Origin of the sequence: Pseudomonas campi (genome assembly GCF_013200955.2) — a bacterium.
Classification (GTDB): domain Bacteria; phylum Pseudomonadota; class Gammaproteobacteria; order Pseudomonadales; family Pseudomonadaceae; genus Aquipseudomonas; species Aquipseudomonas campi.
In genome coordinates this window covers 738,564-965,188 of the sequence record NZ_CP053697.2, presented here as the reverse complement: position 1 = coordinate 965,188, position 226,625 = coordinate 738,564, and the positions used below count along the sequence as shown (strand labels likewise).

General features: G+C 64.0%; 216 protein-coding genes, 4 tRNA genes and 2 pseudogenes (1 of these 222 only partly in view). 106 read left to right on the top strand and 116 right to left on the bottom strand.

Going from position 1 to position 226,625, the window contains the following annotated elements; all coding sequences use genetic code 11:
* The first annotated feature begins 31 nt into the window (after positions 1-31).
* Positions 32-880 carry a carboxylating nicotinate-nucleotide diphosphorylase gene (gene nadC, locus HNE05_RS04400; RefSeq protein WP_173203722.1) on the top strand — a complete coding sequence of 283 codons (849 nt, stop codon included), beginning with the start codon at positions 32-34 and terminating at the stop codon, positions 878-880.
* A 48-nt stretch (positions 881-928) separates the two neighbouring features.
* On the opposite strand, the gene HNE05_RS04395 is transcribed toward nadC, so the two are convergent.
* From HNE05_RS04395 to HNE05_RS20545, 6 genes are all read right to left on the bottom strand, one after another.
* Positions 929-1,004: transfer RNA gene (locus HNE05_RS04395), tRNA-Thr, on the bottom strand.
* 43 nt (positions 1,005-1,047) lie between these two features.
* The gene (locus HNE05_RS04390) at positions 1,048-1,968 is read right to left on the bottom strand and encodes an ABC transporter ATP-binding protein (protein WP_173203720.1); all 921 of its coding nucleotides are present in this window, start codon (positions 1,966-1,968) and stop codon (positions 1,048-1,050) included.
* Positions 1,968-2,807, bottom strand: coding sequence for a hypothetical protein (locus tag HNE05_RS04385; protein ID WP_173203718.1), 840 nt, complete (start codon positions 2,805-2,807; stop codon positions 1,968-1,970). Before HNE05_RS04385 ends, HNE05_RS04390 begins: the two co-directional genes overlap by 1 nt.
* Positions 2,808-2,809: 2 nt before the next feature.
* Entirely contained in the window at positions 2,810-3,598 is a 789-nt protein-coding gene (locus tag HNE05_RS04380; protein WP_240008815.1) for a hypothetical protein, read from the bottom strand.
* 145 nt (positions 3,599-3,743) lie between these two features.
* The gene (locus tag HNE05_RS04375; protein WP_173203716.1) at positions 3,744-4,199 is read right to left on the bottom strand and encodes a hypothetical protein; all 456 of its coding nucleotides are present in this window, start codon (positions 4,197-4,199) and stop codon (positions 3,744-3,746) included.
* A 16-nt stretch (positions 4,200-4,215) separates the two neighbouring features.
* Positions 4,216-4,401 carry a prepilin-type N-terminal cleavage/methylation domain-containing protein gene (locus tag HNE05_RS20545; protein WP_173203713.1) on the bottom strand — a complete coding sequence of 62 codons (186 nt, stop codon included), beginning with the start codon at positions 4,399-4,401 and terminating at the stop codon, positions 4,216-4,218.
* Positions 4,402-4,637: 236 nt separating this feature from the next.
* Between HNE05_RS20545 and pilB the strand changes: the two genes are divergently transcribed.
* Genes pilB through yacG form a run of 5 tightly spaced genes read left to right on the top strand, consistent with a single transcriptional unit; the run spans position 4,638 to position 9,244 of the window.
* A complete protein-coding gene (pilB, locus tag HNE05_RS04365; RefSeq protein ID WP_173203711.1) occupies positions 4,638-6,347 on the top strand; it encodes a type IV-A pilus assembly ATPase PilB in 1,710 nt (569 codons plus the stop codon).
* Between the two features lie 3 nt (positions 6,348-6,350).
* Complete coding sequence (locus HNE05_RS04360; protein ID WP_173203709.1) at positions 6,351-7,571, top strand: type II secretion system F family protein; 1,221 nt, start codon at positions 6,351-6,353, stop codon at positions 7,569-7,571.
* Between the two features lie 3 nt (positions 7,572-7,574).
* On the top strand, positions 7,575-8,441 hold the full coding sequence (locus HNE05_RS04355; RefSeq protein WP_173203707.1) for a prepilin peptidase: 867 nt from the start codon (positions 7,575-7,577) through the stop codon (positions 8,439-8,441).
* A complete protein-coding gene (gene coaE / locus HNE05_RS04350) occupies positions 8,442-9,053 on the top strand; it encodes a dephospho-CoA kinase (RefSeq protein ID WP_173203705.1) in 612 nt (203 codons plus the stop codon). It begins immediately after the preceding gene.
* Positions 9,050-9,244 carry a DNA gyrase inhibitor YacG gene (yacG, locus tag HNE05_RS04345; RefSeq protein ID WP_173203703.1) on the top strand — a complete coding sequence of 65 codons (195 nt, stop codon included), beginning with the start codon at positions 9,050-9,052 and terminating at the stop codon, positions 9,242-9,244. Before coaE ends, yacG begins: the two co-directional genes overlap by 4 nt.
* A gap of 173 nt (positions 9,245-9,417) precedes the next feature.
* Here the strand turns inward: yacG and HNE05_RS04340 are convergent.
* The 5 genes and pseudogenes from HNE05_RS04340 to HNE05_RS04320 form a co-directional block, all read right to left on the bottom strand.
* Positions 9,418-10,558 (bottom strand): annotated as a pseudogene (locus HNE05_RS04340) (IS481 family transposase).
* Positions 10,559-10,700: 142 nt separating this feature from the next.
* Complete coding sequence (locus HNE05_RS04335) at positions 10,701-10,916, bottom strand: hypothetical protein (RefSeq protein WP_173211596.1); 216 nt, start codon at positions 10,914-10,916, stop codon at positions 10,701-10,703.
* 103 nt (positions 10,917-11,019) lie between these two features.
* Positions 11,020-11,709: an energy-coupling factor ABC transporter permease gene (locus HNE05_RS04330; RefSeq protein WP_173203701.1), complete on the bottom strand. Its 690-nt coding sequence runs from the start codon at positions 11,707-11,709 to the stop codon at positions 11,020-11,022.
* Complete coding sequence (locus HNE05_RS04325; RefSeq protein WP_173203699.1) at positions 11,706-12,173, bottom strand: FAD/FMN-containing dehydrogenase; 468 nt, start codon at positions 12,171-12,173, stop codon at positions 11,706-11,708. Before HNE05_RS04325 ends, HNE05_RS04330 begins: the two co-directional genes overlap by 4 nt.
* Positions 12,170-12,592: a GNAT family N-acetyltransferase gene (locus tag HNE05_RS04320; protein ID WP_173203697.1), complete on the bottom strand. Its 423-nt coding sequence runs from the start codon at positions 12,590-12,592 to the stop codon at positions 12,170-12,172. Before HNE05_RS04320 ends, HNE05_RS04325 begins: the two co-directional genes overlap by 4 nt.
* Positions 12,593-12,690: 98 nt before the next feature.
* Here HNE05_RS04320 and HNE05_RS04315 point away from each other — a divergent pair, with 98 nt between their 5' ends.
* The 4 genes from HNE05_RS04315 (at position 12,691) to HNE05_RS04300 (ending at position 15,389) form a co-directional block, all read left to right on the top strand.
* Positions 12,691-13,320, top strand: coding sequence for a DUF1780 domain-containing protein (locus tag HNE05_RS04315; protein WP_173203694.1), 630 nt, complete (start codon positions 12,691-12,693; stop codon positions 13,318-13,320).
* Positions 13,317-13,829 carry an MOSC domain-containing protein gene (locus tag HNE05_RS04310; protein ID WP_173203692.1) on the top strand — a complete coding sequence of 171 codons (513 nt, stop codon included), beginning with the start codon at positions 13,317-13,319 and terminating at the stop codon, positions 13,827-13,829. The genes HNE05_RS04315 and HNE05_RS04310 overlap by 4 nt, the downstream gene beginning before the upstream one ends.
* 24 nt (positions 13,830-13,853) lie before the next feature.
* Positions 13,854-14,027, top strand: coding sequence for a DUF3094 family protein (locus HNE05_RS04305; RefSeq protein WP_173203690.1), 174 nt, complete (start codon positions 13,854-13,856; stop codon positions 14,025-14,027).
* Between the two features lie 63 nt (positions 14,028-14,090).
* Positions 14,091-15,389: an NAD(P)/FAD-dependent oxidoreductase gene (locus HNE05_RS04300; protein WP_173203688.1), complete on the top strand. Its 1,299-nt coding sequence runs from the start codon at positions 14,091-14,093 to the stop codon at positions 15,387-15,389.
* Positions 15,390-15,525: 136 nt separating this feature from the next.
* On the opposite strand, the gene HNE05_RS04295 is transcribed toward HNE05_RS04300, so the two are convergent.
* From HNE05_RS04295 to HNE05_RS04285, 3 genes are all read right to left on the bottom strand, one after another.
* Positions 15,526-15,601 (bottom strand) — tRNA-Lys (locus tag HNE05_RS04295).
* Between the two features lie 5 nt (positions 15,602-15,606).
* A tRNA-Pro gene (locus tag HNE05_RS04290) sits at positions 15,607-15,683 on the bottom strand.
* 10 nt (positions 15,684-15,693) lie between these two features.
* Positions 15,694-15,769 (bottom strand) — tRNA-Asn (locus HNE05_RS04285).
* A 212-nt stretch (positions 15,770-15,981) separates the two neighbouring features.
* Between HNE05_RS04285 and HNE05_RS04280 the strand changes: the two genes are divergently transcribed.
* Positions 15,982-18,387 (top strand): DUF1631 domain-containing protein, encoded by a 2,406-nt coding sequence (locus tag HNE05_RS04280; RefSeq protein ID WP_173203686.1) that lies wholly within the window; start codon positions 15,982-15,984, stop codon positions 18,385-18,387.
* Positions 18,388-18,720, top strand: coding sequence for a PilZ domain-containing protein (locus tag HNE05_RS04275; protein WP_173203684.1), 333 nt, complete (start codon positions 18,388-18,390; stop codon positions 18,718-18,720).
* 58 nt (positions 18,721-18,778) lie between these two features.
* Here HNE05_RS04275 and clpB read toward each other — a convergent pair whose 3' ends face one another.
* The 3 genes from clpB to rluD all read right to left on the bottom strand — a co-directional run bounded on the left by clpB (position 18,779) and on the right by rluD (position 23,170).
* Positions 18,779-21,343, bottom strand: coding sequence for an ATP-dependent chaperone ClpB (clpB, locus tag HNE05_RS04270; protein ID WP_173203682.1), 2,565 nt, complete (start codon positions 21,341-21,343; stop codon positions 18,779-18,781).
* A gap of 127 nt (positions 21,344-21,470) precedes the next feature.
* The gene (pgeF, locus tag HNE05_RS04265; RefSeq protein WP_173203680.1) at positions 21,471-22,199 is read right to left on the bottom strand and encodes a peptidoglycan editing factor PgeF; all 729 of its coding nucleotides are present in this window, start codon (positions 22,197-22,199) and stop codon (positions 21,471-21,473) included.
* A complete protein-coding gene (gene rluD, locus HNE05_RS04260; RefSeq protein WP_173203677.1) occupies positions 22,199-23,170 on the bottom strand; it encodes a 23S rRNA pseudouridine(1911/1915/1917) synthase RluD in 972 nt (323 codons plus the stop codon). The genes pgeF and rluD overlap by 1 nt, the downstream gene beginning before the upstream one ends.
* A gap of 147 nt (positions 23,171-23,317) precedes the next feature.
* On the opposite strand from rluD, the gene HNE05_RS04255 reads away from it, so the two are divergent.
* Positions 23,318-24,337 (top strand): outer membrane protein assembly factor BamD, encoded by a 1,020-nt coding sequence (locus HNE05_RS04255; protein ID WP_173203675.1) that lies wholly within the window; start codon positions 23,318-23,320, stop codon positions 24,335-24,337.
* Positions 24,338-24,405: 68 nt separating this feature from the next.
* Here HNE05_RS04255 and HNE05_RS04250 read toward each other — a convergent pair whose 3' ends face one another.
* From HNE05_RS04250 to HNE05_RS04230, 5 genes are all read right to left on the bottom strand, one after another.
* A complete protein-coding gene (locus HNE05_RS04250; protein ID WP_173203673.1) occupies positions 24,406-24,672 on the bottom strand; it encodes a DksA/TraR family C4-type zinc finger protein in 267 nt (88 codons plus the stop codon).
* Positions 24,673-24,746: 74 nt separating this feature from the next.
* Positions 24,747-25,610, bottom strand: coding sequence for an isocitrate lyase/PEP mutase family protein (locus HNE05_RS04245; protein WP_173203671.1), 864 nt, complete (start codon positions 25,608-25,610; stop codon positions 24,747-24,749).
* A 166-nt stretch (positions 25,611-25,776) separates the two neighbouring features.
* The gene (locus HNE05_RS04240; RefSeq protein WP_173203668.1) at positions 25,777-26,775 is read right to left on the bottom strand and encodes a type II secretion system F family protein; all 999 of its coding nucleotides are present in this window, start codon (positions 26,773-26,775) and stop codon (positions 25,777-25,779) included.
* 296 nt (positions 26,776-27,071) lie between these two features.
* A complete protein-coding gene (locus tag HNE05_RS04235; protein WP_173203666.1) occupies positions 27,072-27,812 on the bottom strand; it encodes a substrate-binding periplasmic protein in 741 nt (246 codons plus the stop codon).
* Positions 27,813-27,876: 64 nt separating this feature from the next.
* The gene (locus tag HNE05_RS04230) at positions 27,877-28,803 is read right to left on the bottom strand and encodes a substrate-binding domain-containing protein (protein ID WP_173203664.1); all 927 of its coding nucleotides are present in this window, start codon (positions 28,801-28,803) and stop codon (positions 27,877-27,879) included.
* 195 nt (positions 28,804-28,998) lie between these two features.
* Between HNE05_RS04230 and HNE05_RS04225 the strand changes: the two genes are divergently transcribed.
* Positions 28,999-30,264: an Hsp70 family protein gene (locus HNE05_RS04225; protein WP_173203662.1), complete on the top strand. Its 1,266-nt coding sequence runs from the start codon at positions 28,999-29,001 to the stop codon at positions 30,262-30,264.
* A 66-nt stretch (positions 30,265-30,330) separates the two neighbouring features.
* Here the strand turns inward: HNE05_RS04225 and hisC are convergent, their stop codons facing one another.
* The 10 genes from hisC to HNE05_RS04175 all read right to left on the bottom strand — a co-directional run bounded on the left by hisC (position 30,331) and on the right by HNE05_RS04175 (position 38,374).
* A complete protein-coding gene (hisC, locus tag HNE05_RS04220; protein WP_173203660.1) occupies positions 30,331-31,386 on the bottom strand; it encodes a histidinol-phosphate transaminase in 1,056 nt (351 codons plus the stop codon).
* A 119-nt stretch (positions 31,387-31,505) separates the two neighbouring features.
* Positions 31,506-32,816 carry a histidinol dehydrogenase gene (gene hisD / locus HNE05_RS04215; RefSeq protein ID WP_173203658.1) on the bottom strand — a complete coding sequence of 437 codons (1,311 nt, stop codon included), beginning with the start codon at positions 32,814-32,816 and terminating at the stop codon, positions 31,506-31,508.
* Positions 32,817-32,938: 122 nt separating this feature from the next.
* Entirely contained in the window at positions 32,939-33,571 is a 633-nt protein-coding gene (hisG, locus tag HNE05_RS04210; RefSeq protein ID WP_173203656.1) for an ATP phosphoribosyltransferase, read from the bottom strand.
* Positions 33,572-33,638: 67 nt separating this feature from the next.
* Complete coding sequence (murA, locus tag HNE05_RS04205; protein WP_173203654.1) at positions 33,639-34,904, bottom strand: UDP-N-acetylglucosamine 1-carboxyvinyltransferase; 1,266 nt, start codon at positions 34,902-34,904, stop codon at positions 33,639-33,641.
* 22 nt (positions 34,905-34,926) lie between these two features.
* Positions 34,927-35,166 carry a BolA family protein gene (locus HNE05_RS04200; protein ID WP_173203651.1) on the bottom strand — a complete coding sequence of 80 codons (240 nt, stop codon included), beginning with the start codon at positions 35,164-35,166 and terminating at the stop codon, positions 34,927-34,929.
* 173 nt (positions 35,167-35,339) lie between these two features.
* Entirely contained in the window at positions 35,340-35,648 is a 309-nt protein-coding gene (locus tag HNE05_RS04195; protein WP_173203649.1) for an STAS domain-containing protein, read from the bottom strand.
* The gene (locus HNE05_RS04190; RefSeq protein WP_173203647.1) at positions 35,645-36,289 is read right to left on the bottom strand and encodes an MlaC/ttg2D family ABC transporter substrate-binding protein; all 645 of its coding nucleotides are present in this window, start codon (positions 36,287-36,289) and stop codon (positions 35,645-35,647) included. The genes HNE05_RS04195 and HNE05_RS04190 overlap by 4 nt, the downstream gene beginning before the upstream one ends.
* Before the next feature lie 11 nt (positions 36,290-36,300).
* Positions 36,301-36,768 (bottom strand): outer membrane lipid asymmetry maintenance protein MlaD, encoded by a 468-nt coding sequence (mlaD, locus tag HNE05_RS04185; RefSeq protein WP_173203645.1) that lies wholly within the window; start codon positions 36,766-36,768, stop codon positions 36,301-36,303.
* Positions 36,768-37,565, bottom strand: a complete 798-nt coding sequence (gene mlaE / locus HNE05_RS04180; RefSeq protein WP_173203643.1) for a lipid asymmetry maintenance ABC transporter permease subunit MlaE — start codon at positions 37,563-37,565, stop codon at positions 36,768-36,770. Before mlaE ends, mlaD begins: the two co-directional genes overlap by 1 nt.
* Positions 37,565-38,374 carry an ATP-binding cassette domain-containing protein gene (locus tag HNE05_RS04175; RefSeq protein WP_173203641.1) on the bottom strand — a complete coding sequence of 270 codons (810 nt, stop codon included), beginning with the start codon at positions 38,372-38,374 and terminating at the stop codon, positions 37,565-37,567. The genes mlaE and HNE05_RS04175 overlap by 1 nt, the downstream gene beginning before the upstream one ends.
* A gap of 243 nt (positions 38,375-38,617) precedes the next feature.
* Between HNE05_RS04175 and HNE05_RS04170 the strand changes: the two genes are divergently transcribed.
* The 10 genes from HNE05_RS04170 to HNE05_RS04125 all read left to right on the top strand — a co-directional run bounded on the left by HNE05_RS04170 (position 38,618) and on the right by HNE05_RS04125 (position 45,891).
* The gene (locus tag HNE05_RS04170; protein ID WP_420826985.1) at positions 38,618-39,592 is read left to right on the top strand and encodes a KpsF/GutQ family sugar-phosphate isomerase; all 975 of its coding nucleotides are present in this window, start codon (positions 38,618-38,620) and stop codon (positions 39,590-39,592) included.
* Complete coding sequence (locus tag HNE05_RS04165) at positions 39,593-40,117, top strand: KdsC family phosphatase (RefSeq protein WP_173203639.1); 525 nt, start codon at positions 39,593-39,595, stop codon at positions 40,115-40,117.
* An 8-nt stretch (positions 40,118-40,125) separates the two neighbouring features.
* A complete protein-coding gene (gene lptC, locus HNE05_RS04160) occupies positions 40,126-40,695 on the top strand; it encodes an LPS export ABC transporter periplasmic protein LptC (RefSeq protein WP_173203637.1) in 570 nt (189 codons plus the stop codon).
* Positions 40,682-41,230 (top strand): lipopolysaccharide transport periplasmic protein LptA, encoded by a 549-nt coding sequence (gene lptA / locus HNE05_RS04155; RefSeq protein ID WP_173203635.1) that lies wholly within the window; start codon positions 40,682-40,684, stop codon positions 41,228-41,230. Before lptC ends, lptA begins: the two co-directional genes overlap by 14 nt.
* Entirely contained in the window at positions 41,230-41,955 is a 726-nt protein-coding gene (gene lptB, locus HNE05_RS04150) for an LPS export ABC transporter ATP-binding protein (RefSeq protein WP_173203633.1), read from the top strand. Before lptA ends, lptB begins: the two co-directional genes overlap by 1 nt.
* A 290-nt stretch (positions 41,956-42,245) precedes the next feature.
* The gene (locus HNE05_RS04145; protein WP_173203631.1) at positions 42,246-43,742 is read left to right on the top strand and encodes an RNA polymerase factor sigma-54; all 1,497 of its coding nucleotides are present in this window, start codon (positions 42,246-42,248) and stop codon (positions 43,740-43,742) included.
* A gap of 199 nt (positions 43,743-43,941) precedes the next feature.
* On the top strand, positions 43,942-44,250 hold the full coding sequence (gene hpf / locus HNE05_RS04140; RefSeq protein ID WP_173203629.1) for a ribosome hibernation-promoting factor, HPF/YfiA family: 309 nt from the start codon (positions 43,942-43,944) through the stop codon (positions 44,248-44,250).
* A 12-nt stretch (positions 44,251-44,262) separates the two neighbouring features.
* A complete protein-coding gene (gene ptsN / locus HNE05_RS04135) occupies positions 44,263-44,727 on the top strand; it encodes a PTS IIA-like nitrogen regulatory protein PtsN (protein WP_173203627.1) in 465 nt (154 codons plus the stop codon).
* Between the two features lie 19 nt (positions 44,728-44,746).
* A complete protein-coding gene (rapZ, locus tag HNE05_RS04130) occupies positions 44,747-45,604 on the top strand; it encodes an RNase adapter RapZ (protein WP_173203625.1) in 858 nt (285 codons plus the stop codon).
* A 14-nt stretch (positions 45,605-45,618) separates the two neighbouring features.
* Positions 45,619-45,891, top strand: coding sequence for an HPr family phosphocarrier protein (locus HNE05_RS04125; RefSeq protein WP_173203623.1), 273 nt, complete (start codon positions 45,619-45,621; stop codon positions 45,889-45,891).
* A gap of 148 nt (positions 45,892-46,039) precedes the next feature.
* Here the strand turns inward: HNE05_RS04125 and pmbA are convergent, their stop codons facing one another.
* The gene (gene pmbA, locus HNE05_RS04120; protein ID WP_173203621.1) at positions 46,040-47,386 is read right to left on the bottom strand and encodes a metalloprotease PmbA; all 1,347 of its coding nucleotides are present in this window, start codon (positions 47,384-47,386) and stop codon (positions 46,040-46,042) included.
* A 115-nt stretch (positions 47,387-47,501) separates the two neighbouring features.
* On the opposite strand from pmbA, the gene yjgA reads away from it, so the two are divergent.
* Positions 47,502-48,023: a ribosome biogenesis factor YjgA gene (gene yjgA / locus HNE05_RS04115; protein ID WP_173203619.1), complete on the top strand. Its 522-nt coding sequence runs from the start codon at positions 47,502-47,504 to the stop codon at positions 48,021-48,023.
* A gap of 194 nt (positions 48,024-48,217) precedes the next feature.
* On the opposite strand, the gene tldD is transcribed toward yjgA, so the two are convergent.
* From tldD to mreB, 8 genes are all read right to left on the bottom strand, one after another.
* Positions 48,218-49,675, bottom strand: a complete 1,458-nt coding sequence (tldD, locus tag HNE05_RS04110) for a metalloprotease TldD (RefSeq protein WP_173203617.1) — start codon at positions 49,673-49,675, stop codon at positions 48,218-48,220.
* Entirely contained in the window at positions 49,672-50,526 is an 855-nt protein-coding gene (locus tag HNE05_RS04105; RefSeq protein WP_173203615.1) for a carbon-nitrogen hydrolase family protein, read from the bottom strand. Before HNE05_RS04105 ends, tldD begins: the two co-directional genes overlap by 4 nt.
* A gap of 55 nt (positions 50,527-50,581) precedes the next feature.
* Entirely contained in the window at positions 50,582-54,415 is a 3,834-nt protein-coding gene (locus HNE05_RS04100) for a YhdP family protein (RefSeq protein WP_173203613.1), read from the bottom strand.
* A gap of 30 nt (positions 54,416-54,445) precedes the next feature.
* Positions 54,446-55,903 (bottom strand): ribonuclease G, encoded by a 1,458-nt coding sequence (gene rng, locus HNE05_RS04095; protein WP_173203611.1) that lies wholly within the window; start codon positions 55,901-55,903, stop codon positions 54,446-54,448.
* Between the two features lie 60 nt (positions 55,904-55,963).
* Positions 55,964-56,563: a Maf family protein gene (locus HNE05_RS04090; RefSeq protein WP_173203609.1), complete on the bottom strand. Its 600-nt coding sequence runs from the start codon at positions 56,561-56,563 to the stop codon at positions 55,964-55,966.
* A gap of 55 nt (positions 56,564-56,618) precedes the next feature.
* Positions 56,619-57,107, bottom strand: a complete 489-nt coding sequence (gene mreD, locus HNE05_RS04085; RefSeq protein ID WP_173203607.1) for a rod shape-determining protein MreD — start codon at positions 57,105-57,107, stop codon at positions 56,619-56,621.
* A complete protein-coding gene (mreC, locus tag HNE05_RS04080; RefSeq protein WP_240008814.1) occupies positions 57,107-58,087 on the bottom strand; it encodes a rod shape-determining protein MreC in 981 nt (326 codons plus the stop codon). The genes mreD and mreC overlap by 1 nt, the downstream gene beginning before the upstream one ends.
* 229 nt (positions 58,088-58,316) lie before the next feature.
* Positions 58,317-59,357: a rod shape-determining protein MreB gene (mreB, locus tag HNE05_RS04075; protein ID WP_173203605.1), complete on the bottom strand. Its 1,041-nt coding sequence runs from the start codon at positions 59,355-59,357 to the stop codon at positions 58,317-58,319.
* Between the two features lie 218 nt (positions 59,358-59,575).
* On the opposite strand from mreB, the gene gatC reads away from it, so the two are divergent.
* The 10 genes from gatC (at position 59,576) to pbpC (ending at position 74,532) form a co-directional block, all read left to right on the top strand.
* Positions 59,576-59,863: an Asp-tRNA(Asn)/Glu-tRNA(Gln) amidotransferase subunit GatC gene (gene gatC / locus HNE05_RS04070; RefSeq protein WP_173203603.1), complete on the top strand. Its 288-nt coding sequence runs from the start codon at positions 59,576-59,578 to the stop codon at positions 59,861-59,863.
* 16 nt (positions 59,864-59,879) lie between these two features.
* The gene (gene gatA, locus HNE05_RS04065) at positions 59,880-61,331 is read left to right on the top strand and encodes an Asp-tRNA(Asn)/Glu-tRNA(Gln) amidotransferase subunit GatA (protein WP_173203601.1); all 1,452 of its coding nucleotides are present in this window, start codon (positions 59,880-59,882) and stop codon (positions 61,329-61,331) included.
* Between the two features lie 11 nt (positions 61,332-61,342).
* Entirely contained in the window at positions 61,343-62,791 is a 1,449-nt protein-coding gene (gatB, locus tag HNE05_RS04060; RefSeq protein ID WP_173203599.1) for an Asp-tRNA(Asn)/Glu-tRNA(Gln) amidotransferase subunit GatB, read from the top strand.
* A gap of 152 nt (positions 62,792-62,943) precedes the next feature.
* Positions 62,944-63,315 carry a septal ring lytic transglycosylase RlpA family protein gene (locus HNE05_RS04055; protein ID WP_173203597.1) on the top strand — a complete coding sequence of 124 codons (372 nt, stop codon included), beginning with the start codon at positions 62,944-62,946 and terminating at the stop codon, positions 63,313-63,315.
* A gap of 73 nt (positions 63,316-63,388) precedes the next feature.
* The gene (locus tag HNE05_RS04050) at positions 63,389-64,474 is read left to right on the top strand and encodes a calcium/sodium antiporter (RefSeq protein ID WP_173203595.1); all 1,086 of its coding nucleotides are present in this window, start codon (positions 63,389-63,391) and stop codon (positions 64,472-64,474) included.
* Positions 64,475-64,490: 16 nt separating this feature from the next.
* Positions 64,491-64,868 carry a carboxymuconolactone decarboxylase family protein gene (locus tag HNE05_RS04045; protein WP_173203594.1) on the top strand — a complete coding sequence of 126 codons (378 nt, stop codon included), beginning with the start codon at positions 64,491-64,493 and terminating at the stop codon, positions 64,866-64,868.
* A 90-nt stretch (positions 64,869-64,958) separates the two neighbouring features.
* Positions 64,959-65,807, top strand: a complete 849-nt coding sequence (locus tag HNE05_RS04040; protein WP_173203592.1) for a TIGR02285 family protein — start codon at positions 64,959-64,961, stop codon at positions 65,805-65,807.
* A gap of 202 nt (positions 65,808-66,009) precedes the next feature.
* A complete protein-coding gene (locus tag HNE05_RS04035) occupies positions 66,010-71,859 on the top strand; it encodes an alpha-2-macroglobulin family protein (RefSeq protein ID WP_173203590.1) in 5,850 nt (1,949 codons plus the stop codon).
* Positions 71,860-71,932: 73 nt separating this feature from the next.
* A complete protein-coding gene (locus tag HNE05_RS04030) occupies positions 71,933-72,202 on the top strand; it encodes a hypothetical protein (RefSeq protein ID WP_180889173.1) in 270 nt (89 codons plus the stop codon).
* A 5-nt stretch (positions 72,203-72,207) separates the two neighbouring features.
* Positions 72,208-74,532, top strand: a complete 2,325-nt coding sequence (gene pbpC / locus HNE05_RS04025; protein ID WP_173203587.1) for a penicillin-binding protein 1C — start codon at positions 72,208-72,210, stop codon at positions 74,530-74,532.
* A 316-nt stretch (positions 74,533-74,848) separates the two neighbouring features.
* Here pbpC and HNE05_RS04020 read toward each other — a convergent pair whose 3' ends face one another.
* The 4 genes from HNE05_RS04020 to HNE05_RS04005 all read right to left on the bottom strand — a co-directional run bounded on the left by HNE05_RS04020 (position 74,849) and on the right by HNE05_RS04005 (position 78,327).
* Positions 74,849-75,790, bottom strand: coding sequence for an AEC family transporter (locus HNE05_RS04020; protein ID WP_173203585.1), 942 nt, complete (start codon positions 75,788-75,790; stop codon positions 74,849-74,851).
* A gap of 82 nt (positions 75,791-75,872) precedes the next feature.
* The gene (locus tag HNE05_RS04015; protein WP_173203584.1) at positions 75,873-76,400 is read right to left on the bottom strand and encodes a hypothetical protein; all 528 of its coding nucleotides are present in this window, start codon (positions 76,398-76,400) and stop codon (positions 75,873-75,875) included.
* Between the two features lie 96 nt (positions 76,401-76,496).
* Positions 76,497-77,057 (bottom strand): response regulator transcription factor, encoded by a 561-nt coding sequence (locus HNE05_RS04010; protein ID WP_173203582.1) that lies wholly within the window; start codon positions 77,055-77,057, stop codon positions 76,497-76,499.
* Complete coding sequence (locus HNE05_RS04005) at positions 77,050-78,327, bottom strand: ATP-binding protein (protein WP_173203580.1); 1,278 nt, start codon at positions 78,325-78,327, stop codon at positions 77,050-77,052. The genes HNE05_RS04010 and HNE05_RS04005 overlap by 8 nt, the downstream gene beginning before the upstream one ends.
* 310 nt (positions 78,328-78,637) lie before the next feature.
* Between HNE05_RS04005 and HNE05_RS04000 the strand changes: the two genes are divergently transcribed.
* The 7 genes from HNE05_RS04000 to HNE05_RS03970 all read left to right on the top strand — a co-directional run bounded on the left by HNE05_RS04000 (position 78,638) and on the right by HNE05_RS03970 (position 87,386).
* Positions 78,638-79,351: an SIMPL domain-containing protein gene (locus HNE05_RS04000; RefSeq protein ID WP_173203578.1), complete on the top strand. Its 714-nt coding sequence runs from the start codon at positions 78,638-78,640 to the stop codon at positions 79,349-79,351.
* Positions 79,352-79,752: 401 nt separating this feature from the next.
* Positions 79,753-81,354 (top strand): ABC transporter substrate-binding protein, encoded by a 1,602-nt coding sequence (locus tag HNE05_RS03995; protein WP_173203576.1) that lies wholly within the window; start codon positions 79,753-79,755, stop codon positions 81,352-81,354.
* Positions 81,355-81,498: 144 nt separating this feature from the next.
* Positions 81,499-83,085 carry an ABC transporter substrate-binding protein gene (locus tag HNE05_RS03990; RefSeq protein WP_173203574.1) on the top strand — a complete coding sequence of 529 codons (1,587 nt, stop codon included), beginning with the start codon at positions 81,499-81,501 and terminating at the stop codon, positions 83,083-83,085.
* Between the two features lie 96 nt (positions 83,086-83,181).
* The gene (locus HNE05_RS03985) at positions 83,182-84,192 is read left to right on the top strand and encodes an ABC transporter permease subunit (protein WP_173203572.1); all 1,011 of its coding nucleotides are present in this window, start codon (positions 83,182-83,184) and stop codon (positions 84,190-84,192) included.
* A 120-nt stretch (positions 84,193-84,312) separates the two neighbouring features.
* Positions 84,313-85,215, top strand: coding sequence for an ABC transporter permease subunit (locus HNE05_RS03980; protein WP_173203570.1), 903 nt, complete (start codon positions 84,313-84,315; stop codon positions 85,213-85,215).
* A gap of 225 nt (positions 85,216-85,440) precedes the next feature.
* Entirely contained in the window at positions 85,441-86,415 is a 975-nt protein-coding gene (locus HNE05_RS03975; RefSeq protein ID WP_173203568.1) for an ABC transporter ATP-binding protein, read from the top strand.
* Positions 86,415-87,386 (top strand): peptide ABC transporter ATP-binding protein, encoded by a 972-nt coding sequence (locus HNE05_RS03970; protein WP_173203566.1) that lies wholly within the window; start codon positions 86,415-86,417, stop codon positions 87,384-87,386. Before HNE05_RS03975 ends, HNE05_RS03970 begins: the two co-directional genes overlap by 1 nt.
* Before the next feature lie 46 nt (positions 87,387-87,432).
* On the opposite strand, the gene HNE05_RS03965 is transcribed toward HNE05_RS03970, so the two are convergent.
* The gene (locus HNE05_RS03965; protein ID WP_173203564.1) at positions 87,433-88,578 is read right to left on the bottom strand and encodes an ABC transporter substrate-binding protein; all 1,146 of its coding nucleotides are present in this window, start codon (positions 88,576-88,578) and stop codon (positions 87,433-87,435) included.
* A gap of 481 nt (positions 88,579-89,059) precedes the next feature.
* Between HNE05_RS03965 and HNE05_RS03960 the strand changes: the two genes are divergently transcribed.
* Positions 89,060-89,497 (top strand): phage infection protein, encoded by a 438-nt coding sequence (locus HNE05_RS03960; RefSeq protein ID WP_173203562.1) that lies wholly within the window; start codon positions 89,060-89,062, stop codon positions 89,495-89,497.
* Positions 89,498-89,637: 140 nt separating this feature from the next.
* On the opposite strand, the gene HNE05_RS03955 is transcribed toward HNE05_RS03960, so the two are convergent.
* The 7 genes from HNE05_RS03955 to HNE05_RS03925 form a co-directional block, all read right to left on the bottom strand.
* Positions 89,638-90,558, bottom strand: a complete 921-nt coding sequence (locus HNE05_RS03955) for a 5-oxoprolinase subunit C family protein (protein WP_173203560.1) — start codon at positions 90,556-90,558, stop codon at positions 89,638-89,640.
* The gene (gene pxpB / locus HNE05_RS03950) at positions 90,555-91,232 is read right to left on the bottom strand and encodes a 5-oxoprolinase subunit PxpB (protein ID WP_173203558.1); all 678 of its coding nucleotides are present in this window, start codon (positions 91,230-91,232) and stop codon (positions 90,555-90,557) included. Before pxpB ends, HNE05_RS03955 begins: the two co-directional genes overlap by 4 nt.
* The gene (locus tag HNE05_RS03945; protein ID WP_173203549.1) at positions 91,229-91,972 is read right to left on the bottom strand and encodes a 5-oxoprolinase subunit PxpA; all 744 of its coding nucleotides are present in this window, start codon (positions 91,970-91,972) and stop codon (positions 91,229-91,231) included. Before HNE05_RS03945 ends, pxpB begins: the two co-directional genes overlap by 4 nt.
* A 135-nt stretch (positions 91,973-92,107) precedes the next feature.
* Positions 92,108-94,480, bottom strand: a complete 2,373-nt coding sequence (locus HNE05_RS03940; protein WP_173203547.1) for a PepSY domain-containing protein — start codon at positions 94,478-94,480, stop codon at positions 92,108-92,110.
* Positions 94,481-94,588: 108 nt separating this feature from the next.
* Positions 94,589-95,272: a Fe2+-dependent dioxygenase gene (locus tag HNE05_RS03935; protein WP_173203545.1), complete on the bottom strand. Its 684-nt coding sequence runs from the start codon at positions 95,270-95,272 to the stop codon at positions 94,589-94,591.
* Between the two features lie 64 nt (positions 95,273-95,336).
* Entirely contained in the window at positions 95,337-97,550 is a 2,214-nt protein-coding gene (locus tag HNE05_RS03930; RefSeq protein WP_173203543.1) for a TonB-dependent receptor, read from the bottom strand.
* A gap of 181 nt (positions 97,551-97,731) precedes the next feature.
* The gene (locus HNE05_RS03925; protein WP_173203541.1) at positions 97,732-98,895 is read right to left on the bottom strand and encodes a type III PLP-dependent enzyme; all 1,164 of its coding nucleotides are present in this window, start codon (positions 98,893-98,895) and stop codon (positions 97,732-97,734) included.
* Positions 98,896-99,500: 605 nt separating this feature from the next.
* On the opposite strand from HNE05_RS03925, the gene HNE05_RS03920 reads away from it, so the two are divergent.
* Entirely contained in the window at positions 99,501-101,084 is a 1,584-nt protein-coding gene (locus tag HNE05_RS03920; RefSeq protein ID WP_173203540.1) for a peptide chain release factor 3, read from the top strand.
* 34 nt (positions 101,085-101,118) lie between these two features.
* Here the strand turns inward: HNE05_RS03920 and HNE05_RS03915 are convergent, their stop codons facing one another.
* From HNE05_RS03915 to urtA, 7 genes are all read right to left on the bottom strand, one after another.
* Positions 101,119-101,466 carry an FmdB family zinc ribbon protein gene (locus tag HNE05_RS03915; protein ID WP_173203539.1) on the bottom strand — a complete coding sequence of 116 codons (348 nt, stop codon included), beginning with the start codon at positions 101,464-101,466 and terminating at the stop codon, positions 101,119-101,121.
* Between the two features lie 133 nt (positions 101,467-101,599).
* Positions 101,600-102,829 carry a formamidase gene (gene fmdA, locus HNE05_RS03910; RefSeq protein WP_173203538.1) on the bottom strand — a complete coding sequence of 410 codons (1,230 nt, stop codon included), beginning with the start codon at positions 102,827-102,829 and terminating at the stop codon, positions 101,600-101,602.
* Between the two features lie 325 nt (positions 102,830-103,154).
* Positions 103,155-103,844 (bottom strand): urea ABC transporter ATP-binding subunit UrtE, encoded by a 690-nt coding sequence (urtE, locus tag HNE05_RS03905; RefSeq protein ID WP_173203537.1) that lies wholly within the window; start codon positions 103,842-103,844, stop codon positions 103,155-103,157.
* 152 nt (positions 103,845-103,996) lie between these two features.
* On the bottom strand, positions 103,997-104,758 hold the full coding sequence (gene urtD, locus HNE05_RS03900) for an urea ABC transporter ATP-binding protein UrtD (RefSeq protein ID WP_173203536.1): 762 nt from the start codon (positions 104,756-104,758) through the stop codon (positions 103,997-103,999).
* The gene (gene urtC, locus HNE05_RS03895; RefSeq protein ID WP_173203534.1) at positions 104,755-105,933 is read right to left on the bottom strand and encodes an urea ABC transporter permease subunit UrtC; all 1,179 of its coding nucleotides are present in this window, start codon (positions 105,931-105,933) and stop codon (positions 104,755-104,757) included. The genes urtD and urtC overlap by 4 nt, the downstream gene beginning before the upstream one ends.
* Before the next feature lie 11 nt (positions 105,934-105,944).
* Positions 105,945-106,862 carry an urea ABC transporter permease subunit UrtB gene (urtB, locus tag HNE05_RS03890; protein WP_173203532.1) on the bottom strand — a complete coding sequence of 306 codons (918 nt, stop codon included), beginning with the start codon at positions 106,860-106,862 and terminating at the stop codon, positions 105,945-105,947.
* Positions 106,863-106,963: 101 nt separating this feature from the next.
* A complete protein-coding gene (gene urtA / locus HNE05_RS03885; RefSeq protein WP_173203531.1) occupies positions 106,964-108,196 on the bottom strand; it encodes an urea ABC transporter substrate-binding protein in 1,233 nt (410 codons plus the stop codon).
* Between the two features lie 326 nt (positions 108,197-108,522).
* Here urtA and HNE05_RS03880 point away from each other — a divergent pair, with 326 nt between their 5' ends.
* The 3 genes from HNE05_RS03880 to HNE05_RS03870 all read left to right on the top strand — a co-directional run bounded on the left by HNE05_RS03880 (position 108,523) and on the right by HNE05_RS03870 (position 114,037).
* Positions 108,523-111,921, top strand: coding sequence for a response regulator (locus HNE05_RS03880; protein WP_173203530.1), 3,399 nt, complete (start codon positions 108,523-108,525; stop codon positions 111,919-111,921).
* Positions 111,896-112,594, top strand: a complete 699-nt coding sequence (locus HNE05_RS03875; protein ID WP_173203529.1) for a response regulator — start codon at positions 111,896-111,898, stop codon at positions 112,592-112,594. Before HNE05_RS03880 ends, HNE05_RS03875 begins: the two co-directional genes overlap by 26 nt.
* Before the next feature lie 213 nt (positions 112,595-112,807).
* Positions 112,808-114,037 carry a DUF3422 domain-containing protein gene (locus tag HNE05_RS03870; RefSeq protein WP_173203528.1) on the top strand — a complete coding sequence of 410 codons (1,230 nt, stop codon included), beginning with the start codon at positions 112,808-112,810 and terminating at the stop codon, positions 114,035-114,037.
* Positions 114,038-114,179: 142 nt separating this feature from the next.
* On the opposite strand, the gene HNE05_RS03865 is transcribed toward HNE05_RS03870, so the two are convergent.
* The 16 genes from HNE05_RS03865 to HNE05_RS03790 all read right to left on the bottom strand — a co-directional run bounded on the left by HNE05_RS03865 (position 114,180) and on the right by HNE05_RS03790 (position 131,378).
* Complete coding sequence (locus HNE05_RS03865) at positions 114,180-115,412, bottom strand: EAL domain-containing response regulator (protein WP_173203527.1); 1,233 nt, start codon at positions 115,410-115,412, stop codon at positions 114,180-114,182.
* Positions 115,413-115,425: 13 nt separating this feature from the next.
* On the bottom strand, positions 115,426-116,490 hold the full coding sequence (locus tag HNE05_RS03860; RefSeq protein ID WP_173203526.1) for a protein-glutamate methylesterase/protein-glutamine glutaminase: 1,065 nt from the start codon (positions 116,488-116,490) through the stop codon (positions 115,426-115,428).
* Entirely contained in the window at positions 116,490-116,993 is a 504-nt protein-coding gene (locus HNE05_RS03855) for a chemotaxis protein CheD (protein WP_173203525.1), read from the bottom strand. Before HNE05_RS03855 ends, HNE05_RS03860 begins: the two co-directional genes overlap by 1 nt.
* The gene (locus HNE05_RS03850) at positions 116,990-117,832 is read right to left on the bottom strand and encodes a CheR family methyltransferase (RefSeq protein WP_240008813.1); all 843 of its coding nucleotides are present in this window, start codon (positions 117,830-117,832) and stop codon (positions 116,990-116,992) included. Before HNE05_RS03850 ends, HNE05_RS03855 begins: the two co-directional genes overlap by 4 nt.
* Before the next feature lie 7 nt (positions 117,833-117,839).
* Complete coding sequence (locus HNE05_RS03845; RefSeq protein WP_219637224.1) at positions 117,840-118,352, bottom strand: chemotaxis protein CheW; 513 nt, start codon at positions 118,350-118,352, stop codon at positions 117,840-117,842.
* A 32-nt stretch (positions 118,353-118,384) separates the two neighbouring features.
* On the bottom strand, positions 118,385-120,040 hold the full coding sequence (locus HNE05_RS03840) for a methyl-accepting chemotaxis protein (RefSeq protein WP_173203521.1): 1,656 nt from the start codon (positions 120,038-120,040) through the stop codon (positions 118,385-118,387).
* A gap of 14 nt (positions 120,041-120,054) precedes the next feature.
* A complete protein-coding gene (locus HNE05_RS03835) occupies positions 120,055-122,292 on the bottom strand; it encodes a chemotaxis protein CheA (protein ID WP_173203519.1) in 2,238 nt (745 codons plus the stop codon).
* Positions 122,289-122,627 carry an STAS domain-containing protein gene (locus HNE05_RS03830; RefSeq protein ID WP_173203517.1) on the bottom strand — a complete coding sequence of 113 codons (339 nt, stop codon included), beginning with the start codon at positions 122,625-122,627 and terminating at the stop codon, positions 122,289-122,291. The genes HNE05_RS03835 and HNE05_RS03830 overlap by 4 nt, the downstream gene beginning before the upstream one ends.
* 11 nt (positions 122,628-122,638) lie before the next feature.
* A complete protein-coding gene (locus HNE05_RS03825) occupies positions 122,639-123,007 on the bottom strand; it encodes a response regulator (protein WP_173203515.1) in 369 nt (122 codons plus the stop codon).
* 28 nt (positions 123,008-123,035) lie between these two features.
* A complete protein-coding gene (locus HNE05_RS03820) occupies positions 123,036-124,166 on the bottom strand; it encodes a methyl-accepting chemotaxis protein (RefSeq protein WP_173203513.1) in 1,131 nt (376 codons plus the stop codon).
* A 256-nt stretch (positions 124,167-124,422) separates the two neighbouring features.
* The gene (locus tag HNE05_RS03815) at positions 124,423-125,064 is read right to left on the bottom strand and encodes a response regulator (RefSeq protein ID WP_173203511.1); all 642 of its coding nucleotides are present in this window, start codon (positions 125,062-125,064) and stop codon (positions 124,423-124,425) included.
* Positions 125,065-125,469: 405 nt separating this feature from the next.
* A complete protein-coding gene (locus tag HNE05_RS03810) occupies positions 125,470-126,738 on the bottom strand; it encodes a cyanophycinase (RefSeq protein ID WP_173203509.1) in 1,269 nt (422 codons plus the stop codon).
* A 153-nt stretch (positions 126,739-126,891) separates the two neighbouring features.
* On the bottom strand, positions 126,892-127,581 hold the full coding sequence (locus HNE05_RS03805; protein ID WP_240008812.1) for a transporter substrate-binding domain-containing protein: 690 nt from the start codon (positions 127,579-127,581) through the stop codon (positions 126,892-126,894).
* Positions 127,582-127,841: 260 nt separating this feature from the next.
* Entirely contained in the window at positions 127,842-129,137 is a 1,296-nt protein-coding gene (locus HNE05_RS03800) for an OprD family porin (RefSeq protein WP_173203506.1), read from the bottom strand.
* Positions 129,138-129,200: 63 nt separating this feature from the next.
* The gene (locus HNE05_RS03795; RefSeq protein WP_173203504.1) at positions 129,201-129,524 is read right to left on the bottom strand and encodes a hypothetical protein; all 324 of its coding nucleotides are present in this window, start codon (positions 129,522-129,524) and stop codon (positions 129,201-129,203) included.
* An 87-nt stretch (positions 129,525-129,611) separates the two neighbouring features.
* Complete coding sequence (locus tag HNE05_RS03790) at positions 129,612-131,378, bottom strand: cyanophycinase (RefSeq protein ID WP_240008811.1); 1,767 nt, start codon at positions 131,376-131,378, stop codon at positions 129,612-129,614.
* 552 nt (positions 131,379-131,930) lie between these two features.
* Here HNE05_RS03790 and HNE05_RS03785 point away from each other — a divergent pair.
* The 4 genes from HNE05_RS03785 to HNE05_RS03770 all read left to right on the top strand — a co-directional run bounded on the left by HNE05_RS03785 (position 131,931) and on the right by HNE05_RS03770 (position 136,538).
* On the top strand, positions 131,931-132,707 hold the full coding sequence (locus HNE05_RS03785) for an ABC transporter substrate-binding protein (protein ID WP_173203500.1): 777 nt from the start codon (positions 131,931-131,933) through the stop codon (positions 132,705-132,707).
* Positions 132,708-132,862: 155 nt separating this feature from the next.
* The gene (locus tag HNE05_RS03780; RefSeq protein WP_173203498.1) at positions 132,863-133,975 is read left to right on the top strand and encodes a succinylglutamate desuccinylase/aspartoacylase family protein; all 1,113 of its coding nucleotides are present in this window, start codon (positions 132,863-132,865) and stop codon (positions 133,973-133,975) included.
* A gap of 154 nt (positions 133,976-134,129) precedes the next feature.
* Entirely contained in the window at positions 134,130-135,062 is a 933-nt protein-coding gene (locus HNE05_RS03775; protein WP_173203496.1) for a MurR/RpiR family transcriptional regulator, read from the top strand.
* Positions 135,063-135,161: 99 nt separating this feature from the next.
* The gene (locus HNE05_RS03770; RefSeq protein ID WP_173203494.1) at positions 135,162-136,538 is read left to right on the top strand and encodes an L-serine ammonia-lyase; all 1,377 of its coding nucleotides are present in this window, start codon (positions 135,162-135,164) and stop codon (positions 136,536-136,538) included.
* Between the two features lie 75 nt (positions 136,539-136,613).
* On the opposite strand, the gene HNE05_RS03765 is transcribed toward HNE05_RS03770, so the two are convergent.
* The 11 genes from HNE05_RS03765 to HNE05_RS03715 all read right to left on the bottom strand — a co-directional run bounded on the left by HNE05_RS03765 (position 136,614) and on the right by HNE05_RS03715 (position 148,532).
* Positions 136,614-137,642, bottom strand: a complete 1,029-nt coding sequence (locus tag HNE05_RS03765) for a hypothetical protein (RefSeq protein ID WP_173203492.1) — start codon at positions 137,640-137,642, stop codon at positions 136,614-136,616.
* A gap of 270 nt (positions 137,643-137,912) precedes the next feature.
* The gene (locus tag HNE05_RS03760) at positions 137,913-138,674 is read right to left on the bottom strand and encodes an ABC transporter permease (protein WP_173203490.1); all 762 of its coding nucleotides are present in this window, start codon (positions 138,672-138,674) and stop codon (positions 137,913-137,915) included.
* Positions 138,675-138,816: 142 nt separating this feature from the next.
* Complete coding sequence (locus tag HNE05_RS03755) at positions 138,817-139,740, bottom strand: ABC transporter ATP-binding protein (RefSeq protein WP_173203488.1); 924 nt, start codon at positions 139,738-139,740, stop codon at positions 138,817-138,819.
* Positions 139,741-139,819: 79 nt separating this feature from the next.
* Positions 139,820-140,350: an SRPBCC family protein gene (locus HNE05_RS03750; RefSeq protein ID WP_173203486.1), complete on the bottom strand. Its 531-nt coding sequence runs from the start codon at positions 140,348-140,350 to the stop codon at positions 139,820-139,822.
* 320 nt (positions 140,351-140,670) lie between these two features.
* Positions 140,671-141,096: a YybH family protein gene (locus HNE05_RS03745; protein ID WP_173203484.1), complete on the bottom strand. Its 426-nt coding sequence runs from the start codon at positions 141,094-141,096 to the stop codon at positions 140,671-140,673.
* Between the two features lie 18 nt (positions 141,097-141,114).
* Entirely contained in the window at positions 141,115-141,888 is a 774-nt protein-coding gene (locus HNE05_RS03740; RefSeq protein ID WP_173203482.1) for a DUF899 domain-containing protein, read from the bottom strand.
* 116 nt (positions 141,889-142,004) lie between these two features.
* A complete protein-coding gene (locus HNE05_RS03735; RefSeq protein WP_173203480.1) occupies positions 142,005-142,355 on the bottom strand; it encodes a YciI family protein in 351 nt (116 codons plus the stop codon).
* A gap of 178 nt (positions 142,356-142,533) precedes the next feature.
* Positions 142,534-143,772, bottom strand: a complete 1,239-nt coding sequence (locus HNE05_RS03730; protein ID WP_173203478.1) for an RNA polymerase sigma factor — start codon at positions 143,770-143,772, stop codon at positions 142,534-142,536.
* Between the two features lie 252 nt (positions 143,773-144,024).
* Positions 144,025-145,407 (bottom strand): aspartate aminotransferase family protein, encoded by a 1,383-nt coding sequence (locus tag HNE05_RS03725; protein WP_173203476.1) that lies wholly within the window; start codon positions 145,405-145,407, stop codon positions 144,025-144,027.
* A gap of 63 nt (positions 145,408-145,470) precedes the next feature.
* On the bottom strand, positions 145,471-146,895 hold the full coding sequence (locus HNE05_RS03720) for an APC family permease (protein ID WP_173203473.1): 1,425 nt from the start codon (positions 146,893-146,895) through the stop codon (positions 145,471-145,473).
* Positions 146,896-147,038: 143 nt separating this feature from the next.
* Positions 147,039-148,532 (bottom strand): aldehyde dehydrogenase, encoded by a 1,494-nt coding sequence (locus HNE05_RS03715; RefSeq protein WP_173203471.1) that lies wholly within the window; start codon positions 148,530-148,532, stop codon positions 147,039-147,041.
* Between the two features lie 312 nt (positions 148,533-148,844).
* Between HNE05_RS03715 and HNE05_RS03710 the strand changes: the two genes are divergently transcribed.
* From HNE05_RS03710 to HNE05_RS03655, 12 genes are all read left to right on the top strand, one after another.
* The gene (locus HNE05_RS03710; RefSeq protein WP_173203469.1) at positions 148,845-149,759 is read left to right on the top strand and encodes a LysR family transcriptional regulator; all 915 of its coding nucleotides are present in this window, start codon (positions 148,845-148,847) and stop codon (positions 149,757-149,759) included.
* A gap of 467 nt (positions 149,760-150,226) precedes the next feature.
* Positions 150,227-150,553, top strand: a complete 327-nt coding sequence (locus HNE05_RS03705; RefSeq protein ID WP_173203467.1) for a hypothetical protein — start codon at positions 150,227-150,229, stop codon at positions 150,551-150,553.
* Positions 150,554-150,802: 249 nt separating this feature from the next.
* On the top strand, positions 150,803-151,453 hold the full coding sequence (locus HNE05_RS03700) for a DUF5343 domain-containing protein (RefSeq protein WP_173203465.1): 651 nt from the start codon (positions 150,803-150,805) through the stop codon (positions 151,451-151,453).
* A complete protein-coding gene (locus HNE05_RS03695) occupies positions 151,450-152,031 on the top strand; it encodes a Swt1 family HEPN domain-containing protein (RefSeq protein ID WP_240008810.1) in 582 nt (193 codons plus the stop codon). Before HNE05_RS03700 ends, HNE05_RS03695 begins: the two co-directional genes overlap by 4 nt.
* Before the next feature lie 126 nt (positions 152,032-152,157).
* Positions 152,158-152,595: a GFA family protein gene (locus HNE05_RS03690; protein WP_173203463.1), complete on the top strand. Its 438-nt coding sequence runs from the start codon at positions 152,158-152,160 to the stop codon at positions 152,593-152,595.
* 242 nt (positions 152,596-152,837) lie between these two features.
* A complete protein-coding gene (locus tag HNE05_RS03685) occupies positions 152,838-153,197 on the top strand; it encodes a DUF4087 domain-containing protein (protein WP_173203461.1) in 360 nt (119 codons plus the stop codon).
* Positions 153,198-153,295: 98 nt separating this feature from the next.
* Entirely contained in the window at positions 153,296-154,000 is a 705-nt protein-coding gene (locus HNE05_RS03680; RefSeq protein ID WP_173203458.1) for a hypothetical protein, read from the top strand.
* Between the two features lie 84 nt (positions 154,001-154,084).
* On the top strand, positions 154,085-154,543 hold the full coding sequence (locus HNE05_RS03675) for a GNAT family N-acetyltransferase (RefSeq protein WP_173203457.1): 459 nt from the start codon (positions 154,085-154,087) through the stop codon (positions 154,541-154,543).
* Between the two features lie 99 nt (positions 154,544-154,642).
* Positions 154,643-154,963, top strand: coding sequence for an isochorismate lyase (locus HNE05_RS03670; RefSeq protein WP_173203455.1), 321 nt, complete (start codon positions 154,643-154,645; stop codon positions 154,961-154,963).
* A 90-nt stretch (positions 154,964-155,053) separates the two neighbouring features.
* Positions 155,054-155,515 carry an FxLYD domain-containing protein gene (locus tag HNE05_RS03665; RefSeq protein ID WP_173203453.1) on the top strand — a complete coding sequence of 154 codons (462 nt, stop codon included), beginning with the start codon at positions 155,054-155,056 and terminating at the stop codon, positions 155,513-155,515.
* Positions 155,516-155,601: 86 nt separating this feature from the next.
* Positions 155,602-156,348 carry a hypothetical protein gene (locus HNE05_RS03660; protein ID WP_173203451.1) on the top strand — a complete coding sequence of 249 codons (747 nt, stop codon included), beginning with the start codon at positions 155,602-155,604 and terminating at the stop codon, positions 156,346-156,348.
* 63 nt (positions 156,349-156,411) lie between these two features.
* Positions 156,412-156,813 (top strand): GFA family protein, encoded by a 402-nt coding sequence (locus HNE05_RS03655; protein ID WP_173203449.1) that lies wholly within the window; start codon positions 156,412-156,414, stop codon positions 156,811-156,813.
* Positions 156,814-156,925: 112 nt separating this feature from the next.
* Here the strand turns inward: HNE05_RS03655 and HNE05_RS03650 are convergent, their stop codons facing one another.
* Both HNE05_RS03650 and HNE05_RS03645 read right to left on the bottom strand, forming a co-directional pair.
* A complete protein-coding gene (locus tag HNE05_RS03650) occupies positions 156,926-157,771 on the bottom strand; it encodes a substrate-binding periplasmic protein (RefSeq protein ID WP_180889172.1) in 846 nt (281 codons plus the stop codon).
* Positions 157,772-157,881: 110 nt separating this feature from the next.
* Entirely contained in the window at positions 157,882-158,655 is a 774-nt protein-coding gene (locus HNE05_RS03645) for a helix-turn-helix transcriptional regulator (RefSeq protein WP_173203446.1), read from the bottom strand.
* A gap of 110 nt (positions 158,656-158,765) precedes the next feature.
* Between HNE05_RS03645 and HNE05_RS03640 the strand changes: the two are divergent.
* The 3 genes and pseudogenes from HNE05_RS03640 (at position 158,766) to HNE05_RS03630 (ending at position 162,484) form a co-directional block, all read left to right on the top strand.
* A pseudogene (locus tag HNE05_RS03640) lies at positions 158,766-159,873 on the top strand (polyamine ABC transporter substrate-binding protein).
* Between the two features lie 108 nt (positions 159,874-159,981).
* On the top strand, positions 159,982-161,097 hold the full coding sequence (locus tag HNE05_RS03635) for a DmpA family aminopeptidase (RefSeq protein ID WP_173203442.1): 1,116 nt from the start codon (positions 159,982-159,984) through the stop codon (positions 161,095-161,097).
* 418 nt (positions 161,098-161,515) lie between these two features.
* A complete protein-coding gene (locus HNE05_RS03630) occupies positions 161,516-162,484 on the top strand; it encodes a helix-turn-helix domain-containing protein (RefSeq protein ID WP_173203440.1) in 969 nt (322 codons plus the stop codon).
* Here HNE05_RS03630 and HNE05_RS03625 read toward each other — a convergent pair.
* Positions 162,471-162,854, bottom strand: coding sequence for a helix-turn-helix domain-containing protein (locus HNE05_RS03625; RefSeq protein ID WP_173203438.1), 384 nt, complete (start codon positions 162,852-162,854; stop codon positions 162,471-162,473). The genes HNE05_RS03630 and HNE05_RS03625 overlap by 14 nt on opposite strands.
* A 227-nt stretch (positions 162,855-163,081) precedes the next feature.
* Between HNE05_RS03625 and HNE05_RS03620 the strand changes: the two genes are divergently transcribed.
* From HNE05_RS03620 to HNE05_RS03605, 4 genes are all read left to right on the top strand, one after another.
* On the top strand, positions 163,082-164,200 hold the full coding sequence (locus HNE05_RS03620) for an SMP-30/gluconolactonase/LRE family protein (RefSeq protein WP_173203436.1): 1,119 nt from the start codon (positions 163,082-163,084) through the stop codon (positions 164,198-164,200).
* Positions 164,201-164,345: 145 nt separating this feature from the next.
* Positions 164,346-165,170, top strand: a complete 825-nt coding sequence (locus HNE05_RS03615; RefSeq protein ID WP_173203434.1) for an alpha/beta fold hydrolase — start codon at positions 164,346-164,348, stop codon at positions 165,168-165,170.
* A 34-nt stretch (positions 165,171-165,204) separates the two neighbouring features.
* Positions 165,205-165,759, top strand: coding sequence for a cysteine hydrolase family protein (locus tag HNE05_RS03610; RefSeq protein WP_173203432.1), 555 nt, complete (start codon positions 165,205-165,207; stop codon positions 165,757-165,759).
* Between the two features lie 39 nt (positions 165,760-165,798).
* On the top strand, positions 165,799-166,665 hold the full coding sequence (locus HNE05_RS03605) for an alpha/beta fold hydrolase (RefSeq protein WP_173203430.1): 867 nt from the start codon (positions 165,799-165,801) through the stop codon (positions 166,663-166,665).
* Here HNE05_RS03605 and argE read toward each other — a convergent pair.
* The 11 genes from argE to hutI all read right to left on the bottom strand — a co-directional run bounded on the left by argE (position 166,662) and on the right by hutI (position 179,246).
* Positions 166,662-167,819, bottom strand: coding sequence for an acetylornithine deacetylase (gene argE, locus HNE05_RS03600; RefSeq protein WP_173203428.1), 1,158 nt, complete (start codon positions 167,817-167,819; stop codon positions 166,662-166,664). The two genes, HNE05_RS03605 and argE, sit on opposite strands and share 4 nt — an antisense overlap.
* Before the next feature lie 226 nt (positions 167,820-168,045).
* Positions 168,046-168,720, bottom strand: coding sequence for a DUF1028 domain-containing protein (locus tag HNE05_RS03595; RefSeq protein ID WP_173203426.1), 675 nt, complete (start codon positions 168,718-168,720; stop codon positions 168,046-168,048).
* A gap of 169 nt (positions 168,721-168,889) precedes the next feature.
* On the bottom strand, positions 168,890-169,318 hold the full coding sequence (locus HNE05_RS03590; protein ID WP_173203424.1) for a RidA family protein: 429 nt from the start codon (positions 169,316-169,318) through the stop codon (positions 168,890-168,892).
* Between the two features lie 71 nt (positions 169,319-169,389).
* Complete coding sequence (locus HNE05_RS03585; protein WP_173203422.1) at positions 169,390-170,709, bottom strand: flavin-containing monooxygenase; 1,320 nt, start codon at positions 170,707-170,709, stop codon at positions 169,390-169,392.
* 360 nt (positions 170,710-171,069) lie between these two features.
* Complete coding sequence (locus HNE05_RS03580; RefSeq protein ID WP_173203420.1) at positions 171,070-171,318, bottom strand: hypothetical protein; 249 nt, start codon at positions 171,316-171,318, stop codon at positions 171,070-171,072.
* A 145-nt stretch (positions 171,319-171,463) separates the two neighbouring features.
* A complete protein-coding gene (gene hutC / locus HNE05_RS03575; RefSeq protein WP_173203418.1) occupies positions 171,464-172,174 on the bottom strand; it encodes a histidine utilization repressor in 711 nt (236 codons plus the stop codon).
* A 172-nt stretch (positions 172,175-172,346) separates the two neighbouring features.
* Complete coding sequence (hutH, locus tag HNE05_RS03570) at positions 172,347-173,891, bottom strand: histidine ammonia-lyase (RefSeq protein ID WP_173203416.1); 1,545 nt, start codon at positions 173,889-173,891, stop codon at positions 172,347-172,349.
* A gap of 2 nt (positions 173,892-173,893) precedes the next feature.
* A complete protein-coding gene (gene hutU / locus HNE05_RS03565) occupies positions 173,894-175,564 on the bottom strand; it encodes a urocanate hydratase (protein WP_173203414.1) in 1,671 nt (556 codons plus the stop codon).
* A 39-nt stretch (positions 175,565-175,603) separates the two neighbouring features.
* On the bottom strand, positions 175,604-176,929 hold the full coding sequence (locus HNE05_RS03560; protein WP_173203412.1) for a YjiH family protein: 1,326 nt from the start codon (positions 176,927-176,929) through the stop codon (positions 175,604-175,606).
* A 120-nt stretch (positions 176,930-177,049) separates the two neighbouring features.
* Positions 177,050-178,018, bottom strand: a complete 969-nt coding sequence (hutG, locus tag HNE05_RS03555) for a formimidoylglutamase (RefSeq protein WP_173203410.1) — start codon at positions 178,016-178,018, stop codon at positions 177,050-177,052.
* The gene (hutI, locus tag HNE05_RS03550; protein ID WP_173203408.1) at positions 178,008-179,246 is read right to left on the bottom strand and encodes an imidazolonepropionase; all 1,239 of its coding nucleotides are present in this window, start codon (positions 179,244-179,246) and stop codon (positions 178,008-178,010) included. The genes hutG and hutI overlap by 11 nt, the downstream gene beginning before the upstream one ends.
* 189 nt (positions 179,247-179,435) lie before the next feature.
* Between hutI and HNE05_RS03545 the strand changes: the two genes are divergently transcribed.
* Positions 179,436-180,023, top strand: a complete 588-nt coding sequence (locus HNE05_RS03545) for a HutD/Ves family protein (protein ID WP_173203406.1) — start codon at positions 179,436-179,438, stop codon at positions 180,021-180,023.
* A 396-nt stretch (positions 180,024-180,419) separates the two neighbouring features.
* On the opposite strand, the gene HNE05_RS03540 is transcribed toward HNE05_RS03545, so the two are convergent.
* On the bottom strand, positions 180,420-181,859 hold the full coding sequence (locus HNE05_RS03540; protein ID WP_173203404.1) for a high affinity choline transporter 1: 1,440 nt from the start codon (positions 181,857-181,859) through the stop codon (positions 180,420-180,422).
* 358 nt (positions 181,860-182,217) lie between these two features.
* Here HNE05_RS03540 and HNE05_RS03535 point away from each other — a divergent pair, with 358 nt between their 5' ends.
* The 6 genes from HNE05_RS03535 to HNE05_RS03510 all read left to right on the top strand — a co-directional run bounded on the left by HNE05_RS03535 (position 182,218) and on the right by HNE05_RS03510 (position 189,093).
* Positions 182,218-183,114, top strand: coding sequence for a LysR family transcriptional regulator (locus tag HNE05_RS03535; RefSeq protein ID WP_173203402.1), 897 nt, complete (start codon positions 182,218-182,220; stop codon positions 183,112-183,114).
* Between the two features lie 171 nt (positions 183,115-183,285).
* On the top strand, positions 183,286-184,137 hold the full coding sequence (gene fdhD, locus HNE05_RS03530; RefSeq protein WP_173203400.1) for a formate dehydrogenase accessory sulfurtransferase FdhD: 852 nt from the start codon (positions 183,286-183,288) through the stop codon (positions 184,135-184,137).
* Positions 184,134-186,434, top strand: coding sequence for an FdhF/YdeP family oxidoreductase (locus HNE05_RS03525; RefSeq protein ID WP_173203398.1), 2,301 nt, complete (start codon positions 184,134-184,136; stop codon positions 186,432-186,434). Before fdhD ends, HNE05_RS03525 begins: the two co-directional genes overlap by 4 nt.
* 201 nt (positions 186,435-186,635) lie before the next feature.
* Complete coding sequence (locus HNE05_RS03520; RefSeq protein WP_173203396.1) at positions 186,636-187,583, top strand: lysylphosphatidylglycerol synthase transmembrane domain-containing protein; 948 nt, start codon at positions 186,636-186,638, stop codon at positions 187,581-187,583.
* A gap of 144 nt (positions 187,584-187,727) precedes the next feature.
* The gene (locus HNE05_RS03515) at positions 187,728-188,177 is read left to right on the top strand and encodes a hypothetical protein (RefSeq protein ID WP_173203394.1); all 450 of its coding nucleotides are present in this window, start codon (positions 187,728-187,730) and stop codon (positions 188,175-188,177) included.
* A 193-nt stretch (positions 188,178-188,370) separates the two neighbouring features.
* The gene (locus HNE05_RS03510; RefSeq protein WP_173203392.1) at positions 188,371-189,093 is read left to right on the top strand and encodes a class I SAM-dependent methyltransferase; all 723 of its coding nucleotides are present in this window, start codon (positions 188,371-188,373) and stop codon (positions 189,091-189,093) included.
* A gap of 92 nt (positions 189,094-189,185) precedes the next feature.
* Here HNE05_RS03510 and HNE05_RS03505 read toward each other — a convergent pair whose 3' ends face one another.
* The gene (locus HNE05_RS03505) at positions 189,186-190,268 is read right to left on the bottom strand and encodes a fatty acid desaturase family protein (RefSeq protein ID WP_173203390.1); all 1,083 of its coding nucleotides are present in this window, start codon (positions 190,266-190,268) and stop codon (positions 189,186-189,188) included.
* 41 nt (positions 190,269-190,309) lie between these two features.
* Positions 190,310-191,398, bottom strand: coding sequence for a ferredoxin reductase (locus tag HNE05_RS03500; protein ID WP_173203388.1), 1,089 nt, complete (start codon positions 191,396-191,398; stop codon positions 190,310-190,312).
* Between the two features lie 150 nt (positions 191,399-191,548).
* Between HNE05_RS03500 and HNE05_RS03495 the strand changes: the two genes are divergently transcribed.
* The 8 genes from HNE05_RS03495 to HNE05_RS03460 all read left to right on the top strand — a co-directional run bounded on the left by HNE05_RS03495 (position 191,549) and on the right by HNE05_RS03460 (position 197,726).
* Positions 191,549-192,184, top strand: coding sequence for a TetR family transcriptional regulator (locus tag HNE05_RS03495; RefSeq protein ID WP_173203386.1), 636 nt, complete (start codon positions 191,549-191,551; stop codon positions 192,182-192,184).
* Positions 192,185-192,456: 272 nt separating this feature from the next.
* A complete protein-coding gene (gene ureE, locus HNE05_RS03490) occupies positions 192,457-192,957 on the top strand; it encodes an urease accessory protein UreE (protein WP_173203384.1) in 501 nt (166 codons plus the stop codon).
* 34 nt (positions 192,958-192,991) lie between these two features.
* A complete protein-coding gene (locus HNE05_RS03485; protein WP_173203382.1) occupies positions 192,992-193,666 on the top strand; it encodes an urease accessory protein UreF in 675 nt (224 codons plus the stop codon).
* A 13-nt stretch (positions 193,667-193,679) separates the two neighbouring features.
* Positions 193,680-194,294 (top strand): urease accessory protein UreG, encoded by a 615-nt coding sequence (gene ureG / locus HNE05_RS03480; protein ID WP_173203380.1) that lies wholly within the window; start codon positions 193,680-193,682, stop codon positions 194,292-194,294.
* 84 nt (positions 194,295-194,378) lie between these two features.
* Positions 194,379-194,951, top strand: coding sequence for a HupE/UreJ family protein (locus HNE05_RS03475; RefSeq protein WP_173203378.1), 573 nt, complete (start codon positions 194,379-194,381; stop codon positions 194,949-194,951).
* Positions 194,952-195,032: 81 nt separating this feature from the next.
* Positions 195,033-195,917 (top strand): TIGR02285 family protein, encoded by an 885-nt coding sequence (locus tag HNE05_RS03470; protein ID WP_173203376.1) that lies wholly within the window; start codon positions 195,033-195,035, stop codon positions 195,915-195,917.
* Between the two features lie 375 nt (positions 195,918-196,292).
* Complete coding sequence (locus tag HNE05_RS03465) at positions 196,293-196,880, top strand: LOG family protein (protein WP_173203374.1); 588 nt, start codon at positions 196,293-196,295, stop codon at positions 196,878-196,880.
* A gap of 78 nt (positions 196,881-196,958) precedes the next feature.
* Positions 196,959-197,726, top strand: coding sequence for a tetratricopeptide repeat protein (locus tag HNE05_RS03460; protein ID WP_173203372.1), 768 nt, complete (start codon positions 196,959-196,961; stop codon positions 197,724-197,726).
* 21 nt (positions 197,727-197,747) lie between these two features.
* Here the strand turns inward: HNE05_RS03460 and HNE05_RS03455 are convergent, their stop codons facing one another.
* Entirely contained in the window at positions 197,748-198,602 is an 855-nt protein-coding gene (locus tag HNE05_RS03455) for a mechanosensitive ion channel family protein (RefSeq protein ID WP_173203370.1), read from the bottom strand.
* A 165-nt stretch (positions 198,603-198,767) separates the two neighbouring features.
* Here HNE05_RS03455 and HNE05_RS03450 point away from each other — a divergent pair, with 165 nt between their 5' ends.
* The 4 genes from HNE05_RS03450 (at position 198,768) to HNE05_RS03435 (ending at position 203,029) form a co-directional block, all read left to right on the top strand.
* The gene (locus tag HNE05_RS03450) at positions 198,768-199,808 is read left to right on the top strand and encodes an extracellular solute-binding protein (RefSeq protein ID WP_173203368.1); all 1,041 of its coding nucleotides are present in this window, start codon (positions 198,768-198,770) and stop codon (positions 199,806-199,808) included.
* Complete coding sequence (locus tag HNE05_RS03445; protein WP_173203366.1) at positions 199,805-201,532, top strand: diguanylate cyclase domain-containing protein; 1,728 nt, start codon at positions 199,805-199,807, stop codon at positions 201,530-201,532. The genes HNE05_RS03450 and HNE05_RS03445 overlap by 4 nt, the downstream gene beginning before the upstream one ends.
* Before the next feature lie 61 nt (positions 201,533-201,593).
* Positions 201,594-202,592 carry a response regulator gene (locus HNE05_RS03440; protein WP_173203359.1) on the top strand — a complete coding sequence of 333 codons (999 nt, stop codon included), beginning with the start codon at positions 201,594-201,596 and terminating at the stop codon, positions 202,590-202,592.
* 5 nt (positions 202,593-202,597) lie between these two features.
* Positions 202,598-203,029, top strand: coding sequence for a PAS domain-containing protein (locus tag HNE05_RS03435; protein WP_173203357.1), 432 nt, complete (start codon positions 202,598-202,600; stop codon positions 203,027-203,029).
* Positions 203,030-203,121: 92 nt separating this feature from the next.
* On the opposite strand, the gene HNE05_RS03430 is transcribed toward HNE05_RS03435, so the two are convergent.
* The 3 genes from HNE05_RS03430 to HNE05_RS03420 form a co-directional block, all read right to left on the bottom strand.
* Complete coding sequence (locus tag HNE05_RS03430) at positions 203,122-204,444, bottom strand: RNA helicase RhlE1 (RefSeq protein WP_173203355.1); 1,323 nt, start codon at positions 204,442-204,444, stop codon at positions 203,122-203,124.
* Between the two features lie 137 nt (positions 204,445-204,581).
* Positions 204,582-205,184 carry a 3'-5' exonuclease gene (locus HNE05_RS03425; RefSeq protein ID WP_173203353.1) on the bottom strand — a complete coding sequence of 201 codons (603 nt, stop codon included), beginning with the start codon at positions 205,182-205,184 and terminating at the stop codon, positions 204,582-204,584.
* A 9-nt stretch (positions 205,185-205,193) separates the two neighbouring features.
* Positions 205,194-205,673: an NYN domain-containing protein gene (locus HNE05_RS03420; protein ID WP_173203351.1), complete on the bottom strand. Its 480-nt coding sequence runs from the start codon at positions 205,671-205,673 to the stop codon at positions 205,194-205,196.
* A gap of 120 nt (positions 205,674-205,793) precedes the next feature.
* Here HNE05_RS03420 and HNE05_RS03415 point away from each other — a divergent pair, with 120 nt between their 5' ends.
* Positions 205,794-206,468, top strand: a complete 675-nt coding sequence (locus HNE05_RS03415; RefSeq protein ID WP_173203349.1) for a YciC family protein — start codon at positions 205,794-205,796, stop codon at positions 206,466-206,468.
* A 35-nt stretch (positions 206,469-206,503) separates the two neighbouring features.
* Positions 206,504-206,938: a VOC family protein gene (locus HNE05_RS03410; RefSeq protein WP_173203347.1), complete on the top strand. Its 435-nt coding sequence runs from the start codon at positions 206,504-206,506 to the stop codon at positions 206,936-206,938.
* A gap of 25 nt (positions 206,939-206,963) precedes the next feature.
* On the opposite strand, the gene HNE05_RS03405 is transcribed toward HNE05_RS03410, so the two are convergent.
* Both HNE05_RS03405 and HNE05_RS03400 read right to left on the bottom strand, forming a co-directional pair.
* Entirely contained in the window at positions 206,964-207,803 is an 840-nt protein-coding gene (locus tag HNE05_RS03405; protein WP_173203345.1) for an SDR family oxidoreductase, read from the bottom strand.
* A 68-nt stretch (positions 207,804-207,871) separates the two neighbouring features.
* On the bottom strand, positions 207,872-208,111 hold the full coding sequence (locus HNE05_RS03400; RefSeq protein WP_173203343.1) for a CDGSH iron-sulfur domain-containing protein: 240 nt from the start codon (positions 208,109-208,111) through the stop codon (positions 207,872-207,874).
* 100 nt (positions 208,112-208,211) lie between these two features.
* On the opposite strand from HNE05_RS03400, the gene HNE05_RS03395 reads away from it, so the two are divergent.
* Both HNE05_RS03395 and HNE05_RS03390 read left to right on the top strand, forming a co-directional pair.
* Positions 208,212-209,288 carry an endonuclease/exonuclease/phosphatase family protein gene (locus HNE05_RS03395; protein ID WP_173211591.1) on the top strand — a complete coding sequence of 359 codons (1,077 nt, stop codon included), beginning with the start codon at positions 208,212-208,214 and terminating at the stop codon, positions 209,286-209,288.
* 373 nt (positions 209,289-209,661) lie between these two features.
* Positions 209,662-210,402, top strand: coding sequence for a substrate-binding periplasmic protein (locus tag HNE05_RS03390; RefSeq protein ID WP_173203341.1), 741 nt, complete (start codon positions 209,662-209,664; stop codon positions 210,400-210,402).
* 154 nt (positions 210,403-210,556) lie between these two features.
* Here HNE05_RS03390 and hrpB read toward each other — a convergent pair whose 3' ends face one another.
* Positions 210,557-213,076, bottom strand: coding sequence for an ATP-dependent helicase HrpB (gene hrpB, locus HNE05_RS03385; protein ID WP_173203339.1), 2,520 nt, complete (start codon positions 213,074-213,076; stop codon positions 210,557-210,559).
* Positions 213,077-213,209: 133 nt separating this feature from the next.
* On the opposite strand from hrpB, the gene HNE05_RS03380 reads away from it, so the two are divergent.
* The 6 genes from HNE05_RS03380 (at position 213,210) to HNE05_RS03355 (ending at position 217,031) form a co-directional block, all read left to right on the top strand.
* Complete coding sequence (locus HNE05_RS03380) at positions 213,210-213,626, top strand: polyribonucleotide nucleotidyltransferase (protein ID WP_173203337.1); 417 nt, start codon at positions 213,210-213,212, stop codon at positions 213,624-213,626.
* Positions 213,626-214,132, top strand: a complete 507-nt coding sequence (locus HNE05_RS03375) for a DinB family protein (protein WP_173203335.1) — start codon at positions 213,626-213,628, stop codon at positions 214,130-214,132. The genes HNE05_RS03380 and HNE05_RS03375 overlap by 1 nt, the downstream gene beginning before the upstream one ends.
* Entirely contained in the window at positions 214,129-215,013 is an 885-nt protein-coding gene (locus HNE05_RS03370; RefSeq protein ID WP_173203333.1) for a cation diffusion facilitator family transporter, read from the top strand. The genes HNE05_RS03375 and HNE05_RS03370 overlap by 4 nt, the downstream gene beginning before the upstream one ends.
* A gap of 255 nt (positions 215,014-215,268) precedes the next feature.
* Positions 215,269-215,694 carry an MAPEG family protein gene (locus tag HNE05_RS03365; RefSeq protein WP_173203331.1) on the top strand — a complete coding sequence of 142 codons (426 nt, stop codon included), beginning with the start codon at positions 215,269-215,271 and terminating at the stop codon, positions 215,692-215,694.
* A gap of 336 nt (positions 215,695-216,030) precedes the next feature.
* A complete protein-coding gene (locus HNE05_RS03360) occupies positions 216,031-216,510 on the top strand; it encodes an Lrp/AsnC family transcriptional regulator (RefSeq protein WP_173203329.1) in 480 nt (159 codons plus the stop codon).
* 302 nt (positions 216,511-216,812) lie between these two features.
* Positions 216,813-217,031 (top strand): DUF2788 domain-containing protein, encoded by a 219-nt coding sequence (locus tag HNE05_RS03355; protein ID WP_173203327.1) that lies wholly within the window; start codon positions 216,813-216,815, stop codon positions 217,029-217,031.
* A 120-nt stretch (positions 217,032-217,151) separates the two neighbouring features.
* On the opposite strand, the gene HNE05_RS03350 is transcribed toward HNE05_RS03355, so the two are convergent.
* Positions 217,152-217,487: a DUF3703 domain-containing protein gene (locus tag HNE05_RS03350; protein ID WP_173203325.1), complete on the bottom strand. Its 336-nt coding sequence runs from the start codon at positions 217,485-217,487 to the stop codon at positions 217,152-217,154.
* The gene (locus tag HNE05_RS03345; protein WP_173203323.1) at positions 217,480-218,103 is read right to left on the bottom strand and encodes a cation efflux transmembrane domain-containing protein; all 624 of its coding nucleotides are present in this window, start codon (positions 218,101-218,103) and stop codon (positions 217,480-217,482) included. Before HNE05_RS03345 ends, HNE05_RS03350 begins: the two co-directional genes overlap by 8 nt.
* Before the next feature lie 75 nt (positions 218,104-218,178).
* Here HNE05_RS03345 and HNE05_RS03340 point away from each other — a divergent pair, with 75 nt between their 5' ends.
* Positions 218,179-218,589: a MerR family DNA-binding protein gene (locus HNE05_RS03340; RefSeq protein WP_173203321.1), complete on the top strand. Its 411-nt coding sequence runs from the start codon at positions 218,179-218,181 to the stop codon at positions 218,587-218,589.
* Positions 218,590-218,940: 351 nt separating this feature from the next.
* On the top strand, positions 218,941-220,161 hold the full coding sequence (locus HNE05_RS03335) for an MFS transporter (protein ID WP_173203319.1): 1,221 nt from the start codon (positions 218,941-218,943) through the stop codon (positions 220,159-220,161).
* Positions 220,162-220,284: 123 nt separating this feature from the next.
* On the opposite strand, the gene HNE05_RS03330 is transcribed toward HNE05_RS03335, so the two are convergent.
* Positions 220,285-220,839, bottom strand: a complete 555-nt coding sequence (locus HNE05_RS03330) for a DJ-1 family glyoxalase III (RefSeq protein WP_173203317.1) — start codon at positions 220,837-220,839, stop codon at positions 220,285-220,287.
* Positions 220,840-221,035: 196 nt separating this feature from the next.
* Between HNE05_RS03330 and HNE05_RS03325 the strand changes: the two genes are divergently transcribed.
* Together HNE05_RS03325 and trmA are read left to right on the top strand one after the other, a co-directional pair.
* Positions 221,036-222,334 carry an NCS2 family permease gene (locus HNE05_RS03325; RefSeq protein ID WP_173203315.1) on the top strand — a complete coding sequence of 433 codons (1,299 nt, stop codon included), beginning with the start codon at positions 221,036-221,038 and terminating at the stop codon, positions 222,332-222,334.
* Entirely contained in the window at positions 222,331-223,416 is a 1,086-nt protein-coding gene (gene trmA, locus HNE05_RS03320; RefSeq protein ID WP_173203313.1) for a tRNA (uridine(54)-C5)-methyltransferase TrmA, read from the top strand. Before HNE05_RS03325 ends, trmA begins: the two co-directional genes overlap by 4 nt.
* A gap of 42 nt (positions 223,417-223,458) precedes the next feature.
* Here trmA and HNE05_RS03315 read toward each other — a convergent pair whose 3' ends face one another.
* The gene (locus HNE05_RS03315) at positions 223,459-223,845 is read right to left on the bottom strand and encodes a DUF4345 family protein (RefSeq protein ID WP_173203311.1); all 387 of its coding nucleotides are present in this window, start codon (positions 223,843-223,845) and stop codon (positions 223,459-223,461) included.
* 267 nt (positions 223,846-224,112) lie between these two features.
* Between HNE05_RS03315 and HNE05_RS03310 the strand changes: the two genes are divergently transcribed.
* The 3 genes from HNE05_RS03310 (at position 224,113) to HNE05_RS03300 (ending at position 226,412) form a co-directional block, all read left to right on the top strand.
* Positions 224,113-224,547, top strand: coding sequence for a DUF411 domain-containing protein (locus tag HNE05_RS03310; RefSeq protein WP_173203309.1), 435 nt, complete (start codon positions 224,113-224,115; stop codon positions 224,545-224,547).
* A 111-nt stretch (positions 224,548-224,658) separates the two neighbouring features.
* Complete coding sequence (gene ypfJ, locus HNE05_RS03305; protein ID WP_173203307.1) at positions 224,659-225,537, top strand: KPN_02809 family neutral zinc metallopeptidase; 879 nt, start codon at positions 224,659-224,661, stop codon at positions 225,535-225,537.
* A gap of 197 nt (positions 225,538-225,734) precedes the next feature.
* Positions 225,735-226,412 (top strand): hypothetical protein, encoded by a 678-nt coding sequence (locus HNE05_RS03300; RefSeq protein ID WP_173203305.1) that lies wholly within the window; start codon positions 225,735-225,737, stop codon positions 226,410-226,412.
* Positions 226,413-226,590: 178 nt separating this feature from the next.
* Here the strand turns inward: HNE05_RS03300 and HNE05_RS03295 are convergent, their stop codons facing one another.
* Positions 226,591-226,625, bottom strand: partial view of an AraC family transcriptional regulator gene (locus tag HNE05_RS03295; protein ID WP_173203303.1) — the 3' end only. The gene runs 1,000 nt beyond the window's last position; 35 of the gene's 1,035 nt are visible here — the last part of the coding sequence; its start codon lies beyond the right edge, outside the window — the gene reads right to left on this strand; it ends in the stop codon at positions 226,591-226,593.

Below are 226,625 nucleotides of genomic sequence, written 5' to 3'. Positions count from 1 at the left end.
ATAATCGCGCCACCAGACTCCGGAGGCTGCCATGCCCAACCTCACCCTCACCGACCTCGGCGCCGAAATCCAGGCCAATGTCCGCTGCGCGCTGCGCGAAGACATCGGCAGCGGCGACATCACCGCCCAGCTGATTCCCGCCGAGCGCCTGGCCCACGCGACCATCATCACCCGTGAGAGCGCAGTCATTGCCGGAACCGCCTGGGTGGATGAAGTGTTCCGCCAACTCGACCCACGCGTCGCCGTACATTGGCAGGTCACAGACGGCCAGCAAGTGACCGCCAACCAGCCGCTTTTCCATCTGGAAGGCCCCGCCCGCGCCCTGCTGAGCGGCGAGCGCAGCGCGCTGAACTTTCTTCAGAGCCTGTCTGCCGTCGCCACCCGCTGCCAGCACTTCGCCAATCTGGTCAAAGACACCCCAGTCAAACTGCTCGACACCCGCAAGACCCTTCCCGGTCTGCGCCTGGCGCAAAAATATGCCGTCACCTGCGGCGGCTGCCACAACCACCGAATAGGGCTTTACGATGCCTTCCTGATCAAGGAAAACCACATCGCCGCCTGCGGCGGCATTGCCCAGGCCATCGCCACAGCCCACCAGATCGCCCCCGGCAAACCGGTGGAAGTCGAAGTGGAAAGCTTGGCTGAGCTGCAGCAAGCCCTGGACGCAGACGCTGACATCATCATGCTCGACGAACTCAGCCTCGACGACATGCGCACCGCTGTCAGCCTCAGCGCAGGCCGCGCCAAGCTGGAAGCCTCCGGCGGCATCAACGAAAACACCCTGCGCACCATTGCCGAAACCGGCGTGGACTACATCTCCATCGGCAGCCTGACCAAGGACATCAAGGCCATCGACCTGTCGATGCGCCTGAGCCTGTAAAAACTCCAGCCATGAAAAAGCCCGCCAATTGGCGGGCTTTTTTGCTTCTGGTGCCGGAGACAGGAATCGAACCTGCGACCTTCGCGTTACGAGTGCGCTGCTCTACCGACTGAGCTACACCGGCGTAGGCTACATTCTGCCGGAGCAGGTAGCACAAATCGACACGATTAAACCGCCACCTGCATCTTCTGCCGCTCGGCATCTTCAAGGATCTTGAAAAACACGGTTTCCAGAGAAACCGCAGGCTTGACCGTCAGCACATGCCCACCCGCCATGTTCAAGCGGGTGATAAATGCCGGCAAATCAGCCTGCATCACCTCAAACTCGAACTCGCCTTCACGCAGACACTTGGCTGCGGGCTCGAAACCGGCCCGAGCATTGAAACGCACCAGCAGACAGTCCGCCCGCTCTGCGGCCAGTTCACGCGGTGAGCGCACGGTTAGCAATTCGCCCTTGTTGATAAAACCAAAACGATCGGCAATACGCTCCACATCGTGCAGTACATGGGAGGTAAAGAAGATTGCGCCACCTTCCTTTTTGTACTCGTTGAGAATATCCACCACATCCTTGCGCCCGACCGGATCGAGACCAGAAAGCGGCTCATCCAGCACCAGCAACTTAGGCTGAACGACCATGGCATGTGCCAGGGCCACTCGCTGCACATTTCCTTTGGAAAGTTCACGGATACGCCTGTTGGCGTTCTCAGCTACGGAAAAACGCTCCAGTACAGACATGCACCAAGCTTTGGCATCCTTGCGCTTGATGCCATACATGGACAGCGCCATACGCAGGATTTCCAGCGGGGTGAACTGTTCGTAGAGCGCAGGGGACTCAGGCACAAACGCCAGCGGCTGACGTGCCTCAGCACGCCGTGCATCCACCCCGTAGATACTGACCTGCCCCTGATAATCATTGATGATGTCGAGCATCACCTTGATGGTGGTGGACTTACCAGCACCATTGGGGCCGACGAAGCCAAAGACTTCGCCTTCCGTAACATTTAAGTTGATATCACTCAGAGCGCGAAGCTGGTTACCCTTGCCGAGAAAGGTGTAGCTGACGCCATGAAACTCAAGAGCAACCGACACTAACGCTCCTCCACACCGGCGACCTTGAGCTTTTTAAGCATAAAGCGCCCATCAATAAATTCGTATCCCAGCTTAAGCGGGTCCTCTGGAAAAACCTCCAACAACCCAACCTTCAATAGTTGCAGAGGCTCTTCCAAGGCTTGTCCCGTAAGTTTCTCATACTGGCGTTGAGCCTCGCGCAAAACCACCAACCCCTCCAGCCGGACTGCTCGCTTGGCGAGCATATCTTTCAGCTTAGGATCTCTCGTTTGATCACGCTCATTTTGCAGAAGCTCAAGCGCTACACGCTCATCCTTAATGCCTTCAACCTTAAGCATAATGGCAAGCTTTCGAAAGCCAGCGGCGTTGTAGGTCGAGCGCTGCGCGGCAAGCTCCAAGTACTGAACAGCAGTTTGCTTGTCTCGCTCGAAAAAATACTTATTAAAACCATAAAAGAAAGGAGGAAACTCATCCCAGAAACGACAGTCACTGGCACGCATTAGCACCAAGCCACTCTCACTTTCTGCCCCCCCCCAGGCTAGCAAGCCATTCGCCAGATAAAAGTTATCTTCGTGACAGGGATTCAGTCTAGCCACTTCATACTGGGCCCTCGTTAAGTAGCCATTATCCACCCGCCCCCACTCGACCCCAGTAGCAGCCAATCGCATGGTTTCCAAATTGGCCGCAAGAAAACGATCCCCACCAAAAAGAAGCAGCAGCACAGGAGCGGCAATAACCACACGCTCCTCAGCAACCGGCTCAATTAACGCACGTTCAGAAGCACGCCACTGTGAAACAGCAGAAAAAAAAGCGAAGCCAACAAAAGCCAACAATAACGACCAATACTGACGATTACGCATAATCAGGAAAAGCGCTTACGCTGAAATGCCCAGACCGCCAAAGCCAGTAGAGCAATCGCATATCCTAGGCAACTTAGAACCAGCCACGGCCAGTCCGACGAAAGAAACTCCCACTTACCATAAAGCGCCAGCATACGAACATCCAAAGCGCCAAGATCTGGTAGCAGGTAGCCCAAAACCCCCAAACCAGTTCGATACCCCTCGGCATTAGCAACAAGCCCAGCATCACGAGTAAGCAAGTCAATTATCGACGCATAGGACCGAGCAACAAGCATAAACCCGAAGGTTCCAACCATGACAAAACTAGGTGTAGACGCCACCACCGAAATACAAACAGCCACCGCGATCAAGACAAAGAAGTCAAGTGCCATAAAGCCAAAAACCACCACATAGCCCCAAGAAAACACTGCAGGGGCGGGGCGATGGTAAAAATCTCCTGCTAACTTCACCAGCCCCGCGAGCACCACGGCAAGTACCACAAGCAGGAGTAGCAAACCTGTCAGAACTGCGAAAAAACGCCCAATCAAGAAAGCCCATCTCAGATGCGGATAAGAAAGCGACCCCAAATAAAAACGCTTATCAAACTCCCGCGAAAATAGATCCTGAATCAAGAAAACAAGTACAAACGGCAGCAAAATACGAATCGTCGAAAGCCCGACATCCAAGGCAACTATTGCAGGTTGGCGCCCTCCAAAATAAGCAGAAAGCAGCGCAGCCAGCGCCACCACCAAAATCATCCCTGCAGAAACACCCACATAACTCGTTTTAAGCGCTAAACGCGCTGCACTCACGAAAACACTTTTAACTGACATCAAATAAACCACATTAAAAAGTATTCAAAAACCGAAAGAATTGCCAAATTCAATTTTACCAAAAGAGCTCTTAAAAAACGAAAAAAGGGAGAAATCTCCCTTTTTTCGCTGAAAAAATACCGTTCTACTGCAGGCGACCTTGCGCACCAGCCTCAGCAGCAGCAGCACTGCAAGCAGCGCCATCATAACCAGGAATGATGGTACCCTGAGCACTAGAACCAGTGTAGATAACAGCACCCGTTGTTTCAGTAAACTGCGGAGGAACGAACGGCACACAGGTTTCTACGGTTGTAGGATTACCAAAACGGTCATCCGGCCCTGGCGCAGATGTACAGTCCAACTGCTCGACAGTACGGCTAGTTGTACGTCCCGCAATACTGCAAGTACCGACGGCAACTTGCGACGCGTTACACTCAATACCTGCCTGAACATTCGTTGAAAGATTAACGCGAACATCCTCACTCAACAAACCCGCAGGGCAGTCGGACACTGCCAGCACGCCAGAAACCTCGTATTGAACGGTGGCTTGCGCAACACCCGCAAACAGCATGCAAGCAGCAAAAACAGATAAGCTTTTCATATAAAATACTCCGACCTTATTGAAGCGAGGATACGATAGCCGTAGTGTTATTCTTAGCATCGGCCAAGGCAGTTGAATCATTCGCCTTAGCACGATATTCATTGAACTGCGGAATAGCAATTGCGGCGAGAATACCGATGATCGCGATTACGATCATCAGCTCGATCAGGGTAAAGCCTTTTTGTTGCTTGAGAGACTTCATGGAGGAACTCCTGTGTGATTGAGGTCAACGACCTGCGTAGAACAAAGCAGATGCCGTGCCAACTTGCCAAACCTCCCACACAGCACCATCCCCAGTAATCGGCTCACCGCCACATCACCACACCGAGTCAACAACTGACATTTTTTGTCATTCACCGACGCCACTCTTGGGCTTGGCGCCTCAACTGCGCTATAAGTTCAGTACTCCATCCTTTTTTATCTCATTAGCGAAGCGCGATGAACGATATCCCCGCCCTGACGGGCCTGGCTCGCCAACTGGTAACCGCCGAACTGCTGGACGAGCGCACAGCCGCCCAGGCCCACGCCCAGGCCTTGCGCAATAAGATCCCCCTAGTTTCTTACCTGGTGCAGAACAAACTCGCTACCAGCAGGGCCGTGGCAGAGATAGCAGCAGAACAATTCGGCGTTCCTTTCTGCGACCTCAGCGCCATCGATAAGGAAAGCCAGCCACGCGACCTGGTCAGCGAAAAACTGTGCCGCCAACACCGCGTGCTGCCGCTGTACCGTCGCGGCAACAAATTATTCGTTGCGCTATCCGATCCAACCAACCACCAGGCTGTCACCGACATCCAGTTCAGCACCGGCATCAGCACCGAGGCCCTGCTGGTTGAAGACGATAAGCTGGGCGATGCGCTGGAAAAATTCTTCGATGCCGGCAATAGCGGCATGGAAGACCTGGCCGATGTCGATCTCGACGGTCTGGATGTTGAAGCCGTCAATGACGACAAGGACGACGCTGGCGGTGGCGGTGGCGAGGCCGCAGACGATGCGCCAGTGGTGCGATTCATCAACAAAATGCTGCTGGATGCGATCAAAGGCGGCTCATCGGACTTGCACTTCGAGCCCTATGAAAAAGCCTATCGGGTGCGCTTTCGCACGGACGGTATCCTTCATGAAGTAGCCAGACCGCCGATTCAACTGGCTAGCCGCATCTCCGCCCGTCTCAAGGTAATGGCGTCTCTGGACATCTCCGAGCGACGCAAGCCGCAGGATGGCCGGATCAAGATGAAAATATCCAAGACCAAGGCCATCGACTTTCGCGTCAATACACTCCCCACGCTATGGGGAGAGAAAATCGTCATGCGGATTCTCGACCCCTCCAGCGCGCAGATGGGCATCGATGCCCTGGGTTATGAGGAGGAACAGAAGGAGCTGTATCTCAACGCACTGAAGCAACCACAAGGCATGATCCTGGTGACCGGCCCGACCGGTTCTGGCAAAACGGTGTCCCTGTATACCGGGATCAACATCCTCAACACCGTCGACATCAATATCTCCACCGCCGAAGACCCGGTGGAAATCAACCTGGAAGGCATCAACCAGGTCAACGTCAACCCCAAGCATGGCATGGACTTCTCCCAAGCCCTGCGCGCCTTCCTACGCCAGGACCCCGACGTAATCATGGTCGGCGAGGTGCGCGACCTGGAAACCGCCGAGATTGCCATCAAGGCCGCGCAAACTGGGCACATGGTGATGTCCACCCTGCACACCAACAGCGCCGCAGAAACCCTGACCCGCCTACGCAATATGGGCGTACCGGCCTTCAACATCGCCACCTCGGTCAACCTGATCATCGCCCAGCGCCTGGCGCGCAAGCTGTGCAGCAGCTGCAAGAAGGAAGTCGAGATTCCAAGGGAGACCCTAGTCAAGGAAGGCTTCCCCGAAGACAAGATCGGCAGCTTCAAGATTTATGCACCCGTCGGTTGCGAGCACTGCAAGCATGGCTACAAAGGCCGTGTGGGTATTTATGAAGTAGTTAAAATCACACCGGCCTTGCAACGGCTTATCATGGAGGAAGGCAACTCCATTGAAATCGCCAAGCAAGCGAAAAATGACGGTTTCAATGACCTGCGCACATCCGGGCTGTTCAAGGCGATGCAAGGCATCACCAGCCTGGAAGAAGTCAACCGCGTGACCAAGGACTAACCCATGGCGGCCAAAACTCTAAAAACCAGTGCCTTTATCTGGGAAGGCACCGACAAAAAAGGCGCCAAGATCAAGGGCGAGCTAATCGGCGAATCACCAGCCCTGATCAAAGCTCAATTGCGCAAGCAGGGCATCAACCCGCTGAAAGTCCGCAAAAAGCCGGCCTCTCTCTTTAGCGCTGGCAAGAAAATAAAGCCACTGGATATCGCCCTGTTTACCCGGCAGATGGCCACCATGATGAAAGCAGGCGTGCCATTGCTGCAGTCCTTCGACATCATCGGTGAGGGCTTCGAAAACCCCAATATGCGCAAGCTGGTCGACGAAGTGAAGCAGGAAGTAGCAGCCGGCAACAGCTTCGCGGCCTCGCTGCGCAAGAAGCCGCTGTTCTTTGATGACCTGTATTGCAACCTGGTGGACTCGGGCGAACAGTCTGGTGCCCTTGAAACCCTGCTGGATCGAATCGCAACCTATAAAGAGAAGACCGAGGCGCTAAAGGCCAAGATCAAAAAGGCCATGACCTACCCTATTGCGGTAATCATCGTTGCAGTTATCGTAACTGCCGTCCTACTGATCAAGGTGGTTCCGCAATTTGAGAGCGTATTCAAAGGCTTTGGTGCCGAACTACCTGCATTCACTCAGGTAGTCGTTAATATGTCACGGGGCCTGCAGGAGTGGTGGTTCATTTTTCTGTTCGCCATTTTCGGCGCCATCTTCGCCTTCAAAACGACCCACCAGCGCTCCGAGAAATTTCGCGACTTTCTCGACCGCACCCTACTCAAGGCGCCAATTGTCGGCGACATCCTCTACAAAGCCGTAGTGGCTCGCTATGCCCGCACATTGGCAACCACCTTTGCTGCCGGCGTACCACTGGTGGACGCACTCGACTCAGTCGCCGGCGCCACGGGCAACGTGGTCTTCCGCAATGCTGTGCATAAAATCCGCAACGACGTCTCCTCAGGTACCCAGCTGAACTTCTCCATGCGTACTACCGGCATTTTCCCGACCATGGCCATCCAGATGACCGCCATCGGCGAGGAGTCCGGTTCGCTGGATGAGATGCTGGAAAAGGTCGCCTCATTCTACGAAGCAGAAGTCGACAATGCGGTGGACAACCTGACCACGCTGATGGAGCCATTGATTATGTCGGTCATCGGCGTGCTGGTCGGCGGCCTGATTGTGGCCATGTACCTGCCAATCTTCCAGCTGGGCGCAGTGGTCGGATAACTTATGGCTTTAGACCTTCTGGCCGGCAATTTGCCGGCCTTTGTTTTATCCGCCCTGCTGCTCGGCCTGTTGATCGGCAGCTTCCTCAATGTAGTGGTCTATCGCCTGCCAAAAATGATGCAGCGCGAATGGCGCATCCAGGCCCGGGAAATTCTCGAGTTACCTGAAGAGCCGGCCGACGAGACCTTCAATCTGGTTCTCCCCCACTCCAGCTGCCCGCACTGCGGACACCAAATCAAGCCCTGGGAGAACATCCCGGTGCTGAGTTGGCTGGCGCTCCGCGGCAAGTGCTCCAGCTGCAAAGCGCCGATCAGCAAGCGCTACCCGCTGGTAGAGCTCGCCTGCGGACTGCTCTCTGCCTATGTGGCCTGGCACTTCGGTTTTGGCTGGCAGGCCGGCGCCATGCTGGTATTGAGCTGGGGCCTGCTGGCCATGAGCCTGATCGATACCGACCACCAACTGCTGCCCGATACGCTGGTGCTGCCGCTGCTCTGGCTGGGGCTGCTCCTCAACTATTACGGCCTCTTCACCAGCCTGGGTGATGCCCTGTGGGGCGCTATCGCCGGCTATCTGAGCCTGTGGTCGGTGTACTGGCTGTTCAAGCTGGTGACGGGCAAGGAAGGCATGGGTTACGGCGACTTCAAGCTGCTGGCCATGCTCGGCGCCTGGGGTGGCTGGCAAATTATGCCGCTGACCATTCTGCTGTCATCGCTGGTCGGCGCCGTACTCGGCGTGATCATGCTGCGCCTGCGCAATCAGGTAACCAGTACACCCATCCCCTTTGGCCCCTATCTGGCAATTGCCGGCTGGATTGCGCTGCTCTGGGGTGATCAAATAACCGGAGCCTATTTGCAATTCGCCCGGTTTTAAATGAGCACACCCTGGATTCTTGGCCTTACAGGCGGCATCGGTAGCGGCAAAAGCGCCGCCGCCGAACACTTCACCCGCCTCGGCGTTCACCTGATTGACGCTGACCATGCCGCACGCTGGGTGGTCGAACCCGGCCGCCCGGCTCTGGCTCGTATAGCCGAGCACTTTGGCCCGCACGTCCTGCAGCCCGACGGCCAACTGGATCGCGGCGCATTGCGCCAGTTGATCTTCCAGGACGAGCAACAGCGGCGCTGGCTGGAAAGCTTGCTGCATCCATTGATCGGCGAAGAAATTCGCAGCTACCTGGCGCGCGCAGAATCACCCTATGCCATTCTGGTTTCACCCCTGCTGATCGAGTCTGGCCAGCACCATATGACCCAGCGCGTACTGGTGGTGGATGTGCCCGAACACCTGCAACTGCAGCGCACCATGGCCCGTGATCAGGTCTCCGAGGAGCAGATCAAGGCCATTCTCAGCGCCCAGGCCACGCGTGAGGAGCGCCTGCGCCAAGCCCATGATGTGCTGCACAACGACCGCGATCCGGCCTGGCTACGTTGCGAGGTTGAACGCCTGCACCACTTTTACCTGACCCTGCGTGGAGGACAACCTTGAGCAGTACCGTTGAATGCCCAACCTGTGGCGCCCCCGTCGAATGGGGCCCGCAAAGCCCGAACCGGCCCTTCTGCAGCGAACGTTGCAAGTTGATTGACCTGGGCGCCTGGGCCTCGGAAAGCCATGTGATTCCTGGCGACCCTGTCGAAGACGAACTGTTTTCCGGCGAGCTGCCGCCGCGCGAGCACTAAAAACCTGTTTACGATCTTTTTCGGGCGACTCAATTCCACCCTACAGGCCACGCAACAGGCCACGCAACAGCCTCGTTTCGACAGGTTATCGAAGCTTTCCGTAGGGTGCGCCGTGTGTTCAGCTGAGAGACATGGGTAACACCTGTCGGGAGACATGGGTAACGGGTTGATGGTCATGTTGCCCGTCGCCTCATGTCGATCTGGCGCAAGGTTTTGTGGATGAAAACCACATCGTAGACGCCCTCTTCAGCCGTGGGGCGGATAGCTACTTTCTCCCCATACAAACCGCCGCTAACGAAAACAGTGGCCCCCTTGAAATAGACCTGTCCGGTTTGCCCGACCTTAACGACGTGGTCACCGGGTTCGTACTCGATTACCGGTAACTGCTCGGGATAACTGCGCTGACTGGGTTGATAGCGCTCTATGGGCGGGCGCTGGCTCAGGGCTTCATGGGGGCGATAGTGGTTGTACTGCTCTCGCCACTGCGTCATCACCTGGTGACAGTGTTTCAGGTCGCTGAAGGAGCGATGGAGTACTTCACGCTTGAGCGTCTGATGGAAGCGCTCCAGTTTGCCCTGCGTCTGGGGGGGGGTAAGGGCGGCTGTGGCTGACCTCGATGCCGAGCCGCATTAACCAGACCTCCAGGGCTGAAAGCCCTCCTTGAATATTCGACCCCCAGGGCGGGCCGTTGTCGGCGGTCATCCGCCGTGGCAAACCATACCGGCGAAAAACCTCGATCAAGCGCGGACTCACCAGTTCCAGACGCTCCCCCTCGCAGGCTTCCAGGCACAACGAAAAGCGGGAGTGATCATCCAGCAGGGTCAGAGGATGGCAACGCGCTGAGCGGTGATCGTTGAGATGGAAGTGGCCCTTGAAGTCCATCTGCCAAAGGTCGTTCGGCTGGGCGTGCTCGAAGCGGTGTGTGGCAGGCGCGTAAGCACGCTCACCGTGATAACGAACGTGGCAGCCGTGGCGCTTGAGAATCGCGTCGATGGTGCTGTGATGAGGGGGCTCACTGTCCGTGCCCAGCAGACTGCGCAACTTGCGAGCGCCCAAGTAGGGAAAGCGCTGGTGCAACTGCACCACCGCCTGCTCCAGTTGCGGATCGCTGCGCTCAGGGCTATTGAGCGGGCGACGCGACTGATCCTGGAGCCCCGCCTCACCGTGCTCTCGGTGCCGATGGAGCCACTTGTAGGCGGTTTTGGGGCTAATGCAGTAGCGTCGGCAAAGCTCTCGAACATTGCTTTGGGGGTGCTCTGCCAGCAGAACAAACTCGCGTCTAATCGACATAGTGCTGCACTCCTGCCACGGCATCACTCGATCTCCCGATTCGAAGGACTCCGTCAGCCTAAATGCGTTACCTATGTCTCCCGGCTGAACACTGCGCGCACCGGAATGCCGTATGGGGGCTGTGGTGCACGCAGCGCACCCCACTGAGGGCCGTACACAACGCCACTCAGGGTCGCATGAAAGCGTAGTCGCGCTGATCGTCGAGGTTATCGGCCAGGAACAGCAGCTCTTCGGCCAAGTCCTTCGACGAACGAACCTGCTGGCTGCCCTGCACCACAGCACTCAGCAAAGCCCGCAATGCCAATACGGGCTCGATACCCAACTCGCGCGCCTGCTGCAAACTGCGTTCGACCTCGCCTCGTGCCCACTCGTGCGCGCCCATATGCATTCCTCCCGTGGTTTCGCGCAGTGTGCAGCCATGGCCTGCAATCCGCTTGATCTGGATCAACCACCAGAAGCCCATCAACCGACTGAACAACGCGGTATCAGGACGACGGAGGGTCATCCTTCCACGGCGCCGATAGATAGCGCGTGCGGTTGAAGGTTTCCAGCCAGTCCGGATAGAACACCACCAGCCCGGTGACCAGCATGCCGTTGATGAAGGCCTCGGGAAACATGATCAGCCACAGGTAACCGACAAAGTCTTCCAGCCAGGGCGGCATCAGGTACAGGCCATCGAGCCACAACACGCCCAGACCGGCCAGCAGCGACAGCAAAACCGCCAGAGCCGCCGGAAAGAAGCCGCAGAAGAAGATGTAAACGAACAGGTTGCGCGGCTGGCGGCGCTCGACCAGTTGAGCGCACTGTTCGCTCACCCACACCGGGATCAGCACCAGCAAGACAGCATTGCCCCCCAGCGCCTGCAGATCCTGGCGCCCCACCGCCAACAACCCCAGTTGCGCCACCAGCCCGCCCAGCACGGCGAGGGGCCAACCCAGGAGCAGGGTCACCACCGTCATGCCGATAAAGTGGTAGGACAGTCCGGATGCAAAATCCCGCCGCACCAGCCAGAGCAGAAACAGCGCCAGCACGGTGCCATACAACAGATGCTGACGGCGCTGATCGCTGAACAGCTCAACCCAGGGCGTACGCCAGATCGCCCAGAGCAGGGCTGGCAGATAACACAACCACCCCAGCCACAGGCTGGTCGCCGACAGCAGCTCGGCGCCGATCACGGGGCGGCCTGCTCCAGTGCCGCCGCCAGAGCCGATGCATCGGTGAAGCTACGCTGCGCCAGTAAACGCCCTGCACGCAGGTCAAGCCAGAGCACCGTCGCCGCTTCCGCCGGGTAGCGGGGCGCTACCCGTGCCTGGCGGTCGAGCAACACGCGATAGCTGTAATCGCGCATCGCGGGCACTGCAAACAGACTGGCGATCGGCCCGGGCATACGACTGATATCCGCCAGAAACAGCGCATGCCGCTGTTCCAGATACCCTTTTGGCTTGCCCTGCAACGCAGCTTTCACCAGCTCGGCGCCCTCCATGTCACGTGCCACCAGCAATACCTGCAACTGATCATCCAGGGTGTACGACTGCTCGAACTGATCCAGCAGCGTCCAGGGCGCCAAGCGCTCCCCTGGCTCTACGGCCATAACCAGGGAGGACAACAACCCAAGCAACAATACCCAACAAACTTTCATGCCATGCCCCTCGTGGAAAAGACCTCGATTTCTTCACGCATTGACCAGCCCTCCTGCGCCAACCAGAAAGATAGGGCTTGTGGTGCATCACGCAGAACAAACACATGCGTCTTGCAGATGCCCTGCTCCGCCAGGCGGCGCAACGCCTCATCCAGTAGCGCCTGCGCCAGTCCACGGCCCTGCCAAGGCAGATCAACGACCAGATGCTGCAGATAGCCACGTCGTCCGTCATGCCCGGCCAGCACGCAGGCTGCCAACTGGCCATCCACCTCGGCAAGCAGACTCAAGCCTGGATTGCGCGCCAGATAGGCCGAAAACGGCTGCAAGGCATCCTCGGGACGCACGCAGATCCCAGGGGTACGCCGCCATAGCACCAGAAGAGCCGCATGATCGGACAGAGTGATGGGACGAATCGTCATAAGAGCTCCTCGCTGACGATCAACGAGTCTACACCGGCGCCTGCAGCCCATCAGCGCGGCCTGCTGTCGCAAGCCGATTTTGCGGTTATGCTGCGGCCATGGACGATTCCGACTACCTGCGCCTGCTCACCCGGCAGGCCGAACAGGCCAACGACTTCCTATCCAATGCGCGCAAGTGGGATCGCGAGCGCTGGGTCTGCCAGCGCCTGCTGCTGGGCCTGAACGTACCCTTTCGCCAGGACGAATTCGGCAGCGCCGCCCAGGAGCCGCCGGATGTGCAGTTCCGCGATGCGAATTTCGAAGTGTTCTTCGTCCTCGATCATGGCCGCCGTCTCAATGACGAGTGGCGCGCCGAGCTGGAACGCCGCCGCAGTGCCCTCTCGCTCAGCCAACTGCTGCGCCGCGAGCCACGCCCGCAGCGAATCGCCGCCAGCGAACTGCAGGCCCGTCTGGCACCTACCCTGCGCAAGAAAGCGCACAACTACCGCGAGCGCGGCATCGACCTGGGCGAACTGGACCTGCTCGCCTACATCAACCTGAAACGCGACCTGCCGGACTTCAACAGCCACTTCCCCCCACCCGGCGAATACCTGCGCCAGGGCTGGCGCTCCCTGGCCCTGGTCGGCCCGACCTATGCCCGCGTGCTGTTCGCCCATGCCGACGCCCCCGACTTCCTGCGCAACAACCTCGGCCGTACCGTGCTGTTCGACGTGGGCATCAGCCTGTGAGTCCACTGCACGAACTGCTCGCCGCAGTCCCGCAACAGGGCCGCGTACGCTGGATTGGCGTACGCCCACAGGCGCGCGGCGCAATGCTCGAGCTGCACGCGGTGGAGGCCCGCCGCGAAGCCGGTCTGACCGGCGACCATGCCCGCCCCGGGCCACGCAACCTGCGCCAGGTCACCCTGATCCAGTGGGAACACCTGGCTGTGATCAATGCCCTGCTGGCCCGCACGGACGACCGCCTGATCACGCCCCTGGACCTGCGGCGTAATATCGCCATCAGCGGCATCAATCTGTTCAGCCTGAAGAATCGCTGCTTTCGCATCGGCCAGGCGATCCTGCAAACCACCGGCTGGTGCCAGCCCTGCGCCAAGCTGGAAGAACACCTGGGCCCGGGCATCTTCCAGGCCATGCGCGGCCACGGCGGAATCACCGCTCGCGTACTGCAAAGCGGCATTATTCGCCTGGATGACGACCTGCGCGTTGAGCCACTGGCGAGCGCAGGGCTAGAATGAGTCAACTTTCATGCGAGGCACACCATGTCCAGCCGCTTGAGCCCCGAAGACCAGCAGCGCGTCGATCAATACCTGAACGCTCCGCAACACCAGGTCGAACGCCAACCCTTTCGGGTCTGGCGCCTGTTGCTGGTCATCCTGCTCGCGGTCATCGCCCTTGGTGTACTGAGCCGCCTTCTGAGTCGACTGGTGCTATGAGCTGCTTAGCGCTCGCCCAGCCGGACTCCACCCCGGATTCCCCAAGCCTTATGAGATATCCCCATGACCCATCGCATTGTGATCGTCGGCGGCGGCGCCGGCGGCCTGGAGCTTGCTACCCGCCTGGGTAGAACCCTGGGCAAGCGCGGCCAGGCCAGCATTACCCTGGTCGACGCCAACCTCACCCACATCTGGAAACCGCTGCTGCACGAGGTTGCGTCCGGCTCGCTGAACTCCTCCGAGGACGAGCTGAACTACGTGGCCCAGGCCAAGTGGAATCACTTCCAGTTCCAGCTCGGCCGCATGAGCGGGCTGGATCGTGCACGCCAGTGCATCAGCCTGGCCGCCACTCTCGACGAGAGCGGCGACGAGCTGCTGCCCGCCCGCGAGCTGAGCTATGACAGCCTGGTGATCGCCGTCGGCAGCACCACCAACGACTTCGGCACGCCGGGCGCGGCCGAGCACTGCATCTTTCTCGATACCCGCGAACAGGCCGAGCGTTTCCACGGCAAGCTGCTCAGCCACTACCTGCGCGCCCATGCCGGCAAGACCGATGACGGGCAGATCAGCGTGGCCATCGTCGGCGCCGGCGCCACCGGGGTCGAACTGGCCGCCGAACTGCACCACGCCGCCCACGAGCTGGCGGCCTACGGCCTGAACAACATCCAGCCGCAGAACATGCGCATCACCCTGATCGAAGCCGGCCCGCGTGTCCTGCCGGCGCTGCCCGAGCGCATCAGCCGACCCGTGCACCAGACCCTGGAAAAGCTCGGCGTCACCGTCCTGACCGGCACAGCGGTCAGCCAGGTCACCGAGCAGGCCCTGCTCACTGCAAGCGGCATGGAGGTAGCAGCAAGCCTCAAGGTGTGGGCCGCCGGGATTCGCGCACCGGGCTTCCTCAAGGAGTTGGACGGCCTGGAGAGCAATCGCATCAATCAGCTGGTGGTCCGCCCGAGCCTGCAGACGACTCTGGATGACAACATCTTCGCCTTCGGCGACTGCGCCGCCTGCCCGCTCGGCGATGGCAGCGAGCGCAGCATTCCGCCGCGCGCCCAGGCGGCGCACCAGCAGGCCTCGCTGCTGGCCAAGTCGCTCAAACTGCGCCTGGAAGGCAAGCCGCTGCCGGAGTTCCGCTACCAGGACTACGGCTCGCTGATCTCGCTGTCGCGCTTCTCCGCGGTCGGCAACCTGATGGGCAATCTGATGGGCAGCGTCAAACTGGAGGGCTGGCTGGCGCGGATGTTCTACATCTCGCTCTACCGCATGCACCAGATGGCCCTGTACGGCGGTTTCCGCACCCTGCTGCTGATGCTCAGCGACCGCATCGGCCGCAGCACCGAGCCGCGCCTCAAGCTGCACTGACAGCCACGGCTAGCCGTGCGTACCGCCAATAGCGGTGCGACACGGCGCTCCGTGATCTGCCACCCTATAAAATCCAGGCAACAAAAAACCCGCACTAGGCGGGTTTCTTGTTTCTCGGACCAGACCCGAGAATATATGGTGGGTCGTGTAGGATTCGAACCTACGACCAATTGGTTAAAAGCCAACTGCTCTACCAACTGAGCTAACGACCCAAAAATGGTCGGGGTAGGGGGATTCGAACTCCCGACATCTTGCTCCCAAAGCAAGCGCGCTACCGGACTGCGCTATACCCCGATAAGAAAGTTGGCTCCGCGACCTGGACTCGAACCAGGGACCCAATGATTAACAGTCATTTGCTCTACCGACTGAGCTATCGCGGAACGTATAACTTCCTAGCTCTGCTACCGGCTTTGGCTTGCGCCGTTTCCCGTATCAGAGGCGCGCCATTTTACGTTTCCGCGCGCGCCTGTCAACCCTTGAAATCACTTTCTTTACAAAGCCTTGCGATTGAACTTCAGGCTACTATAAGTCTATAGCTTGAAGTACATCACAGCAGGATGCGCGCGCCAGCAAGGCCCGCACAGGATAAGTCATGAGTTCCCCGGATACCCCGTCCACCCCACCCCGCTCAATTCCAGGGCTGGCCAGCCGCGGGATTCAACCTCGCTTCAGCGAACTGGTGCAGGACTGCCGCAAGCTGGTGATGAACCGCCTGGCCGAACACCTGGCCGGGGTGTTCGGCCAGGTAGACGACACCCTCTTCGAGTGCGCGGAGAAAGCCGAGAACAATCGCCTGCAAACCCTGTTCTTCGACAGCATGCGCGAAATCCGCAAGCTGCGCCCGCAGATCGAGCGCAGCTACCACCAGCAGATCGCGCAGAACTTCTCCGACTTCCTCGACGGCAAACTCAAAGCAGCAGTGGCGCCCAGCGCCGTGGATGCCGAGCAACTGTCGCTGGTGCAGAACGAGGACTACGAGGAAAGCCTGCAGATCACCAATATGGTCAGCCGGGTCAAGGCGCGCTGCGCTCGCCCCCTGTACGCCCTCGAACAACGCCTGGCCCTGCTCAACAACGGTCAGAAACTGGTTGAAGACAGCAATCCCTTCGGCCCGCCGGCCATTGCCAGCGCCTTTCATCTGGCTCTGGCCGTGCACCCGCTGCCGCTGCGGATCAAGATCATCCTCTATACGCTCTTCGATCAGCATGTGATGCACAGCCTCGATCCGCTCTACGACGCGCTCAACCAGCGCCTGATCGATGCCGGCATCCTGCCCAATCTGAAGTACAACGCCCAGCGCAACGCGGCCAGCGCCACGCCTATCCCGGCGAGCGCACAACAGCCCGGGCCGACCACGAGCGGCAACCCCGCAAGCGCCCAGTCGTCACACAGCGGATCTCCCCAGCCGGGCCCGGCACAGTCGACCAGCACTTCCCAGCCCGGTCCAACGCCTGCCGCCGGCCAGCCTCCCGCAGCACCAGCAGACCTGAACAGCCCGCCGCCGCAGGATCCAGCACAACTGTTTGGCGGCCTGGCCGCCCTGCTCAGCGAACACCGCGAACGCAATGTCGATGCGCCCCTGCTCGGCGGCACTCGCAGCATCGCCAGCTTCGCCCCGCGCACCGCCACCAGCACCTACAGCGCCAGCGAACTGCTCAACGCCCTCAGTCGCCTGCAACAGCAGTCGGCCAGCGATATCGGCCAGCGCCTGCAGCGCCCACAGGCCGTCGAAGGCCTCAAGGCCGACCTGCAGCAACAACTGGAGGCGCACAGCCAGCTGCCTGGCCAGCAGAAGCTGTCGGATCAGGAAGCCGACGTGATCGACCTGGTCGGCATGCTGTTCGACTTCATCCTCGACGACGACAACCTGCCGGACGCCTGCAAGACCGCCCTCTCCCACCTGCATACGCCCTATCTCAAGGTGGCATTGCAGGACAAGGCACTGTTCACCCAGCACCACCACCCGGCGCGACGCCTGCTCAACAGCATGGCCCAGGCCGGCGTGCTGTATGGCGGTGAAGGTGACGAGCGTGGCCTGTTGGCGAAGATGCACTGGGTGGTGGAGCGAGTGATCCACGGCTTCGCCGGCGATCTCTTGTTGTTCGACAGCCTGCACGATGAATTCAATGAATTCGTCGCCACCCTCCAGCACAAGGTCGAACTGCGCGAGCGGCGTGCCGTCGAGGCCGCCAAAGGCCGTGACAAGCTGCTCGGTGCCCGCCAGCTGGCGGTCGATGCGATCAATCAGGCGCTCAAGGGCCGCGAGCTGCCGGCCATCATCCGCAACTTCCTCGAACTGACCTGGACCGACGTGCTGGTATTCGTCCTGCTCCGCCACAGCGAGCGCAGCAGCGAATGGCAGCGCGCCTGCGAAGTTGCCGAGCAACTGGCCTGGAGCGGCACGGTGCTCGACGACGCCGGCCGCACCCGCCTGCAGGGCCTGCGCGTCGGCCTGCTCGACGAACTGCGCAAGGGCCTGGAACTGCTCGGCGGTTACCACGAAGACGGCATCCGCCGCCTGCTGCAGGACATCGTCGCCTGCCAGCACGCCGTGCAGGCCAAGCAGCCGCACCTCGCCGCCAAGCTCAAGGCCTCGCTAAAGGAAAGCCCACTGGGTGCCATGCTCGGTGAAGACGCGGCATTGGCTGCCTCCATACAAAGCAATGAAGTCGTCTCGGCTCGCGCCCAGGTGTTGATCAAGGAACTGCAGAAACTGGAGTTCGGTACCTGGTTCGAGTTCGTTCAGGGCGAGGAAACCCGCACACTCAAGCTGTCCTGGTTCAGCCCCACCACTCACAACTACATGTTCGTCGACCACAGCGGTCAGCGGGTGGCGATCAAACCGATCAAGCAACTGGCCAGCGAAATGGAACAAGGCCGGGCGCGCATCGTGCCCACGGAGAGTGATTCGCCACTGGTGGATCGCGCCCTGCATGCTATCTATCGCGTCCTGCAACGCATCACCGGACGCGCCAATGAAGTCGGCCAAGGAGCCTGAATGGACGATCGTCGCCAGCACAGCCGCCACACCACCGAACTGAGCCTGGAGGTGCTTGACCTCCACTCGGGCACGCGCCTGGGACGCGTCGTCGACCTGTCCGCCGACGGCTTCATGCTGGTCAGCGACATGCCGCTGGAGGCCGACTCCGTGTGGGAATGTCGCCTGGTACTCGGCGCGCCCCTCGGCGATATCCATGAGATCCGCCTAGGCGCCGACTGCCTGTGGAGCCGCCCTGGCGCCAACGGCCAGCACGGCTGGAGCGGCTTCCACATCATCGACCTGGCCGATGATCAGGCTGAAGCACTGGAGGTCGTTCTGCAGCACATCTGAACAACGTCCATGAAAAAGCCCCGCAATGCGGGGCTTTTTTTGTTACGCGCCGAGCAACTCAGGTGAAGACGATCTCCTCGCCCTCGACCCGCGCCTTGACCGCTGCTCCCGGATTGAAGCTACCCGCCAGGATCAGCTGCGCCAGCGGGTTCTCGATCCAGCGCTGGATCGCCCGCTTCAGCGGCCGCGCACCGTAGACCGGGTCGTAGCCGATGGCGATCAGCTTATCCAGGGCCTCGGCAGACAGTTCCAGGCTCAGCTCGCGCTCGGCCAGGCGACCGCGCAGGCGCTGCAGCTGGATCTCGGCGATGCCGGCGATCTGCTCGCGGCCCAGCGGCTCGAACACCACCACCTCGTCGATGCGGTTGATGAATTCCGGACGGAAGTGGCTGCTCACCGCATCCATCACCGCCGCACGCTGCGCCTCGCGGTCGCCAACCAGCTCCTGAATCTGCGCCGAGCCGAGGTTGGAAGTCATCACAATCACGGTGTTCTTGAAGTCCACGGTGCGCCCGTGGCTGTCGGTCAGGCGACCGTCCTCCAGCACCTGCAGCAGCACGTTGAACACATCCGGGTGGGCCTTCTCGACCTCATCCATCAGCACCACCGAGTAGGGTTTGCGGCGCACCGCCTCGGTCAGGTAACCGCCTTCCTCGTAGCCGACATAACCCGGCGGCGCGCCGATCAGGCGGGCCACCGAGTGTTTCTCCATGAACTCGGACATGTCGATGCGCACCAGCGCCTCCTCGGTATCGAAGAGGAATTCGGCCAGCGCCTTGCACAGCTCGGTCTTACCCACCCCGGTCGGGCCGAGAAAGAGGAACGAGCCACTCGGCCGGTTCGGATCAGCCAGGCCGGCACGCGAGCGGCGTACGGCGTTGGACACAGCCACCACGGCCTCGTCCTGGCCGATCACACGCTGGTGCAGCAGGCCTTCCATCTTCAGCAGCTTCTCGCGCTCGCCTTCGAGCATCTTGCTCACCGGGATGCCGGTCCACTTGGACACCACCTCGGCGATCTCTTCCTCGGTGACCTTGCTGCGCAGCAGCTGATTCTCGGTCTTGCCGTGCTGGTCGACCATCTGCAGGCTGCGCTCCAGATCGGGAATGATGCCGTACTGCAGCTCGGCCATGCGATTGAGGTCGCCCTTGCGCCGCGCCGCTTCCAGCTCCTGACGCGACTGCTCGATCTTCTGCTGGATCTGCGCCGAGCCTTGTACCTCGGCCTTCTCCGACTTCCAGATATCTTCCAGATCGGCGTATTCGCGTTCCAGGCGAGCGATGTCCTCGTTGAGTTTTTCCAGGCGCTTGATCGCCGCCTCGTCGTCTTCCTTCTTCAGCGCCTGGGCCTCGACCTTGAGCTGGATCAGGCGGCGTTCCAAGCGATCGAGCACTTCCGGCTTGGAGTCGATCTCCATACGGATGCGGCTGGCGGCCTCGTCGATCAGGTCGATGGCCTTGTCCGGCAGCTGGCGGTCGGTGATGTAGCGGTGCGACAGCTTGGCCGCTGCGATGATCGCGCCATCGGTGATGGCCACCTTGTGGTGCACCTCGTAGCGCTCCTTGAGGCCACGCAGGATGGCGATGGTGTCTTCCTCGCTCGGCTCGTCGACCAGCACCTTCTGGAAGCGCCGCTCCAGCGCGGCATCCTTCTCGATGTACTGGCGGTATTCGTTGAGCGTGGTGGCGCCGACGCAGTGCAGCTCGCCGCGGGCCAGTGACGGTTTGAGCATATTGCCGGCATCCATGGCGCCTTCGGCTTTGCCGGCGCCGACCATGGTGTGCAGCTCGTCGATGAACAGGATGATCCGCCCTTCCTGCTTGCTCAGCTCGTTGAGCACCGACTTCAGGCGCTCCTCGAACTCGCCGCGGAACTTGGCGCCGGCGATCAGCGAACCCATGTCCAGCGACAGCAAGCGCTTGTCCTTCAGGCCGTCCGGCACCTCGCCGTTGACGATGCGCTGGGCCAGGCCTTCGGCGATGGCAGTCTTGCCCACGCCGGGCTCGCCGATCAGCACCGGGTTGTTCTTGGTACGGCGCTGCAGGACCTGGATGGTGCGGCGGATTTCATCGTCGCGGCCGATCACCGGATCGAGCTTGCCCTCCTCGGCGCGCTTGGTCAGGTCGACGGTGTACTTGTCCAGAGCCTGGCGCGACTCCTCGACGTTGGGGTCATTCACCGCATCGCCGCCGCGCAGGTTGCTCACCGCATTTTCCAGGGCCTTCTTGCTCACACCCTGGCCCAGCAGCAACTTGCCCAGCTTGGTGCCCTCGTCCATGGCGGCGAGCAGCACCACTTCGCTGGAAATGAACTGATCACCCTTCTGCTGCGACAGGCGGTCGGCCTGGTTGAGCAGGCGCGCCAGGTCCTGGGACAGATTGACGTCGCCGGTCGGGTTCTGGATTTTCGGCAGATGGTCGAGCTCTTTGCTCAGTGCCTGGCGCAGGCCATTGACGTCGAAGCCGACCTGCATCAGCAGCGGCTTGATCGAGCCGCCCTGCTGCTCGATCAGCGCCTGCATCAGGTGCAGTGGCTCGATGGCCGGGTGATCGAGACCCACCGCCACGGACTGGGCATCGGAAAGGGCAAGCTGCAGCTTGCTGGTCAAACGGTCGATTCGCATGGAGGTTCGTCCTTCCTTTTAGAAGGCGGGCCGAGGCGATGAGCGCCCCAGAAACGAAAAGCCCGCCGAGATGGATACTAGATGAGGACAGTTTTCCGCGATTCAAGCGTGACGACCTTGATGCAGGTCAGTCGACCAGCCAGATCAGCGAAGCGAAGCGTCCGGTGCGGGCGGCGCGGCGGTAGGAATAGAAGCGGGGATCGCTGACGGTGCACAAGCCACCGCCGTACACGGCACTGACGCCGCGAGCGGCCAGGCGGATGCGCGCCAGTTGGTAGATGTCGGCCAGGTACTTGCCGGCGTTGACGCTGGGGGTAAAAGCCTGCGCGGCATCGGTATGACTGGCGATAAACACCTCACGCACTTCCGCACCAACCTCGAAGGCCTGCGGGCCGATGGCCGGACCGAGCCACACCAGCACCTCATCGGGCGGCAGGGCCAGGGCATCCAGGGTCGCCTCCAGCACGCCACCGGCCAGCCCGCGCCAACCGGCATGGGCCGCCGCCACGCGGGTGCCGGCGCGATCACAGAACAGCACGGGCAGACAATCGGCCGTCAATACGGCACTGGCGATGCCGGGCGTGGCGCTCCAGCTGGCATCGGCTTCGGCCACCTGAGCCGGATCGGCCTCGACTACCTGCACGCCGTGCACCTGGCGCAGCCAGGCCGGTTGGCACTGCAAGACGGACGTCAGGAGTTGGCGGTTGTGGGCGACGGCCTGCAGGTCATCCTCGACATGGTCGCCGAGGTTGAGGCTGTCGAACGGCGCCTGGCTGACGCCGCCGGCACGGGTGGTGACGCAGGCCCGCACATGGGCGGGCGCGGGCCAATCGGGCGTCAGCCACTCAGTGCTCATCAGACGAAGGATTCGTTGTCCTGGCGCAGCAGGCTGAGCATCCACACCAGGTCATCGGGCAGTGCCGACTCCCACTTCATGCGTTGCCCGGTAATCGGGTGGCTCAGCTCGAGGAAGCGCGCATGCAGGGCCTGGCGCGGGAACTCCTTGAGCGTTTGCACCAAGGTCGGGCTGGCCGCCGGCGGAATGCGGAAGCGCCCGGCGTACAGCGGGTCACCGACCAGCGGGTAGCCGACGTGGGTCATGTGCACGCGAATCTGGTGGGTGCGGCCGGTTTCCAGCTTGACCCGCACATGGGTGTGCGAGCGGAAACGCTCGAGCACGCGGTAATGGGTGACGGCCGGCTTGCCGCCGTCGATCACCGCCATGCGCTGGCGGTTGGCCGAGCTGCGACCGATCGGTGCGTCGATCTTGCCGCCGGAGGTGATCACGCCGATCACGATGCATTCATAGATGCGGCTGACCGTGCGTTTCTGCATCTGGTCGACCAGTTTGGTCTGCGCCTGCAGGGTCTTGGCCACCACCATCAGGCCGGTGGTGTCCTTGTCCAGGCGGTGGACGATGCCGGCGCGCGGCACGTTGATGATGTCCGGCACATGGTGCAGCAGAGCGTTGAGCAGGGTGCCATCGGCGTGCCCGGCTGCCGGGTGCACCACCAGGCCGGCCGGTTTGTCGATCACCAGCAGGTGCTCGTCCTCGTAGACGATGTTCAGCGCGATGTCCTGGGCGATCCACTCGCCCTGGGCTTCCTGCTCGGCCTCCAGGGCCAGCACGGCGCCGCCATGCACGATGTCACGCGGGCGTACTACGGCGCCGTCGACGGTCAGGCGGCCATCCTTGATCCAGGTCGACAGGCGCGAGCGCGAGTACTCGTCGAACAACTGGGCGGCGACCTGGTCGAGGCGTTGACCACCCAGTGCGGACGGCACTTCGGCGGAGAGTTGGATGAGCTGAACGGCGTCTTCGGACATGGGCTACTGCGGAGGGAGGTGCAGCTTTTGGTTTCGGCTGCACGCTGTGGTTAAATACGGCGTCTTTGTCCCGGCTGAACCGGGGCGCTCATCATAACAGGACGGTCCAGGCCAAGACAGCCGGCCGTCACAGGGACGCAAGCCGCCATGCAAGTGAAACACCTGCTGCTGATCGCCATGCTCGCCATCACCGCCGCGTGCTCTTCCAACAAACCGGAAGTGGATGAGAACCTCAGCGAAAGCGAGCTTTATCAACAGGCTCAGGACGATCTCAACAACAGCAGTTACAGCGTCGCTACGACCAAGCTGAAAGCCCTGGAGTCGCGCTACCCGTTCGGCCGCTACGCCGAACAGGCCCAGCTCGAACTGATCTACGCCTACTACAAGAGCGCTGAGCCAGAAGCCGCCAAGTCCGCCGCCGAGCGCTTCATTCGCCTGCACCCGCAGCATGCCAACGTCGACTATGCCTATTACCTGAAAGGCCTGGCCTCCTTCGATCAGGATCGTGGCCTGCTGGCGCGCTTCCTGCCGCTGGACATGACCAAGCGCGACCCGGGCGCGGCGCGCGACTCGTTCAACGAGTTCGCTCAGCTCACCAGCCGCTTCCCCAACAGCCGCTACGCCCCGGACGCCAAGGCGCGCATGGTCTACCTGCGCAACCTGCTGGCCGCCTATGAGATCCACGCTGCCCACTACTACCTGACCCGCCAGGCCTATGTTGCCGCCGCCAACCGCGGCCGCTACGTGGTGGAAAACTTCCAGGAAACCCCGGCCGTCGGTGACGGCCTGGCGGTGATGACCGAAGCCTACCAGCGCCTGGAAATGAACGACCTGGCCGCCACCAGCCTGGAAACCCTGAAGCTGAACTACCCAGACCACCCGAGTCTGGTGGATGGCAACTTCGTGCCGCGCGAAGAAGAAGCCGACAACCGCTCCTGGCTGGCCAAGGCCACCCTCGGCCTGATCGAGACCGACACGCCCCTGCCGCCGGGCGAAACCCGCGCCAGCCAGGACGTGATCCGCCAGTACGAAGATGCTGAAGAGCAGATCCCGGACGAACTGCAGCCGGAAAATCAGGACGAAGCCGAAGAAGAGCAGGAAGAAGCGCAAGACAGCGCTGATGACCGCTCCTGGTTCAGCTACATGACTTTTGGCGTGTTCGACTGATCGCCAGCGCAGAATAAAAAGGGAGGCCATGGGCCTCCCTTTTTTGTGCGCAAAATCCAGGGGCGCACTCAGCGCAGCTGGCTGTCCTTGCTACCGCGGCGGTTGTAGCCACTGAACTGTGCCTGCTCCTGGTCATGCCGCGACTGACACGGCACACACAGGCGCACACCGGGCACGGCCTGGCGACGAGCCTCGGGGATGGCCGCTTCGCATTCCTCACAGCGCGTCAGGCTGGCGCCGCTCGGCAGCTGGCTGCGGGCACGCTGGACGGCGTCCTCGATGCTGCTGTTGATCTGTTCCTGCACCGCACCGTCGTTGGCCCAGCCACCGGCCATGGCAACCTCCGCGCTTCGCTAACGTCTCCTCACAGTTATGCGCAGGCTGGCCGCCTTTTACCAGTGCTGTTCGTCTACTCCTGCACATCCATGTATTCACGCGCCCAGACAAAGTAGTCCTCGGGCTGGGTGTACTTGTGCGTCAGCTCGGTGGCATTCAGGTCGCTGGCGGCGATGCCGCGCTGCTCGCGCAAGCAGTCGTAGGTGGCCTTGATCGCGGCGAAGTAGGCGGCGTGGCCATCGACCACGATGCGCACGCCGAGGCTGGCCAGGCGAGCATCGTCGCGCAGCTGCGGGTTGCCGTAGCTGACCAGCATCAGCGGCACGCTGAGGTTCTGCGCAATCTGTTCCAGGTGGCTGAAGTCACGAATGCCGACCATGCAGATGGCATCGGCACCGGCGGCCTGGTAGGCCAGGGTGCGGCGGATCACCTCGTCGACATCGAGCACGCCCGCATGGGTGCGGGCGATGATCGCCAGGTCGGGATCGACGCGCGCCTCCAGCGCCGCACGGATCTTGCCGACGCCTTCGTCGACCCCGATCAGGTCGGTGGACTTGCGCCCGAACTGCGCCGGCAGCAGGGTGTCTTCCAGGGTCAGGGCGGCGATGCCGGCACGCTCCAACTCCACCACCGTGCGCATCACGTTGAGCGCATTGCCATAGCCGTGGTCGGCATCGGCGATTACCGGCAGGCGGGCGACCCGACCGATGCGGGTGGCCTGCTCGACGAACTCGCTGAGGCTGATCAGGGCAAAGTCCGGCGCCGCCAGAACTTGTAGTGAAGCTACAGAACCGCCCAGGATGCCCACCTCGAAAGCGAGATCGGCGGCGATACGTGCGGACATGGGATCGAACACCGAAGCGGTGTGATAGCAGGCGTTCGAGGCAAGAAGCGCACGAAACTGCGCGCGAAGGTCGTGATGCGAGGCTCTTTGCATGGGATGCACTGTCGTCGAGGTCTGTCAGGGTCAACCGATTATGTAGCAAAACTACAAAAACAGTCATGTAGTAAAACTGCATACACCTCGATTAGCCTTGCAGCCAACTTTCAGCGACGAATGACAGGCGCTCACGTTCTGGCTTACCGATCAGCCCCGCTGCCTGTCAGCCCAGCTCTGCCGGCAGTCGTGGGGCAATGCCGCCACCGGTCAACAGGCCATAGGCCATCCACAAAGCCACGGCGACATACACCAGGCGCGGCAACCAGGTCGCCAGCTGCTCCTGGAAATCGGCCAACGCCAGCGACTCGCGTGCGGCATAAGCGAGCAAGGTCGCCGGCAAGGTGCCACTGGCCTCACCGGTACGAATCAGGCTGGCCAGCTGTGGCTTGCCGGGAAAATCCAGCGGCAGGATGGCCTGAGCCAGCGGCGCGCCAGCCTGCACGCGCTGCTGCAGACCGAGAAAGTCGCTGCGCAGTTGGCTGTTGCTCAGGGTCGCACAGGCCTTGGGTAAGGCCTCGAACATCGGCAAACCGGCTTCCAGCATCAGCCCCAGGCTTTCGAAGAAGTCCCGCGTATTGCGCCGTGCATGGGCCTGGCCGAACAGCGGCACCCGCAGCAACCAGGCATCCCGCGCGCCGGCCCGCAATGCCGCCGGCCGCTCCAGGCGCTGCAGCCACTGGCGCCCGCACAAAATCAAAGCAGTCAGGATCAATAGCGGCTGAAGTACGCCCCACAGATAGCCGAACAGGCTCAGGTTACCGGCCACCAGGCTGGGCAAAGGCTGGATCAGCAAGGCCAGCACCAGCACCGCCGCCGGCAGCAGCAGGCGCGACTGCAGGGCCTTGGCCTGCGTGACCTTGTGTGCGTAATGCTCAGCCAGGCGCTCATACACCCGCGCCGGACTACCGGCACTCTGCGCAGCCTGCAGCAAGGTGACTTCCAGCGGCGTGAACAGACCGGACTTCTGCCCGGCAGCCGCCAGGTCACGCCCCTGGGTCAGCAGGCGCAGCATGGCCTCGACCCGGTTCTGCACGCCGCCCGGCAACTGCACGGTGGCCAATGCGCGATCCGCCGGTAGCCCGGCCTTTTCCATGGCCGCCAGCTGGGCGAACAGGATGGCGCGATCGGCCAGGCCCACAGGAGCAACGGATTTCGCAGGCATCGACAACTCCACGACAAGGATGGCAGGCGGCCATGCGATACATTTTTCCGCCCTACAGGTGCAGCAGTTTAACCGCTGCCTCGACCGCCATCAGATGGCGATCCATGCCACTGCGTAGATCTCGCATTTATTGTCACGGCATTAGAGGAAATAAAGGAACACGCCTGCCCTCTGCCGCCCCGACTATTACGCAGTCTCGCCGCCGACCAGTTCCGCAGGCACTACGCCTGATCAGCGCCTATGCCTATAGCGACGCCGAATCCACACGAGTAGCGCACGCCCAGCACTGGAGTGTCTCAGCGCTGGCTGGCGCTTGGAAACCAGCGGGTGAAGATCTGCCCCAGGCTGCCATCGCGGCGCATGCCATCGAGTTCGCGCTGCCACTCGGCCACCTGCGCCGCATCGGTCTTCTTGGAGAAGGCGATGTAGTAGTCCGACTGCATCAACGACAGGTGCGCCTGCACGTCCTCCGGACGCAGGCCACCGGTCGCCAGCTCCTCGCGCAGGGTCACATCCTCAGTGGCGATCAGCTTGACCCGACCATGCTTGAGCATGGTCACCATCTGTTTGGAACTGGGCACGCCATAAAGATTGGTGAAGCCCATACGCTGCAAGGTCTCGAAGGTGTACCACTGCTTGGGCAAGGCCAAGGGGCCACTGTTCGCCGCATCCTCGAGGGTGTCGATGCGCAGGTTGCTGGACTTCAGCGAATAGAAGCGCGTGGAACCCTGCAATATCGGCCCCACCCACTGGAACAGCGGTTCGCGCTCCTCGGTACGCACCATGGAGAACAAAGCAGTATCGGGCTCAGTCTTGACCAGATGGTAGCCACGGGTCCAGGGCAGCAACTCCATGTGCACGGCATGCCCGGTGCGCTGCACCAGCATGCGCACCACTTCTACCGAGTAGCCATCGAGCTTGCCTTCGCGGCGAAAGCTGGTCGGTGGCGCCTCCTCGGTCAGCAGCAGCAATTCGGCTGAACCGAGGCTCGGCAACAGCAGCCCCAGCAGCCAGCAGGCCAACAGCCTTGCACGCATCTTCGCGTCCCTCCTTGTTCAGCTCAGCCTAGTCGATGGCTGAGCGCCTGTTGGATTACGCCGTTCAGGGCGACAACAAGCGCTGGATGCGTTCTTCCTCGAGATTGCTGCGCTCGACAAACACTGCGGCCAAGGCAATGGTGCGCGGCCCGCCGGCCTCACCACGCAGATGGCGCTGAGCCAGAACCACGCTCTGGTAGCCCATCTGATAAGGCTGCTGGATCAACAACCCGGCCATGTGCCCGTCGCGCAGCGCATCGACCAGCTGCGGGTTGGCATCAAAACCGATATGCACCAGCTTGCCGGCAAGCTTCGCCCGCCGCAGCGCCCCCAGGGTAATCAGGCTGGTCGCCTCGTTGGTCGTGAATACCCCATCCAGCTCATCCAGCTCCCTAGCCAAACTGCTGCGCTCTGCACTCTCATTGGCCGGCAGATAGCGCTCGAGGACGACCTGCAAACCTCCGGCAACGGCACCCTGGATAAAGCCACGGGCTCGCTCGGCAATCGATTGCGCCCTGGATCTGGGGCGCAGCAGAGCAACACGGCCCTCGCCCTTGAGCAAACGAGCCATCTGCTGGCCCGCCAGTAGCCCGGCCTGATAGTTGTCGGTGGCCACCGCACCCGATACGTTGCTACTGCCCAGATCACGATCGATGAACAGGGTGGTCACGCCACGCTGCTTGAGCTCCGCCAGCCGCGGTAGCACTTCGTTGCTGCTGGGCGCCACGATCAGTGCCGCGCAGGGTCGCTCCAGCACCTTGTCGATGATCTGCAACTGCTGCTGCGGGTCACGCTCGCTCTGCGGCCCGCGAAAATGCAGGTCCAGCCCGTTCTGCTGCGCCGCCATCTCCGCCCCCAGCTGCACGTGCCGCCAGAACGTATGACCACCGGCTCCAGACACCATATTGATGCAGTCGGCCAGCAGCGGCCCAGGCAACAGGGCCAGCACGGCGACCAGCGAACGGGCAGGCGAGGTAGCGCAGATAGGCATACGGAACATCCCAAACGACACAACTGTCGGTGAAGCCCGTTACCCTGGGCGATGCTGGGCTCCTTGGTTTCCCCTATCACTGTAGCAGTTGGCCATTACCTCACCGCAGCCCGACACGCGGCCACAGATTCCCCGAGCACAGCGCGCCGCTCTCGCATAAACTGCGCGGCCGTTTTTTCCCGGAACCGCTGCAGCATGAGTCTCGATCTTCCCGCCAATGCCCTGGGCATCGACTTCGGTACTTCCAACTCCACCGTCGGCTGGTGGCGCGCAGGCGTCGAGCCGCTGCTGGAACTGGAAGACGGCAAGATCACCCTGCCCTCGGTGGTGTTCTTCAACACCGAGGAGCGCCGCCCGGTGTATGGCCGCCTGGCCCTGCACGAATACCTGGACGGCTACGAAGGCCGCCTGATGCGCTCGCTGAAGAGCCTGCTCGGCTCCAAGCTGCTGAAAAGCGAAACCACCGTACTCGGCAGCGCCCTGCCGTTTCGCGATCTGCTCGGTTTCTTTATCGGCGAGCTGAAGAAGCGCGCCGAAACCTTCGCCGGCCGCGAGTTCGAGCAGGTGGTGCTGGGCCGCCCGGTGTTTTTCGTCGACGACGACCCGCTCGCCGACCAGGAAGCCGCCAATACCCTGGTGGCAGTGGCCAACAAGCTGGGTTTCAAGGACGTGTCGTTCCAGTTCGAGCCGATCGCCGCCGCTTTCGACTACGAGCGCACGATCACCCGCGAGGAGCGCGTGCTGATCGTCGACATCGGCGGCGGCACCTCAGACTTCTCGCTGATCCGCCTGTCGCCGGAACGGCGCGACCAGGCCGACAGGCAGAGCGACATCCTCGCCACCGGCGGCGTGCACATCGGCGGCACCGACTTCGACAAACAGCTCAGCCTGGAAGGCGTGATGCCGCTGTTCGGCTATGGCAGCCGGATGAAGAGCGACGCTTTCATGCCGACCAGCTACCACCTCAACCTGGCTACCTGGCACACGATCAACGCGGTGTACGCGCAGAAGTCGCAACTGGCGCTGCAGAACATGCGCTACGACATCGTCGACCCGAGCGGCATCGATCGCCTGTTCAAGCTGATCGAGCAGCGCGCCGGGCACTGGCTGGCCATGCAGGTGGAAGAAGGCAAGATCGCCCTGACCGAGCACGACCAGTACCGCATCGACCTGCAACGGGTCGAAAGCGGCCTGCACGTCCTGCTCGACCGGCCGTTGTTCGACCAGGCCATCGGCGGCCTGCTGGAGCGCGTCACCGCCAGCGTCGCCGAACTGCTCCAGCAGGCCGGGGTGAAGGCCGAAGAGATCGACACGGTGTTCTTCACCGGCGGCTCCAGCGGCATCCCGGCCCTGCGCCAGAGCATCTGCGCCCTGCTGCCGAACGCTCGCGCCACCGAAGGCAACACCTTCGGCAGCATCGGCAGTGGCCTGGCCATCGAGGCGAAGAAGCGTTACGGCTGATTGGCGTGGGCGTAGTGCCAGTCCCCCACCATGAAAAACGGCGCCCTTTCGGCGCCGTTATCTATTTCAGAGGATCTGCCCCAGGGCATCCAACAACGCCTGGTTCTGCTCCGGCGCGCCGATGGTGATGCGCAGGAACTGGGCGATGCGCTGCTGCTTGAAGTGCCGCACGATCACCCCATGCTCGCGCAGGGCGGCGGCCAGTTCCGCGGCATCGCGCTGCGGGTGGCGGGCGAATACGAAGTTGGCGGCCGACGGCAACACCTCGAAACCCAGGTCGCTCATGGCGGCGACCAATGCCTCGCGGCTGGCGATCACCGCCTGGCAGGTCTGCTGGAAGTAGGCCTGGTCCTCGAACGCCGCCGCCGCGCCGGCAATCGCCATGCGGTCCAGCGGGTAGGAGTTGAAGCTGTTCTTGATCCGCTCCAGCGCCTCGATGAGGTCCGGGTGGCCGACCGCCAGACCAACCCGCAGGCCGGCCAGGGAGCGCGACTTGGACAGGGTCTGGCTGACCAGCAGGTTGGGATACTGGTTCACCAGGCTGATCGCCGTCTCGCCGCCGAAGTCGATATAGGCCTCGTCGACCAGCACCACGGTATCCGGATTGGCCTTGAGCAGGCGCTCGATGGCCGCCAGGCCGAGGGCGCAGCCAGTCGGCGCGTTGGGGTTGGGGAAGATGATGCCGCCATTCGGGCGCGCGTAGTCTTCCACGCGGATCTGGAACTGCTCGTCCAGCGGCAGCGCCTCGTAGGCAATGCCGTACAAGCCGCAGTAGACCGGGTAGAAGCTGTAGGTGACATCCGGGAACAGCAGCGACCGGCCGTGCTGGAACAGGCCGTGGAACGCGTGCGCCAGCACCTCGTCGGAACCATTGCCGACAAACACCTGGGCGGTGCTCACGCCGTAGTAGTCGGCCACTGCCTGCTTCAGGCGGTCGCTGTTGGGGTCCGGGTACAGGCGCAGGTTGTCGCCCAGCTCGGCCTGCATGGCGGCAATCGCCTTGGGCGACGGGCCATAGGGGTTCTCGTTGGTGTTGAGCTTGACCAGCTTGGCCAGTTTCGGCTGTTCACCCGGTACGTAGGGCACCAGGTCCTTGACGAAGGGGCTCCAGAATTTGCTCATCTGCCCTTCTCTCCTCGAATTAGGTTCGTGTTGCTTTTCGTAGGAGCGAGCTCTGCTCGCGAATGGCCCGCTTAAAAGCTTCGCGAGCAGAGCTCGCTCCTACAAGGGTTCGGGTTGGCTTACGGCTTGATGCGGTACTCGGCGCTGCGGGCGTGGGCAGTCAGCGACTCGCCACGGGCCAGCACGCTGGCTACCTTGCCCAGCTCGGAGGCACCCTCAGCCGAGCAGTGGATGATCGACGAGCGCTTCTGGAAGTCGTACACCCCCAGCGGCGAGGAGTAGCGCGCAGTGCCGGAGGTTGGCAGCACGTGGTTGGGACCTGCGCAGTAATCGCCCAGCGCTTCCGCGGTGTAGCGCCCCATGAAGATCGCGCCGGCATGGCGGATCTGCGGCAGGTACTGCTCGGGATTTTCCACCGACAGTTCCAGGTGCTCCGGGGCGATGCGGTTGGCCACTTCGATGGCCTGGGCCATGTCGGCGACCAGAATCAGCGCACCGCGGCCTTCCATGGAAGTACGGGCGATGGTCTCACGCTCCAGGGTCGGCAGCAGCTTGGCGATGCTCGCCGCCACGCGGTCGAGGAAGGCGGCATCCGGGCTGACCAGAATGGCCTGGGCATCCTCGTCGTGCTCGGCCTGGGAAAACAGGTCCATGGCGATCCAGTCCGGGTCGGTCTGGCCGTCACATACCACGAGAATCTCCGATGGCCCGGCGATCATGTCGATGCCGACCTTGCCAAACACGTGGCGCTTGGCGGTAGCCACATAGATGTTGCCGGGGCCGACGATCTTGTCCACCGGTGGCACGCTCTCGGTGCCGTAGGCGAGCGCGGCCACGGCCTGGGCGCCGCCAATGGTGAACACCCGGTCGACGCCGGCGATACAGGCGGCGGCGAGGACGATCTCGTTGATCTCGCCACGCGGGGTCGGCACCACCATCACTACTTCCGGCACGCCGGCGACCTTGGCCGGGATGGCGTTCATCAGCACCGAGGACGGGTAGGACGCCTTGCCGCCCGGCACATACAGGCCGGCGCGGTCCAGCGGGGTAACCTTCTGCCCCAGCACCGTGCCGTCGGCCTCGGTGTAGCTCCAGGAATCCTGCTTCTGCCGCTCGTGGTACAGGCGCACGCGCTCGGCGGCTTTTTCCAGGGCGCTGCGCTGCTCGGGGGTGATGCGGGTCAGGGCCAGCTCCAGGCGCTCGCGCGGCAGGATCAGGTCAGCCATGGAGGCGACGTCCAGGCCGTCGAACTGCTTGGTGAACTCGACCACGGCGGCATCGCCACGCTCGCGCACGGCCTTGATGATGTCCAGCACGCGCTGGTTGACCGCGTCGTCCGACACGCTTTCCCAGCTCAGCAGATGATCCAGATGACGGGCGAAGTCCTGGTCAGCGGCGTTGAGTCGGCGGATAGCAATGGGACTGGTCATAGCGGGCCTCTTGATTGGCAAATGCTCGGGCGCCCGTAGGGTACCAGCCGCTCCGCGCGGGCACCTGAGAATTCTGGCTATGACACGGATAGGCGGGCGCGACGCAATGTCGCGCAAGGGTATTAGCTGGGGTGTCGCGATTCGACGGCGGCGCGCAGGGTATCGATCAGCGCCTGGATGCGGCTGTGCTGCATCTTCATCGAGGCCTTGTTGACGATCAGCCGCGAGCTGATTGTGGCGATCAGTTCCTGGGCCTCCAGGCCGTTGGCACGCAGGGTGTTGCCGGTGTCGACCACGTCGATGATCTTGTCGGCCAGACCGACCAGCGGTGCCAGCTCCATGGAGCCGTACAGCTTGATCACTTCGACCTGGCGGCCCTGCTCGGCGTAGTAACGCTTGGCCACGTTGACGAACTTGGTGGCCACGCGCAGGCGACCTTTCGGCTCCGGCGCGCCAACCTTGCCGGCGGTCATCAGCTTGCACTTGGCGATCTGCAGGTCCAGCGGTTCGTACAGCTCACCGCCGTACTCGAGCAGAACGTCCTTGCCGGCCACGCCGATGTCGGCCGCGCCATGCTCGACATAGGTCGGCACGTCGGTGGCACGCACGATCAGCAGCTGCACATCATCCTGGGTAGTCGGGATGATCAGCTTGCGGCTCTTTTCCGGATTCTCGGTGGGCACGATGCCGGCTTCGGCCAGCAACGGCAGGGTGTCATCGAGAATGCGGCCTTTGGACAGGGCGATGGTCAGCATTACGCAATTTCCTTAGAACAGGCGCCAGCCCTTGCGGGCTGGTGGTTGGGCTACGCGCAGCGCCAACCTAGCCTGGTACGCGGCGGATCTTGGCGCCGAGCAGCTGCAGTTTTTCCTCGATGCACTCATAGCCACGGTCGATGTGGTAGATGCGGTCGATCAGGGTCTCGCCTTCGGCAACCAGGGCGGCGATCACCAGGCTGGCCGATGCACGCAGGTCGGTGGCCATCACCGGGGCACCCTTGAGTTGCGGCACGCCGGTAACGATGGCGGTGTTGCCTTCGACCAGGATCTGCGCGCCCATGCGGTTCATCTCGTAGACGTGCATGAAGCGGTTCTCGAACACGGTCTCGATAACGGTACCGGTGCCCTCGGCAATCGCGTTGAGGGAGATGAACTGGGCCTGCATGTCGGTCGGGAAGGCCGGGTACGGCGCGGTGCGCAGGTTGACGGCTTTCGGCCGCTTGCCCTTCATGTCCAGCTCGATCCAGTCCTTGCCGGTGGTGATCTCGGCGCCCGCTTCCTGCAGCTTGGAGAGTACCGCCTCGAGGATGGTCGGATCGGTGTCTTTCAGCTTGATCCGGCCACCGGTGGCGGCGGCAGCCACCAGATAGGTGCCGGTTTCGATACGGTCGGGCATCACGCTGTAGCGACCGCCACCGAGGCGCTCGACGCCGTCGATGGTGATGGTGTCGGTACCGGCACCGCTGACCTTGCCGCCCATGGCATTGATGAAGTTGGCCAGGTCGACCACTTCCGGCTCACGCGCGGCGTTTTCCAGGACAGTGCGACCGCGCGCCAGGGCGGCGGCCATCATGATGTTCTCGGTACCGGTCACGCTGACGATATCGAAGAAGAAGTGCGCGCCACGCAGGCCGCCTTCCGGCGCCTTGGCCTTGATGTAGCCGCCTTCGACGTCGATCTTCGCGCCCATGGCTTCCAGACCGCGGATGTGCAGGTCGACCGGACGCGAACCGATGGCGCAACCGCCGGGCAGCGCCACTTCGGCTTCGCCGAAACGGGCGACCATCGGACCGAGCACGAGGATCGAGGCGCGCATGGTCTTCACCAGCTCATACGGCGCGACCAGGGTCTTGATGCTGCTGGCGTCGACTTCGACGCTGAGCTTCTCGTCGATCACCGGCTGCACGCCCATGCGCCCGAACAGCTCGATCATGGTGGTGATGTCGTGCAGGTGCGGCAGGTTGCACACGGTGACCGGGGTGTCGGCCAGCAGGGTGGCGGCGAGGATCGGCAGGGCCGAGTTCTTCGCACCGGAAATGCGGATTTCGCCATCGAGGCGGATACCGCCGGTAATAATCAGTTTATCCATTGCTATCTCGCTGCCCGCAGGCTCAGGAGCGCTCGGCCCAAGCGGCCTGGCTGAAGAATTTCATGGTCACTGCGTGAATACTGCCATCGGCGATCCAGGCATTGAGGTGGGCATAGACTTGTTGCTGGCGCTTGACCGGGCTGAGGGCGGCCAGCTCATCGCTGATCAGGTTCAGCTGGAAATTGCAGCCCTCGCCTTCCACCTCGATACGGGTGTCCGGCATTTTGGCTTCCAGGAGGCTTTTTACTTCGACGGCCTGCATGCTCAACCTCGATCGGCGCATAAGAAATCAGTGGCGGGCCAAGGCTCGCGGGCCGGCCATGATACAAAAAAGCCCCCCGCCTGCGAAGCCCGGATACCCGGATCGCTGACGGAGGGCCTTGTAGCCTGCTTACGCGCTCGTCAGTCAGGGCGCGCCAACAGGCTCCTGACCGCTCAAGCCTGCGGCGCGAGCACTTCGAGCAGGCCGGAAACCTTGGCGATTTCCAGCATATCAGCGGGAAGTCGGCGAATGCTCAGTGGCTTGTTTGCGGCCTTGGCATCGCGCAGAAAGGCCAAGAGCAGCGACAAACCAACGCTGCTGGACTTCTCCACCAGCGCGCAGTCCAGCACCAGGCTCGCTTGCGTGCTGGCCTGGATCAACTGGCGCCCGGCCTCGCGCAAGGCTGGCCCGGTGCGATAGTCGAGCACGCCGACGAGCTGCAGCTCGCCAGTGGCGGCCTGGCGAATGGCGCCGTCGCTCATTGCCCGTTTGCCTGCTGACCGGTGGCGCTGTCCTTGGCCTTGGCCACTACGTCGGCCCAGCCGTCGATGGTCTTGTCGAGGTCGTTGCCATTGCGCTGCATGCTGTCAGCGAACTGGTCACGGAACAGCTTGCCGATGTTGATACCGTTGATGATCACGTTGCGCAGCATCCACTGGCCGTCAATCTGCACCATGGTGTAGGACACCGGGTAGACGGTGCCCTTGCTGTCGCTGACTTCCATGCCAACGCTGGCACGATCGGCGCCCTCGGCCTTGGCCGGCAGCACACGAATGTCCTGATTGTCGTACTCGAGCAGAGCATTGCCATAGAACTGCATCAGGCTGCGCTTGAAGTTGTCTTCGAAGCGCTGCAACTGCTCGGGGCTGGCCTTGCGCGAATATTTGACGGTCATGATGCTGCGCGAAATGCCTTCGCTGTCCACCACCGGGCCGAGGATGCGATTCAGCGCATCATAGAAATCCTGGGGGGTCTCCTTGTAAGCCGCCTTGTTGGCTTTCAGGTCGCCGATCAATTGATCGGTGGTCTGCTGCACCACGTCATGGGCACTGGGGGCCGCCTGGGCCAGCAACGGCAGGGCGGCCAACACCACCAACAGGCCATTACGCAGAATCTTCAGCATGGTGAAATTCCTCATTTGCTCTCTTTATTCACCGAATTGATCAGGAACTTGCCGATCAGGTCTTCTAGCACCAGCGATGACTGGGTGTCATGGATAACACTATCGGCCGTCAGTACATCTTCCTCACCACCGACGCTGATGCCGATGTATTTCTCGCCGAGCAGGCCGGCCGTGAGAATCGAGGCCGTGGAATCAACCGGCAGGTTGTCTACGCGCTTTTCCACTTCCATGGTCACCCGACCGGTGTAGCTGTCGTGATCGAGGTCGATGGCGGTGACCTTGCCAATGGTCACGCCGGCCATGGTCACCTTGGCCCGGACCGTCAGCCCGGCAATATTGTCGAAGTGCGCATAGAGCTTATAGGTATCGCCCGAACTCGCTGCCGACAGGCCGCTGACACGCAGGGCCAACAGCAACAGGGCCAGCAATCCAGCCAGCAGGAACAGGCCGACGCCGATTTCCAGGGAGCGGCTTTGCATCAGAGATCTCCAAACATCAGGGCGGTCAGAATAAAGTCGAGGCCGAGCACAGCCAGGGAGGCATACACCACGGTTTTGGTGGTGGCACTGCTGATGCCTTCCGAGGTGGGTTCGCAGTCATAGCCCTGGAACACGGCGATCCAGGTCACCACGAATGCAAATACGATGCTCTTGATCACACCATTGAGCACATCTTCGGTGAATTGCACGCTGTTCTGCATGTTCGACCAGAACGAGCCTTCGTAGACCCCCAGCCAGTCGACCGCGACCATCGCCCCGCCCCAGATGCCCACCACACTGAAGATAGTGGCCAGCAGCGGCATGGAGATGAAGCCGGCCCACAGGCGCGGGGCAATGATGTACTTGAGCGGGTCGACACCGATCATTTCCAGGCTGGACAGCTGCTCGGTGGACTTCATGTTGCCGATTTCGGCGGTCAGCGCCGAACCGGCACGCCCGGCAAACAGCAAGCCGGTCACCACCGGCCCCAGCTCACGCAGCAGGGTCAGGGCGACCATCTGCCCGACCGCCTGCTCGGAGCCATAGCTGCTGAGGATATTGAAGCCCTGCAGCGCCAGCACCATGCCGATAAACAGGCCGGCCACCACGATGATCGGCAACGACAGTACACCGACAAAATACAGCTGACGGATCAGCAACTGGCCGCCATTACTCAGGCCACTGCGGCCGAACAACGAACTGAGCAAGAACAGTGACGAGCGGCCCAGGGCCTGGACCACATCGATTCCGGAGCGGCCCAGCAGGCGGATGCGCTCGAGTGGCGAAGACTTACGCATCAACGCGCCCCCAATAAATCGTCAAGATAATCTGGCGCCGGATAATGGAAAGGCACCGGACCATCCGGAATCCCTTTCATGAACTGCTGGATGCGCGGGTTATCCGAGTTCATCAGCTCATCGGGAGTGCCCTGCCCCAGCACCTGACCATCGCCCACCACATAGAGGTAGTCGGCAATGCTGGCGGTTTCGGCGAGGTCATGGGAAACCACGATACTGGTGATACCCAGGGCGTCGTTGAGCAGGCGGATCAGGCGCACCAACACGCCCATGGCGATCGGGTCCTGGCCGACGAACGGCTCGTCGTACATCAGAATCTGCGGGTCCAGGGCAATCGCCCGGGCCAGCGCCACGCGACGCTTCATGCCGCCCGACAATTCATCCGGCATCAGCTCGATGGCGCCGCGCAGCCCCACGGCCTGCAGCTTCAGCAGCACGATGTCGCGAATCATCTCGTCGGACAGCTGGGTATGTACCCGCAACGGAAAGGCGACGTTCTCGAACACATCGAGGTCGGTAAACAAGGCACCGCTCTGGAACAGCACACCGAACTGCTTGCGCATATCGAACAGGTCGCTGCGCGACAGCGTCGGCAGGTTCTGCCCGTTGACCCACACCTCGCCGCTGGACGGCTTGAGCTGAGCAGCAATCAGACGTAACAAGGTCGTCTTGCCGCAGCCGGAAGGACCCATGATGCCGGTGACCTTGCCGCGCGGAATGCAGATATCGACATTGTCAAAGATGGTGCGTGCGCCGCGCCTGAAGGTCAGGCCCTTCAACTCGACAGCGTAGGCATTATCGGCGCTCATCCAAACTCCTTGTGAGACGGTCATCCCTGAACAGACGCGGCATTCCCGAGCGAGGACACCCGATAGCGCAGGCAGGCCGAACAGGGCGCGCAATATATCACCCAAGCCTTACGCGCCCAAGGTTGCGCAATGTTTTCAAGCAATTTAAGCGCTGTATCACCCAGCCAACATCCGCCAGGGGTGAGGCGAAGCGGCTTTCCCGCTATAATCGCCGACTTTTCTGCCGACCGTCGTGAAATCGTCATGAGCCAGTCCAGCGATCTGATCCAATCCGCCCAACGCACCATGCGCCTCGAACTCGAAGCCATCGAGGCCTTGCTCAACCGCGTCAACGGCGATTTCGTGCACGCCTGTGAGTTGATGCTGGCCTGCAAAGGCCGCATCGTTGTGGTCGGCATGGGCAAGTCCGGGCACGTCGGCAACAAGATCGCCGCCACCCTGGCCAGCACCGGCACTCCGGCTTTTTTCGTCCACCCGGCCGAAGCCAGCCATGGCGACATGGGCATGATCACCCGTGACGACGTGGTGCTGGCGCTGTCCAACTCCGGCTCGACTGCCGAAATCGTTACCCTGCTGCCGCTGATCAAGCGCCTCGGCATCACCCTGATCAGCATGACCGGCAACCCGGAATCGCCGCTGGCCAAGGCTGCGGAAGTCAACCTGGATGCCCAGGTGGCCCAGGAAGCCTGCCCACTGAACCTGGCGCCGACCTCCTCCACCACCGTATCCCTGGTGCTCGGCGACGCCCTGGCCATCGCCCTGCTGGAAGCCCGCGGCTTTACCGCCGAAGACTTCGCCTTCTCCCATCCCGGCGGCGCACTCGGTCGACGCCTGCTGCTCAAGGTGGAGAACGTCATGCACAGCGGTGCCCGCCTGCCCCTGGTGCAGCGCGGTACCAGCCTGCGCGACGCCTTGCTGGAAATGACCCGCAAGGGCCTGGGCATGACGGTAGTGGTCGAAAGCGATGGCAAGTTGGCCGGGATCTTCACCGACGGCGACTTGCGCCGCACCCTGGACAAAGGTATCGACGTGCGCGATGCCAGCATCGATAGCGTGATGACCGTGCACGGCAAGACCGCCCGCGCCGACATGCTCGCAGCCGAAGCCCTGAAAATCATGGAAGACCACAAGATCAACGCGCTGGTAGTGGTGGACGACGAGGATCAGCCCGTCGGCGCCCTCAACATGCACGACCTGCTGCGCGCCGGAGTGATGTAAATGAACAGTGAACTGCTGCAACGCGCCAAGCCGATCAAACTGGCCATCTTCGATGTCGACGGCGTGCTGACTGACGGCAAGCTGTATTTCCTGGTCGACGGCAGCGAATTCAAGACTTTCAACACCCTCGACGGCCACGGCATCAAGATGCTGATCAACTCCGGGGTGCGCACCGCCATCATCAGCGGACGCAAGACTCCGGTGGTCGAGCGTCGCGCGCAGAACCTGGGTATCCAGCACCTGTACCAGGGCCGCGAAGACAAGCTGGTCGTGCTGGACGAACTGCTCGGCGAGCTCGGTCTAAGCTACGAACAAGTCGCCTACCTGGGCGATGACCTGCCAGACCTGCCGGTGATCCGTCGGGTCGGCCTGGGCATGGCCGTGGCCAGCGCCGACGACTTTGTCCGCCAGCACGCCCATGGCGTCACCGCGGCGCGCGGTGGCGAAGGTGCCGCCCGCGAATTCTGTGAACTGATCATGCGCGCCCAGGGCAGCCTCGACGCCGCCCAAGCCGCCTACCTCTAGGATCAAGCATGCTCGGCAAACTGCGACAACCTCTGATCTACAGCCTGATTGCCGCCCTGCTGGGCGCAGTCGGCTATTGGAACATCCGTCCGGAAAGCTTTCTGGACAAGCCTTCGACAGCTGAAACCGACAATGCCATCGACTTCTACGTGGTCAACGCCCGCACCCTGCAGTACCAGGAAGACGGCCAACTGCACTACGAGATGACCGCCGACAAGCTGGAGCACCTCAAGGCCAGCGACATCACCCTGCTGAACAAGCCCGACCTGCAGCTGTATCGCGGCAGTGCCTATCCCTGGCACGTGCAGAGTGAGCGTGGCGAGGTCGCGCCAGAGGGCAAGGAAGTCGAGCTGATCGATGCCGTGCGCGTCGCACGGACCGACGCCAAGGGCCGCCCGACGGTGATCACCAGCAGCCGGATGACCGTATTTCCTGACAAGGAATATGCGCAAACCCAGCAAGCCGTTAGAATCGAGGCCGCCAATGGGGTGACCACGGCGCAAGGAATGAAAGCGTACATGAATGACGGCCGGATCCTCCTGCTGTCCAACGTAAGAGGCCAGCATGAGGCTCGTTAAAACACTCCCCCTATTGTTCATCAGCCTCGGTGCCGCGCTCGGAAGCGCCAGCTCCTGGGCCCTGCCGAGCGACCGCGAGCAGCCGATCCGGGTGCAAGCCGACAGCGCCGAGCTGGACGACAAGCAAGGCGTGGCCGTGTACCGCGGCGGCGTAGTGATCACTCAGGGCACCCTGAAGATCACCGGCGACACCGTGACCATCACCCAGGATGCCAATGGCGAAGTCGAAGTCTTCACCTCGGTGGGCAAGCCTGCCTACTACGAGCAGAAGCCTTCGGCAGAAAAGGAAATCGTCAAGGCCTACGGCCTGACCATCCAGTACTTCGCCAGCAACGAGCGCATCGTGCTAATCGATCAGGCCAAGGTGATTCAGGAAGGCAATACCTTCGAAGGCGAGAAGATCGTCTATGACACCCAGCGCCAGATCGTCAACGCCGGTCGCGCCAACGGCACCGCCCTGAGCACGCCGCGCCCACGTATCGACATGGTCATCCAGCCGCGCAAGAAAACCGACCAGCCGGAGCAAGCGCAGTAATGGCGACCCTCAAAGCCCAGCACCTGGCCAAGAGCTATAAGGGCCGCCAGGTCGTCCGTGACGTCAGCCTGTCCATCGACAGCGGCCAGATCGTCGGCCTGCTCGGCCCCAACGGCGCCGGCAAGACCACCTGTTTCTACATGATCGTCGGCCTGGTACAGGCCGACCAGGGCCGCGTGCTGATCGACAACCTCGACGTCAGCCACCAGCCCATGCACGGCCGCGCGCGCGTCGGTATCGGCTACCTGCCGCAGGAAGCCTCGATCTTCCGCAAGCTGTCGGTGGCCGACAACATCATGGCCATCCTGGAAACCCGCAAGGACCTCGACCGCGCAGGCCGCCACGCCGCGCTGGAGACCCTGCTGCAGGAGTTCCACATCAACCACATCCGCGACAACCTCGGCATGAGCCTGTCCGGTGGCGAGCGCCGCCGCGTGGAAATCGCCCGCGCCCTGGCCACCGAGCCGAAATTCATTCTGTTGGATGAACCCTTCGCCGGTGTCGACCCGATCTCGGTCGGCGATATCAAGCAGATCATTTACCACCTCAAGGCCAAGGGCATTGGTGTGCTGATCACCGACCACAACGTGCGCGAGACCCTCGATATCTGCGAGACCGCCTACATTGTCAATGACGGCCAACTGATCGCCGAAGGCGATGCCGAGAGCATCCTGGCCAACCAGCTGGTGAAAGAGGTCTACCTCGGGCACGAGTTCCGCCTGTAACAGGCTTTTGAAAAACGTCGGCGAAGCAGCCTAGGCTAGGCGAAGAGCGGCGAAGAGGCGCAGTTTACGAATAGTAAATGAGCACTCTGAACCGGTTTTCAACAACGCCACGGCAACGCAGGTAGTTTTTCAACAGCCTGCTGACGCAGGCGCCGCCGCACTACATGGATGTTGTCAAGCCTAGGCAAAGCCGCCAGATTCAGGCATATAATTTGCTTATTGGCGGCGCCCCGGCGCCCTGTAGTGAATGGCGCACCCGCGCCGGCAAATAAGGTGCAAAGCTTCCTGCCATGAAACCTTCGCTAGTCCTCAAGATGGGCCAGCAGCTGACGATGACACCGCAGCTGCAACAAGCCATTCGTCTACTCCAGCTTTCCACCCTGGACCTGCAACAGGAAATCCAGGAGGCCCTGGAATCCAACCCCATGCTGGAACGCCAGGAAGAAGGCGAAGACTTCGACAACAGCGATCCGCTGGCCGACGGCGAAGAGCAGAACGCCCAGTCCAAACAGCAGCAGGACACCTACCAGGAAACCAACAGCACCCCCGCCGACTCCATCGAGGACGGCGAGTGGAACGAACGCATTCCCAACGAACTGCCGGTCGACACCGCCTGGGAAGACGTCTACCAGACCAGCGCCAGCAGCCTGCCAAGCAACGACGATGACGAGTGGGACTTCACCACCCGCACCTCGGCCGGCGAAAGCCTGCAGACCCACCTGCTGTGGCAGCTCAACCTGGCGCCGATGTCGGACACCGACCGCCTGATCGCCGTGACCCTGATCGACTGCATCAACAATCAGGGCTACCTGGAAGAGTCGCTCGAGGAAATCGTCGAGGCCTTCGACCCGGAAATGGACGTCGAGCTCGACGAAGTCGAAGCCGTGCTACACCGCATCCAGAACTTCGACCCGGCCGGCGTCGGCGCCCGTGACCTGCGCGAATGCCTGCTTCTGCAACTGCGTCAGCTGCCGGCCAGCGCCCCCTGGCTGAGCGAAGCCCAGCGCCTGGTCGGCGACCACCTCGACCTGCTTGGCAGCCGTGACTACAGCCAGCTGATGCGGCGTATGAAGCTCAAGGAAGACGATCTGCGCCAGATCATCGAGCTGATCCAGAGCCTCAATCCACGTCCCGGCTCGCAGATCGAAGCCAGCGAGCCGGAATACGTGATCCCCGACGTCCTGGTACGCAAGCACAACGAGCGCTGGCTGGTGGAGCTGAATCAGGAAGCGGTGCCGCGCCTGCGCGTCAACGCCCAGTACGCCGGCTTCGTCAAACGCGCCGACTCCAGCGCCGACAACACCTTCATGCGCAACCAGCTGCAGGAAGCGCGCTGGTTCATCAAGAGCCTGCAGAGCCGTAACGAGACGCTGATGAAGGTCGCCACGCAGATCGTCGAGCATCAGCGCGGCTTCCTCGAATACGGCGACGAAGCGATGAAACCGCTGGTCCTGCATGACATCGCCGAAGCGGTGGGCATGCACGAATCGACCATCTCGCGCGTTACCACGCAGAAATTCATGCACACCCCGCGTGGCATTTACGAGCTGAAATACTTCTTCTCCAGCCACGTCAGCACCTCTGAAGGTGGCGAATGCTCGTCGACGGCGATCCGTGCCATCATCAAAAAACTGGTCGCAGCGGAAAACGCGAAAAAGCCGTTGAGTGACAGCAAGATCGCTGGTTTACTGGAAGAACAGGGCATTCAGGTAGCCCGTCGCACCGTCGCCAAATACCGCGAATCCCTCGGGATAGCGCCTTCGAGCGAACGCAAGCGGTTGATGTAGCGCGCAGTGTCTGAGGCCTGCGCCAGCGACCGATGTGATGCGGCACTGAGGGAAGGCTTTTGCAAAACTGCATGCGCGCCAGGCGCCCTGCCCCGAGGGGGAAGCACAGGACAGTTCTGCAAAAGCCTTCTCAAGCCAAAGTGTTACGGTGGCAGGCCCGCTAGCCTGTCTCTTACACACGGCAACAAGGAGAAGTGGTATGCAAGTCAACATCAGTGGACACCAACTGGATGTGACCGACGCCCTGCGCGACTACATCGGCGAAAAACTCAGCCGACTGGAGCGCCATTTCGACAAGATCACCAATGTGCAGGTGATCATGGAGGTCGAGAAACTCAAGCAGAAAATCGAAGCCACCCTGCACATTGCTGGCGGTGAAATCGTCGCCAACGCAGAGCACGAAGACATGTATGCGGCGATCGATCTGCTCGCCGACAAACTTGACCGCCAACTGATCAAACACAAGGAAAAGCAGCTCAACCGCCTGCAAGGCGCGACAGCCCGCTGATATCCCCCACACATGATCCGACTTGAAAATATCCTGACCGCCGGCCGTTCCCTGGTGAACGTGCCCGGCGGCAGCAAAAAACGCGTTCTGGAACAGATTGCCAACCTGGTCGCGCGCGAATTGCCCGACCTCGATGGCCAGGACATTTTTGAAAGCCTGATTGCCCGTGAAAAGCTCGGTTCCACCGGGTTCGGCAACGGCATCGCCATTCCTCACTGCCGCTTGCCCGGCTGCGCAGCGCCGATCAGCGCCGTACTGCGCCTGGATGCGGCAGTGGATTTCGACGCCATCGACGGCGCCCCGGTGGACCTGCTGTTCGTCCTGCTGGTACCGGAAGCGGCGACCGACGAGCACCTGGAGCTGCTCCGGCAGATCGCCAGCATGCTCGACCGCGCCGACGTGCGCGAGCGCCTGCGTCAGGCGCAAAGCAGTGAGAGCCTCTACCAAGTAGTCGTCGACGTGCAGAACGGCCAGTAGGCCAGGGTAGGAAAGTGTCATGCGCCTGATCATCGTCAGCGGCCGCTCCGGCTCGGGCAAGAGCACCGCTCTCGATGTACTGGAGGACAACGGCTTCTACTGCATCGACAACCTGCCGGCCGGCCTGTTGCCCGAGTTGGCCGAACGGGCGCTGCTGGAAACCGAACTGCTGCACCCGCTGGTCGCCGTCTCCATCGACGCACGCAACCTGCCCAGCCAGCTCAAGCGCTTTCCCGAGCTGCTCGCCGAAGTCCGCGCCCGCCACATCCTCTGCGACGTGCTGTACCTGGATGCCGACGAGGAAACCCTGCTCAAGCGCTTCTCCGAGACCCGCCGCCGCCATCCGCTGACCAACGAGAGCCGCGCACTGGCCGAAGCCATTCGCGACGAGGAGACCTTGCTCAGCCCGATCACCGATCTGGCCGACCTGAAAATCGACACCACCCATCTCAATCTCTACCAGCTGCGCGACACCCTCAAGCTGCGCCTGCTGAACAAGCCCGAGCCGGGCACCGCGTTTCTCATCGAATCCTTTGGTTTCAAGCGTGGCATGCCGGTGGATGCCGATCTGGTGTTCGACGTACGCTGCCTGCCCAATCCCTACTGGAAGCCGGACCTGCGCGAGATGTCCGGTCTGCAGGCACCGGTTGCCGAGTACCTGGCCGCGCAACCAGATGTCGAGGAGATGTACCAGGACATCCATGCCTACCTGCACAAGTGGCTACCCCGTTTCGCCGCCAGCAACCGCGCCTATGTGACCATCGCCATCGGCTGTACCGGCGGCCACCATCGCTCCGTGTACCTGGCCAATCGCCTGGGCGAAGCGCTCAAACCCACCTTGAAGAATGTCCAGGTCCGCCACCGCGACCTGGGTTAAGGACTGCCCACGCAATGCCTGCCTGCGAAATCACCATCATCAACAAACTCGGCCTGCATGCCCGTGCAGCGGCCAAGTTCGTCGGCGTGGCGACGCGCTTTCCTTGTCAGGTGCGGGTCGGCCGCAGCGCAGAGAGTCTGATCGACGGCAAGAGCATCATGGCCGTGATGATGCTCGCGGCTGGCAAGGGCACCAACCTGCACCTGTATAGCGAAGGCGAACAGGATGACGACGCGTTGAACGCCCTGATCGAACTGATCAACAACAAGTTCGACGAAGGCGAATAACCCGCCTGCCCTACCCAGCAAAAGGGGCTGTCCGGAAAACCGGACAGCCCCTTTTTCATGGCGTGTTCTAGAACCTGTTTACGATCTCACAAGCTAGAGCCAGTTTTAACGCGGTATGGCCGACGCGCAGCAGATCGTAGACAGGTTATTAGCTGCCGGCGACGGTCATCTTCTCGATCAGGACCGAGCCGGTGCGGATATTGCCGCGCAGCTCCAGGTCATTACCGACCGCGACTATCTGGCGGAACATGTCACGCAGATTGCCGGCGATGGTCACTTCCTGCACCGGGAACTGGATCTCGCCGTTCTCCACCCAGAAGCCAGCGGCGCCGCGCGAATAGTCGCCGGTGACCATGTTCAGGCCGTGTCCCATCAGCTCGGTCACCAGCAGGCCGCGGCCCATGCGGCGCAACAGGGCTTTCTGGTCCTCGTCACCATGGCTGACAAACAGGTTGTGCACGCCACCCGAGTTGGCCGTGCTGGGCAAGCCCAGCTTGCGCCCGGAATAGGTGCCGAGGATGTAGGAAACCAGCTCACCGCCGGCGACGAAAGGCTTGGCATAGGTCGCCAGGCCGTCGCCATCGAACGTCGCGCTGCCCATGGCCCGCGGGATATGCGGACGCTCGTCGAGGTTGAGCCAGGTGGGGAACAGCTGCTGGCCCAGGGTGCCTTCGAGGAAGGACGACTTGCGGTACAGGTTGCCGCCGGAAATCGCCGCGAGGAAGCTGCCGAACAGCCCGGTGGCCAGCTCGGCGGCGAACAGCACCGGCACCTCGCAAGTCGGCACTGGTCGCGCGCCCAGACGGGCCGCGGTACGCGCGGCGGCATGCCGACCGATCTGCGCCGGGTCGGCCAGCAGCTCGCCCTGGCGATTGACGTCGTACCAGTAGTCGCGCTGCATCTGCCCTTCGCCTTCGGCGATCATCACGCAGCTGAGGCTGTGGCGGGTGCTGGCGTAGCCGCCGACGAAACCATGGCTGTTGCCGTAGACCCGGCAGCCCTGGTGGGTATTGAGGGTGGTGCCATCGGCATTGCTGATCCGCGGATCGGCAGCGAACGCCGCCTCTTCGCAGGTCAGGGCGAGCTCGACGGCGCGCTCGGGCGCCAGCGCCCAGGGATGATAGAGATCGAGCTCGGGAAACTCGCGGGCCATCAGGGCCGCGTCGGCCAGGCCGGCACACTCATCCTCGGAGGCATGCTGGGCGATGGCCAGGGCCGCCGCCACGGTTTCGCGGATGGCCGCATCGCCGCTCGCCGAAGTACTGGCCGAGCCCTTGCGCTGGCCGACGTACAGGGTGATGCCGAAACCCTGGTCGCGGTTGAACTCGACCGTTTCCACCTCGCCCTGGCGCACCGTGGTCGACAAGCCCTGCTCCATCGACACCGCCACTTCACAGGCACTGGCACCCTGGCGCCGGGCCTCGGCGATTATCTGTTCGACCTGCGCCTGCAAGGCCGGCAACGCCTGCGGGCCCACCACTTCTGCTGCACTCATAACTCGCTCCAAAACTGCAAACTGACAGCCCACCCGGCAAGCACTGTGCTTACGGTTTGAGGCTTGCCGCACCCCTTGCTGCTATCATGGCGGCGTTTCCATCCGGACCGCCCCCATGGCTGATTCATACGACGAAGACTTCTCTGGCGAGAAGAGCAAAACCCAGATCAAGCGCGAACTGCATGCCCTGCAGGAGCTTGGTCAGCGCCTGACCACCCTCAAGCCCGACATCCAGGCCAAGCTGCCGCTGACCGACGGTCTGCGCAAGGCCCTGGCCGAAGCGCCGAAGCACACGGCCAATGCCGCGAAGAAACGCCACGTGCAGTTCATCGGCAAGCTCATGCGCGACCAGGACATCGACGGCATCCTCGCCCTGATCGACCAGGTCGACAGCTCCACCCGCGAATACAACGAGCGCTTCCATACCCTGGAACGCTGGCGTGATCGCCTGATCGGCGGCGACGACACCACCCTGGAAAGCTTCGTCAGCGAATTCCCGGAGGCCGACCGCCAGCACCTGCGCGGCCTGATCCGTCATGCCCAGCACGAAGCGGCGCGGAACAAACCGCCAGCCGCTGCACGCAAAATCTTCAAATACATCCGCGAACTGGACGAAACCCAGCGCGGCCTGCGTTAAACCGCTCTGCCGGCAGGGTTGGCCGCTAGCAGGCCGTTGAAAATCTACCTGCGTTGCCATCGCGGCGTTAAAAACAGGCTCAAAATGCTCATTTACAGCTCGTAAACTGCGCTTTTTCGCCTGCTTTTGCCTTGCGCTGGCTGCCTAGCCAACGTTTTTCAACAGCCTGCTACGCGCTCAACCCTGCTCACTCCTCAGCCGCCTGTCCCGCCCACGGTAATCGCATCGATCTTCAGCGTCGGCTGGCCGACGCCCACCGGCACCGACTGACCGTCCTTGCCGCAGGTACCGACGCCGCTGTCCAGGGCCAGGTCGTTGCCGACCATCGACACCTTGCTCATGGCCTCCGGGCCGTTGCCGATCAGGGTCGCGCCCTTGACCGGGGCGGTGATCCGGCCGTCCTCGATCAGGTAGGCCTCGCTGGTAGAGAAGACGAACTTGCCGCTGGTGATGTCGACCTGGCCGCCGCCGAGATTGGCGCAGTAGATGCCCTTCTTCACCGAACGGATGATTTCTTCCGGGTCGCTTTCGCCGGCCAGCATGTAGGTATTGGTCATGCGTGGCATCGGCAGGTGCGCGTAGGATTCGCGGCGACCGTTGCCGGTGCGCGCCGCGCCCATCAGGCGGGCATTCAGCTTGTCCTGCATGTACCCCTTGAGCACGCCGTTCTCGATCAGCGTGGTGCAGCGGGTTGGCGTGCCTTCGTCATCGACGCTGAGCGAGCCGCGACGGCCGGCCAGGGTGCCATCATCGACGATGGTGCACAGGCTGGACGCGACCTTCTCGCCGACCTTGCCGCTGTAGGCCGAACTGCCCTTGCGGTTGAAATCGCCTTCCAGACCATGACCCACCGCCTCGTGCAGCAGCACGCCAGACCAGCCGGCGCCCATCACCACCGGAAAGGTACCGGCCGGAGCGGGCTGCGCTTCGAGGTTGACCAGCGCCTGGCGCAGGGCCTCGCGGGCATAGCCCATGGCTCGGTCTTCCCCGAGGCCGTCTTTTTCTAGAAAGAACCGATAGTCGGTGCGCCCACCGCCACCATGGCCGCCGCGCTCGCGGCGGCCGTTCTGCTCGACGATCACGCTGACGTTGAAGCGCACCAGTGGGCGGATATCCGCGCCCAGGCTGCCATCGCTGGCAGCGACCAGGATGCGGTCCCAGACGCCAGAGAGGCTGACGGTGACTTGCTGGATGCGGGGATCGAGGGCGCGGGTGGCCTGGTCGATACGCTTGAGCAGTTCGACCTTTTCCGCTCGCCCCAGCACGTCCAACGGATTACCCGGCGCATACAGCGCGGTCACCTGCGGGCTGCTGAAGGCCTGCACGCTGCCCTGCTGACCGGCTCGCGAAATCGAGCGCGCCGCACGGGCGGCCTGGCTGAGGGCATCGGCGGTGATCGCATTGCTGTAGGCGAAACCGGTTTTCTCGCCGGATTGGGCGCGCACGCCGACGCCCTGGTCGAGGTTGAAGCTGCCTTCCTTGACGATGCCGTCTTCCAGCACCCAGCTCTCGGAGATCTGGCTCTGGAAATACAAATCGGCGGCATCGATGCCGGGACCGGCCAGCTCGCCGAGGATGCTCGGCAACTGCTCGATGCTCAGGCCGCCGGGGGTCAGCAGGTGCTGGCTGACCGATAGCAATGTCTCGCTCATAACTTCTCCGTAGGCGCCGGCCCTGGAACGGCCGGGGCAAAAAATCGTCGGTGGTTGGCCACCGGCATGCGCTGGCGGATCTGCGCCTGCTCGGCACCATCCGGCGCGGCCAGCAAGACCGCTTCGCCCGTTGGCTGCTCGGCCAGCGGCCGACCCCAGGGGTCGATGATGGCCGAATGGCCGAAGGTCTCGCGGCCACCCGGATGGCTGCCACCCTGCCCGGCCGCCAGCACATAGCACTGGGTCTCGATGGCCCGTGCGCGCAGCAGCACCTGCCAGTGCGCCGCGCCCGTCACCGCAGTAAAGGCGGCTGGCGCGCTGATCAGCTCAGCGCCCGCTTCCCGCAAAAGACTGTACAGCTCGGGGAAACGCAGGTCGTAGCAGACCGTCAGACCGAGGCGACCCATCGGGGTATCGGCCACCACCACCTGACTGCCGCCGGCATAGTCGTCCGACTCGCGATAGCGGCCACGGCTGTCGGCCACATCGACATCGAACAGGTGCAGCTTGTCGTAGCGCGCCACGCGCTGGCCCTGGGCATCGATCAGTAGCGAACAGGCATGGGCCTTGGCACTCGGCTGGTCATCGGGCGGTAGGGGAATGGTGCCGGCGACTATCCACAACTGCAGATCGCGGGCGGTCTGTTGCAGCCAGGGCAGGATCGGCCCGTGGCCCTCGGCTTCGGCACGCCCGAGGGCGGCCAGGTCACGCCGGCCCATGGCGGCAAAGTTTTCCGGCAGCACGGCGAGGCGCGCACCGCCAGCGGCGGCCTGCTCGAGCAGGCGGCGGGCGGCGGCGAGGTTGGCCAGCACATCGTCCTGGCTGACCATCTGAATCACGGCAAGCGACATGAAGACTACCGACGGGATGATGACTGCATGCTACTCCAAGTACGGGCAGCGGACTTCATCGGGGTTTTTCAAAAGGTTTGTCGAAGGTGATGGCCGGGTTCTGCCAGGGCCCCTTGACGCTGTATTGCACGCTGGCGAAACGCGCCACGCGATCACCCAGCAGTTTGTCGACCACGAACAGCGCACCGCCCACCGCCGGCGCGCCGACGATCAGCGCGGCCAGAGGCAGGTTGTTGGTGACCGGCAGAGTCACCAACAACTTGGCGTCGATCTGGTCGCGCGCCATGTCCAGGGTGCCATTCAGTTCCAGACCGCTGGACGGCCCTTCCATCTTGATCGGCTCGCGGGTGACGAACACCCCGTCGCTGGCCACCAGCAGGCCCTTGAGCTTGTCATAACTGAGGCCCTTGCCGAGCAGATCGGAGAAGTCCAGGCGCAGGCGGCGACTGATCGAGTTGAAGTTGAGCAAACCGAACACCCGCAGCGCCGATGCCGAGCCCTTGACCTCAACCATCTGCCCCTTGCGCAGGCTGGCGTCCATGCGGCCGCTGAAGCGTTTGAGGCTGAGCCAGGCCGGCGAGCCAGGCCAGCGGCCATCGACATCCAGGCGGAAGCGCTCACTGGTGACTGTCGGGGCGAAGTTCCAGGCCAGTAGCACGTCACCCAGGTTGGTGCCTTCGAGCCGCCCCTTGTACCAGCTGCTACTGGCACCCGGCGCGCCCTCCCACCCCGCGGCACCATTGACCTGCAAGCCCTTGAGCTGCAGCGACAGCTCATTGAAGCGCACCCCTTGGGCTGTCGGGCGCACCTTCAGCGACCAGGCGCCCAGCAGCTGATCACCCTGCAGCACGCGGGCGATGCGCACATCCAGGGCCGGGAACTGCCGCGGATCGACCGCAGCCAGGGCATCCGGCTTGTCTACTTCGGTCGTACTCGGCGGCGCGGCCGGGGGAAAACTCAGGCGTGCCAGATCAACGACGATCGGCGCGCCGGCGGCATCCGGCAGATTGACCCGTCCTTCCAGCAGCGTGCTGGCCAGGTCGAGCTGCCAACCGTGACTGCTGCGTGCGAGCTTGGCCGCCAGGTTGTCGACCTGGGTACCGAAGCCACTGAAACGCTCGATCTGCAGGTCGGCGCCACGCAGGAACTGCAGGTTGCCGGTCGCGCCGGGCGAACCGCCATACTGCTTGCTCAAGGCTTGCCAGGCGGACCAGTCCAGCTCACTGAGGCGCCCGGCAACGCGCAGGCCTGGGGCACCGGGCAAGCTGGCCGCGACGCCACCCAGGCGCAACTCGCCGCGCCCCTGCAACACCTGCCCCGGCGCGGCAGCAAAAGCCAGGCTGGCCTGACCGGCATAATCCAGCCAGTAGCGCCGCTCATTGCCCTGCAGGGTCATGCGCCAGACGGCTTCGCGACTGTCCGCAGCGACCTTGCCGAAAGGCGCAGGCAGGTCGATGGCCAGGCCCTTGAGGTCGGAGCTGACGCGCAACTGGCTGTCGGCGCCGTCCAGGCTCAGGCTCAGGGCATAGGGCAGCTCGCCACTCAGTGGCAGCGCCTGGGTCACGCCCAGCCAGTTGCTCAGGGTCGCTAGCGGCACCTGGCCGCTGGCCTCGATCCGCGTGCGCGCCTTGCCCCGCGCGCCGCCGGCAATCGCCCGCCCGCGCACGGCATGGCCAAGCACCTGGGCGCGAATGTCCGGGGCACTCAGGCCGCTGGCCGTATCGAAGCGGAAGGCGCCCTTGATCTGGCTCAGTTGCAGCGCCGGCGTGCTCAGTTGCAGGCGTGCGCCCTCGGTGGCGAAATCCACCTGTACCCTGGGCGGCTGGCCCTGAGCCAGGGGAATGTCGAGGTTGAGCTTGCCGCTCAACGGCCCTTCACCGCGCCAGCCAGCAAAAGTATCTGCGGTACCCAGCGGCGCTTCCTGGAGAATTTTCAGGGCATCCACCACGCTGCTCTGCACCTGCCCCTGCACGTTCAGGCGCGGCACCCGCCCCGGACCAACCTGCGGAATATCGACGTTGACCGCCGTGAGCCGGCTATCCAGCAGGCGCCCTTCCGGGACCCGCACGCGCACGCCACTGTCCTCGATCAGCACCTCGCCACGCGCCTCGCGCAGCACCGGCCAGCCCGGCTGGAAGGCCAGCTCGGCATCATGCACGCGGAAATACAGGCTGAGGCTGCGCGCTGCGGCATCGGCGCCCTTGAGCAACGAGCCCTGGTACTGGAAATAGCCCTCATCGACCTTGCCGGCACGAATGGCGCTGTTCAGCCACTCGCTGAGCTTGGGGCTCATGCCCGGGGAGCGGGTCGGCAAGTACTTGCCGGTGAACTGCGCATCGCCATTGCGAATGCCCACGCGCAGGTCCATGTAGTCTTCTTCGGCCGGGTCCTTGCGCAGGCGCACGAGGAAGTCGCCAGCTACCGCGCCCTCTTCGCCAACCACCTGCAGATAGGGGCTGCGCAGGGTCAACCCGGCGTCATCGTAGTGCCAGAGCAGCTGCGCACCGGCCGTGCGGTAGTGCCACATGGCCGGAAACAGCTGATCGAAGTGCAGGCCGAAGTTCTCACTGACCAGCCGCCCTTCGCCGTCGGTGAGATTGCCGCTGACACTGCCGCTGGCATTCTCCACCGCCGGAATGCCATGCCAGGGACTGATGCCGACCTGCGCCAGATTCAGCGAGTACTGCAGGCGGTCGGCACTCGTCAGCTGCGGACGATAGGTCAGCTGGATATTGCTCAGCAGCCCCTGCGGGCGCAGGGCCTGCAACGCCTCGGCCGCCTGCTCGGGCAGCGGCGCCAGGGCGCTCACCACCGGGCCGAGCGGGGCCAGATCGAGACGGTCGGCGCTCAGCGTCCATTGCGCCTCGCGCCCCTCTGCCGCGCTCTGCTGGCGCAGCGCCAGCTGTACCTCGCCCCAGCGGGTCTCGCCCAGGCTCAGGGCCAGGGAGTCGAGCAGCAGGTCGAAGCCAGTGTCCGTGCGGGTGAAAAAGGCGCTCAGCGCCAGGTCCTGCACCTTGACCGCCTTGCGCTGGGCATAGCCGCCACTCAGCTCGGGGGCATGCAGGCGCGCCACGGCGCGTTGCACCTGGCCGTCGTGCCAGTCCAGCCAGAATTCGCCACCAGCCTGCAGTTTTTCCAGGCGCCAGGCCTGCGTCAGGCCTTTCGGCAGCCAGCGCGCCCAATCACTCTGCGGCAGGCTGAGGTACAACTCGGCCTGGCTGTTCTGCCAATCCGTGGGCTGCAGGCGGGTACGCAGGCGCAGGGCCAGTGGCTGACCATCGGGCAGCAGCAGACGGGCGTCGATACGCTGGCGCTGTACGCCGCTGCGCAGGGTCAGGTTAGCGTAGGTGAAGCTCAGGGGGGGCTGCTCGAAGGGTTCGAGGGTCAGCTGGCTGTCCAGCAGCGACAGGGTGCTGATGCGCTGCAGACTCTGCAGGAGCTGTTGCGGATCGGCTTTCTGCGCGCCCGCGGCACGCACCGGCAGGCCCTCGACACTCCAGGCGCCCTGCTCATCCTCGCGCAGGCTGAGCTGCAGGCCATCCAGCTCCAGGTTGGCGATGTGCAACTGGCGGCTCAACAGGCTCTGCAGCACATCGGGCACCACCCGCACCTGATCCAGGCGAATACTGCTGGCGCCACTGCCCAGCTGCACGTCGTGGGCAAACAGCAGCGGCGCCAGGCCACTCCAGCGTCCCTCCAGACTGCCGATGCTCAGCGGCATGCCGAGCGCGGCCTGGGCCTTGCTCTGCACCTCGTCGCGGTACTCCGCCACCAGCGGGATCAGTTCGCGACCGAGGCTGGCATACAGCGCCGCCAGCACCAAACCCAGGGCGCACAGCCCGAGGGCGGTGCGCAACAGGGAGACAAGCAGGCGCGCCAGCCGACTCATGCAGGACTATCCAGGCGAATGCGGGTCATCTCAGAGCAGCACCACATCGTATTGCTCCTGGGAGTACATGCTTTCCACCTGGAACTTGATGGTGCGCCCGATAAAGGCCTCGAGATCGGCGACATTGCCCGACTCCTCGTCGAGCAGGCAATCGACCACCTTCTGATTGGCCAGTACCCGGTAGCCCTCGGCCTGATAGGCCCGCGCCTCGCGGAGAATTTCGCGGAAGATCTCGTAGCAGATGGTTTCCGGGGTCTTCAGCTTGCCGCGGCCCTGACAGCTGCTGCAGGACTCGCACAGCACCTGCTCAAGGCTCTCGCGGGTGCGCTTGCGGGTCATCTGCACCAGGCCCAGTTCGGTGATGCCGATGATGTTGGTCTTGGCGTGGTCGCGCTCCAGCTGCTTTTCCAGGGTACGCAGCACCTGGCGCTGGTGCTCTTCATCTTCCATGTCGATGAAGTCGATGATGATGATCCCGCCGATATTGCGCAGGCGCAGCTGGCGGGCAATCGCGGTGGCGGCCTCGAGGTTGGTCTTGAAGATGGTCTCTTCGAGAGTGCGATGGCCGACAAAGGCGCCGGTGTTGACGTCAATGGTGGTCATCGCCTCGGCCGGGTCGACCACCAGGTAACCGCCGGACTTGAGCGGCACCTTGCGCTCCAGGGCGCGCTGGATCTCGTCCTCGACGCCGTACAGGTCGAAGATCGGTCGCTCGCCTGGGTAGTGCTCCAGGCGATCGGATATCTCCGGCATCAATTCGTCGACGAACTGGGTGATCTTCTGGAAGGTCTCGCGCGAGTCGATGCGGATCTTCTCGATCTTCGGGTTGACCAGGTCGCGCAGGGTGCGCAGGGCCAGGGACAGATCCTCGTAGATCACCGAAGGCGTCTTGGCGCTCTGCATCTGCCCGGCTACCTGCTCCCACAAACGGCGCAGGTAGCGGATATCGGCGAGGATCTCGTCGGCACTGGCGCCCTCGGCGGCAGTGCGCAGGATAAAGCCACCGGCCTCCTCGATGCCCTCGGCGGCCACGCAATCGGTGACCACCTGTTTGAGGCGCTCGCGCTCGGCCTCTTCCTCGATCTTCAGCGAAATGCCGACATGCGCGGTACGCGGCATGTACACCAGGTAGCGCGAAGGAATCGACAGATGGGTGGTCAGCCGCGCGCCCTTGGTGCCGATCGGGTCCTTGGTCACCTGCACCACCAGGCTCTGGCCCTCATGCACTAGGGCGCTGATGCTTTCCACCGCGCTGCCTTCGCGGGTGGAAATCTCGGCCGCGTGAATGAAGGCCGCGCGATCCAGGCCGATGTCGATAAAGGCCGCCTGCATGCCTGGCAGCACGCGCACCACCTTGCCCTTATAGATGTTGCCGACGATGCCGCGGCGCTGAGTGCGCTCGACATGCACTTCCTGCAGCACACCGTTTTCTACCACCGCCACGCGCGATTCCATCGGCGTGATGTTGATCAGGATCTCTTCGCTCATGCATCCCACTCTGCGCGATGAAGCTGCCGGCCACGAACCACATGCCGGGCCGGCAGCTTCTTAACTGTTGACCGGCAGTGGCTGCCAGCACGGAATTGCGAATTCGTTGAGTAGCTGTGCGGTCTCGCACAAGGGCAAACCGACCACCGCCGAGTAACTGCCCTGCAACTGGCTGACGAACACTGCCGCCAAGCCTTGAATACCATAACTGCCTGCCTTGTCGCAGGGCTCCCCGGTGGCCCAGTAGGCCTCGGCCTCACCGGGCTGCAGGGCACGGAAACTGACCCGACTGGTCACCACCTGCACGGCACTGCGCGAATGACTGACCAGCGCCACCGCCGTCAGCACTTGATGCTCGCGCCCGGACAGCGCCGCCAGCATACCCAGCGCCTCGGCGCGATCCTGCGGCTTGCCGAGAATCTGCCCGTCGAGCACCACGGCGGTATCCGCCCCGAGGACCACAGCATCGCCGCAATCGCCCAGAGTGGCCAGCCCGGCGCGCGCTTTATCCAGCGCCAGGCGTTCTACATAGCCAGGTGCAGCCTCGCCAGGCAATGCGGTTTCATCGACAGAGGCGCTTAACGTGACGAAGGGCACACCGATCTGCGCCAGCAGTTCACGGCGCCGTGGGGAACCCGAGGCCAGGTAGAGGGTGGCCATGCAGACATCTCCCTGTCGAGGAATGGCAGTCGTCGGCACCGCGGCCGACGCCGATTCAGTGAACGCCGAAGCGCTGTTGCAGCCCACGCAGGATGGCGAACACCCAGGGCCAGAGCAAGGCGCTGACCAGCGCCGGGAAGACGAATTCGAGGGTCGGCTGGCGGTTGCCGGTCAGGGCATTCAGCCACAGATGCACCAGCTGGGCCAGGCCGAATACCACCAGCAGCACCAGGCTCTGCTGCCACATGGGGAACATGCGCAAACGCCGCTGCAGTGACAGCACGAGGAACACGATCAGGGTCAGGACCAGGGCATTGAGACCCAGCAGCGAGCCATTCAGCACATCCGCCAGCAGGCCGAACACCCAGGCCGAGACCATGCCCAGGCGGTGCGGCACCGCCAGCGCCCAGTAGGAGAGAAACAGCGCCAGCCACAGCGGGCGGCCGATGGCCATGAAGTCCGGCATGGGTGCCACGCTAAGCAACAGGGCAAACGCCAGGCTGGCCCAGATCACCCAGCCGTGAGCGGAACGTGTCGCCACCATCAGTGGGTCTCCTGACTATCGGCGGGTGGTAACGCCGGAGCGGCTTCCACTGCAGGCAGCGCCGGAGCTGGCGTCACCGCAGTCGCGCCGGGCACTGCCGGTACTGCTGGTCCTGGAGCGGGCACTGCCGCGTCAGGCACTGCCGGCGCCTGGCTATCGGCTTGCTGCTGGGCCTCGGCGGCAGCGGTGGCGCGTTCTTCAGCGCTGCGCCGGTCGACATCCACCAGCAGCATGTGGCGGCTGCGATTCAGCGCCGCAGTCGGCACCGCCCGCACGATGGCGAACGGCTGGCCGGAGTCATGAATCACTTCGCTGACCATGGCCACCGGGTAACCGGCCGGGAAACGCTGGCCCATACCGGAGCTGACCAGCAGATCACCCACCTTGATATCGGCGGTATCGGCCACATGGCGCAGTTCCAGGCGCTCGGGGTTGCCGCTGCCGGCCGCAATGGCACGCAGGCCATTGCGATTGACCTGCACCGGAATGCTGTGGCTGGTATCGGTGAGCAACAGCACCCGCGCCGCGTAAGGCATGACCTCGACCACCTGGCCCATCAGGCCACGAGCATCGAGCACCGGCTGGCCGAGGAACACGCCGTCCTGCTCACCCTTGTCGATCAGGATGCGATGGGTGAAGGGATTGGGATCGATGCCGATCAGCTCGGTGGCAATCACCTTCTCCTCCACCAGCGAGGAAGAGTTGAGCAGCTCACGCAGGCGCACGTTCTGCTCGGTCAACGCGGCGAGCTTCTGCACGCGACGCTGCAGCAGGAGCATTTCCGCCTTGAGCTTTTCGTTCTCGGCAACCAGCTCGTTGCGGCTGCTGAGTTCCTGGGTCGCCGCTTTCCACAGGGTCACCGGCAGGCGGCCGACCCAGAACACCGGCTCGACCAGCAAGCCCATCTGCGCACGCAGCGGCTGGAGTACGGTGAAGCGCGCATCCACCACCATCAGCACAGCCGACAGCACGACCAGCACAAGCAGTCGTACGCCCAGCGATGGACCTTTGGCGAATAGCGGTTTGATGGCGAATCCCCTAGAACCTGTTGATGACCGACATCGCGTCGATCATGCCGCATGGATACAGCCTGCTGCGCAGTCTAGCGCCCCAGCCAGGGTGACAGGACAGACGCGGCGCACACACCCATACCGCACAAAATCGAAAGCCGGAAGAACAGGCTTCCGGCTTCGGCTTACGTCGTCAGGATCACTCCGAAGAGAGCAGATCCATGGAGTGACGATCCATCATCTCCAGCGCCTTGCCGCCGCCACGGGCCACGCAGGTCAGCGGGTCTTCGGCGACGATCACCGGCAGGCCGGTTTCCTGCGACAGCAGCTTGTCCAGATCACGCAGCAGCGCGCCACCACCGGTCAACACCAGGCCACGCTCGGCGATGTCGGAAGCCAGTTCCGGCGGCGACTGTTCCAGGGCGCTCTTGACCGCCTGGACGATGGTCGCCAGGGATTCCTGCAGCGCTTCCAGCACTTCATTGGAGTTGAGGGTGAAGCTGCGCGGTACGCCTTCGGCCAGGTTACGGCCACGCACGTCGACTTCGCGCACTTCGCCACCGGCGTAGGCGGTGCCGATTTCCTGCTTGATCCGCTCGGCAGTGGATTCGCCGATCAGCGAACCGTAGTTACGGCGCACATAGGTGATGATGGCTTCGTCGAAACGGTCGCCACCGACGCGTACGGATTCGGCGTAGACCACACCGTTGAGCGAGATCAGCGCGATTTCGGTGGTACCACCGCCGATATCGACGACCATCGAGCCGCGGGCCTCTTCAACCGGCAGGCCGGCACCGATGGCAGCGGCCATCGGCTCTTCGATCAGGAATACTTCGCGGGCACCGGCACCGAGGGCCGACTCGCGAATGGCGCGGCGCTCGACCTGGGTCGACTTGCATGGCACGCAGATCAGCACGCGCGGCGACGGCTGCAGGAAGCTGTTTTCGTGAACCTTGTTGATGAAGTACTGCAGCATCTTCTCGCAGACGCTGAAGTCGGCGATCACGCCGTCTTTCATCGGACGAATGGCCTGGATGTTGCCCGGGGTACGACCGAGCATGCGCTTGGCCTCGGTACCGACGGCGACCACGCTCTTCTGGTTGTTGCCGCTGGTACGGATGGCAACCACGGACGGCTCGTTCAGCACAATGCCGCGATCGCGGACATAAATCAGGGTATTGGCAGTGCCCAGGTCGATCGACAGATCGCTGGAAAACATGCCACGCAGTTTCTTGAACATTGGGGAAAACCCTAGACAGAGCGTGGAGAAAACGCTGGGTAAAAAAGTGCGGCAAACTCTATCAATGACCAGCCTTTTGGGCAAGGCGCGTGATGTGCTAAATTGCCTGCTTTTCCGGGCGTTACGGCCCACAATTCGCGGCTTTCGACCGCAACACGCGGTATCCGTTCCCCGCCCGTATTCGTCCGGCCCCCTGGCCAGCCCCCTGGAGACTCCCGATGGCGCTTGAACGCTCCGACGTGGAAAAGATCGCCCATCTCGCCCGCCTGGGCCTGAATGAGGCCGAAGTTCCGCGAACCACCGAGACCCTCAACAATATTCTCGGCCTGATCGACGCCATGCAGGCCGTCGATACTGACGGTATCGAGCCCCTGGCCCATCCGCTGGAAGCCACCCAGCGCCTGCGGGCCGATCGGGTTACCGAGCAGAACCAGCGCGAGGCCTACCAAGCCATCGCTCCGGCCGTGGAAAACGGCCTGTACCTCGTGCCGAAAGTCATCGAATAAAAGGAAAGGGTTCCCCATGCATCAACTGACCCTCGCCGAGATCGCCCAAGGCCTCGCCGGCAAGCAGTTCTCTTCCGAAGAGCTGACCCGCTCGCTGCTGACGCGTATCCAGCAACTCGATCCGCAGCTCAACAGCTTTATCAGCGTCACCGAAGAACTGGCCCTCAGCCAGGCCAAGGCCGCCGACGCCCGCCGCGCCGCCGGCGAAACGGGCGCCCTGCTCGGCGCACCGATCGCACACAAGGATTTGTTCTGCACCCAGAACATCCTCACCAGCTGCGGCTCGAAGATCCTCAGCGGCTTCAAGGCCCCCTACAACGCCACCGTGGTCGAGAAGCTCGCCGCCGCTGGCAGCGTGACCCTCGGCAAGCTGAACATGGACGAGTTCGCCATGGGTTCGGCCAACGAATCCAGCCACTACGGCCCGGTGAAGAACCCCTGGGATCTGACCCGCGTACCGGGCGGCTCCTCCGGCGGCTCCGCGGCTGCCGTCGCCGCCCGTCTGATTCCGGCCGCCACCGGCACCGATACCGGCGGCTCGATCCGCCAGCCGGCGGCGCTGACCAACCTCACCGGGATCAAGCCGACCTACGGTCGCGTCTCGCGCTGGGGCATGATCGCCTATGCCTCCAGCCTCGACCAGGGCGGCCCGCTGGCCCGCACCGCCGAGGACTGCGCGCTGATGCTGAGCGGCATGGCCGGTTTCGACGCCAAGGACAGTACCTGCGTCGATCAGCCGGTGGACGATTATCTCGCCGCGCTGAACCAGCCGCTGAGCGGCCTGCGCATCGGCCTGCCGAAGGAATACTTCGGTGCCGGCCTCGATAGCCGCATCGCCGATAAAGTACTGGCCGTGGTCGAAGAGCTGAAGAAGCTCGGTGCCACAGTTAAAGAGATCAGTCTGCCAAATATGCAGCACGCGATCCCGGCCTACTACGTGATCGCCCCGGCCGAAGCCAGCTCCAACCTGTCGCGCTTCGACGGCGTGCGTTTCGGCTACCGCTGCGAGAACCCGGTCAACCTCGAAGACCTATACAAGCGCTCGCGTGGCGAAGGCTTCGGTGCCGAAGTGAAGCGGCGCATCATGGTCGGCACCTATGCGTTGTCCGCCGGCTACTACGACGCCTACTACCTGAAGGCGCAGAAGATCCGCCGCCTGATCAAGAACGACTTCGTCGCCGCCTTCAACGACGTCGACGTGATCCTCGGCCCAACCACGCCGAACCTGGCCTGGAAGATCGGCGCGAAGAACAACGATCCGGTCGCCGAATACCTGGAAGACATCTACACCATCACCGCCAACCTGGCCGGCATCCCCGGCCTGTCCATGCCCGCCGGCTTCGTCGACGGTCTGCCGGTTGGCGTGCAACTGCTTGCGCCCTACTTCCAGGAAGGTCGCCTGCTGAATGTCGCCCATCAGTACCAACAGGTCACTGACTGGCACACACAAGCACCGACCGGCTTCTGAGGACGACGCACATGCAATGGGAAACCGTAATCGGCCTGGAAATCCACGCCCAGCTCAGCACCCAATCGAAGATCTTCTCGGCCAGCGCCACCACCTTCGGCGCCGAGCCCAACACCCAGGCCAGCCTGATTGACCTGGGCATGCCCGGCACCCTGCCGGTGCTCAACGCCGAGGCGGTGCGCATGGCCTGCAAGTTCGGCCTGGCGATCGACGCGCACATCGCGCCGAGCAACGTCTTCGCGCGCAAGAACTATTTCTACCCGGACCTGCCCAAGGGCTACCAGACCAGCCAGATGGATCACCCCATCGTCGGCAAGGGCTTCCTCGACATCACCCTGGAAGACGGCACGCAGAAGCGCATCGGTATCACCCGCGCGCATCTGGAAGAAGACGCCGGCAAGAGCCTGCACGAAGACTTCCACGGCATGAGCGGCATCGACCTCAACCGCGCCGGCACGCCGCTGCTGGAAATCGTCTCCGAGCCGGACATCCGTTCGGCCAAGGAAGCGGTGGCCTACGTCAAGGCGATCCACGCCCTGGTGCGCTACCTGGGCATCTGCGACGGCAACATGGCCGAAGGCTCGCTGCGCTGCGACTGCAACGTCTCGGTACGCCCCAAGGGCCAGGCCGAGTTCGGTACCCGCGCCGAGATCAAGAACGTCAACTCGTTCCGCTTCATCGAGAAGGCCATCAACCACGAAGTGCAACGGCAGATCGAGCTGATCGAAGACGGCGGCAAGGTGGTGCAGGAAACCCGCCTGTACGACCCGAACAAGGACCAGACGCGTTCCATGCGCAGCAAGGAAGAAGCCAACGACTACCGTTACTTCCCCTGCCCTGACCTGCTGCCGGTGGTGATCGAGCAGAGCTTCCTCGACGAGATTCGCGCCAGCCTGCCGGAACTGCCGGTGCAGAAGCGCGAGCGCTTCGAGCGCGAGTTCGGCCTGTCCGCCTATGACGCCGATGTGCTGGCCGCCAGCCGCGAACTGGCCGACTACTTCGAGGCGGTCAACGCCGTATGCGGCGATGCCAAGCTGGCTGCCAACTGGGTGATGGGCGAGCTGTCCAGCCTGCTCAACAAGGACAACCTGGACATCGACCAGTCACCGGTTTCCGCCGAGCAGTTGGGCGGCATGATTCTGCGCATCAAGGACAACACCATCAGCGGCAAGATCGCCAAGATGGTCTTCGAAGCCCTGGCCGCCGGTGAAGGCGCCACGGCCGATGAAGTGATCGAGAACAAGGGCCTCAAGCAGGTCACCGACTCCGGCGCCATCGAGTCGATGCTCGACGAAGTGCTGGCGGCCAACGCCGAGCAGGTCGAACAGTACCGCGCCAGCGACGAAGCCAAGCGCGGCAAGATGTTCGGCTTCTTCGTCGGCCAGGCCATGAAAGCCTCGAAAGGCAAGGCCAACCCCGGCCAGGTCAACGAGCTGCTGAAGAAGAAGCTTGAAGGCTGAGTCGGATTGGCTCGCTAACGATAACGACGCCGGGTTAGCCCGGCGTCGTGTTATCCGTAGGGTGGAAAACCGCGCAGCGTTTTCCACCACTGGTCCACTACACAAATCCCATGGTGGATGAATAAAGCGTCATCCACCCTACTGGAGCAGCCATGCGTTTCGCTTTCGCCCTGTTCGCCGCCCTGCTGCTCAGCGCCTGCGCCAGCCAGGGCAAAGTCGACCCGCAGGGTTACCGCGCCGAAGGCCAGGCCTCCTGGTATGGCGCCCGGCACCACGGACGCAAAACCGCCAGCGGCGAGCGCTTCGACCAGCACGCGCTGACCGCCGCCCACCGCCAACTGCCTTTCGGCACCCGGGTACAGGTCACCAACCTGCGCAACGGCAAGCGCGTAGCGGTGCGCATCAATGATCGCGGGCCCTACTCGCGCGGGCGCCTGATCGATGTATCGAAAGCCGCCGCCGAGCAGCTCGACATGCTCACCAGTGGCACCGCACAGGTACGCATCGAAACCCTGCGCGATTGAAACAAGGCGCTACAGCCTCTGGCATTGTCCCGCTGGATGAATAAGCTATGCCGATCTTTTTTGGAGCCTGACCATGACCCTGATGACCTTCGTCTATTTGCTCGCCGGCCTGGTGCTGCTGGTCGCCGGCGCCGAGGTGCTGGTTCGCGGCGCTGCCAAACTGGCCGCCCAGTTCGGCATACCGCCACTGATCATCGGCCTCACCGTGGTCGCCTTCGGTACCAGCGCCCCGGAAACCGCGGTCAGCGTGCAAGCGGCCCTGAACGGCAGCGGCGACCTGGCCATTGGCAACGTGGTCGGCAGCAACATTGCCAACGTGCTGCTGATTCTGGGTGTGACCGCACTGATCGCGCCGCTGCTGGTATCGCGCCAGCTGATCCGCCTGGACGTGCCGATCATGATCGGTGCCAGCCTGGTCACCTATGCCCTGGCCTATGACGGCAGCCTCAGTCGCCTGGACGGCGCCCTGTTGTTCGCCGGTATCCTGGCCTACACCGGTTTCCTGATCATCAGTAGCCGCCGCGAGAAGAAAGCCGAGGGCGGCGACGAGTTCGAAGACGAATACGGCCTGCACGAGCCCGCCAAACCTTATGCCTGGGTCATCAACCTGGGGCTGATCATCGCCGGCCTGGTACTGCTGGTCAGCGGCTCCAACTTCCTGGTCGAAGGCGCCGTGCAGATGGCTCGCGCCCTGGGCATGTCTGAACTGGTGATCGGTCTGACCGTGGTCGCCATCGGCACCTCGCTGCCGGAGCTGGCCACCTCGGTGATGGCGGCCATCAAGGGTGAGCGCGACATCGCCGTGGGCAACATCGTCGGCAGCAACATCTTCAACCTGCTCTGCGTGCTAGGCCTGGCCTCGCTGGTGTCGCCAAGCGCCATCCCGGTGGCAGCCAACGCCCTGGCCTTCGACTTCCCGGTGATGATCGCGGTGGCCGTGGCCTGCCTGCCGATCTTCTTCAACGGCTACTCGATTAACCGCTGGGAAGGCGTGCTGTTCGTTGTCTACTACGCCATCTACACCACCTACCTGGTCGTCCACAGCAGCGGCGCGCCCTGGCTCGACGCCTTCCAGCAAGCCATGCTGACCTTCGTCCTGCCGCTGACCGCCGTCACCCTGGCAGTCATCGGTGCCCGCGCCTGGCATCGCCAGCGCTGAATCAAGGAGATAACCGATGAGCCAGGAAAAACCCAGTGGCCTGCAGGTGCGCCGCGAAGTGATGGGCGATGCCTTCGTCGACCGCGCCCTCGGCAATGCCACCGAATTCAGCCAACCACTGCAGGACTTCGTCAATGAACACGCCTGGGGCGGTGTGTGGAACCGCGAAGGGCTGGACCGCAAGACCCGCAGCCTGATCACCCTGGCCGCGCTGACCGCGCTGAAGTGCCCGCAGGAGCTCAAAGGCCATGTGCGCGGCGCCCTGAACAACGGCTGCACAGTCGAGGAAATCCGCGAAGCGCTGTTGCACTGCGCGGTCTACGCCGGCGTCCCAGCGGCCATCGACGCCTTCCGCGCGGCGCAGGAAGTGATCGACGCACAGGGCAAACCCTGAGCAGCGTTCGCGCAAGCCGTTGCCGCCCCCTAGACTGATCAGGGTTGAACCCGGCCATGGAGGCGGCCTGCATGCCGACATGAGCGCGAGATGAAACGACTGAAAGCCCTGCTGTTGAACCTGACCTGCATCGCTGCTACCGCGCAGGCCGACAGCATCGTCTGGCTCAGCGCGGAATTTCCGCCCATGTCCATGACCCAGGGGCCCCATGCCAATCAAGGTTACATAAACAGCCTGTTCGCTTACCTGCAGCAGGCGCTTCCCCAGCACCGTTTCACCGAGTCGGTCGTGCCCTGGCCGCGGGCGATGCACATGGCCGAGCAAGGCGGCCCTTACTGCCTGCTGGCCGCTTTCAAGACCCCGGAACGCGAGGCTTTTCTGCGCTTCAGCAAGCCCTACGGCCATGTGCTGCCCCTGGGTGTGGTGATCAGCCAGGAACAGATCGAACGCGTGAAGCCCTACCTCGACCCGGCCGGGCATGTGCAACTCGAACGCCTGTTCAAAGACCCGCAGATGCGCCCCGGCATTGCCAGTGGCCGCAGTTATGGCAGCCTGATCGACGACCTGCTGAAAACCACCCACGACACAGCGCACAGCGGTTTCGCCAGGGTCCACCAGGGCGAGTCCACCAGCGCCCTGTTCAACATGCTCGACCGCCGGCGCATCGACTACACCTTCAGCTACCCCAACGAAATGGTCTATTTCGCCGCCAGCCACCAGCTCCTGCGCTTTTACCCCATCGCCGGCAGTAACCAGCTACTGCCCGGCCGGCTCAGTTGCACGCGCAGCACGGAAACCGATCGGGTCTTTGCCGAGCTGAGCCACGTACTGGAGGGCCAGGGGCATCAGGCGGTGTTCCAGGCCAGCTACGAACGCTGGCTACCCGCATACCTGCTCGAGCACTACCGCCACCAGCTTGCTCAATTGCCGGCGGAGTAACGACGCGCTACCGGCGAAGCCAGCCGCACAGCCACGCAACCTGACGACCTGGTCAAGCGTGACGCAGTGCACAAACTCTTCGAATTTCTTTATCAGCGCCCCGCCGCCAGGAGGGCCGTCAGGCGCATAATCCGCGCCTCGACAGGCAGTGCCGTCGATCCCGTGGACGCAAGGTCCGCACCTCCATGTTGCAGGGATGCATATGCTCGCTTCGATCAAGTCGGCTTGCCGCCGCATTTTCGCCATTTTCGCTTTCGTCATCCTCGGCATCCTGCGCCTGGTGCGCTGGCTGCTGGGCGCCCTGGTGGGCAGCTGGCAGCCGCCGTTGTGGCTGCGCAAGCTGTGGCAGGGCCTGTGCGCCGGAGGCCGCTGGCTGCGCGCCCGACCCAAGCAGACGGCCGCGGCCCTGGCGCTGCTGGCCCTGCTCGGTGGCGCCGGCGCCTATGCCTGGCACTGGTACCAGAACCTGCCGGTGCCCTACAGCGTGGCTTACTCGGTGGAAGCACCGGCGCTGACCGATTACACCCAGGAAACGCCAGTCATCGCCCCGCTGCGCATCGACTTCCGCGACTCGGCAGCGCCCCTGGAAGCCATCGGCAAACCGGTGCATCAGGGCATCGAACTGCAGCCGGCGATCAAGGGCGTTTGGCACTGGGCGAGCGATCGTGCCCTGGTGTTCACCCCGGCCGGCGATTGGCCGATTGCCCAGGGCTACAAAGTGATCATGGCCGAGGAAGGCCTGCTGGCCGACGGCGTGCTGCTTGAGCAATATGAGCAACGCCTGCGCACCCAGGCCTTCGACGCAGAAGTCAGCAGCCGCGAGCTGTACCAGGACCCGGTCGTGCCGAGCCTGAAGAAACTGGTCAGCACCATTCGCTTCACTCACCCGGTGGATCAGCAATCCTTCCGCGAGCGGGTCGCCATCAACCTCGACCGAGGCCTCGAGTACCGCGACAAGGATGTCCCGCCTGTAGCGGAAATCAGCTTCAGCAAGAACGGCCTGCAGGCCTATGTGCACTCCGCGCCGCTGGCCACTCCGCTGGAAAGCAGCACTGTGAGCCTGGTCGTGGACAAGGGCATCCAGGCGCGCGACGGTGGCAACGCCACCCTGCAGCAGCTGCACACCTCGGCCACCATACCCGGTCGCTATCGCCTGACCTTCAGCGCCAGCAATGTCCAGTTCGTCGACAACGACCGCGGCGAGCCGGAGCCGGTGCTGATGTTCAGCAGCTCCAGCGCCGTGGCCGACGAGGCCATCGCCAAGCAGGTACAGGCCTGGCTGCTGCCCGAGCGCACGCCGCAGGGCAGCGTGTTCTGGGACGCTTACCAGGTCGACGAAAAGACCCTGGCCAAGGCCGAACGCCTGCAGCTGACCCATATCCCCAGCATCGAACCGCTGAACAGCCTGCACGCCTTCAAGTTCAAGGCCGCGCCGGGGCGCTTCCTTTATGTGAAGGTGGCGGCCAAGGTCGAGGCGGTCGGTGGCTACCTGGCCAAGGACCCGACCTACAGCCTGCTACAGATGCCCAAGTACCCGCGCGCCCTGGCCTTCCTTTCCGAAGGCGCCCTGCTCAGCCTGAATGGCGAGAAGCAGCTGGGCATCCTCGGTCGCGGCGTGCCCGGCGCCCAAGTGGAAATCTCGCGCCTGCTGCCCAACCAGCTGCACCACCTGGTCGATCAGAACCATGGCAGCTTCGCCCGCCCCGAGTTCTCCAACGGCTACTTCGACCGCCTGGTCGAGCGCATGGAGGTCCGCCTGCCGCTGGATGCCGGCGACCCGGCCAAGACCCAGTACAGCCATGTCGACCTGGCGCCCTACCTGAATGCCGACGGCGGTCGCCGCGGCATCTTCGTGATCAAGCTCAGCTCCGAGGATGATCCGAGCCAGGACACCTTCGACTATTACTACGACGACAACCCGACCCGCGACCTGCGCTTCGTGGTGGTCACCGACCTGGGCATCATCGCCAAACGCAGCAGCAATGGCAGCCACGACATCTTCGTCCAGTCGCTCAGCCAGGGCGGCGCGGTGGCCGGTGCCGAAGTCGAGATCATCGGCCGCAACGGCCTGCCGGTGGCTACGGCCTACACCGACCTCAACGGCCAGGCGCATTTCGCCAGGCTCGACGAACTGCGCCGCGAGAAGACCCCGCTGATGTATGTGGTCAATTACGGCAACGACCAGTCGTTCCTGCCGGTGGCGCGCAGCCAGCATCGCCTCGACCTGTCGCGCTTCGATATCGGCGGCCAGTACGAGGCCGGCGAGCCGGATCGCCTCGGCGCCTACCTGTTCAGCGACCGCGGCCTGTACCGTCCGGGCGAGACCGCGCACCTGGGCATGATCGTCCGCACCGCCAACTGGAGCGGCCAGTTGCAGGGCCTGCCGGTCGAACTGGACGTGCGCGACCCGCGTGGCCAGAGCGTGCTGCGTCAGCAGCTGAAACTGTCCAGCAGCGGCTTCGAGAGCCTCGACTTCCACAGCAGCGAAGCAGCGCCGGCCGGCACCTACACCGCCAGCCTGAGCCTGATCGACGAAGAGCAGCGACGTACCGAACTGGGCAGCGTCGACTTCAAGGTGCGTGACTTCGAACCGGACCGCATGAAGGTCACGACCACCCTGGCCAAGACGCCGGTCAAGGGCTGGATCGCCCCCGCGCAGGTCGAGGCCAAGGTCAAGGCCATGCACCTGTTCGGCGCGCCGGCCTCGGCGCGCCGGGTCACCGCCGAGATGACCCTGTCGCCGGCCTATGCCGCCTTCGACGGCTATGCCGACTACCGCTTCCGTCTGAACAACTCGCTGAACGAAAGCAGTACGGAGGAACTGCCGGAAGCACAGACCGACGACAACGGCGAAACCCTGCTCGACCTCAAGCTGGATCGCTACGCCGCCAGCACCTACCGCCTCAGCCTGCTGGCGCGGGTGTTCGAGGCCGAGGGCGGACGCAACGTCGCCGCGCAGAGCAGCCTGATGGTGTCTTCCGCGCCCTGGCTGGTCGGGATCAAGAGCGTCGACTCGCTGAGCTACGTGAGCAAGGGCGCCAAGCGCGAGATCGAGTGGCTGGCCATCGGTCCGGATCTCAAGCCGCTGGCGGTGGACGGCCTCTCCACCGAGCTGGTCGAGCACCGTTACGTGTCGGTACTGGTCAAGCAGTCCAACGGCACCTACAAGTACCAGTCGCGGATCAAGAACATCCCGCTCGGCAGCCAGCCGCTGGCGATTGCCGCCGCCGGCAGCAAGCAGACGCTGAACACCAGCGAGCCCGGCGACTACACCCTGACCCTCAAGGCCGCCGATGGCACGCCGCTGAACCAGGTCGACTACAGCGTCGCCGGCCAGGGCAACGCCAGCCGCTCGCTGGAGCGTAACGCCGAACTGCAGCTGCGCCTGGACCAGGACAGCTACGCCCAGGGCGGCGAGATCGAGATCAGCATCCGCGCGCCTTACACCGGCGCCGGGCTGATCACCATCGAGCGCGACAAGGTCTACGCCCACCAGTGGTTCAAGGCCGACAGCACCAGCAGCGTGCAGCGCATACGTCTGCCCGCCGAACTGGAAGGCAACGCCTACGTCAACGTGCAGTTCGTCCGCGACAGCGCCTCGCCCGAGGTCTACATGAGCCCGCTGTCCTATGGCGCCGCGGCCTTCCGTATCGACCTCGACGCCCGGCGCATCCCGCTGCAACTGGAGGCCGCCGGGCATATCGAGCCGGGGCAGACCCTGGATATCAATGTGCGCAGCGACCGCCCCGGCCGCGCGGTGATCTACGCGGTGGACGAAGGCATCCTGCAGGTGGCGCGTTACAAGGCGCCCGACCCGCTGGCGCAGTTCTTCCAGAAACGCGCCCTGGAAGTGGAAACCAGCCAGATCCTCGACCTGCTCCTGCCCGAATTCAGCCGCCTGTTGCAGGCTGCGGCAGTCGGCGGTGACGGCGAAGACCTGCTCGGCGCCCACCTCAATCCGTTCAAGCGCAAGCGCAAGCCGCCGGTGGCTTACTGGTCCGGCCTGGTCGACCTGCAGCCCGGCGACAACCACTTCAGCTACCCGGTGCCGGACTACTTCAACGGCAAGCTGCACCTGTTCGCCGTGGCCGTCGACGATGCGCGCATCGGCGTGGTTGAAGGCGCTACGGCCGTGCGTGGGCCGCTGGTGATCACCCCCAACGTGCCGGCCTTCGTCGCCCCGGGCGATGTGTTCAAGGTCAGCGCCGGAGTGTTCAGCAACCTGGATAAACCGGCCACGGTCAAAGTCAGCGTGGAGACCAGCGCCGGCCTCAAGGTACAAGCCATCAGCCAGGCCGAGCTGCAACTGGCGCCGCGCAAGGAAGGCGTGGTGGAAATCGACCTGCTGGCCCTGGAAGCCCTGGGTTCGGCCGATCTCAACTTCGTCGCCACCCTGCCCGACGGCAAGCGCGTGCAGATCGGCGAAACCACCTCGGTGCGCCCGCTGGTGGAGCGCCGCGTGGCGCTGACCCTGGGCCGCACTGAGGACTCCAGTGGCGAAGTGCAGATCAGCCGTGATCTGTACCCGCAGCTGCGCAACGTGCGCTTCGGCGCCGCCGGCTCGCCGCTGGTGTGGGCCGACGGCCTGCAGAGCTACCTGGCCGACTACGGCTACAGCTGCACCGAGCAACTGGTGTCCAAGGCCATGCCGGCGCTGGTCTGGGGCAGCTCGGCGGCCGGCGTCGACCAGGCCGCCCTGCCGGCCTTCGACAACGCGGTGCGCATCCTGCGTTCGCGGCAGAACCTGGAAGGCGGCTTCGGCCTGTGGGCGGCCAACCCGCAAGTGGTGCCGTTCGCCAGCCTGTACGCCAGCGACTTCCTGATCGAGGCCAAGGAACGCAATTACCCGGTACCGGGCGACCTGCTCAACCGCGCCAACGCCTACCTGTCGCAAGTGGCCAACGGCCCCAGCGAAGGCCTCGGCGAGCTGCGCGACCGCGCCTACGCCGCCTACCTGCTGACCCGCCAGGGCGTGGTCACCAGCGGCGCCCTGGCCGATATCCGCGAGCGCTACGAGACCTACCACAGGCAGAACTGGCAACAGGACATCGGCGCCGCGTACCTGGCCGCCAGCTACAAGCTGCTCAAGCAAGACAAGCAGGCCGACAAGCTGTTCGGCGAGCAGCAGTGGCGCACCCTGGAGAAGAACTGGAGCAGCTACGGCCTGTACTACGACCCGCTGGTGCATGACGCCGAGCACCTGCGCCTGCTCAGCAAGCACTTCCCCGGCGAGCTCGACGAAGTGCCGGTGAAACTGCTCGACAGCCTCGGCGAGCGCCTCAGCGAACAGCGCTACAACTCGCTGTCCGCCGCCCTGCTGCTGCGCGCCCTGGACAGCTACGGCGAGCGCGCCGAAGTCGGTCTCAACCTCAAGGTCAGCGCCTGGCTGGGCAAGCAGGGCGAGCAGCCGCTGGAACTGAGCGGCAAGCCGCCGATCAGCGAGGTGCCGATCGCGGCGAAGATGCTCCTGCTGCGCAAGGACAGCGACGCGCCGGTGTTCTACATGCTCAGCGAAGCCGGCTACGACCGCGGCGCGCCGAACAAGGTGATTGCCGACGGCCTGGAAGTGACCCACGAGTACACCGACCTGGATGGCGAGCCAGTGGACCAGGTCAAGGTCGGCGACGAATTCTTCGTCCGCCTGCGCCTGCGCGCCAAGGACTTCGACCAGGTGCAGCAGGTGGCCGTGGTCGACCTGCTGCCGGGCGGCACCGAGCCGGTGTACAACCAGCCGGCCGTGGTGACCGCAAGCACCGACGAGGAGTCGTCCGAGGAGGAATACAGCGAGGAAGGCGAATACGCAGAACCGAGCTGGCAGCCGCCGGTCGGTGAAAGCGCGCTGAGCGACTGGAACCCGGACTTCGCCGATGTGCGTGATGACCGCGTGGTGCTCTACGGCACCGTCTACCGCGACGCCGCCACCTTCGTCTACCGCGTACGCGCCACCAACGCCGGCACCTTCGGCACGCCGCCGGCCTACGCCGAAGGCATGTACGACACCAGCCAGCAGGCGCGTGGCAAGGCGGGCAAGCTGACCATCGTCAAACCTTGATGGCTCGTCCCCCGTCGCCATAGGCGACGGGGGCTTCCCTCACTTCTGCCAGGAACGCCCCATGCGCAGACTCATGCCTTATCTGCTGCTCGCTCTGACAATGCCCGTCGCGGCAGGCTCGCAGCAGACTCTGCCCGAGGATCTCGTGGCCTTTATCCAGGACTATGAGAGCTGCGAGCATTTCAGCGGCGAGGAACCCTACGACGCAGAGCGGCGCGCCTTTCTAAACGAGCAGATCGAGCAATCCTGCACAGGCCTGGAAGCCCAGCGCAGCGCACTGAGCCAGCGTTATGCCGGGCAAGCCGAGCTGTTGCAGCACCTGCACGACCACCCTCCGCTCTGAACCCCATGATTCCCGCCACCCTAGCTCCACGTCGTTGGCAACGCATCGCCTGCTGGCTACTGGCTGCCGGCCTGCTGTTGCTGACCCTGCGCCTGTGGCCGCACGCGCCGCTGCGCGAGGCGGCGCCGCTGTCGCGTCTGGTGCTGGCGGAGAATGGCGAGCTGCTGCGCATGACCCTGGCCAGCGATGGCCAGTACCGCCTGTGGCTGCCGCTGGAACGCATCGCCCCGGCGATGATCGATGCCCTGCTGCTCAAGGAGGATCGCCACTTCTACCGTCACCCCGGCGTCGACCCGACGGCGCTGCTGCGCGCCACCCTGGCCACCTACGGCGGTGGCATGCGCCAGGGCGGCTCGACCCTGAGCATGCAGCTGGCGCGGCGGTTGTATGGCCTCAACTCGCGGCAGATCCCCGGCAAGCTGCAGCAGATCGCCCTGGCCCTGTGGCTGGAAGCACGCCACAGCAAGCACGACATCCTTGAGGCCTACCTCAACCTGGCGCCCATGGGCGGCAATATCGAGGGAGTCGAGGCCGCCAGCCGCATCTACTTCGCCAAGTCCGCCGAGCAGCTGTCGCTCAGCGAGGCCCTGGCCCTGGCGGTGATTCCCCAGCAGCCGGGGCGCGGCCAGTTCGGCCCGTCGCTGCAGAAGGCCCGCCTGCAACTGATGGCCCAATGGCGCAGCGAGCATGCCGACGACCCGCGCAATGACGGCCTGCTGGAGCTGCCGCTGCAGGCACGCACGCGTCAGCAGCTGCCGTTCCGCGCTCCGCACCTGAGCGAACAGTTGCTGGCCAGCCACAGCGGCGCCGAACTGCACAGCACCCTCGACCTGCGCCTGCAGACCCGCCTGGAAAAGCTTATCGAGCAGTTCGTCAGCGACCACCGCCGCCAGGGCGTGCGCAACGCTACGGCGATCCTGGTGGACAGCCGCGACCAGGCGGTGAAGGCGCTGGTCGGCTCGGCCGACTACTTCGATGCGAGCATCCACGGTCAGGTCAATGGCGTGCAGTCGCGACGCTCGCCGGGCTCGACGCTGAAACCTCTGCTCTATGCCCTGGCCCTGGACCAGGGACTGATCCAGCCGATGAGCATCATCAAGGACGCACCCAGCGCCTTCGGCGCCTTCCAGCCGGAGAACTTCGACGGCAAGTTCGCCGGCCCGCTGACCGCCCAGGACGCGCTGATCCGCAGCCGCAACGTGCCTGCCGTGTGGCTGGCCAGCCAGCTCGATAAGCCGTCGCTGCACGGCCTGCTGCAGCGCGCCGGCATCCAGCGCCTGCGCGAGGAAGAGTTCTACGGCCTGGCCCTGGCCCTCGGCGGCGGCGAGATGACCCCGGCCGAGTTGGCCAAGCTATACCTGCTGCTGGCTGGCGACGGCCGCCTGCGTCCACTGCGCTGGACCCGCGAGGACCGCAGCGAACCAGGCGCGCAGCTGCTGTCGCCGCAGGCCAGCTTCATGGTGCGCGACATGCTCCGGCATAACCCGCGCCCGGACGGCCTGCCCGCCGATGCCCGCGGACGCAACTGGCCGGTGGCCTGGAAGACCGGCACCTCCTGGGGTTTCCACGATGCCTGGAGCGCCGGCCTGGTCGGCCCCTACGTGCTGGTGGTGTGGGTCGGCAACTTCGACGCCACACCCAATCCGGCCTTCGTCGGCATCAAGACCGCCGCGCCGCTGTTCTTCCGCATCGCCGATGCCCTGCCGCTGGCCCTGCCCGAGGTCCAGGCGGCCGTCGACCGGCCTCCGCCGGGACTGACGCGGGTCGAGGTCTGCGCTGCCTCCGGCGAGCTGCCCAACCGCTGGTGCCCGCAGACGCGCAAGACCTGGTACATCCCCGGCGTATCGCCGATTCGGGTGTCCGACCTGCATCGCCCAGTGATGGTCGACCGGCTCACCGGCAAGGCCGCCTGCCCGCCGTTCGACCCGGCGACCAGCGAACTGCAGGTCTTCGAATTCTGGCCGTCCGAGTTGCAGCGCCTGTTCACCGCCGCCGGCCTGCCACGGCGCACGCCGCCGGACGCCCAGCGCGACTGCCAGGTGCAGGCAGCGGTTAATCTGCAGGAGGTGCCGCGCATCACTTCGCCACTGACCCAGGTGACCTACAGCCTGCGCCTGTCGCAACCGCAGGAGAGCATCGCCCTGAGCGCCAACGCCGCCAGCGACGCGCGCCGGCTGTACTGGTTCGCCGACCACACATTGCTCGGCCAGGGCACGCCGCAAAGCGCCCTGCAATGGCGCCCCGCGCGTTCCGGGCAGTACCAGATCCGCGTCAGCGACGACCAGGGCCGCAGCGCCAGCCGCGCCTTGCGCGTGGAATTCCTGCCGTAGGTAGCGATTCACGTAGCCCGGATGCAATCCGGGAAGGGAGGAATGCCGATGGCTCGTCCCCGGATTGCATCCGGGCTACGGCCTGCTGTGAATTGGGTTGAGCACAGCCATGTAGCAACATGAGGGCGTGTAAGGCGGCGCGGATCGCTTTTGCCCCCTCTCCCGTTTACGGGAGAGGGCTGGGGAGAGGGTTAGTCAGCCCACGCCCTCTCCCCCAGCCCCTCGGTTTTGGCTTCCTGCGTCACCCTACCTCCTGCATCCATGCAGTCGTCTCCCACAAGTGGGAGAGGGGAGTTACCGCACCCCGCGACAGAACCTAGATCCAGCCGCCCCACTGCAGCACGAACAAACCAATATTGGTGCTCAGCACCGCCGCCAGGGTGGTGATGACGATAATCGACGCCGCCAGCTCATGGTTGCCGCCGCTGGCCTTGGCCATGACGAAGCTGGCCGCCGCCGTGGGGCTGGCGAAATACAGGAAGAGGATGCCCAGTTCGGCATTGCGAAAGCCGCAGAGGAACGCGCCGAAGGTCGCCAGCAGCGGCAGCCAGAGCATTTTCCACAGGCTGGCGCTGAGGGCCAGGCCGCTGCCCTTGCGCAGCGAGGCCAGCGACAGGGTGCCACCGATGCAGATCAGCGCCAGCGGCAGGGTCATGCTGGCGAAGTAGTCGCCGGAGGTGAGCAGCCAGGCCGGCAGTTTGACCTGCCAGTAGGCGAACGGGATCGCTGCCAGCACGCCAAGGATCAGCGGGTTGCGCAGGATGCTCTTGCTGATGCTCCACACGTCGGCCTTGGCATTCGGGCTGTAGATGGCCAGGACGATGGCCGACAGGCTGTTGTAGGAAAGGATCACCACCCCGCCGAGGATGCCGCCCAGCGAGAGGCCATAGTCGCCGTACAGGCTGGTGGCCAGGGCCAGGCCGACGATGCCGTTGTTGCCGCGAAAGGCGCCCTGGGTATACACGCCGCGTTCCTCGCGCGGGATGCGCAGGATCGCCCAGCCCCAGACCAGCAGAAAACCCAGCAGCGTGGCCAGCAGGAAGTAGCCGAGCAGCGCCGGCTGCAGGGCGGTGTTGAGGTCGGCATGCAGGATGGCGAGGAACAGCATGACCGGCATGGTGCCCTTGAACACCAGGGCCGAGGCGGTATCGATGAAGCGCGCGTCGATCCAGCCCAGGCGCTTGAGACCCACGCCGAGGAACAACATGGCAAACACCGGGGCGGTGACGGCGAGGGTCTGCTGGACAACGGCGAGCATGGCGGGCCCCGACTAACTGCTTAGGGCGCTAATGATAACCGAGCGGACAGGAAAAAGGCTTTCGCCGCATATTGCCCTCAGCTCAAGGCTGGAAACGACGCAGAGGCGCTAGAGGATAGCCCCACTTCTGCAGCGTCGACTGCAGGGATTCCAGCTGAACCTCCAGCTCTGCTCGCGGCACTCGAAGAGCGATGCGCCACTGCACGCCGTCGCTGTTCTCGATGACCAGCCCATGATCCCGCGGGAACAACCAACCAGTCTGCACATACGGAGCCACACTGGTAACGCGTGCTCTTCTAATGCGCTCCTCCCATACAGCCTGGTTGTCGAACCGGCGACTGACATTTACACCGTCCTGGCGGAATTCGACATGCGGATCGCCGGATTTGGCGCGGCCATCAGGGGCGGTTACCCAGAGTCCTACCAGCAACGCAGCCAGCGCGAAGACCACCGCTGCAAACAAGCTGCCCGGAAAACCCAGCTTGGCCACGCAGGCAAATGTAAATCCGAAGATCAACACCAGCGAGCACCAGGTCTCGGTCGAGCGACTAGCTGGCTTGGGGTGACGGTAGACTTTCCGCAGTTGCGACTTGTCGAGCATCCTGCTCATGGCGCCATCTCCTATGACACGGTGTCACCTGAAATGGCGACACGCGGCCAGGAATACTAGCGGCAAGCAATACCGATGTCCGCGAACAAATGCGCGTTAGCGGCGTACCGGACGCTTCTGCAACTTGCGTTGCAGGGTGCGCCGGTGCATGCCCAGGGCGCGGGCGGTGGCGGAGATATTACCTTCGTGTTCGGCCAGCACACGCTGGATGTGTTCCCACTGCAGGCGGTCCACCGACATCGGGTTTTCCGGCACCAGGGTGTCCAGGTCGGCATGTTTCGACAGCAGCGCGGTCAGCACGTCGTCGGCGTCGGCCGGCTTGCACAGGTAGTTGGTGGCGCCGCGCTTGATCGCTTCCACGGCGGTGGCGATGCTCGAGTAACCGGTGAGGATCACCACGCGCATTTCCGGGTCCAGCTCCAGCAGCTTGGGCAGCAGCACCAGGCCGGAGTCGCCTTCCATCTTCAGGTCGACCACGGCGTAGTCGGGCAGGTCTTCCTTGGCCAGGGCCAGGCCTTCCTCGGCCGAGTTGGCCACGCTGACGCGCAGGCCACGACGGTCCATGGCCCGTGCCATGACGCGGGTAAAGGTGGCGTCGTCGTCTACCAGCAGCAGGTGCGGCTGCTCTTCGCCGTCGATCAGTTGCTCGTCACTCATGTTCATCTCCGGGGGCCAGTCTGGGCAGACGCAGTTCCGTCAGCGTACCGCCATCTTCATGGTTGTAGAGTTTTACCGACCCGCCGGCCCGCGTCACGCTGGCCTGGCTGAGAAACAGGCCAAGGCCGAAGCCCTTGCCCTTGGTGGTAAAGAAAGGTTTGCCGATCTGCTCGGCGATGGCCAGCGGCACGCCGGCACCATGGTCGAGAATGCTCAAAACGATCCACAGATGATCCCAGTCGAGGCGGATATCCAGCTTGTCCGGGCAGGCATCGGCGGCATTGTTCAGCAGGTTGAGCAGCGCCTGAGTCAGGTCGGCCGGCGGCGCCAGGCGTGGCACAGCGCCGAAGCCCAGGGGCTGGAAGCGGTAGGTGGCTTCCGGGCGCATCAGGTGCCAGCGGTTGAGGGTGGTTTCCAGCCACTGCACGGCGGTCTGTTCGAACACCGCCTGGCGGCGATCGGCCTCGGCGGCACGCACCAGATGCTGCAGGGTCTCCTTGCACAGCTTGACCTGCTCCTGGAGCAGCGCCAGGTCATCCTGCAGGGCCGGCTTGTCACGGTACTCCTGGCGCAGTTCCTTGATCAGCACGCTCATGGTCGCCAGCGGCGTACCCAGCTCGTGGGCGGCGCCGGCGGCCTGGGTGGCCACGGCGAGCAACTGCTGATCGCGCATGCCCTCCTCACGGCGCAGGGCCTGCAGCTCGTCCTGGCTGCGCAGGGCGCCGGCCATCTTGACCACGAAGAAGGTGATGAAGGCCGCCGACAGGGCGAAGTTCATCCACATGCCGAACAGGTGCAGGCTGATCAGCATGGCCTCGTGCTGCACGTTGTTCAGGTGCAGCGGGTGGTACCAGATCAGTAGCGCGGTGTAGCCGCTCAGGGCCAGGCCGCTGAGCACCATGGAGTAGAACCACGGCAGGGTCGCCGCGGCAATGGTCAGCGGCACCAGGTAATAGGAGACGAAGGGGTTGGTCGAGCCACCGGAGAAATACAGCAGCACGCTGTGCACGATCAGGTCGCAGGCCAACTGAGTGGCGTACTCCAGCTCGGTCACCGGCCAAGGCCCGCGCAGCCTCAGGGCGGTGAACAGGCACAGGCACAGGGAAATACCGAGGACGATGCTCAGCGGTAACCAGGGCAGAGGCAGCAGATCGGACAGGTAGGCAATGCCCACCGAGCCGGCCTGGGCGGACAGCACCAGCATGCGGATCAGGGTCAGGCGCCAGAGATTCTGACGACTGGCGGACAGCAGTTGAACGGGTGCGTACATGGTGGCTCCGGCGGACTGCGGCGAGTATAACCAGAGGCCCATGCCGGCCGCCTGCCTGCGGCAACTCGCCGCATCCGGCAAAGCGAAGAAAATAGCGAACCGGAGCTAACCCGCCTGGTCAGATAATCGCGTCTACCCCAAAGAGCCTGTTCACGATTTCGCGAGCTAGAGCTATACAAGGCAAAAACAGGCGAGGAAGCGGAGTTTACGAGCTGTAAATGAGCATTCCGAGCCTGTTTTTAACGCAGTAGAGCCGACGCGCAGCCAATCGTGAACAGGCTCTAAGGACAATTACCCGCAAGGAGTCTCTATGCACACGCTCAACCGCCTCGCCGCCACCGTGGTATTTGGTGTCATCGCCCTGACCAGCCTGTCGAGCCTGGCTGACGAGGCCCGCTACAACCAGATCGCCCTGCGCGCCGAAGTCGGCCAGGAAGTGGCCCATGACCGCATGTACGTGACCCTCTACAGCGAGGCGCAGGACAAGGACCCGGGCAAACTGGCCGCGGCTATCACCACCACCCTGAACAAGGCCGTCGAGCAGGCACGCAAGGTCGAGGGCGTCAGCGTCAGCCTGGGCAATCGCAACAGCTACCCGGTCTATGAGGAAGAAGGTACCAAGATCAGCGCCTGGCGCGAACGCGCCGAAGTCCGCCTGGAAAGCGCCGACTTCGCTAGCCTGGCGCAACTCAGTGCCGACCTGCTCGGCGAGCTGAAGATGGCCGAGATGAGTTTCGCCGTGGCCGATACCACTCGCCAGCAGAGCGAAGACACCCTGATCAAGGAAGCCGTCGCCGCCTTCAAGGCCCGCGCCCAGCTGGCCACCGAAGCACTCGGCGGTTCGGGCTACAAGCTGGTCAGCCTCAATCTCAACAGTGGCGGCTTCCAGCCGGTGATGCCGATGCGGGCCATGGCCATGGACAGCGGCAGCTTCAGCAAGAGCGCCCCGGCGCCGCAGATCGAAGCCGGCAGCAGCAAGGTGAGCATGGCGGCTGATGGGGTAATCGAGGTACAGATGCCCTGAGAACGCTCGAAAACTCCTCTCTCCCACTTGTGGGAGAGAGGGCAAAAGCGCACTGCACCTGCCCTACACACAGCCATAACGATGCCAAAGAGTCAGAAGGATATTCTGCGATCTCTTGATCGTCGGCCCCGCCATGGCCTTGCCTGGCTCTAGCTCAAAAGACCCCAAACAGGCTCTCAATCTGTGCATGCACCGTTACCTGCGGTGACTCCGTGGGTAGCGGCCAGCCAGGGCAACCACCGCCCGATTTGTACAAATGCGACACCGACTTACAGCTTCCCCCCGTCTTCTACACTGATCTCGGCTTAACGTTGTTGCCCGGCATATGCCGTGCATAGTTTCGCGCAAGGCACCCACAAGGTGCCCCTCACGATGACAACCACAACAACCCTGAGGTCAACATGCGTAAAAACGCCGTCATCCAGACACTGCTTGCCGCTGGGCTGATCGCCAGCGCGCCCTTCGCCAGCGCCGCCAGCAACCTGGTGTTCTGCTCCGAAGGCAGCCCCGCCGGCTTCGACCCCGGTCAGTACACCACCGGCACCGACTTCGATGCCGCCGCAGAAACCATGTTCAACCGCCTGACCCAGTTCGAGCGTGGCGGCACCGCCGTAGTCCCCGGCCTGGCCGAGAAATGGGATATCGCCGCAGACGGCCTCAGCTACACCTTCCACCTGCGTCCGGGCGTGAAGTTCCACAGCACCGAGTACTTCAAGCCGACTCGCGAATTCAACGCCGACGACGTGCTGTTCACCTTCCAGCGCATGCTCGACAAGGAACACCCATTCCGTAAGGCCTACCCCAGCGAATTCCCCTACTTCACCGACATGGGCATGGACGCCAATATCGCCAAGCTGGAAAAGCTCGACGACATGACGGTCAAGTTCAGCCTGAACAACGTCGACGCGGCCTTTATCCAGAACCTGGCGATGAGCTTCGCCTCGATCCAGTCCGCCGAGTACGCCGACCAGCTGCTCAAGGCCGGCCAGGCCGCCGACATCAACCAGAAGCCGATCGGCACCGGGCCGTTCGTGTTCAAGCGCTACCAGAAGGATGCGCAGATCCGCTTCACCGGCAACAAGGACTACTGGCTGCCGGAAGACGTGAAGATCGATAACCTGATCTTCGCCATCAACACCGATGCCTCGGTGCGCATGCAGAAACTCAAGGCCGGCGAATGCCAGATCACCCTGTTCCCGCGCCCGGCTGACCTCGAGTCGCTGAAGAAAGACCCGAACCTGGCTATGCCCGAACAGGCCGGTTTCAACCTCGGCTACATCGCCTACAACGTCACCCACAAGCCGTTCGACCAGCTCGAAGTACGTCAGGCACTGGACATGGCGGTGAACAAGCAGGCGATCATCGACGCCGTCTACCAGGGTGCCGGCCAGTTGGCGGTGAACGGCATGCCGCCGACCCAGTGGTCCTACGACGAGACCGTCAAGGACCCGGCCTTCGACCCGGAGAAGGCCAAGGCCCTGCTCAAGGCCGCCGGTGTGGCCGAAGGCACCGAGATCACCCTGTGGGCCATGCCGGTGCAGCGCCCGTACAACCCCAATGCCAAGCTGATGGCCGAAATGCTGCAGGCCGACTGGGCCAAGGCAGGGATCAAGGCGAAGATCGTCAGCTACGAATGGGGCGAATACCTCAAGCGTTCCAAGGCCGGCGAACATGACGCCATGCTGATCGGCTGGAGCGGCGACAACGGTGATCCGGACAACTGGCTGGGCACCCTCTACGGTTGCGACGCGGTGGACGGCAACAACTTCTCCAAGTGGTGCGACGCCTCCTACGACAAGCTGGTCCAGGCGGCCAAGCGCACCACCGACGTGGCCGAGCGCACCGCCCTGTACAAGCAGGCGCAGCACATCCTCAAGGCCCAGGTGCCGATCACTCCGATCGCCCACTCCACCGTGTACCAACCGATGCGCAAGAACGTGCAGGACTTCAAGATCAGCCCGTTCGCGCTCAACGCCTTCTACGGCGTGGGCGTCGGCAAATAAGCCGATTACCGGGCGGCCCCGCGCCGCCCGGACTCATTCTGCAGCCTGTAGCCCGGATGCAATCCGGGGGCACATCATCCATAAAGCCCCGGATTCCATCCGGGCTACCGGTTCAACCGATATTCGCCGCGCCAAGGAAAACCGATGCGTCGAGACCTGCTGTCACTCGTCCTCTGCCTGCCCCTCTACGCCACTGCCCAGCAGACCCTGGTGGTGTGCAGCGAAGCCAGTCCGGAAGGCTTCGACATCGTCCAGTACACCGCTGCCACCACTGCCGACGCCTCATCGGAAACCCTGTTCGAGCGCCTGGTGCAGTTCGCTCCCGGCAGCACGCGGATCATCCCGGCCCTGGCCGAACGCTGGGAGATCAGCGCCGATGGCCTGCAATACACCTTCCACCTGCGCCGCGGGGTGCAGTTCCACCAGACGCCCTGGTTCAAGCCGAGCCGCGCACTGAATGCCGACGATGTGCTGTGGAGTTTCCAGCGCCAGCAGGACAAGCAGCATGCCTGGCATGAACTGGCGCCGCGTGGCTTCCCCTATTTCGAAGCCATGGGTTTCTCCAGCCTGATCGAGCGGATCGACAAGCTCGACGAATACAGCGTGCGCTTCACCCTGAAACACCCCGAGGCGCCCTTCCTCGCCGACCTGGCCATGGGTTTCACTTCGATCTATTCCGCCGAATACGCCGCGCAGCTGCTTGCGGCCGGCACCCCGGACCAGCTCAACAGCCAGCCGGTGGGCACGGGGCCATTTGTCTTCGAGCGCTACAGCAAGGATGCCCAGGTGCGCTTTCGCGCCCACCCCGACTACTGGGCCGGCAGGCCGGCGCTGGACAAGCTGTTGCTGGCCATCACCCCCGATCCCAATGTACGGGTGCAGCAGCTCAAGGCCGGCGCCTGCCAGGTGGCGCTCTACCCGCGGCCGATCGATGTGCCGGCACTGCGCCAGAGCAGCGGTGTGCAGGTGCAGGAGCTGGACTCGCTGCTGGTCGCCTACGTCGCCCTGAATACCCGCCACCCACCGCTGGACGATGTGCGCGTGCGCCAGGCCATCAACCTGGCCTTCGACCGCCAGGCCTACCTGCGCGCGCAGTACGGCGAAGGCAACGCCAGCCTGGCCGTGGCGCCCTACCCAGCCACCCTGCTCGGCTACAACGACCAACTGCAGCCCTGGCCGCACGACCCCGAGCGCGCGCGTCGGCTGCTGGCCGAGGCCGGGCATGCCGACGGCTTCAAGCTGGCGATCTGGACCCGCCCCGGCGGCGGGCCGACCAATCCCAACCCGGGCATCGGCGCGCAGATGCTGCAGGCCGACCTGGCCGCCATCGGCATCCAGGCCGAGATCCGCGTGTTCGAGTGGGGCGAGCTGATCAAGCGGGCAAAGAATGGCGAGCACGACCTGGTGTTCATGGGCTGGGCCGGCGACAACGGCGACCCGGACAACTTCCTCACCCCCAACCTGTCCTGTGCTGCCGCCGAGAGTGGCGAGAACCAGGCGGGCTGGTGCAACCCCGCGTTCGATGCGCTGATCGTCGAGGCCCGCCGGATCAGCGCACCGGCACCGCGCGCCGAGCTGTACCGGCAGGCGCTGGCGATCTTCCACGAACAGGTCCCATGGATCGCCCTGGCCCACCCCAAGCAGTTCACCGCCCTCAGCGCCGATGTCGCAGGCTTTGTGCAAAGCCCGCTGGGCTCCAATAATTTCGCCCATGTGCGGCGCGTGAAGTGAATAGAAGAACCAGAGCTCGCTCCCACAAACCATGACCCTGACCACAACCAACGCCCCACAAGGGCAAAACCCGATGATGCGGAGTACCCCAACGCAATGCTGTCCTTCATAGCCAGACGCCTGGGGCTGCTGATCCCCACCTTCTTCGGCGTCACCCTGCTGACCTTCGCCCTGATCCGCCTGATCCCCGGCGATCCGGTGGAAGTGATGATGGGCGAGCGCCGGGTCGATCCCGAGATGCACGCCGAAGCCATGCACCGTCTGGGCCTGGACAAGCCACTGCCGGCGCAGTACCTGGACTACATCAGCCAGCTGGCACAGGGCGATCTGGGCCGGTCGCTGCGCACCCGCGAAGGGGTGTGGGACGAGTTCCTCACCCTGTTCCCGGCGACCTTGGAGCTGTCCCTGGCCGCCCTGCTGTTCGCCGGCACGCTGGGTCTGATCGCCGGGGTGATCGCCGCGCTCAAGCGTGGCTCGCTGTTCGACCACGGGGTGATGGGCATTTCCCTGGCTGGCTACTCCATGCCGATCTTCTGGTGGGGCCTGCTGCTGATCATGTTCTTCTCGGTGTACCTGGGCTGGACCCCGGTATCCGGGCGCATCGACCTGCTCTACGACATCACCCCGGTCACCGGCTTCATGCTGATCGACACCCTGCTCAGCGACGAGGAAGGCGCCTTCGTCGATGCCCTCCAGCACCTGATCCTGCCGGCCATCGTGCTCGGCACCATTCCTTTGGCAGTGATCGCGCGGATGACCCGTTCGGCCATGCTCGAAGTACTGCGCGAGGACTACGTACGCACCGCCCGCGCCAAGGGCCTGTCGCCGGCGCGCGTGGTGTTCGTGCATGGCCTGCGCAATGCGCTGATCCCGGTACTCACGGTGTTCGGCCTGCAGGTCGGCGCCCTGCTGGCCGGCGCGGTGCTGACCGAGACCATCTTCTCCTGGCCGGGCATCGGCAAATGGCTGATCGAGGCCATCGGCGCCCGCGACTACCCGGTGGTGCAGAACGGCATCCTGCTGATCGCCTGCCTGGTGATCCTGGTCAACTTCGTCGTGGACATCCTCTATGGCCTGGTTAACCCACGCATTCGCCATCAGAAGTAAGGAAGGCACCATGCACAACTGCATCGATTGCGTAGGGTGGATGACGCTTCACCCATCCACCATCACGACACCCGACAGGTGGATGAAAAAAGCGTCATCCACCCTACAGGAGGCACGTCCATGACCACCTCCACCGCCCTCGACCAGGCCCTGCTCTACCCCTCGCCGCTGAAGGAGTTCTGGCAGGCCTTCGCCCACAACAAGGGCGCCGTCGCCGGCCTGCTGTTTATGCTGGTCATCGTCTTCTGCGCGCTGTTCGCGCCCTGGGTGGCGCCGCATGATCCCAGCGAGCAGTTCCGCGACTACCTGCTCACTCCACCGGCGTGGCTGGAAGGCGGCCAGGCGCAATTCCTCCTCGGCACCGACGAGCTGGGCCGTGACCTGCTCTCGCGACTGATCCACGGTGCGCGCCTGTCGCTGCTGATCGGCCTGACCTCGGTGCTGCTGTCGCTGATCCCGGGCATTCTCATGGGCCTGATCGCCGGCTTCTTCCCGCGCCTGCTCGGGCCCTCGATCATGCGCCTGATGGACGTGATGCTGGCCCTGCCCTCGCTGCTGCTGGCAGTGGCCATCGTCGCCATCCTCGGCCCCGGCCTGATCAACACGGTGATCGCCATCGCCGTGGTCTCGCTGCCGTCCTATGTACGCCTGACCCGCGCCGCGGTGATGGGCGAGCTGGGCCGCGACTACGTCACCGCCGCGCAATTGGCCGGCGCCGGCACCCTGCGCCTGATGTTCGTCACCGTGTTGCCCAACTGCATGGCGCCGCTGATCGTGCAGGCCACCCTGAGCTTTTCCTCGGCCATTTTGGATGCCGCCGCGCTGGGCTTTCTCGGCCTCGGCGTCCAACCGCCAACGCCCGAGTGGGGCACCATGCTGGCCTCGGCGCGCGACTACATCGAACGGGCCTGGTGGGTGGTCTCGCTGCCAGGCCTGACCATCCTGCTCAGCGTGCTGGCAATCAACCTGATGGGCGACGGGCTGCGCGATGCGCTCGACCCGAAACTGAAGAATGCGCAGTAAGGAGCCCGCCATGACCAATCATGTAGCCCGGATGCAATCCGGGAATACCGCCGAGCCGACCTGCCCCGGATTGCATCCGGGCTACAGAGCGGCGGCGCTTTTCCTCCCCTCTCCCGCTTGCGGGAGAGGGGCCGGGGGAGAGGGTATGGCAACATACTCCGCCCTCTCCCCAACCCTCTCCCATAAATGGGAGAGGGGGCAGTCCGTAGTCGAAGGAAGATCAGCATGAGTCTTCTCGATATTCAGAACCTCAGCGTGCGCTTCGGCGACTCCACCGCCATCCCGGTGGTCGACGGTCTCGACCTGGCCGTGGACAAGGGCGAAGTGCTGGCCATCGTCGGTGAGTCCGGCTCCGGCAAGTCGGTGACCATGATGGCGCTGATGGGCCTGATCGACGCCCCCGGAATCGTCAGCGCCAGCAGCCTGACCTTCGACGGCCACGACATGCTCAGGCTCAAGGGCAAGCAGCGCCGGACTGTCGTCGGCAAGGACCTGGCGATGGTCTTCCAGGACCCGATGACCGCCCTCAACCCCAGCTACACCGTGGGCTTCCAGATCGAGGAAGTGTTGCGCCAGCACCTCGACCTCAAGGGCAAGGCCGCTCGCACCCGCGCCCTGCAGTTGCTGGAACGGGTGGAAATCCCCGCCGCCGCCAGCCGCCTGGACGCCTACCCGCACCAGCTCTCCGGCGGCATGAGCCAGCGCGTGGCGATTGCCATGGCGATCGCCGCCGAACCCAAGTTGCTGATCGCCGACGAACCGACCACCGCGCTCGACGTGACCATCCAGGCGCAGATCATGGACCTGCTGCTCGACCTGCAGCGCAACGCAGGCATGGGCCTGGTGCTGATCACCCACGACCTGGCCGTGGTCGCCGAAACCGCCGACCGGGTCTGCGTGATGTACGCCGGCCAGGCCGTGGAAATCGGCAGCGTGCCGACCCTGTTCGATGCGCCGACCCACCCCTATACCGAGGCGCTGCTTAAGGCGATCCCAGAGCACAGCCTGGGCGCCAGTCGCCTGGCCACCCTGCCGGGCATCGTTCCCGGCCGCTACGACCGCCCTGCCGGCTGTCTGCTGTCACCACGCTGCCCCTACGCCCAGCCGAACTGCAGCGCGCAACGCCCAGCCCTGGAGCCGCATGAGCGTGGCGCGGTGCGCTGCTTCTACCCCCTCAACCTGACTGCGGAGGTGGCCTAATGAGCATTGTACTGACGGCCCGAGACCTCACCCGCCACTACGAAATCTCCCGCGGCCTGTTCAAGCCCGCCGCCCTGGTGCGTGCCTTGAATGGCGTGTCCTTCGACCTGGCCGCCGGCAAGACCCTGGCGGTGGTCGGCGAGTCCGGTTGCGGCAAGTCGACCCTGGCCCGCGCCCTGACCCTGATCGAGCAACCCAGCTCCGGTTCGCTGCAGATCGCCGGACAGGAGGTGGCCGGTGCCGACAAGGCCCAGCGCAAGCAGCTGCGCCGCGACGTGCAGATGGTCTTTCAGAACCCCTACGCCTCGCTCAACCCGCGGCAGAAGATTGGCGACCAGCTGGCCGAACCGCTGCAGATCAATACCCGTTTGTCCCGCGCCGAACGCCGCGAGCGGGTGCAGGCGATGATGCAGCAGGTTGGCCTGCGCCCCGAACACTACCAGCGCTACCCGCACATGTTCTCCGGCGGCCAGCGCCAGCGCATCGCCCTGGCCCGGGCGATGATGCTCAACCCCAAGGTGCTGGTGGCGGACGAGCCGACTTCGGCGCTGGATGTGTCGATCCAGGCCCAGGTGCTCAACCTGTTTATGGACTTACAGGAACAGTACGAGACCGGCTATGTGTTCATCTCGCACAACCTCTCGGTGGTGCGCCATGTCGCCGACGATGTGCTGGTGATGTACCTCGGCCGCCCGGTGGAGATGGGCCCCAGTGCAGAGATCTATGCACGCCCGCTGCATCCTTACACCCAGGCGCTGCTGTCGGCCACGCCGACCCTGCACCCGGACCCGAGCAAGCCGAAGATCAAGATAGTCGGCGAGTTGCCCAACCCGCTCGCCCCGCCGTCCGGCTGCGCCTTCCACCAGCGCTGCCCGCACGCCAGCGCGCGCTGCCAACAGGAGGTACCGCCACTGCGCCTGCTCGAGGCGCGGCAGGTGGCCTGTCACCACGCGGAAGCGATCAACAGCTGAGCCGCCGGGCCAGGTCAGTCATACGCCTGCCCGGCCAGACCCCAGGCTACTGCATGCGCTCGACCGGCATGGCCTTGCCGTTCTGGATACGGGTCAGAAAGACCGCATCGGAACCCTGGTGGTCGGTGGGGGAGAACTCGACCTTGAAGCCCCCGACATCCGTGCGGAGGAACTCCAGGGCATTGATCAGGTTCGCCCGCGTCGGCGCGTTGCCGGCCAGACGCAGGGCCTCGACGAACACGGCGGCGCCGACATAGCCCTCCAGCGAGGTATAGCCAATATCGGCAGGCGCGATGTCCGCACGATAATCCCTGATCAGGACCTGTGAGGCATCGTGTGGCGAGGGCATGACCTGACTGATATAGACCCCGTCGCCATCCGCCCCGGCCTCGGCGATGAAGTTCTCGGTGCCGATGAATGACACCGTGAAAAAGCGCGCCTTGATGCCCAAGGCCTTGGCCTGCTTGATGGACGCCGCCAGCTGTTTGTAGGTACCGACAAAGAAGATGGCATCGGGCTCCGCCTGGCGCAGGGACTCGACAGCCGCAGCCACCTCCAGGGAGTTGCGCTGGATGCGCGCCTCGGCCTGGATATGCAGAGTGCGCTTAAACAAGGCCCCGACCAACCCGCTCTTGACCGTCTCCCCAAAGGAATCGTCCTGCATCAGCAGCGCGACGCTGCTGATGCCGAGATCACCGGTCATGCGCTCGACCATTTCCTCGGTCTCGTCGAAGTAGGAGGCGCGCACATTGAACACCCAGCGGTGCACCGGCGCGCGCAACACCTCAGCCCCGGTAAAGGGGAACAGGTAAGGAATCTCGGCGCGCAAGGCGATGGGCATGGCCGCCCTCGAGGTGGGGGTACCAACATACCCGAGCAGGGCAAAGACATCGCCCGACTCGGTCAGCTCACGGGTCATGGCCGCCGTCCGTGCCGGCTCGTAACCATCGTCCCGGCTGACCAGGACTATGCGCCGGCCATTGACCCCACCGGCCGCATTGACCCGCGCGAAATATGCTTCGGCGCCGGCCTTCATGCCAGACCCCAAACCCGCAGCGGGACCGCTCAGGGCATTGACCATGCCCACCCGCACTTCCTGCGCACTGATGCCGGGCTCGGCCTGGACGGCAGCCGCAGGCGAGAAACCCCAGGCCATCGTGGCCAATACGCAAAACAGCGTGCGGAACGTCATCGAAACTCCCTGATCGATTGCGTATGGACTCTCACTGCAGGTGCACGGCACCGCGGTCCATTCCTTTATTGAAGCAGCTATGCGGGCGTTGAGGTCGTCTGCTGGCAAAGCCTGACGCAAGCCAAGCAGCCCGCCGGCTGCCCAGCATAGCCAGTCGCTCTGCCGGCCAATATCCCGATTCCTACGGCCCCACCTGGCGCAAGCAATACCACAGTAACTGTGCGGATAAAATCCGTACCGCCTGCAGCGAGGCGGCACGCCCACAAAACAATCGAATTAGTCGATGCCAGAATCCCCTTTCACCCTTTCCAAATCCACCCTGAAAAGCCAGAAGAACGACTTGAAACCCTGATCCAGAGCGACCTCCTAGCACTATCACGCTGATCGATATCGACCATCGGCAGCATCAAGTTCTATATCGAACTCTTATCCGTAACATGGGCCCCGTACTCACCTTCCAGCCCGAAAACGGAGCCCCAAGATGAAAAAGCAAATCCTCGCCGCCCTGTTCCTCTCCACCCTCAGCATTAGCGCTTTCAGTTTCGCTGCCGATGGTGCCGACCGCATTGGTAGCAACCACATCGCCGCCGACGGTGCCGAGCGCACTGGCAGCAACCGCATCGCCGCCGATGGCGCCGATGGCGCCGATGGCGCCGAGCGCATTGGTAGCAAGCACATCGCTGCTGATGGTACCGAGCGCACTGGCAGCAACCGCATCGCCGCTGACGGTGCCGATCGCATTGGTAGCAAGCACATCGCTGCTGATGGTGCCGAGCGCATTGGCAGCAAGCACATCGCTGCCGATGGTGCCGATCGCACTGCTAGCAAGCACATCGCCGCTGACGGTGCCGACCGTATCGGTGGCAAGCACATCGCTGCCGATGGCGCCGAGCGCAGCGCAACCGCTCGCATCAGCTGAGACCGGAACTACCCGCAATCAGAGGCTGGCAATCGAAGATGTCTGCATACCTCGACCGGCTGAAGGCGCCTCTATGGCGCCTTCGCTTTTTCTGGGTAAAACCCTCGTGGCCCGCCATCCCAAACCAGTGATCGGAGCGCTCAACGGCCGAAAAAGCGGTAGAACTCGCGCAGCTCCGCCTGGGCATCGCTGACACTCACCGGCGTGAAACGCACGGCCTGCTGGGCCGGACTCTGGGCCAGGCGCCAGAGGTCAAGCGGATGCAGCCAGCCGAGAATGGGGTAGCCACCCATGGTCTGGTGATCGGCCTGCAGGATGATCGGCTGACCATCCGGCGGCACCTGGATCGCCCCACGGTTCACCCCCAGCGACCATTGCCGGGACGGTGCCTGCAGCGGCTCACCCTGCAAACGCGCGCCCATGCGGTCGGATTGCGGACTGAGCTGCCAGCCCTGCTCGAAGAACGCCTGCAACTGCTCTTCGGCAAACTCCACGGCATCGCCACCGGTGATCACCCGCAGCAACGGCGTGCCCCGGTAACTCGGCTGATAGGGCCAGGGCACACTCGCCGCACGGGGCAAATGTGCTGCCGCACAGGGCAGCAGATCGCCGACCCGCAGTTTGCCACCCTGCCCATCCAGGCCGCCGAAGCCTTCGCGGCTCTGCGCGCTGACGCTGCCCAGCACCGCCGCCGCCTGAAAACCCCCGGCCGCCGCCAGGTAGGCACGCTGGCCACTGCGAGCAAAGCCCAGACGCAAGCATTGCCCGGCACGCAGCGGAAACCGCGACCAGCCCGGCAGTGGCTGACCTTCGATGCTGGCCGGCAGGTCCGCGCCGGTCAGCGCCAGCCAGGTGTCCACCTCGCTGCGCAACTGCACATCACCCAGGGCGATTTCCAGCAGCGGCGTGCCCCAGGGATTGCCCAGCAGGTGATTGGCCCAGGCCGCGGCATGCCCATCCAGCGCGCCGCTCGGCGACACCCCGAGGTGCTGCCAACCGCGCCGCCCGGCGTCCTGCAACAGACTGAGCGGCCCAGGCTTGAGCACGCGCAAGCCACTCATGAGCGGCCGCCCGCCGCGCGAAAGGCGCTCTCGCCGATAGGCAGGAAGCGCACGCGGTCACCGAGCAACAGCGGGCACGGCGGTGTGCGCCGGACATCGAAAAATGACTGGGGACACAGACCGAGCAGGTGCCAGCCGCCCGGCGACGCCTGTGGATAGACGGCCGTCTGCCGCTCGGCGATGGCCAGGCTGCCGGCCGGTACATGGGTGCGCGGGGTGGCTCGACGCGGCAGAGCCAGGCGCTCGTGCAGCTCGCCAAGGTAGGCGAAGCCCGGCGCGAAACCGATGGCGCCGACCCGGTACTCGGTGCTGCTGTGCAACTCGATCACCTGCGCCACGCTCAGGTCACAGGCCGTGGCGATCTCGGGCAGGTCCGCCCCGGCATACCAGATGGGGATTTCATGCAGGTGCCCCGGCTGCACACTCAGCGGCTCGGCCAGCCATCGTTCCAGCAACGGCGTAAGCCGGGCAGCCAGGTCCAGGTGATCGGTGCGGCACAGGTCGTAGTGCAACAGCAGGCTGGTCCAGCCCGGCACCAGATCGGTCAGCAGCTCGCCCAGCTCGGCGCGGACAGCCTCGGCGAGCTGGGCCAGACGCTGCGGCAACTGCGCGTCCGGCCGATCCGCCAGCACCAGCAACAGCGCTTCGGCACCGGCCGGTTCGAGGCGGATCATGCGGCGTCCAGCTGGGCTCGCAAACGCCGTAGCACCGCCAGCGACTCGGCGTTGTCGCCGTGCACACAGAGACTGTCGGCGCGCAACTGCAACGGCCGGCCATCGATATCGGCGAACGGCTCGCCACGGGCGATGGCCAGGGCCTGCTCGAGAATGCGCTCGGCATCCTGGTGCACCGCACCGGCCAGGCGGCGTGGCGCCAGTTGGCCATCGGCCAGGTAGGCACGATCGGCGAAGGCCTCGAAATGCAGCGGCACATCGGCGGCGGCCGCCAGTTCCCGCTCACGCCGATTGTCGGCCAGGGCCAGCACCATCAGCGGCAGGCCCCTGCGGTAGCGGGCGCAAGCTTCGAGCACGGCGGCGAACAGGGCGTCATCGCGCACCAGGTCGTTGTACAGCGCACCATGCGGCTTGACGTAGGCGACCTGGGTGCCCGCCGCGCGGCAGAAGGCATCCAGCGCACCGAGCTGATACAGCACCAGGGCCGTGACTTCCTCCGTCGAGCAGGCCAGGTGGCGCCGACCGAAGCCCTGCAGATCGGGATAGGACGGATGGGCGCCAATGCTCACGCCGTGGCGCACGGCCAGGGCCACGCTGCGCTGCATGATCAGCGGGTCGCCGGCATGGAAGCCGCAGGCCAGGTTGGCCTGGTCGATCAGCGGCATGGCGTGCTCGTCGTCGCCCATGCGCCAGGCGCCGTAGCTTTCGCCCATGTCGCAGTTGAGGAGGATTCTGTTCATGTCGGCAAGCTTAGAGCCACCACCGGGGCGACACCAGTAGCCCGGAGCAATCCGGGGAGTGGCCAGCACCTTGCCCCAGATACAATTCATCCGGCCAGCTCGGCGGCATCCCCCGGATTACATCCGGGCTACGGCCTAGTACACATCGCGCCGGTATAGCCCCGCTTCCTGCAGTTGCTCGATGCCGGTGTCGCCCAGCACTTCGCGCAGCGTCTGGTCGACTCCGCCGGCCATGCCTTGCAGGCTGCCGCAGACATAGATGGCAGCGCCCGCATCGACCCAGCGCAGCAGCTCGTCGGCCGCCTCGCGCAGACGATCCTGCACATAGACCTTGGCCGCCTGATCACGCGAGAAGGCCAGATCGAGGCGCGCCAGATCTCCCTGCGTCAGCCAGCCCTGTAGCTCGTCGCGGCAGTAGAAATCATGGGCCGCGTTGCGCTCGCCGAACAGCAGCCAGTTGCGCTGCCGACCGGCCGCGATGCGTTCCTTGAGCAAGCTGCGCAGACCGGCCAGACCGCTGCCGTTGCCGATCAGCAGCAGCGGGCAGTCACCTTGTGGCGCATGGAAGCCCGCGTGCCGGCGTACCCGCGCCAGTAACGGCTGGTCGATGCGCGCCTCGTCGCACAACCAGCCGGAGCCGAGACCGAGGCTGCCGTCGCTGCGCCGCTCCAGGCGCACGATCAGCTCCAGCGCGCCATCGCGCGGCAGCGAGGCGATCGAATAGTCGCGCGCGCCCAACTCTGCCTCGTTACGCGGCAGCACTTCGAGCAGGTCGCCAGCCTGCCAGTGCGCACCCGCCGGCATCTGCAGGCGCACCAGGAAGGTCGGCGCCCCGCTGCTGCCGGGGTTCAGGCATTCGCGCCCGAGCAGGCGCCACTCGCCAAACGGCTGCTCGACCGGCGCCAGCACGGCCGCGCCGGTCAGTTCGCCGAGCTGCTGCTGCCAGCTGGCCAGGGCGGCCTGGTCACCATTGTCGACTTCCACCGGGGCGAACAGGCTGCGCGCACCCTGGCGATCCAGCCAGTCGTGCAGGCGTCGGGCGAAACCACAGAACTGCTGATACTGGCGATCACCCAGGGCCAGCACGGCATAGCTCAGCTCGCCCAGGGCCAGCTGGCTGCCGAGCAGCTTGCGTTCGAAACCGCGGGCAGTGTCCGGCGCTTCGCCGTCGCCAAAGGTACTGACCACGAACAGCGCGCGGTTGGCCTGCCGCAGCGCCTGCTCATCCACCCGCGCCAGCGGCTGCACCTGCACCGGCAGGCCCGCGGCCTGCAGCTGCCCGGCGGTGCGCCAGGCCAGTTGCTCAGCCAGGCCGCTCTGGCTGGCGAAGCCGATCAGCCAGCTCTCGGCGCCGCCCTGGGTCGCCACCGCGCCGCGTGCAGCCTGGGCTGCACGCTTCTTGCGCCGGCGATCGAGGTAGAGCAGCCAGCCGGTGATGAAGAACAGCGGCATCAGGCCGCTGGCCAGCGCCATCAGGATGCGCCCGGGCATGCCGAAGTATTCGCCGACATGCAGGGCGTAGACGCTGGCCAGCAGCTGCGCCTTGAAGCTCTTGTCTCCGTAGCGCTCATGCTGTTTGACCTGGCCGCTGAGCGGATCGAGACGCAGCTGGTTGAGCGCACGCGGGTGGGCGGCATCCTCCAGCAGATAGAACACCGTCGCCGGTTCGCCAGCCACTGGCGGCAGGCGCAGGTTCCAAGCCACCAGCTGCGGGCCGGCGGCCTGTTGCACGCTCTGCCACACAGCGTGATAGTCGACCGTCGGCGCTGGCCCGGACGGCGCCTCGTCGCGCCCGCCACGGCGCTCAGCCGATTTGCCCTCGTGCTGACCCGCCGGGCTGTCAGAGAGCAGGCGGGTCAGGCCGTCCTTGTACCAGTCATAGGACCAGTACAAGCCAGTCAGGCTGGCGCAGAGGTAGAACAACAGGGCCCAGGTACCGAACACCGCGTGCAGATCCCAGTTGAAGGCACGTCCTTTCTTCGCCCAGTCGAGGGTCAGCCAGGTACGCCAGTTCAGCGCCTGGCGCGGCCAGCGCAGGTACAGCCCGGAGAGGCAGAAGAACACCAGCGCCAGGGTGCTGGCCGCGGTGATCTGCTTGCCGCTGTCGCCCATGGCGAGGAAGCGGTGCAACTGCAGCATCAGGCGGAAGAACGGCTCGCCAGTCGGCTGGCCGAGCAGCTCGCCGGTGTAGGGGTCGAAGAAACGCATCGGCCCGCGGCGCTCACCCGGCGGCGGGGTGAAGAACACCCGCGCGGCGCTGTCAGCCCGCGTATCGACCCACAGGCCGGAGACCGTCTTGCCCGCCGCCGCCTCGATCTTGCCGACCAGCTCGGCCGGCGCCAGCGGCCCGGCCTCGCGCACCTGGACGCGCAGCACGTCGGGATTAAGCGCGCGCAGGATCTCGCCTTCGAAGGCATACAGCGCACCAGTGATGCCCATCAGGGCCAGGACCAGGCCGGCAGTGATACCGAAGAACCAGTGCAGCTGGAACAGGATTTTCTTCAACACGACGGACACCTTGCACAACGACAGCCGGAGCCAATGGGCGGCGATTCTAGTTGCGAATTAGTTGCACCTAAGATCTTTTACCTAGTCTTTACCCTGCGCCGACAGGATTCAGACATCCGCCCAGCGCCGCAGCAGGTTGTGGTACAGCCCGGTCAACTGCACGCTGCTGGCATGCCCGGCCCCCAGCTCGCGGTTGAGCTGCTGGATGCTCGAATCGAGATCGAACAACAGGCTGCGCTGGCCGTCGTCGCGCACCATGCTCTGCAGCCAGAAAAACGAACAGACCCGCGCCCCGCGAGTCACCGGACTGACCCGATGCAGGCTGGTGGACGGGTAGAGGATCATGTCACCGGCCGCCAGCTTGACGCTGTGCGCACCGTAGGTGTCTTCGACCAGCAGCTCGCCGCCGTCGTACTCATCCGGATTGGTGAAAAACAGGGTGGCCGACAGGTCGGTGCGGATGCGCTCGCCCGTTGCCGGTACTTCGCGTACCGCGTTATCCACATGCAGGCCAAAGGACTGGCCGCCCTGGTAGCAGTTGAACAGCGGCGGGAACACCTTGCTCGGCAAGGCCGCGGAGATGAACAGCGGATTGCGGCTGAGGGCCTGGAGGATCAGCTCGCCCATCTGCCGGGCCTGCACCGAGTCCTGCGGCAACTGCAGGTTGTCCTTGGTCATGGCCGACTGGAAGCCGGCGGTGGCCTTGCCGTCGACCCACTGCGCCTGCTGCAGCAACTGGCGGCATTCGGCAACCTGCTCCGGGCTCAGCACCCGGGGAATATGCACCATCATCTGGCGTTTCTCCTGATAAGCCAAAGCCCCGCACAGGCGGGGCTCCGGTTAGAACAGCTAACGGTTAGAACGAGTAGTTGGCGCTCAGCACGGCCGAACGGCCATCGCCCGGTACCAGGCCACCGGTGCTGTCGGCACTACCGGCGCTGGTCCGGACGCGATCGTAATACTCCTCGTCGAACAGGTTGTTGACGTTCAGCTGCAGCTGCAGCTCCTCGCTGGCCTGGTAGCCGAGCATGGCGCCATGTACCCAGTACGCGTCGATCTTGCCGCGGCTGGCCTGCGACGGCGTCTCACGGGTGGCCACGGCCACATTGCGCTCGTCGACGAACTGCGCGCCGTAACCAATCTCGAAATCAGCCGGCAGCTGGTAGCTGGTCCACAGGCTGAACGAGCGCGGCGGGGTGTTGGCCAGAGCCTGGCCTTCCTGCACCTGATCCTCGCCTGGAGCGGCCTTGAGCACTTCGCTGCTCAGCTGGGTATAGGAAGCGAAGGCCTGCCACTTGTCGGTGAGCTTGCCGGAGGCGCCCAGTTCGAAGCCTTCGACGCGCTGCTCGCCCTGCAGCTCGTAAGAACCGTCATCCAGCTCGACGCGGCCATTGGTCTTGTCGACACGGAAGATCGCGGCGTTGAGGGCCAGGCGCTGATCCAACAGTTCCCACTTGGTGCCCAGTTCCCAGGTCTCGTTCTTTTCCGGGTCGAGGTTCTGGTTGCCTTCCTCCAGGCCGGTACCGGTGGTGGCCAGACCTTGCGCCGAAGGGTTGTAGGAGTTGCCCCAGGCCACGTAGATAGTGCCGTTTTCCACTGGCTTGTAGGCCAGACCGACACGACCACTGAGCATCTCGTCGGTGGATTCCAGCTGGGTGCGCGTATCTTCTTCGAAATCCTTCTCGTCGTTCTCGCCTTCATAGCGCTCCCAACGGGCGCCCAGGGTCAGGTCCCACTGGTCGCTCAGGGCCAGGGTGTCGAACACGTACAACGCCTGATCGGTCAGCTCGGCGTCCACCGTGGAAGTGTTGGTCTTATGGCGTGGGCCGCTGTAGTAGCCGGGCGGATTGTCCAGGTCGTAGACCAAGTCCAGGTCCAGGTTGTTGCTGAAGTTGGTCTTGTCGACGGTCTCGCGGGAGACTTCCATACCGGTGACCAGCGAGTGGTCGATGAAGCCGGTGGCAAAATTCCACACCAGGTTGGTCTGGTTGATCGCCAGCTTGCTGGTGGTATCGCGGCCATTGCCGCTACCCGAACGGTACTTGTACTGGTCGTTACCCAGTGTCTCCACGTAGCTGCGAGTGGTGACGGTGCGGTTATCGGTCTCGCTGTAGCGGGTGATGCTGTTCAGGCTGACCAGGTCGTTGAAGTCGTGCTCGACCTTGGCGGTGAAGGAGTCGACGTCGACTTCTTCGGTATCGATATTGCGGAAGCCGAAGTAGTCGTCACGGTCGACGCCATCCAGCACCTTGCCGGCGATGGCGGGCAGGCCGTACTCGGGTAGATTCTCGTCGGACTGGTGCAGGTAGCTCAGGGTCAGACGAGTCGGCGTGCCCAGGCCGAAGGCCACGGACGGGGCAATACCCCAGCGCTCGTAGTTGATCTGCTCGCGGCCGGCCACGTCGTTCTCGTGGGCCATCAGGTTGAGGCGGAAGGCAGCGCCTTCGATGCCGTCCAGCGGCTGATTGATGTCGGCGGCCAGGCGGTGATAGCCGTCGGTACCCAGACCGGCCTGCAGGTTGTTTGACTCGCGCAGGCTCGGGGTCTTGCTGACCATGTTGATCGAACCGGCAGTGGCGCCGGCACCGGCATACACCGAGCTCGGGCCTTTGACCACTTCAACCATTTCCAGGTTGAACATGTCGGAACGGGTCATGTTGGCGCTGTCGCGCAGGCCGTCGACCATCAGGTTGTTGGTGGCGCTGAAACCGCGGATGTTGATGCTGTCGCCGTAGTTGCCACCCTCGCCGGCACCGAAGGTGATGCCGGAGACGTTGGACAGCACCTGGCGCAGGCTCAGGGCGTTCTGCTCCTTGATCACTTCGGCCGGCACCACGGTGACGGTCTGCGGAGTGTCCAGCAGCGGCGCGGTGTATTTCGGGGAGGACACCTGATCGACCTTGTAGGACTGCTCCTGCTTGCCCTCGATGCTCACCTTGTCGAGCTGCAGGGTGCCGTCGGACTGTTCGGCAGCCAGGCTCAGACCCGCAGAAGAAGCAATGGCAAAGCCGATGGCAGAGGCCAGCAGGCGACGCTGCGGCAAGGCGGATGCGGCGACTTTCTTGTACATAAGAATCACTCCCCGTTCAAAATGAGGCGTGATTTTATTTAGGAATGATTATCAAACAAGATAAAACTGCATTCTTTACAATTTCTTTACATTCAATCTGGAACTAACGTGCAAAGCCCGGACTAGAAGGGCCAATAAAAAACCCGCCAAAGGGCGGGTTTTTGTACTGCTGACGAAAACCTTACAGATAGAAGGCCTTCAGCGGCGGGAAGCCGTTGAACTCCACCGCGCTGTAGCTGGTGGTGTAGGCGCCGGTGGACAGCCAGTACAGGCGGTCACCGATCGACAGGTTGAGCGGTAGGCCGTACTTGTAGTTCTCGTACATGATGTCGGCGCTGTCGCAGGTCGGGCCGGCGATCACCACTTCTTCCATCTCGCCTTTCTTCTCGGTCCAGATCGGGAACTTGATCGACTCGTCCATGGTTTCGATCAGGCCGCTGAACTTGCCCACGTCCACGTAAACCCAACGCTCCACGGCGGTACGCGACTTGCGCGCGACCAGCACAACTTCGCTGACCAGGATGCCGGCGTTGGCGATCAGCGAGCGGCCCGGCTCCAGGATGATTTCCGGCAGGTCGTCACCGAAGTCTTCCTTGAGGAAGCGGATGATTTCCTCGGCGTAGGTTTCCAGGCTGTTGGTGCGGGTGATGTAGTTGGCCGGGAAGCCGCCACCCATGTTGATCAGCTTGAGCTCGATGCCGTCTTCTTCTTTCAGGCGTTCGAAGATCACCTTGACCTTGGCAATCGCCGCGTCCCACACGGAGATGTCGCGCTGCTGCGAGCCAACGTGGAACGACAGGCCGTAAGGCACCAGGCCCAGGTCACGGGCGAGGATCAGCAGATCCATGGCCATGTCGGTCTGGCAGCCGAACTTGCGCGACAGCGGCCAGTCGGCCGTGGTCGAGCCTTCGGTGAGGATGCGCACATAGACTTTCGCCCCCGGCGCGGCCTTGGCGATGTTGCGCAGGTCGGCTTCCGAGTCGGTGGCATACAGACGCACGCCCTTCTCGTAGAAGTAGCGGATGTCCTTGGATTTCTTGATGGTGTTGCCGTAGCTGATGCGCTCCGGGCCGACGCCGGTGGCCATCACCTTGTCCAGCTCGTAGATCGAAGCGATGTCGAAGTTCGAACCCTTGTCGCGCAGCAGCTCGATGATCTCGGTGGCCGGGTTGGCCTTGACCGCGTAATACACCTTGGCGAACTCGAAACCGGCGCGCAGGTCATCGTAGGCCTGGCTGATGATCGCGGTGTCGATCACCACGAAGGGGGTTTCCTGGGTGTCGGCGAAGGCCTTCATTTTCTGGAAGGTAGCGCGCGGGTAGTAGTCTTCGATCGCGATCGGCATGCGGGACTCCAAATGGGTAAAAGCAAGCAATGGGTGCTTAACAGGGATGGCTCTGGATAAAGAGCCGCGAACGCCTAATCCGTTTCCCCACTTTGGTTCGCCTACTTCCCAAGGCATGTCGCCGAGAACCCTGTGGGCCTCTCGTCGTCAGTACTTGAGCCGGATGGATCGTTTCCAGCATGGACGTTCGGGCGCGAACTTTAGGACCATGGGGGGCTGAGATCAATCAAAAATTGCCGCTGTTTTGCACCCGGTTGTCGCCTGCCTGATTGACTGTTTTTAATCCTTAACAAAACGTCCGGAATGCTGCACAAAACAGACCTGCAGGCCGCATTTCACGGGCAGTACCGATACCCGCGGGCAAGCTCAGCATCCACCTCTTTTTTGACAGGCAGACGACGGTTTGCAGGGTTCCCGTAAACAGCCCATCCCGGGCGGGTTAAATGCAGCCTGGATCGCGGCTACTCCTGCGCGGCCCTGGCACATCGGCATGGCAGCCGCCGGCGTCGGACTGCCGGGCCTGATTGCGCTGGCGTTTCCCGCTATAATCCCGCGCTTTTCGGGCTGTTCGCGGCCCGCAACCGTTTCCAGCCAGGCACGCATCCATGACCACCCAGGCCATCGAAGTCGGCAAACGCCGCACATTCGCGATCATTTCCCACCCCGACGCCGGTAAGACCACCATTACCGAGAAGCTGCTGCTGATGGGCAAGGCGATTGCCGTGGCCGGTACGGTGAAGTCGCGCAAGTCCGACCGCCATGCGACCTCCGACTGGATGGAAATGGAAAAGCAGCGCGGCATCTCCATCACCACCTCGGTGATGCAGTTCCCCTACCGCGAGCACATGATCAACCTGCTCGACACCCCCGGCCACGAAGACTTCTCGGAAGACACCTACCGCACCCTGACTGCAGTAGACAGCGCGCTGATGGTGCTCGACGGCGGTAAGGGCGTTGAGCCACGCACCATTGCCCTGATGGATGTGTGCCGCCTGCGTGACACGCCGATTGTCAGCTTCATCAACAAACTCGACCGCGATATCCGCGACCCGATCGAGCTGCTCGACGAGATCGAAGCCGTACTGAAGATCAAGGCCGCACCGATCACCTGGCCGATCGGTTGCTACCGCGACTTCAAGGGCGTGTACCACCTGGCCGACGACTACATCATCGTCTACACCCCGGGCCACGGCCACGAACGCACCGAGACCAAGATCATCCAGCACCTCGACTCGGACGAAGCCCGCGCCCACCTGGGTGACGAGTACGAGCGTTTCCTCGAGCAGCTGGAACTGGTGCAGGGCGCCTGCCACGAGTTCGACCAGGACGAGTTCATGAACGGCCAGCTGACTCCGGTGTTCTTCGGCACCGCGCTGGGCAACTTCGGCGTCGACCATGTGCTCGACGCGGTGGTCGACTGGGCACCCAAGCCGCTGGCCCGGGTGGCCAACGAGCGCACCGTGGAGCCGGTGGAAGAGAAGTTCAGCGGCTTCGTGTTCAAGATCCAGGCGAACATGGACCCCAAGCACCGCGACCGCATCGCCTTCATGCGCATCTGCTCCGGCAAATACAGCCAGGGCATGAAGATGCGGCATGTGCGCCTGGGCAAGGACGTGCGCGTCGGCGACGCCCTGACCTTCTTCTCCAGCGAGCGTGAAATGCTGGTCGAGGCCTATGCCGGCGACATCATCGGCCTGCACAACCACGGCACCATCCAGATCGGCGATACCTTCACCGAAGGCGAGGCCCTGGGCTTCACCGGTATCCCGCACTTCGCCCCGGAACTGTTCCGCCGCGTGCGCCTGAAGGACCCGCTGAAATCCAAGCAGCTGCGCCAGGGCCTGCAGCAGCTGGCCGAGGAAGGTGCGACCCAGGTGTTCTTCCCCGAGCGCAGCAACGACATCATCCTCGGCGCGGTCGGCGTGCTGCAGTTCGACGTGGTCGCCAGCCGCCTGAAGGAGGAATACAAGGTCGAGTGTTCCTACGAGCCGATTACCGTCTGGTCGGCGCGCTGGATCGACTGCAGCGACAAGAAGAAGCTCGAGGAGTTCTCCAACAAGGCCGTGGAAAACCTCGCCCTGGATGGCGGCGGCCACCTCACCTACCTGGCGCCGACCCGGGTCAACCTGGCACTGATGGAAGAGCGCTGGCCAGACGTGAAATTCCGCGCCACCCGCGAGCACCACTAAGCCCTGATCTAGAGGGATCGGATGGCACGTCGCGTCAGTGACTGATCATCCACGGCCGGCCGGCCGGTTTGCCTTTCATGGCATGCGGGTTAGCCTTGGTCGGCGCCAGGGGCTTGTTCGGGGTGCAGCAACCACAACCCTTGGGGTGCTTGCGCGTCTGCTTGTATTCGTCGAGCGTCTGCGGTGCGTTGGCGCTGCGTTCGTTGGCCGCGATGGCGCGGCGCTGGCTGCCAGGCATGGTCGCCAGGCACGGTGCGGAAAGAATCACCCGGCCGCTCTGCATGCCGCAGGACGGGCAATCGCAGGGCTGGTCGCGCTCGGCCATGGGCCGCAAGCGAGTGAAGTCGCCACAGTCGGCACAGTCGTATTCATAGATCGGCATAACGGACTCCTGGGCAGCGGTTCGGCGGCGCGTGGCCGCCAAGCCGGTAGTGCGATGTGACAGGTCCCGAGTGTTCGCCACCCGGGCCGGAATGAACGCCGTCCAAAGCCCCATCCCCGCCCGGGTAGAGAACTCACTTGTCCGGCGCGATGGGCAGGTCGATGCTGCCGTCGAGGTGCTTGATCGGGCCGGAGGCATTGGGGTTGATGTCGAAGTCGAAGATGTCGGTCGGCAGCCACAGCGTGGCGCAGGCGTTGGGCACGTCGACGATGCCGCTGATATGCCCCTGCACCGGTGCCGAGCCGAGCAGCGCGTAGCCCTGGGCCGGTGAGTAGCCGAACTTGGTCAGGTAGTTGATGGCATTCAGGCAGGCCTGCTTGTAGGCGATGTTGACGTCGAGATAGTGCTGCTTGCCGGCCTCGTCCACCGAGATGCCTTCGAAGATCAGGTAGTTGTTGTAGTGCGGGGTGATCGGGCTCGGCTTGAACACCGGGTTCTTGATCCCGTACTTGGCCATGCCGCCCTTGATCAGCTCGACCTTCATGTGCACCCAGCCGGCCATTTCGATGGCGCCGCAGAAGGTGATTTCACCATCGCCTTGGCTGAAGTGCAGGTCGCCCACCGATAGCCCGGCACCATTTACATACACCGGGAAGAAGATCTTCGAGCCGCGCGACAGGTCCTTGATATCGCAGTTGCCGCCATGCTCGCGCGGCGGCACGGTGCGTGCGCCGGTCAGCGCAGCCAGGTCGCGGGCCTCGCCCTTCATCTTGCCCATGTGCGCGGTCGGCGCCATCGGCGGGTTGGCCAGGGCCGGGACGCGGTGCGGGTCGGTGTCGATCAGCTCCTGCTCGCGCTTGTTCCAGTCGGCGAGCATCTTGTGGTCCGGCAGGCAGCCGATCAGGCCGGGATGGATCAGGCCGGCGAAGTTCACCCCCGGAATGTGCCGGCTGCTGGTGAACATGCCCTTGAAGTCCCAGATGGCTTTCTGCGCCATGGGGAAGTGGTCGGTGAGGAAACCACCGCCGTTCTGCCGCGAGAAGAAGCCGTTGAAGCCCCACTGCGAGTCGGCCATGGCGCCGATGTCGAGCAGGTCGACCACCAGCAGGTCACCCGGCTCGGCACCGTGCACACCGACCGGGCCGGACAGGTAGTGCACGGTGGACAAATCCACATCGCGCACATCGCTGGCGTCGTCGTTGTTCTTGATCGCGCCGGCGGTCCAGTCATAGGTTTCGAGGATGAAGTCGTCACCCGGCTTGACCCAGCAGGCCATCGGAATATCCGGGTGCCAGCGGTTGTGAATCTGCTCGTTTTCGGTGGCGGGCTGGTTGAGGTCGACCTTGATCAGCGTTTCGGTCATGACAAAGCTCCTGGGACCATGGAAGGGGGCGTGGCGCCTTGGCGCCGGGGTACGGAGCTAGTCTTGAACGGGCGAGGAAATCGGCAAATACGTCGGATGACGTATGCGCAGCACCAGCGATGACGCGGCTTGCAGCTTTTTGAAGGGCACGAAAAAGCGGCCAGCGCATAAAGAACACGCCAGCCGTAAACAGGAAATCTTGCCCTCTCCCCCAGCCCCTCTCCCATAAATGGGAGAGGGGAGCAAAGCGCCGTCAGGCATGAGCCTAGCGCGGAACAGTCCCCTCTCCCGCTTGCGGGAGAGGGTTAGGGAGAGGGAAAAGTACTCACACCGACAGATAGCGGCTGATGGTCGCTTCATCGACCCTGTCGCGGGTTTCCTCGACCACGAACTTGCCCTTCTCGATCACCAGGAAGCGGTCGGCGATTTCCAGGGTAAAGGACAGCACCTGTTCGGAGACCACGATGGTCAGGTCTCGCAGGTTGCGGATCTCCTTCAGAGTGCGGGCGATGTCCTTGATGATCGAGGGCTGGATGCCCTCGGTCGGCTCATCGAGCAGCAGCACCTTGGGGTTGGTGGCCAGGGCGCGGGCGATAGCCAGCTGTTGCTGCTGGCCGCCAGAGAGGTTGCCGCCCTTGCGCGAGCGCATATCAAACAGCACCGGGAACAACGCATAGAGGTCTTCCGGCACCTTACCCTTGGCGGCGGCCGGCAGGCCGGTCTGGATGTTCTCCAGCACGCTCATGCTGGGGAAGATCATCCGCCCCTGGGGCACGTAGGCGATACCGCTCTCGACCCGCTGGTGGGTTTCCAGTTTGGAGATGTCGCGACCGTCCACGCTGATCTGCCCGCCCCATTGCGGCAGCACGCCCATCAGGCTTTTGAACAGGGTGGTCTTACCCATGCCGTTGCGGCCCATGACCGCGACGATTTCGCGCTTTTCCACATTCAGGTTGAGGTCATGGAGGATCTGGCTCTGGCCGTAACCGGAAGCGAGGTTGCTGATCTGGAACATGGAAAACTCCTTGCTGAACGTAGCCCGGATGCAATCCGGGGTTCGGACTCGATGCGGGCACTGCTCCCGGATTGCATCCGGGCTACGGGGCTAGCGATCAGCGGCCAAATAGCGGGTTGATCGCCAGCAAGCTGGCTCCTACGAAAAGCACCTCAATGCCCGAGGTACACCTCGATGACCTTGGGATTGCTCTGCACCGCCTCCATGCTGCCCTCGGCCAGCACCTTGCCCTGGTGCAGCACCGTGACCTTGTGCGCGATGCTTTTGACGAATTCCATGTCGTGCTCGATCACCAGCACCGAACGGCCCTTGCTGATGCGCTTGAGCAGCTCGGCGGTCTGCATGCGCTCGTTGACGCTCATGCCCGCCACCGGCTCGTCGAGCATCAGCAGCGCCGGGTCCTGCATCAGCAGCATGCCGATCTCCAGCCATTGCTTCTGGCCGTGAGACAGCAGGTCGGCCTGCAGGTAGAGGTTGTCGGTGAGCATGATCTCCGCCGCAATCTGCTCGACCCGCGCAATCACCTCGGCGCTGCGTTTGAAGAACAGCGCGCCAAATACCTTGCGCCCCTTGGGGTAGGACATTTCCAGGTTCTCGAATACCGTGAGGTTTTCGTAGATCGAGGGGTTCTGGAACTTGCGCCCGACGCCGGCACGGACGATGTCGAACTCACGCATCTTGGTCAGCTCACGGTTCTCGAACTGGATGCTGCCGGCGGTGGCTTTGGTCTTGCCGCAGATCAGGTCAAGCACCGTGGTCTTGCCGGCGCCGTTAGGGCCGATCACCACCCGCACTTCGTTGCGGTCGATATACAGGTTGAGATCATCCACCGCCTTGAAACCATCGAACGACACGGTCAGGCCCTCGATGGCCAGCACCGGTTTGGGCATCTGAAATCCACTTGGCTGACTCATGGGGTGGTCTCCAGTTGTTTAGCTTCAGGGGCAGGTGCTGGAGCCGGGCTAACGGCCGCGACCGGGGCCACGGATTTGCGCTCAAAACGTTGCAGCAACTTTTCCAGGTGCTTGCGCCCGTGGCTTTCCCAGACGCCGGCGAGGCCGTTGGGGAAGTACATGACCACGGCGATAAACAGCCCGCCCATCAGGTACAGCCACAGCTCGGGAAAGGTTTCGGAAAAGTAGGTCTTGCCGTAGTTGACCAGCAGCGCGCCGTACACCGCGCCGAGCAGCGACATGCGCCCGCCGACGGCGGCGAAGATCACCATCTCGATCGACGGCACGATGCCGACGAAGCTCGGCGACATAAAGCCCACCTGCAAGGCGAACATCGCCCCGCCGATAGCAGAGAACGCCGCCGCCACGCAGAACACGAAAATCTTGAAGCTGGCCACGTCGTAGCCGGAGAAGCGCACCCGCTCTTCCTTGTCGCGCATCGCCATCAGCAGGCGGCCGAGCTTGGAGGCGAGGATGAAGCGGCCGATCAGGATGCAGCCAAACAGCAGGAAGGCATTGATGAAGTAGAGGATCAGCTTCGAGCTGTCGTCGCGGATGTCCCAGCCCATCAGGGTTTTCAGATCGGTGATGCCGTTGACCCCACCGGTGAGGCCCTGCTGGCCGATGATCAGCACCGTGAGGATCAATGCAATCGCCTGGGTGACGATGGAGAAGTACACGTCGCCCACGCGGCGCTTGAACATCGCCACACCGATCACCAGCGCCAGGATCACCGGCACCGCGATCACCGCCAGCAGGGTGAAGCCGAAGCTGTGGAACGGCTGCCAGAGCAGCGGCAGTTCGGTGATCTGGTTCCAGTCCATGAAATCCGGAATGCCGGGGGTGGACTGGATCTTGGTGCTTTCCGGGTCGCTGGCTTCGAGCTTGAGGAACATCGCCATGCAGTAACCGCCGAGGCCGAAGAACACGCCCTGGCCGAGGCTGAGAATGCCGCCGTAGCCCCAGCACAGCACCAGGCCCACGGCGACAAAGGCGTAGGTCAGGTACTTGCCGACCATGTTCAAGCGAAAGGCATCCAGCGCCAGCGGGAACACCACCAGGATCAATGTGGCCAGCACCGCCAGGCCAATCGCGCCCTGCTTGCCGCCGAGAAACTTATCGAGTGTCGGGTTCATGGGACGGCTCCTTACTTGCGCACTTTGATGGAGAACAGCCCTTGCGGACGCAGCATCAGAATCAGGATCACCGCCGACAGGGTGAACACCTTGGCCATCGAACCGCTCATGAAGAACTCCATCAGCGACTGCGCCTGGGCGATGCTGAAGGCCGAAGCGATGGTGCCGAGCAGGCTCGACGCGCCGCCGAACACCACCACCAGGAAGGTGTCGACGATGTACAGGGAACCGGCAGTCGGGCCGGTCGAGCCGATGGTGGTGAAGGCCGCGCCCGCCACCCCGGCCACGCCGCAGCCGAGGGCAAAGGTCATGCGGTCGACCTTCTTGGTATTGATCCCCACGGCGCGGCTCATCACCCGGTTCTGCACCGTGGCGCGCACCTGCAGGCCCCAGCGCGAGCGGTAGAGCATGAGGAAGATCATGGCGGTGATCAGCACCGTCAGGCCCATGACGAACAGGCCGTTACGCGGAATGTCGATGGCTTCGGTGGGGTTCCACGAGCCCATCAGCCACTCGGGCAGGGTGGCGCTGACTTCGCGGGCGCCGAAGATCGAGCGGAAGGCCTGCTGCATCACCAGCGACAGGCCCCAGGTGGCCAGCAGGGTATCCAGCGGGCGCTGGTAGAGCTTGCTGATCATCGCCCACTCCACCAGCCAGCCAATCGCGCCGGCGATAAAAAACGACAGCACGATGGCGAGAAAAAAGTAGTACGGGCCGAAAAACGGCGCGTATTGCTCGGTCAGCACCGAAACCACAAAAGTGGTGTAGGCGCCGATGGTGAGGAACTCACCGTGGGCCATGTTGATCACGCCCATCTGGCCGAAGATGATCGCCAGCCCCAGGGCCATCAGCAGCAGGACGCAGAACACGGACAAACCGTTGAAGCCCTGCATGGCCGCGATGGCACCAAATTCCGATAGCCATTCCATGATGATGGTCCCCAGAAGAGAAGAGAAAACCCCGTAGGAGCCGGCCTGCCGGCGATCCATTCATCGCCAGCAGGCTGGCTCCTACAGGTGGTCGACAGCGCTTACTGGTAGCCCTTGGGGAAAGGATTCGGCTCGATCAGGTCGGACTCGAACACCACCTTGAACTGGCCGTCAGCCTGCACCTGGCCGATGCGGGTCTTGCTCCACAGGTGATGGTTGCCATGCACCTTGACGTAGCTCTCTGGCGCGGTGGCCAGCTCGATGCCCGGGGAGGCTGCAGCGACCTTGTCGACATCGAAGCTGCCGGCCTTCTCGACGGCGGCTTTCCACAGCCAGGGCCCGAGGTAGGCGGCCTGGGTCACGTCACCGATCACTGCATCCTTGCCGTACTTGGCCTTGAAGGCTTCAACGAAGGCTTTGTTGTTCGGGTTGTCGAGGCTCTGGAAGTACTTCATGGAGGCGTAGAAACCGTCCATGTTCTCGCCGCCAATGCCGAGCAGTTCATCCTCGGTGACCGACAGGGTCAGCAGGTTCTGCTTGGCGCTGGTCACGCCAGCAGCTTTCATCTGCTTGTAGAAGGCCACGTTGGAACCACCGACCACCGCGGTGAAGACCACATCAGGCTTCTTCAGCTTGACCTTGTTGATCAGCGAGCCGAACTGGGTGTTGCCCAGCGGGTAGTACTCCTCGCCCACCACCTTGCCGCCGAGCACGTTTTCGATGTGCTTGCGGGCGATCTTCATCGAGGTGCGCGGCCAGATGTAGTCCGAGCCAATCAGGTAGTAGGTCTTGGCGCCCTTCTCCTTGGCGATCCAGTCGAGACCGGCAAGGATCTGCTGGGTGGCTTCCTGGCCGGTGTAGATGACGTTCTTCGACTGCTCCAGGCCTTCATAGAAGGTCGGGTAGTAGAGCAGGCCGTTTTCCTTCTCGAACACCGGCAGCACCGCCTTGCGCGAGGCCGAAGTCCAGCAGCCGAACACGGCGGCGACCTTGTCGCCAACCAGCAGCTTCTTGGCTTTTTCGGCGAAGGTCGGCCAGTCGGAGGCGCCGTCTTCCTGGATGATCTTGATCTGCCGGCCGAGGATGCCGCCGCCGGCATTGATCTGCTCGATGGCCAGGCGCTCGGCCTGAATCGAACCGGTTTCGGAAATGGCCATGGTGCCGGTGGCCGAGTGCAGCTGACCGACCGTGACTTCGGTGTCGGTGACAGCAAGTCCGGTGGTGTTGACCTCGGCCGCCACGGCCATCTGGCCGAACACGGTGGCCGCCAGCAGCGAGAGTGCCGCAGCACCCAACGCTAGCCGACGAGGGAGAAAGCGAGTCGGTGAATCCATGGTCATGCTCCTCTGGGTGGTTTTCCTCCCCGGCCAGCCCTGCGGCTGTCAGTTCGGTTCGCCACCAGCATGCGTTTGCCACCGACGCGGGCGGTATACGCAGCTTGACGTAACGGCATACGTCATCTGACGTACTGCCCAACGCCCCACACTGGTGCAAGCTCGCGCCCGAGCACCCGCCCGCTCGCGCTTACCGTAGGAGCCAGCTTGCTGGCGATCCGCATTGCAGGCAGCCGCGTGATCGCCAGCAAGCTGGCTCCTAGGGTCGGGGCATGGTTGTTGCTACTTCGTCGTATCCCTCGCCCCGACTCCCAGGAATCACCGCTGTGCAACCAACCGGCACCCAGCGCATCGTCAAGATCCGCCGCGACTACAACAGCTGGGTCGCCGACGAGACCATGGAAGACTACGCCCTGCGTTTCACTCCCAAGTCGTTTCGCAAATGGTCGGAACTGCGCATCGCCAACACGGCCCTGAGTGCGGTGTCGTTTCTCGCCCTGGAGGCCATCGGCGGCGCCCTGGCGCTGAGTTACGGTTTTACCAACACGTTGTGGGCCATCCTCGCGGTGAGCCTGGTGATCTTCCTCACCGGCCTGCCGATCAGCTACTACGCGGCGCGCTATGGCGTGGACATGGACCTGCTGACCCGCGGCGCCGGCTTCGGTTATATCGGCTCGACCATCACCTCGCTGATCTACGCCAGCTTCACCTTCCTGTTCTTCGCCCTCGAAGCGGCGATCATGGCCCTGGCCCTGGAGTTGTACTTCAACACTCCGCTGGCGCTGGCCTATGTCATCTGTTCGCTGATCGTCATCCCGCTGGTGGCCTACGGCATCACCCTGATCAACCGCTTGCAGATGTGGAGCCAGCCGCTGTGGCTGTTCCTGCTGTTGTTGCCGTACGTGTTCGTGATCGGCAAGAACCCCGAGGCATTCAGCGACTGGACCAGCTTCGCCGGGCGCGAGGGCGATGGCGGCGCCTTCAACCTGCTGCACTTCGGCGCGGCCTGCACCGTGGCCCTGGCGCTGGTCACGCAGATTGGCGAACAGGTCGACTACCTGCGTTTTCTGCCGGAAAAAACCCGGCGCAATCGCACCCGCTGGTGGGCCGCCCTGCTGATGGCCGGGCCCGGCTGGATCATCCCCGGCGCGCTGAAAATGCTCGCCGGCGCCTTCCTGGCCTTTCTCGCCCTGCAGCATGAAATTCCCATGGAGCGCGCCGCCGAGCCAACGCAGATGTACCTGGTGGCGTTCACCTATGTGTTCAGTTCACCGGAGTGGGCGCTGGCGGCCATGGTGCTGTTCGTGATCGTCAGCCAGGTGAAGATCAACCTGACCAACGCCTACGCCGGCTCGCTGGCCTGGTCGAACTTCTTCGCCCGCGTCACCCACAGCCACCCCGGCCGCGTGGTGTGGCTGGTGTTCAACGTGGCCATCGCCCTGATCCTGATGGAGTTGGGGGTGTTCCAGGCGATCGAGGAAGTGCTCGGCCTGTATGCCAATATCGCCATCGCCTGGATTGGTGCGGTGGTCGCCGACCTGGTGATCAACAAGCCGCTGGGGCTGTCGCCCAAGCACATCGAATTCAAACGCGCGCATCTGTACGACATCAACCCGGTGGGGGTGGGCGCCATGCTCATCGCCTCACTGCTCTCGGTGCTGGCCCACGGCGGCCTGTTCGGCCAACTGGCGCAAGCCGCCTCGCCCGTCGTCGCGCTGGGCTCGGCCCTGCTGCTCGCGCCCCTGATTGCCTGGCTGACCAACGGCCGCTACTACCTGGCGCGCAGCAGCGACCCGCTGTTGCTCTACCCGCTTGGCGTGACCACCACCGCACAATGCGGCCTGTGCAGCAATGCCTTTGAAAGCGAAGACATGGCCTTCTGCCCGGCCTACAGCACGCCCATTTGCTCGCTGTGCTGCTCGCTCGACGCCCGCTGTGGCGATGCCTGCAAACCGCGGGCACGGCTGGCCGAACAACTCGATGACTTTATCCACTGGCTGTTCCCGCAGGTGTCGATACCGCGCCTGCACAGCCGCCTGGCCCAGTATCTGGGCCTGCTGACGGTGCTGGTGGCGCTGCTGTTCGTCGCCCTGGCGCTGATTTACAGCCAGGTGTCGCAGGGGCTGGTGGCGCAATCGCCGCAGGCGCAGGACACCCTCTACCTGGCCTTCCTCAAAGCCTTTATGACCCTCTCGCTGTTCGCCGCGATCCTCGCCTGGTGGGTGGTGCTGACCCGCGAAAGCCGCCGGGTGGCCCAGGAAGAATCCGACCGCCAGACCCAACTGCTGATGCAGGAAATCGAGGCCCACCGCAAAACCGACGAAGCCCTGCAGAAAGCCAAGGAAGCCAGCGAAGCCGCCAACGCGGCCAAGAGCCGCTACGTCACCGGCCTGTCCCACGAGCTGCGCACGCCGCTCAACAGCATCCTCGGCTATACGCAGATTCTGCAGCGCGACGCCGGCATGCCGGGGCAGCATCAGGACGCCCTGGCCACCATTTTTCGCAGCGGTTCGCACCTGCTGTCGCTGATTGACGGGCTGCTCGATGTGGCCAAGATCGAGGCCGGCAAGCTCAACCTGGAACTCTCGGAAATCCCCTTCCCCGAATTTATCCACCAGCTCGAACGCATGTTCAGCCCGCAGGCCGAAGAGAAGGGCCTGCGCTTTCGCCTGGACACCAACGGGCGCATGCCAGCAGTGGTACGCGGCGACGAGAAGCGCGTGCGGCAGATTCTGATCAACCTGCTGGGCAATGCGGTGCGCTTTACCGACAGCGGCGAAGTCTGTCTGCGCGTCAGCTACCTGCGGGAAACCGCCAGCTTCGAGATCCTCGACACCGGCATCGGTATCGACCCGGAGCAGATCGAACGGATCTTCCAGCCGTTCGAGCGCGGCGATCTGATGCGCCAGGACAACGGCGTCGGCCTCGGCCTGACCATCACGCGCATGCTCACCTCATTGATGGGCGGCGAGCTGTCGGTGAAAAGCGTGCTGGATCAGGGCACCAGCTTCCAGGTGCGCCTGTTCCTCTCCGAGGTGCGCGTGCCGCAGGCGGTGGTGCATGTGGAGCACGACATCATCGGCTACCAGGGCCCGCGCCGGCTGATTCTGGTGGTCGACGACCATATCGAACATCGCCGCGTATTGGCCGGCATGCTCGAACCGCTGGGCTTCACCATCGCCCAGGCCGCCAGCGGTCAGGAAGCGATTCGTCAGGCCGCCCTGCTGCACCCCGACCTGATCCTGATGGACCTGTCGATGCCGCAGATGGACGGCTGGGAAACCAGCCGGCTGATTCGCCGCAACGCCCAGAGTCAGGCGCCGATCATCGTGATCTCCGCCAACGCCTTTGCCGATGACCGTGAGCGCAGCGTAAGCGCCGACTGCAACGACTACCTGGCCAAGCCGGTACACACGCCGGAACTGCTCGAACGCATCCAGAAGCAACTGGATTTGCACTGGCTGCGGCGCACCGCGCCGCTACCTGCGCCGACACTCGCACCCCTGGTGCTGCCCAGTGCCAGCGATCTGGATGCACTGCGCGAGCTCGGGGCCATGGGCTATATCCGCGGCATTCAGGAGAAACTCGACGCCATTGATCGGCTGACACCCGCCAGCACCGGCTTCACCGCGCCCCTGCGCGCCCTGGTGAAAAGCTACCGCCTGGACGAATTCAACCGCCAACTCAAGGAGGCCGAGCATGAACGTGCTGCCCCATCCCTCTGAGCCTCACACCCGCGCGGCCGAGCGCGGGGTGATCCTGATCGTCGACGACACCCCGGACAACCTGGCCCTGCTTTCCGACGCCCTCGATGAAGTGGGCTATATGGTGCTGGTGGCCCTGGATGGCCTGAGCGCGCTGAGCCGCATCCAGCGCCGGCGCCCGGACCTGATCCTGCTCGACGCGATGATGCCAGGACTGGACGGCTTCGAGACCTGCCAGCGGATCAAGGCCGACGCTGCTACCGCCGATATTCCGGTGCTGTTCATGACCGCCCTGACCGACAGCGAGCACGTGGTCAAAGGCTTCGCCGCCGGCGGCATCGACTATGTGACCAAGCCGATCAACACCGAGGAAGTCCTCGCCCGCGTGGCCTCGCACCTGCGCACCGCGCGCATCCTGCAAACGGCGCGCGCCGCCAGCCAGGCGCAGCCGCTGACGCTCAACGACGAGCCGGCCTACGCCACGCTATCGGCGCGTTTTCAGCTCACCGAACGGGAAGTGGAAGTGCTGCGCTGGGTGGCCTGCGGCAAGACCAACCGCGACATCGGCGACATCCTCGGCCTCAGCCCGCGCACGGTGAACAAACACCTGGAACACGTCTACGTGAAGCTAGGCGTGGAAACCCGCACCGCCGCCACCTCAGTCGCGCTATCGGCCATGACAGAGCGGGCGTGAAAGCCCCGCACCTGTAGGAGCCAGCTTGCTGGCGATCTGGCAGCCTGCACGGGCCTGGATCGCCAGCAAGCTGGCTCCTACAAGAGCATCAAGCAGCCTGCGCTGACATACGGGCCCCTCCGTCCCGGCGCACAGCCCCACCAGACCAATGTGACCAGGCAGTCACAAAACCGCGTCACCCAGAAACCTCCCTTTCTGGCCCTCCCTTTCACCATGCATCCTTTACGCAAAACCCTGCACAACGAACTGCACGCGCGGCCCTCGATCTATTTTCGCGAGCCTTCGCACGTCTATCACCTGGCCTTCGTCGATGCCGAACTGGCCTGCGACGAACTGATCGAACAACTGGGCCAGCTGGCCAGCGACGTGCTGCCGAGCAACGGCGTGCAGGGTCTGCTGCGCCTGGGTGATGACACCCTCAAGTGGGAACGCCACAGCGAGTTCTTCACCCTCACCCTGGTGGTGCCACGCCCGCCCCAAGGCGAAGCCTGGCCGCCGCTACCCGCGTCACTGGCCAGTCTGATCGAACCCCATCGCCCCGCGCTGATCAGCGCCGTGCAGGTGCTGGTGGAAGCCGAGCGGGACTGGGCCGGTGACGCCACCCTGTATGGCTTCAAAGACCCGGCCGGCTCCCATCTGGGCAGTGGTGACGCCACCGCCTGGTCGGATTTCTGCCTCGACGAGCACGGCATCAACCGCATGCTGCTGGTCAACCGCCAGCTCAATGCCTATCGCCTGGGGCGCATGATCCGCCGTCTGCTGGAGATCGAGACCTACCGCATGATGGCCTCGCTGACCCTGCCGGTGGCGCAGCAGGTCAGCCAGCAGTTGAAAGACTACGACCGCGAGCTGGCCAGCCTGTCCGATCGCAATGCCGAGGGCCGCGACAGCGCCAAGGTACTCTCCGCCGCCATCGCCCAGCTGTCGGCGCGCATCGTGCGCAGCACCGCGCGCACCCGTCAGCGCTTCGGCGCCGCCGAGGCCTATGCGCAGATCGTCTTCGAGCGCATTGCCGAACTGCGCGAAAGCCATGTCGACGACTGCCAGCGCCTGGGCGTATTCATCGAGCGCCGCTTCCGCCCGACCGTGCGCTACTGCGCTGCCACCGACCAGCGCCTGGTGCGCCTTGGGCAGAGCGTGGCCAACCTCGGCGACCTGCTGCAGGCACGGGTACAGGTGGAAGTGGAGGAGCAGAACTCGGCCATCCTGCGCAGCCTGAATGCCCGCGCCGATACGCAAATCCGCATTCAGAAGGCGGTCGAGGGCCTCTCGATCATCGCCATCAGTTACTACCTGCTAAGCCTGTTCAAGCTGCTGTATGAAGGCCTGCACGGCATCGGCCTGGAGATCCCGGTGAAGACCGCGATGCTCGGCATGGGCCCGCTGGCCCTGCTGATCCTGTGCGCCATCATGCTGCGCATCCGCCAGGCCCGGGCGCACTGACGGCGCCAGCAGGCGGCGAAAACCTCGCGGGGAAACAGTACAGGGACGGCGCCGCACTCTGCTTGTGTAGCAGCGATGCCCTCTAGCTGAGAGCATCGCGGCTAAAGCCACTTCTACATAAACGCCTGGCAACCCGAGGGCTCTACTCAACGGCGATGCCCAGCAGCTGGACGCGTTCGCGGTTGGCCCGCCACCAGGGCAGCAAGGCTTCACCGGGCATCGGCTTGGCCACGAAGTAGCCTTGCGCCTCGCCACAGCCGAGGTTGCGCAGCAACAGCCAGTCCTCGCGGGTTTCCACGCCTTCGGCCACCACGTGCAGGTTGAGCTTGCGGGCGATATCCAGGGCGCTCTCCAGGAGGATACGCAGGTGCAGGCTCTGGCTCGCACCATTGACGAAGGCGCGATCCACCTTCAATTCCGAACAGGGCACCCGAGACAATTGCAGCATGCAGGAGAAGCCGGTGCCGTAGTCGTCCACCGACAGGCCGAAGCCTTTCAGGCGCAGGCGCGCCAGGGTACCCAGGGTGATGCCGAGATCGACCATGATGGCGCTCTCGGTGATCTCCAGAATCACATGATGAGTCGGGATGCCACTGGCCATGACCCGTTCGATGATCGCATCGGCCAGTTTGGAGTCCGCCAGGGAGCGGGCCGATACGTTGATCGAAAAGTTCAGCGGTAGGCCGGCGTCATGCCAGCGCCGGCAGTGCTGCAACGACATATCGAGCATCTGCAGGGTAACTTCGGAAATGTATTGGCTGCGCTCGACCATTTCGATGAAATGCACGGGGGCGAGCAGGCCATGCTGCGGATGCTGCCAGCGGATCAGGGCCTCGACGCCCTTGAGCTGACCATCGAGCAGGCTCACCTTGGGCTGGAAGTAGGCGACAAACTCGCCCTCGCGCAGGGCACGCTGGATATCCTGCTCGTCCAGCTGCGGCCCAGCCACCTGGGAGTCGTTATGCTCCGCACGCTGCTGCACAACGGAAAAGCGACTCAGGCTGGAAGCCAGCTGCTCGAACAGCACAGGTTTCTGCAGCACCCCCAGCAGGCGCAAGCCCAGACTCTTACCCATGCTTTCGACCACATTGAGCAACACGCTTTCGCGTGCGCTGGCCACTATCACAGCCGGGTCGAGCCGCAACCGCGCCATCTCGTGGAGCACTTCCACGCCATCCATACCAGGCATTTCCAGGTCGAGGATAATGGCCTCGATCTGTGGGTTGGTCTTCAACTGAGCCACCGCATCGTGGCCATCCACGGCCTGCAATACATGGGGAATGCCCATGTCGCTACACAACTCAGCCATGAACTGACGCTGCAGTTCGCTGTCATCGATCACCAGCAGGTGCTGGGGCAATCTGTTCGGAATCATTGCAATCGCCTCTTCATCGCCAGCTCATCACTACCCTGGGAATTTCGTCCAGCGCGACAATCTCCTCCACGCCCCCCAACTTGATAGCCTCTTTTGGCATACCGAACACCACACAACTTTCTTCGTCCTGGGCAAAGGTTCGCGCGCCGGCTTCATGCAACTCCTTGAGGCCTCGCGCGCCATCGTCGCCCATGCCGGTCATGATCACCGCCAGGGCATTGCGCCCAGCCTGCACCGCCGCGGAGCGGAACAACACATCGACTGACGGGCGGTGACGACTGACCAACGGACCATCCTTGACCTCCACGAAATACTGCCCTCCGCTGCGTTTGATCAGCATATGTCGACCACCCGGTGCGATCAGCGCCCGCCCTGGCAGCATGCGGTCACCGTCCTGGGCCTCACGAACCTCGATGGCACAGAGCGAATCGAGACGCTCGGCGAAACTGCGGGTAAATTTTTCCGGCATGTGTTGGACAATGGCGATAGCTGGACTGTTCGCCGGCAATTCGCACAGTACCGCCTCCAACGCCTGGGTGCCGCCGGTTGAGGTCCCCAGCAGCACGATCTTCTCGGTGGTGCGCTGATTCAGCAGGCCGCTGCTACTCGGTAAATTGACCAGCACGTCGGCGCTGAGCTTCTCTTCTTTCTTCAGCGTAGTCGGCACGCTGGGCTTGACCCGCGCCCTGGCCGCCGTGCGAATGGCGGTGAGCATTTCCTGAGCACTGTCCTTGAGGAAGTCGCGCAGGCCCATGGTCGGCTTGGTGATGACTTCCACCGCCCCGGCAGACAAGGCCTGCAGGGTGATATCGGCGCCCTTTTCGGTCAGGGTCGAGCAGATCACCACCGGCGTCGGCCGGGTCGCCATGATCTGGCGCAGGAAGGTGATGCCATCCATGCGCGGCATTTCCACATCGAGCAGGATCACATCCGGCCAGACCGTCTGCATTTTCTGCAAGGCCAGCAACGGATCCATGGCCGCGCCGACCACTTCAATATCCTTGTGCGGCGCCAGCAGCTGCTGCATCACTTCGCGCATCACCGCCGAGTCATCGACAATCATTACCTTGATGGTCATTACTGCATTTCCTCGAGCGCCTTGAGACTCATCACCCCACCACGACGCACCCAAACTTCACCGGTGGCCAGATCGAAACGCACATAGCGATATCCGTCACCGCCCAAATCGCGCCCGACCACCCGCAGACCGGCCTCCTCCATCAGCCCTTCGACGAACTCGATGTTTTGCACACCAATTTCCTGGCGCGAGGAGGCGCCGGGCGTGGCCAGAGTGCGCGAACCACCGAATAGCTTGGCTTCCGCGTCACCCAGTTGCAGGGCATGCGCGCGGGCCTGCTGCTTGAGCCACATCCAGGCTTCGCCGCCATAACGGCCGTCCAGATCGCGCGCATGCTCGGTAACCCGGCGCTTGCCCGGCAGCTGGAAGTGGCACATGCCACCTTTACGCACTGCAGGGAACCACAGCACGATCGAGACACAAGGCCCAAGCAGGGTTTCCACGCGCAGATCACCCCCGCCGAAATACCAGTCGCCGGGATTAAGAAAGCGCTTTCCGCTCATCGCGCCACCTTGCGGTAGATCGACGAGCTGACCAACTCCAGCGGCTGCTGAGTGTCGTGCAGCGCCTCTGAGTGTCCGACCATCAGAAAACCACCGGGTTTGAGGCGGTCGACCACATTTTTCAGCACCTGATGCTTGGTCGGTACATCGAAGTAGATCAGTACATTGCGCAGCAGGATCAGGTCGAACTGGCCCAGTTCCGGCACCGGCTTGGTCAGGTTGCCCGGGCGGAACTCAACCCGCTCGCGCAAGGCTGGTTCCACCAGGAAGTAACCTTCATAGCGATCCCGTCCACGCAGGCAGTAACGCTTCAGATAGTGCGCCGGGATTTTCTCGCCACGCGCCATGACATACAGGCCCCGGCGGGCATCGGCCAACACCTGCTGGCTGACATCGGTGCCTACCACGCTCCAGGGACGATTCGCCCTGCCGGTATCCAGCAGCATGGCCAGGGTATAGGCCTCCTCGCCGGTGGAGCTGGCCGCGCTCCACACCCGGAAATCTGGCTGCGTCGCCACCGCCGGCATGATCGTCTGCTGGAGGAAGTCGAAGTGCTTGGGCTCGCGGAAGAAGTAGGTTTCATGGGTGGTAATCAGATCGATTGCCACCTCCAGCTCTGCCGCGCCCTGCGAGGAGATCAGGTGCTGGTAGTACTGTTTGTAGCTGTGCATGCGCAAGGCACCCAGGCGCTTGGACAGGCGCCCGCAGATCAGCGGTTTCTTCACCGGTGGCAGCTGGATACCCACACGGTCGTAAAACAGCTGTTGCAGCAGGCGAAACTCCGCCTCGCTCAGCACGATATCCAGCCCAGATTTCATCGCCACACCGCCGTCAGCCATCACCTACTCACACCGCCGCCTGATCAAGAGTGCCGACCAGATCCGCCAGCTCATCGAGTGACAGCACCTGGGGAATATCCAGAACGATGATGAACTGCTCGTTCTGCTTGAGGATGCCGGCGATAAAGTCGGCGCGGATACGCGCACCGAACGACGGGCGACTCTCCAACTGATGGCCTTCAACGGCCAGCACTTCATTCACCGCATCGACGATGATGCCCAGTAGCTGCAGGCTATCGGCCTGAGCCACTTCGACAATGACGATACAGGTGCGTTTGCCGATGGACGTGCGCTCGCGACCGAAACGCACGGCCAGGTCGACCACCGGCACCACCGCGCCACGCAGGTTGATCACCCCGCGCAGAAACGCCGGCATCAGCGGAATCTCGGTGAGCCCGCCGAACTCGATGATCTCGCGGATATGCTCGATCGGCAGGGCGAACAGTTCCTCACCCAGGGTCAGGGTAAGGAACTGCTGGGTCAACGGCGTCTCCACCAGAGCCGCCGGGCGGCCCTGCATATGGGCTGGCAAATTACTCATCGCACAGCCTCCTAGAAGCGGGTAAATGCCGTTTCATCGACCGACTCGTCCTGCTGCGGGCGCCGTGCCGGCATCGGAGCACGGGCTGGCGCCTTGCGCCCAGCGGGCTTGGCGGACGCGCTCGGCGCATGGCCATGACTGCGCGAGGCACCTTCGGACAGCTGGAAGAACTGGATCATCTCCTGCAACTGCACGGCCTGGCCGCTCATCTCCTCGGAGGTGGACGACAGCTCTTCGGACGCCGATGCGTTGACCTGGGTGGTCTGCGCCAACTGGGTCACCGCCAGATTGATCTGCTCCAGGCCGGTGTTCTGCTCGCGCGAGGCCGAGGAGATTTCCTGCACCAGATCCGCGGTCTTGCGAATCGACGGCACCATCTGGTCGAGCAGTTGCCCGGCACGCTCGGCCAGGGTCACGCTGTCACCGGCCACCGCACCGATTTCCTGGGCGGCCACCTGGCTGCGCTCGGCCAGCTTGCGCACTTCGGCCGCCACCACGGCGAAGCCCTTGCCATGGTCGCCAGCACGGGCGGCCTCGATGGCGGCGTTGAGCGCCAACAGGTTGGTCTGGTAGGCGATGTCGTCGATGATGCCGATCTTGCCGGCGATCTGGCGCATGGCATTGACCATCTCGCGCACCGCCACGCCGCCTTCCTCGGCGTCCTTGGACGACTGGCTGGCCATGCCGTCGGTGATCCGTGCGTTCTCGCTGTTCTGCGCCACGGTGGCGGCGATTTCCTCAACCGAAGCGCTGGTCTCCTCGACGTTGGCCGCCTGCTCGGAAGCGTTCTGGCTCAGTGCCTGAGCCGAGGCGGCGACCTGCTCGGATGCCGAGGCCAGGGAGTCGGCGGTCATCCGTACATCGCCCATGATGGCGCGCAGCTTTTCGGTCATCTGGCGCATGCTGGCCAGCAGGCTGTTGTTGTCGCCCTGGCGCAGTTGCACGTCGACGGTCAGGTCGCCGGCTGCAACGCGGCTGACCACTTCGGCGGCATAGGCCGGCTCGCCACCCAGCTGACGCACGATCACGCGTGTCACCAGCAGGCCCAGGGCCAGGGAGATGATGAAGCCGCCGATCATCAGGCCGGTCAGCAGGGTCATGATATTGCCGACGATCTGATCAGATGCGGTGTTGGTGACAGCGGCATTCCTGGCCATGATCTCCGACAACTCAGCTGCCAGGGCACGGCGCTCGTTGTAGACAGTGTTCAGCTCACCACCCACCAGCTCCAAGGCCTGCGGCTGATTGCCATTGTCGATCAGCCGCATGACCTGCTCGGTCAGCTGGTGATACTTCTCGGTGGCCGCATCCAGCTTGGGCACCACGGCCTGCTCTTCAGGGGACAAAACGGTCGCCAGGTACTTCTTGTAGCCCTCGGCGATGGCCTTGTCGCTGTCCTGGATTTTTTCCTTGATCTTCTCAGCAGCGAGCGGATCCTGCTGGGTCGCCAGCTGGTACACGCGACGGAAATTGTCGGAAACGTGGACGCGTACGTTACCGATGTCATCGATCGGCACCAGTTGGTTGTCGTAGATATCGGTCATCATGTCGTTGACCGTATTGACGCTGCGAGTACCGATGAAGCCGATAATCCCAGCGATGGTGGCAACGACCAGAAAAGCCAGAATCAGCTTGGTCGCCAGTTTCATGTTGCTGAACATAGTCATCTCCTGACGTTCCTTTAGTAGGTCGAAACTACTGCTGGGGACTCGGCCTTGAGTGGGCCATTGCTAAGATTGCCTGCCGAAACAACGGCGTGACTCGCCCGATGAATCAGCTGGGGGACATCGAGAATCAGCGCCACGCTGCCATCGCCGAGGATGGTCGAGCCGCTGAGAATCTTGTTGCGTGCAAATATCTGCCCGAGCGGCTTGATCACCGCCTGGAACTCGCCGACCAGCTCATCGACCACCACACCGGCACGACTGGCGCCGAACTGCAGCACCACCAGGCTGGCGCGCCCATCGACAGCGGTCTCCAGGCCGAACAGCTCGCGCAGGCGCACATAGGGCAGCGCCTCGCCACGCAGGTTGAACAGCTCGTGGAGGTCCTGCTGCGCCCCCAGATCGACACACTCGATGACCTGATCCAGCGGCAGGACGAACACCTCGCCGGCCACCTTGACCTGGAAGCCATCGATGATTGCCAGGGTCAGCGGCAGGCGGATGCGCACCGTGCTGCCCTGGCCGAACTCGCTGAGTACCTCGACCTCGCCACGCAGCTGTTCGATATTGCGCCGCACCACATCCATGCCCACGCCACGCCCGGACAGGTTGGTGACTTGGGCGGCGGTGGAAAAGCCTGGTTCGAAGATCAGCCGATAGACCTCGGCGTCGCTCAGTACCTGGTCAGCCTGCACCAGGCCCTTCTCGATGGCCTTGGCGAGGATCCGCTCGCGATCCAGGCCGCGGCCGTCGTCGCTGACTTCGATGACGATGCTGCCCGACTCGTGAAAGGCGTTCAGGCGCAGCAGGCCACGCGCGGTCTTGCCATACGACTGGCGGGTATCCGCCGGTTCGATGCCGTGGTCCATGGCGTTGCGCACAATATGCATCAACGGGTCGGCAAGTTTCTCCACCATGGACTTGTCCAGCTCGGTGTCGGCGCCAGTGATCAGCAGCTCGATGTCCTTGCCCAGTTCCTTGCTGATATCGCGTACCACCCGCGGGAAGCGCTGGAACACTTCGCCGATGGCGACCATGCGCAGCGACAGACTGGCGTCGCGGATATGTTCCACCAGGGTGGCCACGCCTTCGTTGGCCTCGGCCATGGCCGCCGGATCGCCCTGGCGCAAGGACAGACTGGCGGCGGCACCGGCGATCACCAGTTCACCGACCAGGTTGATCAGCTGGTCGAGCTTGCCCACTTCGACCTTGATGAATACTTGTTCCTGGCTGCGCTTTTCTTCGCTCTGCTTCTGCTTGTGCAGGGCCGCCGAGACCACCGGCGGCGCCACCAGTTGCTCCTCGACCAGCAGGGTGCCCAAGGGCGGTGCCGGTTGCCGGCCGCTGCTCTGCCGCTCCAGCACACGCTGCAGCTCGTGGGTGGTCAGTGCGCCGCTGCGCACCAGCATTTCGCCCAGGCGCCCCGGTGCTTCCGGCAGGCTGGAGATCAGCTTGATATAGGCATCGATGGCACTGTGCGGCGGCAGGATGAGCAACTGGCTGTCTTCGCGGATGAACTCGAAGGCATCCTCGATTTCCTGCTTGCTGGCGCTGGACTCGAACTCCAGCTCATAGCCCAGGTAACTGGTCTCGGCATCGAAGCCCGCGGCGTCCGGCACCTGGTCGGTCAGCGTATGGATGTAGACGATGCGCCCCAGCTTACCCAGATAGCGCAGGAACGACAGCGGGTCCATGCCGTTGCGCAGCACGTCGCTATTAGGGCGCAGGGAGATGTGCCAGAGGTCGCTGCTGACCGCCTCGCCCTCCATGACATCGACCCGCCCGGTCGCCTGTACTTCGGATACCGCAGTGCCGGCAACCAGCTCGGCGGTGGCTTCGGGGACAGACTCGGTGGCGGCAACAGCCGGCTGCAGGTATTCGTTGAGCTGTGCCAGCAGATGCGCCCGCAAACCAGGGTTGGGTTCGTTCGCTTCGCTGCGCTCTTCGACAGCGGTAAGCAGGCTGCCGATATAGTCGCCGCAGGTCAGCAACAGCGAGAGCATCGCCCCGTCGAGAATCTGCTCGCCGTTGCGCACCTCATCCAGCAGGCTTTCCACCACATGGGTGAAGTTGATCAGCGATTCCAGGCCAAACAGCCCGGCCGAGCCCTTGATGGTATGCGCGGCACGGAAAATCGCGTTGACCCGCTCGCTGTTGTAGCCGTCGTTCTCGATTTCCAGCAGCGCGTCTTCCATCGCCCCGAGCAGTTCGCGGCCTTCCTGCACCAGGGCGCCACGGGCTTGATCCAGATTCATGGGCGACCTCCGGTGGCGTCCAACGGGATGACCAGCGGATCGCCCAACTCGGCAACCAGGTTGAGCAGGTCGAGCACTTCGCGCACGCTCGGCGCGTGCTGCACGAAAGTCAGGCTGCGTTTCTGGCGCTGCGCCTCACGTTTGAGCATCAACAGTATCTGCACGCCGCTGCTGTCGAAATCCTCGACCGCGCCGAGGTCGATATCCAGCTGTTTATGGCTGTTCAGCACGCCGAGCAGCTCGTCCTTGAGCTGCGCCGCGCTATAGATATTGAACTCGCCCTGCACGGCGGCGACGTAGCGCCCCGCCTCTTCGCGACCATGGATTTCGCTCATTGCGCAACCTTTCAGGGCAGGATCAGTTTGGACACGGCATCCAGCAGCACCGGCGGCTGAAAGGGTTTGACCACCCAGGCACGCACGCCAGCGGCCTTACCCTCGGCCTTCTTTGCCTCGCCGGCCTCGGTGGTGAGCATGATCACCGGGGTGAATTTGTAGGCCGGCAGCAACTTGGCCGACTTGACGAAGGTGATGCCGTCCATGTTCGGCATGTTCACGTCGGAGACAATCAGGTTGATCTTGCGACCATCCAGCTTGCTCAGCGCGTCCTTGCCATCACAGGCTTCCACCACGTCATAGCCGGCGCCCTTGAGCGCGATGCCGACGACCTGGCGAAAGCTCGTCGAGTCGTCCACCACCAATACGGTCTTGCCCATTACGAGATTCCTGTTTCCGTTCAGATAGTCAGAAGAAAGTCACGGACGACTGCTCGACGCCCGCCGCGGCCTGCCCGCTGTGCGCGCGCTGCTGCTCCAGCGTGGTATAGCTGGACTCCAGACGCCTCAGCCAGTCGCGACTGGACGGCACCTGCTCATCGCCCATGCAGCCCTGCAGGCGCTGGATGTCGTCGGTGATATGGGAAATGATCTGGCTGACCCGATCCTGGAACTGCAGGTCGACCAATACCGCATTGACCGTGTGCTCGACCTCGCGGCTGTTGCCCTGCAGCAGCTGCAGACGCTGTTCGAGCTGGCTGACACCGGCCGCCAGCTCACTGAGTACCTGGCCGACGATATTTTCCGCCGCTTTAATAGTGTTCTGGCTGACCACATCCATCTGCTCGGCCCGCGCCACCATGGACTCCATCGAACGGCCCATGCCCTGCACCTTCTCGGTGATCTTCGCCCCGGTCTCCCCGGACATCGACGACAGCTTGCGCACCTCGTCGGCGACAACCGAGAAGCCACGCCCGGACTCGCCGGCACGCGCCGCTTCAATCGCCGCATTGAGGGCCAGCAGGTTGGTTTGCGAGGCGATCTTCGCCACGTCTTCGGCCATGCCGTGCAGCTCGCCGACGAAGCCGCTCAGTTCGCGGATCTCGACCAGGAAGCGCTGCCGCTCGTCACTGGTGTCATCGAGCATCTTCACCGCACGCGGTAACTCGACCTGGGCATGGCGCAGCACCTCGAACACCCCGGCGCCATCCTCGCCACCGCCGAGATCGAGTACCTGGTGGATCTGCTGGCTCATACCGATGAATTTCGAGGTCAGGCCTTCGGCCGCCTGGTAGGTCTGGCCATGCACCAGCTCGATATGCCGCACCCAGAGTGGCAGTACGGCATCCAGCAGCTCACGCAGCGCCACCAGGCTGGTCTGGGTCTGCGCCAGGGCCGCTGCATCTGGGTCAACAGTGGGCGCCTGGGCCACGGCCGGACTATTGAGGAACAACCACAGCCAGGCCAGCAACAGCAGAGCTACCAGCGCACCGTGCCACCAGGTAGCAGCCAGCAGCACACAGGCAAGAGGGATCAATAGAACGCCGGCAAACAGCCAGGAACGCGGGGCATGGGCGATTAGCCGCGAACTCGTGACCATCGATGATTCTCCAGGCAGCGGAAGGGGTTCGAGCGAATCCCCTTTTATTGTTATTTTTTGGCCTTGGGCCAACCCGCGCACTGCAGCAGGAAGGCCGACTCACTGGATTAACGGTAGCTGAGATTTTGGCCGGCGGCGGATGGCAAACTGCCATCGCCGTAAATTACTGCCGGAGCTTATTAAATTGGCGTCAAAATCCTTATCAGTGATTTGGCGGGCGCCCCTAGGTAGTTTTACCCATCCGATGAACGGACATTCACTCGTCCAGCTTGATGATGCCGCGGCGCAGGGCATACATCACCAGCCCCGCTAGATCGCGGATTGCCAGGCGATCCATGATCTGCGCGCGGTGGGTATCGACGGTTTTCACACTGAGGTTGAGGATAAAAGCCACTTCCTTGTTGCTCTTGCCCTTGGCCAGCCAGTACAGCACCTCCTGCTGGCGATTGGTCAGCAGCTCCAGCGGTGCGGTCTCGCCTACCCCGGCCGCAGCATCGATCACCTGCCCCGCCACCCGCGGGCTGAGGTAGCGATGACCATCGAGCACGGCCTGTAGCGCCAGTTTCAGCTCGATCACTGCGGCGTCCTTGAGCAGGTAGCCCGAGGCGCCCATCTGCATGGCCTTGATCACATAGTCGCGGGTGTCGTGCATCGACAGCAGAATCACCGGCAGCTCGGGCCAGCGCGAACGCACGACGCTCAGGGCTTCCAGACCGGAGCAGCGGCGCATGGTCAGATCGAGCAAGAGCACATCCGGACGATGCGTCTCCACCAGCGCCTCGACCTGATCGCCATCACTCCCCTCAGCGATCACCTCATAACCAGCTTCCAGCAACAGCGAGCGAATTCCAGCTCTGACCAATTCGTGATCATCGACCAATACAACCCGCGCGGGCATGTTCTCACTCCTCAGACGGGGTCTTCTGCCCCTGCAATATCGGGTACCACCTCTCCCTGGTTGGGTACGTTTCGCGTGCCGCCACTGGTTGTACCAGACGCGGCGAGGGCGGCGATCCTGCTTGATGCGGCAGATAGTGGCAATCAGCCAGTTACTGATACGCGCGCACTGGGCTTTTACGCAGTCATCATGCGCCTAAATGTCTCGACTGCCGGAAAAAGTGTGCCGCAAATCCACAAGCGCGCCAATCTGCGCGTGACCAATTCGCAGCCAAGCGGCACTTCCTGACCAACTAGTTAAATATTTTCACGAGACCTGAACGGGGCGCCGAAATGCCGGCACCCCGCGTCAGAGTGCCCGACCAGAGAGCCCGGCCAGGCAGGAGGGAAGATCAGTCAGGGAAGATCAGTTGAGGCGTATATCGACCAGCAGGCGCAGGTAGGAGGTCAGGCTCTGGCCGCCCACGGTGCCTTTGTAGCCATGGCTGTCGAACTGGGTGCTCTTGATCAGATCGACGCGATAGCGCGGGTTGGTTTCATAGGTGCGACCCAGGGTACTGGTGGAGCGACTGTTGAACAGATCGGCACTGACCTTGACGAACTCGCGCGGCTTGCGTCGACCATCGGCGCCGCTGTTGTTCGGGCTGCTGAAGATGTCGCCGGTAGCCGTCAGCGCCGCGCTGTACTGCTCACGGCCGCGCAGGCTGGTTTTGCCGCTGCCGATGACGAACTGGCCGGTCTGCGGACGGTACTTGTCACCACGGGTCAGGTAGCTGGCCAGCACGTCGTACAGGGCCCAGGTGCTGCCACTGCCCAGCTCGGCATTGCGCAGGTCGAAGACGAACACGCCGCCGGCACCGATGACTTCCATCTCGACCTGGCCGAGGCTGGCATTGTTCTGCACCAGCAGAGCGGTGTTCTCGTCCACGCCGAAGGCGAACGGCACGTTGGTGTAGTCGGCCAGACGCACGATGCGTCCCTGGCGACCGCGCTCGCTGAAGTGGGTATCCAGCAGGCCGTAGTTGAAGAAGCCGAAGCCACCCTGCGGGTCATACGCCAGGTCATCACCCGACGGCGTGGTGTAAGGCCCGTAGCGCAGTGCCTCGTAGCTCTCGCCACCGGTGACCATCGGCCCGTCGACCATGATCGCGGTGCCGGCGCTGGTACCGGCCAGCACGGCGCCGGCGTTGTACTTGGCGCGGATCGCCGCCAGCGCCGGGGTATCGGCGCGGCTGCTGGTCTGCAGCACCTGAGTCAGGCGCGACTGGTCGCCGCCACCGAAGAAGAAGCCGGTCATGCCATTGATCTGGCTGACCACCGTCGGGTTGCTGCTGTTGGCGATATTGTCCAGATCGATGGGAATCCACTGCGCATTGGCTGCGCCATAGGTGCTGCGCAACAGATTGGCGTAATACTCGCCATTGGCCCGCGAGTTGGCGGCATCGGCGGTACCGGCATCCGGGTCCTGGCTTTCCGGAATGGAAGCGGCGGTGATCACGCCGATCTTGGCCTGGCCAGTGCCGCCGGCCAGCTGGATGAAGCGCTGATAGATGGCCGCGTTGTCATCCTTGAGGCCGCCACCGACCAGCAACAGAGCACCGGCCGCTTGCCCCAGTCCGGGCAACAGGGCGATGAGTAGAACCGCGGAACGCCATACCTTCTTTCTTATCGTCATCGTGATTTCTCCGAGACGTGCAGTTGCCTGCACTGTGGCTGTGGGTTTCTGAACTGTTGTTGTGGGCTTCTGAACTGTTGGGGGTTTCTGCACTGCTGTTGTGGGTTGTCGTAGAACGGAATTGCTTGCCAGGTACACGGCCGTGGTGGCCGCTCAATACACGCTGAACTGCTTGAAGTACTGCTTCTCGATGCGCGCATACACGCCGTTATCGAGAATGGCCACCAGCGCCCGGTTCAAGCGGACCTTGAGCGCCTCCTCACCTTTGCGCAGGGCAATGCCCTGGCCCTTGCCGAAGAACTTCGGTGCGACCACGGCATTGCCGACCCGCTCGAAGCCGGCACCGTTGGCCGTATCGATGAAACCGAAGTAACCGGACACTGCATCGTCCAGCACCAGGTCGACGCGCCCTGCGTGGAGCGCCTGGTAGGTGGCCGCCGCACTGTCGAAACGCTCGATCGCCACATGCTTGGCAAAGCGCTCGCTCAGGTAGCGGTCATAGGTGGTGCCACGCTGCACACCCAGGCGTCGGTTACCGATGCGCCGTGGGGTGATGATGACTTCGTTGATGGCGCCTGCGCGGGCGAAGAAGAACGCCGGCGTCTGCGCATATTTCGCGGTGAAGTCCACCTGCTTGAGGCGTTCCTCGGTGATCGACATGGACGCCAGAATCAGGTCCGTGCGCCGCTCCTGCAGGGCCGGGATCAGGTCGTCCCAGGCGAACCGCTGCAATTGGCAGTCGGTGTTCATCTGCTCGCACAGGGCATGAGCGATGTCGACATTGAAGCCCTTGAGCTGACCGTTCTGATCGAGCTCCTCGAAGGGCGGAAACTGTCCTTCCATGGCGATTCGCAGGGGCTCCGCCTGGACCGTGAAGGCCAGCAACCCTGCCATTAACAATCCGGATAACAACCCGTACGCACGCATATTCACGCCTCCTTGTTGCAGGTCGGCCGGTACTGCCAGGTGCCCTCTACCGGAAAAAAACGGCGCCATACGGGCGCCGTAAGGTCAAAGGAGCAATCGGAGCAGACCTTAAGAAAAACGGCTGCAGGCCGTGGCTGCACAACCCTGGGTTGCACGACCACGGGCTGGGTGACGCGTTACAGAATGCTCAGCGGGTAGTCGACGATGACCCGGAACTCGTGGATATCGCCCTCGCCCTGGTCGCCGTTGGCATAGTGGAACGCCTGACGCAGACGCACGGAGAGATCCTTGGCCGGGCCTTCCTGGATCACGTACTTGATGTCCAGGTCGGTTTCGCTGTGCTCACCGTCGGCGCCGTAGTAACCGACATAGCCGCCGTTGACGTCGGCGTCGGTGCCATCGATGTCGCTACCTTTGACATAGGTGACCTTGGTGGTCAGGCCCGGCACACCCATTTCGCTCCAGTCGTAGGCATAACCGATGCGCCAGGACTTCTCATTCGGCGCGTTGAAGTCGGAGTACTGCATGGAGTTGGAGAGGAAGATCGAGTCGCCGCCGACGTAGTCGAACGGGGTGTCGCCATCGACAGCCTGGTAGGCCAGCAGCAGGCTGTGCGAACCCAGGGCGTAAGTAGCCGCCAGGCTGAAGGTGGTGTTGTCGATGTCGCCCTGCAGCGCATCGCCGGTGTCGTTGGTCTGGTACAGGTTGAAGTCGAAGTTGAGGCTCTGGCCTTCGCTGATCGCCAGGTTGTAGTTGAGGTTGCCGTAGTACTGGTTCCAGGTCTCGTCGAACTGCGAGGCATAGAAGCCGAGAGTCAGGTCATCGTTGACGCTGTACCAGCCACCGGCAAAGTCGAGGGTCTGGCCGATCTCGCCGCTGCCGTAGTTGAGGTTCAGCTCGTCATCGCTGTTGGTCGAGTTGCGGTTGTTGTACGCGGTGAAGTGACCAGCCTCGAGGGACAGACCCTCGATCTCACCACTGGTGACATGGAAGCCGGTGGCGGTTTCCGGCAGCAGACGGCTGTGAGACGTGGCGAACACCGGCGCTTCGGTGCGCATTTCCCCGTACTTCAGCACGCTCTCGGAGACGCGCAGCTTCACCGCACCACCGGTTTCACCGTATTCGTCCTGGGGACGGCCTTCGTCACTGATCGGCAGCAGGCCGGTGCCGGTACGGCCACGGCCGCTGTCCAGCTTGATACCCATGTAGCCGTAGGTGTCGACGCCGAAACCAACGGTGCCCTGGGTAAAGCCGGACGCGAACTCGGCCATCACGCCGTGCGCCCACTCCTCGCGGTAGCTCTGGCTGTCCGGCTTGTTCTTGAAGTCGCGGTTGAAGTAGTAGTTGCGGTTCAGCAGGCTCAGCTCGCTGTCTTCGACAAAGCCCTTGGCATCGGCCTGGCCCGCCAGCGCCAGCTGGGTGCTGGCGGCACTGATGGCCAGCGCGAGACAACTCAGTTTTACAAGATTCATGACTTACTCCGTTTAGTGTTATTGGAAAGCCCCTCACAGGGCTTCAGGTTTTTGCCGACCCGGTCAGACAAACAGTTCCGGTGTGAACACCGCTGGCCGTACGCCCCTGCTGATCACCGCCTCCAGGCACAACGTCGACTCGCCATCCAGCCAGCAGACGAAGTAACCCGCGCTTTTCAGGCGCTTGAGGCGAAACTTCCACTCGCGTTCCAACAGCTCACCGGCATTGGCCAGGCGCTGCTGCAGCTGGATCACCGAGTAGAAGCCGGCTGGCGTCTCGACCCGTTCGAGCACCGTGGCGACCGGGCTTTTCAGGGCCTCCACCGCGGGCTCGTGGTCGTGCAGCAGCTTGTCCAGGGCGAACAACTCCAGATGGGTTAATTGCATGAGCACCTTCTCGACTTGCTTTTCTCGGGCACAAAGGGCCCCGCTCGCCCTGCCGCAGCAGGGCGAAATCAAGGTTGTTTCAGGGAGTCAGGACGGCTTGGCGAGACCGAGCAGGCGCGCCAGGCTGTAGGCCACTTCCTCGCGGCTGACCACACGCTCGGGCTCGAAGCGGCCCTGCTCGGCACTCAGCCAGCCGGCGCCGACGGTCAGCGCCGCGGCCTCGGCCACGGCCGGATCCAGGCCTTGCACATCCTGCAGTTCGGCACGCTGGACCAGGCTGGTCTTGGCGAAGCCCTCGACCAGCGCCTTGCAGGCCAGCGCCCAGTCCTGGCGAGTGACCGCGCGCTCGCCCTCGAAGCGGCCATCGGCCTGCAGCCAGCCATTGGAAAGCACCACCTCGATCTGCTCGCGCAGCGGATGCTCGGCCGGCACGTCGACCAGCTTGGGCAGCTTGTCCAGCGCCGGTTCGGCGGCCAGGGTCATCTGCAGGGCATTGGCCAGTTCGAAACGGGTCAGCGCGCGCTTGGGCTCGAAACGGTTGCTGGCATCGCTGGTCATCAGGCCGCGGAAAGTCACCGCGCGCACCGCCTGCGGCCAGCGGCTGCTGCCGACATCCTGCGGCGTGCTGCGCGCCGGGTCGCGCAGGGCCGCATCGACCGGGGTGATATCCAGGCGCACACCACTGACCGTGTAGTTGGTCAGGGAATCCTGGAAGCGGCTGTGGGCGCGGAAACCCTCGGTTTCGCTGAACTCGAAACGGTAGCCGTAGTGGTAGCCGTTGGCCGGGTTGTAGCGGGTCATCAGGCCCACCTGGCGGGTGGCGGTGTTGTCGGCCAGACCATAGAGCACGGCACGCGACATGGCCGAGACGGCGGAGAGATCGGTGAGCAGCTGGTTGCCGACCAGGTATTCATTGCCGGCAGCGATCGCCTCCTTGCCCTCGGCCGGCTGCACCTCGCCGCTGTTCAGGTCGTAGCGATCACCATGGCCGAGCATGGCCAGGCGCACGTTCTGCAGACGCGTGCCGTAGACGCCGAAATCTTTGCTGGCCTGGCTGGCATCCATCACCGTCAGGTAGCCCTCGCCGAGCACTTCCAGCTGGCCATCGGGCTTGATCCAGATCGCGGTGTTGGTATCCAGGCCGAAACCCTTGGCCGGTTGCTGGCCCACCAGGTAACTGGCCATGCGCGCGGCCCGCCCGCTGCTGGTTTCCTCGATCTGGTCGAAGTGCTGGTCGATGATGCCGGCCTTGAACAGCCCGGCCCCCTTGAGCAGGGCAGTACCGCGCTGGTCGGCCTGCTGCGCGACGCCGAAGTCGAGGGTGTCCATGACCACCCCGTAGGCGGTCGGCATGGTCGCACCGAGGATGCTCGCACCGGCACTGCTGCCCGCCACCACGCCGCCCTTGGCGAACACCTGGCGCACCGCCTTGAGGGTCAGCGACTCGCTGCCATCGGCGTTGTACAGGGCGCGGGCGATACGCGCCTGGTCGCCGCCGACGAACCATACGGCGGTCGCCTCGGTCAGCGGTTTGACCGCGGCCGGGTCGTTCATGCTGGTCTGGTAGTTCTGCTTGTCGATGCCGACGATGCTGATGTGCGCGGCCGGTACGCCCAGGGCCTGCAGCTCGCCCTGGAAGCGCTTGCTCGAACTCAGGCTGCCGCTGGCGGTGGGCATGATGGCGATGCGGGCCTGGTCGGCACCGCCGGCCAGCTCGATGAGCTTCTCGTATACCGCGCTGTTGCTGGCGCGCAGCATGCCGCCCACGGCCAGCAGGTTGCCATCGGCCAGGGCCGGCGCAGAAAAACCGCAAAGGATCAGGGCGGCGACCAGGGCGCCACGTTTCGGCTGCATTGTCATTCTTGTTGCTCTTCTTGTAGTGAATACCACGGGCCCTGACGGCCCAGCCCAGCAGACCCAGCGCATCCTCCTGATACCCCGGCACGCCAACCGCGCACCGACCACTCCCTTGCCCCGAAACCCGCTCGACGGGGCGCAACCGCACTGAATGTTTTTTTTCAAATAATCATATTTTTGAAATCTTGTATATCAACAAAAAGCGACAAGCAACCCCCGAATCAGGTCATTTAATCGACCAAATGATCAGGAAATATCTAACAAAATCACTATTAAACAGTTATTTAAGTCGGATTCGCTGCGTCACGCACACAATCCACAGATGAATCCTGATTGACACGTTTTTTTCTTATAAGTACCGTTAACGAACAAAAACGTGTCACTCAATTACAAATTACTGCTGGGCTTGCTGTACCGAGGCAGCCACGACAGGGCAGGCGCCCACAAGGTTCCTGCTGCACCTTTCGCCAGCGCGCGAAGCAGCACCGCCCGCCAGACGGCCACAGGCCGCTCCGACGAGCTCAATCGCCACTTAAAGGAGTCATCACAATGAAAAAAATCGCACTTCTCGGCGCCCTGGCGCTTACCGCATTCAGCGCCATGGTCCAGGCGGAGGAAGCCGATCTGCGTATCGGCATCGAAGCGGCCTACCCGCCCTTCGCCTTCAAGACGCCGGACGGCAAGATCAGCGGCTTCGACTACGAGATCGGCAACGCCCTGTGCGAACAGATGCAGGTCAAGTGCGAGTGGGTCGAGCAGGCCTTCGACGGCCTGATTCCGTCCCTGAAAGTGCGCAAGGTCGACGCCGTGCTGTCGTCCATGTCGATCACCCCGGACCGCCTGAAGTCGGTCGACTTCACCAAGAAGTACTACCACACCCCCGGCAAGCTGGCGATGAAGGCCGGCAGCGTGATCAACGACCCGCTGGTCGACCTCAAGGGCAAGAAAGTCGGGGTGCAGCGCGCCTCGACCTATGATCGCTACGCCAGCGACAAATTCGCCGAAGCGGGCATCGAGGTGGTGCGCTACGGCTCGCAGAACGAAGCCTTCCTCGACCTCGCCTCCGGCCGCATCGACGCGACCCTGGCCGACGTGGTCAACATCGGCGAAGGCTTCCTGAAAACCGACTCCGGCAAGGGCTTCGCCCTGGTCGGCCCGGACTTCAACGATCAGAAGTACTTCGGCAATGGCGCCGGTATCGCCGTACGCAAGGGCGACGCCGCCACCGCGGAGAAATTCAGCAACGCCATCGCCGCCCTGCGCAGCAACGGCAAGTACCAGGAAATCCAGGGCAAGTACTTCACCTACGACATCTACGGCCAGTAACTCCCGTCCACACCGTGCACCCGGCCCAGCGCCGGGTACACTGCATAATAAGACTCCTCATTCACTCGCCGAGCCTGCCCGCCCGCGCACCCGCCAAATCCTCGTAGAAGGCCCGGCCGCGTCGCGCACAGAGGCACAGGCTCCAAGGAAGCAACATGCAACACCTTGAGTATTCCCTGCCCTGGAGCGGTCTCGGTACACAGCGCAACCTGTCGGTGTTCCGTTTCGGCAGCGGTGCGCGTAAGGCCTATATCCAGGCGGCCCTGCATGCCGATGAGCTGCCGGGCATGCGCGTCGCAGTGGAACTCAAGCGGCGTCTGCAGGAGCTGGAAAACGCCGGCTGCCTGCGCGGGGTGATCGAGCTGGTCCCCGCCGCCAACCCTATCGGCCTGGCGCAGATGTTCCAGGCCACCCACCAGGGCCGCTTCGACTTCTCCAGCGGCAAGAATTTCAACCGCGACTTTCCCAACCTGGCTGCGCCACTGATCCACAGCCTGCAAGGCCAGCTGGGCGATGACGCGGACCGCAACATCGAACTGATCCGCCAGGCCATGCGCCGTGCGATCAGCCAGCTGCCCGAGCCGCAATCGCAGCTCGACGGCCTGCAGCGCCTGCTGCTGCAACACGCCTGCGACGCCGACGTGGTGCTCGACCTGCATTGCGACTTCGAGTCGGTGATGCTGCTCTACGCCCTGCCGCAAGCCTGGCCACGCCTACAGGGCCTGGCCGCGCGCCTGGAGGCCAAGGCGGTGCTGCTGGCCGAAGACTCCGGCGGTCAATCCTTCGACGAAGCCTGCGCCGCGCCCTGGCTGCAACTGGCCGAGGCCTTTCCCGGCGCCCCCGTACCGCTGGCCTGCCTGACCGCCACCATCGAACTGGGCGGCATGGCCGATACCGAACCGCAACGTGCCAGCCGTGACGCCGAGGCGATCCTCGCCTTCCTCGCCGACCAGGGACTACTTAGCGGCAACTGGCCGGCCATCCCCGCCAGCACCTGCAGCGCCACGCCTTTTGCCGGCGCCCAGTACGCCTATGCGCCACACCCAGGCGTGGTCAGCTTCCTGCAGCCGCTGGGCGCCCAGGTCAAGGTCGGCGACCCGCTGTTCGAAGTGCTCGACCCGATCAGCGACCGCCGCTCCCTGGTGCACGCCACCACCGACGGCGTGCTCTACGCCCGCGAACGCCTGCGCTTCGCCCAGCCCGGCCTGTGGCTGGCCAAGGTCGCCGGCGCCACGCCGATCCGCACGGGCCGCCTGCTCAGCGACTGAAGCGGCAGGTAATGTTTCTGGCAGGGACGCCACCCTTTTCGAGCGTGCCGAGTTCCGGCCACCGGCTGGCACTCGGCCACCGGCAACGCACCTTCGGATACACTGCGGCCTTCTCGTGGTGGTTACCGCCCTTTCCGAACAGGCCTGCACACGCATGACATCCACGCCCAGCAACGTCACCGTCTACGCCTCGCCCGTCATGCGCAAGCTGGCAGCCATCACCCCGGACCTGCAACCTTCGCTGCGCAAGGTGGCCGACTTCATCCTGCGTCACCCGCTGAAAGCGGCGACCCTGACCATCGAAGAGCTGGCCCAGGAAACCGCCACCTCCGCCGCGGCGGTCAACCGCCTGGCGCGCGCCATGCAGCTGGGCGGCTACAGCGCCCTGAAGTCGGCACTGGTGACCACCCTGCAGGAACTGGTGTCGCCGGTGGACAAGCTGCGCAACGAGCTGGCCCATCGCCCAGATGGCACCTTCGGCCTGCAGGAACAGATGCAGATCGCCAGCAGCAACCTGGGCAGCACCGCCAACAGCAACAGCATCGCCGCCTTCGAGGCCTTCGTCGGCAGCCTGACCGCCGCCCGCCGCATCTACATCCTCGGCTTTGGCAACAGCGCCTACATGGCCGGCCTGGCCGCCGCCAACCTGGTGCCCTATTGCGCCGACGCGGTGGCGGTGAGCATGGAGGGCGGCAACGAGAACGCCGCCTATCGCCTGGCTACCATCACCGAGCACGACGCCCTGCTCGCCATCTCCCTGCCACGCTACTCGCTGGACACCCTGCAGCTGGCGCGCTTCTCCCTCGAACGGGGGGCCAAGGTCCTGGCCATCACCGACTCGCCCGCCTCGCCGCTGGCCGCCATCGCCGACCACTGCCTGTTCGCCCCGGCCAGCCACCCGGTGCTGATCAGCTCCAACACCGCCGTGCTGGCGCTGATCGAGAGCCTGGTCGCAGCCGTGATGACGCGCAACAAGGAGGCGGTGAAGCTGGCCGCCGAACTGACCGAAAGCGTGCTGTCCTACCTGCATGTACCGAACAACGAGACCCCGGCACGCAAGCGGCTGCGCAAGCGCAAGGAGCGCTGAGCCGCAGCGGCGAGGAAAGGCAACTGCAGGTCGCTTCCTCGACCGTAGGGTCTTGCCAGTGGGTGTAAGCTTCTGACTGATCAGTCACAGGAGCACGGCATGGCCCTCAGCGTATTCGACCTGTTCAAGATCGGCATTGGCCCCTCCAGCTCACACACGGTCGGGCCCATGCGCGCTGCCGCGCGTTTCGTCGAGGGGCTCAAGCGCGAACAGCTGCTGAGCGCCACGGTCACCCTCAAGGTCGAGCTGTATGGCTCGCTCGGCGCTACCGGCAAGGGCCACGGCAGCGACAAGGCGGTGCTGCTCGGCCTGGAAGGTGAACAGCCGGACACAGTCGACACCACTGCCATCGAACCGCGCCTGGCGGCGATCCGCGCCAGCGGCGAGCTGAACCTGGGCGGCGAGCGGCGCATCCGTTTCGTCGAGAAGGAACACCTGGCGCTGATCCGCAAACCCCTGGCCTTTCATCCCAACGGCATGATCTTCCGCGCCTTCGACGCCGCCGGCCTGCAAGTCCGCTCGCGCGAGTACTACTCGGTGGGTGGCGGCTTCGTGGTCGACGAAGAGGCCGCCGGCCTCGACCGCATCGTCGAAGACCAGACCCCACTGGCCTACCCGTTCAAGAGCGCCAAGCAGTTGCTGGCCCTGTGCAGCGAGCACCACCTGTCGATCAGTCAGCTGATGCTGGCCAACGAGGCAGCCTGGCGCCCGGAAGCGGAAACCCGCGCCGGGCTGTTGAAGATCTGGCAGGTGATGCAGGATTGCGTCAGCGCCGGCTGCCGCAACGAAGGCATCATGCCCGGCGGGCTCAAGGTCCGTCGCCGCGCTGCCGCGCTGCAACGCCAGCTCAGCGAACACCCGGAAGCCAGCCTGCGCGACCCGCTGACGGTGCTGGACTGGGTCAATCTCTACGCCCTGGCGGTCAACGAGGAAAACGCCAGCGGCGGCCGCGTGGTCACCGCGCCCACCAACGGCGCGGCCGGCATCGTCCCGGCGGTGCTGCACTATTACCGGCGCTTTGTGCCCGGCGCCAGCGACGACGGCGTGGTGCGTTTCCTGCTCACCGCCGCCGCCATCGGCATCCTCTATAAAGAGAACGCCTCGATCTCCGGCGCCGAAGTCGGCTGCCAGGGTGAAGTCGGCGTGGCCTGTTCGATGGCTGCTGGCGCCTTGTGCGAAGTGCTCGGCGGCACCATCCAGCAGGTGGAGAACGCCGCCGAGATCGGCATGGAGCACAACCTCGGCCTGACCTGCGACCCGGTCGGCGGCCTGGTCCAGGTGCCGTGCATCGAGCGCAACGCCATGGGCTCGATCAAGGCAATCAACGCCGCGCGCATGGCCCTGCGCGGCGATGGCCAGCATTTCATTTCCCTGGACCGGGTAATCCGCACCATGCGCGACACCGGCGCGGACATGAAGAGCAAGTACAAGGAGACGGCACGCGGCGGGTTGGCGGTGAATATCATCGAGTGCTGACCCGCACGCCCATCGCTCTTGTCGGTACAGCCAGGCCTACCCTGCTCGCAAGGCCTGACTGCATTCAGGCGAGGATTATTGAGCGCTGCGCTCGTTCACGGTAATGGTGAGCAGCATGTTGCCGCGGTTGTCTGTCAGCAGGCTGGGGTTATCGTTCATGCATATCTCCAGCGGCGCCGTTTGATTCGCGATGAAACTCACCGAACCGGCCTCGCCCTGAATACTCTGGGAGCCAATGCGGTACACCAGCGAGAACTTCCTGCGATCGGTAAAGAGATAGCCGGCTGGGGTGAGCACCGACGGGTCGCCGCTGGCGTCGAAAACATGACCAGATCCGTAATCGATCGTGCGGCCATTGGTGGTGATACGCACGCCGCTGCCCCTACGGATATCTGGCATGGGCCCCGTTGGCGACACCACGGGAATGCATACCGTGGTGGTGACTGGCACCTGGCACTGCGGACCGACGCAGAAGCCGAACCTGAAATCCTCGCGGCCATCGGGCCCGATCCCCACCGCGATATCTTTACTCACACTGCCCAGGCAATCGACCTGGCTGTTTACCCGAACCAGCTTCTTGCCGGGCCAGCCGTTGTAAGTGTGGTTAACGAGAAACAGCCCATCCAGGCGCTGATTGAAGAAGACCTGCGTCGGGCTCCCATCGCCAAAGTTAATCGAAGCCTGCCTACAGCTACCGGCCCCGAGGGGGCTCGCATTGATTTCCGTACCCAGTTCGGCGAAGCGCAGGGACTCGAGCTCAGCTGCGGAGCAATTCCGCGGCGGGTTGGATGGCTCATCACTGAAGCAATCACTCGGGCGATGGGTTCGGCCACCGAAGGAGATGTCCGAGATGACGTTGGTGGTGCCGGTATTGGAGTTGGGCGTGCATCCCGGCAGGCCCAGGGCGGCAGCCAGCAGCAGTGCCCCGCCGCTTGCCCACTTGGCCCTGTGGAAACGCTTCGTCCTTGAATCGGATGGCGTGGCATTGGCCCGTTCGGGACAAATACCGTAATGCCCGCCAGCAAAAGACAGAAGCGCGCGGCCAGATACAGCGGAAACACGAGAGGATGCAGACCTCGTGGGAGAGCAGGTTGGCTGGGGCATGGTTGCCGATTCCTATTCAGCAGGGTTGCTATACCCAGCCTGGCTACCACTCCACTCTGCGGACCGGGGTCAAATGAATGATGGCCTACCAACCCGAATGAATCGGAACAAAACGCGATATGAAAGCCCCGTGTTCTACGCCATCACTGGCGCAACCGATACCCAGTCTTGAACATCCAGCCAACGGTAACGATGCACAGCAGCAGTCCATAGGCCGGGTGAAAATCCGCGGGTTTCACCCGCCCTACGCTTCTCGGGAACTCCTGCCCCTCACTGACGCAAGCGATACCCGGTCTTGAACATCCAACCCACGGTGATGATGCACAGCAGCAAAAAGCCCAGGGTCATGCCCAGACTGACCGCCACGTTGACGTCGGACACCCCGTAGAAGCTCCAGCGAAAGCCGCTGATCAGGTACACCACCGGGTTGAACAGGGTCACCTGCTGCCACAGCGGCGGCAGCATGCTGATCGAGTAGAAGCTGCCGCCGAGGAAGGTCAGCGGCGTGACGATCAGCGCCGGCACCACCTGCAGCTTCTCCCAGCCGTCAGCCCACACGCCGATGATGAAGCCGAACAGGCTGAAGGTGATCGCCGTCAGCACCAGGAACAGCGCCATGACCAGCGGATGGGCGATCTCGAAGTCGACGAACAGGCGCGCCGTGACCAGGATAATCAGGCCGAGGATCACCGACTTGGTGGCCGCCGCACCGACGAAGCCGATGAGGATCTCCAGGTAGGAAATCGGCGCAGAGAGCAGCTCATAGATGGTCCCCGAATACTTCGGCATGTAGATGCCGAACGAGGCGTTGGAAATGCTCTCGGTGAGCAGCGCCAGCATGATCAGCCCCGGCACGATGAAGGCGCCGTAGCTGACGCCCTGCACCTCGGTCATGCTCGAACCGATGGCCGAGCCGAACACCACGAAGTACAGCGAAGTGGAAATCACCGGGGTAGCGATGCTCTGCAGCAGGGTGCGCCAGGTGCGGTGCAGCTCGAACAGGTAAATGGCCTTGATCGCGTGAAAATTCATACGGCTCCCTCATCCGGTCGTTGCAAAGCTACTGCGCTCGTCCAGGCTGCGTTGAAATCCGGCTCGGCCTGCTCATGTACGGTTTGTACACTCCGCGGCCTCGCCTGATTTCGCCTTGCCTGACCTTCGCTCGCTACGCTTTTCAACGGCCGGAAACCAGATTAACGAAGATATCTTCCAGCGAACTCTCGCTGGACTGCAGGTCCTTGAAGTCGATGCCGTGCTGGGCCAGGTCCTTGAGCAGCTCGGCGATGCCGGTGTGCTCGCGCTGGGCGTCGAAGGTGAACACCAGGGCGTGGCCGGCGTCGGCCAGTTCCAGGCCGTAGCTGTCCAGCTCGGCGGGGATGCTCGCCAGCGGGTGCTTGAGCTGCAGGGTCAGCTGCTTCTTGCCGAGCTTGTGCATCAGCACGTGCTTGTCCTCCACCAGAATGATCTCGCCCTTGCGGATCACCCCGATGCGGTCGGCCATTTCCTCGGCCTCCTCGATGTAGTGGGTGGTGAGGATGATGGTCACCCCGCGCTCGCGCAGCTGGCGCACCATGTTCCACATGTCACGGCGCAGCTCCACATCGACCCCGGCGGTGGGCTCGTCGAGGAACAGGATCGACGGTTCGTGGGACAGCGCCTTGGCAATCATCACCCGGCGCTTCATGCCCCCGGACAGTTCGAAGATCTTCGCGTCGCGCTTGTCCCACAACGACAGGTCGCGCAGCAGCTGTTCCAGATAGGCCGGATTGGGCTTCTTGCCAAACAGGCCGCGGCTGAACTTGACCGTCGCCCAGACGGTTTCGAACACGTCGTTGACCAGCTCCTGCGGCACCAGGCCGATCTGCGAGCGGGCCGCGCGGTAGTCGGCCTTGATGTCATAGCCGGCCACCCGCACCTGGCCTGCGCCCGGATTGACGATGCCGCAGATGATGCTGATCAGGGTGGTCTTGCCGGCGCCGTTGGGGCCGAGCAGGGCGAAGATCTCGCCCTTTTCGATTTGCAGATTGATCTGTTTCAGCGCCGGATGGCCGGACGCATAGGTCTTGCTCAGGTTTTCGACCGAGATTACCGATTCCACGGCAGCTCCTTGGCAGGCAGCAAAAGGCCGATTGTAGAGCAGGAGTCGCCGCAGCTGCTCGGCAAGCTTGGCGCCAGCGTCAGGTTTTTTCGCCCTCGGCCAATGCCTTGAGGCTGGCCAGGCCCTGGTCGAAGTCCTTGCCGACCATCTTGTCCATGTTGAACAGCAGGCCCATGGCCTTGCCGACGAAGCCGTTGCTGCCGCTCATGCTCCAGCTCACCCGCGTGCCACCGGCCTCGGTCTGCAGGTGGAACTCGGCGGTATTGTCGGCCTGGAATGGCTTGATGAACTGCAGGTCCATGCGCACCAGCGCGCCGGGCTGGCTGGCACTGATGCGGCAGCTGCCCTCGCCCACTTCACGGTTGCCGAGCCAGCGATAGATCGCCCCTACCCCGCTCGCCGGCCCCTCGTAGCTGACCTGCATGGCCGGGTCGCGCTTGGCCCAGGGTGACCACTGGTGCCAGCGGTGGAAGTCATTGACCCAGGCAAATACGGCTTCCGGCGCGGCCTGGATCAGCGCCGAACGCTCGATGCGAAATTCGGCCGGGCGCGAGGCGATGAATACCGCCAGGCCGGCGAGGATCAGTACCGCGAAAATAAGAAGTGTCATGGGTTTCTCCTTGTGTAGTTGTTGAGTCCTGAGTGGCGTGTAGCCCGGATGCAATCCGGGACCCGGCACGTACCAATTCCCCGGATTACATCCGGGCTACGTTGATCGTTCCCTCTCCCCCAGCCCCTCGGTTTTGGCGTCCTGCGTCACCCTACCTCCTGCATCCCTGCAGTCGTCTCCCACAAGTGGGAGAGGGGAGACAAGCAGTCCGTAGCCCGGATGCAATCCGGGGAGCCCGACACGCCCCTTTCCCCGGATTGCATCCGGGCTACTTGCGAGTGCGCACGGCGCACGGCGCACTCTAGATGCTTGCTGCCCCCTCAAGGCTCCAGGCCGAACAGCGCCTGGCCACTCTCGGGGTCGAACGGCACCGAGAAGTGTTCGTGGGCGATCAGCCAGCGCCCGCCCTGCTTGCGGTAACCCTGGCTGACGCGCAACCAGCAGCCCTGACTCTTGCCTTCGGCGTCGGTGCCGGCGCAATGGGCGAGGAAGTGGCCGAAACCCAGCTCGCCGCTGGCTTCCTGCTCCAGCTCGCGCACATCGAAGGTGGTTGGCCCGGCGCACATCTCAAGGCACATCTGCCAGTGCGCCCGGTAGGCGGCGCGGCCCTTGAATTGCAACTGGAGGATGGCATCGAAGGCCAGCACATCCTCAGCGTAGTGTTCGATGATGGCGTCCAGGTTCTTCGCCAGGTTGGCCGCCACCCAGGTGTCGATCAGGCCGCGCAGTTCTGTCGTGGTGCTCATGCTCTTCTCCTTGTGCGCTCAGGCGCAGCAGTCATGCGTGGCAACCGGGGCCTCGCCATAGCGGTCGTGGTGCTGGTTCCAGAACAGCCCCTTGCCGTCCAGGTCGGGCATGCCGTCCCAGCCCTCGCCACGGCCGAACGGGGTGAGGTCGAGGTAGTGGTAGGTGTTCATCAGCATGTCCAGGCCGCGGCCATAGGTGGAGTAGCAATGGAACACCCGCTCACCGTCGCGCAGGAACACGCTGGCGCCGGGCAGCTCGCCCTTGACGTCATCCAGCTGCCCCAGACGCTGCAGCTCGGCCTGGTCGCGGTAGTTGTACTCGACCGGCGCCTCGGCCGCGTCGATGGTCACGTGGAAGTCGTAGTTGAAGCGGCTGCCGAACGACGAGTACCAGGGCAACGTCCAGCCCATGCGCCGCTTGAAGGTCTCCAGCTCGGTCAGTGGCGCCCGCGAGACCAGTACCAGGCGGGTGTCGCGAGCCTGCAGATGGGCCTGATGGCCGATGTTGTCGACCAGGAAGGAGCAGCCGGGGCAGCCCTCGCCTTTGTCGCGGTGATACATGAAGTGATAGACGATCAGCTGGCGCTGGCCGGCGAACAACTCATGCAACGGCACCTCGCCATCCGGGCCATTGAAGCGGTAGTCCGCCGTGACCTCCACCATCGGCAGCTGCCGGCGCGCGGCATTGAGCGCATCGCGCTGATGGGTCAAAGCCTTTTCCTGCTCCAGCAGGGCCAGGCGCACGGCCAGCCATTGTTCACGGCTGGCGATTTTCGGGTATTCAGGTTTCATCGTTATTCCTCCTGGTGGCCGCTTGGCGGCAGCCCAGCCACAAGCCCAGGCCACTGGCTCCAGCGACACTGGCGCCACCCACGACCAGGGCGGCCAGACAGAACGGGCACACGGCCTCAGCCCTCGAGTTGCAGCTGACGCACCGGCCGCACTTCGACGCTGCCGACCCGCGCCGCGGGAATGCCGCCAGCAATCTGCAACGCCTCGTTGAGGTCGCGCGCCTCGATCAGGTAGAAGCCGGCCAGCTGCTCCTTGGTTTCGGCGAACGGCCCGTCGGTGATGCTCAGCTTGCCGCCGCGCATGCGCACCGTGGTGGCGGTGGCGACCGGTTCCAGCGGCTCGGCGGCGAGCATGCGGCCGCTCTGCTGGACGGTTTGCGCATAGTCCAGGCACTCCGCATCGCGCGGGCTCTCCGGCAGGCTGTGCAGCAGTTTTTCGTCGCTGTAGATCAGGCACAGGTATTTCATTGGCTTCCTCCCTGGCAGCGTTTTTCGCTGCGGTTATCCACTAGTCGCCTGGCGCAACGCGGAATCGACAGGCCCGAAAATATTTTTCAGCGGCCCACGACCGCTGCCCTGTTTTATGTAGGAGCCAGCTTGCTGGCGATCAGCAGCCCGCACAGAGCGATCGCCAGCAAGCTGGCTCCTACATCGTCGGCAACTCGGCCAACCGCCGTTCAAGAAACTGCCGGTCAGCGCCCTGCTGGCTCAGCTGCAGGGCGCGCTGATAGGCGGCGCGGGCGGCAGCCCAATGGCCCAGGCGCCGGTTCAGATCGGCGCAGGCGGCATGCGCCAGGTGGTAGTCGGCCAGCTCGCCGCGCGCCAGCAGCGCCTCGATCAGCTGCAGGCCGGCTGCCGGGCCATCGCGCATGGCCAGGGCCACCGCGCGGTTGAGTTCGATCACCGGCGAAGGCGTGGCGCGCAGCAACACGTCGTACAGGCCGACGATCTGCACCCAGTCGGTCGCGTCCATGCTCGCCGCCTCGGCGTGCACCGCAGCGATGGCCGCCTGCAGGCTGTAGGGACCGAAGCGTCGCGACTGTAGCGCGGCCAGCACCAGCGCCTCGCCCTCGGCGATCAGCACCTTGTCCCACAGGCTGCGGTCCTGCTCCTCCAGCAAAATCGGCTCGCCGGCCGCCGAGGTGCGCGCAGCGCGCCGCGATTCGTGCAGCAGCATCAGCGCCAGCAGGCCCTGCACTTCCGCCTCGGGCAGCAACTCCAGCAGCAGGCGGCCGAGGCGGATGGCCTCGGCAGACAGGTGCTGGCGGGTCAGCTCGGCGCCGGAGCTGGCGAAGTAACCTTCGTTGAACACCAGGTAGACCACCTGCAGCACCGCCTGCAGGCGCTCGGCCAACTCGTTGCGCCCCGGCACTTCGTAGGGGATGCGCGCGTCGCGGATCTTGTTCTTCGCCCGCACGATGCGCTGGGCGATGGTGCTGGGCGTGGCAAGGAAGGCGCGGGCGATTTCCTCGGTGGTGAGGTCGCAGACTTCGCGCAGGGTCAGCGCCACCTGGGCCTCGAAGGCCAGGGCCGGGTGGCAACAGGTGAACACCAGGCGCAGGCGGTCGTCTTCCAGATGCTCGCCATCCCAGACCTCGCCCTCGGCGAGCGGTTCGGGGCTGTCCTCCAGGGCCTGGAAGCGCGCCTGGCGGCGCAGCTGGTCGATGGCCTTGAAGCGCCCGGCCGAGACCAGCCAGGCGCGCGGGTTGGCCGGCACACCCTGGCTGGGCCACTGTTCCAGGGCGGCGCGGAAGGCTTCGTGCAGCGCCTCCTCGGCCAGGTCGAAGTCGCCGAGCAGGCGAATCAGGGTCGCCAGCACCCGCCGCGACTCCTCGCGGTACAGGCGCTCAAGGTGCAGTTCCAGCTGCTTGGAATCCAGGTCCATGGTACGTCTCGTTCGGCCAGAGGCAGGCAAGGGTAGCCCACCAAAGCCTACCTATTGGTCGAACCAGAGGAAACGAAATCGACAAGCGGCACGCTGGCCAATTGCCCATAAGGAGAGGAGATCACGTTATGTGTTACAGCTGCCCTTGGTGCGCGCGGCGCACCCTACGCGACCGGGACAACGCCCAATAAAAAACCCTTGGCGCCGCCGGTGGGGCGCCAAGGGTTGCGGCCAGCTTGCTTGCAGTTGCCGTTACAGGCGACCGAACTCCTGGGCGGTGCGGTCCAGCGCCAGCTTGGTCTTGCTGACCAGCTCGTCGATGTCGCCGCGCGTGGCCACCAGGGCCGGCGCCATGATCATGCGCCCGCCAGTGGCGCGGATGATCAGGCCTTCCTCGAAGCCGATGGTGCGGCAACGCCAGGTGATGTCGGTCTCGTTGGCGAAACGCTTGCGGCTGGGTTTGTCCTCGCACAGCTGCAAGGCGGCGACCAGGCCGGTACCCTGGATTTCGCCAACCAGCGGGTGGCCCTCGAACACCTGGCGCAGGCACTGCTGCAGGTACGGGCCGCTGTCGTTCTTGACCTGGTTGACCACGCCTTCGTCACGCAACGCCTTGATGTTGGCGATGGCCACGGCCGCCGCCACCGGGTGCCCGGAGTAGGTCAGGCCGTGGGCGAACACGCCGCCCTGCTCCACCAGCACCTCGGCCATGCGCTTGCTCAGCACCAGGCCGCCCATGGGGATGTAACCCGAGGTCAGGCCCTTGGCGATGGTCAGGGTGTCCGGCTCAAAACCGAAGTGCTGGTGGGCGAACCACTCACCGGTACGGCCGAAACCACCGATCACCTCGTCGGCGCACAACAGCACATCGTACTGACGGCAGATGCGCTGGACTTCCGCCCAGTAGCTGGCCGGCGGGAAGATCATGCCGCCGGCGCCCTGGAAGGGTTCGGCGACGAAGGCGGCAACCTTGTCGGCGCCCAGCTCGAGGATCTTCGCCTCCAGCTCGCGGGCCGCCTTGAGGCCGAATTCCTCTTCCGTCAGTTCGCCGCCCTGGACGTACCAGTACGGCTCACCGATATGGGCGAAGTCCGGCAGCATGCCGCCCATCTCGTGCATGAAGCCCATGCCGCCGAGCGCAGTGCTGCCCAGGGTGGAGCCGTGGTAGCCGTTCCAGCGGCCGATCATCACCTTCTTCTGCGGCTTGCCGAGAATCTGCCAGTAGCGGCGCACGGTGCGGATCAGCACCTCGTTGGCCTCGGAACCGGAGTTGGTGTAGATGGCGTGGCTGTAGTGGCTGGGCAGCAGGCTGAACAGCAGCTCGGACAGCTCCACCACCGCCGGGTGAGTGGTGTGGAAGAACATGTTGTAGTACGGCAGCCGCTCCAGCTGACGGGTGGCGGCGGCGGCCAGGTCCTTGCGGCCGTAGCCGAGGTTGGTGCACCACAGGCCGGACATGCCGTCGAGGTAGCGTTTGCCTTCGTTATCCCACAGGTGCAGGCCCTCGCCGCGCACCATCACGCGCGGCCCTTCGGCGTTCAGCGCCTTCTGGTCGACGAAGGCGTGGATGTGGTGAGCCGCATCCAGCGCCTGGTAATCACGGGTGGTGCGGGTGGGGTTCTGGGGGAGTGTCATGACAGCGGCCTCGCCTGTTTACATGTTGTTGAATGGCCGGGGCGCAACACCCCGGCGGATGACTCATTTGCGCGCCAGAACCTCGTCCAGCGGCACCGGGGTGAACAGCGGTTTACGCATTACCAGTTTGATCCACACGACGGCGATCAGCGACACCAGGCCCAGCACCACACCGGCGCTGGTGAAGATGGACGCGGCCATCTCAGGAGTCGGCGAGGCGTAGTAGATCGACACCAGCATGCCGACGATGCCGAGCAGCTGTGGCAGCGGGAAGAACGGCGTCTTGAACGGGCGCGCCAGGTGCGGATAGCGGCGGCGCAGGGCGATCACGTCCAGGTGGCAGACGATGTAGGCCAGCAGCCAGGCGATGGCCGCGGCGATCAGCAGCAGATTGACCGCGCCGGGGTTATCGCCCATGAACAGCACCGGAATACCGGTGATGGCGGCGACGAACAGCACGGCCACCCAAGGGGTGTTGAAGCCCCGGCTGAGCAGCTTGAACTGCGGGAACGCCTGGCCGTTCTGCGCCATGCCGTAGAGCATGCGCGGGATGGCCGCCAGCGAGGTGTTGAGGGTGCTGCAGGTGGCGGTAAGTGCGGCGATCACCAGCACATGCTTGCCGGTTTCACCGAACAGCGCGGTGGCATACAGGAAGTGCGGCAGCGCATCGCTGGCCAGTTTGTCCTGCGGCACGTAGTACAGCGCGCCGATGGCATACAGGGCGATGGTGACGAAAATCACCGTGACGCCAATGATCATCGCCCAGGGAATGTTGCGCTCCGGGCGCCGCGACTCTTCCACCAGCGGGCAGACGAACTCGGCGCCGACAAAGCCCCAGATGGCCAGCGCCACCAGGGTCAGTACGCCAGCACCCATCGGGTTCCAGTCCTGCGGCAGGCTGCTGCTCAGCGCCGGTTCGCTACCGCTGCCGCTGACTGCCGCGAGGCCGAGGGCCAGCAGCACGATCACCATGATCGTGGCCAGGGCGGTCTGCAGGCGGGCGAAGATATCGATGCCGAGCAGGTTGAGCAGGGTGAACAGTACCAGCACGCCGAAGGCGATGCTCATGTGCGGGAACACGCCGGGATAGACCTGGTTGATGATCAGGTCGAGCAGCAGCAGTTCGGCCGAGAGGGCGAACATCGCCACCACCACGTAGCCGGAGAAGGTCGAGACGATGGCCGGGAAATGCCCCAGGGCCACCTCGGTGTAGCTGCTCAGGCTGCCGGCGCGGGGGATCATCAGCGACAGTTCGGCGAAGGAGAAGATGTAGCTCAGCGCCAGCAGAAAGGCGATGAACAACGGGATGAGGAAGCCCACGCCGGCGATGCCGGCGCCTTGCAGCATCAGCACCATCACGCCCTGGGACACCACCAGGCCAATGGAGACCGACAACAGGGCGCCGAGCCCCAGACTCTTGCTGAACTTGCCTTTGGCCTCGACGCCCGCGGCCCGTGGGGGCGAGAGGGTGATATCGGGATCGTACATGGGGTGTTCTCCTGCGATTTTATTGTTGTGCGAGGTGGAACTTGCGTAGCGACTCGCGCGGACATGCCGCGCTCCGGGAGCACCTGGGCAATGCCTGCCGGCCTGCCGCGCGGGCATGGGCCAGGCAGGCGCCGCCGGGATGCTTAGGAGCGCAGCTGGAACCAGGTCGTCTTCAAATGGCTGTACTTGTCGAAGGCATGCAGCGACAGGTCGCGGCCAAAGCCGGACTGCTTGCAGCCGCCGAACGGGGTGCACACGTCGAGGGCATCCACGGTGTTCACCGATACCGTACCGGCACGCAGGCGGCGGGCCAGCCGATGGGCGCGGTGCAGGTCGTCGGTCCACAGCGAGGCGGCCAGGCCGTACTGGCTGTCGTTGGCCAGGCGCACGGCCTCCTCTTCGCTGTCGAAGGCAGTCACCGCCAGCACCGGGCCGAACACCTCGTCACGGGCCAGGCGCATGCTCGCGCTGACGCCGGTGAAGATGGTCGGCTGGATGAAGTTGTCCGAGCCATTGAAGCTCAGCCGTTGGCCGCCGCAGACCAGCCGCGCACGCTCGCCCTGGGCCTGATCGATAAAGGCCATGATGCGTTCGGCCTGGCGCGTCTCGACGATGGCGCCCATGCGGCTGGCCGGGTCGAGCGGATCACCCGGCTGCCACTGGGCGGCCTTGGCGATCAGGCGTTCGACGAACTCGTCATGGATCGAACGCTCGACCAGCAGGCGCGAGTTGGCCGAGCAGACTTCGCCCTGGTTGAAGAAGATGCCGAAGGCGGCCTTCTCCGCGGCCAGGTCGAGATCGCCGCAGTCGGCGAACACCAGGTTGGGGCTCTTGCCGCCGCACTCCAGCCAAACTTGCTTCAAGTTTGATTGAGCGGCGTAGGCCATGAAGTACTTGCCCACTTCGGTGGAGCCGGTGAAGGCCAGGCAGTCCACATCCATATGCAGGCCGAGGGCCTTGCCGGCGGTCTCGCCCATGCCCGGCACCACGTTCAGCACGCCTGCCGGCAGGCCGGCTTCCAGCGCCAGCTGGGCCAGGCGCAGGGCGGAGAACGGTGATTGCTCGGCCGGCTTGAGCACCACGCTGTTACCGGCAGCCAGGGCCGGAGCCAGCTTCCAGGCGGCCAGGTCGAGGGGGAAGTTCCACGGCACCACGGCGCCAATCACCCCCAGCGGTTCGCGGGTGATGGTGGCCAGGGCATCGCTGGCGGTGGGGGCGACCTGGTCGTAGAGCTTGTCCAGGCTCTCGGCGTACCAGGCAAAGACCTGGGCAGCGCCCGGCACGTCGACGTTGTAGGCATCCATCACCGGCTTGCCCATGTTCAGCGAATCGAGCAGGGCCAGCTCCTCGCGGTTGGCCATGATCAGCTCGGCCAAACGCAGCAGCACCTGCTTGCGCTCACGCGGCGCCATGCGCGCCCAGGGGCCCTGGTCGAAGGCGCGGCGGGCACTGCGCACGGCGGCATCGACATCCGCCGCATCGCAGGCGGCAACCCGATCCAGCAACTGGTTGGTGGCCGGGTTGATCGAGGCAAAGGTGGCGCCGGACTGCGCGCCGCGCACCTGGCCATCAATCCATGCACCGGTGATAAAGCCCTGGGCGGCAGCCCGCTGCTGCCAATCGCTGAGTTGCAACATCGCCTCGATCCTCATACCGACCGCACATGGCGGCCTGGGTGGTTGTCGAGGCTGATGGTGTCCCAGGGGCGAAAACTCGGAAATTAGTAAATATATGTTCGCAGCCCATGAAAAAACTGCTCAGCCGCCAAGCCCGCCCCAGGCCACGCTGGAGTATGTTGAGGGCCGTGACGCAATGCCTGAATCTGTAGGAGCGAGCTCTGCTCGCGAACCATTCACCACAACAGCTTCGCGAGCAGAGCTCGCTCCTACGGCCACCAGGCGCGCCCCATCACTCGCCAAGACGGCCCGACCGACCACAGCGGAGACCCCATGGCCACCTACACCCTGCGCCAGCTCAAGTATTTCGTGACCACCGTGGAATGCGGCAGCGTGGCCGAAGCCTCGCGCAAGCTGTACATCGCCCAGCCGTCGATCTCCACCGCGATCAAGGGCCTGGAAGACAGCTTCGGCCTGCAACTGTTCATCCGCCACCACGCCCAGGGCGTGTCGCTCACTCCCGGCGGCTCGCGCTTCTACAAGAAGGCCCTGGAGCTGCTGCGCATGGCCCGCGAGTTCGAACAGAACGCCCTGGCCGACAACGACGTGGTCGCCGGGCAGATCGACATCGGCTGCTTCGAAACCGTCGCCCCGCTCTACCTGCCGCGGCTGATCGCCGGTTTCAACGCCCAGTACCCCGGCGTGGAAATCCGCCTGCGCGACGGCGAACAGCAGGAGCTGGTGCAAGGCCTAACCGCCGGGCGTTTCGACCTGGCCATCCTCTACGACCACGACCTCGACGCGACCATCGCCTGCGAACCGCTGATGGCCCCGCAAAAACCCTACGCCCTGCTCCCGGCAGACCACCGCTTCGCCGCCCAGACCCAGGTCTCGCTGCGCGACCTGGCACTGGAACCGATGATCCTGCTCGACGTGCAACCGAGCCGCACCTACTTCGTCAGCCTGTTCGAAGAGCTGGGCCTGACGCCCAATATCGTCTTCAGCTCGCCCTCCATCGAAATGGTGCGCGGCATGGTCGGCCAGGGCTTCGGCTTCTCCCTGCTGGTCACCCGCCCCCACTCGGAATGCACCTACGACGGCAAGAAAGTGGTGACGGTAGACATCATCGAACCCGTCAGCGGCTCCGGCCTGGTCGCCGCCTGGCTCAAACGCGCCCAACCGACCAAGTCGGCGCAGCTGTTTATCGAGTTTTGTCAGCAGCAGTTGGGGCAGGCGCAGGCGGAGTAAGTCACTACGACCCTCGCAGCTATTCCGGGCGGAAACCGCTAGACGCCAGCACGGCGCGCTTTTGCCCCCTCTCCCGTCACGGGAGACGACTGCATGGATGCAGGAGGTAGAGCGACGCAGGAAGCCAAAGCCGAGGGCTGGGGAGAGGGGCTTTGTTCATGAAAGACGCAGACTGCCGCAACAACAGACGCTGCGCGCAACGCAGGGCTAACCCCCGCACGATGGACAGACGGTCGCTGAAACAGTAGCGTCGGGGCGAAAGCGCGGGTGAATAGCCGCACTCCGTTCTTGCTGCACCTGTGGTGTTTCCGACTCAGAGCTGTGGAGTTTTTCGCAACAGCCTCATGGCGAAATAACGACTCAGGTATGACAAGGACGGTTATGCGAAAAAAGTGGCGCAAAACATTAGGCCATCTGTGCTGCCTGTTTATAATTATGCACCACTATCATCACAAAGGAGATACATCTTGAAGTTGTTTTATTCTGGCAGGGGCGCAGGACAAGTCAAAGAATTTAGCTTGCACGACCTAGATGACAGTCAAATATGCAGAGTTATAATTGATTTCTCTGCAGAGCCCCTGAACAACCCTAAGGCTATCGATAACTACGGTGCAAGATTAAAGATCACCCTAGACCGGGCACCCGATATTGATAGAAATAGAAGCATCAAGAATAAATTAGATGCAATATCAAAAATAACTGGCGCACTGGCAAATAATATGTCCTGGGATAAACCTTTAGATTCAGATTTAGCCGAAACTTTTGGCTCTTCGAAATTCATATCAATCACATGACAAAATCAGCCAGAGCGATGCCTAAAACTCCGCTTCACTCTGGCCTTCCCACTTGGGCAAGTTTCATGCATGGATAATCTAACCTCCAATATCAACGATATAATTGCAGGCCTCTCTGCGTACTATGGCAGTTGTGAAAGTGCATAACAATTGGTTCAAGATGTTCGCCTCGCTCACTGAGGCCGCGTTCCGCGGCCACTTAGCCAAACGTTAATTCTAGAAGCCCGCCTTAAAAAAGAGGAAACTGTAATGGCAAAATCGTACCCTCCTTATATGAACGCCACTGGATTGGTAAGCAAGGTACTGGAGAAGATAAAGCTCGCGGCGACACCTGACAGATTTACACAGGACTATCTGGCTACTGAGCTTGGGTTTAGCGGAGGTAGCGCTAAAGCATTTATACCGTTAGCGAAAAAAATTGGATTTCTTGCAAGTGACGGCAGCCCTACTGACTTATATAAGCAGTTCAGGAACACCAATAAAGCAATTTCCAAAGCTGCCATGGCAGAAGCAATTCGGAAGGGATACTCCGACATATATTCTCGAAATGAATACGCACACAGCCTTAGTAAATCTGATCTTGAGGGGTTGATTGTCGAAATGACAGGATCAGAAAAAGGAAATAAAACGGTACAAGCAGTCATTGGTACGTTTGAAGCATTAAAGGGTTTCGCAGACTTCAAGGTTTCCACATCTGATATTGTCCATGAGAAACCACCAGAAGATAAAGAAATAGAATCTCATGAGCGACCAAAAACGAACGGTTCTCTTGGTGTTGCAGATGAATTTGGCCTGAGTCTTTCCTATACAATAAACTTAGTACTTCCTAAAACCGATGATGTGGCTGTTTTCAATGCCATCTTCAAAAGCCTGCGAGAGAACCTGCTGAAGAAATCATGATGGAAGACAAGATAAAGTTATTCGCAATTTCGAACCAGATGGCAGAAAGATCCCTCGACTATGTTGAGCGCGACCTCAAAATAGATTTAGGTAGGAACGTCCATCTATCAGAAGAAAAAGACGATGAATACTACCCACAGTTTCAACATTTAATTCGTGTGGAAGCCCGAGAAATGGCGGTTCATTACGAGTTATTTTACTGCCTGGAAGTTTCTATCAGAAAAATGATTAATGAAAAGCTACTATCAGAACCGGGTGAAGACTGGTGGGAAAAAGCAGATATACCTGATCAGACTCGTAAGAATGTAAAGGACAACATTCAGAGAGAAATTGATTCAGCTTTCACTCAAAGATCAGAAAATGAATTGGATTACACCACGTTTGGCGAGCTCGGTGAGATTGTGCGAAAAAACTGGGAGAAATTTGGTGACCTTTTCAATAGTCAGAAAGGGTTCAACCGCGTCATGAACAGCCTCAATCTTTTACGGGGGCCAATAGCGCACTGTAGCCCTCTGGCTGAAGATGAAATTGTGAGATTGAAGCTTACTGTCCGAGACTGGTTCAGGCTAATGGAATGATGAACCAACAAGCAATTGGAAAAAGGGAACGGATTTATTTTTCAACTTCAGCTCGCTCGAAACCTGCAAAAAACCTCCGCACAATTTGATCGTTAAACCAACACCACTCACGAAAGGACCTCGTACATGACCGAACGAACCGGACGCTGCCTGTGCGGCGCAGTCAGTTTCACCCTCAGCAGCGAACCGCTGGCCACCCGCGTGTGCTGGTGTCGCGACTGCCAGCATCTGGCCGCCAACGGCACGGTGAACCTGCTGGTTGCCGCTGACGGGCTCAGCATTCGCGGAGCGCTCGCCGAGTACAGCAAGACCGCAGACAGCGGTAACCAGGCCACCCGGCAGTTCTGCCCGGCGTGCGGCACGCACCTGTTCGCCAAGTCCGCGGCTCGACCCGAGTTCCGCATTGTCCGGGCCGGCAATCTGGATGAGCCATCGTCCATTCGGCCAACGCTGAACATCTGGGCATCCAGCGCGCCCGAGTGGGCCTGCCTGGACCCGCAACTTGAGCGAGTGGAGCAACAACCCGTGCCGCCGCAGCCTCGGCCAGCGGGTAGCCAGGCCTGATCGAAACAGTTAAAGGTTGCTCCCACTAGGGCGCGAGGGCCGCTGATGGGTGACAGGCTCTTAGAGCCTGTTTACGATCTCCTGGCTGTCGGCCATGCCGCGTTGCTCCGGACTGCCGTACTTCCCACGACAGCTTCACTGGCGAAAGAGCGACGCAGGCAAGACAAGGAACGTTACGCGGAACGAATGGCGCAAAGTCTCCGGCCTTCGCCACCGCCTATTTATAGTTAGGGAAGACACAGTTGCGTCAACTACTCCTAATATCTCTTATAGCAGTACCGCTTAGCGCCATCTCCGCTGAAAAGCGCTGCGGCTGGCTGGATAACCCCTCGCCTGCAAATCTATGGTTAATTGACGCCGACTCTGATTGGACCATTTCTACCCAAGGCGGGAAATTTGCCAGCGACGAAACAATAGACAACTTGCCAGAAATTGACGACAAAGAATTTGTGCGCCGACATGGCCACTACGGTTTCTCCTGCGTCTGTCTAAACGTAGAAACGGATAAAGAAAAATTTGAGATATTAAAGGTCTACAGTGGTCAGCAATTACTTTTGAAGCAATGTTTAGAAGACCCAAAGCTCTATAAAAAAGTACCGTAGAGCAGCCCTATCAAATGGATCAAGTCGTTCGCGGCGCTCACTCGGAACCAGCTAAAGCCGACCCCTTAACCAAACGTTCGCTGACTTAAGGAAGAGTAATGTACCCGCCCGCCTGCCCCCACGCGCAAATACAGAATCTATACCCTGGCGTGTATCTGCTGCATGGCAGCATCAAGATGGGGCCCGGCATGAGAATGAACCGAAACATGGTCATTCTACAAAGCGGCGCTGACATTACATTAATCAATCCCGTGCGCATGAGCGACGAAGGCCTCGCTGCCTTAGACGCGCTTGGAAAGGTCAGCAAAATAATTAGGCTGGGCGACTTCCATGGCCTGGACGATGCGTTTTACCTAGACAGATATGCCTGCGAGTTCTGGGCTCAACCCGGTCAGGAAACATACAAAACACCCTGCCCCACACGAGACATCGACTCCACCACTCCGGGCCCCGTGGAAAACTCCGAGTTTTTCATTTTTGAATCTGCCACTTACCCAGAGGCCGCGCTTCTCATTAAAGAGCACAGGCTATTAATAACCACGGACAGTATTCAATACCATACTGACTGGAGCTATTTTTCGTGGTTTACCAAACTGGTTTTCAGGTTACTCGGCTTCAAAACAGGCATGAACATTGGCGGACCTTGGTTGAAGCGCGTCACCCCAAAGGGCACAACACTGAAGAAAGATTTCGAGGCCCTTTTAGCCCTCGACTTTGACGCGATTATTGCTGCGCATGGCGCACTCATGGGAAAGGGCGCCAAGGCATTACTCATCCGCGAAATGCGTAATGTGTTCCCGTAAGTCAACGACTGGGGAAAACCGTTTACTTCGCTCACGGGGATCGGCCAACAGCCCTTGCCAAACGCTCACAGCCCGAGCTAGACCATGACTCATATACAACAAGCAACAGCGAATGATGTACCCACACTGCTTCCCCTCGTGGCCACGTATTGGCGCTTCGAGGGTATTGCCGATTTTGAACAAGAGCGCGCCGCCGCACAGTTAACTCGCTTGTTCACCAACCCGGAGCTTGGCGCTGGCTGGATTGCCTTTGTCGATGGTCTGGCCGTAGGTTATCTGCTCGCCGTTCATGTGTTCAGCCTTGAGCATTTAGGCCTTACTGCAGAAATCGACGAACTGTTCGTACATTCCTCACAGCGGGGCAAGGGCATTGGCGGAAAACTTCTGCAAAACGCTGAAACGGAGTGCGTGCGACGCGGCTGCACAAACATCGCCCTGCAACTTTCACGCAACAACGATTCCGCACGTGAGTTCTATCACCGCCTAGGCTATGCGCCGAGGTCCGGTTATGAACTGCTCGATAAGCGACTGGAAACCTGTTAACGCAGGATGCTACTGGCTCGCCCGGCTGACGCGGGACCAGCTCAAGGCAACATCAGATGAAATGCTAGGCCCTCTTCAACCTGAACCAGAGGTATATACATGGAAGTAGTAAACCGTTTGGCCCCCAACGAATGCACTGGAATGGAGAACATTCGCGACGAAATAGATCGTCTTGACAGGGCTGTAATTAAAATTCTGGGAATCCGCTTCCAGTACGTGCTGGCGGCAGCAAAATTCAAGACATCGGAAACCTCCGTGCGTGCCCCTGAACGCTTCATAGCTATGCTAGCCAAGCGTCGAGAATGGGCTGCAATTGAAGGCCTGAACCCTGACGCAGTCGAAAAACTCTACACCGATCTGGTAAATCACTTCATAGAAGAAGAAATGACTCACTGGAAGTCTCACCAAGCAAAAGCCTAACACACGATTCACGTCGTTCGCCTCGCTCACTCGGGACCGTGTTCCGCGACCCACTCAAGCTAAACGTCATGCACAAAAAAGGAAAAACTTGTGACCGATAATAAACCCACACTCATCAGCAAAGGCTTTTGGCTCGGTATCGGACTGATAATTCCAATAGGTTTCGGAATGACCTTGGGCAGCCAACTCATTAGAACTTCAGAAGGAATTTTGCATAGCAATAGAGATGCAGATACCAATTACACCCATATCGCTACCGACTACACGAAGCTGATCAAGATAGAACACTTCAAAGATCAAAGCCAAAATGGCGTAATCGATATTGTCGGCTCCCTTCTCAATACCGGCAACGAACCCATTGGCTCAATCAAAATAGAGGCAGAATTCTTCAACAAAAACGGCGAATTTGTCATGGAACGATCAGAGTACATAGACAAGAAAATACAGCCTCAGGAAGCAGAGAACTTCCAAATCTCTTGCGACTGCGAGAAGCAAACTCCTCAGGACTATGAAAAAATCACTTTGACCGTTACTAGCGCTCATAACTTTTAGCGGATAACAACAGGGCAATTCGCTCGCTTGGCTCTCGCGGGACCGGCTAACCCGATGGTTTTTTAAACGTTAAGGACAACCCACTAGTGAAATATGTCCATCTGGCCGCCCCGCTCGCCCTGATGACCGCGTCGGTGCTGGCGCTGATCTACTCCCCCACCTATGGCAACTGGCGCCATGTCAGTGTCGATGGCGTCGTTCTGAGCGGGACGATCCATCCGCGCTGCCGGCAGGCACAGCGTTTCAGCATGGACTACGGCCCCTGCCCCTGGTTGCTGACCGCGATGGGGCGGGCCTCCTCCAACGACTTCGGCGAGTATCCGGAGAGTGGCAACGGGGTTAGCGTGATCCTCTACCGACAGGACCAACACAGCTCGCCCTGTCAGATCAACGCCGCGAAGAATGGAGAGGTTCTGCAGGCCTCCGACTTCTTCGGCGGCAGGACCTATGAGCGAATCGAAGGCGGGATGCTCTCGGGTTTCAGCATGGAGGTGACGCGCTCCGGCGCACGGCCTGTCGGTGGCTTCCTCAGCTACGGCGCCCAAGGCGAGCTGGTCGCCTGGAGCGCTTGGGGGGCGGACTATCAGCACAGCTGGCAATGGAACGAGGAACTGGCCGAGTTTGTGGCAGTGGGAGAACACCGCTATCGGGACGGACCGGCCGAATGGCAGATCCCGGTCATGCAGCCCGTGCGGGCCGCAGATGAAGATCCCGCCGTCCACAATGCCCGCATCCGCGAACGTGCCGAGGCCTGGCGGGACGAGCAGGTGGCCTACTTCAGCGAACAGCTCGGCACCCCGATACCCATGGACTGCAGCGACTTGGCCGGGTAATTCGCCCGGCAGGGGACTGGCAATACACGGATCAATTATCAAGCTCCGCCCGAGGACACCGCCATGCTCACGACCTACTCCGGCAGTTGCCACTGTGGCACCGTCAAGTTCGAAGCCGACCTCGACCTCACGCAAAGCTCCTACCGCTGCAACTGCTCGATCTGCCGGCGTACGCGCTTCTGGGTGGCGGTGGCCAGGCCCGAGGGTTTCCGCCTTTTGGCCGGCAAACAGGCGCTGACCGAGTACCTGTTCAACACCCGCAAGAACCAGCACTTCTTCTGCAAGCACTGTGGCGTGCGGGCTTTCGGGGTGGGCAACGACACGCCGATCGGGCAGATGATCGGGGTCAACCTCGGTTGCCTGGAGGGAGTGAGCGAGGAGGCGCTGGCAGGTATCCCGATCACCTATGTGGATGGCCTGCATGATCGCTGGCAGAGCGCGCCGGCGTGCTGCGCTCATCTGTAGCGCGCCAGCAAGTCGGCGAGTGGCCCCGATGCGCACGGCGCACCCTACGATCGATCGCGCGGGGCCGGGGCGGTGTTAAAGGCTTGACTCGTCGAGTACCCGCAAAGGGGCATCAACGTATCCCCGCGGCCCGATACTGCAGAATGATTGCTTCCTGGCGCGCCTGAAAAGCCGGATCGGCCATGGCCTGGTCTATGCGGGCCATGATCTGCTCGACATCCGGCAGGCTCTGGCGCAAGCCGATATGAAACTGCACCTGGCTGTTGGGAATGAAGTCCACCTTGGCGTTGCGCAACTGCTCCGTGTAGCCGAATAGATTGGCGTAGTACTGCGCCTGCTCGGCACTCATGATCAGGAAGTCTCCGGCGCCACGGCGCAGCAGCATGTGGATCATCTGCGGCGGCGTATTCACCGGGTAGCGCTGGATGAAGCCCGGCACGTTTTCGCTTTCCCAATCGACCCCTTCCTGGGAAATGAGCCGGAGATCGCGCAGATCGTCGAAGCTTTTGGCGCTGGCGATCACGCCGCCTTGGGCGTTATCGCGGCTGTAGACCAGATTGCCGTAGTCCCACACGTATACCGGCCTGGCCGCGAAGCGGGCATAGCCCTTGCGATTCTCCGACGGAAAGGTGCAGAAGCCATCCGCCTGCCCGCGTGTCACTTCAAGTTGCGCACGCGCCCAGGGCAGGCTGATAAATTCGAGCCGGTATTCCGGCAGCGTGGCAAACAGCGCGAGCAACATGTCGCGGAGAATTCCCTGCGCCTCGCCGTTCTGCGCATAGGAAGTCGGCGGGCTCTCGGCGGACAGGGCGAAACGCAACAGCCGCGCCTCCTCGGCCTGGGCAATCGGCAGACTCAGCAAGCTGGCGCAGAAAAACGCGAGGACTGCTCGAAAGGCCTTTGACCACCCATTCAGTGGCCACCGGCACATTGACGCAACCCCAGATACAGGCCACATAGCGACACCCTTAGAAGGCACAACCCGCAAGGTAGCAGCGCAAGTTACCCCGCGTCACCACACCGCCACATAGTTGTGTCACGCGCCGCCGGCGACTGGCCCGCCGCCTCTCAGTCCCGCCGCAGCAGCAGGGCGAACAGCTCGGCGTGGCCGCTGACGCCGAGCTTGTGGTAGAGGTTGCGCCGGTGCACTTTCACCGTCTCCGGGGAGATGCCCATGCGCTGGGCTATGGCCTTGCCGGAGAAGCCCTGCAGGATCAACCGCGCCGTTTCGCTTTCGCGCTCGGACAGACGCGCGCCCAGCCCTTCCAGCATCGCCGTGAAGTCGCCCGCTGCCGGCTGGCTGGCGGGCACTTCCAGGGCACAGAGTTGCAAGTGGCGACGCATCGCCGCCAGCACCCAGTCACGCACGCAGAGTAGGCGACCGAACTCTTCCTGGCTGAAGGACGTCTGCCGGCCGAGGGACAGGCCCAGCACGGCGCCCTGGTGGTTGACCATGAACTGCAGCTCGCCACTGCCGACCACCGCGCGGAAGTAGCTCAAGTAGTACTCGCTTTGCTGGAACTGGTCGGGCGCCACGCTTTCCAGGCTGTGCAGGCCATCGGCGATGCCGGCGCAGGCGGCCTGGTAGAAGGGGTCGAGCAGGTACATACCGGCGCAGTAGTGGGCCAGGTCCTCGCCCTCGCCGGACACCGCGCGGAACTCGAAGTCGGCCAGCAGGCTGGGCACCCGGCCCGCCTGCATCAGGGCGGCCAAGGCATTGTCCAGCGGCACCAGCAGGCGCAGGCAATCCACCAGGCTGCGCCAGAAGCTGTCCTGCCCCAGGCTGGCGAATACCCGCGCCAGGCCCTGATGCACCGGCAGTTCCTTGAGCAAGGCGTCCACTCTCTACCCCTTTCGTGTAACCCATGGTGGGAATTGGTCTGCCGCAGGCCTGGCACTAGCCTGAGGACCTCTGAATCAACGGGCCTGCAGCAGGCCAGGAGTGCCGCATCATGCTTCGTCATCGCCTGTATCTCAACACCGCTCTGGCTGCCGGCCTGACGCTCTGGCTGGCCACTGCCAGCGCCGCGGTCGATGGCCCCAGCGTGCATGTGTACAACTGGTACGACTACATCGGCCCCACCACCCTGGCCGACTTCAAGCGCGACCAGGGCATCACCCCGGTGTACGACACCTTCGACAGCGCCGAGGTGCTGGAGGGCAAGTTGCTCACCGGTGGTAGCGGCTACGACGTGGTGGTGGCCAGCAACTACAGCCTGCCAACGCTGATCAAGGCCGGCGTACTCGCACCGCTGGACCCGGCCAAGCTGCCGCACCTCAAGCACATGGACCCGGCCCTGCTGGCCAAGCTGGCCAGCAACGACCCGGGCAACCGCTATGCCGTGCCGTACCTGTGGGGCACCAACGGCATTGGCTACAACATCGACAAGGTGCGCGCCGTGCTCGGCGAGCAGGCGACGGTGGATTCCTGGGACCTGCTGTTCAAGGAAGACAACCTGGCCAAGCTCAGCCAGTGCGGCGTGGCCCTGCTCGACTCCCCCGCGGAGATGCTGCCGGTGGCGCTGCATTACCTGGGCCTGCCGCCCAACAGCAGCAACCCGGACGACTACCGCAAGGCCGAGGCGCTGCTGCTCAAGCTGCGCCCGCATATCCGCTACTTTGACTCGTCCAAGTTCATCAGCGACCTGGCCAACGGCAACATCTGCGCGGCCGTGAGCTGGTCCGGCGCCGCCCTGGAGGCGAAGACCAACGCCGAGCAGGCCGGCAACGGCGTGCGCATTGCCTACAGCTTGCCGAAGGAAGGCGCGCCGGTGTGGTTCGACACCCTGGTGCTGCTCAAGGATGCGCCCCACCCGACCCAGGGCCAGGCCTTCATCGATTACCTGATGCGCCCGCAAGTCGTCGCGCCGATTACCGACCACCTCAACTACCCCAACGGCACTCGACGCCACGCCGCTGGTGGGTGCGGCGGCTCGCAACAACCCGGTCGTCTATCCGGCGGCAGAGACCATGGCGCGCCTGTTCACCCTGCAGCCCCTGCCGAAGAAGACCGAGCGTATCCGCACCCGTGTGTGGAGCAAGGTGAAGAGCGGCCAGTAAGCGCCACGCCCTGGTTCGCTCCGTGCCGCCGTCACGGTGGATAAGCAGAGCGTTATCCACCCGACAACGCTGATTTTTCCTGATAACACCCTGAGAACGAGAAAGACCATGAAACTGCGTGCCCGCGACCTGAATATCCAATTCGGCCAACTGCCCCCAGGCCCCCTCAACGCCATCACCGACGTACCCGGCGTGCGCGTCGGCCACAGCAATGTAAGAGGGCGCAGCGCCAGTGGCCGCGACATCAACACCGGGGTCACCCTGATCGAGCCGCGCCCGGGTTCCACCACCCAGCAGCCGTGCTTCGCCGGCGTGCATATCCTCAACGGCAACGGCGACGCCACCGGCCTGGAGTGGATTCGTGAGGCCGGCCTGCTGACCAGCCCGATCGCCTTCACCAACACCCACAGCGTCGGCGTGGTGCGCGATGCGCTGATCGCCCTGGACCGCCAGCACCAGCCCGCAGACGGTCGTCTGTACTGGAACATGCCGGTGGTGCTGGAAACCTTCGACGGCCTGCTCAATGACATCAACGGCTTCCACGTGCGCCCCGAGCATGTGGCCGAAGCCATGGAATGCGCCATGGGCGGCCCGGTGGCCGAAGGCGCGGTCGGCGGCGGCAGCGGCATGATCTGCCACGAGTACAAGGGTGGCATCGGCACCGCCTCGCGGCGCCTGAACGCGGCACAGGGTGGCTGGACCGTCGGCGCCATCGTCCAGGCCAACCACGGCACCCGCCGCGAGCTGCGCGTGGATGGCTACCCGGTGGGGCGTTATATGGAAAAGGCCACGTCGCCCTTCCTGCGCGCCGACCTGCCGCATCCGGGGATGGGTTCGATCGTCGTCTGCCTGGCCACCGATGCGCCGCTGCTGCCGCACCAGTGCACTCGCCTGGCCCAGCGCGCCAGCATCGGCATCGCCCGCACCGGCGGCGGCAACGAGGACTGCAGCGGCGATATCTTCGTCGCCTTCTCCACCGGAAATCAGCAGCTGGAGGCCACCGCCTACGAACGCAAGGGCGCCTTCACCTGCGACGGCCTGCGCATGGTCAACAACGACCATATCGGCGACCTGTTCCTCGCCGCCTCGGAGGCGGTTGAAGAGGCCATCATCAATGCGCTGCTGGCGGCCAATACCATGGAAGGCAATGGCCATCGGGTGCAGGCGCTGGATCGCGAAACCCTGCTGGAAGCCCTGGGCAAGGCGGGTTGGCCGGGGGCCTGACAACCTTTCCCGGATGGAATCCGGGCTACGGGCCTGCCGGCGCCCTCCCCCCAGCCCCTCGGTTTGGGCTTCCTCCGTCACTCTAACGCCTGCATTCATGCAGTCGTCTCCCACAAGTGGGAGAGGGGAGCTTGCGTGCCATCCCTCGTGGCTGCGTCGGGTGGTTAACGCTGGCCGCGCCAACGCGGAGCGCTTTAGCCCCCTCTCCCGTTCATGGGAGAGGGGATTTTTACCGGGCCGGCACAGCACCACCAGTGGAAGCAGGAGCATCGCGGGATGCATTTCACGCACCCGCCTCAGTTGTCCTGCTGCCGCCGAGCCGCGAGCTCAGCAAGCAGATGCGAATGCTTCTACACTGAATCCGCGCGTTGATCTGCGGATGTCCAGTACCGGCGTAGGGCGCTTTTCTGGGGGCGGTATGAGCCGGCTGATCTGCGCCGACTTCGATGAGTTCGAAGAGGCTTTGTATGGGGTAGAGGGGCATTACGTGCTGCGTTCGCGGCAGCAGCGCGACTGGCGTCTGCGCGTTGTCGAGCTGGACGGCGTGGCCCTGATGTTCGGCCGTGAGGGCGCTGGCACCGTCTACAGCGGCGTCGGCCTGCCGGGTTTCTTCAATATCTTCCTGCCGCTGAGCCGCCACGAGTGCACCGTGCTAGGTGGGCAGCGCCTGGACCGGCGCTTGATCGGCTGGATGGTGCCCGAGGCGATGTTCCATATCGACGCCAGCCAGCCGGCGAGCTGGATGACGGTGGCCATGTCCTGCGAGCTGGTGCTGCGTTGGGCGCAGCAGCATGAGGACGAGTTCGATTCGTCGCTCCTCTCGCGCAACCTGATCTGTAGGGCCCAGCAGGACCTGGCACCGCTGGTCTGGCTGGCGCTGCGTCTGCTGCGTATCGATCATTGCGCGCCGCAAGAGCTGCATGCCCCGGCGGCCGAGAGTGCGGCACGCAGCGAGCTGATGGACCACGTGTTCCGCAGCCTGTTGCCGGCGACCCCAGCGCAGCGCGGTGTGGCCGCCCAGCACAGCCATCAGCAGGTTCTGCGACGGGCCCTGGAATTACTGGACGCCATGCCGGATGCCCCGTTGCATATGGCCGATCTGTGCCAGGCCTGCAATACCTCGGAGCGTACGCTGCGCAACCTGTTCACCCGCTACCTGGGCATGAGCCCGCACCGCTATCTGATGCAGCACCGCCTGCACGCGATTCGCCGCGCCATATTGCGCGCGGCTCCGGGGGAGACCATCACCGATATCTGCGCACGTTTTGGCGTGTGGGATTTCGGTCGTTTCGCCGGTTTCTACCGTAGCTACTTCGGCGAACTGCCGTCACATTCGCTGCGCAGTCGGCGGCCTGTGCCAAGGGCTTTGCCGCTTATCCACCGTTGACGCCACGCAGCAGTGTTGTGCTGGGGTACTCACCGAACAGCGCGTGATAGTCCGCTGCCATGCGTCCGCAATCGGTGTAACCGAAACGTTGGGCGATCACTGCGACGCTGGTGTGGCTCTGGTCGGCCAGCGCCAGAGCGGCGCGCAGCAGGTGTAAGCGGCGCAGACGCAGATAGCGCGCCGGCGCCATGCCCAGGGTGGCGATAAAGGCCGTGCGCAGTGTGCGTTCGCTGACGCCCGCTGCGCGGCACAACTCGGCCAGGCGCGGTGTGCGGCCGGTGGTGATCGGTAGCAGCTGCAGCACCTGGCTTAGCAGGTTCTCGTAGGTGGCCTGACGAGCACGCTGACGCGGCGTGATGCGTGGTGGCATGGCGGCGTCCTGGCTGTGGGTGATGGCTCCAGGCTGCGCTGAGCGGCACTGCACCGATACGTAAAACAGGCAAATCTACAGGCTGAGCAGCTTTGCCGATTTTACGTAGCCGACTACTGGTGAGTGCCGCCAGTATCCGACCATCGCTCGCCACCCGCTGCCCCGCATTCGGCGTCCTGACGAGCCCCCAGAAGCGTTCGAACATCATCGACGCGAGTGGAGGCTATATGAGTCTGTCGAAGCGCAGTATGGGCATCCTCTGCCTAGTTCTGGCCGGCGCATCCGTCGCTGCATGGGCCGAGGCGCAGGGGCCGCAGCTGCTTGATGTCGAGCCGTTCGCCGAGCTGCCAGCCGGTGTGCGTTATCCGGAAGGGCTCGCCGTCAATCCACACAACGGCGAAATCTACGTCGGCACCTTCGATGCTCGCCAACCCGCCAGCGCCCGCAACAACCAGTTATTGCGTTATGCGGCGGACGGCCGGCTACTGGCGCAACGCGCGTTTGCCGTTACCCCGCTGACCGGTCTGGGCTATGCCGATGGGCAGGTTTACATCCTCAATTTTGGTGCGGGTAAGCTGCAACGCATCCCGGCGGAGTTCGCGGCCAACACCCCAGTCGAGGACTTGCTCGACTTCCCGCAATTGAAGCCAGCGGCACCGGCTGCGCGCGCGGTAGCCAACCCGGATGGCAGCCAGGATCAGATCCACTTCGGCTCCAGCGGCATGCCCGCACCCAACGGTCTGGTGTTCGCCAGTAATGGCGACCTTTATGTTTCCGATTCCTTCCAGGGCGCGCTGTATCGCATCGCCAACGCCACGCGGTGCAAACCCTGCGCGCTAGAGGTGCTGTCGCGCGATCCGCTATTAGCCACGGCCGACTCTCTGCCCTTCGGAGCCAACGGCCTGGCCTTCAATGCTGACCAAAGTCAGCTGTATATCAACAACGCCGGTGACGGCCGCCTGCTGCGTATGCGCCTGCCGAACGGAGAGGTGCAGGTGCTGGCCGAGAGCTTGCCCGGGGCCGATGGCTTGTTGTTTCACGACGGCTTGCTGTGGCTGCTGGCCAATCAGATCGACCAACTGCTCGGGCTCGACGAGCGCGGTCTGATCCGCGTGCGTGCGGGGGGCTTTCAAGGCCTCACCAGTAACGGTGCGCCGCGTGGCCTGCTGTTTCCCGCCAGCAGTGTGGTGCTGGGCGAGTGGATGGTGGTCAGCAACCTGGCCTTGCCGCTGACGCCTACCGAGGGCGATGAGTGGGAAGAACAGGTGAGCACCTGGAACCTGATGCGCGTGCGTCTGCCGCAATTGCCAACCAAGGGAGAGCCCGACCATGCCGCAACACCCTGAGCAACCTCTGAATAAAGGCCGTCGCCAACTGCTGCTCGGCTCGGCCGCACTCGCTACGACGATGTTGTTACCCCTAGGCGGTTGCATGCGCGGCAGTGGCTCCGCAGCAACCGATCCGCAACCTGAGAATGGAGAGCGCAAGACCATGGGCACTATTACCACTCGCGACGGCACCGAGATTTATTACAAGGATTGGGGCACCGGCCCGGTTGTGGTCCTCAGCCACGGCTGGCCACTCAACTCCGATAGTTGGGAGGCGCAGATGTTCTTTCTGGCCAGCAACGGTTATCGGGTGATCGCCCACGACCGCCGTGGCCATGGCCGCTCCAGCCAACCCTGGAACGGTAACGAGATGAACACCTACGCCGATGATCTGGCTCAGTTGCTTGAGCACCTGGATATACACGGCGCTGCGCTGTTCGGGTTTTCCACTGGAGGCGGCGAGGTGGCGCGTTATATCGGCAAACACGGCACTGCCAGAGTGGCCAAGGCCGGGCTGATCTCGGCGGTTCCGCCGCTGATGGTGCAGACCGAGGCCAATCCAGGCGGCCTGCCACTTTCGGTGTTCGACGGCATCCGCGCCGCTTCGATTGCCGACCGTTCGCAGCTGTACAAAGACGTCGCCAGTGGTCCGTTCTTTGGCTACAACCGGCCCGGCGCCAAACCCTCCCAGGGGGTGATCGACGCTTTCTGGATGCAGGGCATGCTGGCCGGGCACAAGAACGCCTACGACTGCATCAAGGCCTTCTCCGAAACCGATTTCACTGAAGACCTGAAGAAGTTCTCCATCCCCACGCTGATCCTGCACGGCGACGACGACCAGATCGTCCCCGTGGATGCCGCCGGACGGGCCGCGGCCAAGCTGGTGCCGCACGCCAAACTGGTGATCTACCCCGGCGCGCCGCACGGCATTACCGATACCCACAAGGAAAAACTCAGCGCCGACATGCTGGCCTTCCTGCGCAGCTAAGTGGCCGGTTCACATCTATTGAGAGGACAGGCAGATGAGCAGCAAAACCGCCCTGATCGTGGTGGATATTCAGAACGACTACTTCCCCGGCGGCCTGTGGACCCTGAGCAAGGTCGAGGCCGCGGCAACCAAGGCGGCGCAGGTGATCGCCGTGTTTCGCGAGCGTGGCGACCTGGTGGTGCATATCCGCCATGAGTTCACCAGTGCCGACGCGCCGTTCTTCCGCCCTGACAGTGAAGGCGCACAGTTGCACCCCAGCGTGATCAATCAGCCTAACGAGCCGGTGGTGCTCAAGCACTACATCAACTCGTTCCGGGAAACCGAGCTCAAGGCCGTACTGGATCGGCACGCCATCGAGGCCGTCGTGGTGGTGGGCAATATGAGCCATATGTGTGTGGACGGCATTACCCGCGCCGCCGTGGATTATGGCTACGCCACCACGGTACTGCACGATGCCTGCGCCACTCTCGACCTGGAGTTCAACGGCGTCAAAGTGCCCGCCGAGCAGGTACACGCCGCCTTTATGGCCGCGCTCAGTTTCGGCTACGCCCCGGTGATTTCCACGGCCGAGTACCTGCAGGCGCTCTAGAAGATCGTCGGAACAGTTTTTGACATGGAGCGAACAATCATGAGTCTTTCCCCATCTGCCTGCGCAGTGCCCAATCAGTTCGTCGAGGTCGAGGAACGCCGTCTGGCCTATCGCGTCATCGGTGCCGGCACGCCGCTGGTGCTGTGCCTGCGCTTCAGGGGCACCATGGACGACTGGGATCCGGCCTTTCTCGACGCGCTCGCCAGCCGGGGTTTTCAGGTGTATGTGTTCGACTACAGCGGCCTCGGTTGGTCGACAGGCCAGCCGACCTATGACCCGGCCGCGCTGGCCAAGGATGCCATCGACCTGATCGGAGCGCTGCAGCTGGGCAGAGTGGTGCTGGGTGGCTGGTCGATCGGTGGCATAGCGGCGCAACTGGTGTTGTTGCTGGCGCCGCAACTGCTTAGCCATCTGCTGCTGATCGCCACCACGCCACCCGGCCCGCTGGTCAAGACCGGCGAGCCGCTGTTCTACCAACTGGCCGCCCGCGACAACGACTTCGAGGACTTCGTCAGCCTGTTCTTCGAGCCGGCCTCGGCGAGCAGCCGCGAAGCTGCGTTGCGTTCGGCCGAGCGCATTGCCCAGCGCAGTGAAGGCCGCTGCACGCCGGTGCCTTATGCCTGGGCCGCACAGTCCCTGGGCGACGGGCCGCGCAACCCAATGTTCCCGCTGCAGGCGGCACTGGACGCGCTCAAACAGACGCAAACGCCGGTGCTGCACGTGGGTGGCGATCACGACATCGTGTTTCCCGTGGAGAACTGGTACGCGCTCAATCGTGCCTTACCCACCCTGCAACTACTGACCCTGCCCAGCTCGGGGCATGGCCCGCAGTCGCAATATCCCGAGGCCAGCGCAGCGCATATTGCGGCATTTATTTATGGGGAGTGCGCTGCTGATCCGGCCTAGGCACTGCCCTGCAGCCAATCGGCCAAACGCCGCAACATCGCATCGCAGCCATCCAGCTGTTGCTGGCTGACGAATTCGTCTGGCTTGTGGCCCTGTTCCATGCTGCCGGGGCCGCAGACCACGGTGGGGATGCCGGCTTGGTGGAACAGGCCGCCTTCGGTGCCGTAGGCCACGGTGGCAAACTCGCGACTGCCGCTGAGCAGCGCGAGCAATTCGGCCGCCTCGCTGTGCGGGTCGGTGGCCAGGCCTGGGTAGGCCGAAAGCGGCTGGAAACGGATCGCCGTATCGGCACTGCGCTCGCGCATCTGCGGCAGCAATTCGCGTTCGGCGTAGTCCTGCAGCTCGGCGGCGACCTGCTGCGGATCAGCTGCCGGCAGGGCGCGCACTTCGAAGTCAAACTGGCATTCGGCCGGGACGATATTCAGCGCCCTGCCGCCGCTGATCAGCCCGGTCTGCACCGTGGAGTACGGCGGATCGAAGCGCTCATCGTGGTGTTCGGGCGCAGCCAGGCGCTGGCCGATCTCGCCCAGTTTGCCGATCAGCCGCGCGGCGTATTCGATGGCGTTGACGCCTTGCGGCGCATAGGCCGAATGGCAGGCCGCGCCGTGCACCTGGCAGCGCATGGCCAGCTTGCCCTTGTGGCCGAGCACCGGTTTGAGTTCGGTGGGTTCGCCGATGATGCACAGCACTGGCGGGTGCGGACGGCGCTGCAGTTCGGCCAGCAGCGAGCGCACACCGAGGCAGCCGACTTCCTCGTCGTAGGACAGCGCCAGGTGCAGCGGCAGGCGTAGATTGCCCTGCAGAAACAGCGGCACGGCGGCCAGCATGCAGGCGATATAGCCCTTCATGTCGGCGGTGCCACGGCCGTACAGCTTGCCGTCGCGTTCGCTCAGTTCAAACGGCGGCAGGGTCCAGGCCTGGCCGTCGGCCGGCACCACGTCGGTATGCCCGGAGAGCACCACGCCGCCACGGTCGCTGGGGCCGATGGTGGCGAACAGGTTGGCCTTGGTCCGCTCGGCGTTGTAGTCCAGCTCGCAGGCCACGCCCAGGTCATGCAGGTAATCGCGGACGAACTCGATCAGCGCCAGGTTGGAGTCGCGGCTGACGGTGGGGAAGGCCACGAGGCGGGCCAGCAGGTCACGGCTGGTGGGCATGGGTGGGGCTCCTGGGGCTGTGGTTGTCGGATTTGGGGAAATATGGGAATTGCCTTACCCCTACCCTCTCCCCCGGCCCCTCTCCCGTAAACGGGCGAGGGGTGACTGGGGCGCGAACGCGATGGAGTAGGACAGCACATCGCTGCCTGCCCACTCGGACAGCCCCCTCTCCCCTTCTTCACATATGAATAGCGGGAGAGGGTTGGGGAGAGGGCGCGCTCCCCCGTCATTCATCCCCCGGCACGCCATAGCTGGGCGCGGCGGTGGGGTCGAGGGCGCGGGTGATGTAGTCCTGCATCTGCGGGCGGTAGGCCTGCCAGAGTTGATCCAGCGCGCCGATCGGGTCGTCGTCGGCCCAGTCCACGCGCAGGTCGATGATCGGCCAGACCAGGTCGCCGACCACCTTGAGCGCCGCCGAATGCACCGGCCCGGCTTCGCCACCGGCGACCATGGCCGCGTGCATGGCGGCCAGCAGGCGCTCGGCGAGGGCGCCGGGCGCCTGCTCGAAGGCAGCGACCATGGCCGCAATCACCGCCGGCGAAGACAACAGGTTGCCGGCCGCCACGCATTGCTCGCCGGCCAGCGCGTTGTGCGTGCCGAGCGCCTCGCTGCCGGAGAACAGCGCGCTGCGCCCCTGGCTGTCGAGCAACGCCACCTGGCGGTACTGGCTGTAGCCGTTGCGGGTCAGCGCCTGGTCCAGCGCCGCCGCCGGTTCCTGGCCGGCGGCCAGGGCATCGAGAATCTGCGGGCCGAGAGCCGGCAAGGTGATGTTCTGCGAGGCCACCGCGCCGACACCGGCACGCAGCCAGGGGCAACGCGCACCGACGGCGATGCTCGACGAGCTGATGGCGATGCCCAGCTGGCCGGTTTCGGCACAGCGGCCGACGATGGAAAAGGTCATGCAAACTCCTTGAAGCTTTTATAGGCGAGGCGCCGTGGTTAACGTCGAAGCACCCCGTTCGGTAGGGTGGATGACGCTTCACCCATCCACCATAAGCCCGCTCGGTGGACGGGAAGAGCGCCGTCCACCCTACGTCCTGCAAACGCGGCGCGTGGGAGCGAAGATGTCCTCAGGCCGGTGCCTGCCAGTCGTCTGGAATCACCGCGATCACGTCGATTTCCATCAACCACTCCGGCTGACCGAGGCCGCTGATCACCAGGCCGGTGGAGATCGGGAACACGCCCTTCAGCCACTTGCCGACTTCCTGGTAGACCGGCTCGCGGTAGCGCGGGTCGATCAGGTAGGTGGTGGTCTTGACGATGTGCGACAGGTCGCTGCCGGCCTCTTCGAGCAGTTGCTTGACGTTCTTCATGGCCTGCTCGGCCTGGGCACGCGGGTCGCCGAGGCCGACCAGCTTGCCGGAGAAGTCGGTGCCGATCTGGCCGCGCACATACACGGTGTTGCCGGCGCGCACGGCCTGGCACAGGTCGTTGTCCAGGCTCTGGTTGGGGTAGGTGTCTTTGGTGTTGAACATGCGGATGCGGGTATGGGTAGGCATCGACTTGCTTCCTGTATTCCGACTGTTGGAACTGGCACATCGGGCATGTGCCAGTGGGGCTGTTGCTGGGCTCAGTCTTGCGCCTGGCGCTGCACGGCATCGCGGTAGGCGAGGTAGGTGCGCTGCGTGGCGATGTGCCCGGCGATGTGCTTGGCGTCGTGCCATACGCCCCAGATAAAGGTGGAGCCCCGGCGCGACAGCCACGGCAGGCCGAGGAAGTAGATGCCCGGCTCGCTGGACACGCCGCGCTGATGCTGCGGCTTGCCCTTGGCGTCGAAGGCATCCACCTGCAGCCAGCTGAAATCGACGGCATAGCCGGTGGCCCAGATGATGGTGCGGATGCCGGCCTGGACCAGATCCAGCTCAAGCAGCGGCTGGCTCACGCACGCCGGCTCCGGGTAGCTGGCACGGGCTTCCGGCTCCTCCGGCAGGTCGAGACCATTGCGGGCGATGTAGGCGTCGGCCGCATCGAGCAGCGCCAGGTAGTTCTCGTCGCCACGCGCCAGGTTGTCGGCCAGGTCCTGCTGGAAGGTCACCACGCCGTTGTCGAAGGCCTGGGTCAGCCCCACCAGCGTCATGCCCTGATGGGCCAGGCCACGGAAGTCGACGGTATGGCCGCCACGGGCACCGCTGACGGCGATGGTCACGTGCTCCTTTCCCGGCTGCGCGGCCTCGGCATCCCACAGGCCGAGCACGCCCAGCCACCAGCAGAAGTCGCGACCGCGGTAGGCGCGCGGCGGACGATCGTGCGGACCGACCGAGAGGTAGACCTTGCGCCCGGCACGCATCAGCTCATCGGCGATCTGTACGCCGGATGAACCCGCCCCCACCACCAGCACCGCGCCCTCGGGCAGCTGCTGCGGGTTGAAGTACTGCGCGGAGTGGATCTGCGTGAGTCGGTCGTCCTTGGGCGCGATCGGCGGGATCACCGGGCGCTGGAACGGCCCGGTGGCGGACACCACGCGGTTGGCCTGGATCACGCCCGCGGAGGTTTCGACAGTGAAGCCCGCGCGGTCGCTATTGCGCACCACCTTCTTCACCTCCACGCCGGTGTGGATCGGCGCGGCGAACTTCTGCGCATAGGCTTCGAAATAGGCGGCTACGCGGTCTTTCGGGGCAAAGGCATCGGCGTCGAGATCATCGAACTCCAGGCCCGGGAAGCGGTCGTGCCAGGCCGGGCCATTGGCCACCAGCGAATCCCAGCGACCTGTGCGCCAGGCTTCGGCGATACGATTGCGCTCCAGCACCAGGTGCGGCACGCCGAGCTTGTTCAAGTGCTCGCTGAGGGCCACGCCGGCCTGCCCGGCGCCCACCACCAGGGTGTCGATTTCTGTTCCTTCAAGGGTCACGCCTGTGTGCTGCGCAAAGACGGGTTGATTCAGGTCGGTCATGATGTGCCTCCTCTGACTCCGAACAGGGTTGTTCCACTGCTGCGGCTATCTGTGGGTGTTGGCCGCATTCTGTTCGGAGCCGGGGATTGGCGAAATTATGATTTTTGTACTCGCTGGCTAGGTAAAAACTGGGGTGCCCGCCAGCGGCCAGGCAGGGCTGCGCTGGCCGGGGGCGAACGCCCTGACGGGACGGGCCGTGGCCAGGTTAGCGAGCATGCAGATAGGAGGTGCCGCGCGCGGCAGAACAGCACGCCGGCTTTTCGAAGTGCGCCGGAGCAGGCGGCCAAGGCCTGCCCCGGTTCTAGAGTCTGTTGCCGCTTCGTTCACGGCCGCGACGAAGCGGCAACAGACCCTAGTCAGTCAGTGCAGTTCGCGACCGCCATCCAGGCGCTGATCCACCAGCCACTTGCCGTGGGCGATGGAGGCCTGCTGGGCGCTGTCCAGTTCGGCCAGGAAGCGGTAGTTCAGCGGCAGCACCAGGCGCCGCGTGGTCTGCCCTTCCGGTGTGGTGATCTGGCAGCCGCCAGCCCAGGGGGTGGGGATGCCCGGATGCTCGATGACATGGGCACGGATGGCGTGGTCGCGATAGGTGCAATGCAGGGTAGTCATGGCAGGTTCCTCGCTACTGGGAGTGAGTGTCAGCCCACCATAGGCCAGAAATCCGCGCCCGGCGGCGCGCCCGACAAAGGGTAGCACCGCGCTTTTTCAGCCTCAGTTGCTAGGCCAGCCGCGTTGGGCGAAACGGCATCAGGCCTTAGCGGCGAGTCATCCGCGAGCGCAGCTTGTAGCGGTCGCCGGGGTGCAGCAGGCGCGCGTAGCTGACCAGGTGATCGTCCGACCAGGTGCGACGGATCACACTCAGGCAGGGGGCTGCCGCTTCGATATCCAGCCAGCCGGCCACCTGCTGATCCACCAGCACCGCTTCCACCACATGCTCGACATCGGAAATCGGGCAACTGGCGACCAGCACCTCGTTGGGCGTCTGCCGGGAAAAATCACTGTCCAGATAATGCGGCACCCAGCGCGGGTTGACGAAGCGGTCTTCCAGCTGGATCGGCACGCCGTTCTCGCGGTGCACCAGGATGCTGTGGAACACCTGGGCGCCCAGGCGCAGGCCGAGGCGCAGGGCCACTTCGTCGTCGGCCTCGATGGCTTCGCAGCGCAGCACGTCGTTGCTGTAGACATGCCCGCGCGCACGGACTTCGGCGGCGATATTGAGCACCTCGTGCAGCGAGGACTCGGCCTTGCGGTCGGTGACGAAGGTGCCGAGGCCGGCCTGGCGCACCAGATAGCCCTGCTGCACCAGGTTGTTGATCGCCTTGTTGGCGGTCATGCGGCTGACGGCGAAGTCGCGGGCCAGCTGTTCTTCCGGGGGGATCTGGTGGTGGACCGGGTAAGTGCCGTTGTGGATACGTTCGAGCAGGAAGGCTTCGATCGCCTGGTAACGGGGGGTCGTGCTGGCCACTGCGGCTCCTTGGGTGAATACGCCCGGTGCGCAGATGATAGCGCCCACATGGAGCGACTTGCAGCCTCCCCCCTCTCCCACTTGTGGGAGAGGGGCCGGGGGAGAGGGTACAGGCCCGCCCTCTCCCCAACCCTCTCCCGTGAACGGGAGAGGGGGCAGTCCGAGCACACACTCAACCCAGAAGTAGCCCGGAAGGCAGCAGCCCCGCCGGCAGCAACGGGGTCAGCACCCGTTCGGCGAGCAGCGCGTCGGCCAGGGCGATGTCGGGGGCGAAGAAGCGGTCCTCGACGTAGTACGGCACCTTGGCCCGCAGCAGCTGGCGTGCCTGCTCCAGGGCTGGCGAGCTGTGCAGACCGGCGCGGAAGTCGAGGCCCTGGCAGGCACCCAGCCATTCCACGGCGAGCACACCACGGGTGTTGGCGGCCATTTCCCACAGGCGCTTGCCGGCGGCCGGAGCCATCGACACGTGGTCTTCCTGGTTGGCCGAAGTGGGCAGGCTGTCGACACTGTGCGGGTGGGCCAAAGCCTTGTTCTCGCTGGCCAGGGCGGCAGCCGTGACCTGGGCGATCATAAAGCCGGAGTTCACCCCGCCATTGGCCACCAGGAACGGCGGCAGCTGCGACATATGCTTGTCCATCATCAGCGAAATGCGCCGCTCGGCCAGCGCACCGATCTCGGCGATGGCCAGGGCGATATTGTCGGCGGCCATGGCCACCGGCTCGGCGTGGAAGTTGCCGCCGGAAATCACCTCGCCTTCGGCGGCGAACACCAGCGGGTTGTCCGACACCGCGTTGGCCTCCACCGCCAGCACCTCGGCGGCCTGGCGCAACTGGGTCAGGCAGGCGCCCATCACCTGCGGCTGGCAGCGCAGCGAGTACGGGTCCTGCACCTTGTCGCAGGCCGCGTGGGAACGGCCGACTTCGCTGCTGGCACCGAGCAGATGACGGTAGGTAGCGGCCGCGTCGATTTGCCCGCGCTGGCCACGGGCAGCATGGATGCGCGCGTCGAAAGGCGCCCGTGACCCCAGCGCGGCCTCCACGGTGAGGGCACCGCAGACGCTGGCGGCGGCGAACAGGTCCTCGGCCTCGAACAGCCCGCGCAGGGCGTAGGCGGTGGAGACCTGGGTGCCGTTGAGCAGGGCCAGGCCCTCCTTGGCGGCCAGGGTCATGGGTTCCAGACCGGCGATGGCCAGCGCCTCGGTGGCCGGCAGCCATTCACCCTTGTGTCGAGCTTGGCTTTCTCCCAAAAGAACGAGCGACATATGCGCCAGCGGCGCCAGGTCGCCGGAGGCACCGACCGAGCCCTTGAGCGGAATGTGCGGATAGACCTCGGCGTTGATCAGGGCGATCAGCGCCTCGATCACCTTGCGCCGAATGCCGGAGAAGCCGCGCGCCAGGCTGTTGACCTTGAGCAGCAGGATCAACCGCACCATGGCGTCACTCAACGGCTCGCCGATGCCGGCGGCGTGCGACAGCACCAGCGAGCGCTGCAGTTTTTCCAGGTCGTCGTTGGCGATGCGAGTCGAGGCCAGCAGGCCGAAACCGGTGTTGATGCCGTAGGCGGTGCGGCCCTCGGCGATGATCTGGTTGACACAGGCGACGCTGGCGTCGATGGCCGGGTAGGCCGCGGCGTCCAGCGTCAGGTGCACGGGGGCCTGGTAGGCGGCGCGCAGGTCGGCCAGGGTCAACTGGCCAGGGTGCAGATTCAGAGCAGTCACTATCACTCTCCTTTACCAATCATCGGCAGGTTCAGCCCCTGCTCGCGGGCGCAATCGATGGCGATCTGGTAACCGGCATCGGCGTGGCGCATCACCCCGGTGCCCGGGTCGTTGGTCAGCACGCGGGCAATGCGCGCGGCGGCCTCGTCGGTGCCATCACAGACGATGACCATACCGGAATGCTGGGAGAAGCCCATGCCCACCCCGCCGCCATGGTGCAGCGAGACCCAGGTGGCGCCGCTGGCGGTATTCAGCAGGGCATTGAGCAGCGGCCAGTCGGACACGGCGTCGGAGCCATCCATCATCGCTTCGGTCTCGCGGTTGGGGCTGGACACCGAACCGCTATCCAGATGGTCGCGACCGATGACGATAGGCGCCGACAGTTCTCCACTACGCACCATCTCGTTGAAGGCCAGGCCGAGTTTGGCGCGCAGGCCCAGGCCGACCCAACAGATACGCGCCGGCAGGCCCTGGAAGGCGATGCGCTCGCGGGCCATGTCCAGCCAGCGGTGCAGGTGGGCGTCGTCGGGGATCAGTTGCTTGACCTTGGCGTCGGTCTTGTAGATGTCCTCGGCGTTGCCGGACAGCGCCGCCCAGCGGAACGGGCCGACACCGCGGCAGAACAGCGGGCGGATATAGGCCGGGACGAAGCCGGGGAAATCGAAGGCGTTGGCCACGCCCTCCTCCTTGGCCATCTGGCGGATGTTGTTGCCGTAGTCGAAGGTCGGCACGCCCATCTGCTGGAAGTCGAGCATGGCCTGCACATGCACGGCCATGGACTGCTTGGCGGCCTTGACCACGGCGGCCGGGTCGGTCTGTGCGCGGTCGCGGTACTGCGCCCAGCTCCAGCCGATTGGCAGGTAGCCATTGAGCGGGTCGTGGGCGCTGGTCTGGTCGGTGACCATGTCCGGGCGCACTCCGCGCTTGACCAGTTCCGGGAAGATCTCGGCGGCGTTGCCCAGCAGGGCGATGGAGATGGCCTTGCCTGCTGCGGTGTACTTGGCGATGCGCGCCAGGGCGTCGTCGAGGTCGGTGGCCTGCTCATCCACGTAGCGACTGCGCAGACGGAAGTCGATGCTGGTCTGCTGGCATTCGATGCTCAGCGAGCAGGCACCGGCCAGGGTCGCGGCCAGCGGCTGGGCGCCGCCCATGCCGCCCAACCCGGCGGTCAACACCCAGCGACCCTTGAGGTTGCCGTTGTAGTGCTGGCGCCCGGCCTCGACGAAGGTCTCGTAGGTGCCCTGGACGATGCCCTGGCTGCCGATGTAGATCCAGCTGCCGGCGGTCATCTGCCCGTACATGGCCAGGCCCTTGGCATCCAGCTCGTTGAAGTGTTCCCAGCTGGCCCAGTGCGGCACCAGGTTGGAGTTGGCGATCAGCACGCGCGGCGCATTGCTGTGGGTCTTGAACACGCCGACCGGCTTGCCGGATTGCACCAGCAGGGTCTCGTCGTCGTTCAGGTTGGTCAGGCTCTCGACGATCTTGTCGTAGCACTCCCAGTTGCGCGCGGCGCGGCCAATGCCGCCGTACACCACCAGCTCCTTGGGGTTCTCGGCCACGTCCGGGTCGAGGTTGTTCATCAGCATGCGCAGCGGCGCTTCGGTCAGCCAGCTCTTGGCGGTCAGCTTATTGCCGCGCGGGGCACGGATTTCGATATCGCGGAACTTGGTCATCTTGCGGCTCCTGTGGAGATGGCAGTAGTGGGTGGGCGGTCAGAGCCAGCCCAGAAATTGTGCGAGGTAGCCCAGCGGGATGGCGAACAGCAGGCTGAGCAGCGTGCGCTGCAGCCAGATCAGCAACAGCTGGCCCAGGCTCAGGGGAATCCGCGTGGCCAGCACGCAGGGAATGGAAGCGGAGAGAAACAGCACGCTGCTCACCGAGACGATGGCGGTGACGAACTTGACCAGCACGTCGGCGTCTTTCAGCAACATGGCCGGCAGGAACATCTCGGCCAGCCCGGCGGAGATGGCGCGCGCCACCTGCATCGGCTCAGCCAGGTCGAACAGCCAGATCACCGGGTAGAGCAGCAGACCGATCACATCGAACAACGGGGTGTACTGGGCGGCCAGCAGCCCGAGCAGGCCCACGGCGAGGATGCTCGGCAGGATCGCGGCGGTCATGCGCAGGCCGTCGAGGAAGGTTTCGCGTAGCGCCGACCACAGCGACGGCGCGTTGCCGGCCTGCTGCAGGCCGGCACGCCAGGCGCTGCCGAGGCGGCTCTCGCCCGCTTGCAGCTGCGCTTCCGGTTGAGCCGTCGAGGGCAACCGCGACAGCGGGTAGATGCGCGCACTGACGGCGGTAACGGCAAAGGTCACCAGCATCGCGCCCCAGAAGTACAGGTTCCACTGCTCCATCAGGCCCAGGGTCTTGGCGATGATTACCATGAACGGCGCGGACACGGTGGAGAAGCCGGTGGCGATGATCGCCGCCTCGCGCACGCTGTAATGGCCCTGCTGGTACATGCGATCGGTGATCAGCAGGCCCACCGAGTAGCTGCCGACGAAGCTGGCCACGGCGTCGATGGCCGACTTGCCCGGCGTGCGCCAGATCGGCCGCATCACCGGCTGCATCAGCACGCCGACCAGTTCGAGCAGGCCGAAGCCGATCAGGAACACCAGCGCCAGCGAGCCCAGCGGCACGATCAGCGCCAGGCTGAGCACCAGCTTGTCGAACAGGAACGGCAACATGCCCGGCTGGTACAGGGCCTGCGGGCCCAGCTGCAACAGATAAGCCACACCGATCAGCAGGCCGAACACCTTGAGCACGCTGAATACCTTGTGGGTCAGGCTGCGGCGCCAGCTGCCGTCGAACCAGGGCGCCAGCGCGCCGTAGAACATGAACAGCAGCGCCAGGCCGATCACCAGAGGCCGCGCATGCAGCTGCAGGGCACTGGCGGCATGGTCGATGAGGATGGTCGAACGCCCGCCGATGTCGAACGGGACGAAGAACAGCAGCAGGCCGATCAGGCTATAACCGAGCAGCCGGGCCAGGGCACGCCCCCTGGACACGCTGGCGAGCGCCGTGAGTTGTTCAGACATGACGGCTCTCCGTGCGCGACGAACGGAGTGTCGGGCTGCCGCTGTGGCAGGGCTGGGTGCAGGGTGTCATCGGTGCATTCCTCTGTATTTATTGTTGTCAGGGAAGTGGCCAAGCAGCGCTTAGCCGGTCAGGGTCAACAGGTGGATCAGCCGCGCCGCGACCTTGGCGGTGCGGCTGTCGATGTCGTGTTCGGGGTTGAGTTCGGCCAGGTCGGCCAGGCGCAGCTTGCCGCTGTCGCGCACGCTTTCCAGCAGCGGTTCGAGCAGCGCCAGCGGCACCCCACGCGCCGCCGGGGCGCTGACGCCGGGGGCTTCGCAGGCGGGCAATACGTCGATATCGATGGTCAGGTAGATGGCGTCGCAGCCGGCGATAAAGGCCTGCAGTTGCTGGGCAATGACGTCCAGGCTGGCTTCGCGGATTTCGCGGTCCTCGCGCACCAGCACGTCCAGTTCGGCGGCGCGCTGGAACAGGGCGCGGGTGTTGCTGGCGCGGCTGACACCGAGGCAGGCGTAGGCGAACGGCCAGCCGCGCGCGGCGCACTGCTCGGCGATCTGCGCGAAGGGCGTGCCGGAAGAGCGGGCGTGGGCCGGGTCGCGCAGGTCGAAGTGCGCATCGAAATTGATAATGCCGATACGCGGGGCGTCCATACGCGGCGCGGCTATTTGTGAAGAGCAGCCCGCCAGATGCTCGGCGATGCCCTGCCAGCTGCCGAAAGCCACTTCATGGCCGCCGCCGAGCACGATGGGCAAATGCCCGGCATCCAGCAGCGCGCAGACGTTGTGACCGAGACGGGCCTGGGCGCTTTCCAGATCGCCATCGGCACAGAGCACATCGCCGGCGTCATAGGCCGCACCCTGGCGATGCCAGGCCAGATTGGCCAGGGCCTTGCGGATGGCCAGCGGACCATTTACCGCGCCAACGCGGCCATGGTTGCGGCGCACCCCTTCGTCGCTGGCGAAACCGAGCAGGGCCACGCCGGGCTGACTGTCCGCGCTCAGTGGCTGAATGCGCTGGTGCCAGCGCGGGCTGTCGGCTTCCGGGTCGATACGGCCCTGCCACAGCTGCATGGAATGACGATCAGCGTGCATGGCTGGTGGCCTCTTTGCGGTAACTGATGGCGCCGTTGAAGATGCGCTGACGCAACCGGCCCGGCTGGACCGCATAGGCCAGCTCGGCGGGTTGCTGCACATCCCACAGGCACAGATCGGCGGGAGCCCCAACCTCGATCCGCCCCAGGTCAGGGCGGCCGAGTGCGCGGGCGGCATGGGCGGTCATACCGGCCAAGGCTTCGCGCGGGGTCAAACGGAACAGGCTGCAGGCCAGGTTGGCCATCAGCGTGGGCATGCAGATGGGCGAGGTGCCGGGGTTGGCGTCGCTGGCCAGCGCCATCGGTACGCCGTACTGGCGCAGCAAATCGATGGGCGGCAACTGGGTCTCGCGCAGGCAATGAAAGGCACCGGGCAGCAGCACGGCGACAGTGCCGGCAGCGGCCAGGGCCTGCACGCCGGCTTCGTCGAGGTATTCGATATGGTCGGCAGACAGCGCGCCGTAGCGGGCGGCCAGGGCGCTGCCACCGAGGTTGGACAGCTGCTCGGCATGTGCCTTGATCGCCAGGCCATGGCGTTGCGCGGCCTGGAACACCCGCTCGCACTGCGCCGGGCTGAAGGCGATGCCTTCGCAGAACACGTCCACCGCATCGGCCAGCCCTTCGGCCGCGGCTGCCGGGATCATCTCTTCGCAGACCAGGCTGATGTAGTCGTCGGCGCGGCCGGCATATTCCGGCGGCAGGGCATGCGCGCCGAGCAAGGTGGTCAGCACCCGCACCGGGCGCAGCTCGCCCAAACGACGGGCCACGCGCAGCATCTTCAGCTCGTCGGCGACGGTCAGGCCGTAACCGGACTTGATCTCGAGCGTGGTCACGCCATCGGCCAGCAGCGCATCCAGGCGCGGCAGGCTGGCGACGATCAGCTGCTCCTCGCTGGCGGCGCGAGTGGCGCGCACGGTGCTGAGGATGCCGCCGCCGGCCTGGGCGATTTCGCTATAGCTGACGCCCTCCAGGCGCTGCTCGAATTCGGCGGCGCGGTTGCCGGCGTAAACCAGATGCGTATGGCAATCGACCAGACCGGGCGTCATCACCCCGCCACGGCCGGACTCGCTGGCGCCTACGGCAAGACGTTCATCGAACGCGCCCTGCGGCCACAGGCCGGCGACCTGGCCGCCCTCGACCAGCACGGTCATCGGCGTCGGCTGCACCTGGAGGCCATCGAACAGAATGACGTCGCGCCAGAGCCGGCGCGGCTGGGGAGACAGGGACATGGAAGCGCTCTCACATTTCAATGTATATACATTTAAAACGAAACCACAGCGGAGTCAAGCTATAGCACAGCCGTTCAGCGCTGCCAGGCATGCCCGAGAGAAAGCCGCGAAAGCCTGCTGTCGGCTAGACTTGCCAGACAGAAGGCGGCCGAACAATATGTATATACATTTAACAAAGGGACGAACGGCATGCCGATTCAGCGACTCGACCGCCGCCAGGCGCGCCAGATGCCCTGGAAGAATGGCGGCGGCAGCACCTACGAACTGGCGATCAGCCCGGCGCGAGCCAGCCTGGAGGATTTCGCCTGGCGCATCAGTTGCGCCCAGGTGGCCAGCGGCGGGCCGTTCTCCCACTTTGCCGGGGTCGACCGCAGCCTGGCGCTGCTCGAAGGTGCCGGCCTGGATCTGCAGCTAAACGGTCAACCCAGGCAACTACGCCCCGGCGATCCACCGCTGACGTTCGCCGGCGAGGACACGGTCAGCGCCGAGCTGCTGGACGGCCCGGTCGGCGACTTCAACCTGATGACCCGGCGCAGCCTCTGGCGCCACCAGCTGCAGCGGCTGCAGCTGGACGACGTACAGAGGCTGAACAATGACGCCGACCTTCTGCTGCTCTATTGCCAGCGGGGCGGACTCGCCGTGCAACTGCCAGACGCCAGCGTGCAAACACTGAGCGAGGGCCAGGGTCTGCTGCTGGAAGACGAGCGCGGGCCCCTGACACTGAGCGGCGCCGCCGGCACGCAACTCTATATCGCCCATCTCTATCGCCAAGCCTGAGGCCCAGCAGTGGAAAAACCCACCAAAGGGGGGTAATGCCGTTCACTTAAGCGCTTTGCGCCCCCTCTCTCGTTCACGGGAGAGGGGCCGGGGGATAGGGGGCTGACTGTAGCCCGGATGCAATCCGGGAGCGGAGCTGCCTGTTTCCCGGATTGCATCCGGGCTACGACTGGATAAAAACCCGTTGCAGCGGTATCGGGGCGGATAAAGCCCCCAGACCGTAGGAGCGAGCTCTGCTCGCGAAGCTTTACGGGATGCCCCGTTCGCGAGCAGAGCTCGCTCCTACAGGTTGGCCGCAGCAGAAAAAACGCCGCGATTCCTGTGCGAAATCGCGGCGCTTTCCTTACATGAACAGCGTTACACCAAAGGGCGGGGTTGGTTATCCAGCAACCAGCCTTATTCCGGCTGAGTCACCAGGGTATTGCTGCGGTTGCTGCTCCACTGCGGCAGCAACGTACCGATCAGCATGCCCGCCAGGCTGAACAGCAGGCCAGCCAGTTGCGGCGGCCAGAAGGCCTCGTCGGTCAGGCTGTACTCCAGGTAAATCCACGAAGTCAGGCCAAAGAAGATGGCGAACAGCGCGCCCTGGGTAGTCGCGCGCTTCCAGAACAGGCCAGCGAACAGCGGCACCACGGCGGCAACCAGGGTCACCTTGTAGGCGTTGCCGACCATCTCATAGATGCTCGCGTCGGAGTACAGGGCGAAGCTCAGGGTGGCGATGGCGCAGACCACGATGGTGATGCGCATGGCCAGCAGGAACTGCTGGTCGCTCATCACCGGCACGAAGCGCTTGAGCACGTTCTCGGTGAAGGTCACCGACGGTGCCAGCAGAGTGCCCGAGGCGGTGGACATGATCGCCGAGAGCAGCGCACCGAAGAACATGATCTGGGCGAATAGCGGAGTCTTCTCCAGGATCAGGTGCGGCAGGATCATCTGCGCGTCTTCGGCCAGCCAGCGCTGCACCATCGCCGGGTCGATCATCGAGGCGGCGTAGGCCAGGAAGATCGGCAGCATGCAGAAGCACAGGTAGAAGCCGGCGCCGAACATCGAGGCGCGCGCGGCGATGTTCTCGGTCTTGGCCGACATCACACGGGCATACACGTCCTGCTGCGGGATCGAGCCGAGCATCATGGTCAGCGCCGCACCGATAAAGGCGACGATGTCCTTGGCCTCGAAGCCGTGGATGAAGGTGAACTTGCCTTCGCTGGCTGCGTGGGCGATCACCTTGTCGGCACCGCCGGCCATGTCACCGATCAGCCAGGTCAGGTAGACCAGGCCGACGACGATGATGATCATCTGGAAGAAGTCGGTCAGGGCCACCGACCACATGCCGCCGAACAGGGTGTACAGCAGCACGATGAAGGTGCCGAGGAACATGCCCTGGGTGGTGCTGATGGAGCCGTCGGAGATCACGTTGAACACCACGCCCAGCGCGGTCAGCTGCGCGGCGATCCAGCCCAAGTAGGAAGCCACGATGACCAGGCTGATGATCAACTCGACATTCGGCCCGAAGCGCTTGCGGAAGTAGTCGCCGATAGTCAGCAGGTTCATCCGGTACAGCGGGCGGGCAATGATCAGGCCGACCAGCATCAGGCAGCCGAAGGAGCCGAACGGGTCTTCGATGATCCCGGCAAAGCCTTCTTCGATGAAGGTAGCGGGAATACCCAGCACCGCCTCGGAGCCGAACCAGGTGGCGAACACCATGGCAGCGACGATGGGGAAGCCCATGCTGCGACCGCCGGCGGCGAAATCGCGGGAGTTCTTCACTCGGGTGGCAGCGTAAAAGCCGATGCCTACGGTGACCAGCAGATAGAGCGCAACGAACCAGATCAGCATGTTTCCCGTTCCACAGACGTCAGTCCGCCGCAAGCGTGCCCACGCAAGGAGGCACTGGAGGGAACGGCGGACTACAGGTTTTTGTTATGGCCATGCATGAGGGGCTGCACGCGCCACTCAAGGCCGCGCAGTCTGGCAAATACGTAAAATATGTCAAACAAAAACGACGAATTACCTGCGCGCCAATCGGTCACTCGTCCGATTGAACTGTGTAACGGACTGTAATTGCTACGGTTGCGCCAAATAGCAGCGCTCTGGGTAGTTGTATATTTTTGACAGACGATGAAGGGCTGACACGCGCCGGCCAGGCCAGTATCGTCGGCAGGCGGCCAAGCCGGTCGCCCGGCCAGTCGATCCCATGGATATCAAACAGCTCAAGTTCCTCGTCGCCCTCGATGAAACCCGCCACTTCGGCCAGGCCGCAGCGCGTTGCCATGTGACCCAGCCAACCCTGTCCATGCGCCTGCGCAATCTGGAAGAAGAGCTCGGCCTGGAGCTGGTGCAGCGCGGCCAGCGTTTCGAGGGTTTCACCGAGGCCGGCCAGCGCGTGCTGGCCTGGGCGCGCAGCCTGCTGGCGGCCGAGGATGGCCTGTATGCCGAGGCGGCTGCCTGCCGTGGACAGCTGGTCGGCACCCTGCGCCTGGGCGTGGTGCCGCTCGGCGGCTTCGACCCGATGCGCCTGGTCAGCCTGTTCGCCGAGGAGCATCCGGGGCTGCGCTTCCAGCTGTTCGCCCTGAGCAGCGAGCAGATCCTCGAACGCCTCGGGCGCAACCAGCTCGATCTCGGCCTGTCCTATCTGGAGCGCCTGGACCGCCAGCATTTCAGCAGCCTGGAGCTGGCCGAGACACGCATGGGCCTGCTGCATGATCGGCGACATTTCTGCTTCGAACAGGCGCAATTGAGCTGGGAAGAGCTGAGCGAACTACCGCTCGGCCTGCTCTCGGCCGGCATGCACTTTCGCCAGTCGATCGACCACAGCTTCCGCAGCCGCGGCCTGACCCCACAGCCGCGCCTGGAAAGCGACGCCGTGCACCAGCTGCTGCAGGCGGTGAACGCCGGCCTGTGCTGCGCGATCATGCCGCTGGCCAGTGGCCTGGAAGAGCTCAACCAGCACCTGGCCCTGACGCCCATCGTCGACGCCCACACCCTCGCCCCACTCGGCCTGATCCTGCGCAACAGCGCACCCCGCTCGGCACTGGCCGAAGCCTGCTTCGCCGAGGCGCAGCGCTTGCTGGCCGAATCGCCGCAACCGTAGGAGCGAGCTCTGCTCGCGAACCAGCGCACGCGCCCCTTTCGCGAGCAGAGCTCGCTCCCACCAAAGGCACTCGATAGACAGGCTCGATCAGCACATCGGCAACAGCAATTAGACGCCCCCTGCCAGGCGGCCTAGGCTGTGCGCTTACCCCCACGACCGAGGGTCGCGCCCATGCCACGTCGCGCCGCTTGCCCAACCCCAGCCATCGCCCCCAGTGACCTGCACGCCAGCGTTTCCGGCTATGCCTATGCCGAGCTGCAAGGCACGCCAACCTTGGGCCAGACCAGCCTGGCCGGGGAAGCGGCGCTGGCTATCAGCTACAACGGCATCAGCCAGGCGGTGATGATGGTTTCGCCCGGCGAGCTGGAGGACTTCGTCCACGGCTTCAGCCTCGGTGCCGGCCTGATCGACTCCATCGACGATATTTATGACATCCAGCTGAGTGGCACCGGCGCCGCCCTGCGCGCCGAGGTGCAGATCAGCAGTCGCGCCTTCTGGGCGCTCAAGCAGCAGCGCCGCCAGCTGGCCGGCACCAGCGGTTGCGGCCTGTGCGGGGTCGAGGCCCTGGAACAGGCACTGCCGCCACTACCCGTGCTGCCTGCCAGCCCCTTGCCGCCTGCCGCTCATCTCTATGAGCTGCGCCAGCGCATCGCCGCCGTACAGCACCAGGCCCGCTCAAGCGGCGCCCTGCATGCCGCGCTGTTTGTCGATAGCGACGGAGCGATCCGCCTGTGCCGCGAGGACATCGGCCGGCACAACGCCCTGGACAAGCTAATCGGCGCACTCAAGCGCGAAGGCCTGGACGGCAGCCGCGGTATTGCCGTGGTCACCAGCCGCTGCAGCCTGGAGCTGCTGCACAAGGCCGTGCGCGCCGGCATCGGCAGCCTGGTCAGCCTGTCGGCACCGACCGCGCTGACCGTGGACTGGGCACGCCGCCAGCAGCTCAACCTGATCCACCTGCCGCATCACAGCGCACCACGGGTCTACAGCCCGGCCCCGGTAATAGAGGAAGTACCCGCATGAACAGCCAGCCACGCTACCAGCCCTACACTGGCCCCGCCGCCGGCTGGGGCGCATTGCGCAGCGTGACCCAGCACTGGCTGGACAGCAAACAGCCGTTGAAGAACCTGCGCGCCCTGCTCAAGACCAACCAGAACGGCGGCTTCGACTGCCCCGGCTGCGCCTGGGGCGACTCGCCGGAAAGCGGCCATATCAAGTTCTGCGAGAACGGCGCCAAGGCGGTCAACTGGGAAGCCACCAAGCGCGGTATCGGTCGCGAGTTCTTCGCCCGCTACAGCGTTGCCCAGCTGCGCGAACAGAGCGACTACTGGCTGGAGCACCAGGGCCGGCTGACCGAGCCGCTGCGTTACGACGCGGCCAGCGACCGTTACCTGCCAATCAGCTGGGACGCCGCCTTCGGCCTGATCGCCGACACCCTCAAGGGCCTCGACAGCCCGCACCAGGCCGAGTTTTACACCTCCGGCCGGGCCAGCAACGAGGCGGCCTTCCTCTATCAGTTGATGGTGCGCGCCTATGGCACCAACAACTTCCCCGACTGCTCGAACATGTGCCACGAGGCCAGTGGCGTGGCCCTGGGCGAGAGCATCGGGGTGGGCAAGGGCACGGTGACTTTCGCCGACTTCGCGCATGCCGACGCCATCTTCGTGTTCGGTCAGAACCCCGGCACCAACCACCCGCGCATGCTCGAACCGTTGCGCGAGGCGATCGAGCGCGGCGCCCTCGTGGTCTGCTTCAACCCGCTGAAGGAGCGCGGCCTGGAACGCTTCCAGCACCCGCAGCATCCGCTGGAAATGCTCAGCAACGGCGACCGGCCGACCAGCAGCGCCTACTTCCGCCCACACCTGGGCGGCGACATGGCGGCCGTGCGCGGCATGGCCAAGTTCCTCCTGCAGTGGGAACGCGAGCAGCCGGGCAGCGTGTTCGACCAGGCCTTTATCGACGCCCATACCGACGGTTTGGCCGACTGGCTGGCGGCGGTGGCGGCCAGCGACTGGGCGCAGATCGAGCAGCAGTCAGGCCTGGCCCGCGGCGAGATCGAACAGGCCGCGCGCCTGTATGCAGGCGCCGAGCGGGTGATCACCTGCTGGGCCATGGGCATCACCCAGCACCGCCATTCGGTGGCGACCATCCAGGAAATCGCCAACCTGATGCTGCTGCGCGGCAATATCGGCAAGCCCGGCGCCGGCCTGTGCCCGGTACGCGGCCACAGCAATGTGCAGGGCGACCGCACCATGGGCATCAACGAGCGGCCCCCGGCTGCCCTCCTCGATGCGCTGCAGCGGCGATTCCAGTTCCCGGTGCCGCGCGCCGCCGGGCACAACACGGTGGAGGCGATCAACGCCATGCTGGCCGGCCAGGCCAAGGTATTCATCGGTCTGGGCGGTAACTTCGCCCAGGCCACCCCGGACAGCCCGCGCACCCACGCAGCCCTGCAGCAGTGCGAGCTGAGCGTGCAGATCAGCACCAAGCTCAACCGCAGCCACCTGATGCACGGCAAGCAGGCGCTGATCCTGCCGTGCCTGGGGCGTACCGACATCGACCGCCAGGCCCATGGCCCGCAGGCGGTGACGGTGGAAGATTCGTTCAGCATGGTGCATGCATCCTGGGGCCAGCTGCCTCCCCTGTCCGCGCAGATGCGTTCGGAACCGGCGATCATTGCCGGCATCGCTCACGCCCTGCTGGGCCGCCAGCCAGTGGACTGGCTGTGGCTGATCGAGGACTACGCGCGCATCCGCGAGCTGATCGCCGACACCCTGCCCGGCTTCGCCAACTTCAATCAGCAGATTACCCAGCCCGGCGGTTTCTACCTGGGCAACGCGGCCGGCGCGCGACGCTGGAACACGGAGGGCGGCAAGGCGCGTTTCATCGCCCACGCCCTGCCCGAGCACCTGCTACCAGCCGAGGTGCGCAGCCAGGAGCAGAAACCCCACCTGGTGCTGCAGACCCTGCGCTCCCACGACCAGTACAACACCACCCTGTACGGCCTGGATGACCGCTATCGCGGCGTGCATGGCATGCGCGAGGTGCTCTTCGTCAACGCCGCGGACATCCAGCGCCTGGGTTTCGAACCGGGACAGAAGGTCGATCTGCTGTCACTGTGGGACGACGGCATCGAGCGCCGGGTCAAAGGCTTCACCCTGCTCGCCTACGACACTCCGGCCGGCCAGGCCGCCGCCTATTATCCGGAGACCAACCCACTGGTGCCGCTGGACAGCTTCGGCGTCGGCAGCCACACGCCCACCTCCAAGTTCATCGCCATCCGCCTGCTCCCCGCCAGCCCCGATCAGCGCATCCACTGACCTGCGGCAAGGCCCGCCTGTGCGGTATCTGTTCAGATGCCGTAACAGCTGGTTACGCCCGTGCCCAGTGAATCGCTTGAGCCGGGCGCCTACCTCCCTGATACTGCAGCCCGATTCACGCCAGCCGGCCTGCTATACCCAAACAACGTACCGGCCGCGTACCACCCAGGATGACCGCACTGGTTCAAGGAGCCACCGCTGATGATGAAAAGAAGCGACTGGATCTGGACCATGATCGGTTTGGCCGCAGTCGTATTTTCCTGCTACTTGCTGTACCGGGAAATCCGCACCATCTCCCTCGACGAGCTCACTGACAGCCTGCACGCCATCCGCGCGCACAACTGGTTGATGGCCGCCGGCGCGACGCTGGGCGCCTATGTCGCATTGGCCTGGTACGACCGCATCGCCATCGCCCACCTGGGCAAGAAGATTTCCTGGTGGTTCATCACCCTGTGCTCCTTCACCACCTACGCCCTGGCCCACAACATCGGCGCCTCGGTGTTCTCCGGCGCGGTGGTGCGCTACCGCGCCTACAGCAGCAAGGGCCTCGGCGCCCAGGAAATCGGCCTGCTGATCTTCTTCTGTTCCTTCACCTTCGCCCTCGGCACCCTGCTTTCCGGCGGTGCCGTGCTGGTCTGCCAGCCTGACCTGATCAAGCGCGTCGCCGATGTCAGCCCCTGGCTATCGGTGCTGATCGGCTCGCTGATGCTTGGTCTGGTGGCGCTCTATGTGCTCGGTTCCTGGCGCCAGTTCAAACCCTGGAAATGGGGCAAGCTGCACGTCGAATATCCGCGCCTGGGCATCGTCGCCAAGCAACTGCTGGCCGGCCCGCTGGAGCTGGCCTGCGCGGCGGCGATCATCTATTTCGCCCTGCCGGCCGATAACAACCCAGGTTATCTGGTGGTGCTCGGTGTGTTCCTCGCCTCCTTCTCCCTGGCCCTGCTGTCCCATGCTCCGGGCGGCCTCGGCGTGCTAGAGGTGACCTTCCTCGCCGCCATGCCGGAACTGCCCACCGCCGACGTGCTGGCCGCGCTGATCGTGTTCCGCGGCTTCTACCTGCTGCTGCCGTTTGCCCTGTCGCTGCTGGTGGTACTGGGCTTCGAATGGGGCCAGTGGTCGAGCCGGCGCAAGCAGCGAGAGCAGCCTTGATCAGGCCGAAAGCCCCGCTGTAGAGCCTCCAAAGCGGACCATCACGCGTATCGATGGTTACTATTAGGAGGGTCAAGTTCTGTATTCAGGCTCCGTGAGTAGTATGGGCTCCGTACTCACTTACGCCCCCACAAGGAGCCCAAAATGAAAAAGCAGATTCTCGCCAGCCTGATCCTGGCCACCCTGACCACTTCCGCCTTCGCCCTGCCCGGCAAAGATCAGCCACCGCTGACCGAAGTCAAAGCCGCCCACAGCAGCGAAACCCTCAGCGAGAACGGTAGCGAGCGCACCAAGGCTTTCCGCGTTGCCGAAGATGGTGCAGAACGTACCAAGTCCTTCCGCGTAGCCGAAGATGGTGCGGACCGCCTGCACCAGCGTGACGATGTCGCCGAAAACGGTTCCGAGCGCACCAAGGCCTTCCGCATAGCCGAAGGCGGTGCCGACCGTCTGCACCAGCGTGACGCTGTCGCTGAGAACGGTTCCGAGCGCACCAAGGCCTTCCGCGTGGCCGAAGGCGGTGCCGACCGCCTGCACCAGCGTGACGCTGTCGCCGAGAACGGCGCCGAGCGCACCAAGGCCTTCCGCGTAGCCTGAAGCCCACAGGCCTCTCAAGCTGATCGATATCCGCTAGCAGTAAGGTCGCACCCGTGAAGCAACACAACCCAGCCGAACCAGCCGGTGACTGCCCAGCATTCACCGGCTTTTTCATGGCCGACGACAGCCCCGGCTGGGCGCGTCGTAGCTGACTGCCTTATAGTCCTAGCCGACCAGAATCAGGCAGGCAGCCATGCACACGATCGAGCGGATCTACCCCAAGGATCTCGACCCACACAGCAGCGACGACCAGACCACCCTGCGTATCCACATGGAGCGCTACGAGTTCGCGGCCCGGCAGCTGAGCGGCGAATACATCCTCGACATGGCCTGTGGCTGCGGCTACGGCACCGCCCTGCTGGCCGAACGCAACCCGCAGCGCCAGGTCACCGGTGTCGATATCGACCCGGCCGCCATCGCCTATGCCCAGCAGCACTACCAGTTGCCCAACCTGCGCTATGTCTGCGCCGATGCCGAGCAGTTTGCCGCCGAGCAACCGTTCGACAGCATCGTCAGCCTGGAAACCATTGAGCACCTGCCCAGCCCGCAGCGCCTGGTCGACAACTACGCCCGCCTATTGGCCGCAGGTGGCCGAGTGATCGCCTCGGTGCCGATCACCCCGACCCTGGATGGCAATCCGCACCACCTGCACGATTTCAGCCGCCGCTCGTTCTTCGCCCTGTTCCGCCAGCATGGCCTGCGCCCGCAAGAGCACTTCGAGCAGATCCAGTGGTGGCAGTTCAAGGGGCTGTTTTCCAAGCGCCCGGACCAGGCCAAGCAGCACCGTTCGGAAGGCGTCGGCAATGCCGTACTGCTGTACTACAAACGACGCCCGCTGTACCTGTTCGCCCGCCTCGGCTCAATGCTGCGCTACGGTTTCAGCAACCGTTACCTGACCTGCTCGTTCCAGCGCTAACAATCCGAACCATGCCGTAGGAGCGAGCTCTGCTCGCGAATCAGGCCCGGACAGAGCTTCGCGAGCAGAGCTCGCTCCTACATTGGCGCCCCCTAGGCAGCAACCACGTCCGCCTCCGGCACACGGTACTTCCAGATCCGCTGCAGCACCGTGGTCAGTTGCGCACTGAAACTGCCGCAGTTGTAGACCTGGCCATAACGCGCGGCGATCTCGCGCACCTCCACGGCCAGGGCCGCATAACGCCGCGCCGGCAGATCGGGGAACAGGTGGTGCTCGATCTGGTGGCTGAGGTTGCCGGTGAGGATGTGAAACAGCTTGCCGCCGCTCAGGTTGCTCGACCCGCGCAACTGGCGCAGGTACCAGTGGCCGCGACTCTCGCCGATCACCGAGGCTTTGCTGAACACCGCCGCCTGCTCGGTGAAGTGACCGCAGAAGATCACCGCAAAGGTCCACAGGTTGCGCAGCAGGTTGGCCAGCACGTTCCCCGCCAGCACGGCCAGGGCGTTGGCGCCCAGCAGCAGGGCCAGCAGCGGGAAGAACAGATAGTCCTTGCACCACTGACGCAGCACTTTGGCATTGAACTGGCGCAGCAGCGGACGCAGCTCGTCCTTGCTCATTTTGCCCTTGTAGACCTGATCCAGGCGCAGGTGCTGGATGGCAATCGAGTACTGGAACAGCAGCGCCTGCAAGGTCACCCACAGCGGTTGCCAGCGGTAGAAAGGCTTCCAGCGCTGCTCGGGGAACAGGCGCACCAGGCCGTAGCCGACGTCGTCGTCCATGCCCAGCACATTGGTCCAGGTGTGGTGCACATGGTTGTGGGTGTGCCGCCAGAAATCGGCCGGGCCGGCGATATCCCACTCGTAGCGGCGCCCGGCGAATTCCGGGTCGTTCATCCAGTCGTACTGGCCATGGATGACGTTGTGGCCCAGCTCCATGTTCTCGAGGATCTTGCCCAGCCCCAGCAGCAGCGTGCCGAGCAGCCAGGTCGGCGGAAACCAGCCGAGTATCAGCAGCGCCCGCCCGCTCCAGCAGCACAGCCGCACCGCACCGCGCACCCGCCGGATATAGCGGGCATCCACCTCGCCCAGATCGGCCAGGGTACGACTGCGCAAGGCATCCAGTTCGGCGCCAAAGGCATCCAGTTCCACGCGGCTCAGTTCGCGATCGCTACGCATAGTCGTCACCTCGGTTTGCCTGCCGCTCCGGCAGGCGAAAATTACAGATCGATGTCCACATCGCTCGCCGGCGCACTGATGCACAGGCGGATCAACTGCCCCGGTTCGGCGAACAGCGCGCCGTTACGCAAATCGCGCACCGTGCCGCTGAGCAGGGTGCAGGTGCAGCTGGCACAGATGCCCTGGCGACAGCCATGGGCCGGGCGCAGGCCGGCGGCCTCGGCCTGTTCGAGCAGGCTGCGCGCGCTATCCCCCGTGACCTGCCGGCGCGTGCGGGCAAAGCCCAGGCGCACCGCGCTGCCGGGTTCGACACTGCGCTCAGGGGCGGTGAAAGCTTCCACCTGCAGCGGCCCGCGCCAGTGCTGGGCGACTGTCTCGACGAAGCCGGCCGGCCCACAGGCCAGCACGCTGTCCAGCGCCAGCCCCTGCAGGTGTTCGGCGCTGAAGCGCCCCTGCAGTTCGGCGTCGGACTGCACCTGGCCGGTCAGCGCCCAGCGCACGCTCAGGTTCGGATGGCGCTGCATCAGTTGCTGCAGCTCCTCGACAAACGGCCGCTGACCCTGTTCGCGGATGTAATGCAGCAGGCTTATGGGGGCGGTAAAGCCGCGAGCCAGCGCCTCACGTAGCAGACCGAGCAAGGGCGTGATGCCACTGCCGGCAGCCAGCAGAACGACACCGGTGGACTCCTGCGGCCAGCACAGTTCACCCTGGGCCTGGCCCAGCTCCAGCAGCGCGCCCACGGGCAGATGGTCGAGCAGACGATTGGACAGGCGCCCACCCGGCTGGCGACGGATCGCCAGCTCAATGCGCCCAGCGCGGCCGACATGGGTCAGGCTGTAACTGCGACTGTGGCGCACGCCGTCCAGCTGCAGATACAGCTGCACATGCTGACCGGCACGCCAACCGCGCGCATTGCCGTTGCAGCGCAGACGCAGCGCGAGCATGTCTTCGGCCACCCATTCGCGCCCCTCGACGCGAGCGAACACCCGGTTCAGCCGCCAGCCTGGCTGCAGCCAGGCCAATACGGCATCCACCTCGGCCTCACGCAACCAACGCCGTCTAACCAGCCAGCGCAGCGGCTGCAGCAGAGGACTCAGAACACGCGACCAGCTCATCGGGATTAGGGTCATGGCACGACTCCAGTGAACACTTGTACACAAAAATGGCAGACACTTGCCACTCAGTCAACACTCGTACACTGAAAAGCCGGTTCGACGCCCATAAAGCGCATTTGTTAGAGTGCGGCGCTAACCCGCACCAGGCCGGAACACCGAGAGCCCATGTCGCCACGCGCCACACAGAAACAGCAGACCCGCCAAGCCCTGATGGCTGCTGCCCGCGAGCTGATGGACAGCAACCGCGGCTTCGACAGCCTGAGCCTGCGCGAAGTCAGCCGCGCCGCCGGGATCGTGCCGACCGGCTTCTACCGCCACTTCGAAGACATGGACCAGCTGGGCCTGGCGCTGGTCGCCGAGGTCGGCGAGACCTTCCGTAACGCCATCCGCGCAGTGCGCCACAACGAGTTCGAGCTGGGCGGGGTGATCGACGCCTCGGTGCGCATCTTCCTCACCGCCGTCGCCGCCGATCGCTCGCAATTCCTCTTCCTTGCCCGCGAGCAATACGGCGGCTCGCTGTCGGTGCGTCTGGCGATCGGTACCCTGCGCGCGAGCATCGCCGCCGATCTGGTCGCCGACCTGAGCCAGATGCCCAAGCTGCAGCACCTCGACCGCCCAGCGCTGGACGTACTCGCCGACCTGGTGGTGAAAACCATCTTCGCCACCCTGCCGGAACTGATCGACCCACCGGCGCCATCCCTGCCGGCACACTTGACCCCGGAAGCGAAGATGATCCAGCAGCTGCGCTTCATCTTCGTCGGCGCCAAGCTGTGGCGCGGCCTGGGCAACGGCGACGAATAAACACCTGAGCTGATCGGTTGCGAGATGTGCCGTGCGCACCGCGCTGGTCATGCTGGCAGCCCCAGGAAGGGTGTCGGCGCACCCGCCCAACAGAGCTGCGGGCACACTCGACCACGCAAGCACCAACAAGGTGCGCCGACACAGACAGCGCACCACAACAGCTCATCGGCCAGCCCCGTAATCAGGCACAGTGGCCCGCCTGCCCGCGCCCAACCTGAATTGGCAAGCCCCTTGCTCTAGTTCCAGCACTCTCCTCTGGCTGGAAGCCTGACATGCTGGTGATTCACCACCGCCTCGAACCCCAGGCGCACTGGGACGAAGAACTGCATCTGAACTTCGATGCACGCAGCAAGAGCCGCCTGCGCTGCTTCAGCGCGAGCGGCGAGGATGTCGGCCTGTTCCTCGACCGCGGCCAGTCGCCGCTGCGTGATGGCGACTTCCTGCGCGCCCAGGACGGTCGCATCGTGCGCGTCTGCGCCCGCCCGGAAACCCTGCTGCACGTCACCTGCGAGAGCAATTTCGAACTGACCCGCGCCGCCTACCACCTGGGCAATCGCCACGTCGCCCTGCAACTGGGCGACGGCTGGCTGCGCCTGCTCGACGACTACGTGCTCAAGGCCATGCTCGACCAGCTCGGCGCCACCACCTGCACGGTGGAGGCCGCGTTCCAGCCGGAACACGGCGCCTATGGCGGCGGCCACCATCACTCCCACGCCGGCGATGCCGAGTTCAGCTACGCCCCGCGCCTGCACCAGTTCGGCGTGCGCCTGTGAACAAGGCCTGGGCGTTCCTCAGGCAGGCCATGCCATGAATAAGGCTTGGGCTCTACTCAGACTCGCCAGCCCGCAGTTGCCGATCGGCGGCTACAGCTACTCGCAAGGCCTGGAAATGGCCGTCGAGCAGGGCTTGGTCGACAGCCAGGACAGCGCCGCGCGCTGGATCGCCGATCAGCTGCTGCTCAACCTGGCGCGCTTCGAAGCGCCGCTGCTGCTGGCCCATTGCACGGCCGCCGCCAGCGCCGACTGGCAGGCCCTGGGCGAGCTGACCGAGCAACACCGCGCCAGCCGCGAAACACGCGAGCTGGCCCTGGAAAGCCGGCAGATGGGCTACTCGCTCAGGCAATTGCTCGACGGCCTGCCGGAACTGGACCAGGCCGCCCGCGATTTTCTCGCCGGGCAACACGCAATCGGCCTGGCCGCTGCCTGGGCCCTGGCCGCCCGCGCCTGGCAGATCGACGCCCAGGATGCCCTGGCTGCCTGGCTTTGGGGCTGGCTGGAAAACCAGCTGGCGGTGCTGATGAAGACCCTGCCGCTCGGCCAGCAAGCCGCCCAGCGCCTCACCTCGCAACTGTTACCCCAACTGGAACAGGCACAGCGCCTGGCCAGCGCACTCGAACCCGCCCACTGGGGCAGCGCCGCGTTTGGCCTGGCCCTGGCGAGCATGGCGCATGAGCGCCAGTACAGCCGTCTATTCCGTTCTTGATAAGGAAGCTTGTATGAACAGCCAACCCCTGCGCGTCGGCATCGGCGGCCCGGTCGGATCCGGCAAGACCGCCCTGACCCTGGCCCTGTGCCTGGCCCTGCGCGAGCGCTACAACATCGCCGTGGTGACCAACGACATCTACACCCAGGAAGACGCCCAGTTCCTGGTGCGCAACGAAGCCCTGGCGCCGGAGCGGATCATCGGCGTGGAAACCGGCGGCTGCCCGCACACGGCGATCCGCGAGGACGCCTCGATCAACCTGGAAGCGGTCGACCAGCTCAACCGGCGCTTCCCTGGCCTCGACCTGATCATCGTCGAATCCGGCGGTGACAACCTCTCAGCCACCTTCAGCCCCGAGCTGTCGGACCTGACCCTGTATGTGATCGACGTATCCGCCGGCGACAAGCTGCCACGCAAGGGCGGGCCGGGCATCTGCAAGTCCGATCTGCTGGTGATCAACAAGGTCGACCTGGCACCGATGGTCGGTGCCTCGCTGGAAGTGATGGACCGCGACGCGCGCAAGATGCGCGGCGACAAGCCCTTCGTGTTCAGCAACCAGAAGGTTGGCCAGGGTCTCGACGAGATCATCGCCTTCATCGAACGCCACGGCATGCTCAGCGCGGCCTAAAACCTCCCTCTCCCTCTCCCGCTTGCGGGAGAGGGACCGGGGGAGAGGGTGACCGCCCCCGCCATATTGCCAAGGAGAATCAGCATGAACCTGCGTAAATCCCTCTACGCCCTAGCCCTGTTCCTCACCCCGGCCGTGGCCTTTGCCCATACCGGCCACGACCACGCCGGGCTGATGGCCGGCCTAGCCCACCCGCTTTTCGGCCTCGACCACCTGCTGGCCATGCTCGCCGTCGGCCTGTGGGCCGCGCAACAGAGCGGCGCCGCGCGCTGGGCACTGCCGCTGACCTTCGTCGCCAGCATGCTGCTAGGCGGCCTGCTCGGCTTCGCCAGCGTGCAGATCCCGCTAATGGAAACCGGTATCGCCGGTTCGGTACTGGCCTTCGGTCTGCTGGTAGCGGTCGCCGCGCGCCTGCCGATGGTGGTGGCGCTGAGCCTCACCAGCCTGTTCGCTCTGACTCATGGTGTGGCCCACGGCCTGGAACTGCCCGAGCTGGCCAGCCCCTGGGGCTATGCCGTTGGCTTCGTGATCGCCACCGCAGTCCTGCACGCTATTGGCTACGCGTTGGTGCGCTACCTGCCACAGGCCGCGGCGCCACTGGTTCGCCTGGCCGGCGGCGCTTCGGCGATCACCGGGGCCTGGCTGCTGGCGGGCTGAGCATCCCGCACCGCTCACTCTGCGAAACGCCGGCGGAGGGCCTTGCTAGACTGCACAGGCCTCCCCCTGCTGGTTCAGACCATGCCTGCTCGCCTGCTTCGCACCCTGCTGGTTTTCTCGCTACTCACCCTGGGCGCTGAGCTGCGGGCCGAGCCACAGGAGATCGTCTGGGGCACCAACCCCTGGCCCGGCCTGGTCAATCTGCGCGACGGCCAGCCGCATAGCGGCATCATCATCGACCTGCTCAAGCAAGTGACCGAACGCTTGCCGCAGTACCGCCACCGACTCCAGCTGGTCAACCTCAGTCGCGGCCTCGAACAGCTCAAGCAGCCGGGCACCACCTGCCTGCTGCCGACCATCCGCACGCCCGAGCGCGACCAGCTCGGCCACTTTGTCGGCCTGTTCGTCGCCATGCCCCATCAGTTGCTGGTACGCAGCAGCGACCAGGCGCGCCTTGCCGCCGGACAGAGCGAAGTCTCGCTACGCGCGCTGCTGCAGGACTCCCAGCTGCGTGGCGGCCTGATCCAGGACCGCAGCTATGGCCCGAACCTCGACTCGCTGCTCAATGATCCGGCGGTACAGCCCCAACTGCTGCGCATCCAGACCAGCAGCGCCGGCAACAACCTGTTCGACATGCTCGCGCACGGGCGCATCGACTACCTGCTGGAATATGCCGAAGTCACCCAGTTCGTCCAGCAACAGGGCGCGGCCCAGGGGCTCAGCTTGCTGCCCTTGCAGGAGGCGAGCACGCCACTGGTCAGCGGCATCTACTGCAGCCGCACCCCCGAGGGCGCAGAGCTGGTTCGGCAGATCGATCAGATCGCGCGCCAGCCGGCAGTGATCGCCTACTTCCAGCAGGCGCAGAAAGCCTATGTCCCGGCCACCACCCTGCAGCACTATCAGGCCTGGCTGGATCAGTTCTTTGCCCAGCGCGGGCAAAGCAATCTGACCTCGCTACCGCACTGAGAACCTGCCCAGGATCTCTTGATCGTCGGCCATGCTGCGTTGAAATTGGCCTCGGGCTGCTCATTTACAGTTGTAAACTCCGCGCCCTCGGCCAATTTCGCCTTGCCTGGCTCTAGCTCAAAAGACCCTAAACAGGTTCTGAGCCTTCCTATCAGACTGATCGAAACAATCTACCGAGCAATCCTGCCGCAGCGACCTAGGCTTACAGAGTCATCCATCCGGAGATTGGCCATGAACCTCGGTAACTTGCTGCACAGCCTGCTTGCCGCCTACGCCGCGGGCGCCTGCGGCAGCTGCCCGGAAGAACGCTACACGCATTGAAGCCAGACGCAGCTCCGGACTACCCTGTGCGCCTTTGCCCACAGGGAATTCGGCATGAGCCTCAAATCCGTCTGCGTATTCTGCGGTGCCAGCACCGGCCATAATCCGCTCTACCGCGAAGCAGCAACCCTGCTCGGACGCACCCTCGCCGAGCGCGGCCTGACCCTGATCTACGGCGGTGGCGCCGTGGGCCTGATGGGCGTGGTCGCCGATGCGGTCATGGCCGCCGGGGGCCAGGTGATCGGCATCATCCCGCAAAGCCTGGAACGCTCGGAAGTCGGCCACAAGGGCCTGACCCGCCTGGAAGTGGTGGACGGCATGCACGCACGCAAGGCGCGCATGGCCGAACTGGCCGACGCCTTTATCGCCCTGCCCGGCGGCCTCGGTACCCTGGAAGAACTGTTCGAAGTGTGGACCTGGGGCCAGCTCGGCTACCACGGCAAACCGCTCGGCCTGCTCGACGTGAACGGCTTCTACCAGCAGCTCAGCGGCTTCCTCGATCATCTGGTCAGCGAAGGCTTCGTCCGCCCTCCGCACCGCGACATGCTGCAGCGCAGTGAGTCGGCCGATGAACTGCTCGATCAGCTCAGCGCCTGGCAACCCGATGCGAAACCCAAATGGGCCGACAGCACGCCAACCTGAACCCGATCACACAGCGCGGCCTGACAGCACGCCGCAGCCATGATAAACAGTGCCCCCCTTCAGCACGGATGCCGAACCATGCCCCTACTCGCCCTGCTACTTATCGCCTGCCAGGTTATCTGCGGTCTGCACGTGGTGCGCAGCGGCCAGGAGCGCTACTGGATCTACCTGATCATCGCCCTGCCCGGCCTGGGCTGCCTGATCTACGCTCTCGGCATCATGCTGCCGGACATGCTGCGCAGCCGCCGTGGCCGGCGCGCGGTCAACCAGCTGCACGACCGCTTCGACCCCGAGCGCCACTTGCGCGTCCTGCGCAACGACCTGGACATCAGCGACACCCGTGAAACCCGCGTGCTGCTCGCCGATGAACTGCTGCGCCTGAACCAGGCCGAGGAAGCCGCCAGCCATTACCAGGCGGCCCTGCGCGGCATCCATGCCCACGCCCCGGAAATCATGCTCGGTCTGGCCCGCGCCCACTTCGCCCACGGCGATGCCAGCGCCTGTCGCCTGACCCTGGAACAACTGCGCGAGCACAATCCCGACTTCCGCAGCGCCGATGGCCACCTGCTGTATGCCCAGACCCTGACGCAGCTGGGTGACGTGCTCAAAGCGGAAGAGGAGTACCGCGCCCTGCTCGGCTACTTCGCCGGGCCCGAAGCGCCCCTGCACTACGCCCTGCTACTCAAGCAGCTGGGGCGCAACCGCGAGGCCCGTGAGCTGCTGGAGCAGATCGACAGCTACGCCCGCCGCGCGCCCAAGCACTACCGCAACCTGCACCAGGCCTGCCTGGCGCAGGCGCGCAGCGAGCTGCAGGAACTAAGCAAAGCACTCGACCAGCCGGCCTGACCCGCCACCCTTACAAGCCAGTCAGGTGTTAACCGCCTGCTGCATGATCACCATCTGTGCCGGCATCGGTGCCGGGAAGCCGGCCTCGCCCAGGGCATCCTTGAGCACCTTGTTGGTGTCGAAGTAGACCTGCCAGTAGTGGTCGGTATGGCAATACGGGCGTACCGCCAGCACCGGCCCGACCAGGTTGAATTCGAGGATCTCCACATCCACCGCCGGCGTGGCCAGGACGTTGTCGATGGCGGCGATACGCTGCTTGAGCAGGGCCGCCGCCGCCTTCCAGTCTGCCGCCCCAGATAGCTGGGCCTGCAGGTCGACCCGGCGGAAAGCGTTGTGCGAGTAGTTCTGGATGTTGTCGGCGAAGATCTTGTTGTTGCCGACCAGGGTCAGCACGTTGTCCGGGGTATTGATCGCGGTGGCGAACAGGCCGATTTCCATCACCGTACCGGTCACCCCGCCCGCCGAGATGAAGTCGCCGACCTTGAACGGACGCAGGACGATGATGAAACCGCCTGCCGCCAGATTGGCCAGCAGCCCCGACCAGGCCATGCCGATGGCCAGGCCGACCGCGGCGATCAGCGCGGCGAAGGTAGTGGTCTGCACCCCGAAGTAGCCGAGGATGCCGATCACCAGGATGATGTTGAGGGTCACGGTGATAAAGGAGCCGACGTAGCGCAGCACGGTCGGGTCCACCGACTGCTTGCCCAGGGCCTTCTGCACTAGGCCGACGGCAAAGCCGATCAACCAGCGGCCGATGACCCAGAAGGCGATGGCCGCGAGAATCTTCACGCCGAAGGCGGCGCCATACTGGGCCACCAGTTCCATCAACTGGTTGGCCTTGGTGGTACCGGCGCTGATCAGTGCATTTTCTTCCATGCTGGATTACCTGCAAAAAGTGAATGACCCGCAAAACGCTAGCACGCCCCGCCGGGATTACCCGCCAGTGCATGTCTGCAGGCTGAAAAAGGCCATTTACAGGGGCGCGCAAGGCAGATTGCCATCGTATACACTGCAGAAGCTCCCTCGGTTTTGGCCTCGTCCATGACGTACCTACGCCTGCTTCCACTCATTCTCCTCACGATGCTGGCGCCTGCCCTGACCCAGGCCAACAGCCAGACGTTGCGCCTGCTCGTCTGGCCGGGCTACGCCGATGCCGACCTGGTGGAAGAGTTCGAGTCACGCCACCAGGTCAATGTCGAAGTCACCCTGGTCGGCAGCGATGATGTGCTGCGCAAGAAACTGGCGCACAACCAGGGCGCCGACTACGACCTGATCGCCGCCAACACCGCGGAAATCGAGTACTACATCGGCCAGCAACTGCTACAACCGCTGCAGCCCACGCGCATTGCCAACACCACCCGCCAGCTCTGGCGTTTTCGCGACTACCAGAAGATTCCCGGCATCACGGCCGCCGGCCAGGTCTACGCCATCCCCTACACCTACTCGGACATGGGCCTGATCTACGACCGCAAGCAGTTCAGTACCCCGCCGCAATCGATCACCAGCCTGTGGGATCCGCAATACCGCGGCAAAGTGCTGGCCTTCAACGCCAGCAGTCACAACTTCTCGCTGGCCAGCCTGGCCCGTGGCCGCGACCCGTTCCGCATTGCCAACAACGATTTCCCCCAGGTCACCGAGCAACTGATTGCCCTGCGCCGCAACGTGCTGACCTTCTATTCCCTGCCGGAAGAAGCCGCCGACCTGTTCCGCGAACACTCCGTGGCCCTGCTGTTCGCCAACTACGGCCGCCAGCAACTCAAGCAGCTGCAGGACGCCGGTGCCGATGTCGGCTATGCGATCCCCCGCGAAGGCGCCCTTGCCTGGCTCGACTGCTGGGCGATCAGCCGCGGCGCACAGGATGTGGCACTGGCCGAAGCCTGGATCAACTTCAGCCTGGAAGCCCACGTCAGCCGGGCGCTGACCGAACGCCAGGGGCTGTCCAACACCCTGGAAGAACCCCCGGGCGCGGAGAAGCCGGGACAACTGATCTGGCTGCGCCCGGTCGAGGATGACGCCCGTCGTGCGGCTCTCTGGCAACGCATCCTCTCTGGCGAACGCCCGCCCCTGCAGGAGGCGCCATGAAATACGGCATCGCCTTCAAGCTGGGTTGCCTGCTGGCGCTGTTCGGCATCCTGGTCACCGGCCTCACCGGCTACTACTCCTACAACAGCAGCCGCAGCATGCTGCTCAAGGCCGCCGAGCGCGACCTGCTGACCGCCGCCCAGGTGCTCGGACGCAACCTGGGCAGCAGCCTCGAGAGCATCGCCCGCGACACCCGCCTGCTGGCCGGCGCGCCGCAGGCGCTGCAGCTACCCGGCAGTACCGATCAGGAACTGCGCGAGGAGGTCGAAAGCGAACTGGCCCAACTGTTTCGCGCCATGCTCCAGGTGCACCCCGAGTATGTCCAGATCCGCCTGATCAGCGCGTCCGGCCACGGCCTCGAGCAGGTGCGGGTGGATCGCGACGACGAAGAGCTGATTGCAGTCAGAGGCGCCGATCTGCAGGAAAAAGGCCACTACCCCTACGTCTTCGATGCCCTGCGCCTGCAACCCGGCGAGGTGCGCCTGTCGCCGATCGTGATCAACCATGAGCGGGGTGCCCACTCCGGGCTGGGCCAACCGACGCTGCATGTGTCCACCCCGGTGGCCGACAGCAGCGGCAAGGTGTTCGCCCTGATCGTCATCAACATCGACCTCGACCGCCTGTTCAGCCAGCTGCAAAGCGACCTGCCCGCGCAGTACAAGGTGTACCTGAGCAACCGCTGGGGCGACCTGCTGATCCACCCGGACAAACGACGCACCTTCGGCTTCGACCAGGGCCGCCGCCTGTTCCTCCAGGAGGAGTTCCCGGACGCCAGCCAGCTGATTACCAACGAAAAACACGAGAACCTGGTCGCGCGCAGCGTCGAACAGGCGCAGCAGGACCGTCAGGTGGCCGCGTTCGTCCGGGTCCAGGCCAACGTGCAATCCAAGGAACGCTTCGTCATTCTCGGCCTGGCCCAACCACAGAGCTATGTACTGGCCGAGGCCTCACGCCTGGGCTTGCGTATCGCCCAGGTCGTCCTGCTGTTCAGCCTGCTGGCCCTGTTCACTGCCTTTATCGCTTCGCGGGCGCTGACCCGTCCGCTGAAGAGCATGACCCAGGCCGTGCAACAGTTCTCCCGCGAGCGCCGCGTCAGCGACCTGCCGCCGCGGCGCGATGAACTGGGCGTGCTGGCCCGCAGCTTTCGCGAGATGCAGGAAGAAATTCTTACCCACCTGCAAGAGCTGACCGAGAGCCGCAGCGCCCTCGAGCACCTGGCCCGGCATGATCCGCTGACCGGCCTGCCCAACCGCCGGGTGTTCTTCGAGCGCCTCGAACATGCCCTGGCCAACTCACGCCGCAGCGGCAAACAGCTGGCCGTGCTGTTCGTCGACCTCGACCACTTCAAGCAGCTCAACGACAACCTCGGCCACAGCCTCGGCGACCACGTGCTGCAGGCAGTCGCCCACCTGTTGCGCTCGGCCACCCGTGAAAGCGATACGGTGGCACGCCTGGGCGGCGATGAATTCGTCATCCTCTTCGAGGTGGTGGAAGACCCGCAGCACATCGTCACCATCCTCGACAAACTGCATGATCGCTTCCAGCTGTCCATGCTGATCGACGGCCACGAGGTGAAGGTGCAGGCCAGCATGGGCGTCAGCCTGTTCCCGCGCGACGGCGACGACATCGAGGCCCTGGTGCAGCAGGCCGACCGCGCCATGTACGCGGCGAAGAATGCCGGCCGCAACACCTACGCCTTCAACCTGTCGGATACGCCGAGCTAGGGCCGCCCAGCAGCTATGCTGGGCGGTAACTCCTCTCGAATCTTCAGCGTGGTATCGCCCCGTGATTCCGCTTCTGATCTGCGACGACTCCGTCATGGCGCGCAAACAGCTGATTCGCGCCCTGCCAACCGACTGGCCGGTGAGCATCACCCAGGCCACCCAGGGTGAGGAAGGCCTCGCGGCCATCCGCCAGGGCCTTGGCCAGGTGGTGCTGCTCGACCTGACCATGCCGGTCATGGACGGCTATCAGGTACTCGCCCAGCTGCGCAGCGAAGGCCTGCTGAGCAAGGTGGTGGTGGTCTCCGGCGATGTCCAGGAGGAAGCCCTGCGCCGCGTGCAGGAACTCGGCGCACTGGGTTTCATCAAGAAGCCGGCAGCGCCCGAGGAACTGCGCGCCACGCTGATTCGCCTGGGCCTGTACCACCCGCCCGCGATCCATGAGCCGCCCCAGCCACGGGCCGAGCTGGCGCTCAAGGTCAACTTCCGCGATGCCCTGCGCGAGGTCAGCAACGTCGCCATGGGCCGTGCCGCGGCCCTACTGGCCAAGGTACTGAAGGTCTTCGTGCGCCTGCCAATCCCCAACGTCAACCTCTTCGAGGTCAGCGAACTGCACATGGCCCTGCTCGATGCGCAGAGCGGCCAGCGCCTGAGCGCGGTGTGCCAGGGCTTCATCGGCGATGCGATTGCCGGCGAAGCACTGCTGCTGTTCCATGACTCGGAGACCGGCGACATCGCCCGCCTGCTCGGCTGGCAGCCACAGAACGACACGGAAACCTCGGAGATGCTGCTCGACCTGGCGAGCATCCTGATCGGCGCCTGCCTGTCCGGGATTGCCGAACAGATCGACGTGCGCTTCTCCCAGGGCCACCCGCAACTACTCGGCCAGCACGCCTCCATCGAACAACTGATCGGCCTCAACCAGCAACGCTGGAAGCAGACCCTGGCCGTGGAGATCAGCTACAGCCTGGAAGGCCACGCGGTGCATTTCGATCTGTTGCTGCTGTTCACCGAAGACTCGCTGGCGCGCCTGACCCATAAAATCCAGTACCTGATGGAGTAACGCCGATGCCCGCGCAGATCGACATCAAGGAGTTGCACTGGCTGCTCGATATCGTGCAGTGCCTGGATGTCGGGGTGATCGTGCTGGATCGTGCCTACCGTATCGAGGTGTGGAACAGCTTCATGGAAAACCATTCTGGCCTGGGCTCCGACGAGGTACAGGGGCACAACCTGTTCGAGCTGTTCACCGAAGTCGACGAAGCCTGGTTCCGGCGCAAGGTGGAAACCGTGGTGCAACTGGGCACCCGCGCCTTCAGCCTGTGGGAGCAGCGCCCCTACCTGCTGCATTTCAAGAGCTACCAGCCGATCACCGGGCAGGCCGACTTCATGTACCAGAACGTCACCATCCTGCCGCTGGCCGCCATGGGCGAGATCGAACATGTCTGCGTGATGCTCTACGACATGACCGATGCGGCCATGCACAAGCTCGGCCACTAGGTCACATAGCGCAGCGCCACGGCCGCTGGGGTGTGCCGCGCGCACCCGCAAGCCCCCAGGTGCGCACAGCGCACCCTACGCGGTCAGACCGGTCAGGGTCTCTTCTTCGCCTTGCCGCCAAAGCTCGGTGCCTTGCGCACCGCCTTGACCACCGGCGCGGCCGGTTCTTCGCTCTCCAGCCACTTACCCAGGCCGGCCTTGCCGCCCACCACCTTGGGTTTCTTCGGCTTTTTCGGCTTCTTCAGCACCTGGCCGCTGGCGTCGGTCTGCGGCACCCGGTGATCCGGCTCGAAGCCGGGCTCGTCGACCCGACGCAAGGTCTGGCGGATCAGCACTTCGATGGCCGAGAGCAGCTGCACTTCGTCGGCACACACCAGCGACACCGCCTGGCCAGTAGCGCCGGCGCGACCGGTACGACCGATGCGGTGCACGTAGTCCTCGGCGACGATCGGCAGGTCGAGGTTGACCACCAGCGGCAGGTCGTCGATATCCAGGCCCCGCGCCGCTACATCGGTGGCCGCCAGCACCCGCACTTCGCCGTCCTTGAAGCGCTGCAGGGCGCGCAGGCGCGACGGCTGCGGCTTGTCACCGTGAATCGAGTCGGCGGCGATGTCTTCGGCCAGCAGCAGTTTTTCCAGCTCGTCGACGCCCTTGCGCGTCTTCACGAACACCAGCACCTGATCCCAGCGCTGGCTGCGGTAGAGGTGCAGAAACAGTTCACTCTTGCGCTTCTTGTCCACCGTCACCAGCCACTGCTTGACGCTCTGCGCCGCGGCATTGCGCGGACTGACCTCGACGCTCAGCGGGTCGTTCAGCAGCTCCTTGGCCATGCTGCGGATGGCGTCAGAGAAGGTCGCGGAGAACAGCAGGGTCTGGCGCTTTTTCGGCAGGGCGCAGAACACTTCATCCAGCTCGCGGGCGAAGCCCAGGTCGAGCATGCGGTCGGCCTCGTCCAGCACCAGCGCTTGCAGCTGGTTGAACTTCACCGCGTTCTGCCGGTACAGGTCGAGCAGCCGGCCGGGCGTGGCCACCAGCAGGTCGATGCCCTTGCGCAGCTTCATCATCTGCGGGTTGATGCTGACCCCGCCGTACACCGCATAGGTGCGCAGCGGCAGGTTCTGCCCGTACTGCAGGATGCTCTGGTGCACCTGCTCGGCCAGCTCGCGGGTCGGCACCAGCACCAGAGCGCGCACCGAGTTGCTCGCCACCTGACCGCCTTGCATGGTCAGCGTTTGTAATAACGGCAGAGCGAAACCGGCGGTCTTGCCGGTGCCGGTCTGCGCCGCGGCGAGCAGATCGCGGCCCTTGAGTACGGCAGGGATCGCCTCCTTCTGCACCGGTGTCGGGGTGCGGTAGTCGAGGCTGTCGAGGGCACGCAGCAGGGGGTCGATCAGGCCGAGGGCGGCGAAAGTCATGGCAGGTAACCGGCAAAAGGAAGAACAGGGCGCAAGTTTACCTGCTGCGCGCGGCCAAGGCCCATCAAATGGCGGCGGGCGCCTGTAGCCCGGATGCAATCCGGGGGCTGTGCGTGAACGCCCGGAGTACCTCAGGGCTACGCCTTGAGCAGTGCACGCACCTTGGCCGCCGAGAGCTTCTGCAGGCCGCACAGGTAGGCATGACTGACTTCGGCGACGCCGTAGCGCTCGCGCAGGCGGCTGGCCAGCAGCAGGGTCAGGTTGGCGGCCATTTCCGCATCGGCCAGCGCGCGGTGAGCCTTGCCAGTGTCCGGCAGGCTGGCCCAGCGATTGAGGTTGCCCAGCTTGTGGCTGGGCGCCTCCGGCAGCAGCCGGCGCGCCAGCAGCAGCGAGCAGGCGAACTCCTGGCTGCGCCGGCGGCGCAGCAGGCCCAGCTCGGCATCCCAGAACTTCGCGTCGAAGGCGGCGTTGTGCGCCAGCAGCGGCGTGCTGCCGACGAAATCGGCCACCTCGCCCATCACCTTGGCCACCGGCGGCGCGCTGCGCACCATGGCATTGCTGATGCCGGTGAGCTGCTCGATAAAGGGCGGAATCCACGCCCCGGCATTCATCAGGCTCTGGTAGCGCTCGACGATCCGGCCATCCTCGATGATCGCCACACCGATCTCGGTAGGCCGGGCATTCTGCGCCGGCGACATGCCGGTGGTTTCAAAGTCGATTACGGCAATACGGTCCTGCATCCAGCGTCCTTAGTTTTTCAGCAATAGTGCGCCTTCGACCGGCACATAGCGGTCGGCGGCGCGGATCAGCGAGTTGGCGGTCAGCCCGGGCACGCCATACACACAGCTGCTCACCCCGTGGGCGCTGCGCAGTTTGTCCAGCAGCAGGTCGAAGTCACCATCGCCGGAGGCCAGCACCACTTCGTCGACCCGCGGTGCGGCGTCCAGCACGTCGATGCAGATGCCCACGTCCCAGTCGCCCTTGGCCGAGCCGTCGCTACGCTGGATAAAGGGTTTCAGGCGCACCTCGAAACCCAGGTTGCGCAGGATCTGCTGGAACTGGCGTTGCTTGGGATCACCACGGTCGATGGCATAGGCGTAGGCCTCGACGATCTGCCCGCTGGCACTCACCTCGGCCCACAGGGCGGCATAGTTGAAGTGGCAGCCATGGGCCTGGCGCACGGTGTAATAGAGGTTCTGCACATCGGCGAACAGGGCGATTTTCTTCACGGGGCAGCCTGGCAATGGAAGCGGCGGCCATTATGCGTCAGCCAACAACGATGCGCGTCATGTTCCCCCGCCCCGGCCATCGGCTAAAGTGAAAGCTGAAGCACTGCCACGAAATCAGCCATGAACCCACTCAGCGTCCTGCGCGACTCATTCATCTTCTTCAGCCGCAACCTGCACAGCATCGCCCCGCTGTGCCTGCCGCTGATTGCCTTGGAGTGCCTGCTGCGCGCCGTGGTCGCCGGCCTGGTACCGGTCGCGCACTCGCCCACCTACGAGCTGCTGGTCGGCCTGGCCATCTATCCGCTGTACAGCGCCGCGCTGATCCTGTTTCTCGACGCCCGCAGCCAGGGCCGCCGACCGAGTCTGCGCAACCTGCTGGCGGCCAGCGTGCTGCAATGGCCGGCCTTCGCCGTGCTGGCCGGACTGAGCACCCTGTTGATCATGCTGGCCGCGCAGGCTTTCGTCCTGCCCGCGCTGTGGGTGATGGTCAAGCTGGCCTTCGCCGAATACCTGCTGGTGCTGCGCGGGCTGACGCCGCTGCAGGCGATGCGCGAAAGCTTCATGCTGACCATCGGTCACTTCTGGTCGCTGCTGGCCTGCGTGCTGCTGGTGATCGTGCCGCTGTGGCTGCTGGACGACTGGACCCTGCAGCTGCTCGGCGAACAGCCGGATGCCGTCGGCAGTCTGTTGTTGGACATCCTCAATGGCTTCCTCCAGCTGTTCTCCACCGTGGTGCTGTTCCGCTGCTTCATGCTCTGCACCCCGCAGCCGGCAGAGGAAAGCCATAGCAGCTAGGCTAGTCTGGTGGGTTTATCCAGGGAGGAATGAGCATGTCCGAGCCAAACCCCAGCATCCTGTCCCATGTGTCGATTGGCACCAACCGCTTCGATCAGGCCGTGGCCTTCTACGACAAGGTCCTGGCCACCCTCGGTTGCAAGCGCATCCTGGCCCATCCCGGTGCGGTGGCCTGGGGCCGCGAATACCCGGAGTTCTGGGTGCAGACACCGATCGACGGCCAGCCGGCCAATGTCGGCAACGGCACTCACTTCGGCTTCGTCGCGCCGGACAAGGAGGCCGTACAGGCCTTCTACGCCGCCGCCCTGGAAGCAGGCGCCAGCCCCGACGGCCCACCCGGGCCACGTCCGGATTATGGCGAGCCTTACTATGGCTGCTTCGTGCGCGACCTCGACGGGCACAAGATCGAAGCGGCCTACTGGGACATGGAACAGGTCTACGAGCTGTATACCGAACCGCACAACCACTAAGCGCGGTTCGTGCCGGCAATCGCAGCTAGCGGCTGGAACCCGGCTTCAAGCCGGACAAGCGCGGCAGCAATACCCGCTCGAACAGGCGCGGGAAGAAGCGCGCCAGCAGGCGTGCCCGCCAGTTGATGTTGGACAGCACCAGCAGGCGCCGCCGTGCCAGGGCGCCACGATAAATGGCTTCGGCCACGTCCTGGGCCGAAGCCACCTTGCCGATCGCCAGGGGCGGTTGCTGGGCCATCGAGCCATCGCCGACCAGGGCATTCTTGCGCAGGTCGGTGGCGGTAAACCCCGGACACACCAGCATCACATTCACCCCCGAGCCCTTGAGCTCGGCACGCAGGGTCTCGAACAGGCCATGCAGGGCATGCTTGCTGGCGTTGTAGGCGCTGCGATAGAGCAGCGGGGCGAAGCCGGACAGCGAGCTGAGCACGATGATCTGCCCGCGCCGGGCGATCAGGCTGGGCAGCGCGGCCCGGGTGCAATGCACGGCGCCGAAGTAGTTGACCGCCATGATCCGCTGGAACACCGCCAGCTCGGTCTCGGCGAAGGTGCTGCGGTGGGTGATACCGGCATTGTTGATCAGCACATCGATGCCGCCAAAGCGCTCACAAGCCAGGGCTATCGCCTGCTCGACCGCCAGCGCATCGGCCACGTCACAGCGCAGGCCGAGGGCATCGCAGTTGTGGTGATCACGCAGGTGCTGCACCAGGCTGTCCAGCTCGGTCTGCTGCAGATCGAGGATCACCAGGCGGGCGCCAGCCTGGGCCAGGCGCATGGCCAGGGCCCGGCCGATACCGGCACAGCCACCGGTAATCAACACCACCTTGCGTTCGAATACCTTGTTGGCGAATACCTTGCGATACATGCGAGCCCCCCGTGGTTGTGCAATCCGCCGCCGCGCAAATGAACCGGCGAGCAGCAACAGCTTATGCGCTACAGATCGTTGTGCGAACCATCGCACAAGGGTGCGCTATGGCTGTGCTTGCAGCCACAGAAATACAGGGTCTCGCTGCGTTCGGCATGCAGCTTCAACGGGCGCAGGTCAGTGCCCTGATGCGCGCCATCGCAGAACGGCTGCTTGCCACTGCGCCCGCAGCGGCACCAGAAGTAATCCTGACCGGCCACCACATCCACGGCATAGGGGCCGCGCTGGGCAATCTGCACCTCACTCATCGACAACCCCCTCGAGGCTAGCGATCCGCTGGCCGCAGGCATGCTGCGGGCGCGCATCTCGGGTATGCTCATGTCCTTCCAGCATAGTCCAGCCCGGCCGATGACCCTGCCACGCCCCCTGCGCCTCCTTCTGCTCGGCCTGATGAGCAGCGCCATCATCCTTGCGGCGCTGGTCTACAGCCTGACCTGGCACCCTGCCGCCCGCGAACCGGCCAGCCTGATCTGCCCAGTCAATGCGCCTGTGCTGCAGCCCGGCCAGGCCCTCAAGGTGATGACCTGGAACGTGCAGTTCCTCGCCGGCAAGCGCTATGTGTTCTGGCATGACCTGGCTGGCGGTCAGGACCAACGCCCTACCGCGACCGACCTGGCCTACAACCTCGACGAAGTGGCGCGGGTGATCCGCGACGAGCAACCGGATCTGGTGCTGCTGCAGGAGCTGCACAACGGCGCCCGCGCCACTGACTACCAGAACCAGCTGCAGCTGCTGCAGGAACGCCTCAACGACCTCTACCCCTGCCGCGCGGCGACCTTCTATTGGCAGGCCGCCTTCGTCCCGCATCCACAGATCATGGGCAGCGTCGGCATGCAGCTGGCCACCCTCAGCCGCGTGCGCATTGCCCGCGCCGAGCGCCTGCAGCTGCCACGCATCCGCGGCAACCTGCTGAGCCGCCAGTTCCAGCCCCAGCATGCGCTGCTGACCAGCTACCTGCCGCTGGCCAACGGCCAGGAGCTGGTGGCGATCAACACCCAACTGGCCGAGCCCAGCCGTGCCAGTGACGACGGTGCCCGCCAGGTTGCCATGTCCGGCAGCCTGCTCGACCAGCTGGAAAGCCAGCGCACACCCTGGCTGTTTGCCGGCGACCTCAATCGGCTGCCACCGGGGCCGCAATACCAACAACTCGCCGCCGCCCAGCGCCAGCACTTCCATCCGCAGAGTGAACTGACGCCGCTGCTGGCGCGCTACCCGAGCATCCCCACTGCGCAGGAAGCCGAGCAAGCCGCCTGGCATACCCAGCAGCCCAACGACCCGCAGCTCAGCAAAGCCGATCGCACGGTCGATTACCTGCTCTACAGCCCCCGCCTGGTGCGGCTCGACGCACGAGTACGGAACGGCGATACGCAGCGTATTTCCGACCACCTACCGATCAGCGCGCGCCTGCTGTTGCCGCTCGACTGACCAGTCAGAGCGAGCCACTAGGGTCTGTTCCCGTTTCGTTCGCGAACCGCGTTGCTGCGCAAAATCGCGCCAGGCTAGGCGCGGGACGCAGGCAATGGTCATTCCCTTGGCAAGTCCCGCAACGACGCATGGCGCGATTTTGCGCGCAACCCGAAGGGACGGGCCTGTTTTCGCGCGGGACGTCGTTACTCGACGGCTCATTTTGACGACCAAACCTCGCGTCTCGCGCCTAGCCCCGCGCAAAAACAGGCTCCGTCGCGGCCGTGAACGAAACGGGAACAGACCCTAGACAAAGTCTGTGGCTGCCTCCATGCTCAGACTGACCTGCAGTTCGCAATAACAACAAGACGGCCGCAGAGCCGCGAAGTAGACGATGCCGAGACTTTTTCTAGCTGCCCTACTGGCCTGTTTCTGCTGCGCCAGCGCACAGACCCAGGCGGCCGACACCCTGCGCCAGGTGACCGTCGGCTATTACGAATTCCCGCCCTATTCCTGGACCGATGAGAATGGCCAGCCACGCGGCAGCGTGCTGACCCTGACCGAACGTCTGCTACGCCATGCCGGCTACCGCGGCGTCTACCGCTCGTTTCCGGGCGCGCGCCTGTATGCCGGCCTGCAAGATGGCAGCGTGCAGCTGTGGCCAGGCGCAGGCGGCAAGACCGAGCTGCGCGGCCATACCCTGGAGGCACGCAACCACTTCGGCGGAATCACCCTGGCGCTGTACTACCGCAAGGACACGCCCAAGCCGAAGATTCCCGAAGACCTGGTCGGGCGCGGCATCATCCTAATCAGTGGCTACACCTACTGGAAAGCGGTCAACGACCTGCTCGATGACCCGAGCCTGAACCTCACCACCCATCGCACCAGCACTCACCAAGCCGCCCTGGAAATGCTCCAGCGCCAGCGCGGCGACTTCCTCATCGACTACCAGCAGCCGGTTGAACAGGTCCTCAAGAGCATGGGTGCCGAGCCGCTGCCATTCACCGTGCTGCAGAGCCTGCAGCTGCGCTTTGTGGCTTCACGGCATGCCGAAGGCAGCGCCACCCTGCTCAACGCCCTGGATCGCGCCTATGACGAACTGCTGGCTGCTGGCGCCGACCTCAACGTGCGCTGAGCAACAGTAGTTGCGGATCGCCCGCCGCAAAGCCGGCAGAGAGTCCCTGGCGAGCATGCCGTAGCCTATGGCAGTAGCCCGGATGCAATCCGGGATGCAGGCTACTCCGCTCCCGGATTGCATCCGGGCTACGGAATAACTCAGATTCCGCGCCTTATTTGCGCGGCTTGGCCCGCGCGGTGGGCTCGGCGATTAACGGGTCGTCCGGCCAGTAGTGCTTGGGGTAACGGCCCTTGAGATCCTTCTTCACCTCCAGATAGGTATTGGCCCAGAAGCTGGCCAGGTCCTGGGTCACCTGCACCGGCCGCCGTGCCGGCGACAGCAGGTGCAGCTTGAGCCCCAGGCGACCGCCGGCGATGCGTGGCGTGGCGGCCAGGCCGAACAGCTCCTGCAGGCGCACCGCCAGTACCGGCGGCTCCTCGCTGTAGTCGATACCAATGCGTGAGCCGGACGGCACCGCCAGGCTGCGCGGCGCCAGCTCGTCGAGCTGCTGCGGCAGGGGCCAGGGCAGCAGGCCGGCGAGGATGCCGGGCAGCTCCAGGTTGGCAAAGTGACTGAGCCGGCTGACCTTGCCCAGATAGGGCTGCAACCAGTTTTCCAGGCTGGCCAGCAACGCCGCATCGCTCAGGTCGGGCCAGGCACTGCTGCCCTTGTCCTGCAGATCCAGGCGGCGCAACAGCGCCACCCGCGCCTGCCACTGGCGCAACTCGGGCGTCCAGGGCAGCAGCTCCAGGCCCTTGCGCCGCACCAGACCGAGCAGGGCACGTGCCCGCGCGCTGTCATCCAAACCATTCAAGGCCTCGCTGCTGAGCACCAGCGCGCCGACCTTGCGCTGGCGTTCGGCGCGCAACACGCCTTCGCGCTCGTCCCAATCCAGCTCCTCGACCTGGCTGACCTGCTCGGCCAGCACGCCGTCGAACAGCGCGGGGTCGAGATCGGCCGCCAGATAGATGCGCTCCTCGCGCTGGCCCTGGCGACTGCCGAGGTCGGCGATCACCAGCCACTCGTGTTTCATCAAGGCGTCCGGCTCGCCGAACTGCGCCGCACGGCCATTGGCCAGGCGGTAGTCGCCGCCACCCGCACGGCGCTGGCGGGCGACCCGGTCCGGATAGGCGAACGCCAGCAGGCAGCCGAGCCAGCGTGGATGCCCGGCATCGGCCACCGCCTCGCGCGCCGGACCACGCAGGTATCCACGGAACTGTCGGGCCAGCTGGCGTGCGCGCTGCACAGCACCCTTGGCGCCGCGCTGAGCCTTGTCCTCACCGCTGAGCAGGGCGATCCGGCTGTGCAGATCGGCCCCAGCACCACGCAGGATGTCGCGCTCGCCGAGCAGCGCGGCCAGGTCGCAAGCCAGGTTGCCCAGGCCCAGCGCCTGGCCGCGCAACAGCAGATGGGCGATGCGCGGGTGTGCCGGCAACTCGGCCATGGCCTGGCCGTGGGCCGTCAGCACCCCGCGTGCGTCCAGGGCGCCTAGGCGCTGCAACAGCTCGCGCGCCTGGGCGAACGGCGCGGCCGGCGGCGCATCGAGAAAGGCCAGCTCTCCGGGCTCGACACCCCAGCGCGCCAGCTGCAGAGCCAGCCCGGCCAGGTCGGCCGCGAGGATTTCCGCCGTGCCGTAAGCGGCCAGCTGTTCGTGCTGGGCCTGCGACCACAGGCGATAGCACACGCCCGGCTCGAGACGGCCGGCGCGGCCGGCGCGCTGGGTGGCGCTGGCGCGGGAGATGCGTTGGGTGTCCAGGCGGGTCATGCCGCTGGCCGGATCGAAGCGCGGCACCCGCGCCAGGCCGGCATCCACCACCACGCGCACGCCGTCGATGGTCAGGCTGGTCTCGGCGATATTGGTCGCCAGCACCACCTTGCGCTTGCCCGTCGGCGCCGCCTCGATAGCCGCACGCTGGGCGCTCAGGTCCAGCTCGCCATGCAGCGGGCAGAGCAAAATCTCATCACGCCCGCGCAGCGCCTCGGCCAGTTGCTCATGCACCCGGCGGATCTCGGCCTGGCCGGGGAGGAACAGCAACAGGCTGCCCGGCTCGTCGGCCAGGGCCTGCAGCACCGCCTGGGTGACGCGCTGCTCGATCCACTCGCCGGGCTGGAACGGGCTGCCCCAGCGGATATCCACCGGATGCATGCGCCCTGCGCTGGACACCACCGGAGCATCATCGAGCAGGCGTGACAGGCGTTCGCCTTCCAGGGTCGCCGACATCAGCAGCACCTTCAGCGGCGGATCGTCGCGCAACAGCTCGCGACCGTTGAGGCACAGGGCCAGGGCCAGGTCGGCATCCAGGCTGCGCTCGTGGAACTCATCGAAGATCACCAGGCCGACGCCCTCCAGCGCCGGATCATCCTGCAGGCGGCGGGCGAGAATGCCTTCGGTGACCACCTCGATGCGCGTGCGCGGGCCGACCTTGCTCTCCAGGCGGATGCGGTAGCCGACCGTTTCACCGACCTGCTCACCCAGCTCGCTGGCCAGGCGCTCGGCGGCCGCACGCGCCGCCAGGCGACGCGGTTCGAGCATGAGGATGCGCTGCCCGCCCAGCCAGGCTTCGTCGAGCAGGGCCAGCGGCACGCGGGTGGTCTTGCCGGCGCCGGGCGGCGCTTCCAGCACGGCCTCGTGGCGCTCGGCCAGGGCAGTGCGCAGGGCAGGCAAAACGGCATCTATGGGTAAGGGGGTCATGGCGGCTCCGCAAACAAGGCGGCGATTATAGGCTGGCCGGCGGCCGAACCGGGCCGCTCCGGCACGGTCTTAAGTCCATCCACCTGCAAGGGTGGCCTTGGTATAGTGCCGGCTGAATTTTATGGAGGTGCTCATGCACATGCGTTCCCGTGTTATCGGCGGCATCCTGGCTGCCACCCTGCTTACCCAACTAAGCGCCTGCGGCACGCTGTTCTTCCCCGACCGCCGCGGCCAGATCGAAGGCCGTATCGACCCGCTGGTCGCCGGGCTGAACGCCATCGGCATCCTGTTCTATGTGATCCCCGGGCTGATCGCCTTCGGCATCGACTTCGCCACCGGCGCCATCTACCTGCCGGCCGGCCAGTACTCGGTCGCCCCCGAGCAACTGCAGGACGCCATCGGTGCCGACGGCCAGATCGACCCGGCCAAGCTCAAGGCCATCATCCTGCGGGAAACCGGCCAGGAGCTGCCCCTCGACGATCCGCGCCTGATCCAGCACAGTGGCAATATCGAGCAACTGGCCGCCTACGGCCTGCGCACGGAGGCCTGATGAACCGCGTACTCGCCAACCACCTGCAGCGTCTGCTGGCCTACCACGGCTGGGCTTACATGCGCTTGTGCGGACAACTGGCGAGTCTCAGCGAAGAACAGTACCGCGCACCCTGCGGCCTGTTCTTCGGCAGCATCCATGGCACCCTCAACCACCTGGCCGTGGCCGACCGCCTGTGGCTGGCACGGGCGCGCTTCGAGGCGCAGCCGTTCGAGCGCCTGGATGTCGAAGTGCTCAGCGAGCGCACCGCCCTGGAGAACTACCTGGAGATGGGCGTGGCCGGCTGGCGCGACCTGCTCGAAGGGCTGGAGGATGCCGACCTGCTGGCGCCCATCGCCTACCGCAACTTGGCCGGCGAGCAGCACATGCGCCCACTGGCCGAGATCATTCCGCACCTGGTCAACCACGGCACCCATCACCGCGGCCAGATCAGCGCCGCGCTGACGGCCATGGGCCAGGCCGCACCGGTACTCGACTACATCTACGCCCTGCCCGAACTGCCATGAAGATCGAACCGCAGCACGCCCGGCTGCTGCGCCTGGCCAGCGGCGCGGCGCTGGCCACCGCCCTGCTGCTGACAGTGGCCAAGGCCGTGGCCTGGTGGTTGAGCGGCTCGGTCAGTCTGCTGGCCGGGCTCACCGACTCCTTGCTGGACAGCGCCGCCTCGCTGCTCAACCTGATTGCCGTGCACTACGCCCTGCGCCCGGCCGACGACGATCACCGCTATGGCCACGGCAAGGCGGAAGCCCTGGCCGGCCTGGGCCAGGCGCTGTTCATCGGCGCCAGTGCAGTATTGGTTGCCGTACAAGCCGTCGAGCGCCTGCAGCATCCGCAGCCTCTCGGTGCGCCGGCCCTGGGTATCACGGTGATGCTGCTGTCGCTGGCCATGACCGCAGGCCTGCTGCTGTTCCAGAGCCATGTGGTCAAGCTCACCGGCTCCACTGCCATCCGCGCCGACTCGCTGCACTACCGTTCCGACCTGCTGCTCAACGGCAGCATCCTGCTGGCCCTGGTGCTCGCCGCCTTCGGTTGGCAGCAGCTGGATGCACTGTTCGGCCTGGCCATCGCCGTCTACATCCTGTGGAGTGCGCTGAGCATCATGCGCGAGGCGGTGGCCGTGCTGATGGACGAAGAGCTGGGCGTGGAGGTTACCGAGCGCATGCACCTGCTGGCCTGCGCAGTGCCCGGCGTGCTTGGCGCCCACGACCTGCGCACGCGGGTTTCCGGCACTCACTGGTTCGTCCAGCTGCACCTGGAGCTGCCGGGTGAGCTGCCGCTGCTAGAGGCTCATCGTCTGTGCGAGCTGGCTGAGCGGGCGATCCGCAGCGAATTCCCGCGTGCCGAGGTGCTGGTACATCCCGACCCGATCGAAGTCGTGCCGCACTGACGGTTCGACCGCCGGAACCAGGCTCGGCAGCAAAGGCGTCAGGCCGAGCAGCAGAAGGATGCCGATATCGGCCAGGATAAGCGGGGTACGGCGCATGCCAGGGTCTCCGAAGTTACTCCGGGCAGTCTCCCAGAACCCGTGTAAAACCAGGGTAAAGGCCGCGCATCGTTTGCGTAAAATCGACTAGAGCAATTGCTCTAAAAACTCTAAGCTGGTGCAGCTTCACTCCTCCTAAAAACAATATCGAGGTGCTGCATGCCTGCTCCCCTGAACCCTAGCGCGATTGCCCTGCTCGGCCTGGTGGCCTGGTCCCTGTTGCTGGTCTTCCTGCTGGTCAACCAACGCGGCCTGCTGGTATTCAGCGGCCGGATGCGGGTCAACGCCTTCGCCGCGGATGGCAGCAACACGCCCAGCGAGTTCGGCCAACGCCTGGTGCGCGCCCATGCCAACTGCGTGGAAACCCTGCCATTGCTGGCAGCCGTGTTGCTCTACGCCATCGCCAGCGGGCAGACCGCGCTGACCGATCCGCTGGCCTGTGTGTTGCTCGGTGCGCGGCTGTTTCAGTCATGCATGCACCTGATCAGCACCAGCGCGCTGTTCGTCTGGCTGCGCTTCGCCGGCTTCCTGGTGCAACTGCTGATCCTGGCCTGGTGGCTGCTCGGTTTGAGTGACCTGCTCTGACGTCTGGCACAGACAAATCACAGGCAAGAAAAAGGGGAGGCACATGGCCTCCCCTTTTTCATGTCCGGCACAGGCGATGGTGTCGCCGCTTTCCTCGCCCGCCTGGTTGGGCGGTGCGGACCCGGGAGCCTGCGCGATCCGGTAGGACCGCCGGCACCGCGACACCTGATTGGGCGTGGCGGGTGGACTTCAACGTCCGGGCCATGAAACTGTGGGAAAGCTTAACCAAGCCAGAGCGACTAAGGATTGCGAATATTGCTCACGAATAGATTAGTTGCGCAATTTTAAACCACTGATAGATTGATCAGCGCAATCCGAACACATAGAAGCCCAATAATGAACAAGCTCGATCGCTACGACCTGCGCATCCTCGCCGAATTGCAGCGCGACGCGCGCATCTCCAATCAGGAACTGGCCGAACGCATCGGCCTGTCACCTTCGCCCTGTTCACGGCGGGTCAAGCAGCTGGAAGACGACGGCTACATCATCCGCCAGGTGGCCCTGCTCGATCGCAAGAAGCTCGGCCTGAGCCTGACCGCCTTCGTCCTGATCGGCATGGATCGGCACACCCCCGAGCGCTTCGAGCACTTCCAGGCGGTGATCCGCCAGTGCCCGGAAGTGCTGGAGTGCAGCCTGGTCACCGGAATGGACGCCGACTACCAGCTCAAGGTGGTGGTGCCGGACATGGACCACTACCAGAAATTCCTCCTCGGCCAGCTGACCCGCATCGAAGGCGTGACCAGCGTACGCTCCAGCTTCGTGCTCGACTCGGTACTGGCCAGCACCGAGCTGCCGCTCAACCATCTGCGCGAGTGAGCACTTATTCACGATCTTCTGAATTAGAGCCAGGCAAGGCGCTACGCCAGTAACAGCCTCCGGCTGGTCAAAGCGCCGAGGGAGCGGAGTTTACGAGCTGTAAATGAGCATGACTCGTTGCACTCGCCCTTCGGGCCGCGCTAACGCGCGTTAGCCGCAAGCGGCTTGCCGAGGCCATTTTTAACGCCGCATGGCCGACAGCCAGGAGATCGTGGGCCGATCAACGCCTGCTGGCAGGCCACCGGGCCGCGCGTATAATCGCCGGCCGTTGTCTATCCCCTGCTATTGCCGTTGAGGTCACCATGGAAACCGAACAGTTCGAAGCCCTGATGATGTATGTACTGGTGGGCGGGCTGATGGTGTTCATGGCCTTCATCATCTGGGACCTGGCGAAGAAGTCCAAGGCCGGCCGCCTGGGCACCGCGATCCTGTTCCTCGGCCTGGGCCTGTGCCTGTTCGCCTTCCTGGCCAAGCCGATCATCACCTACTTCATCGAAGCCGCACGCGGCATTCACGGCTGACGCCTAGGTAGCCCGGATGCAATCCGGGAATTGCTGAGCGGCCGGGTCCCGGATTACATCCGGGCTACGGGCCGCCGTGCGCACCCGAGCCCGTGCGGTGCCGAGGGTCATCCTCACGCTCTACTCCAGCAACCGGCGCAGTTCCTCCGGCAACGGCATCGGCTGGAATGCACTGACCCGCGCCCTGCCGCTGTTACCCAGCGGCACCCAGATCCGCGAGAACAGCAGCGCAGCAACGATGCGCGGTAGCTGCCCCGCCACCTCGCGCCAGTCATCTGCCTGCCAGCCGGCGCGCAGCATCAGCCAGTGCGACTGCGCATGCCACAGTGGCCTGCGCTGGCTGAGGATATGCGCGCGCTCCAGGCTGACGAAGGCAGCCTGCAGATCGCCCGCCTGCAGGGCGCCACGGGCTTCGGCAAAGGCCTGCAGCATGGCCTCACGCAGTTCGTTACGCATGCTCGGCCGCCTCCGCCAACTCGCCGCGCGCCTGGCGCAGTACCTGGATCGCCGCGGAAATCGCCAGGCTGGCCATGATCACTGCCACCAGCAGATCCGGCCAGGCACTCCCCGTACCGAACACCCCGAGGGCGGCGAGCAGCACGGCCAGGTTGCCCAGGGCATCGTTGCGCGTGCACAGCCAGACGCTGCGCATGTTGCTGTCCCCCTCGCGGTAGGCGTACAGCAGCGCCGCCACCCCGACATTGGCCAGCAGCGCCAGACTACCGACTACGCCCATGGTCGGCGCATTCGGCACCTCGCCCTGCAGCAGTTGCCAAACTGCCGCCGCCAAGACCCCAAGGCCGAACAGCAGCATGCTCAACGCTTTGAACTGCGCGGCGCGGGCGCGCAGCACCACACCGAGGCCGAGCACCCACAGACTGATGGCGTAGTTGCCGGCATCGCCGAGGAAGTCCAGCGAGTCAGCCAGCAGCGACACCGAGCCAGCGCGCAGGCCGGCGCCGATCTCCACGGCGAACATGGTGAAGTTGACCACCAGCGCCAGCCACAGGATCTTGCGGTAGCGCCGCGAGCGGCTGGCTTCTTGTTCGTGATTGCAGCAATGAGCACCCATTTGGCATCTCCTTGGTCCAGGTGCAGACTAGGCTAAAGCCTGTAGCGACTACAGGGTCAAGCAGCGGAGTCAAGCATGAGTAAACCCCTTACCATCGGCGTGCTCAGCCGCGAGAGCGGCGTCAATCTGGAGACCATCCGCTTCTACGAGCGCTCCGGCCTCCTCCCGGCACCACAGCGCAGCGCCGCCGGCTATCGCCACTATCAGGCGATGGACGTGCGCCGCCTGCGCTTTATCCGCCGCGGCCGCGAACTGGGCTTCAGCCTGGAGGAAATCCGCAGCCTGCTGGATCTCGCCGCCCATCCCGAAAGCCCCTGCGCCAGTGCCGACCAGATGGTGCGCGAACACCTGGACACCATCGAGGCGCGCATCCGCGACCTGCAGAACATGCAGGCCGAGTTGAACAAGATCGCCGGTTGCCAGAGCGGACATGCCGAACACTGCCGCCTGCTGGAAGCCCTGGACAGCCGCGACTGCTGCGCCTGAGCGACCTCGTAGGGCGGGGGCAACCCGCGCGCTCGCCACGCGGGTTTCACCCGCCCTACCTGCTGTTATTCCGCACAAGCTTTTGTAGGAGCCAGCTTGCTGGCGATCAGCTGGACGCTGTCTGCGCATCGCCAGCAAGCTGGCTCCTACAGGATCAGGCCGGGTGGATAACGCTCTGCTTATCCACCCTTTCATCGCCCCCGCAGGAGGCCTGCAGCGCTCAACCCAGCCGACAAACTGCAGACGCCAACCCCGCGCTTGGCGAACACTGCGTTCGCCAATGGCAACGGTGGCGGCGGTCAGCCATGCTAGGCTGGCAAACCTCGTTAGCCGCCTAAGCATCCACCTGTCATGTCCGAACTCCTGCTGCGCCGGCACAAGCCGTTCATGGCCTTCTGGCTGGCCCGCGTATTTACCGCCAGTGGCTTCCAGATGCTCACCGTGGCCATCGGCTGGCACCTCTACCAGCTGACCGGCAGCGTGCTCGACCTGGGCCTGGTCGGCCTCGCCGAATTCCTCCCGCGCCTGCTGTTCATGCTGCATGCCGGGCATGTCGCCGACCGCTTCGAGCGGCGTAAGATCGCCGCCGCCTGCCAGGCCGTGCAGGCCTTGGTGGCCGTGGCGCTGTTGCTGGGCAGCGGCACCGACAGCATCAGTCGCGAGCTGATCTTCGCCCTGGCCTTCCTGCTCGGCCTGGCGCGCACCTTCGAGATGCCGGCGACCCAGGCGTTGCTGCCCAATGTGGTGCCGGTCGAGCTGTTCCCGCGGGCCGTGGCCGCCTCGGCCTCGGCCATGCAGGCGGCGACCATCATCGCTCCGGCCCTCGGCGGCCTGCTCTACGCCTTCGGCGCGCAGTGGGTGTATGGCCCCACCGTGCTGCTCTATGTGCTGGCTTGCAGCCTGATGCTCGGCCTCAGCGCCACCGGCCAGGTACTGCGCAAGGAGCCGGCTACTCTGGACAGCCTGCTGGCCGGCATCCGCTTCATCCGCAGCAAGCCGGATGTGCTCGGCTCGATCTCTCTCGATCTGTTCGCCGTGCTGCTCGGCGGCGCCACCGCCCTGCTGCCGGTGTTCGCCAAGGACATCCTGCTCACCGGGCCCTGGGGTCTCGGCCTGCTGCGCTCGGCCCCGGCGGTCGGCGCGCTGCTGATGTCGCTGTGGCTGGCGCGCTTCCCGATCGAACGGCGTACCGGGCCGATCATGTTCAGCTCGGTAGCGGTGTTCGGCGTGGCGACCATCGCCTTCGGCATGTCCACCTCGTTCTGGTTCAGCATGGCGGTACTGGTGGTGCTGGGCGCGGCGGACATGATCAGCATGGTCATTCGCGGCGCCCTGGTGCAGCTGGACACCCCGGACGCCATGCGCGGCCGGGTCAGTGCGGTGAATGGCTTATTCATCGGCGCCTCGAACCAGCTCGGCGAGTTCGAGTCCGGCGTCACCGCGCATTGGTTCGGTACAGTGCCGGCGGTGCTGCTCGGCGGGGTCGGCACCCTGCTGGTGACGGGCACCTGGATCAAATTGTTCCCAACCCTGGCGCGGCGCGATCACCTGCACCAGACGCCGCCAGCCTGAGATACGGCTAACGAGCCAAGCAACAGCAGCGCCGTCAGAGGTGGAAATTGCTTCGCAGTTTTCCACCCTACCCGGAGCGGAAACTTTGTAGGGTGGATAACGCTCTGCTTATCCACCACTCGTTCAAGGCACCAGCATCGCCTCGGCCACCGCCTTGCGCGCAGCTTTACCAGCAAGCTGCTCGACCAGGGTCAGGGCGAACTCCAGCGCCGTGCCTGGGCCCTGGCTGGTGATGCAGTTGCCGTCGACCACTACCGGTTGGTCGACGAAGGTGCAGCCCGACAGGCGGTCACTGAACGCCGGGTAGCAGGTCATCCGCCGTTGTTTGAGCACGCCGTAGCCCTGTAAAGCCAGGGCCGGAGCGGCGCAGATGGCGGCGAACAGCTTGCCGGCCTTGGCCTGGGCCTGGACCTTCTCGGCCAGCGGCAGGTGGTCGGCCAGGTGCTGGGCGCCGGGCATGCCACCGGGCAGGGCGATCAGGTCGAAGTCCTGCGCCAGCACGTCGATCAGCATGGCGTCGGCGGTCATCCGCGAGCCACGGGCGCAGGTGAACATGCGCCGGTTCTCGATGCTCGCCACCACCACTTCGACCTCCGCGCGGCGCAGCACGTCGATCAGGGTCACGGTTTCAATGTCTTCCACACCGTCGGCGACGGCGATCAGGGCGCGGGTTGTCATGGCTGTTCTCCTTGGCGGACGGCAACCGATGCTGTCCGTCCGGTCATAAATTCACCGCTCGGGGGTGAGCTGGTATAGTGCGCGGCTTTTCCGGATCTGGCCCGAAATCTGCTGTCGATTGACCCCGACCAGCGGCCTTTGTGCTTTGCTTTCGCGCAGTCCGCACCTTACTCACGCAGCGTTCATGGGAGCCAACATGCTGGAAAAGCTGTTCCAACTCAAGGCACACAACACCACGGTGCGAACCGAGATCCTGGCGGGTCTGACCACCTTCCTGACCATGGCCTACATCCTCTTCGTCAACCCGGAAATCCTCGGCAAGACGGGCATGGATACCGGCGCCGTATTCGTCGCCACCTGCCTGGCCGCGGCCATCGGCTCGGCGGCGATGGGCCTGATCGCCAACTACCCGATCGCCCTGGCTCCCGGCATGGGCCTCAACGCCTTCTTCACCTATACAGTAGTCCTGCAGATGGGCTACAGCTGGCAGGTAGCGCTGGGCGCGGTATTTATTTCCGCCACGCTGTTCTTCCTGCTGTCGATCTTCCGCATCCGCGAGTGGATCGTGAACAGCATCCCGCTGCCGCTACGCTCGGCCATCGCCGCCGGCATCGGCCTGTTCCTCGCGCTGATCGCGCTGAAGGAAGCCGGCCTGGTGATTGCCAATCCGGGCACCCTGGTCGGCCTCGGTGACCTGCACGCCCCCGGCCCGCTGTTGGCGATCTTCGGCTTCTTCCTGATCGTTGCCCTGGAAGCCCGTCGGGTGACCGGCGCGGTGATGATCGGCATCCTGGTCGTCACCGCCATCGCCGTCGCCCTGGGTGTAAGCAAGTTCGGCGGCATCGTCTCGATGCCCCCGTCGATCATGCCCACCCTCATGCAGCTCGACATCATGGGCGCGCTGGACGTGGGCATGATCAGCGTGATTTTCGCCTTCCTGTTCGTCGACCTGTTCGACAACACCGGCACCCTGATCGGCGTGGCCAAGCGCGCCGGACTGATGAGCAAGGACGGCCACCTGCCGAAGATGGGCCGCGCCCTGATCGCCGACAGCACCGCCGCCATGGGTGGCTCGCTGCTGGGCACCAGCACCACCACCAGCTACATCGAGTCCGCCTCTGGCGTCGCCGCCGGCGGGCGCACCGGCCTGACCGCTTGCGTGGTCGCCGTGCTGTTTCTGCTGGCCCTGTTCTTCGCCCCGCTGGCCGGCACCGTACCGCCGTTTGCCACGGCCCCGGCCCTGCTCTTCATTGCGGTACTGATGACCTCCGGCCTGGCCGAAATCGACTGGGACGACATCACCGTCGCCGCCCCCGTGGTGATCACCGCCCTGGCCATGCCGCTGACCTTCTCCATCGCCAACGGCATCGCCTTCGGCTTCATCAGCTGGGTGGTGATCAAGGCCCTGGCCGGGCGCTTCAAGGAGCTCAACCCGGCCCTGGTGATCCTCGCCGCCATCTTCGTCATCAAATTCGGATTTACCGCCAGCGCATGAGCCAGAATCGAGACCAGGCAGCCTACGCCGCCCAACTGCACGACAAGGTCACCCGCCTGCGCGAGCTGCTGGCGCCCTTCGCCGCCCCCGAGCCGCAAGTGTTTACCTCGCCAGGTGAGCATTACCGCCTGCGCGCCGAGTTCCGCCTGTGGCGCGAACAGGAGGAGCGTCACTACGCGATGTTCGCCGCTGGCGACAACCGTACGCCGATCCTGATCGACGATTTCCCCATCGCCAGCCAGCGCATCAATCAACTGATGCCCCAGCTAAAAAGCGCCTGGCGGAGTAGCTCTGTTCTTGCTTTCAAACTGTTCCAGGTCGAGTTCCTCACCACCCTGGCCGGCGATGCGCTGATCACCCTGTGCTACCACCGCCCACTGGATGCCGCCTGGCAGGCCGAGGCCGAACAGCTGGCGACCAGCCTTGGCGTCAGCCTGGTCGGCCGCTCGCGTGGCCAGCGCCTGGTGATCGGTCGCGATTACGTGCAGGAAGAAATGACCGTAGCCGGGCGCACCTTCCGCTACCGCCAGCCGGAAGGCGCCTTCACCCAGCCCAACGGCCTGGTCTGCCAGCAAATGCTGGGCTGGGCCTTTGATGCGCTCGGCGAGCGCGAGGATGACCTACTCGAGCTGTACTGCGGCAACGGCAACTTCACCCTGCCGCTGTCCACCCGGGTACGCAAGGTGCTGGCCACCGAGATCAGCAAGAGCTCGGTGAATGCCGCCCTGGCCAACCTGGCCGACAATGGTATAGACAACATCGAGCTGGTGCGCCTGTCCGCCGAGGAGCTGACCCAGGCCCTCAACGAGGTACGGCCGTTCCGCCGCCTGGCCGGCATCGACCTGAAGTCCTACGACTTCGGCGCCGTGTTCGTCGACCCGCCGCGCGCAGGCATGGACCCGGACACCTGCGAGCTGACCCGGCGCTTCGACACCATCCTGTACATCTCCTGCAACCCGGAGACCCTGGCCGCCAACATCGCCCAGCTCAGCGACAGCCATCGCATCGAACGCTGCGCCCTGTTCGACCAGTTCCCCTGGACCCACCACATGGAAAGCGGCGTGCTGCTGGTGCGCCGCTGAGTCGGCAGGTTGGGTTGAGCGCCGCGAAGCCCAACCTATCGACTAGTTCCGCCCCAACCCGCGAAGACACCAGAACGCCAATCCGGCCGAAACCACCTCGAACAGCATGGCGTAGAGGTTGAAGGTTTGCTGCGCGCCGCCGTCCAGCCACAGGCCGGCCATACGCGTCAGCGCCAGGGCGGCGTAGAGCAGCACCAGCAGGCTCAGCGCCGGGCGCAGCAGGTCGAGACGGGCCAGCGCCAGCAGCAGGTAGGCCGCCAGGCCCAGCTGCAGGCCGCCGTAATAGGCACGCACATCGGTGATCGCCGCCGGCGCCATCAGCAGCATGCCGCTGAGGTTGGCCAGCTCGTGCGGCTTGACCAGGTAGGCCAGACCGAAGCCGGCGAGGATCAGGGCCTGTACGGCCAGGAAGATACGGGCGGACAGCATGGTCGAACTCCCTCAAACCTGTTTACGATCTCCTGGCCGTCGGCCATACCGCGTTAAAAGCAGCCTCGGAATGCTCATTTACAGCAGTAAACTCCGCGTCCTCGGCTGCTTTTGCCTTGTCTGGCTCTAGTCCAATAAATCGTAAACAGGTTGTTAAATGAATGGCAGCGAGCATAGGCGCTGTGTTCGCAGACTGAAACAGTCTGGCGCTGGGACTGCGTGCAGACCGGCGTTATCCTGCCGCAACCACCTTCTGGAGACTTCGCCATGCGCCGCCTGCTGCTCGCCACCGCCCTGTTCGCCGCCGCCACCAGCCAGGCCGCGGAAACCATCAGCATGGATGTCCACCGCGACGCCAACTGCGGCTGCTGCAAGGCATGGATCAGCCACCTCGAAGCCAACGACATCCAGGTCAACGACCATGTCGAGAGCGACATGAGCGCGGTCAAGAGCCGCCTCGGCGTGCCACCGCGCCTGGCCTCGTGCCACACCGGGGTGATCGACGGCAAGTTCGTCGAAGGCCACGTGCCGGCCAGCGACATCCTCAAGCTGCGCCAGCGCCCCGACCTGCTTGGCGCCGCCGTACCGGGCATGCCGCATGGCTCGCCCGGCATGGAAACCGGCGTGGTGCACGCCTATCAGGTGATCGGCCTGCAGAAAGACGGCAAGGAACAAGTGCTGACCGACTACCCCGCTCCATAACCCACCCGCTCCGCTTCTGCGCTGCGCTCATGGTCCGCTAGACCAGCGGACTGGCGCAGCACGCCTGCGCCAGCGACACTGTTACGCCTCGGCGGACTGAAGGAGTGGACCATGCGCTGGCAGAAGGCACGACGCAGCGACAACGTAGTGGATGCCCGTGGTGGCGGTGGCGGCGGCATGCGCTTCGGCGGCGGCAAGGGCCTCAGCCTCGGCGGTATCGCCATCGTCGTGGTGATCGGCCTGCTGATGGGCCAGGACCCGCTGACCATCCTCGGCAATATCGCCGGCCAGGCCGTGCAGCCTGGCGGGGTGACCACCCAGAGCCAGCCGGCTCCGGCGGCCAATGACCCGCAGAGCGAATTCGTCCGCGCCGTGCTCGGCGACACCGAAGACACCTGGCGCGCCATCTTCCAGGCCGGCGGCAAGCAATATCAGGATCCCAAGCTGGTGCTGTTCAGCGGCGGCGTGCGCTCGGCCTGCGGCTTCGCCGATGCCGCGGTCGGGCCCTTCTACTGCCCCGGCGATCAGCAGGTCTACCTCGACCTGAGCTTCTTCCGCGAACTGGAAACCCGTTTCGCCGCCGCCGGCGACTTCGCCCAGGCTTACGTGATCGCCCACGAGGTCGGCCACCATGTGCAGACCCTGCTCGGCGTCTCGGCCAAGGTCCACGCGGCACGCCAGCGTGGCGAACGGGTGGAAGGCGACAATGGCCTGCTGGTGCGTCAGGAACTGCAGGCCGACTGCCTGGCCGGCGTCTGGGCCTACCATGCCCAGCGCCGCCTGGACTGGTTGGAACCGGGCGATCTGGAAGAGGCGCTGAACGCCGCCAACGCCATCGGCGACGACCGCCTGCAGAAGCAGGCACGCGGCCAGGTGATGCCCGACTCCTTCACCCATGGCACTTCGGCCCAGCGCGAGCGCTGGTTCAAGGCCGGCTTCGAACGGGGCGAAGTGGGCCGCTGCGATACCTTCAAGGCGGCACGCCTGTAACGCGTTGCAGGGTGCGCATGCGCCCACTTGAACCAGAGCGGCTGGGTCTGTGCAGGGGGCTGGCAACTGGCTAGTTTGCGGCACCGTACACTCGTCTTTTGCGCAAAGGGAAATCCTGCCGAAGACGTTCCCAATAAGCCATTTATACGAACAGCGCACGCGGCGCTGCCTAGTTCCAGCGTTACACGGAGGTAACCATGCGACTGCGCAAGATGCTTACAGGTCTGGCCCTATTTTTGACGGTTCTGTTGTTGGCGAGTGAAGCCGTAATGCACGAAGCATTTCGGAAACCTGTTGACGCTCCAATTGCAATGACACCAAACGCAGAAGCTACAGCCGACTTCTGGATTCTGCTTCCTGGCGCTTACCAACTGGATCTCGTTTTCAATGCTGCACAACCTCATGCACGGCAAAAGTTGAAGTCGGTACTTGGCCAGCATGGATGCTGGAACAGCAAATCCAACTCTCCCTGCGGCGAGTACCTCCCTTACTCGATCAAGTGGGAAGTCCGCTCCGAAAGTGAAGTCATCACTTCTGGGGTTGGTACAGAACTCACTCGTGGTGGGCACCTCAGAATTGATAGTCGGGGTACGGGGTTAGGGGCCGTGGCACTTCCTGCCGGACGCCTAACTCTGCACGCTGTTGCTGAGAGCCCGTTACCTCAGCTGTCGAACCTCAGCCCACGCCTTGTCCTGTCTGGCGGTACAGGTGGAGCGAAGACTTTCCAATCACCCTTCGTGACTTACGTCTGGACGTTCTGGGCGCTCGGAAGGCTCGCATTGTGGTACGCCGCTGGGCTCCTCTGGCTGGCAGTAGCTTTGGTGTGGTTTCGCACCGAAAAACGTAGGCAACGTGACATTGAAGTCAGCGCATAGCCCCTCGCACCGACTAACGTCGGCACTGACGGGTCAGCCCCGGCAGAGTTCAAACGTTAACCCACCGTATATTGAAAGAATCTCGATAGGGCGTGAGCGCAGGGTCGCAGAGCCTGTTTGCGATCTTGCGTAGGGTGCGCGCCTCAGAAGGCTCTGCGCTGCCCTGATGCGCAAGCCCCTACTCAATCATCGACGCCGCGCCGGCCTGCTGCT

Bases quoted from the DNA above. Each gene is read 5' to 3' on its own strand.
- HNE05_RS03830 (WP_173203517.1), bottom strand. From the start codon at position 122,627: ATGAGCGAAATCCATGGTCGCGAAGAGGCGGGGCGCTACGTCGCCGCC.
- HNE05_RS03355 (WP_173203327.1), top strand. From the start codon at position 216,813: ATGGAAACCGAACAGTTCGAAGCCCTGATGATGTATGTACTGGTGGGC.
- HNE05_RS03935 (WP_173203545.1), bottom strand. From the start codon at position 95,272: ATGATGGTGCATATTCCCCGGGTGCTGAGCCCGGAGCAGGTTGCCGAA.
- HNE05_RS03325 (WP_173203315.1), top strand. From the start codon at position 221,036: ATGCTGGAAAAGCTGTTCCAACTCAAGGCACACAACACCACGGTGCGA.
- HNE05_RS04165 (WP_173203639.1), top strand. From the start codon at position 39,593: ATGAACAGTGAACTGCTGCAACGCGCCAAGCCGATCAAACTGGCCATC.
- HNE05_RS04055 (WP_173203597.1), top strand. From the start codon at position 62,944: ATGCGTTTCGCTTTCGCCCTGTTCGCCGCCCTGCTGCTCAGCGCCTGC.
- HNE05_RS03470 (WP_173203376.1), top strand. From the start codon at position 195,033: ATGCCTGCTCGCCTGCTTCGCACCCTGCTGGTTTTCTCGCTACTCACC.
- HNE05_RS03870 (WP_173203528.1), top strand. From the start codon at position 112,808: ATGCATCCTTTACGCAAAACCCTGCACAACGAACTGCACGCGCGGCCC.
- HNE05_RS04325 (WP_173203699.1), bottom strand. From the start codon at position 12,173: ATGAAAGTTTGTTGGGTATTGTTGCTTGGGTTGTTGTCCTCCCTGGTT.
- HNE05_RS03920 (WP_173203540.1), top strand. From the start codon at position 99,501: ATGACCACCCAGGCCATCGAAGTCGGCAAACGCCGCACATTCGCGATC.
- HNE05_RS03875 (WP_173203529.1), top strand. From the start codon at position 111,896: ATGAACGTGCTGCCCCATCCCTCTGAGCCTCACACCCGCGCGGCCGAG.
- HNE05_RS04040 (WP_173203592.1), top strand. From the start codon at position 64,959: ATGAAACGACTGAAAGCCCTGCTGTTGAACCTGACCTGCATCGCTGCT.
- HNE05_RS03770 (WP_173203494.1), top strand. From the start codon at position 135,162: ATGGCCCTCAGCGTATTCGACCTGTTCAAGATCGGCATTGGCCCCTCC.
- gatA (WP_173203601.1), top strand. From the start codon at position 59,880: ATGCATCAACTGACCCTCGCCGAGATCGCCCAAGGCCTCGCCGGCAAG.
- HNE05_RS03400 (WP_173203343.1), bottom strand. From the start codon at position 208,111: ATGAGTGAGGTGCAGATTGCCCAGCGCGGCCCCTATGCCGTGGATGTG.
- rapZ (WP_173203625.1), top strand. From the start codon at position 44,747: ATGCGCCTGATCATCGTCAGCGGCCGCTCCGGCTCGGGCAAGAGCACC.
- HNE05_RS03840 (WP_173203521.1), bottom strand. From the start codon at position 120,040: ATGACTATGTTCAGCAACATGAAACTGGCGACCAAGCTGATTCTGGCT.
- HNE05_RS03820 (WP_173203513.1), bottom strand. From the start codon at position 124,166: ATGGTCACGAGTTCGCGGCTAATCGCCCATGCCCCGCGTTCCTGGCTG.
- trmA (WP_173203313.1), top strand. From the start codon at position 222,331: ATGAGCCAGAATCGAGACCAGGCAGCCTACGCCGCCCAACTGCACGAC.
- HNE05_RS03455 (WP_173203370.1), bottom strand. From the start codon at position 198,602: ATGGAAGAAAATGCACTGATCAGCGCCGGTACCACCAAGGCCAACCAG.
- mlaD (WP_173203645.1), bottom strand. From the start codon at position 36,768: ATGCAAAGCCGCTCCCTGGAAATCGGCGTCGGCCTGTTCCTGCTGGCT.
- yjgA (WP_173203619.1), top strand. From the start codon at position 47,502: ATGGCTGATTCATACGACGAAGACTTCTCTGGCGAGAAGAGCAAAACC.
- HNE05_RS04145 (WP_173203631.1), top strand. From the start codon at position 42,246: ATGAAACCTTCGCTAGTCCTCAAGATGGGCCAGCAGCTGACGATGACA.
- lptB (WP_173203633.1), top strand. From the start codon at position 41,230: ATGGCGACCCTCAAAGCCCAGCACCTGGCCAAGAGCTATAAGGGCCGC.
- HNE05_RS03510 (WP_173203392.1), top strand. From the start codon at position 188,371: ATGCACACGATCGAGCGGATCTACCCCAAGGATCTCGACCCACACAGC.
- HNE05_RS03680 (WP_173203458.1), top strand. From the start codon at position 153,296: ATGTACCCGCCCGCCTGCCCCCACGCGCAAATACAGAATCTATACCCT.
- HNE05_RS03405 (WP_173203345.1), bottom strand. From the start codon at position 207,803: ATGTATCGCAAGGTATTCGCCAACAAGGTATTCGAACGCAAGGTGGTG.
- HNE05_RS03365 (WP_173203331.1), top strand. From the start codon at position 215,269: ATGCCTGCTCCCCTGAACCCTAGCGCGATTGCCCTGCTCGGCCTGGTG.
- HNE05_RS03715 (WP_173203471.1), bottom strand. From the start codon at position 148,532: ATGTTGCAACTCAGCGATTGGCAGCAGCGGGCTGCCGCCCAGGGCTTT.
- HNE05_RS03815 (WP_173203511.1), bottom strand. From the start codon at position 125,064: ATGCCCGCGCGGGTTGTATTGGTCGATGATCACGAATTGGTCAGAGCT.
- HNE05_RS04235 (WP_173203666.1), bottom strand. From the start codon at position 27,812: ATGCGTGCAAGGCTGTTGGCCTGCTGGCTGCTGGGGCTGCTGTTGCCG.
- HNE05_RS04200 (WP_173203651.1), bottom strand. From the start codon at position 35,166: ATGCAGGCCGTCGAAGTAAAAAGCCTCCTGGAAGCCAAAATGCCGGAC.
- HNE05_RS03930 (WP_173203543.1), bottom strand. From the start codon at position 97,550: ATGTACAAGAAAGTCGCCGCATCCGCCTTGCCGCAGCGTCGCCTGCTG.
- HNE05_RS04050 (WP_173203595.1), top strand. From the start codon at position 63,389: ATGACCCTGATGACCTTCGTCTATTTGCTCGCCGGCCTGGTGCTGCTG.
- HNE05_RS03310 (WP_173203309.1), top strand. From the start codon at position 224,113: ATGCGCCGCCTGCTGCTCGCCACCGCCCTGTTCGCCGCCGCCACCAGC.
- HNE05_RS03710 (WP_173203469.1), top strand. From the start codon at position 148,845: ATGGCCACCTACACCCTGCGCCAGCTCAAGTATTTCGTGACCACCGTG.
- HNE05_RS04305 (WP_173203690.1), top strand. From the start codon at position 13,854: ATGTCCAGCCGCTTGAGCCCCGAAGACCAGCAGCGCGTCGATCAATAC.
- coaE (WP_173203705.1), top strand. From the start codon at position 8,442: ATGAGCACACCCTGGATTCTTGGCCTTACAGGCGGCATCGGTAGCGGC.
- HNE05_RS04195 (WP_173203649.1), bottom strand. From the start codon at position 35,648: ATGAGCGACGGCGCCATTCGCCAGGCCGCCACTGGCGAGCTGCAGCTC.
- HNE05_RS03350 (WP_173203325.1), bottom strand. From the start codon at position 217,487: ATGCGTAACGAACTGCGTGAGGCCATGCTGCAGGCCTTTGCCGAAGCC.
- hutU (WP_173203414.1), bottom strand. From the start codon at position 175,564: ATGACCAAGTTCCGCGATATCGAAATCCGTGCCCCGCGCGGCAATAAG.
- HNE05_RS03375 (WP_173203335.1), top strand. From the start codon at position 213,626: ATGAACCGCGTACTCGCCAACCACCTGCAGCGTCTGCTGGCCTACCAC.
- HNE05_RS03615 (WP_173203434.1), top strand. From the start codon at position 164,346: ATGGGCACTATTACCACTCGCGACGGCACCGAGATTTATTACAAGGAT.
- hpf (WP_173203629.1), top strand. From the start codon at position 43,942: ATGCAAGTCAACATCAGTGGACACCAACTGGATGTGACCGACGCCCTG.
- HNE05_RS03505 (WP_173203390.1), bottom strand. From the start codon at position 190,268: ATGCGTAGCGATCGCGAACTGAGCCGCGTGGAACTGGATGCCTTTGGC.
- HNE05_RS03515 (WP_173203394.1), top strand. From the start codon at position 187,728: ATGAAAAAGCAGATTCTCGCCAGCCTGATCCTGGCCACCCTGACCACT.
- argE (WP_173203428.1), bottom strand. From the start codon at position 167,819: ATGCCCACCAGCCGTGACCTGCTGGCCCGCCTCGTGGCCTTCCCCACC.
- HNE05_RS03445 (WP_173203366.1), top strand. From the start codon at position 199,805: ATGAAATACGGCATCGCCTTCAAGCTGGGTTGCCTGCTGGCGCTGTTC.
- fdhD (WP_173203400.1), top strand. From the start codon at position 183,286: ATGCCACGTCGCGCCGCTTGCCCAACCCCAGCCATCGCCCCCAGTGAC.
- HNE05_RS03330 (WP_173203317.1), bottom strand. From the start codon at position 220,839: ATGACAACCCGCGCCCTGATCGCCGTCGCCGACGGTGTGGAAGACATT.
- pbpC (WP_173203587.1), top strand. From the start codon at position 72,208: ATGATTCCCGCCACCCTAGCTCCACGTCGTTGGCAACGCATCGCCTGC.
- HNE05_RS03955 (WP_173203560.1), bottom strand. From the start codon at position 90,558: ATGAGTGGCTTGCGCGTGCTCAAGCCTGGGCCGCTCAGTCTGTTGCAG.
- HNE05_RS03465 (WP_173203374.1), top strand. From the start codon at position 196,293: ATGAGCCTCAAATCCGTCTGCGTATTCTGCGGTGCCAGCACCGGCCAT.
- HNE05_RS03585 (WP_173203422.1), bottom strand. From the start codon at position 170,709: ATGACCGACCTGAATCAACCCGTCTTTGCGCAGCACACAGGCGTGACC.
- urtA (WP_173203531.1), bottom strand. From the start codon at position 108,196: ATGGATTCACCGACTCGCTTTCTCCCTCGTCGGCTAGCGTTGGGTGCT.
- urtE (WP_173203537.1), bottom strand. From the start codon at position 103,844: ATGTTCCAGATCAGCAACCTCGCTTCCGGTTACGGCCAGAGCCAGATC.
- HNE05_RS03760 (WP_173203490.1), bottom strand. From the start codon at position 138,674: ATGAATTTTCACGCGATCAAGGCCATTTACCTGTTCGAGCTGCACCGC.
- HNE05_RS03965 (WP_173203564.1), bottom strand. From the start codon at position 88,578: ATGACGTTCCGCACGCTGTTTTGCGTATTGGCCACGATGGCCTGGGGT.
- HNE05_RS04300 (WP_173203688.1), top strand. From the start codon at position 14,091: ATGACCCATCGCATTGTGATCGTCGGCGGCGGCGCCGGCGGCCTGGAG.
- HNE05_RS03545 (WP_173203406.1), top strand. From the start codon at position 179,436: ATGCCGATTCAGCGACTCGACCGCCGCCAGGCGCGCCAGATGCCCTGG.
- tldD (WP_173203617.1), bottom strand. From the start codon at position 49,675: ATGAGCGAGACATTGCTATCGGTCAGCCAGCACCTGCTGACCCCCGGC.
- HNE05_RS03425 (WP_173203353.1), bottom strand. From the start codon at position 205,184: ATGCAGGACCGTATTGCCGTAATCGACTTTGAAACCACCGGCATGTCG.
- HNE05_RS04090 (WP_173203609.1), bottom strand. From the start codon at position 56,563: ATGGCCACCCTCTACCTGGCCTCGGGTTCCCCACGGCGCCGTGAACTG.
- HNE05_RS04385 (WP_173203718.1), bottom strand. From the start codon at position 2,807: ATGCGTAATCGTCAGTATTGGTCGTTATTGTTGGCTTTTGTTGGCTTC.
- hisC (WP_173203660.1), bottom strand. From the start codon at position 31,386: ATGAGCAAATTCTGGAGCCCCTTCGTCAAGGACCTGGTGCCCTACGTA.
- HNE05_RS03380 (WP_173203337.1), top strand. From the start codon at position 213,210: ATGCACATGCGTTCCCGTGTTATCGGCGGCATCCTGGCTGCCACCCTG.
- HNE05_RS03395 (WP_173211591.1), top strand. From the start codon at position 208,212: ATGACCCTGCCACGCCCCCTGCGCCTCCTTCTGCTCGGCCTGATGAGC.
- HNE05_RS03475 (WP_173203378.1), top strand. From the start codon at position 194,379: ATGAACCTGCGTAAATCCCTCTACGCCCTAGCCCTGTTCCTCACCCCG.
- HNE05_RS04045 (WP_173203594.1), top strand. From the start codon at position 64,491: ATGAGCCAGGAAAAACCCAGTGGCCTGCAGGTGCGCCGCGAAGTGATG.
- murA (WP_173203654.1), bottom strand. From the start codon at position 34,904: ATGGATAAACTGATTATTACCGGCGGTATCCGCCTCGATGGCGAAATC.
- nadC (WP_173203722.1), top strand. From the start codon at position 32: ATGCCCAACCTCACCCTCACCGACCTCGGCGCCGAAATCCAGGCCAAT.
- HNE05_RS03690 (WP_173203463.1), top strand. From the start codon at position 152,158: ATGACCGAACGAACCGGACGCTGCCTGTGCGGCGCAGTCAGTTTCACC.
- HNE05_RS03460 (WP_173203372.1), top strand. From the start codon at position 196,959: ATGCCCCTACTCGCCCTGCTACTTATCGCCTGCCAGGTTATCTGCGGT.
- HNE05_RS03865 (WP_173203527.1), bottom strand. From the start codon at position 115,412: ATGATTCCGAACAGATTGCCCCAGCACCTGCTGGTGATCGATGACAGC.
- HNE05_RS04020 (WP_173203585.1), bottom strand. From the start codon at position 75,790: ATGCTCGCCGTTGTCCAGCAGACCCTCGCCGTCACCGCCCCGGTGTTT.
- HNE05_RS03695 (WP_240008810.1), top strand. From the start codon at position 151,450: ATGATGGAAGACAAGATAAAGTTATTCGCAATTTCGAACCAGATGGCA.
- rng (WP_173203611.1), bottom strand. From the start codon at position 55,903: ATGAGCGAAGAGATCCTGATCAACATCACGCCGATGGAATCGCGCGTG.
- HNE05_RS03525 (WP_173203398.1), top strand. From the start codon at position 184,134: ATGAACAGCCAGCCACGCTACCAGCCCTACACTGGCCCCGCCGCCGGC.
- HNE05_RS04010 (WP_173203582.1), bottom strand. From the start codon at position 77,057: ATGAGTGACGAGCAACTGATCGACGGCGAAGAGCAGCCGCACCTGCTG.
- pgeF (WP_173203680.1), bottom strand. From the start codon at position 22,199: ATGAGCACTGAGTGGCTGACGCCCGATTGGCCCGCGCCCGCCCATGTG.
- mreB (WP_173203605.1), bottom strand. From the start codon at position 59,357: ATGTTCAAGAAACTGCGTGGCATGTTTTCCAGCGATCTGTCGATCGAC.
- mlaE (WP_173203643.1), bottom strand. From the start codon at position 37,565: ATGCGTAAGTCTTCGCCACTCGAGCGCATCCGCCTGCTGGGCCGCTCC.
- HNE05_RS04175 (WP_173203641.1), bottom strand. From the start codon at position 38,374: ATGAGCGCCGATAATGCCTACGCTGTCGAGTTGAAGGGCCTGACCTTC.
- HNE05_RS03625 (WP_173203438.1), bottom strand. From the start codon at position 162,854: ATGCCACCACGCATCACGCCGCGTCAGCGTGCTCGTCAGGCCACCTAC.
- HNE05_RS03450 (WP_173203368.1), top strand. From the start codon at position 198,768: ATGACGTACCTACGCCTGCTTCCACTCATTCTCCTCACGATGCTGGCG.
- HNE05_RS03750 (WP_173203486.1), bottom strand. From the start codon at position 140,350: ATGACACTTCTTATTTTCGCGGTACTGATCCTCGCCGGCCTGGCGGTA.
- HNE05_RS03835 (WP_173203519.1), bottom strand. From the start codon at position 122,292: ATGAATCTGGATCAAGCCCGTGGCGCCCTGGTGCAGGAAGGCCGCGAA.
- HNE05_RS03850 (WP_240008813.1), bottom strand. From the start codon at position 117,832: ATGGCTGACGGCGGTGTGGCGATGAAATCTGGGCTGGATATCGTGCTG.
- HNE05_RS04170 (WP_420826985.1), top strand. From the start codon at position 38,618: ATGAGCCAGTCCAGCGATCTGATCCAATCCGCCCAACGCACCATGCGC.
- HNE05_RS03635 (WP_173203442.1), top strand. From the start codon at position 159,982: ATGAAACTGCGTGCCCGCGACCTGAATATCCAATTCGGCCAACTGCCC.
- HNE05_RS03825 (WP_173203515.1), bottom strand. From the start codon at position 123,007: ATGGGCAAGACCGTATTGGTGGTGGACGACTCGACGAGCTTTCGCCAG.
- HNE05_RS04100 (WP_173203613.1), bottom strand. From the start codon at position 54,415: ATGAGTCGGCTGGCGCGCCTGCTTGTCTCCCTGTTGCGCACCGCCCTC.
- HNE05_RS04000 (WP_173203578.1), top strand. From the start codon at position 78,638: ATGCACACGCTCAACCGCCTCGCCGCCACCGTGGTATTTGGTGTCATC.
- HNE05_RS03485 (WP_173203382.1), top strand. From the start codon at position 192,992: ATGAATAAGGCTTGGGCTCTACTCAGACTCGCCAGCCCGCAGTTGCCG.
- HNE05_RS03990 (WP_173203574.1), top strand. From the start codon at position 81,499: ATGCGTCGAGACCTGCTGTCACTCGTCCTCTGCCTGCCCCTCTACGCC.
- HNE05_RS03745 (WP_173203484.1), bottom strand. From the start codon at position 141,096: ATGAGCACCACGACAGAACTGCGCGGCCTGATCGACACCTGGGTGGCG.
- HNE05_RS03315 (WP_173203311.1), bottom strand. From the start codon at position 223,845: ATGCTGTCCGCCCGTATCTTCCTGGCCGTACAGGCCCTGATCCTCGCC.
- HNE05_RS03855 (WP_173203525.1), bottom strand. From the start codon at position 116,993: ATGAGCGGAAAGCGCTTTCTTAATCCCGGCGACTGGTATTTCGGCGGG.
- ptsN (WP_173203627.1), top strand. From the start codon at position 44,263: ATGATCCGACTTGAAAATATCCTGACCGCCGGCCGTTCCCTGGTGAAC.
- HNE05_RS04190 (WP_173203647.1), bottom strand. From the start codon at position 36,289: ATGCTGAAGATTCTGCGTAATGGCCTGTTGGTGGTGTTGGCCGCCCTG.
- HNE05_RS03520 (WP_173203396.1), top strand. From the start codon at position 186,636: ATGATGAAAAGAAGCGACTGGATCTGGACCATGATCGGTTTGGCCGCA.
- gatC (WP_173203603.1), top strand. From the start codon at position 59,576: ATGGCGCTTGAACGCTCCGACGTGGAAAAGATCGCCCATCTCGCCCGC.
- HNE05_RS04230 (WP_173203664.1), bottom strand. From the start codon at position 28,803: ATGCCTATCTGCGCTACCTCGCCTGCCCGTTCGCTGGTCGCCGTGCTG.
- HNE05_RS03720 (WP_173203473.1), bottom strand. From the start codon at position 146,895: ATGTACGATCCCGATATCACCCTCTCGCCCCCACGGGCCGCGGGCGTC.
- urtD (WP_173203536.1), bottom strand. From the start codon at position 104,758: ATGAGTCAGCCAAGTGGATTTCAGATGCCCAAACCGGTGCTGGCCATC.
- HNE05_RS04030 (WP_180889173.1), top strand. From the start codon at position 71,933: ATGCCTTATCTGCTGCTCGCTCTGACAATGCCCGTCGCGGCAGGCTCG.
- HNE05_RS03810 (WP_173203509.1), bottom strand. From the start codon at position 126,738: ATGACGATAAGAAAGAAGGTATGGCGTTCCGCGGTTCTACTCATCGCC.
- HNE05_RS03495 (WP_173203386.1), top strand. From the start codon at position 191,549: ATGTCGCCACGCGCCACACAGAAACAGCAGACCCGCCAAGCCCTGATG.
- HNE05_RS03415 (WP_173203349.1), top strand. From the start codon at position 205,794: ATGAACCCACTCAGCGTCCTGCGCGACTCATTCATCTTCTTCAGCCGC.
- lptA (WP_173203635.1), top strand. From the start codon at position 40,682: ATGAGGCTCGTTAAAACACTCCCCCTATTGTTCATCAGCCTCGGTGCC.
- HNE05_RS03410 (WP_173203347.1), top strand. From the start codon at position 206,504: ATGTCCGAGCCAAACCCCAGCATCCTGTCCCATGTGTCGATTGGCACC.
- HNE05_RS03790 (WP_240008811.1), bottom strand. From the start codon at position 131,378: ATGCAGCCGAAACGTGGCGCCCTGGTCGCCGCCCTGATCCTTTGCGGT.
- HNE05_RS03655 (WP_173203449.1), top strand. From the start codon at position 156,412: ATGCTCACGACCTACTCCGGCAGTTGCCACTGTGGCACCGTCAAGTTC.
- HNE05_RS03605 (WP_173203430.1), top strand. From the start codon at position 165,799: ATGAGTCTTTCCCCATCTGCCTGCGCAGTGCCCAATCAGTTCGTCGAG.
- HNE05_RS03735 (WP_173203480.1), bottom strand. From the start codon at position 142,355: ATGAAATACCTGTGCCTGATCTACAGCGACGAAAAACTGCTGCACAGC.
- HNE05_RS03805 (WP_240008812.1), bottom strand. From the start codon at position 127,581: ATGGAAGGACAGTTTCCGCCCTTCGAGGAGCTCGATCAGAACGGTCAG.
- HNE05_RS03975 (WP_173203568.1), top strand. From the start codon at position 85,441: ATGAGTCTTCTCGATATTCAGAACCTCAGCGTGCGCTTCGGCGACTCC.
- HNE05_RS03535 (WP_173203402.1), top strand. From the start codon at position 182,218: ATGGATATCAAACAGCTCAAGTTCCTCGTCGCCCTCGATGAAACCCGC.
- HNE05_RS03915 (WP_173203539.1), bottom strand. From the start codon at position 101,466: ATGCCGATCTATGAATACGACTGTGCCGACTGTGGCGACTTCACTCGC.
- pilB (WP_173203711.1), top strand. From the start codon at position 4,638: ATGAACGATATCCCCGCCCTGACGGGCCTGGCTCGCCAACTGGTAACC.
- HNE05_RS03560 (WP_173203412.1), bottom strand. From the start codon at position 176,929: ATGTCTGAACAACTCACGGCGCTCGCCAGCGTGTCCAGGGGGCGTGCC.
- HNE05_RS03995 (WP_173203576.1), top strand. From the start codon at position 79,753: ATGCGTAAAAACGCCGTCATCCAGACACTGCTTGCCGCTGGGCTGATC.
- HNE05_RS03335 (WP_173203319.1), top strand. From the start codon at position 218,941: ATGTCCGAACTCCTGCTGCGCCGGCACAAGCCGTTCATGGCCTTCTGG.
- HNE05_RS03370 (WP_173203333.1), top strand. From the start codon at position 214,129: ATGAAGATCGAACCGCAGCACGCCCGGCTGCTGCGCCTGGCCAGCGGC.
- ypfJ (WP_173203307.1), top strand. From the start codon at position 224,659: ATGCGCTGGCAGAAGGCACGACGCAGCGACAACGTAGTGGATGCCCGT.
- pmbA (WP_173203621.1), bottom strand. From the start codon at position 47,386: ATGAGTGCAGCAGAAGTGGTGGGCCCGCAGGCGTTGCCGGCCTTGCAG.
- hrpB (WP_173203339.1), bottom strand. From the start codon at position 213,076: ATGACCCCCTTACCCATAGATGCCGTTTTGCCTGCCCTGCGCACTGCC.
- HNE05_RS03780 (WP_173203498.1), top strand. From the start codon at position 132,863: ATGCAACACCTTGAGTATTCCCTGCCCTGGAGCGGTCTCGGTACACAG.
- HNE05_RS03700 (WP_173203465.1), top strand. From the start codon at position 150,803: ATGGCAAAATCGTACCCTCCTTATATGAACGCCACTGGATTGGTAAGC.
- HNE05_RS04225 (WP_173203662.1), top strand. From the start codon at position 28,999: ATGAGTCTCGATCTTCCCGCCAATGCCCTGGGCATCGACTTCGGTACT.
- HNE05_RS04015 (WP_173203584.1), bottom strand. From the start codon at position 76,400: ATGAGCAGGATGCTCGACAAGTCGCAACTGCGGAAAGTCTACCGTCAC.
- urtC (WP_173203534.1), bottom strand. From the start codon at position 105,933: ATGAACCCGACACTCGATAAGTTTCTCGGCGGCAAGCAGGGCGCGATT.
- HNE05_RS04320 (WP_173203697.1), bottom strand. From the start codon at position 12,592: ATGACGATTCGTCCCATCACTCTGTCCGATCATGCGGCTCTTCTGGTG.
- ureE (WP_173203384.1), top strand. From the start codon at position 192,457: ATGCTGGTGATTCACCACCGCCTCGAACCCCAGGCGCACTGGGACGAA.
- HNE05_RS04360 (WP_173203709.1), top strand. From the start codon at position 6,351: ATGGCGGCCAAAACTCTAAAAACCAGTGCCTTTATCTGGGAAGGCACC.
- HNE05_RS03925 (WP_173203541.1), bottom strand. From the start codon at position 98,895: ATGCCGATCGCGATCGAAGACTACTACCCGCGCGCTACCTTCCAGAAA.
- HNE05_RS03540 (WP_173203404.1), bottom strand. From the start codon at position 181,859: ATGCTGATCTGGTTCGTTGCGCTCTATCTGCTGGTCACCGTAGGCATC.
- HNE05_RS03960 (WP_173203562.1), top strand. From the start codon at position 89,060: ATGAAAAAGCAAATCCTCGCCGCCCTGTTCCTCTCCACCCTCAGCATT.
- HNE05_RS03590 (WP_173203424.1), bottom strand. From the start codon at position 169,318: ATGCCTACCCATACCCGCATCCGCATGTTCAACACCAAAGACACCTAC.
- HNE05_RS04005 (WP_173203580.1), bottom strand. From the start codon at position 78,327: ATGTACGCACCCGTTCAACTGCTGTCCGCCAGTCGTCAGAATCTCTGG.
- HNE05_RS04035 (WP_173203590.1), top strand. From the start codon at position 66,010: ATGCTCGCTTCGATCAAGTCGGCTTGCCGCCGCATTTTCGCCATTTTC.
- HNE05_RS04240 (WP_173203668.1), bottom strand. From the start codon at position 26,775: ATGCCTGCGAAATCCGTTGCTCCTGTGGGCCTGGCCGATCGCGCCATC.
- urtB (WP_173203532.1), bottom strand. From the start codon at position 106,862: ATGGAATGGCTATCGGAATTTGGTGCCATCGCGGCCATGCAGGGCTTC.
- HNE05_RS20545 (WP_173203713.1), bottom strand. From the start codon at position 4,401: ATGAAGTCTCTCAAGCAACAAAAAGGCTTTACCCTGATCGAGCTGATG.
- HNE05_RS04315 (WP_173203694.1), top strand. From the start codon at position 12,691: ATGGACGATTCCGACTACCTGCGCCTGCTCACCCGGCAGGCCGAACAG.
- HNE05_RS04125 (WP_173203623.1), top strand. From the start codon at position 45,619: ATGCCTGCCTGCGAAATCACCATCATCAACAAACTCGGCCTGCATGCC.
- HNE05_RS03945 (WP_173203549.1), bottom strand. From the start codon at position 91,972: ATGAACAGAATCCTCCTCAACTGCGACATGGGCGAAAGCTACGGCGCC.
- HNE05_RS03775 (WP_173203496.1), top strand. From the start codon at position 134,130: ATGACATCCACGCCCAGCAACGTCACCGTCTACGCCTCGCCCGTCATG.
- hisG (WP_173203656.1), bottom strand. From the start codon at position 33,571: ATGCTGACCATCGCCCTGTCCAAAGGCCGCATTCTCGATGACACCCTG.
- gatB (WP_173203599.1), top strand. From the start codon at position 61,343: ATGCAATGGGAAACCGTAATCGGCCTGGAAATCCACGCCCAGCTCAGC.
- HNE05_RS03740 (WP_173203482.1), bottom strand. From the start codon at position 141,888: ATGAAACCTGAATACCCGAAAATCGCCAGCCGTGAACAATGGCTGGCC.
- clpB (WP_173203682.1), bottom strand. From the start codon at position 21,343: ATGCGAATCGACCGTTTGACCAGCAAGCTGCAGCTTGCCCTTTCCGAT.
- ureG (WP_173203380.1), top strand. From the start codon at position 193,680: ATGAACAGCCAACCCCTGCGCGTCGGCATCGGCGGCCCGGTCGGATCC.
- HNE05_RS04355 (WP_173203707.1), top strand. From the start codon at position 7,575: ATGGCTTTAGACCTTCTGGCCGGCAATTTGCCGGCCTTTGTTTTATCC.
- HNE05_RS03430 (WP_173203355.1), bottom strand. From the start codon at position 204,444: ATGACTTTCGCCGCCCTCGGCCTGATCGACCCCCTGCTGCGTGCCCTC.
- HNE05_RS03730 (WP_173203478.1), bottom strand. From the start codon at position 143,772: ATGGACCTGGATTCCAAGCAGCTGGAACTGCACCTTGAGCGCCTGTAC.
- HNE05_RS03630 (WP_173203440.1), top strand. From the start codon at position 161,516: ATGAGCCGGCTGATCTGCGCCGACTTCGATGAGTTCGAAGAGGCTTTG.
- HNE05_RS03610 (WP_173203432.1), top strand. From the start codon at position 165,205: ATGAGCAGCAAAACCGCCCTGATCGTGGTGGATATTCAGAACGACTAC.
- HNE05_RS03340 (WP_173203321.1), top strand. From the start codon at position 218,179: ATGAGTAAACCCCTTACCATCGGCGTGCTCAGCCGCGAGAGCGGCGTC.
- HNE05_RS03725 (WP_173203476.1), bottom strand. From the start codon at position 145,407: ATGACACTCCCCCAGAACCCCACCCGCACCACCCGTGATTACCAGGCG.
- fmdA (WP_173203538.1), bottom strand. From the start codon at position 102,829: ATGACCGAAACGCTGATCAAGGTCGACCTCAACCAGCCCGCCACCGAA.
- hisD (WP_173203658.1), bottom strand. From the start codon at position 32,816: ATGACCAGTCCCATTGCTATCCGCCGACTCAACGCCGCTGACCAGGAC.
- lptC (WP_173203637.1), top strand. From the start codon at position 40,126: ATGCTCGGCAAACTGCGACAACCTCTGATCTACAGCCTGATTGCCGCC.
- HNE05_RS03845 (WP_219637224.1), bottom strand. From the start codon at position 118,352: ATGCAGGGCCGCCCGGCGGCTCTGGTGGAGACGCCGTTGACCCAGCAG.
- hutI (WP_173203408.1), bottom strand. From the start codon at position 179,246: ATGTCCCTGTCTCCCCAGCCGCGCCGGCTCTGGCGCGACGTCATTCTG.
- HNE05_RS03390 (WP_173203341.1), top strand. From the start codon at position 209,662: ATGCCGAGACTTTTTCTAGCTGCCCTACTGGCCTGTTTCTGCTGCGCC.
- pxpB (WP_173203558.1), bottom strand. From the start codon at position 91,232: ATGATCCGCCTCGAACCGGCCGGTGCCGAAGCGCTGTTGCTGGTGCTG.
- HNE05_RS03765 (WP_173203492.1), bottom strand. From the start codon at position 137,642: ATGCCCCAGCCAACCTGCTCTCCCACGAGGTCTGCATCCTCTCGTGTT.
- HNE05_RS03785 (WP_173203500.1), top strand. From the start codon at position 131,931: ATGAAAAAAATCGCACTTCTCGGCGCCCTGGCGCTTACCGCATTCAGC.
- HNE05_RS03860 (WP_173203526.1), bottom strand. From the start codon at position 116,490: ATGACCATCAAGGTAATGATTGTCGATGACTCGGCGGTGATGCGCGAA.
- rluD (WP_173203677.1), bottom strand. From the start codon at position 23,170: ATGTCCGAAGACGCCGTTCAGCTCATCCAACTCTCCGCCGAAGTGCCG.
- HNE05_RS03620 (WP_173203436.1), top strand. From the start codon at position 163,082: ATGAGTCTGTCGAAGCGCAGTATGGGCATCCTCTGCCTAGTTCTGGCC.
- HNE05_RS04280 (WP_173203686.1), top strand. From the start codon at position 15,982: ATGAGTTCCCCGGATACCCCGTCCACCCCACCCCGCTCAATTCCAGGG.
- hutG (WP_173203410.1), bottom strand. From the start codon at position 178,018: ATGCACGCTGATCGTCATTCCATGCAGCTGTGGCAGGGCCGTATCGAC.
- HNE05_RS04250 (WP_173203673.1), bottom strand. From the start codon at position 24,672: ATGGCCGGTGGCTGGGCCAACGACGGTGCGGTGCAGGAACAGATCAAC.
- HNE05_RS04105 (WP_173203615.1), bottom strand. From the start codon at position 50,526: ATGTCGCTTGCCGTGATTCAGATGGTCAGCCAGGACGATGTGCTGGCC.
- HNE05_RS03580 (WP_173203420.1), bottom strand. From the start codon at position 171,318: ATGACTACCCTGCATTGCACCTATCGCGACCACGCCATCCGTGCCCAT.
- HNE05_RS03670 (WP_173203455.1), top strand. From the start codon at position 154,643: ATGGAAGTAGTAAACCGTTTGGCCCCCAACGAATGCACTGGAATGGAG.
- HNE05_RS04335 (WP_173211596.1), bottom strand. From the start codon at position 10,916: ATGGGCGCGCACGAGTGGGCACGAGGCGAGGTCGAACGCAGTTTGCAG.
- HNE05_RS03800 (WP_173203506.1), bottom strand. From the start codon at position 129,137: ATGAATCTTGTAAAACTGAGTTGTCTCGCGCTGGCCATCAGTGCCGCC.
- HNE05_RS03650 (WP_180889172.1), bottom strand. From the start codon at position 157,771: ATGTGGCCTGTATCTGGGGTTGCGTCAATGTGCCGGTGGCCACTGAAT.
- HNE05_RS04275 (WP_173203684.1), top strand. From the start codon at position 18,388: ATGGACGATCGTCGCCAGCACAGCCGCCACACCACCGAACTGAGCCTG.
- HNE05_RS03595 (WP_173203426.1), bottom strand. From the start codon at position 168,720: ATGACCTTTTCCATCGTCGGCCGCTGTGCCGAAACCGGCCAGCTGGGC.
- HNE05_RS03300 (WP_173203305.1), top strand. From the start codon at position 225,735: ATGCGACTGCGCAAGATGCTTACAGGTCTGGCCCTATTTTTGACGGTT.
- mreD (WP_173203607.1), bottom strand. From the start codon at position 57,107: ATGGTGGCGACACGTTCCGCTCACGGCTGGGTGATCTGGGCCAGCCTG.
- HNE05_RS04375 (WP_173203716.1), bottom strand. From the start codon at position 4,199: ATGAAAAGCTTATCTGTTTTTGCTGCTTGCATGCTGTTTGCGGGTGTT.
- HNE05_RS03345 (WP_173203323.1), bottom strand. From the start codon at position 218,103: ATGGGTGCTCATTGCTGCAATCACGAACAAGAAGCCAGCCGCTCGCGG.
- HNE05_RS03435 (WP_173203357.1), top strand. From the start codon at position 202,598: ATGCCCGCGCAGATCGACATCAAGGAGTTGCACTGGCTGCTCGATATC.
- HNE05_RS03795 (WP_173203504.1), bottom strand. From the start codon at position 129,524: ATGCAATTAACCCATCTGGAGTTGTTCGCCCTGGACAAGCTGCTGCAC.
- HNE05_RS03675 (WP_173203457.1), top strand. From the start codon at position 154,085: ATGACTCATATACAACAAGCAACAGCGAATGATGTACCCACACTGCTT.
- HNE05_RS03970 (WP_173203566.1), top strand. From the start codon at position 86,415: ATGAGCATTGTACTGACGGCCCGAGACCTCACCCGCCACTACGAAATC.
- HNE05_RS03500 (WP_173203388.1), bottom strand. From the start codon at position 191,398: ATGACCCTAATCCCGATGAGCTGGTCGCGTGTTCTGAGTCCTCTGCTG.
- HNE05_RS04245 (WP_173203671.1), bottom strand. From the start codon at position 25,610: ATGCAAAGAGCCTCGCATCACGACCTTCGCGCGCAGTTTCGTGCGCTT.
- HNE05_RS03980 (WP_173203570.1), top strand. From the start codon at position 84,313: ATGACCACCTCCACCGCCCTCGACCAGGCCCTGCTCTACCCCTCGCCG.
- HNE05_RS03985 (WP_173203572.1), top strand. From the start codon at position 83,182: ATGCTGTCCTTCATAGCCAGACGCCTGGGGCTGCTGATCCCCACCTTC.
- HNE05_RS04255 (WP_173203675.1), top strand. From the start codon at position 23,318: ATGCAAGTGAAACACCTGCTGCTGATCGCCATGCTCGCCATCACCGCC.
- HNE05_RS03360 (WP_173203329.1), top strand. From the start codon at position 216,031: ATGAACAAGCTCGATCGCTACGACCTGCGCATCCTCGCCGAATTGCAG.